This window comes from Corynebacterium tuberculostearicum, assembly GCF_013408445.1.
Taxonomy (GTDB): Bacteria; Actinomycetota; Actinomycetes; order Mycobacteriales; family Mycobacteriaceae; genus Corynebacterium; species Corynebacterium tuberculostearicum.
On record NZ_JACBZL010000001.1, the window covers coordinates 2177579 to 2401328 of the forward strand.

The 223750-nt window shown below is 61.0% G+C and carries 225 protein-coding genes (2 of these 225 cut by a window edge); 131 read left to right on the top strand and 94 right to left on the bottom strand.

Annotation, left to right across the window (positions count from 1 at the left end; all coding sequences use genetic code 11):
• On the bottom strand, positions 1-614 hold the 5' portion of the coding sequence (locus BJ985_RS10260; protein WP_179387382.1) for a hypothetical protein. 295 nt of this gene lie to the left of the window's left edge; the window shows 614 of its 909 coding nt (coding positions 1-614); it begins with the start codon at positions 612-614; its stop codon lies off the left edge, out of view.
• Between the two features lie 557 nt (positions 615-1171).
• On the opposite strand from BJ985_RS10260, the gene rplN reads away from it, so the two are divergent.
• Genes rplN through rplE form a run of 3 tightly spaced genes read left to right on the top strand, consistent with a single transcriptional unit; the run spans position 1172 to position 2413 of the window.
• A complete protein-coding gene (gene rplN / locus BJ985_RS10265; protein ID WP_005322812.1) occupies positions 1172-1540 on the top strand; it encodes a 50S ribosomal protein L14 in 369 nt (122 codons plus the stop codon).
• 4 nt (positions 1541-1544) lie between these two features.
• Entirely contained in the window at positions 1545-1859 is a 315-nt protein-coding gene (gene rplX / locus BJ985_RS10270; RefSeq protein WP_005322810.1) for a 50S ribosomal protein L24, read from the top strand.
• A 2-nt stretch (positions 1860-1861) separates the two neighbouring features.
• A complete protein-coding gene (gene rplE, locus BJ985_RS10275; RefSeq protein ID WP_005322808.1) occupies positions 1862-2413 on the top strand; it encodes a 50S ribosomal protein L5 in 552 nt (183 codons plus the stop codon).
• 108 nt (positions 2414-2521) lie between these two features.
• Here the strand turns inward: rplE and BJ985_RS10280 are convergent, their stop codons facing one another.
• Complete coding sequence (locus tag BJ985_RS10280; RefSeq protein ID WP_179387383.1) at positions 2522-3403, bottom strand: sortase family protein; 882 nt, start codon at positions 3401-3403, stop codon at positions 2522-2524.
• A 141-nt stretch (positions 3404-3544) separates the two neighbouring features.
• Here BJ985_RS10280 and BJ985_RS10285 point away from each other — a divergent pair, with 141 nt between their 5' ends.
• Positions 3545-4330, top strand: a complete 786-nt coding sequence (locus tag BJ985_RS10285; protein WP_179387384.1) for a formate/nitrite transporter family protein — start codon at positions 3545-3547, stop codon at positions 4328-4330.
• Here the strand turns inward: BJ985_RS10285 and fdhD are convergent.
• The gene (gene fdhD, locus BJ985_RS10290) at positions 4327-5145 is read right to left on the bottom strand and encodes a formate dehydrogenase accessory sulfurtransferase FdhD (RefSeq protein WP_179387385.1); all 819 of its coding nucleotides are present in this window, start codon (positions 5143-5145) and stop codon (positions 4327-4329) included. The genes BJ985_RS10285 and fdhD overlap by 4 nt on opposite strands.
• Entirely contained in the window at positions 5145-5393 is a 249-nt protein-coding gene (locus tag BJ985_RS10295) for a DUF6457 domain-containing protein (protein ID WP_040424880.1), read from the bottom strand. The genes fdhD and BJ985_RS10295 overlap by 1 nt, the downstream gene beginning before the upstream one ends.
• 355 nt (positions 5394-5748) lie before the next feature.
• On the opposite strand from BJ985_RS10295, the gene rpsH reads away from it, so the two are divergent.
• The 9 genes from rpsH (at position 5749) to BJ985_RS10340 (ending at position 12172) form a co-directional block, all read left to right on the top strand.
• Entirely contained in the window at positions 5749-6132 is a 384-nt protein-coding gene (rpsH, locus tag BJ985_RS10300; protein WP_005322799.1) for a 30S ribosomal protein S8, read from the top strand.
• A 15-nt stretch (positions 6133-6147) separates the two neighbouring features.
• The gene (gene rplF, locus BJ985_RS10305; protein WP_005322792.1) at positions 6148-6684 is read left to right on the top strand and encodes a 50S ribosomal protein L6; all 537 of its coding nucleotides are present in this window, start codon (positions 6148-6150) and stop codon (positions 6682-6684) included.
• A 3-nt stretch (positions 6685-6687) separates the two neighbouring features.
• Positions 6688-7089 carry a 50S ribosomal protein L18 gene (gene rplR, locus BJ985_RS10310; RefSeq protein WP_005322788.1) on the top strand — a complete coding sequence of 134 codons (402 nt, stop codon included), beginning with the start codon at positions 6688-6690 and terminating at the stop codon, positions 7087-7089.
• Positions 7090-7129: 40 nt separating this feature from the next.
• Positions 7130-7753 carry a 30S ribosomal protein S5 gene (gene rpsE / locus BJ985_RS10315; RefSeq protein WP_005322780.1) on the top strand — a complete coding sequence of 208 codons (624 nt, stop codon included), beginning with the start codon at positions 7130-7132 and terminating at the stop codon, positions 7751-7753.
• 3 nt (positions 7754-7756) lie between these two features.
• Positions 7757-7942: a 50S ribosomal protein L30 gene (gene rpmD / locus BJ985_RS10320; protein WP_005322779.1), complete on the top strand. Its 186-nt coding sequence runs from the start codon at positions 7757-7759 to the stop codon at positions 7940-7942.
• A gap of 3 nt (positions 7943-7945) precedes the next feature.
• On the top strand, positions 7946-8392 hold the full coding sequence (gene rplO / locus BJ985_RS10325) for a 50S ribosomal protein L15 (protein ID WP_005322777.1): 447 nt from the start codon (positions 7946-7948) through the stop codon (positions 8390-8392).
• A 388-nt stretch (positions 8393-8780) separates the two neighbouring features.
• Entirely contained in the window at positions 8781-10124 is a 1344-nt protein-coding gene (locus BJ985_RS10330; RefSeq protein WP_257020390.1) for an IS30 family transposase, read from the top strand.
• 57 nt (positions 10125-10181) lie between these two features.
• Positions 10182-11398, top strand: a protein-coding gene (locus BJ985_RS10335) for an IS3 family transposase (RefSeq protein WP_101679514.1) whose coding sequence is annotated in 2 segments (ribosomal slippage) — positions 10182-10443 and positions 10443-11398 — 1218 coding nt in all. Because the reading frame shifts where the segments join, the coding sequence is not laid out codon by codon here.
• Positions 11399-11683: 285 nt separating this feature from the next.
• The gene (locus BJ985_RS10340) at positions 11684-12172 is read left to right on the top strand and encodes a hypothetical protein (protein ID WP_179387387.1); all 489 of its coding nucleotides are present in this window, start codon (positions 11684-11686) and stop codon (positions 12170-12172) included.
• 95 nt (positions 12173-12267) lie between these two features.
• Here BJ985_RS10340 and BJ985_RS10345 read toward each other — a convergent pair whose 3' ends face one another.
• A complete protein-coding gene (locus BJ985_RS10345; protein ID WP_005322772.1) occupies positions 12268-13770 on the bottom strand; it encodes an FAD-binding oxidoreductase in 1503 nt (500 codons plus the stop codon).
• Positions 13771-13781: 11 nt separating this feature from the next.
• Positions 13782-15089: a class I SAM-dependent methyltransferase gene (locus BJ985_RS10350; RefSeq protein WP_179387388.1), complete on the bottom strand. Its 1308-nt coding sequence runs from the start codon at positions 15087-15089 to the stop codon at positions 13782-13784.
• Positions 15090-15464: 375 nt separating this feature from the next.
• Between BJ985_RS10350 and secY the strand changes: the two genes are divergently transcribed.
• The 12 genes from secY (at position 15465) to eccB (ending at position 25205) form a co-directional block, all read left to right on the top strand.
• A complete protein-coding gene (gene secY, locus BJ985_RS10355) occupies positions 15465-16790 on the top strand; it encodes a preprotein translocase subunit SecY (RefSeq protein ID WP_005322770.1) in 1326 nt (441 codons plus the stop codon).
• Positions 16790-17335, top strand: coding sequence for an adenylate kinase (locus tag BJ985_RS10360; protein WP_005322769.1), 546 nt, complete (start codon positions 16790-16792; stop codon positions 17333-17335). The genes secY and BJ985_RS10360 overlap by 1 nt, the downstream gene beginning before the upstream one ends.
• Positions 17336-17337: 2 nt before the next feature.
• Positions 17338-18132: a type I methionyl aminopeptidase gene (gene map, locus BJ985_RS10365; RefSeq protein ID WP_150850661.1), complete on the top strand. Its 795-nt coding sequence runs from the start codon at positions 17338-17340 to the stop codon at positions 18130-18132.
• 65 nt (positions 18133-18197) lie between these two features.
• On the top strand, positions 18198-19049 hold the full coding sequence (locus tag BJ985_RS10370) for a L,D-transpeptidase (RefSeq protein WP_179387389.1): 852 nt from the start codon (positions 18198-18200) through the stop codon (positions 19047-19049).
• Positions 19050-19313: 264 nt separating this feature from the next.
• Positions 19314-19532, top strand: a complete 219-nt coding sequence (gene infA / locus BJ985_RS10375) for a translation initiation factor IF-1 (RefSeq protein WP_004566852.1) — start codon at positions 19314-19316, stop codon at positions 19530-19532.
• A 183-nt stretch (positions 19533-19715) separates the two neighbouring features.
• Positions 19716-20084: a 30S ribosomal protein S13 gene (rpsM, locus tag BJ985_RS10380; RefSeq protein WP_005322765.1), complete on the top strand. Its 369-nt coding sequence runs from the start codon at positions 19716-19718 to the stop codon at positions 20082-20084.
• A 3-nt stretch (positions 20085-20087) separates the two neighbouring features.
• Complete coding sequence (rpsK, locus tag BJ985_RS10385; protein ID WP_005322764.1) at positions 20088-20492, top strand: 30S ribosomal protein S11; 405 nt, start codon at positions 20088-20090, stop codon at positions 20490-20492.
• A gap of 21 nt (positions 20493-20513) precedes the next feature.
• On the top strand, positions 20514-21119 hold the full coding sequence (rpsD, locus tag BJ985_RS10390; RefSeq protein ID WP_005322762.1) for a 30S ribosomal protein S4: 606 nt from the start codon (positions 20514-20516) through the stop codon (positions 21117-21119).
• 114 nt (positions 21120-21233) lie between these two features.
• On the top strand, positions 21234-22244 hold the full coding sequence (locus BJ985_RS10395) for a DNA-directed RNA polymerase subunit alpha (protein WP_179387390.1): 1011 nt from the start codon (positions 21234-21236) through the stop codon (positions 22242-22244).
• 72 nt (positions 22245-22316) lie between these two features.
• Entirely contained in the window at positions 22317-22814 is a 498-nt protein-coding gene (gene rplQ / locus BJ985_RS10400) for a 50S ribosomal protein L17 (protein ID WP_005322759.1), read from the top strand.
• Positions 22815-22962: 148 nt separating this feature from the next.
• Positions 22963-23844 (top strand): tRNA pseudouridine(38-40) synthase TruA, encoded by an 882-nt coding sequence (gene truA, locus BJ985_RS10405; protein ID WP_236587050.1) that lies wholly within the window; start codon positions 22963-22965, stop codon positions 23842-23844.
• Positions 23845-23918: 74 nt separating this feature from the next.
• The gene (eccB, locus tag BJ985_RS10410; RefSeq protein WP_179387392.1) at positions 23919-25205 is read left to right on the top strand and encodes a type VII secretion protein EccB; all 1287 of its coding nucleotides are present in this window, start codon (positions 23919-23921) and stop codon (positions 25203-25205) included.
• On the opposite strand, the gene BJ985_RS10415 is transcribed toward eccB, so the two are convergent.
• Complete coding sequence (locus BJ985_RS10415; protein WP_218840715.1) at positions 25195-26343, bottom strand: S8 family serine peptidase; 1149 nt, start codon at positions 26341-26343, stop codon at positions 25195-25197. The genes eccB and BJ985_RS10415 overlap by 11 nt on opposite strands.
• Entirely contained in the window at positions 26343-27770 is a 1428-nt protein-coding gene (gene eccD, locus BJ985_RS10420; RefSeq protein ID WP_179387393.1) for a type VII secretion integral membrane protein EccD, read from the bottom strand. Before eccD ends, BJ985_RS10415 begins: the two co-directional genes overlap by 1 nt.
• A 154-nt stretch (positions 27771-27924) precedes the next feature.
• On the opposite strand from eccD, the gene eccCa reads away from it, so the two are divergent.
• From eccCa to BJ985_RS10475, 11 genes are all read left to right on the top strand, one after another.
• A complete protein-coding gene (eccCa, locus tag BJ985_RS10425; protein ID WP_179387394.1) occupies positions 27925-31644 on the top strand; it encodes a type VII secretion protein EccCa in 3720 nt (1239 codons plus the stop codon).
• A complete protein-coding gene (locus BJ985_RS10430) occupies positions 31645-32769 on the top strand; it encodes a type VII secretion-associated protein (protein WP_179387395.1) in 1125 nt (374 codons plus the stop codon).
• A gap of 142 nt (positions 32770-32911) precedes the next feature.
• Positions 32912-33226 carry a WXG100 family type VII secretion target gene (locus BJ985_RS10435; RefSeq protein ID WP_005328030.1) on the top strand — a complete coding sequence of 105 codons (315 nt, stop codon included), beginning with the start codon at positions 32912-32914 and terminating at the stop codon, positions 33224-33226.
• Positions 33227-33295: 69 nt separating this feature from the next.
• Positions 33296-33583: a WXG100 family type VII secretion target gene (locus BJ985_RS10440; protein WP_005322746.1), complete on the top strand. Its 288-nt coding sequence runs from the start codon at positions 33296-33298 to the stop codon at positions 33581-33583.
• A 357-nt stretch (positions 33584-33940) separates the two neighbouring features.
• A complete protein-coding gene (gene rplM / locus BJ985_RS10445; protein WP_034668278.1) occupies positions 33941-34384 on the top strand; it encodes a 50S ribosomal protein L13 in 444 nt (147 codons plus the stop codon).
• Positions 34384-34917 (top strand): 30S ribosomal protein S9, encoded by a 534-nt coding sequence (rpsI, locus tag BJ985_RS10450; RefSeq protein WP_005322744.1) that lies wholly within the window; start codon positions 34384-34386, stop codon positions 34915-34917. Before rplM ends, rpsI begins: the two co-directional genes overlap by 1 nt.
• Before the next feature lie 256 nt (positions 34918-35173).
• On the top strand, positions 35174-35500 hold the full coding sequence (locus tag BJ985_RS10455; RefSeq protein WP_005322743.1) for a type II toxin-antitoxin system HicB family antitoxin: 327 nt from the start codon (positions 35174-35176) through the stop codon (positions 35498-35500).
• Between the two features lie 48 nt (positions 35501-35548).
• Positions 35549-36892, top strand: a complete 1344-nt coding sequence (glmM, locus tag BJ985_RS10460; RefSeq protein ID WP_179387396.1) for a phosphoglucosamine mutase — start codon at positions 35549-35551, stop codon at positions 36890-36892.
• A 112-nt stretch (positions 36893-37004) separates the two neighbouring features.
• Positions 37005-37319, top strand: a complete 315-nt coding sequence (locus BJ985_RS10465) for a hypothetical protein (protein WP_040424875.1) — start codon at positions 37005-37007, stop codon at positions 37317-37319.
• The gene (locus BJ985_RS10470) at positions 37316-39097 is read left to right on the top strand and encodes a hypothetical protein (RefSeq protein WP_179387397.1); all 1782 of its coding nucleotides are present in this window, start codon (positions 37316-37318) and stop codon (positions 39095-39097) included. Before BJ985_RS10465 ends, BJ985_RS10470 begins: the two co-directional genes overlap by 4 nt.
• Positions 39097-39357, top strand: a complete 261-nt coding sequence (locus BJ985_RS10475; RefSeq protein WP_005322739.1) for a hypothetical protein — start codon at positions 39097-39099, stop codon at positions 39355-39357. Before BJ985_RS10470 ends, BJ985_RS10475 begins: the two co-directional genes overlap by 1 nt.
• Positions 39358-39361: 4 nt before the next feature.
• Here the strand turns inward: BJ985_RS10475 and BJ985_RS10480 are convergent, their stop codons facing one another.
• Positions 39362-40195 (bottom strand): dienelactone hydrolase family protein, encoded by an 834-nt coding sequence (locus tag BJ985_RS10480; protein ID WP_005328042.1) that lies wholly within the window; start codon positions 40193-40195, stop codon positions 39362-39364.
• Between the two features lie 206 nt (positions 40196-40401).
• On the opposite strand from BJ985_RS10480, the gene BJ985_RS10485 reads away from it, so the two are divergent.
• The 12 genes from BJ985_RS10485 to BJ985_RS10540 all read left to right on the top strand — a co-directional run bounded on the left by BJ985_RS10485 (position 40402) and on the right by BJ985_RS10540 (position 55269).
• The gene (locus BJ985_RS10485) at positions 40402-43206 is read left to right on the top strand and encodes an FAD-binding and (Fe-S)-binding domain-containing protein (protein ID WP_179387398.1); all 2805 of its coding nucleotides are present in this window, start codon (positions 40402-40404) and stop codon (positions 43204-43206) included.
• 96 nt (positions 43207-43302) lie between these two features.
• On the top strand, positions 43303-45174 hold the full coding sequence (gene glmS / locus BJ985_RS10490) for a glutamine--fructose-6-phosphate transaminase (isomerizing) (protein ID WP_005322735.1): 1872 nt from the start codon (positions 43303-43305) through the stop codon (positions 45172-45174).
• A gap of 192 nt (positions 45175-45366) precedes the next feature.
• A complete protein-coding gene (locus BJ985_RS10495) occupies positions 45367-46890 on the top strand; it encodes an ABC-F family ATP-binding cassette domain-containing protein (RefSeq protein ID WP_179387399.1) in 1524 nt (507 codons plus the stop codon).
• A gap of 88 nt (positions 46891-46978) precedes the next feature.
• Complete coding sequence (gene alr / locus BJ985_RS10500; protein WP_179387400.1) at positions 46979-48076, top strand: alanine racemase; 1098 nt, start codon at positions 46979-46981, stop codon at positions 48074-48076.
• Positions 48066-48566, top strand: a complete 501-nt coding sequence (gene tsaE, locus BJ985_RS10505) for a tRNA (adenosine(37)-N6)-threonylcarbamoyltransferase complex ATPase subunit type 1 TsaE (RefSeq protein ID WP_179387618.1) — start codon at positions 48066-48068, stop codon at positions 48564-48566. The genes alr and tsaE overlap by 11 nt, the downstream gene beginning before the upstream one ends.
• An 89-nt stretch (positions 48567-48655) precedes the next feature.
• A complete protein-coding gene (locus BJ985_RS10510; RefSeq protein WP_179387619.1) occupies positions 48656-50245 on the top strand; it encodes an aspartate:alanine exchanger family transporter in 1590 nt (529 codons plus the stop codon).
• Between the two features lie 163 nt (positions 50246-50408).
• Positions 50409-50918, top strand: coding sequence for a hypothetical protein (locus BJ985_RS10515; RefSeq protein WP_005322717.1), 510 nt, complete (start codon positions 50409-50411; stop codon positions 50916-50918).
• On the top strand, positions 50918-51625 hold the full coding sequence (gene tsaB, locus BJ985_RS10520) for a tRNA (adenosine(37)-N6)-threonylcarbamoyltransferase complex dimerization subunit type 1 TsaB (protein ID WP_179387401.1): 708 nt from the start codon (positions 50918-50920) through the stop codon (positions 51623-51625). The genes BJ985_RS10515 and tsaB overlap by 1 nt, the downstream gene beginning before the upstream one ends.
• Positions 51622-52110 (top strand): ribosomal protein S18-alanine N-acetyltransferase, encoded by a 489-nt coding sequence (rimI, locus tag BJ985_RS10525; RefSeq protein WP_179387402.1) that lies wholly within the window; start codon positions 51622-51624, stop codon positions 52108-52110. The genes tsaB and rimI overlap by 4 nt, the downstream gene beginning before the upstream one ends.
• Before the next feature lie 9 nt (positions 52111-52119).
• Entirely contained in the window at positions 52120-53163 is a 1044-nt protein-coding gene (gene tsaD / locus BJ985_RS10530) for a tRNA (adenosine(37)-N6)-threonylcarbamoyltransferase complex transferase subunit TsaD (protein ID WP_179387403.1), read from the top strand.
• Between the two features lie 91 nt (positions 53164-53254).
• On the top strand, positions 53255-53683 hold the full coding sequence (locus tag BJ985_RS10535) for a hypothetical protein (protein WP_005322709.1): 429 nt from the start codon (positions 53255-53257) through the stop codon (positions 53681-53683).
• Between the two features lie 122 nt (positions 53684-53805).
• Positions 53806-55269 (top strand): purple acid phosphatase family protein, encoded by a 1464-nt coding sequence (locus tag BJ985_RS10540; RefSeq protein WP_179387404.1) that lies wholly within the window; start codon positions 53806-53808, stop codon positions 55267-55269.
• Positions 55270-55300: 31 nt separating this feature from the next.
• Here the strand turns inward: BJ985_RS10540 and BJ985_RS10545 are convergent, their stop codons facing one another.
• A complete protein-coding gene (locus BJ985_RS10545; protein WP_179387405.1) occupies positions 55301-55936 on the bottom strand; it encodes a response regulator in 636 nt (211 codons plus the stop codon).
• Positions 55933-57075 carry a sensor histidine kinase gene (locus tag BJ985_RS10550; protein ID WP_179387406.1) on the bottom strand — a complete coding sequence of 381 codons (1143 nt, stop codon included), beginning with the start codon at positions 57073-57075 and terminating at the stop codon, positions 55933-55935. The genes BJ985_RS10545 and BJ985_RS10550 overlap by 4 nt, the downstream gene beginning before the upstream one ends.
• 112 nt (positions 57076-57187) lie before the next feature.
• Between BJ985_RS10550 and BJ985_RS10555 the strand changes: the two genes are divergently transcribed.
• The 5 genes from BJ985_RS10555 (at position 57188) to BJ985_RS11795 (ending at position 61545) form a co-directional block, all read left to right on the top strand.
• Complete coding sequence (locus BJ985_RS10555) at positions 57188-57793, top strand: ABC transporter ATP-binding protein (RefSeq protein ID WP_179387407.1); 606 nt, start codon at positions 57188-57190, stop codon at positions 57791-57793.
• Positions 57777-59018 carry an FtsX-like permease family protein gene (locus BJ985_RS10560; RefSeq protein ID WP_179387408.1) on the top strand — a complete coding sequence of 414 codons (1242 nt, stop codon included), beginning with the start codon at positions 57777-57779 and terminating at the stop codon, positions 59016-59018. The genes BJ985_RS10555 and BJ985_RS10560 overlap by 17 nt, the downstream gene beginning before the upstream one ends.
• Before the next feature lie 186 nt (positions 59019-59204).
• Positions 59205-59498, top strand: coding sequence for a co-chaperone GroES (gene groES, locus BJ985_RS10565; RefSeq protein ID WP_005322702.1), 294 nt, complete (start codon positions 59205-59207; stop codon positions 59496-59498).
• An 8-nt stretch (positions 59499-59506) separates the two neighbouring features.
• Positions 59507-61123, top strand: coding sequence for a chaperonin GroEL (gene groL / locus BJ985_RS10570; protein ID WP_005326837.1), 1617 nt, complete (start codon positions 59507-59509; stop codon positions 61121-61123).
• A gap of 224 nt (positions 61124-61347) precedes the next feature.
• Positions 61348-61545 (top strand): daunorubicin resistance protein, encoded by a 198-nt coding sequence (locus BJ985_RS11795; protein WP_179387409.1) that lies wholly within the window; start codon positions 61348-61350, stop codon positions 61543-61545.
• A gap of 9 nt (positions 61546-61554) precedes the next feature.
• On the opposite strand, the gene BJ985_RS10580 is transcribed toward BJ985_RS11795, so the two are convergent.
• Positions 61555-61857, bottom strand: coding sequence for a WhiB family transcriptional regulator (locus BJ985_RS10580; RefSeq protein WP_005326832.1), 303 nt, complete (start codon positions 61855-61857; stop codon positions 61555-61557).
• Between the two features lie 306 nt (positions 61858-62163).
• On the opposite strand from BJ985_RS10580, the gene BJ985_RS10585 reads away from it, so the two are divergent.
• Together BJ985_RS10585 and BJ985_RS10590 are read left to right on the top strand one after the other, a co-directional pair.
• On the top strand, positions 62164-62736 hold the full coding sequence (locus BJ985_RS10585; RefSeq protein ID WP_179387410.1) for a sigma-70 family RNA polymerase sigma factor: 573 nt from the start codon (positions 62164-62166) through the stop codon (positions 62734-62736).
• Positions 62737-62801: 65 nt separating this feature from the next.
• Positions 62802-63557 (top strand): hypothetical protein, encoded by a 756-nt coding sequence (locus BJ985_RS10590; protein ID WP_150851374.1) that lies wholly within the window; start codon positions 62802-62804, stop codon positions 63555-63557.
• A gap of 3 nt (positions 63558-63560) precedes the next feature.
• Here the strand turns inward: BJ985_RS10590 and BJ985_RS10595 are convergent, their stop codons facing one another.
• A complete protein-coding gene (locus tag BJ985_RS10595; protein WP_005326826.1) occupies positions 63561-63932 on the bottom strand; it encodes a DUF5319 domain-containing protein in 372 nt (123 codons plus the stop codon).
• 119 nt (positions 63933-64051) lie between these two features.
• Here BJ985_RS10595 and guaB point away from each other — a divergent pair, with 119 nt between their 5' ends.
• Positions 64052-65572, top strand: coding sequence for an IMP dehydrogenase (gene guaB / locus BJ985_RS10600; protein ID WP_005322690.1), 1521 nt, complete (start codon positions 64052-64054; stop codon positions 65570-65572).
• A gap of 7 nt (positions 65573-65579) precedes the next feature.
• The gene (locus tag BJ985_RS10605; protein WP_005322688.1) at positions 65580-66743 is read left to right on the top strand and encodes a GuaB3 family IMP dehydrogenase-related protein; all 1164 of its coding nucleotides are present in this window, start codon (positions 65580-65582) and stop codon (positions 66741-66743) included.
• Positions 66744-66854: 111 nt separating this feature from the next.
• On the opposite strand, the gene BJ985_RS10610 is transcribed toward BJ985_RS10605, so the two are convergent.
• On the bottom strand, positions 66855-67226 hold the full coding sequence (locus tag BJ985_RS10610) for a hypothetical protein (protein ID WP_179387411.1): 372 nt from the start codon (positions 67224-67226) through the stop codon (positions 66855-66857).
• A 33-nt stretch (positions 67227-67259) separates the two neighbouring features.
• Between BJ985_RS10610 and guaA the strand changes: the two genes are divergently transcribed.
• Positions 67260-68834, top strand: a complete 1575-nt coding sequence (gene guaA, locus BJ985_RS10615; protein WP_179387412.1) for a glutamine-hydrolyzing GMP synthase — start codon at positions 67260-67262, stop codon at positions 68832-68834.
• Between the two features lie 67 nt (positions 68835-68901).
• Here guaA and BJ985_RS10620 read toward each other — a convergent pair whose 3' ends face one another.
• Both BJ985_RS10620 and BJ985_RS10625 read right to left on the bottom strand, forming a co-directional pair.
• Entirely contained in the window at positions 68902-69939 is a 1038-nt protein-coding gene (locus BJ985_RS10620; protein WP_179387413.1) for an HNH endonuclease signature motif containing protein, read from the bottom strand.
• A 137-nt stretch (positions 69940-70076) separates the two neighbouring features.
• Positions 70077-70496, bottom strand: a complete 420-nt coding sequence (locus tag BJ985_RS10625) for a hypothetical protein (protein WP_005322680.1) — start codon at positions 70494-70496, stop codon at positions 70077-70079.
• Between the two features lie 130 nt (positions 70497-70626).
• Between BJ985_RS10625 and imuA' the strand changes: the two genes are divergently transcribed.
• A complete protein-coding gene (imuA', locus tag BJ985_RS10630; protein ID WP_179387620.1) occupies positions 70627-71223 on the top strand; it encodes a DnaE2-dependent mutagenesis accessory factor ImuA' in 597 nt (198 codons plus the stop codon).
• A complete protein-coding gene (locus BJ985_RS10635; RefSeq protein ID WP_179387414.1) occupies positions 71220-72743 on the top strand; it encodes a Y-family DNA polymerase in 1524 nt (507 codons plus the stop codon). Before imuA' ends, BJ985_RS10635 begins: the two co-directional genes overlap by 4 nt.
• Here BJ985_RS10635 and BJ985_RS10640 read toward each other — a convergent pair.
• Positions 72740-73297, bottom strand: coding sequence for an AMIN-like domain-containing (lipo)protein (locus BJ985_RS10640; protein WP_179387415.1), 558 nt, complete (start codon positions 73295-73297; stop codon positions 72740-72742). The two genes, BJ985_RS10635 and BJ985_RS10640, sit on opposite strands and share 4 nt — an antisense overlap.
• Positions 73298-73407: 110 nt before the next feature.
• Here BJ985_RS10640 and BJ985_RS10645 point away from each other — a divergent pair, with 110 nt between their 5' ends.
• The gene (locus BJ985_RS10645) at positions 73408-74268 is read left to right on the top strand and encodes a sucrase ferredoxin (protein WP_179387416.1); all 861 of its coding nucleotides are present in this window, start codon (positions 73408-73410) and stop codon (positions 74266-74268) included.
• 36 nt (positions 74269-74304) lie between these two features.
• On the opposite strand, the gene BJ985_RS10650 is transcribed toward BJ985_RS10645, so the two are convergent.
• The 3 genes from BJ985_RS10650 to BJ985_RS10660 form a co-directional block, all read right to left on the bottom strand.
• Entirely contained in the window at positions 74305-74985 is a 681-nt protein-coding gene (locus tag BJ985_RS10650) for a methionine ABC transporter permease (protein ID WP_005326808.1), read from the bottom strand.
• Positions 74982-76019 (bottom strand): methionine ABC transporter ATP-binding protein, encoded by a 1038-nt coding sequence (locus BJ985_RS10655; protein ID WP_005322668.1) that lies wholly within the window; start codon positions 76017-76019, stop codon positions 74982-74984. Before BJ985_RS10655 ends, BJ985_RS10650 begins: the two co-directional genes overlap by 4 nt.
• 70 nt (positions 76020-76089) lie before the next feature.
• Positions 76090-76953 carry a MetQ/NlpA family ABC transporter substrate-binding protein gene (locus BJ985_RS10660; protein ID WP_179387417.1) on the bottom strand — a complete coding sequence of 288 codons (864 nt, stop codon included), beginning with the start codon at positions 76951-76953 and terminating at the stop codon, positions 76090-76092.
• A gap of 137 nt (positions 76954-77090) precedes the next feature.
• Here BJ985_RS10660 and BJ985_RS10665 point away from each other — a divergent pair, with 137 nt between their 5' ends.
• Positions 77091-80210 (top strand): error-prone DNA polymerase, encoded by a 3120-nt coding sequence (locus BJ985_RS10665; RefSeq protein WP_179387418.1) that lies wholly within the window; start codon positions 77091-77093, stop codon positions 80208-80210.
• On the opposite strand, the gene BJ985_RS10670 is transcribed toward BJ985_RS10665, so the two are convergent.
• From BJ985_RS10670 to BJ985_RS10685, 4 genes are read right to left on the bottom strand one after another with little or no spacing between them, the layout of a single operon-like run.
• Entirely contained in the window at positions 80207-80704 is a 498-nt protein-coding gene (locus BJ985_RS10670) for a hypothetical protein (RefSeq protein WP_179387419.1), read from the bottom strand. The genes BJ985_RS10665 and BJ985_RS10670 overlap by 4 nt on opposite strands.
• Entirely contained in the window at positions 80704-80967 is a 264-nt protein-coding gene (locus BJ985_RS10675; RefSeq protein WP_005322660.1) for a helix-turn-helix transcriptional regulator, read from the bottom strand. Before BJ985_RS10675 ends, BJ985_RS10670 begins: the two co-directional genes overlap by 1 nt.
• Positions 80968-81009: 42 nt before the next feature.
• Positions 81010-81228: a helix-turn-helix domain-containing protein gene (locus BJ985_RS10680; protein WP_034667872.1), complete on the bottom strand. Its 219-nt coding sequence runs from the start codon at positions 81226-81228 to the stop codon at positions 81010-81012.
• Positions 81221-81769 carry a hypothetical protein gene (locus BJ985_RS10685; protein ID WP_218840718.1) on the bottom strand — a complete coding sequence of 183 codons (549 nt, stop codon included), beginning with the start codon at positions 81767-81769 and terminating at the stop codon, positions 81221-81223. The genes BJ985_RS10680 and BJ985_RS10685 overlap by 8 nt, the downstream gene beginning before the upstream one ends.
• Before the next feature lie 111 nt (positions 81770-81880).
• On the opposite strand from BJ985_RS10685, the gene BJ985_RS10690 reads away from it, so the two are divergent.
• Positions 81881-82342, top strand: coding sequence for a PH domain-containing protein (locus BJ985_RS10690; RefSeq protein WP_179387420.1), 462 nt, complete (start codon positions 81881-81883; stop codon positions 82340-82342).
• Positions 82339-83691: a PH domain-containing protein gene (locus tag BJ985_RS10695; RefSeq protein ID WP_179387421.1), complete on the top strand. Its 1353-nt coding sequence runs from the start codon at positions 82339-82341 to the stop codon at positions 83689-83691. The genes BJ985_RS10690 and BJ985_RS10695 overlap by 4 nt, the downstream gene beginning before the upstream one ends.
• Here the strand turns inward: BJ985_RS10695 and BJ985_RS10700 are convergent.
• Positions 83675-84145, bottom strand: a complete 471-nt coding sequence (locus tag BJ985_RS10700; protein WP_005322648.1) for a tRNA (cytidine(34)-2'-O)-methyltransferase — start codon at positions 84143-84145, stop codon at positions 83675-83677. The genes BJ985_RS10695 and BJ985_RS10700 overlap by 17 nt on opposite strands.
• Positions 84146-84168: 23 nt before the next feature.
• Between BJ985_RS10700 and BJ985_RS10705 the strand changes: the two genes are divergently transcribed.
• The 3 genes from BJ985_RS10705 (at position 84169) to BJ985_RS10715 (ending at position 86435) form a co-directional block, all read left to right on the top strand.
• On the top strand, positions 84169-85017 hold the full coding sequence (locus BJ985_RS10705; protein ID WP_150850691.1) for a bifunctional methylenetetrahydrofolate dehydrogenase/methenyltetrahydrofolate cyclohydrolase: 849 nt from the start codon (positions 84169-84171) through the stop codon (positions 85015-85017).
• On the top strand, positions 85014-85328 hold the full coding sequence (locus tag BJ985_RS10710) for a DUF3017 domain-containing protein (protein WP_005322646.1): 315 nt from the start codon (positions 85014-85016) through the stop codon (positions 85326-85328). The genes BJ985_RS10705 and BJ985_RS10710 overlap by 4 nt, the downstream gene beginning before the upstream one ends.
• Before the next feature lie 126 nt (positions 85329-85454).
• On the top strand, positions 85455-86435 hold the full coding sequence (locus BJ985_RS10715) for an HNH endonuclease signature motif containing protein (RefSeq protein WP_179387422.1): 981 nt from the start codon (positions 85455-85457) through the stop codon (positions 86433-86435).
• A 113-nt stretch (positions 86436-86548) separates the two neighbouring features.
• Here BJ985_RS10715 and metX read toward each other — a convergent pair whose 3' ends face one another.
• The 4 genes from metX to pdxR all read right to left on the bottom strand — a co-directional run bounded on the left by metX (position 86549) and on the right by pdxR (position 90656).
• Positions 86549-87667, bottom strand: a complete 1119-nt coding sequence (gene metX, locus BJ985_RS10720) for a homoserine O-acetyltransferase MetX (protein ID WP_179387423.1) — start codon at positions 87665-87667, stop codon at positions 86549-86551.
• On the bottom strand, positions 87664-88980 hold the full coding sequence (locus tag BJ985_RS10725; RefSeq protein ID WP_179387424.1) for an O-acetylhomoserine/O-acetylserine sulfhydrylase: 1317 nt from the start codon (positions 88978-88980) through the stop codon (positions 87664-87666). The genes metX and BJ985_RS10725 overlap by 4 nt, the downstream gene beginning before the upstream one ends.
• Positions 88981-89152: 172 nt before the next feature.
• Positions 89153-89314 carry a hypothetical protein gene (locus BJ985_RS10730; RefSeq protein ID WP_179387425.1) on the bottom strand — a complete coding sequence of 54 codons (162 nt, stop codon included), beginning with the start codon at positions 89312-89314 and terminating at the stop codon, positions 89153-89155.
• Positions 89315-89351: 37 nt separating this feature from the next.
• Positions 89352-90656, bottom strand: coding sequence for a MocR-like pyridoxine biosynthesis transcription factor PdxR (gene pdxR, locus BJ985_RS10735; RefSeq protein WP_179387426.1), 1305 nt, complete (start codon positions 90654-90656; stop codon positions 89352-89354).
• Between the two features lie 81 nt (positions 90657-90737).
• On the opposite strand from pdxR, the gene pdxS reads away from it, so the two are divergent.
• Both pdxS and pdxT read left to right on the top strand, forming a co-directional pair.
• Entirely contained in the window at positions 90738-91640 is a 903-nt protein-coding gene (gene pdxS / locus BJ985_RS10740) for a pyridoxal 5'-phosphate synthase lyase subunit PdxS (RefSeq protein ID WP_040424867.1), read from the top strand.
• Entirely contained in the window at positions 91634-92224 is a 591-nt protein-coding gene (gene pdxT, locus BJ985_RS10745) for a pyridoxal 5'-phosphate synthase glutaminase subunit PdxT (protein WP_179387427.1), read from the top strand. The genes pdxS and pdxT overlap by 7 nt, the downstream gene beginning before the upstream one ends.
• Positions 92225-92291: 67 nt before the next feature.
• Here pdxT and BJ985_RS10750 read toward each other — a convergent pair whose 3' ends face one another.
• On the bottom strand, positions 92292-94505 hold the full coding sequence (locus tag BJ985_RS10750; protein WP_179387428.1) for an NADP-dependent isocitrate dehydrogenase: 2214 nt from the start codon (positions 94503-94505) through the stop codon (positions 92292-92294).
• A gap of 216 nt (positions 94506-94721) precedes the next feature.
• Between BJ985_RS10750 and BJ985_RS10755 the strand changes: the two genes are divergently transcribed.
• The 7 genes from BJ985_RS10755 (at position 94722) to BJ985_RS10785 (ending at position 101442) form a co-directional block, all read left to right on the top strand.
• A complete protein-coding gene (locus BJ985_RS10755) occupies positions 94722-95975 on the top strand; it encodes an MFS transporter (RefSeq protein WP_179387429.1) in 1254 nt (417 codons plus the stop codon).
• A 21-nt stretch (positions 95976-95996) separates the two neighbouring features.
• Positions 95997-96914 carry an exodeoxyribonuclease III gene (locus tag BJ985_RS10760; RefSeq protein ID WP_179387430.1) on the top strand — a complete coding sequence of 306 codons (918 nt, stop codon included), beginning with the start codon at positions 95997-95999 and terminating at the stop codon, positions 96912-96914.
• Positions 96914-97885 carry a trimeric intracellular cation channel family protein gene (locus tag BJ985_RS10765; protein WP_049378072.1) on the top strand — a complete coding sequence of 324 codons (972 nt, stop codon included), beginning with the start codon at positions 96914-96916 and terminating at the stop codon, positions 97883-97885. The genes BJ985_RS10760 and BJ985_RS10765 overlap by 1 nt, the downstream gene beginning before the upstream one ends.
• Positions 97886-97936: 51 nt before the next feature.
• Complete coding sequence (locus tag BJ985_RS10770) at positions 97937-98128, top strand: hypothetical protein (protein ID WP_005322618.1); 192 nt, start codon at positions 97937-97939, stop codon at positions 98126-98128.
• 117 nt (positions 98129-98245) lie between these two features.
• Positions 98246-99271 (top strand): tryptophan--tRNA ligase, encoded by a 1026-nt coding sequence (gene trpS, locus BJ985_RS10775; RefSeq protein ID WP_179387431.1) that lies wholly within the window; start codon positions 98246-98248, stop codon positions 99269-99271.
• Positions 99272-99373: 102 nt separating this feature from the next.
• Entirely contained in the window at positions 99374-100453 is a 1080-nt protein-coding gene (locus BJ985_RS10780) for a YhjD/YihY/BrkB family envelope integrity protein (RefSeq protein WP_179387432.1), read from the top strand.
• A gap of 56 nt (positions 100454-100509) precedes the next feature.
• Positions 100510-101442, top strand: coding sequence for an RDD family protein (locus tag BJ985_RS10785; protein WP_005326774.1), 933 nt, complete (start codon positions 100510-100512; stop codon positions 101440-101442).
• Here the strand turns inward: BJ985_RS10785 and BJ985_RS10790 are convergent.
• Entirely contained in the window at positions 101405-102598 is a 1194-nt protein-coding gene (locus BJ985_RS10790; protein ID WP_005326771.1) for a D-alanyl-D-alanine carboxypeptidase family protein, read from the bottom strand. The genes BJ985_RS10785 and BJ985_RS10790 overlap by 38 nt on opposite strands.
• 39 nt (positions 102599-102637) lie before the next feature.
• Here BJ985_RS10790 and BJ985_RS10795 point away from each other — a divergent pair, with 39 nt between their 5' ends.
• Genes BJ985_RS10795 through BJ985_RS10810 form a run of 4 tightly spaced genes read left to right on the top strand, consistent with a single transcriptional unit; the run spans position 102638 to position 105486 of the window.
• Positions 102638-103528, top strand: coding sequence for an adenosine deaminase (locus tag BJ985_RS10795; RefSeq protein WP_373366777.1), 891 nt, complete (start codon positions 102638-102640; stop codon positions 103526-103528).
• A 21-nt stretch (positions 103529-103549) separates the two neighbouring features.
• On the top strand, positions 103550-104227 hold the full coding sequence (locus tag BJ985_RS10800; RefSeq protein ID WP_179387433.1) for a type 1 glutamine amidotransferase domain-containing protein: 678 nt from the start codon (positions 103550-103552) through the stop codon (positions 104225-104227).
• Complete coding sequence (locus BJ985_RS10805) at positions 104228-105259, top strand: alpha/beta hydrolase (protein ID WP_179387434.1); 1032 nt, start codon at positions 104228-104230, stop codon at positions 105257-105259. It abuts the gene before it with no gap.
• Between the two features lie 44 nt (positions 105260-105303).
• Complete coding sequence (locus BJ985_RS10810; RefSeq protein ID WP_236587051.1) at positions 105304-105486, top strand: hypothetical protein; 183 nt, start codon at positions 105304-105306, stop codon at positions 105484-105486.
• Positions 105487-105590: 104 nt separating this feature from the next.
• On the opposite strand, the gene BJ985_RS10815 is transcribed toward BJ985_RS10810, so the two are convergent.
• From BJ985_RS10815 to BJ985_RS10825, 3 genes are read right to left on the bottom strand one after another with little or no spacing between them, the layout of a single operon-like run.
• On the bottom strand, positions 105591-106829 hold the full coding sequence (locus tag BJ985_RS10815) for a SatS C-terminal domain-containing protein (RefSeq protein WP_150851743.1): 1239 nt from the start codon (positions 106827-106829) through the stop codon (positions 105591-105593).
• A gap of 51 nt (positions 106830-106880) precedes the next feature.
• On the bottom strand, positions 106881-107825 hold the full coding sequence (locus BJ985_RS10820; protein WP_179387436.1) for a C40 family peptidase: 945 nt from the start codon (positions 107823-107825) through the stop codon (positions 106881-106883).
• Positions 107826-108104 carry a chemotaxis protein gene (locus BJ985_RS10825; RefSeq protein WP_179387437.1) on the bottom strand — a complete coding sequence of 93 codons (279 nt, stop codon included), beginning with the start codon at positions 108102-108104 and terminating at the stop codon, positions 107826-107828. It lies immediately after the preceding gene.
• 57 nt (positions 108105-108161) lie between these two features.
• Between BJ985_RS10825 and upp the strand changes: the two genes are divergently transcribed.
• From upp to BJ985_RS10845, 4 genes are all read left to right on the top strand, one after another.
• Positions 108162-108797, top strand: a complete 636-nt coding sequence (gene upp / locus BJ985_RS10830; protein WP_040424952.1) for a uracil phosphoribosyltransferase — start codon at positions 108162-108164, stop codon at positions 108795-108797.
• A 47-nt stretch (positions 108798-108844) separates the two neighbouring features.
• Complete coding sequence (locus tag BJ985_RS10835) at positions 108845-109219, top strand: helix-turn-helix domain-containing protein (protein WP_179387438.1); 375 nt, start codon at positions 108845-108847, stop codon at positions 109217-109219.
• A 93-nt stretch (positions 109220-109312) separates the two neighbouring features.
• Entirely contained in the window at positions 109313-110503 is a 1191-nt protein-coding gene (locus tag BJ985_RS10840) for a M20 family metallopeptidase (protein WP_179387439.1), read from the top strand.
• Positions 110504-110573: 70 nt separating this feature from the next.
• The gene (locus tag BJ985_RS10845) at positions 110574-112001 is read left to right on the top strand and encodes an NAD(P)H-quinone dehydrogenase (RefSeq protein WP_179387440.1); all 1428 of its coding nucleotides are present in this window, start codon (positions 110574-110576) and stop codon (positions 111999-112001) included.
• Between the two features lie 116 nt (positions 112002-112117).
• Here the strand turns inward: BJ985_RS10845 and BJ985_RS10850 are convergent, their stop codons facing one another.
• From BJ985_RS10850 to BJ985_RS10875, 6 genes are all read right to left on the bottom strand, one after another.
• A complete protein-coding gene (locus BJ985_RS10850) occupies positions 112118-112801 on the bottom strand; it encodes a hypothetical protein (protein WP_005326756.1) in 684 nt (227 codons plus the stop codon).
• A gap of 2 nt (positions 112802-112803) precedes the next feature.
• Positions 112804-113658, bottom strand: a complete 855-nt coding sequence (locus tag BJ985_RS10855; protein ID WP_179387441.1) for an ATP-binding cassette domain-containing protein — start codon at positions 113656-113658, stop codon at positions 112804-112806.
• Positions 113645-114013, bottom strand: a complete 369-nt coding sequence (locus tag BJ985_RS10860) for a GntR family transcriptional regulator (protein WP_179387442.1) — start codon at positions 114011-114013, stop codon at positions 113645-113647. The genes BJ985_RS10855 and BJ985_RS10860 overlap by 14 nt, the downstream gene beginning before the upstream one ends.
• Before the next feature lie 139 nt (positions 114014-114152).
• Positions 114153-116495: an ABC transporter permease gene (locus BJ985_RS10865; protein WP_179387443.1), complete on the bottom strand. Its 2343-nt coding sequence runs from the start codon at positions 116493-116495 to the stop codon at positions 114153-114155.
• A 46-nt stretch (positions 116496-116541) separates the two neighbouring features.
• Positions 116542-117237 carry an ABC transporter ATP-binding protein gene (locus tag BJ985_RS10870; protein ID WP_179387444.1) on the bottom strand — a complete coding sequence of 232 codons (696 nt, stop codon included), beginning with the start codon at positions 117235-117237 and terminating at the stop codon, positions 116542-116544.
• Between the two features lie 70 nt (positions 117238-117307).
• A complete protein-coding gene (locus BJ985_RS10875; RefSeq protein WP_179387445.1) occupies positions 117308-117748 on the bottom strand; it encodes a peptidase inhibitor family I36 protein in 441 nt (146 codons plus the stop codon).
• Positions 117749-118040: 292 nt separating this feature from the next.
• On the opposite strand from BJ985_RS10875, the gene BJ985_RS10880 reads away from it, so the two are divergent.
• Complete coding sequence (locus tag BJ985_RS10880; protein ID WP_179387446.1) at positions 118041-121472, top strand: pyruvate carboxylase; 3432 nt, start codon at positions 118041-118043, stop codon at positions 121470-121472.
• A 172-nt stretch (positions 121473-121644) separates the two neighbouring features.
• Here the strand turns inward: BJ985_RS10880 and BJ985_RS10885 are convergent, their stop codons facing one another.
• The 7 genes from BJ985_RS10885 to BJ985_RS10915 all read right to left on the bottom strand — a co-directional run bounded on the left by BJ985_RS10885 (position 121645) and on the right by BJ985_RS10915 (position 128178).
• On the bottom strand, positions 121645-122769 hold the full coding sequence (locus BJ985_RS10885; RefSeq protein ID WP_179387447.1) for a DUF5808 domain-containing protein: 1125 nt from the start codon (positions 122767-122769) through the stop codon (positions 121645-121647).
• Positions 122766-123143, bottom strand: a complete 378-nt coding sequence (locus tag BJ985_RS10890; protein ID WP_179387448.1) for a GntR family transcriptional regulator — start codon at positions 123141-123143, stop codon at positions 122766-122768. The genes BJ985_RS10885 and BJ985_RS10890 overlap by 4 nt, the downstream gene beginning before the upstream one ends.
• A gap of 141 nt (positions 123144-123284) precedes the next feature.
• Entirely contained in the window at positions 123285-124307 is a 1023-nt protein-coding gene (locus BJ985_RS10895) for an ABC transporter permease (protein WP_179387449.1), read from the bottom strand.
• Positions 124304-124885 carry an ABC transporter ATP-binding protein gene (locus BJ985_RS10900; protein ID WP_179387450.1) on the bottom strand — a complete coding sequence of 194 codons (582 nt, stop codon included), beginning with the start codon at positions 124883-124885 and terminating at the stop codon, positions 124304-124306. The genes BJ985_RS10895 and BJ985_RS10900 overlap by 4 nt, the downstream gene beginning before the upstream one ends.
• 42 nt (positions 124886-124927) lie before the next feature.
• On the bottom strand, positions 124928-125371 hold the full coding sequence (locus tag BJ985_RS10905) for a hypothetical protein (RefSeq protein WP_179387451.1): 444 nt from the start codon (positions 125369-125371) through the stop codon (positions 124928-124930).
• A 23-nt stretch (positions 125372-125394) separates the two neighbouring features.
• The gene (locus BJ985_RS10910; protein ID WP_179387452.1) at positions 125395-127158 is read right to left on the bottom strand and encodes an acetyl/propionyl/methylcrotonyl-CoA carboxylase subunit alpha; all 1764 of its coding nucleotides are present in this window, start codon (positions 127156-127158) and stop codon (positions 125395-125397) included.
• Between the two features lie 156 nt (positions 127159-127314).
• Positions 127315-128178 carry a sulfurtransferase gene (locus BJ985_RS10915; RefSeq protein ID WP_179387453.1) on the bottom strand — a complete coding sequence of 288 codons (864 nt, stop codon included), beginning with the start codon at positions 128176-128178 and terminating at the stop codon, positions 127315-127317.
• A gap of 247 nt (positions 128179-128425) precedes the next feature.
• Between BJ985_RS10915 and BJ985_RS10920 the strand changes: the two genes are divergently transcribed.
• Positions 128426-129487: a Cj0069 family protein gene (locus tag BJ985_RS10920; protein WP_179387454.1), complete on the top strand. Its 1062-nt coding sequence runs from the start codon at positions 128426-128428 to the stop codon at positions 129485-129487.
• An 87-nt stretch (positions 129488-129574) separates the two neighbouring features.
• Positions 129575-130468, top strand: coding sequence for a DUF4282 domain-containing protein (locus BJ985_RS10925; RefSeq protein ID WP_179387455.1), 894 nt, complete (start codon positions 129575-129577; stop codon positions 130466-130468).
• A gap of 111 nt (positions 130469-130579) precedes the next feature.
• On the opposite strand, the gene BJ985_RS10930 is transcribed toward BJ985_RS10925, so the two are convergent.
• Genes BJ985_RS10930 through BJ985_RS10950 form a run of 5 tightly spaced genes read right to left on the bottom strand, consistent with a single transcriptional unit; the run spans position 130580 to position 134049 of the window.
• Positions 130580-131320 carry a hypothetical protein gene (locus BJ985_RS10930; protein WP_179387456.1) on the bottom strand — a complete coding sequence of 247 codons (741 nt, stop codon included), beginning with the start codon at positions 131318-131320 and terminating at the stop codon, positions 130580-130582.
• A gap of 15 nt (positions 131321-131335) precedes the next feature.
• Positions 131336-131752 (bottom strand): DUF3151 domain-containing protein, encoded by a 417-nt coding sequence (locus BJ985_RS10935; RefSeq protein WP_179387457.1) that lies wholly within the window; start codon positions 131750-131752, stop codon positions 131336-131338.
• A 31-nt stretch (positions 131753-131783) separates the two neighbouring features.
• Positions 131784-132371, bottom strand: coding sequence for a Maf family protein (locus BJ985_RS10940; RefSeq protein ID WP_179387458.1), 588 nt, complete (start codon positions 132369-132371; stop codon positions 131784-131786).
• The gene (locus BJ985_RS10945) at positions 132371-132580 is read right to left on the bottom strand and encodes an acyl-CoA carboxylase subunit epsilon (RefSeq protein WP_179387459.1); all 210 of its coding nucleotides are present in this window, start codon (positions 132578-132580) and stop codon (positions 132371-132373) included. Before BJ985_RS10945 ends, BJ985_RS10940 begins: the two co-directional genes overlap by 1 nt.
• Before the next feature lie 8 nt (positions 132581-132588).
• Entirely contained in the window at positions 132589-134049 is a 1461-nt protein-coding gene (locus BJ985_RS10950) for an acyl-CoA carboxylase subunit beta (protein WP_179387460.1), read from the bottom strand.
• Between the two features lie 350 nt (positions 134050-134399).
• On the opposite strand from BJ985_RS10950, the gene BJ985_RS10955 reads away from it, so the two are divergent.
• From BJ985_RS10955 to BJ985_RS10965, 3 genes are read left to right on the top strand one after another with little or no spacing between them, the layout of a single operon-like run.
• Positions 134400-135668 carry a hypothetical protein gene (locus tag BJ985_RS10955; RefSeq protein WP_179387461.1) on the top strand — a complete coding sequence of 423 codons (1269 nt, stop codon included), beginning with the start codon at positions 134400-134402 and terminating at the stop codon, positions 135666-135668.
• Between the two features lie 32 nt (positions 135669-135700).
• The gene (locus tag BJ985_RS10960) at positions 135701-136273 is read left to right on the top strand and encodes a hypothetical protein (protein ID WP_005322542.1); all 573 of its coding nucleotides are present in this window, start codon (positions 135701-135703) and stop codon (positions 136271-136273) included.
• Positions 136274-136275: 2 nt separating this feature from the next.
• Positions 136276-136854 carry a hypothetical protein gene (locus BJ985_RS10965; RefSeq protein ID WP_005326721.1) on the top strand — a complete coding sequence of 193 codons (579 nt, stop codon included), beginning with the start codon at positions 136276-136278 and terminating at the stop codon, positions 136852-136854.
• A 112-nt stretch (positions 136855-136966) separates the two neighbouring features.
• Here the strand turns inward: BJ985_RS10965 and BJ985_RS10970 are convergent, their stop codons facing one another.
• The 6 genes from BJ985_RS10970 to BJ985_RS10990 all read right to left on the bottom strand — a co-directional run bounded on the left by BJ985_RS10970 (position 136967) and on the right by BJ985_RS10990 (position 143005).
• Entirely contained in the window at positions 136967-138457 is a 1491-nt protein-coding gene (locus tag BJ985_RS10970; RefSeq protein ID WP_179387462.1) for an alpha-amylase family protein, read from the bottom strand.
• Entirely contained in the window at positions 138454-138639 is a 186-nt protein-coding gene (locus BJ985_RS11800; RefSeq protein ID WP_236587053.1) for a hypothetical protein, read from the bottom strand. Before BJ985_RS11800 ends, BJ985_RS10970 begins: the two co-directional genes overlap by 4 nt.
• The gene (locus tag BJ985_RS10975) at positions 138639-139460 is read right to left on the bottom strand and encodes a carbohydrate ABC transporter permease (RefSeq protein ID WP_005322533.1); all 822 of its coding nucleotides are present in this window, start codon (positions 139458-139460) and stop codon (positions 138639-138641) included. The genes BJ985_RS11800 and BJ985_RS10975 overlap by 1 nt, the downstream gene beginning before the upstream one ends.
• Complete coding sequence (locus tag BJ985_RS10980) at positions 139460-140464, bottom strand: carbohydrate ABC transporter permease (RefSeq protein ID WP_373366778.1); 1005 nt, start codon at positions 140462-140464, stop codon at positions 139460-139462. Before BJ985_RS10980 ends, BJ985_RS10975 begins: the two co-directional genes overlap by 1 nt.
• Before the next feature lie 122 nt (positions 140465-140586).
• On the bottom strand, positions 140587-141837 hold the full coding sequence (locus tag BJ985_RS10985) for an ABC transporter substrate-binding protein (RefSeq protein WP_179387463.1): 1251 nt from the start codon (positions 141835-141837) through the stop codon (positions 140587-140589).
• A 175-nt stretch (positions 141838-142012) separates the two neighbouring features.
• Positions 142013-143005 (bottom strand): ABC transporter ATP-binding protein, encoded by a 993-nt coding sequence (locus BJ985_RS10990; RefSeq protein WP_040424855.1) that lies wholly within the window; start codon positions 143003-143005, stop codon positions 142013-142015.
• A 44-nt stretch (positions 143006-143049) separates the two neighbouring features.
• Between BJ985_RS10990 and BJ985_RS10995 the strand changes: the two genes are divergently transcribed.
• Together BJ985_RS10995 and BJ985_RS11000 are read left to right on the top strand one after the other, a co-directional pair.
• Positions 143050-143904 carry a biotin--[acetyl-CoA-carboxylase] ligase gene (locus tag BJ985_RS10995; protein WP_179387464.1) on the top strand — a complete coding sequence of 285 codons (855 nt, stop codon included), beginning with the start codon at positions 143050-143052 and terminating at the stop codon, positions 143902-143904.
• A 37-nt stretch (positions 143905-143941) separates the two neighbouring features.
• The gene (locus BJ985_RS11000) at positions 143942-144382 is read left to right on the top strand and encodes a hypothetical protein (RefSeq protein ID WP_179387465.1); all 441 of its coding nucleotides are present in this window, start codon (positions 143942-143944) and stop codon (positions 144380-144382) included.
• On the opposite strand, the gene budA is transcribed toward BJ985_RS11000, so the two are convergent.
• On the bottom strand, positions 144360-145091 hold the full coding sequence (gene budA, locus BJ985_RS11005; RefSeq protein WP_179387466.1) for an acetolactate decarboxylase: 732 nt from the start codon (positions 145089-145091) through the stop codon (positions 144360-144362). The two genes, BJ985_RS11000 and budA, sit on opposite strands and share 23 nt — an antisense overlap.
• A 79-nt stretch (positions 145092-145170) precedes the next feature.
• Between budA and BJ985_RS11010 the strand changes: the two genes are divergently transcribed.
• The 3 genes from BJ985_RS11010 to BJ985_RS11020 all read left to right on the top strand — a co-directional run bounded on the left by BJ985_RS11010 (position 145171) and on the right by BJ985_RS11020 (position 147351).
• Positions 145171-146286, top strand: a complete 1116-nt coding sequence (locus BJ985_RS11010; RefSeq protein WP_236587147.1) for a 5-(carboxyamino)imidazole ribonucleotide synthase — start codon at positions 145171-145173, stop codon at positions 146284-146286.
• A gap of 24 nt (positions 146287-146310) precedes the next feature.
• Positions 146311-146811, top strand: coding sequence for a 5-(carboxyamino)imidazole ribonucleotide mutase (purE, locus tag BJ985_RS11015; protein WP_005322524.1), 501 nt, complete (start codon positions 146311-146313; stop codon positions 146809-146811).
• 258 nt (positions 146812-147069) lie between these two features.
• Positions 147070-147351, top strand: a complete 282-nt coding sequence (locus BJ985_RS11020; protein WP_156794294.1) for a type IV toxin-antitoxin system AbiEi family antitoxin domain-containing protein — start codon at positions 147070-147072, stop codon at positions 147349-147351.
• Here the strand turns inward: BJ985_RS11020 and BJ985_RS11025 are convergent.
• The gene (locus BJ985_RS11025) at positions 147348-147599 is read right to left on the bottom strand and encodes a type II toxin-antitoxin system Phd/YefM family antitoxin (RefSeq protein WP_040424847.1); all 252 of its coding nucleotides are present in this window, start codon (positions 147597-147599) and stop codon (positions 147348-147350) included. The genes BJ985_RS11020 and BJ985_RS11025 overlap by 4 nt on opposite strands.
• A gap of 69 nt (positions 147600-147668) precedes the next feature.
• Here BJ985_RS11025 and BJ985_RS11030 point away from each other — a divergent pair, with 69 nt between their 5' ends.
• Positions 147669-147935, top strand: a complete 267-nt coding sequence (locus BJ985_RS11030; protein WP_034667840.1) for a type II toxin-antitoxin system RelE family toxin — start codon at positions 147669-147671, stop codon at positions 147933-147935.
• Here the strand turns inward: BJ985_RS11030 and rbsD are convergent.
• The 6 genes from rbsD to BJ985_RS11060 are packed head-to-tail and all read right to left on the bottom strand — an operon-like array spanning position 147932 to position 153599.
• Positions 147932-148306 (bottom strand): D-ribose pyranase, encoded by a 375-nt coding sequence (gene rbsD, locus BJ985_RS11035; protein WP_179387468.1) that lies wholly within the window; start codon positions 148304-148306, stop codon positions 147932-147934. The two genes, BJ985_RS11030 and rbsD, sit on opposite strands and share 4 nt — an antisense overlap.
• The gene (locus BJ985_RS11040) at positions 148299-149207 is read right to left on the bottom strand and encodes a ribokinase (protein ID WP_179387469.1); all 909 of its coding nucleotides are present in this window, start codon (positions 149205-149207) and stop codon (positions 148299-148301) included. Before BJ985_RS11040 ends, rbsD begins: the two co-directional genes overlap by 8 nt.
• Positions 149204-150118 (bottom strand): substrate-binding domain-containing protein, encoded by a 915-nt coding sequence (locus tag BJ985_RS11045; RefSeq protein WP_179387470.1) that lies wholly within the window; start codon positions 150116-150118, stop codon positions 149204-149206. The genes BJ985_RS11040 and BJ985_RS11045 overlap by 4 nt, the downstream gene beginning before the upstream one ends.
• Positions 150119-150130: 12 nt before the next feature.
• Positions 150131-151072, bottom strand: coding sequence for an ABC transporter permease (locus BJ985_RS11050; RefSeq protein WP_150851164.1), 942 nt, complete (start codon positions 151070-151072; stop codon positions 150131-150133).
• On the bottom strand, positions 151069-152613 hold the full coding sequence (locus tag BJ985_RS11055; protein WP_179387471.1) for a sugar ABC transporter ATP-binding protein: 1545 nt from the start codon (positions 152611-152613) through the stop codon (positions 151069-151071). The genes BJ985_RS11050 and BJ985_RS11055 overlap by 4 nt, the downstream gene beginning before the upstream one ends.
• A complete protein-coding gene (locus BJ985_RS11060; protein WP_040424845.1) occupies positions 152610-153599 on the bottom strand; it encodes a LacI family DNA-binding transcriptional regulator in 990 nt (329 codons plus the stop codon). Before BJ985_RS11060 ends, BJ985_RS11055 begins: the two co-directional genes overlap by 4 nt.
• Before the next feature lie 130 nt (positions 153600-153729).
• On the opposite strand from BJ985_RS11060, the gene BJ985_RS11065 reads away from it, so the two are divergent.
• The 6 genes from BJ985_RS11065 (at position 153730) to galK (ending at position 159469) form a co-directional block, all read left to right on the top strand.
• Positions 153730-154173 (top strand): YdcF family protein, encoded by a 444-nt coding sequence (locus BJ985_RS11065; protein ID WP_005322511.1) that lies wholly within the window; start codon positions 153730-153732, stop codon positions 154171-154173.
• Between the two features lie 196 nt (positions 154174-154369).
• A complete protein-coding gene (locus BJ985_RS11070; RefSeq protein WP_005322510.1) occupies positions 154370-155269 on the top strand; it encodes an aldose epimerase family protein in 900 nt (299 codons plus the stop codon).
• A gap of 11 nt (positions 155270-155280) precedes the next feature.
• Positions 155281-156930, top strand: a complete 1650-nt coding sequence (locus tag BJ985_RS11075) for a sodium:solute symporter family protein (RefSeq protein ID WP_179387472.1) — start codon at positions 155281-155283, stop codon at positions 156928-156930.
• 10 nt (positions 156931-156940) lie between these two features.
• The gene (locus BJ985_RS11080) at positions 156941-157183 is read left to right on the top strand and encodes a hypothetical protein (protein ID WP_005322508.1); all 243 of its coding nucleotides are present in this window, start codon (positions 156941-156943) and stop codon (positions 157181-157183) included.
• Positions 157183-158277 (top strand): galactose-1-phosphate uridylyltransferase, encoded by a 1095-nt coding sequence (gene galT / locus BJ985_RS11085; protein ID WP_005326682.1) that lies wholly within the window; start codon positions 157183-157185, stop codon positions 158275-158277. The genes BJ985_RS11080 and galT overlap by 1 nt, the downstream gene beginning before the upstream one ends.
• Positions 158270-159469 carry a galactokinase gene (galK, locus tag BJ985_RS11090; protein ID WP_179387473.1) on the top strand — a complete coding sequence of 400 codons (1200 nt, stop codon included), beginning with the start codon at positions 158270-158272 and terminating at the stop codon, positions 159467-159469. The genes galT and galK overlap by 8 nt, the downstream gene beginning before the upstream one ends.
• 158 nt (positions 159470-159627) lie before the next feature.
• Here galK and BJ985_RS11095 read toward each other — a convergent pair whose 3' ends face one another.
• Positions 159628-160671, bottom strand: a complete 1044-nt coding sequence (locus BJ985_RS11095) for an RNase H family protein (RefSeq protein ID WP_179387474.1) — start codon at positions 160669-160671, stop codon at positions 159628-159630.
• 251 nt (positions 160672-160922) lie between these two features.
• Here BJ985_RS11095 and BJ985_RS11100 point away from each other — a divergent pair, with 251 nt between their 5' ends.
• The 3 genes from BJ985_RS11100 (at position 160923) to BJ985_RS11110 (ending at position 163946) form a co-directional block, all read left to right on the top strand.
• Entirely contained in the window at positions 160923-161825 is a 903-nt protein-coding gene (locus BJ985_RS11100; RefSeq protein ID WP_179387475.1) for an endonuclease domain-containing protein, read from the top strand.
• Between the two features lie 187 nt (positions 161826-162012).
• Positions 162013-163176 (top strand): NRAMP family divalent metal transporter, encoded by a 1164-nt coding sequence (locus tag BJ985_RS11105; protein WP_179387623.1) that lies wholly within the window; start codon positions 162013-162015, stop codon positions 163174-163176.
• Entirely contained in the window at positions 163176-163946 is a 771-nt protein-coding gene (locus tag BJ985_RS11110; protein ID WP_179387476.1) for a putative hydro-lyase, read from the top strand. The genes BJ985_RS11105 and BJ985_RS11110 overlap by 1 nt, the downstream gene beginning before the upstream one ends.
• Here BJ985_RS11110 and BJ985_RS11115 read toward each other — a convergent pair.
• The 7 genes from BJ985_RS11115 to BJ985_RS11145 all read right to left on the bottom strand — a co-directional run bounded on the left by BJ985_RS11115 (position 163943) and on the right by BJ985_RS11145 (position 173554).
• On the bottom strand, positions 163943-164563 hold the full coding sequence (locus BJ985_RS11115) for a GntR family transcriptional regulator (RefSeq protein ID WP_179387477.1): 621 nt from the start codon (positions 164561-164563) through the stop codon (positions 163943-163945). The genes BJ985_RS11110 and BJ985_RS11115 overlap by 4 nt on opposite strands.
• A 68-nt stretch (positions 164564-164631) precedes the next feature.
• Positions 164632-166413, bottom strand: a complete 1782-nt coding sequence (locus BJ985_RS11120) for an acetyl/propionyl/methylcrotonyl-CoA carboxylase subunit alpha (protein ID WP_179387478.1) — start codon at positions 166411-166413, stop codon at positions 164632-164634.
• The gene (locus tag BJ985_RS11125) at positions 166403-167977 is read right to left on the bottom strand and encodes a 5-oxoprolinase subunit B/C family protein (RefSeq protein WP_179387479.1); all 1575 of its coding nucleotides are present in this window, start codon (positions 167975-167977) and stop codon (positions 166403-166405) included. Before BJ985_RS11125 ends, BJ985_RS11120 begins: the two co-directional genes overlap by 11 nt.
• Complete coding sequence (locus BJ985_RS11130; protein WP_179387480.1) at positions 167977-168738, bottom strand: LamB/YcsF family protein; 762 nt, start codon at positions 168736-168738, stop codon at positions 167977-167979. The genes BJ985_RS11125 and BJ985_RS11130 overlap by 1 nt, the downstream gene beginning before the upstream one ends.
• A 212-nt stretch (positions 168739-168950) precedes the next feature.
• Positions 168951-169514 carry a CAP domain-containing protein gene (locus BJ985_RS11135; RefSeq protein WP_179387481.1) on the bottom strand — a complete coding sequence of 188 codons (564 nt, stop codon included), beginning with the start codon at positions 169512-169514 and terminating at the stop codon, positions 168951-168953.
• Positions 169515-170076: 562 nt separating this feature from the next.
• The gene (locus BJ985_RS11140; RefSeq protein WP_179387482.1) at positions 170077-171984 is read right to left on the bottom strand and encodes a fructose-specific PTS transporter subunit EIIC; all 1908 of its coding nucleotides are present in this window, start codon (positions 171982-171984) and stop codon (positions 170077-170079) included.
• A 40-nt stretch (positions 171985-172024) separates the two neighbouring features.
• Positions 172025-173554, bottom strand: coding sequence for an ATP-binding protein (locus BJ985_RS11145; protein WP_150851506.1), 1530 nt, complete (start codon positions 173552-173554; stop codon positions 172025-172027).
• A gap of 125 nt (positions 173555-173679) precedes the next feature.
• On the opposite strand from BJ985_RS11145, the gene BJ985_RS11150 reads away from it, so the two are divergent.
• Positions 173680-174189 (top strand): 2'-5' RNA ligase family protein, encoded by a 510-nt coding sequence (locus BJ985_RS11150; protein WP_179387483.1) that lies wholly within the window; start codon positions 173680-173682, stop codon positions 174187-174189.
• Here the strand turns inward: BJ985_RS11150 and BJ985_RS11805 are convergent.
• Entirely contained in the window at positions 174186-174872 is a 687-nt protein-coding gene (locus tag BJ985_RS11805; RefSeq protein ID WP_236587055.1) for an amidase family protein, read from the bottom strand. The genes BJ985_RS11150 and BJ985_RS11805 overlap by 4 nt on opposite strands.
• Positions 174856-175380: an amidase family protein gene (locus BJ985_RS11810; protein ID WP_236587056.1), complete on the bottom strand. Its 525-nt coding sequence runs from the start codon at positions 175378-175380 to the stop codon at positions 174856-174858. The genes BJ985_RS11805 and BJ985_RS11810 overlap by 17 nt, the downstream gene beginning before the upstream one ends.
• Before the next feature lie 302 nt (positions 175381-175682).
• Between BJ985_RS11810 and uriT the strand changes: the two genes are divergently transcribed.
• Positions 175683-177107 (top strand): uridine transporter UriT, encoded by a 1425-nt coding sequence (gene uriT, locus BJ985_RS11160; protein WP_179387484.1) that lies wholly within the window; start codon positions 175683-175685, stop codon positions 177105-177107.
• Positions 177108-177116: 9 nt separating this feature from the next.
• A complete protein-coding gene (gene uriH / locus BJ985_RS11165; protein ID WP_179387485.1) occupies positions 177117-178058 on the top strand; it encodes a uridine-preferring nucleoside hydrolase UriH in 942 nt (313 codons plus the stop codon).
• 200 nt (positions 178059-178258) lie between these two features.
• Here uriH and BJ985_RS11170 read toward each other — a convergent pair whose 3' ends face one another.
• Positions 178259-179614, bottom strand: a complete 1356-nt coding sequence (locus tag BJ985_RS11170) for a hypothetical protein (protein ID WP_179387486.1) — start codon at positions 179612-179614, stop codon at positions 178259-178261.
• A 203-nt stretch (positions 179615-179817) separates the two neighbouring features.
• On the opposite strand from BJ985_RS11170, the gene BJ985_RS11175 reads away from it, so the two are divergent.
• Positions 179818-180327 carry a gluconokinase gene (locus BJ985_RS11175; RefSeq protein WP_179387487.1) on the top strand — a complete coding sequence of 170 codons (510 nt, stop codon included), beginning with the start codon at positions 179818-179820 and terminating at the stop codon, positions 180325-180327.
• Here the strand turns inward: BJ985_RS11175 and BJ985_RS11180 are convergent.
• The 6 genes from BJ985_RS11180 to BJ985_RS11205 form a co-directional block, all read right to left on the bottom strand.
• Positions 180324-181718, bottom strand: coding sequence for a GntP family permease (locus BJ985_RS11180; protein ID WP_179387488.1), 1395 nt, complete (start codon positions 181716-181718; stop codon positions 180324-180326). The two genes, BJ985_RS11175 and BJ985_RS11180, sit on opposite strands and share 4 nt — an antisense overlap.
• A gap of 168 nt (positions 181719-181886) precedes the next feature.
• Entirely contained in the window at positions 181887-182504 is a 618-nt protein-coding gene (locus tag BJ985_RS11185; RefSeq protein WP_179387489.1) for a zinc metalloprotease, read from the bottom strand.
• Between the two features lie 175 nt (positions 182505-182679).
• Entirely contained in the window at positions 182680-183801 is a 1122-nt protein-coding gene (locus BJ985_RS11190; protein ID WP_179387490.1) for an ABC transporter ATP-binding protein, read from the bottom strand.
• Positions 183802-183847: 46 nt separating this feature from the next.
• Positions 183848-185170 carry an ABC transporter substrate-binding protein gene (locus tag BJ985_RS11195; RefSeq protein WP_179387491.1) on the bottom strand — a complete coding sequence of 441 codons (1323 nt, stop codon included), beginning with the start codon at positions 185168-185170 and terminating at the stop codon, positions 183848-183850.
• 81 nt (positions 185171-185251) lie between these two features.
• Positions 185252-186097, bottom strand: coding sequence for a carbohydrate ABC transporter permease (locus BJ985_RS11200; RefSeq protein ID WP_049378801.1), 846 nt, complete (start codon positions 186095-186097; stop codon positions 185252-185254).
• 27 nt (positions 186098-186124) lie between these two features.
• Complete coding sequence (locus BJ985_RS11205) at positions 186125-187105, bottom strand: carbohydrate ABC transporter permease (RefSeq protein ID WP_179387492.1); 981 nt, start codon at positions 187103-187105, stop codon at positions 186125-186127.
• Between the two features lie 259 nt (positions 187106-187364).
• Here BJ985_RS11205 and BJ985_RS11210 point away from each other — a divergent pair, with 259 nt between their 5' ends.
• From BJ985_RS11210 to BJ985_RS11220, 3 genes are all read left to right on the top strand, one after another.
• On the top strand, positions 187365-188582 hold the full coding sequence (locus BJ985_RS11210; RefSeq protein ID WP_179387493.1) for an amidohydrolase: 1218 nt from the start codon (positions 187365-187367) through the stop codon (positions 188580-188582).
• 510 nt (positions 188583-189092) lie between these two features.
• Positions 189093-190403 carry a threonine/serine exporter family protein gene (locus BJ985_RS11215; RefSeq protein WP_236587057.1) on the top strand — a complete coding sequence of 437 codons (1311 nt, stop codon included), beginning with the start codon at positions 189093-189095 and terminating at the stop codon, positions 190401-190403.
• 398 nt (positions 190404-190801) lie between these two features.
• Positions 190802-192121 (top strand): MFS transporter, encoded by a 1320-nt coding sequence (locus BJ985_RS11220; protein ID WP_179387494.1) that lies wholly within the window; start codon positions 190802-190804, stop codon positions 192119-192121.
• Between the two features lie 265 nt (positions 192122-192386).
• Here BJ985_RS11220 and BJ985_RS11225 read toward each other — a convergent pair whose 3' ends face one another.
• The 7 genes from BJ985_RS11225 to BJ985_RS11255 form a co-directional block, all read right to left on the bottom strand.
• Complete coding sequence (locus BJ985_RS11225; RefSeq protein WP_005326631.1) at positions 192387-192722, bottom strand: YrhK family protein; 336 nt, start codon at positions 192720-192722, stop codon at positions 192387-192389.
• Positions 192723-192734: 12 nt separating this feature from the next.
• Positions 192735-194054: an amino acid permease gene (locus BJ985_RS11230; RefSeq protein ID WP_179387495.1), complete on the bottom strand. Its 1320-nt coding sequence runs from the start codon at positions 194052-194054 to the stop codon at positions 192735-192737.
• 161 nt (positions 194055-194215) lie between these two features.
• Positions 194216-194377: a glycine betaine ABC transporter substrate-binding protein gene (locus BJ985_RS11235; protein WP_083798048.1), complete on the bottom strand. Its 162-nt coding sequence runs from the start codon at positions 194375-194377 to the stop codon at positions 194216-194218.
• Between the two features lie 147 nt (positions 194378-194524).
• Entirely contained in the window at positions 194525-195916 is a 1392-nt protein-coding gene (locus tag BJ985_RS11240) for a hypothetical protein (RefSeq protein WP_179387496.1), read from the bottom strand.
• A 502-nt stretch (positions 195917-196418) separates the two neighbouring features.
• Positions 196419-197156 carry a sulfite exporter TauE/SafE family protein gene (locus BJ985_RS11245; protein WP_179387497.1) on the bottom strand — a complete coding sequence of 246 codons (738 nt, stop codon included), beginning with the start codon at positions 197154-197156 and terminating at the stop codon, positions 196419-196421.
• A 45-nt stretch (positions 197157-197201) separates the two neighbouring features.
• Complete coding sequence (locus BJ985_RS11250) at positions 197202-197864, bottom strand: TIGR03089 family protein (protein WP_179387498.1); 663 nt, start codon at positions 197862-197864, stop codon at positions 197202-197204.
• A gap of 25 nt (positions 197865-197889) precedes the next feature.
• Positions 197890-199515, bottom strand: coding sequence for an LCP family protein (locus BJ985_RS11255; RefSeq protein ID WP_179387499.1), 1626 nt, complete (start codon positions 199513-199515; stop codon positions 197890-197892).
• A gap of 124 nt (positions 199516-199639) precedes the next feature.
• Between BJ985_RS11255 and BJ985_RS11260 the strand changes: the two genes are divergently transcribed.
• The 3 genes from BJ985_RS11260 (at position 199640) to BJ985_RS11270 (ending at position 202550) form a co-directional block, all read left to right on the top strand.
• A complete protein-coding gene (locus BJ985_RS11260) occupies positions 199640-200539 on the top strand; it encodes a glycosyltransferase family 2 protein (RefSeq protein ID WP_179387500.1) in 900 nt (299 codons plus the stop codon).
• A 101-nt stretch (positions 200540-200640) separates the two neighbouring features.
• Positions 200641-201735: a mannose-1-phosphate guanylyltransferase gene (manB, locus tag BJ985_RS11265; protein WP_179387501.1), complete on the top strand. Its 1095-nt coding sequence runs from the start codon at positions 200641-200643 to the stop codon at positions 201733-201735.
• A 566-nt stretch (positions 201736-202301) separates the two neighbouring features.
• The gene (locus BJ985_RS11270; protein ID WP_005528147.1) at positions 202302-202550 is read left to right on the top strand and encodes a WhiB family transcriptional regulator; all 249 of its coding nucleotides are present in this window, start codon (positions 202302-202304) and stop codon (positions 202548-202550) included.
• Positions 202551-202631: 81 nt separating this feature from the next.
• Here the strand turns inward: BJ985_RS11270 and BJ985_RS11275 are convergent, their stop codons facing one another.
• Positions 202632-203102, bottom strand: a complete 471-nt coding sequence (locus BJ985_RS11275; RefSeq protein WP_005322429.1) for a metallopeptidase family protein — start codon at positions 203100-203102, stop codon at positions 202632-202634.
• 96 nt (positions 203103-203198) lie between these two features.
• On the opposite strand from BJ985_RS11275, the gene BJ985_RS11280 reads away from it, so the two are divergent.
• Positions 203199-203666 (top strand): DUF3499 domain-containing protein, encoded by a 468-nt coding sequence (locus BJ985_RS11280; protein WP_150850639.1) that lies wholly within the window; start codon positions 203199-203201, stop codon positions 203664-203666.
• Between the two features lie 54 nt (positions 203667-203720).
• Positions 203721-205088, top strand: coding sequence for a phosphomannomutase/phosphoglucomutase (locus BJ985_RS11285; RefSeq protein WP_005322425.1), 1368 nt, complete (start codon positions 203721-203723; stop codon positions 205086-205088).
• Here BJ985_RS11285 and BJ985_RS11290 read toward each other — a convergent pair.
• The gene (locus BJ985_RS11290) at positions 205085-206440 is read right to left on the bottom strand and encodes an FAD-dependent oxidoreductase (protein WP_179387502.1); all 1356 of its coding nucleotides are present in this window, start codon (positions 206438-206440) and stop codon (positions 205085-205087) included. The two genes, BJ985_RS11285 and BJ985_RS11290, sit on opposite strands and share 4 nt — an antisense overlap.
• 254 nt (positions 206441-206694) lie before the next feature.
• Between BJ985_RS11290 and BJ985_RS11295 the strand changes: the two genes are divergently transcribed.
• From BJ985_RS11295 to BJ985_RS11310, 4 genes are read left to right on the top strand one after another with little or no spacing between them, the layout of a single operon-like run.
• A complete protein-coding gene (locus tag BJ985_RS11295) occupies positions 206695-208371 on the top strand; it encodes a nitrite/sulfite reductase (protein WP_179387503.1) in 1677 nt (558 codons plus the stop codon).
• Positions 208368-208619: a hypothetical protein gene (locus tag BJ985_RS11300; RefSeq protein ID WP_179387504.1), complete on the top strand. Its 252-nt coding sequence runs from the start codon at positions 208368-208370 to the stop codon at positions 208617-208619. Before BJ985_RS11295 ends, BJ985_RS11300 begins: the two co-directional genes overlap by 4 nt.
• Positions 208620-208629: 10 nt before the next feature.
• Complete coding sequence (locus BJ985_RS11305) at positions 208630-209316, top strand: sirohydrochlorin chelatase (RefSeq protein WP_179387505.1); 687 nt, start codon at positions 208630-208632, stop codon at positions 209314-209316.
• Entirely contained in the window at positions 209310-210359 is a 1050-nt protein-coding gene (locus BJ985_RS11310; RefSeq protein ID WP_179387506.1) for a sulfite exporter TauE/SafE family protein, read from the top strand. The genes BJ985_RS11305 and BJ985_RS11310 overlap by 7 nt, the downstream gene beginning before the upstream one ends.
• Before the next feature lie 117 nt (positions 210360-210476).
• On the opposite strand, the gene cobA is transcribed toward BJ985_RS11310, so the two are convergent.
• The gene (cobA, locus tag BJ985_RS11315; RefSeq protein ID WP_179387507.1) at positions 210477-211214 is read right to left on the bottom strand and encodes a uroporphyrinogen-III C-methyltransferase; all 738 of its coding nucleotides are present in this window, start codon (positions 211212-211214) and stop codon (positions 210477-210479) included.
• A gap of 41 nt (positions 211215-211255) precedes the next feature.
• Between cobA and BJ985_RS11320 the strand changes: the two genes are divergently transcribed.
• Entirely contained in the window at positions 211256-212278 is a 1023-nt protein-coding gene (locus tag BJ985_RS11320) for an exopolyphosphatase (RefSeq protein ID WP_218840720.1), read from the top strand.
• 6 nt (positions 212279-212284) lie between these two features.
• On the top strand, positions 212285-213514 hold the full coding sequence (manA, locus tag BJ985_RS11325) for a mannose-6-phosphate isomerase, class I (RefSeq protein ID WP_179387509.1): 1230 nt from the start codon (positions 212285-212287) through the stop codon (positions 213512-213514).
• A gap of 240 nt (positions 213515-213754) precedes the next feature.
• Here manA and BJ985_RS11330 read toward each other — a convergent pair whose 3' ends face one another.
• Positions 213755-214543, bottom strand: a complete 789-nt coding sequence (locus BJ985_RS11330) for a hypothetical protein (RefSeq protein WP_179387510.1) — start codon at positions 214541-214543, stop codon at positions 213755-213757.
• 247 nt (positions 214544-214790) lie between these two features.
• On the opposite strand from BJ985_RS11330, the gene BJ985_RS11335 reads away from it, so the two are divergent.
• The 8 genes from BJ985_RS11335 to secA form a co-directional block, all read left to right on the top strand.
• Positions 214791-215144, top strand: coding sequence for a DUF4259 domain-containing protein (locus tag BJ985_RS11335; RefSeq protein ID WP_179387511.1), 354 nt, complete (start codon positions 214791-214793; stop codon positions 215142-215144).
• An 81-nt stretch (positions 215145-215225) separates the two neighbouring features.
• Positions 215226-215840 (top strand): dTMP kinase, encoded by a 615-nt coding sequence (locus BJ985_RS11340; RefSeq protein WP_179387512.1) that lies wholly within the window; start codon positions 215226-215228, stop codon positions 215838-215840.
• Between the two features lie 3 nt (positions 215841-215843).
• Positions 215844-216536 (top strand): MtrAB system response regulator MtrA, encoded by a 693-nt coding sequence (mtrA, locus tag BJ985_RS11345; RefSeq protein ID WP_005322406.1) that lies wholly within the window; start codon positions 215844-215846, stop codon positions 216534-216536.
• 89 nt (positions 216537-216625) lie between these two features.
• A complete protein-coding gene (gene mtrB, locus BJ985_RS11350) occupies positions 216626-218395 on the top strand; it encodes an MtrAB system histidine kinase MtrB (RefSeq protein ID WP_218840721.1) in 1770 nt (589 codons plus the stop codon).
• Between the two features lie 2 nt (positions 218396-218397).
• The gene (gene lpqB / locus BJ985_RS11355) at positions 218398-220131 is read left to right on the top strand and encodes an MtrAB system accessory lipoprotein LpqB (protein ID WP_179387514.1); all 1734 of its coding nucleotides are present in this window, start codon (positions 218398-218400) and stop codon (positions 220129-220131) included.
• Between the two features lie 141 nt (positions 220132-220272).
• Positions 220273-220794 (top strand): ComF family protein, encoded by a 522-nt coding sequence (locus BJ985_RS11360; protein WP_236587058.1) that lies wholly within the window; start codon positions 220273-220275, stop codon positions 220792-220794.
• A gap of 144 nt (positions 220795-220938) precedes the next feature.
• Entirely contained in the window at positions 220939-221583 is a 645-nt protein-coding gene (gene hpf / locus BJ985_RS11365; RefSeq protein ID WP_049378762.1) for a ribosome hibernation-promoting factor, HPF/YfiA family, read from the top strand.
• Positions 221584-221807: 224 nt separating this feature from the next.
• Positions 221808-223750, top strand: the 5' portion of a protein-coding gene (gene secA / locus BJ985_RS11370) for a preprotein translocase subunit SecA (protein WP_179387516.1). 643 nt of this gene lie beyond the right edge of the window; only the first 1943 of its 2586 coding nucleotides appear in the window; its start codon is at positions 221808-221810; its stop codon lies beyond the right edge, outside the window.

The window sequence follows — 223750 nt, forward strand, 5'->3', positions numbered from 1 at the left end:
ACGTAGGTCTTGCCGTCCTGGGACAGGTACCAGGTGATGCCACCGATAACCAGCGCTGCCGGAAGTGCCAACCAAGCCAGCTTCTTCTTGTCGAAGCCAGGCTTCGGATCCTCAGACGGGAATGCCTTGGCGTAAGCGTCGCGCATCTCGTCGGTGATCTCTTCGTTCACCTTAGCCGGGTCGTTAACGTAGACGGCCGGATCCTTCATGCTCTGGTACCACTCGTTGCCCTCTGCGTCTTTCTTGGTGGCTGGGGCAGGGATGCCCTCTTCTTCGGAGCCCTCGGAGTCTGTGCCCTCGGCGTCGGCTGCGCCTTCAGTATCGGTCTCGGTTCCAGGGGCTTCAGAATCAGTGTTTTCGCCATCCTCGGACTGCTGACGCTCCCAGATAGCGCGAGCCTGATCTTCAGTGAGGATAGGCGCGGACTTCTCGCCGGCTGGGTTCTCAAAGCGGTCGCGTGGTGCGTAGCTGCCGTCGGACTGCTTGTCGTAGGTAATACCATCGGCTTCGATGGAAGCTGGTAGTGGCATCTGAGCCTGGGCAACAGCTGCGCCGCCGAAGGCGAGAGCGCCGGTCAGTGCTGCAGCGGTCAGAGTCTGTGGCAAACGCTTCATGTGGTTCTCCTTAAGGGAATGTGTTGTTACGCGCATCCGGTGGAGGTACGCGCCAAAAGATATGAGTCGTTCTCGACGCCAATCACGATAGTCACAGGATTCACAGTTGTCACGCTGGAAACATTGGTTAACTGTAATTTCCATGCGTTGCAGGTGCGGGAAACCTAGCAAAATGGAACGGGTGTGCGGCTGAAATTGCACTAAAAACCTTTAGGGTGTTGGGCAAATGTGCAGATAATGCGGTTAACTTCTCCACGTATGCGTGTCATTGCATTCGAAATTAGCGGCCAAGGGGTAGGCGGGGGTGTTGGCGAAAATAAATTGGAAGGGGAGGGGGCGTCGGCAAGCGCTAAGCAGTGTTTTGGTATGGGCGCTGGCGTGTGGTTGAATGTATAGGTTGCAAAAGCTGGTCGGCCCGTAGTGGTGCGTTTCCGAACCGCCGGTCCGAGACCCTTCGGCATAGTCCGTTGTCAAGGCTTGAGCATCGCAAGTTTGTAGACCGCGTGCGGCAAGGACGGAAATCTTACCGCACATCAATCCAGGTCAGGAGACCCATAGTGATTCAGCAAGAATCGCGTCTGCGCGTCGCCGACAACTCTGGTGCACGTGAACTGCTGTGCATCCGCGTTCTCGGCGGCTCTGTCCGACGCTCCGCTGGCATCGGCGACGTCATCGTCGCGACTGTCAAGGACGCCGTTCCAGGCGGCAACGTCAAGGAAGGCGACGTAGTAAAGGCCGTTATCGTCCGCGCCAAGAAGGAGACCCGTCGTCCGGACGGCTCCTACATTCGCTTCGACGAGAACGCTGCAGTTGTTCTCAAGGGCGATAGCGAGCCCCGTGGTACCCGTATCTTCGGACCGGTTGCTCGCGAACTTCGTGACAAGCGTTTCATGAAGATCGTTTCTCTCGCACCGGAGGTGATCTAGTCTTATGAAGATCCATAAGGGAGATATGGTGATCGTCATTTCGGGCCCAGATAAGGGCGCGAAGGGCAAGGTCATCGAGGCATACCCAAAGCGTGACAAGGTCCTCGTTGAGGGCGTTAACCGCATCAAGAAGCACGTCGCTAACTCCGCTACCGAGCGTGGCGCCGAGTCCGGCGGAATCGTTACCCAGGAAGCTCCGATCCACGTGTCCAACGTTGCGATCGTTGACTCCGAAGGCAACCCGACCCGCGTGGGCTACCGTTTCGACGAGAACGGCAAGAAGGTCCGTATCGCGCGTAGCAACGGGAAGGACATCTAAAAATGAGCGAGAACTACACCCCGCGTCTGAAGACTCGCTACCGCGAGGAAATCCGCAAGTCCCTGAATGACGAGTTCAAGTACGACAACGTCATGCAGATCCCTGGTGTCACCAAGGTTGTTGTCAACATGGGTGTTGGCGAAGCCGCACGTGACTCCAAGGTCATCAACGGCGCACTCGAGGACCTGACCGCTATTACCGGTCAGAAGCCGCAGCTGCGTCGCGCTAAGAAGTCCATCGCGAACTTCAAGCTCCGTGAGGGCATGCCTATCGGCGCACGCGTTACCCTGCGCGGCGACCGTATGTGGGAGTTCCTGGACCGCCTGCTGACCATCGCGCTGCCACGTATTCGTGACTTCCGCGGTCTGTCTGATCAGCAGTTCGACGGCCACGGTAACTACACCTTCGGCCTGTCCGAGCAGTCCATGTTCTACGAGATCGACATTGACAAGATCGATCGCCCTCGTGGTATGGACATCACCGTCGTTACCACCGCTACTAACGACGACGAGGGCCGCAAGCTCCTGCGCGAGCTCGGCTTCCCGTTCAAGTAAATAGAGCGCTAAGAATCCCAACTCCCCGAAAGGGGCGTTGGGATTTTCTAGTTTTACCGAGCATCTTGAATTCAAAGGTGCGCAGGCGCTGGCGTGTGCGGGCCTGGCTTAAGCTCTTTCAGCCTCTGTGTGCGTGGTGCCCTCATACTGCCAGCCGACGACTGCGTTGCGCACCGCTGGCTCCAGCGGATTCGCAGGTTGGATACAACTGATGGTGAGTAGGCGGCCGGGCATGGGGCCATCGCCCCAGATAGAGGTGTCGTCAGACAGGCCTTGCTTATCAGGGTCGTGCAGGTCAGTTGCGGTATAGATGAGCCAGTTCTGCCCGGAGTCTTGGGTGCGCACGTAGAGCTTGTCTCCCAGATGGACCTTGTGCTCATTGGCAGAGCCATCGTAGAGATTATTGAATACGCCCGGCACGCCCGCCCCGGTATGTCCGGCGATAACGACGATGTCTTGTGCCGTGGTGCCTGGCAGCGAGTAAGGGCGATCATCGGCAGTGTAGGTACAAGCCTTATTCATGGTGTCTGGATTGATAGCGCCATTGACCACGCGGCAGGAACCATCCTCAAACTCCGCGTGTACCTCGATGGCGGGGATGAACAGCTCTACCGCGGGGGAAGGGTCGATAGCAGGCGCCTCTTGGGCGGTGACCTCGTTGGTCTCCAGGCCTTCGGGCGGATTGACCACGCGATTGATGGTGCTGGCGATCGCTACCGTGGCGACGATTCCCACCACGACGCGTAGGATGCCGGAGGACTTCCATGCTTCCTTGATGCGGTGCCACAGCGTGGGCTTGCGGCGCTGGCGAGGGAGGGAAGTGTCCTCAATGCGGCGCGGCGGGCGGCGGCGCTGTTGTTGACGGGTGTGCGACTCGGTCTGGCGCCATTGGCGATCTGCATCTGTGTGCTGGGAACGCGATGGGACGTGCCGGCGCCCGTTAGTGGGAAGCCGATTCGGTTCCCTCCGCGGCCGGTAGTGGGAATCCATGCGACCTCCGAAGAGAAATTAAGGGTTATAGGAAAGCTCTAGCTTACAACGCAGGGGTATGCATTCCCGGAATTGGCTCGGAAACAGGTGGTCAGGATAGGATTAGAGGGATTTAATTCGCTCTAATTAATGAGGTAAAAGATGTCTCTCAATGATGCTGCCAAGGCGGCAGCTGTCAAAAAGGTCACCTTGTTGGATGAATCCTTCTCTCGCTTCGCGGTGCGCTCCACCTTGGCCGGCGTGTACCTGTGCATCGGTACCGCATTTGCTGGTGTGGTTGGCCAAGCCGTCAATGGTGTAGCACCAGGCTTGGGTGCGGTGACCTTTGCTCTATTCTTTGGCCTCGGGCTCTTCGCCATTTTGATTCTGGGCGCGGATCTGGCCACGGGAAACATGATGTATATGGTCTATGCCGCAAGCAATAAGCAGGTCTCGTGGGGCAAAGCCTTCTACCTTTTGCTCATCACGACTCTCTTCAATCTGGTGGGCGCAGTCATCTTTGCGGCCATCATGGGTATGTCCGCAAAATTCGCTGACATGGATCCTTCGCATCTGTTGGTCACCCTTTCTGAGGGGAAGCTGACCAAGTCCCCGCAGGGAATGCTGGTAGAGGGAATCGCGGCGAACTTTGTGGTCAATATGGGCATCGTCGGCGCCATCTTTGCTAAGGACATTGTCTCTAAGTTCTTCGTCATCATTCCGATTATTGGCGCCTTTGTTGGCCTGGGCCTGGAGCACGTAATTGCGAACTTCTGCCTGTTTAGTCTCACCCTCTTTGGATCCGATCCGTTGCCTGCAACACTGACTGTGGGCAATGTGGCGCTCAATTGGATCCTGGTGTGGATCGGCAATTTGATTGGCGGCGGTCTGCTGATTGGCGGCGTATACGCCTGGCTTAACCGTGGGCCGGAGGCTTACCGCGACTAGGCGAGCTCGCCGGAATACAGATTAAAGCGGTCGCCGCGAGCGAAGCCGACGAGCGCCATCCCGGTTTCGCGGGCCGTCTCTACGGCCAGGGAGGAGGCGGCGCTGACGGCAACGAGCATGCCGAATCCGGCCATCGCGGCCTTTTGGACGAGCTCGAAGCTGGCGCGGGAGCTCATCACCAAAATGAGGTCATCTGCGGGGAGTCGGTCTTCTAATAGGAGGTGGCCGATGACCTTATCCGCGGCATTGTGGCGGCCGATATCCTCGCGTATGACTACCGGTTCACCGTCCAAGGTGAAGGCACCGGCGGCGTGAATGCCGCCGGTCTTTTTAAATTGCTTCTGCTCGGCCCGGAGCCTATCTGGCAGCTTGGCGACGACATAGGGGTCCACTGGTATATGCGGAATCGGGTAGCGGGTTTGTTTGGTCAAGGCCTCGATAGAAGAGGTGCCGCATACGCCGCAGGCGGAAGTGGTGGTGGTTAGCCGCAGATCGCTCAGGTCCAGTACGTTCTTCTTCGCCAGATCGATGTCGAGCAGGTTGTAGGTATTCATGCCGTTGACGGTGGCGCCGGCGCAGTAGCGGGCCTCGGTGACGTCGCTAAGCGAAGCAATATGGCCCTCTGAATGCAAGAACCCATGCGCCAGCTCAATGTCATGGCCAGGGGTGCGCATGGTGGTGGTGATGGTCTGACCACCCACGCGGATCTCGAGGGGCTCCTCGCCGGCGACGGTATCGGCGCGGGTATCGACCTGCAGGCCATCTCCCAGGCGGACCTTGGTGACGGCAAAGGTAGAGTTCTTGCGGCCGGCCATTACTGCAGCTCCTGCTTCAAGACATCGATATTGCTGCGGGCTTCCTCTACATTGCTGGAGGCTAGACCCACGAGGAAGGCAGTAAGTGGGGCCGCGGGGCGGGAGCGATTGTGCGCAACGTCCTTGGTGAGGTCCAGGATCTCGCGGGTGAGTGCGGTTGCCTCCTGAGGATCGAGGCCGAGGTGACGGGCGGCTTCTTCGAGCCACTCGTGTGCGGATTGGATGGGGTCCTCGTGTGTTTGGCTCATCACCATCTCCTTATATACGTTCGTGCTGGTCTCGACTCTAATGAAGGCGCTAGATTATTTGGAAAACCGCAGGTTATGGCGTAGCATAGTACCTCGTGCTTGCGCCGAGGCGTCAGCGTGCCCCAATCATTGCGTATTTTGGCGCGCTGAGCTGCAGAAAGCGCCGAGCCGATGCAAGAACTGAACATCAACTTTGTTGTAGGCCCCTCGCCGTAGATAGCGGACCGTTGTCTGAATCAAAGGGTGGCGAGCGCCTTACGGTATTGACCGTAGGGAGCGTGAGTAGCCCGAAATCACACGGAGAACGCTTTGGTGAGCACGGGAACCGCAACGAGAAAGGTACACGGTCACTCATATGACTATGACTGATCCTATTGCCGACATGCTGTCGCGCGTGCGCAACGCAAGTAATGCGCACCATGACACCGTGTCGATGCCTACCTCCAAGCTGAAGGCAAACATTGCCGACATCTTGAAGCAGGAAGGCTACATCGCTGACTACACCGTCGAGGGTCACACCCTGTCCCTCGAGCTGAAGTACAACAACCGCGAGCGCTCCCTGTCTGGCCTGCGTCGCGTGTCTAAGCCGGGTCTGCGTGTGTACGCAAAGTCCACCGAACTGCCACAGGTCTTGGGCGGCCTGGGCGTGGCTATCATTTCCACGTCCCACGGCGTGCTGACTGACCGTCAGGCTGAGGAGAAGGGCGTAGGCGGAGAAGTTCTCGCCTACGTCTGGTAAAGGGAGGTTTGACACATGTCTCGAGTCGGTCTAGCACCAATCGCCGTACCGAACGGCGTCGAAATCAAGATCAACGGCCAAGACGTTGAGGTGAAGGGCCCTAAGGGCACCCAGAGCGTTAACGTTCCAGAGCCTATCGCCATCAACCTGGAAGACGGCGTCCTGTCCGTCTCCCGCCCTGATGACCACCGCAAGCACCGTGCTCTGCACGGTCTGTCCCGCTCCCTGCTGAACAACGCCGTTGTTGGCGTGACCGAGGGCTACACCATCAAGATGGAAATCTTCGGTGTCGGCTACCGTGTTCAGCAGAAGGGTAAGGACCTGGAATTTAGCCTGGGCTACTCCCACCCGATCCTCATTGAGGCTCCGGAGGGAATTACCTTCGCAGTGGACGGCGCAACCAAGCTGTCCATTACCGGTATTGACAAGCAACTAGTCGGACAGATCGCCGCTAATATCCGTCGTCTGCGTAAGGACGATCCTTACAAGGGCAAGGGTATTCGCTACGAGGGCGAGCAGATCCGTCGCAAGGTCGGAAAGACGGGTAAGTAAGCAATGGCAAACACTGAAAACACCAAGCGCACTCCAGTCGGCAAGGACATTTCCTCTCGTCGTCGCGAAGCACGCGCACGCCGTCACTTCCGTATCCGTAAGACCCTGCGTGGCACCCCTGAGGCACCGCGTCTGGTTCTTCACCGCTCCTCCCGTCACATGCACGTGCAGGTCATCGATGACCTGGCAGGCCACACCCTGGTCTCCGCATCCTCCATGGAGGCGGACGTTCGTGCACTCGAGGGCGATAAGAAGGCCAAGGCTGCCAAGGTAGGCGAGCTGGTTGCCGAGCGCGCTAAGGCCGCTGGCATCGAGCACGTCGTATTTGACCGCGCAGGCTACAAGTACCACGGCCGCGTCGCTGCGCTGGCTGACGCCGCACGTGAAGGTGGTCTGAAGTTCTAATGATCATCGTCAACGGAAACATCAACGGAAGGAACGCCTAATGTCGGACCGTGAACAGCGTGACGGCGGACGCTCCGCCGAGAACAACAAGAACAACCGCGGTGGCAACGGCCGCCGCAACGATCGTCGTAATCAGCAGGACAACGAGCGCGATAAGTACATCGAGCGCGTTGTGACCATCAACCGCGTCTCCAAGACCGTTAAGGGTGGCCGCAACATGTCCTTCACCGCCCTCGTCGTCGTCGGTGATGGCCAGGGTCAGGTTGGCGTTGGCTACGGCAAGGCTAAGGAAGTCCCGGCCGCAATCCAGAAGGGCGCTGAAGAGGCTCGCAAGAACTTCTTCCGCGTTCCGATGATTGCCGGCACCATCACCCACCCGGTTGAGGGTCGCGACGCAGCTGGCATCGTCATGATGAAGCCTGCCGCACCTGGTACCGGTGTTATCGCTGGTGGTGCTGCTCGTCCAGTGCTCGAATGCGCTGGCGTGCAGGACATTCTGTCGAAGTCCCTGGGCTCCGACAACGCACTCAACGTCGTCCGCGCTACCGTGGACGGCCTCAAGCAGCTGGTCCGCCCTGAAGAGGTTGCCGCACGTCGTGGCAAGTCCATCGAAGAGGTCACCCCGGCCCGTATGCTGCGCAAGCGCGCAGGTCAGGAGGCATAAGCAATGGCTCTGAAGATTACACAGGTAAAGGGCCTGGTGGGCACCAAGCCGAACCACCGCAAGAACATTGAGGCTCTCGGCCTCAAGCGCATCGGTCAGTCCGTAGTTAAGCAGGACACCCCGGTCGTTCGCGGTATGGTTCACAAGGTTCGCCACCTGGTCACCGTCGAAGAAGTGGCAGGGGAGTAAACCATGGCTGATATCATCAAGCTGCACGACCTGCGCCCAACCGCAGGAGCAAACAAGCCTAAGACCCGCGTCGGCCGCGGTGAGGCATCCAAGGGTAAGACCGCTGGTCGCGGTACCAAGGGCACCGGTGCTCGTAAGCAGGTTTCCGCTGCTTTCGAGGGTGGCCAGATGCCGATCCACATGCGTCTGCCTAAGTTGAAGGGCTTTAAGAACCCGAACCATGTTGAGTACCAGGTAGTTAACGTTGCTGACCTGGCCGAGAAGTTCGCAGATGGCGGCGACATCACCGTTGCTGACATCGCAGCTGCCGGCCTGGTCCGCGCTAACAAGCCGGTCAAGGTTCTGGGCAACGGCGACATCAACGTTAAGTTGAACGTCACCGCTGACAAGTTCTCCAAGTCTGCTGTAGAGAAGATCGAGGCTGCTGGCGGTTCCGCCAACACCAAGTAATCTCCTCTAGGTAGATTTCATCCCCCTCTCCGCACACGCGGGGCAGGGGGATTTTTGCGCTTCTTGGCGGGCCTTGAGTTCAGAGGGTCGTTGCAACACTTTCCCTTAGGAGGGTGTTGTTGTGTCTGGGGTTGTTGGCCCGTTTCATTCGTTGTCTGAATCGGATCGTCGTGGCTTAGTTGCCTTGGTTGGCAGTGGGCGTAGTGTCCGTTCGGCGGCTGGTGAGCTTGGCTGTCATTACGGGCATGCTTTGAATTTTTGCCATGCCTTTGGATTGCCAGTCGTGTATAAAGCCAAACGAGTTGATCGCCGCGGCAGCCAGGCTGTCCAGCTTGTAGAGCTAGTCCGAAGCGGACTGTCGGTACGCCAAGCTGCTAAAAGATGTGGGATGCATCTTACCGCTGCGTATGCCGTAGCTACGGAAGCTGGGTGCCATATCCGGTTAAGTCAGTATGCTCGGAAAGTCCGCCAGACGCAGTTAAGAGTGGAATACCTGCGCCTTCGGCTGGCGAGCCTGCCTGGTGGTGATGCTGGCACGGCAGTAGGAATTGATCGTCGACTGCGTTTAGATTTCGAAAAAGGACTCACCAAATCCCAGGGTCGACGAGAAGAGTTCATACCCGTCGGCGAAGACGCCAGCACGTATAACAGACTTATGAAAGCGCTGCGCCAACGCCATGATGTCATCGAATCCGGAAGGCTTGCCCCTCCCGCCTTACCTAGCGGGGTAGATCCGTATAAACGCATCAGCAATCGCTACATTTGCTTCGAAGAACGCGTCATCATCGCCGATCTTCTCCGCGAAGATGTGCCACTGCGTGAGATTGGGCGCCGTTTAGGGCGAAGTGCATCGTCAATTCAGCGTGAAGTACGCAGAAACCACAGTGCGGAAGGCCCGTATCGTGCAGAAACAGCCCAGTTAAAGGCCTGTGCGCGGAGGTTGCGGCCGAAAATACCGAAACTACTAGCCAACAAAAGACTATGGGACTATGTATGCGCACAATTGCGGGCACAATGGTCACCTGAGGAGATTTCTAATCGCCTGCCCATCGACTACCCCACTGATAAGGACATGCGCATTAGTCACGAAACGATTTATGACGCCTTTTACCTGCAGGCCAAAGGAAGACTCAAAGACCTTGGCCTGGACTTGCCGACCGGTAGAAAGAAACGCAAGAAACGCCAAACCCGCTCCAGCACACCTGCCCAGCAACGCTTCGTCGACGACATGATCCTCATAGACGACCGGCCAGATGAGGTAAGTGAACGTATTTTGCCAGGCCACTGGGAAGGCGACCTCATCCTCGGTAAAAACAACCAATCAGCGGTAATCACGCTAGTAGAACGCGTCAGCCGATTTGTTGTCCTTGGCCACTTACCGGGAAGGCATACCAGCAAAGAAGTATTCACAGCCCTGCACAAGGCAGTTACAGGAATCGATAAAGCTATCTGGTCATCAATTACCTGGGACCAAGGAAGCGAAATGGCTGGTCATAAAGCTTTTACCATGGCCACTGACATTCCCATCTACTTCTGCCATCCAGGATCACCATGGGAACGCGGCAGCAACGAAAACACCAACGGCAGGCTCAGAAGAAACCTTCCCAAAAACAGCGACCTGTCCATCTACAGCGCCGAGGACCTAGAAATGATCGCCAACATTCACAACCACAAACCACGCAAAGCACTCAACTGGCGCACCCCAGCCGAAGTCATGACCAACGCCCTCTGAGGTTACCCTCGTTTAGTGGACACCCTATTTGTGCGGATCTTGTGTCCGTAGGAGAGGATGTTCATTGTGAGTCAACAGCGCAAGAAGTACACGCCGGAGTACCGGCGTGAAGCCGCGAACCTTGTAATCGAGTCAGAGCGCCCGATCGCTCATGTGGCTAAGGAGATTGGCGTCTCCGCCGGGCTTTTAGGCCGGTGGGTCAAACTCGAGCGTGAACGCCGAGGGGCCTCGGATGGGATGAGTGAGGCTGATCTTCGTGCTGAGAATGCTCGTCTGCGCCGTGAGTTGGCGGAAGCCAAGATGGATAATGAGTTCTTGTCAAAAGCGACAGCCTTCTTCGCCGCGAAGCAACGCGAGCAGAAAAGTTCGAATTGATGCAGCAGGAGAAGGCAAACTACAGCATCAAACGCATGGCACGGCTATTAAAAGTGTCTCGGTCTGGATACTACAAATGGGCTGATACGCAGCAGAAGCGACTATCTGGCGAAAATGATCGTGCTGCATTTTACGATGGCGTTGACCGAAAGATTCATCAGATTTGGAAAGACTCCGATGAGGTTTATGGTGCTCCGCGGATCACCGCAGAACTTACCGAGCGCTACCAGATCACCCTGAATCGCAAGACTGTGGCTAAGCGGATGCGCATGATGGGCATTGAAGGGATTTCACCGCGTGCCTTTGTCCCGGTGACAACGATTCAATCCAAGCGTAAGTCAGCTCTTCCTGACCTGGTCAAGCGCATGTTTGATACTGGTGAGCTCAACCGAGTGTGGATGTCGGATATTACCTACCTACGCACCAGCGAGGGATGGTTGTACTTGTGTGCGGTCCGCGACGGCCATTCCCGCAGGGTGCTGGGATGGGCAATGGATAGCGTTCAAGATACATGCCTGGTCGAACGGGCCCTGCGGATGGCACATACACTGCGCGGTGACGTTCCTAATGGGCTGGTGTTCCACGCTGACCGCGGAACGCAATTTACCAGCGAGAAGCTCTGGGAAGTCTGCCATAACCTGGGCATTGCTCAGTCTGTGGGGCGTACTGGTGTGTGCTTTGATAACGCGATGGCTGAGTCGTTCTGGTCGACGCTTAAAACCGAGTTCTACGACCGTAAGCGTTGGCCTACCCGCGATGCTGCGCGCAAGGCCGTTGCCTACTGGATGGAAGTCGTTTACAACCGTCGGCGCCGGCACTCTGCACTAGGGATGGTCAGCCCCGTCGACTTCGAAAACCACATTGGTCTAACCACCAGTAGAAAAGAAATAGCTGCCTAAGCACTAGGTAGCCCCACTACGTGTCCACGATTTGCGGGCAACCCCACCTCACACAAACCGGTAGCATCAAACCAAACTAACCATCATCGTTGCAACGACCCCTAGAATCCGCCGGCACACTGGGGTCGGAGCGAATAGTGGGGGCGGGCAAATGTCAGCAATTGCCGCCATAAATAGTTGACAGGAAACCTTTATTAATAAATAAGGCTGCGTGTATAGAGATTTATATTCACGAATGTTAGAGTCTCCCTTAGTTCAAAATCATCAAACGTTAAGGAGAATCTTATGTCGTCTATTTCTTCCCTGCTCGCCACCGCAATTGCTGCGATTATGCCGTTTGCGGGCTCCACCGGACCGGTCGATGCCCAAGACCAGCTGTCCCAGCCGGATCCTGCGGAAAACGCTCAAACCGCACCGGCCGAGGCTGGCGAGCAGACCGCTCAGGACCAGCAGCCGGGCGCGCACGCTGAAAAGGGCCGCATCACCGGTGACAAGGAAGATGTCATCAACGGTGAGGGGGAAGGTGCCACCGAGGTAGATCCTGGCTTCAACGGCGGCAACCTGCAGAGCGGCAAGTTAGCGGTGCAGCGCGAGCTGGCACTTGCTACCCAGGAGGCTGGCCACGAGTTCATGAACATTGAGTTCAAGGATGATCACTCCGCCCACTTGACCTTCCCGGAGACCTATAACCCGGACAAGGATGAGGCCGCTGTGCAGCGCGTCATGGATGCGCTGAAGGTTAACGGTTACGAGAACATCACCGCTGCCTACTAAAGCGCGGGAATCCTAGATAAAGGCAAAGAAGAGGGTGGAACGCCTGGGAAAGGCGTTCCACCCTCTGTGCGTATCAGGCCGTGCGGGGTGGGGGGCTAGGCCTCGTCCACGGTCTTTTCGTATAGGCCAGGGAAGCGGTCATCTGGGTCGGTAACCGCCTTAATAGTCGAAGGAAGGCTGCCACCGTAGAGCTCTTCGAACTTCTCCCGGGAATAGAAGGCCTCGGAGTAGAGGGATTTGTGCCCGCCTAGCTCGTTGACCTTGGATTCGATAACTTTGTTGAAGGCGCCATTATTCGGCGCGGATGGATCGACGTGGTCGCCGTCCACGCCGGACCAGAAGCCGACGTTGACCCAGGTTTGTCCGGGGCGCAGCGGGTAGAGGGGCCATGGGTCGCCGGAGTCAGAGGCAATGTCGCCGGTGCCTACGAGCTCGTCCACGCCATCGCGCAGACGGATGGGGCACAGCCACACCGGTTGAATATCGGAGGCGTTAAAGAACCAGTGGAGGAATTCCGGCAGGTTCTCCGGTGTGACCTCAATATCCTGCACCACGCGCTCGGCGCGCGGCTTGCCGTGCGGCTTTTTGATGAAGTTATATTCCAGCTCGTACTTGCGGTCGAGGCGGACCAGCTTCCAGTAGAAAGAGCTGCGGCGAAGCTCGCGCGGCCACACCTTACGCACCTTCGGGTTCTGCGCACCAAAAGCGCGCGAGCACCAGAACCAGTCGGTATCCCAGCGCCAGATGTAATCGCGGATGGTGAGGCGATCGCGGCGGATGCCAGAGGCGTGCTGCAGGCTGCGGTAGTAAATCTTGTCCCGCGTGTAATCGGAGGTTGGGCCCTCTTCATCGGTAAAGCGGGCGAAGACGAGGTAGGCCTCATCTTCGGAAAAGACCACGCCGTCGAGGCCGTGGACGGGCTCGCCGCGGTGGGTATGGGAAGAGGCGACGTCGGCAAGCACGCGGCTTGCTTCCTCCACGGTGTGGAAACGCTCTTCGCGGAGCTCTACAAAGGCGGGCACGGGTTCCAGCTCAATCTTGAGGCGCACCGCGTAGCCCAGCGAGCCATAGGAGTTGGGGAACAGGCGGAAGAGATCAACGTTCTCTTCGCGGGAGCAGGTGAGAATCTCGCCGGTGCCGGTGAGGACATCCATCTCCAGCACGGACTCGTGCGGGAGACCATTGCGGAAGCTGGTGGATTCCACGCCCATGCCGGTAACCGCACCGCCCAAAGTAATGGTCTTAAGCTGCGGGACGACGAAGGGCATGAGGCCATGGGGCAGGGTGGCATCGACTAAGTCCTCATAGGTGCACATGCCTTGCACATCGGCCGTGCCGGCAACTGGGTCGACCTCAATGACGCCGCTCAGGCCGGATACATCGAGGCCCTCCTGCTCCTCGCTGCGGCTACGGAAGAGATTGGAGGTCTTCTTAGCTAGGCGCACGCGCTTTCCGGCCGGGACAGCACGGAAGCTCGCCAGCAGCTTATCGACGCCCTCCTGGTGCGCCTGCCACCCCACCGGCTCAATGGGCATGGCATCCACCGGCCGCGGCTGGGCGGCGGCGAGGCGTTCGCGCAGGTTATCAATGAGAGTCATGGCACCCCTCCTTAAAAGCGGCTATCTTCCCACCAGCGGCGCTCGGGCACGCCGGCGCGGGAGCCGGCTTCGCCCAGCTTGACGCCGAGGAAGTGATACAGGTTGATGATATTGCGCTCAAAGCCCCACTCGGATCCGGCCATATAAATGCCATAGAGGCGGGCGGTGGGCAGGCCCACGGTTGCGCAGGCCTCGTCCCAATTCTCCTTCAGGTTCTCGCACCAGTCATGCAGCGTGCGCATGTAGTCAAAGCGAAGGGACTCGGTGTGGATGACTTCGAAGCCATTGTCTTGCATCGCCTTGGTGACATTGCCGGAGCCGGTGAGCTCGCCGTCCGGGAAGATATAGCGGTCAATGAAGCCGCCCTTGGGGGTCTTGTGATTATCCGGGTAGGTGATGTTGTGGTTGAGCATCAGGCCGCCGACCTTCAACTTGCCGTGCAGGAATTTGAAGAAGTCGTTGTAGTTCTTCACGCCAATGTGCTCAATAATGCCGATGGCGGAGATAGCATCGAAGCCCTCTTCGGTGATATCGCGGTAATCCATGAAGCGGACCTCCGCCAAGTCTTGGAGGCCTTCCTCCTCAATCTTGCGCTGGCCCCACTCGGCCTGTTCCTTGGATAGGGTGACGCCGATGGACTTCACGCCGCGGCGCGCCGCGTAGCGCACCATGCCGCCCCAGCCGCAGCCCACATCCAAGTGGCGGTCGCCTTCCTTGAGGCGCAGCTTGTCAAAGATGAGGCGGTACTTATTCTCCTGCGCTTCCTCCAGGGTGGCATCCGGGGAAGGGTAGTAGGCGCAGGTGTAGGTCATCGAATCGCCCAAGAAGAGCTCGTAGAAATCATTGCCAACGTCATAGTGATCAGAAATGACATCGGCATCGCGCTGCTTCGAGTGCTTGGAAAGGCCGTCGTGTAGCTTGCGGCGCAACCAGGAAGCGCGCTCCACCTCAGGGACCGGCTGGATCTGGAAGGCGCCCATGGACGCTAGGGAACGAACGACGCGGGCCAGGGTCTTGGCATCCGGCTTCTGGAATTTGTCATACATGGCATGCAGCGCGTCAAAAATGCCATAGGGGTGGGCCGGGTGATCGCCATGCACCGTAATGCCGTCCGTGACATAAGCTCGCGCAAATCCCACGTCGCCGGGGTGGGTAGCGATAAAGGAGAGGCCCTCGAGGCTATTAATAGTCACCTTGTACTGGGCGTCTTCCGGTCCGGTCGCGGAGCCGTCAAAGGCTTCCCAGCGGAAGGGGTTGGGGCTAGGGACAAAAACGTCGATGATCTCAGCAACGGTCATCGGCGTGAATTTCTTGCTCATAAGTACTTCTTTCGAAACATTAGGTTCACACCAATAACGGCCTCGAAGCGCATAGTGCTGTGAGGTCGGAGATATTTCAGGAGAATTGCGTGTGCGCAATACCCCCTCATGGTAAACCCCGAATACAAAACGCGCGAAAGGACAAGCAATCATGGTCACACTATTGGGTCTTAATGTGGCTATGCGGAGCAAGGCTGGTAGGGTGATGGGGTCATAAGTGTTCAACCGTCCCTGAAGGAAACCTGAATTTCCCCTAAGCTTTCTGGCTCAGGGGGTGCGGTTTCCTAGGGGTAGATGAGTTTCCACCTCCGTGTATGAACGCGAAACCCTCCCTAGATTTCGCGTTCGGCAGCGGTAGGCCAGGAGGATTTTGTAGTGTCCGCCATTGTCCAGGCTTTTAAGGATGCCGACCTACGTAAGAAGATCATCTTCACCATCGTGATGATCATCGCGTACCGCGTCGGTGCACAGATCCCGTCCCCGGGTGTTGACTATGCGTCTATTGCTGGCCGCTTGCGCCAGTTGACCGAGCAGTCCGGTGACCTTTACTCCGTCATCAACCTCTTCTCGGGTGGTGCGCTGCTGCAGCTGTCGATCTTCGCTATCGGCATCATGCCGTACATTACGGCGTCGATTATTGTGCAGCTGCTGACCGTGGTCATTCCCCGCTTTGAGGAATTGAAGAAGGAGGGCCAATCCGGTCAGGCCAAGATGACCCAGTACACCCGCTACTTGACCCTCGCGTTGGCGTTGCTGCAATCCTCCGGCATTGTCGCGCTGGCAGACCGCGAGCAGCTGCTGGGTCAGGGCGTACAGGTCCTGGCAGCTGATCGTAACTTCTTTACCCTCATCGTCTTGGTCATCACCATGACCTCCGGCGCTGTGCTGGTGATGTGGATGGGTGAGCTCATCACCGAAAAGGGCATCGGTAACGGTATGTCCCTGCTCATCTTCGCTGGTATCGCAACCCGCCTGCCAACCGATGGTGTAAGCATCCTGCAGAACAATGGTGGACTCGTTTTCGCCATGGTTGTAGCCGGCTTGGTCATCCTGGTTGTTGGCATTACCTTCATCGAACAGGGCCAGCGCCGCATTCCGGTCCAGTACGCTAAGCGCATGGTCGGTCGCCGTCAGTACGGTGGTTCCTCTACCTACCTGCCGCTGAAGGTCAACCAGGCCGGCGTTATCCCGGTCATCTTCGCTTCCTCCCTTATCTACATGCCGGTTCTCATTACCCAGATTGTGAACTCTGGCTCCCCCGGCACCCCGGATAACTGGTGGCAGCGCAATGTCATCGCGCACCTGCAGGCACCTTCCTCCTGGCAGTACATCGTGCTGTACTTCGTCCTGACCATCTTCTTCGCTTACTTCTATGTCTCGGTCCAGTACGATCCGGCAGAGCAGGCGGATAATATGAAGAAGTACGGCGGCTTTATCCCGGGTATTCGCCCGGGCCGTCCGACCGCGGAGTACCTTGGTTATGTGATGAACCGTCTGCTGTGCGTGGGCGCCCTGTACCTGGCAGTTATTGCCATCCTGCCGAATATCCTCTTGGATCTCGGCGTGGGCCGCTCCTCCGCCAGCGGCACGTCCGCCTTTGGTGGTACGGCCATCCTGATTATGGTCTCCGTCGCTTTGACTACGGTCAAGCAGATCGAGTCCCAGCTACTGCAATCCAACTACGAAGGACTACTTAAGTAATGCGTCTTGTACTTCTAGGACCTCCCGGTGCCGGCAAGGGCACCCAGGCAGCTATCCTCAGCGAGAAGCTAAACGTTCCGCACATCTCCACCGGCGACCTGTTCCGCGCCAATATCGGCGAGGGCACCCCGTTGGGTGTAGAGGCAAAGTCCTACATCGATGCAGGCAAGCTGGTACCTACCGACGTCACTGCCCGCATGGTCGAGGACCGCCTTAACCAGGATGACGCCAAGAATGGCTTCCTGCTGGACGGCTTCCCACGTACCACCGAGCAAGCAGACATCCTGGAGGAGCTGCTGGCTAAGAAGGGCGAGAAGCTCGACGGAGTTCTCAACTTCGAGGTCTCTGAGGATGTTGTGGTTGAGCGCATGATGGCCCGTGGCCGCGCCGACGACAACGAGGAGACCATCCGCACCCGCCTCGGTGTCTACCGCGAGGAAACCTTCCCGCTTATCGAGCACTACGGCGATGCCATCATCTCCATTAAGGCCGAAGGCACCGTGGAGGAAATCAACGCCCGTGCGATGGAAGCACTGGGTAAGTAAGCATGGCTTTTCGACGCCGCAGTAAGCGCATCCCCGCCCGCACCCCGGGCGAGCTAGACGCCATGCAGGCCGCCGGCGAAATTGTTGGCAAGGCACTGCAGGAAGTCCGCGCTGCTGCGGCGTCTGGCGTATCTACCCTCGAGCTGGATGCGGTGGCTGAGCAGACTATTCGCGATGCCGGCGCCTATCCCACCTTCAAGGGGTACGAGGGCTTCCCGGGCTCCATTTGTGCTTCCGTTAATGACGTCATCGTGCACGGCATTCCGGATAAGGAAACCATCCTGGCAGAAGGCGACTTGGTGTCCATCGATTGCGGTGCCACGCTGGACGGTTGGGTAGGCGATAGTGCCTGGTCCTTCGCAGTGGGCGAGCTGGATGCTGATGTCGCGGCCCTCAACAGGGCCACCGAGTATGTCCTTATGGAGGGCATGCAGGCTATGGTTCCGGGCAATCTGCTTACCGACGTCTCCCATGCCCTAGAGCAAGCCACCCGCCGGGCCGAGCAGAAGTTCGGCGTGGATCTGTTCATCGTGGATGGCTACGGCGGTCACGGCATCGGGCGAACCATGCACGAGGATCCTTACCTGGCCAATGAGGGACGCCCGGGCCGTGGCCCGCTGATCCAAGAAGGCTCTGTGCTGGCCATTGAACCCATGCTAACTTTGGGCACAGAGGATTCCGCCGTGCTAGAAGATGACTGGACGGTCGTTACCCTCGATGGCTCCTTTGCCGCTCACTGGGAGCATACGGTGGCCGCGACGGCCGATGGTCCCCGTATTCTCACCCGCCGCTACTGACATTTATTCCCCAATATTGCCTGTTGCACTAGGCATACGCCCCTGAAAGGTTTATACTCACAGCCATGTCTAAATTTAGCTTCCGCAAGATCCGTGCCACGGTTGCAGCGCCCGCAGTCGCTGGCGTGATGGCCTTGAGCACCACCGTTGCGGCTCCTGCCGCTTCCGCCCAGGAGATTCCGAACCTGGATCAGCTCAGCTCCAAGGCAAATTCCGACCTCGCTCAGTTCTCTTCCCAGTCCGGCTTGGACCAGCTCACTGCTGAGGCAAAGAAGCAGCTGGATAACTTCTACGGCCAGAGCCGCGAGCAGGCCTGGAATACCCGTAACCAGATCCTGGACCAAGCAGAGAAGTTCTCCCCGGAGCTGGCACCTAGCGTTCAGACCGCTGTGGACGGCGCCGTAGAATTCCTCTTCCCAGGCTTGATCGCCCAGAAGAATGAGGAAGCACGCAAGGCCCGCGAGGCCGCTGCTCGCGCCAACGCTGAGCGCGTCGCTGCTGAGAAGGCTCGTTCTGAGGCTGCAGCACGCAAGGCGGAAGCACAGCGTCGTGCTAACCAGTTCGACCGTGGCCCGTGCCCGACCGATGCGAAGGTTTGTGTCGACCTCAATGGTCGACGCACCTGGCTGCAGGATGGCGGCAAGGTGTCCTACGTGTCCCCGGCAATGTCCGCCGGCATGCGCGGTCAGGAAACCCCACGCGGTACTTTCCATGTGACCCGCAAGGTAGAACATGAGATTTCCCGCGAGTTCAATAACGCACCGATGCCGTACTCCATCTACTTCACCAATAACGGTCACGCCTTCCACCTGGATGACCCGGCCGTTGACTCCAATGGCTGCGTTCACCTGCCGCCAGACGCTGCAAAGCGCTACTGGGATAATGTGCAGGTTGGCGATAAGGTCTTTATCTACTAAGGCCCGCGCTTAAGCGAAAACCTCATCCCCCGAACTGAGCTCCCGAAGAGGAGAATTGGTTCGGGGGATTTTGCTGGCTTAGGGGGAGGGGCGTGCGAGCTAGCGGGGCGTCGGAAAGCTCAGCGGTTTGGAAAACGTGTCGCTGCAGCGTATGCTGTTAAGTCGGTGTATAGCGTCAGCGAGGCTGGCGCGGATACGCCACCGCAGTAGACAACAAACATGCAGGTGACGGCGCACTTGTCCGTCGCCAGAAAAGTAGAGGTTATGGCTAAGGAAGGCGCAATCGAGGTAGAAGGCCGCATTATCGAGCCTTTGCCCAACGCAATGTTCCGTGTCGAGCTCGACAATGGACACAAGGTTCTTGCACACATTTCTGGCAAGATGCGTCAGCACTACATTCGCATCCTCCCAGAGGACCGCGTGGTTGTAGAGCTGTCTCCTTATGACCTGACCCGCGGACGCATCGTCTACCGCTACAAGTAAAGACAGTAAGCCTCCTCACCCAAGGGTGAACCCGTAGGTTCACCCTGTCCACCTCAGGCTACGGTGGCCTGAGCCCGCACTGGTAAGCAACCCAAGGATTCCCGGCACGGTCCGGGCGAAGCGTTGCATGGAGCGGGACGGATGGGGAGAAAACCGCCGTAACAACCCGAAAGGACACGCCATATGGCACGTCTAGCTGGTGTTGACCTCCCCCGCAATAAGCGCATGGAGGTCGCTCTCACCTACATCTACGGCATCGGTCCAACCCGTGCCAAGGAACTGCTAGAAAAGACTGGCATTTCTCCTGACCTGCGCACTGACAACCTGGATGATGACCAGCTGTCGGCGCTCCGTGACGCAATTGAGGCTACCTGGAAGGTTGAGGGTGACCTCCGCCGTCAGGTTCAGGCTGATATCCGCCGCAAGATTGAAATCGGAAGCTACAAGGGTCTGCGCCACCGCCGTGGCCTGCCTGTACGTGGCCAGCGCACCAAGACCAATGCGCGCACTCGTAAGGGTCCGAAGAAGACGATCGCAGGAAAGAAGAAGTAATTCATGCCTCCAAAGACTCGTTCCGGCGCGCGCCGTTCCGGCCGTCGCGTCGTAAAGAAGAATGTGGCCCTCGGCCACGCATACATCAAGTCCACCTTCAATAACACCATCGTCTCGATCACCGATCAGACCGGTGCTGTTATCTCTTGGGCATCCTCCGGCCACGTTGGCTTCAAGGGTTCCCGTAAGTCCACTCCGTTCGCCGCTCAGATGGCAGCTGAGAACGCTGCACGCAAGGCAATGGATCATGGCATGAAGAAGGTTGACGTATTCGTCAAGGGTCCGGGCTCCGGCCGCGAGACCGCCATCCGTTCCCTGCAGGCTGCAGGCCTCGAGGTTTCCTCGATCACGGATGCAACCCCACAGCCGCACAACGGCTGCCGTCCGACCAAGCGCCGCAAGGTTTAAGGGAAAGGAAGAGGTAAGAAAATGGCTCGTTACACTGGCCCCGCTACCCGCGTATCCCGCCGTCTTCGCGTCGACTTGGTCGGCGGCGATATGGCATTCGAGCGTCGCCCGTACCCTCCGGGACAGGCTGGCCGCAACCGCATCAAGGAATCTGAGTACCTGCTGCAGCTCCAGGAGAAGCAGAAGGCAAAGTACACCTACGGTGTGCTGGAGCGTCAGTTCCGTCGCTACTACGCAGAGGCTAACCGCCTCCCGGGCAAGACCGGCGATAACCTGGTTATCCTGCTCGAGTCCCGTCTGGACAACGTAGTTTACCGTGCAGGTCTGGCACGCACCCGCCGCCAGGCTCGCCAGCTTGTCTCTCACGGTCACTTCACCGTGAACGGCAAGAACATCAACGTTCCTTCCTACAAGGTCACCCAGTACGACATCATCGATGTCCGTGACCGCTCCAAGAAGATGGAATGGTTCGAAGATGCTCAGGACGCCCTCATCGATGCCAACGTACCGGCATGGCTGCAGGTTGTGCCTGATACCCTGCGCATCCTCGTGCACCAGCTGCCCGAGCGCGCTCAGATCGACATTCCGCTGCAGGAGCAGCTCATCGTCGAGCTTTACTCGAAGTAAACTGTTATACCGCACGGCCTGTGAAGGCCTGGCGGATAACCAGGAATCTTCAATCCCGAAGATTTTTACCCCTCTACCGGCGTCAAATAGCGGTCGCCGAAAAGGAGAATTTCAATGCTCATTTCCCAGCGTCCTCAGCTCACCGAGGAATTCATCGACTCGTCTCGTTCCAAGTTCGTCATCGAACCGCTCGAGCCGGGCTTTGGCTACACCCTCGGTAACTCGCTGCGTCGTACCCTGCTGTCCTCCATTCCGGGTGCAGCGGTAACCTCCATCAAGATCGATGGTGTTCTCCACGAGTTCACCACGATCAACGGTGTGAAGGAAGACGTTTCCGAGATCATCTTGAACATCAAGAGCATGGTGCTTTCTTCCGACTCCGATGAGCCGGTTGTTATGTACCTGAGCAAGGAAGGCCCGGGCGATGTCACCGCGGGCGATATCCAGCCGCCGGCTGGCGTGGAGATCCACAACCCGGATCTGCATATCGCTTCCCTGAATGACACCGCTAAGCTGGACATTGAGCTCGTCGTCGAGCGCGGCCGTGGCTACGTCCCAGCCGCTCCTACCTCCGGTGAGATTGGCCGCATCCCGGTCGACCAGATTTACTCCCCGGTTCTCAAGGTCTCCTACAAGGTCGAGGCAACTCGTGTTGAGCAGCGCACCGACTTTGACAAGCTGACCATCGACGTCGAAACCAAGAACTCGATTTCTGCCCGCGATGCCCTGGCTTCCGCCGGCGGCACCCTGGTCGAGCTCTTCGGCCTGGCTCGCGAGCTGAACAACTCTGCCGAAGGTATTGAGATCGGACCCTCCCCGCAGGAGACCGAGTACATCGCTGCCTACGGCATGCCGATCGAGGACCTGAACTTCTCCGTCCGCTCTTATAACTGCCTGAAGCGTCAGGAGATTCACACCGTGGGCGAGCTCGCTGAATGCACCGAGTCCGACCTGCTGGATATCCGCAACTTCGGCCAGAAGTCGATCAATGAGGTAAAGATCAAGCTGGCTAACCTGGGCCTGGCTCTCAAGGACACCCCTGAGGACTTCGACCCGACCCAGCTCGAGGGCTACGACGCAGAAACCGGTGACTTCAAGGATCCGGCTGCCGAGGATTCCGAGTAAAGAACCCCGCTGACTTGCGGCAATAACCTAATTGCCGCGCGCTCAACTTTTACCGCATACGAGGAGTACACAATGCCAACCCCTAAGAAGGGTGCCCGTCTCGGCGGCTCCGCCAAGCAGCAGGCTCACATGCTGAGCAACTTGGCAGCCAGCCTGATCGAGCACGGCGCTATCAAGACCACCGATGCCAAGGCGAAGGTTCTTCGCCCGTACATCGAAAAGATCATCACCAAGGCTAAGTCCGGCACGATTGCTGACCGCCGCGCAGTCCTGAAGCTCATCCCGCGCAAGGATGTTGTTTCTTACCTGTTCGACGAGGTTGCCCCGAAGTTTGAGAACCGTGAGGGTGGCTACACCCGCACCATCAAGCTGGACAACCGCGCCGGTGACAACGCCCCGATGTCCCAGATCTCCCTCGTTCTCGAGGAGACCGTGACCTCCGAGGCTAACCGCGCTACCCGCGCTGCTGCATCCAAGGCCGCTGAGGCCGAGGAAGCTAAGGCAGACGAGGCTGCTGAGACCGAGGCACCTGCCGAGGAGACCGCAGCTGAGGAGTCCGAGGAGAAGTAATTTCCCTTCGGCCCTAGCGCTTCGCCGCCGCCTTTCCCCATCTGTGGGAGGGCGGCGGCTTTTTCATGTCCGCATCCCAGCAAGGGGGCGTTGCACGGCCGACCCAGCGCCGGTGGGGAGAAGATGCTCCGGTAGCATGAAGCCCACTATGACAGATGCAGCATCGACTTCCCCCGAAGGGCCGGCGGACGGGTTCGTTCGCCTGCGCTTGGACTTGGCTTATGACGGCACGGACTTTCATGGCTGGGCCAAGCAGAAGGGCGGTCTGCGCACGGTGCAAGGCGTCCTCGAAGAGAAGCTCGCGATGATTGCGCGCACGGAGGTGCCGCTTACGGTCGCTGGGCGCACGGATGCCGGCGTTCACGCTCGTGGCCAGGTGGCGCATGTGGACGTTCCCACGGAGATGCTGGCGCAGCGCTCGGTGGCGGGGGAGCCGGGGAAGCTGGTGCGTCGGCTAGCAAAGCTTCTGCCAGAAGATGTTCGGGTGCACGGCTGCGAGTTTGCCCCCGCGGGTTTTGATGCGCGGTTTTCGGCGCTGCGGCGGCGCTACGTCTATCGGATTACTACCAATCCGCGCGGCGCGCTGCCGACCCGGGCGCGGGATACTGCCGAGTGGATTAAGCCGGTGGATATCGATGCCATGCAAGAAGCCGCTACCGCCCTGGTGGGCCTGCACGATTTTGCGGCCTTTTGTAAGGCCAAGCCGAACGCCACGACCATCCGTGAATTGCAGGAATTTTCCTGGCGCGATGTTTCTACGCCCGAAGAACCGGAGCTTTATGAGGCCCGCGTGAGTGCCGATGCTTTTTGCTGGTCGATGGTGCGCTCGTTGGTGGGTTGTTGCCTGCGCGTGGGCGAGGGGCGGCGCGATACCGACTTCGCCGCGGCACTGCTGCAGGAGACGAAGCGCTCTTCCAGCATCCCCGTGGCCCCGGCAAAGGGACTCTCGCTCGTCGCCGTTGATTACCCAGCGGCGGACAAGCTAGCCGCGCGCGCCGAGGTCACCCGCGAAAGGCGCAGCGCTGACTAACGCCCAAGTGGCAGCGGTCGCCTACCTGGGATAGCCTGTGTGCTGGGTGTACACAGACTTTTCGGGGGAAAATCATGGCACGTCCGCTGCCTACTACCAAGGCCCAGGTATCGGGTCATAAATTCTTGCGCCGCCGCGTCGAGCATGGGCTCGTCTTAGGCGATATCCGCATGATTCACGATCCTTTGGCTAGGCGCCGCAAAGCGCTCCTTTTCGGCGGGGTCGGCGTCGCCTTCCTTGCGGTGGGCTCTGGCATGTTGGCCTGGCTGCAGCCGAGCCCGCAGCCGGGTGATGCGCCGATTGTGCGCTCGGAGCAGGGCCAGCTCTTTGTGGATGTCAATGACACCTACCACCCGGTTTTCAACCTGGCTTCGGCGCGCATTATCGCCGGGCAGGCGGCCGAGGCGCAGACCATTGGGGATGAGCACCTGCAAGAAGCGCTACTGGGCTCACCGGTGGGTATCTCGGATGCCCCTGGGTACCTCGCGGCGGCAGGCGAGAATCCCCAAGAGCGATGGGCAGCGTGTTTGGCCGGCAAGGATGAGGCGCCGTCTACAGATAACCCGACCAGCATTGGCGGTCACCAGGTAGCGTCGCAGGAGGTTATTGTCCTTGCCGAGCCCGAGCAGAAAAGCCTCGGTGAGGAGCGCGCCGCACTGGTGGAATCCGAGGGCACGCAGTGGCTTGTCACCCAGGAAGGCCGCGTGGCGCTGCCAGATCCCTCCAGCACCGAAGGGCGTGTCGTGCGTCGGGCGGTGGGCGTGGACGATAGTACCCACACTTGGCCCGTGCCACCCGAGCTGCTCAATGCCTTTGCGGAGCTGCCACCGCTGAACTTTCCGGCTGATCCGCCCGAGGTTGTCGATACTGGGCAGGGCCTATGGGCACGTACGCCCGAGGGCGTAGCGGAGCTCACGCCTACGCAGGCGGAGATACTCACCGGCGTGGGTGCCAAGGAGACAACAGCCACGCCGCAGGAGATTGCTGCGCTTGCCGACGCCCCCTTAAACCTCAACCTTCCCTCCACGTCCTTCCGCTTCCTAAGCCCGGACGATGGCTGGATGTGTGCTGCTAACGAGGGCGGCGGGGTAGTGGTACCTGCCCAAGCGGGCACTGTCGCCTTGGCAGGTGAGTCGGTGGCCCATCGCTTTGGTGGGCTCAACGCTGGTGGCGTAGGCGTAGACAGCGGCCATGGCTATCACGTGGTCTCACCCACGGGGCAGCGGCACGAGGTCAAGGACAAAGAGACTTTGGAAGCCCTTGGCACCGGCGTGGGCGCGCAGGTGCCGTGGGAGATCCTGCGCTTGCTGCCGGAAGGCTCCGCGCTAAACCGTGAGCAGGCGCTGCAGGTTAGTTCTTAGGCTGTAGCCCGCGCCACACCGCCCACGCGGCAAGCGCCAGCGCTAATCCACCCAGCACCCAGGCGCTGCGTGTGGGGGCGCGCGAGTCGCCTTCGTCGGCGGGGCGGATGGTCATAGCCCGAGTATCGACTTCTGCGGCGGACTCCACGTGGGTGAGCACGGTGAGCGGGTCGATGAAGCCGTGGCCTGGTTCCGCGGCGTCCTCCAAACGTTTGCGGAGGGCGGCGGGGCTATCGTCGGGAAAGCGCTGCGTCAAAAGGGCAGCGGTGCCGCTGACCACCGGCGCGGCAAAAGAGGTGCCATGGAACTGCGCCGTTCCGTCCGTGCCTTCCTTACCATCGGCCCATCCACCCGCGGGGTTGAGCGCTAGCGGAATGAAACCTTGCGCAGCGAGCTGGGGGCCATCGGCCGAATTAAGAGAGTAGTCAGCGAGTTCGTGTGAATCCGCTTGGGCGCTTACTGAGAGCACCGTGGGCGAATCCGCCGGAAAGACGCGGTCACCCATCTCACAGCTGCCAGAGGACGCATTGCCGGATGCTGCGATCACCACGGCCCCGGAGTCTTCCGCATGCGCCAAAGCACGATCCAAGCGAGAGGTATCGACCTGCGCGGCCACATCTGGCGGGACACAGGAAACAACCGAAATGTTAATGACGCGGGCACCGGCAGCGGCGGCGTCATCAATGGCGCGGGCCAAGGTGTCCAGCGATCCGGTAGTACTGTCTTCGGCTTCTTGGCGGTAGTGCGCGCTGGTCTGGCGCACAGCGTAGATTTCTGCTCGCGGGGCGATACCGATATCGTGACTGGCGATGACACCGGCCACGACGGTGCCGTGCAGGTCGCAATCGCGATGCGGCTCTGGTTCCTCCGGCGCGACAAGATCCGCGCCACTGCTGAGATGCCGCAGTTGGTCGTGACGGGCAACGCCAGTATCGATAACGGCTACTTTGACGCCTTCCCCGGTAGCAAAGGAATGTAAACGGGCCCGGTAGTCTAGCTGCTCCTCGCTTGGTTGGGGCGAAAGCGGTGAGGAATGTGCGGCGGCGCATTCGCGGTCCGGTTCGCGCGCGGCCGCGTAGGGAGCAGCAGTCAGTCCTGCAGCGAATGCAACTACTAAAGCGGTGGGTAGCACGCGCATTATCCAAGCCCCCTAATGAGCACGAAGACACCGGCTAGGTGCGCGGCCAGCGGCAAACTAGCGGCAATGGCGAGGGATTCTATGCGCTCAAACCACGCGATGGTGGTGGGCTCGAGCCCGGCCACCTTGGGTGCCCACAGCGGGGCGCTCAGCATGGCGAGGAGAACCAGGCAGGCAACAAGGATTGGCGCCCAGGCATCGGCAAGGCCGGAATCCGCTACCGCGTGGGTAGCGCACAAGCATGTAGCGAGACAGGCGGTCATCGCCAGCAGCATCAGGGCCCAGCTAGCCAACGCACGACCGTGCCGGGCGGCATGCATAACGACGGCACCCGCGGTGGTCACGCAGAGTGCTTGGACGAAGCCCGCGCCGGTGTGCTCAGCACCAAAGAGCACCGCAACGTACTCGGCGAGAGAATCGGGCGCGCCGCTCGTCGGCGCCAAGGCCGGACCACTGCCCGTCAGCGAGAGGGCGATAAGGGCCGGAATGAGACAGAGCGACAGCCCACAGCACATTCCCTCATAGGCGCTGCCGGCGCGCCGGGCCCGGATATCGACATCCGGCTGGACGGTATCCGAAACCGCGAGGTCTTGGCCGGCCGTGGGCAGCTGCGGGACTTTGAGCCCAGCGGTGGCAACGGTCAGCGCAGGAGCTGCGGCCAACAGGATAATGCCGGCGATCACCACGCAGGCGGCTGCCGCCGTACCGTGGCTGCCCTGGAGACCCGTCCCTGGTCCGGGTAGCAGGTAGCCCAAAGCCGCGACCAACAACAGCACCGAGACGGTGAGTGCCACGGCGGTAGTGCGAACCGTGCTCAACCCGGTGACGTGGCAGGCAAGCAGCACGATGAGGAGGGCGACGCAGGCGGTGAGTGCGGCAAAGGGGGCTTCGCCAAGCGAGGGCGAAATCACCACCCAGCCACACGCCATGCCGGCTACCAGGCTAAGGTGTACCAGCGATAAGGCCCGGGTCCACAAGGCGAGCAACAGGGCTCCAGCGGTCAACGCCGCCCACGCCGCGAGGGGAAGGGTGCTAACCCACACGAGGGCGAAGGCGGCAAGCATTCCTGCCCATGCCCAGACGGTGGGAAGGGCGGCGGTAGTATCTTCCTCAGCCGCGGCGGCGAGCGATTCCGCCGCATCCCGAATCACCGGTGCAGGCCGGCGCTCGCGCGGACTAATAACCAGGATGGAGCCTTCCGTGAGCGCAGTGGCAGCCAATGGGGCGGTGAGATCGATGGCGCGGCCGGAGGCTGTGCTCGCGCGCCAAGGCTCAGAAATGGTGGGCGCATCTACCAAGTCAGTGATTTCCGCCAAAAGCTCGCCCACGCTGGAGCTTAGCGGTAGCGCCACGTCCGCCTCCTTGTGGAAGGTGCCGGCATGAATGCGAACGGTAAGGCGCAGATGATGCGCCGTTGCAGTAGTCATGATGTCCCCCGAAAAATGTATGGATTGTGGGCGTCCCCCTTGCCCAATGCCACATATTGTGGCTTACTAGTGGCGACGTGTCCACCGCAGCGCGGGGAATCTTGGCAGGGGGCCAAGGGCGCTTGGCGCGTGGCTCGGGGGAGGTTATTTAGGCATGCTTGGGATCGGGGATACCCGCGTCATTGAGCCGTTGACCATGCCACTACGGGATGCTGCGCCGCCGCTGCCCACCGGCAGCATCGAGGCCGAGGAGGTCCCAGAGGCGGTGCGTCCACAACCGGTGCCGCTGGTGCGGCTGCTGCTGCCGGTGGTGATGATTGCGGCGATGCTCGGCATGGTCGCCCTCATGGTGTTAGGCGCTGGGGATTCCCGGCAGATTAGCCCGATGGCCTTGATGTTTCCATTGATGATGCTGGCGAGTATGGCCATGATGTTTGGGCCCAATAATAGTGGGCAGGATCCGGATGAAACCCGGCGTACCTACCTGCGCCACATCAAAGCCTTGCGGGAAAAGGCGCTGCGCAATGCGTCGGCGCAGCGTGCACATGAAAGCTATCGCCACCCGGCACCGGTGGAACTTAGCACTCTAGTCGGCTCGCGCCGCATGTGGGAGCGTGGCCCGGATGACTCGGACGCCCTCGAGGTACGCGTGGGAACTGGACCAACGACGTTGTGCACCCCCATCAACGTGCCGGATTCCGGCGCCACTGAAGACCTGGACCCGGTGTGTGCGGTAAGCATGCGCCAGACCATTAAGGCGGTGGGCACCGTTCCCGATATGCCGGTGGTTATCCAACTGCAGGCCTTTCGCTTCTTGTCCGTGTCCGGAATGGCGTCGACTCGGAGCGAAGAGCCCGCAGATCCCTCCCGCGATATGGTGCGCGCAATGGTGCTGCAGATGGCCTTGGCGCATGGCCCGGAAACCTGCGGGATCGAGGCCATCGGTGGCCAGTGGGAGTGGCTGAAGTGGCTGCCCCATGCGCGCACACCGGAAAAGGCGCGCTTTCGCATCCTCATAGTCGATGGCGTGCTGACCACGGGCACCGAGGACTTCTTCCATGATGATTCCTACACCACCATCATTGAGGTCGGTGGGGCGCCGTCTTCGGCGCTGGGGGTACGCGCCGAGCACGAAGGACTAAGCCTCGTGGCAGGGGAGCAGCTGCAGGTGGTCACCGCGGCAGGGGTGGAAGACCTCGGTTCTCCCGACGGAATGAGTACGGCCGGCGCGACCTTGCTTGCGCGCAGTATGGCCTCCTACCGCCGCCCCGATAGCACTTCTGGCAGGCGCGGCAGTGACCTTATGGGCCTTCTGGGCTATCGCGATGTGGAAGAGCTAGCGGCCAGTGGCATGTGGCATGGCCGAGAGGGTTCGGCGCGTCTCATGGTGCCCATCGGCATCGATACGGTGGGCCAGCCCGTCACGGTAGATCTCAAGGAATCTGCCCACGGCGGTATGGGCCCGCACGGCCTGTGCATCGGTGCGACTGGCAGCGGAAAGTCGGAGCTGCTGCGCACGCTTGTCACCGCGCTGGCGGCTACCCATAGTCCGGACGAGCTCAATCTTGTGTTGGTGGATTTCAAGGGCGGCGCGACATTTTTAGGATGCGACCGCCTGCCGCATACTTCCGCGGTGATTACCAACCTGGAGGAGGAATCTACGCTGGTAGAACGCATGTATGATGCCATCTCCGGCGAGATGAACCGCCGCCAGGAGCTGCTGCGCACCGCCGGAAACTTTGCCAATGTCGGCGAGTACAACTCCTCTGCCACCGCGGTGCGTGAGCACGGGCCGCTGCCGGCCTTGGTCATTGTGGTCGATGAGTTCTCGGAGCTTTTGGGCCAGCACCCGGATTTCGCGGAACTCTTTGTCGCCGTCGGCCGCTTGGGGCGCAGTCTCCACGTGCACCTGCTTTTGGCCTCCCAAAGGCTCGAAGAAGGCCGCTTGCGGGGGCTAGATTCCCACTTGTCCTACCGAATCGGCCTGAAAACCTTCTCCTCAGCGGAATCCCGCCAGGTATTGGGCGTGACCGATGCCTACCACCTGCCCGGCCAGCCTGGCGCGGGTTACCTCAAATCCGATGCCGAGGCCTTGACCCGCTTCCAAGCTTCTTATGTGTCTGGGCCTCTGCCGCGCCGGACGCTTGCCGACGCCTCCGTGGACCACCCCGCAGCGTCCCGCGGCCGCGTGCAGCTCTTTCATGGCTGGTCCCAGGAAGAGGACAATACTAGCGCTGCGGTGGTTCTCGATGACTCCACCACTGTGCTTACCGAGGTCGTGCGCGCCGCGGCGGAAGAGGCCCACCTGCGCGATCAATCGGCGCACCGCATCTGGCTGCCGCCGCTACCGCCGGTCATTGAGCTATCCGCGTTGCCGGGGCTTTCCGGTGCAGATGACGCGGGTGCAGTCTCGCCCGCAGTGGACCAAGGGTCGCTGCGCGCGCCCATCGGCATTATCGATAGGCCGTACTACCAACGCCAGGACGAGCTGATTATTGATTTCACCCAGCACGGCGGACACATGGCCCTGTGTGGCGGTCCACAGTCCGGTAAATCGAGTGCGCTGCGCACGATCGTCTCTGCGCTAGCTCTACGGCATGATCCGCAGGCGGCACGCTTCTACGTCATCGATCTTGGCGGCGGTCAGCTAGCATCCCTGGAGCGACTGCCCCACGTGGCCGGAGTTGCCGGGCGCGAGGAGGGCGAAAAGGTACGGCGCATCGTCGACGAAGTAGCTGGGTTTATCCGCCGTCCAGAACGGTGCGCAACCTTCCTTGTCATTGATGGCTGGCACCACATCGGTACCTCGAATGCGGAGTTTGAAGACATAGCGGAGAAGGTTACCGAGATCGTCGCCGATGGCGCCTCCGCCCACGTGCACGTCATCATTGCCACTTCGCGGTGGACCACGATGCGCCCCGCTATCCGCGATCTCATTGCCAACCGCCTCGAGCTGCGCCTAGGCGAGGCCTTGGATTCGCTCATCGACCGCAAACTACAGCAAAAGCTTCCCTGCGCGCCGGGCCGCGGGCTCACCTTGACGGGTGAGAATATGCTCTTAGCTCGCACCTCTAACCAGGACATCGCTCACATCTGCCGCGTTCATGCGGAGGCTCAGCCGGTTCCTCAGCTCAAGATGCTGCCCGCCGTGCTTACCCCGGCCGCACTCGCAGCTCAAGGGGATGTTCCCGCCGGTGAGATCGCCTGGGGCATCGGCGGGCGCGACCTCGATACGCTGACCTGGAATCCGTCGCGCGAGCCGCACCTAGTGGCAATCGGGGCGCAGGGGTGTGGCAAGTCCACCTTCCTGGCGCAGGTCATGCGCGGTATTAGCGCTTTTGCGAGGGAAGACGCCCGGCTCGTGGTCATCGACCAGCGCCGAGCCCACCTAGGAACCTTGGACCAGAACATGGTTGCTGCCTACGCCGCGACGCAGTCGAGTGCGCAAGAGACCATTGTCGATACAGTCCGGACCCTGGAATCTCGCCTGCCTGGCCCGGACATTACCCCGGCGCAGCTCGCCGCACGAGATTGGTGGCAGGGCCCAGATATTTACCTAGTCATCGATGATGCGGACCTGCTGAGCGATATTGCCCTCTCGCCACTGCTGGAATTGCTCCCACATGCCCGCGACATTGGCTTGCACCTTGTTATCGCTCGCAAATCCGGCGGCATCGGCCGTGCCCTCTTTGGCCAATTCTTTTCCGCGGTGCGCGATCTGCAGCCGGCGCTGCTGCTTTTCGACGCCGACCGCGACGAAGGAACCATCTTCGGCCTCAAGCCCTGCCACCAACCACCCGGGCGCGGTCAGTGGAGCATCCGCGGTGAAAACCTCGGCGTCGCCCAAGCGGTGTACCTAGAAGGAGAAAAGTAAATGACCACCAATCTCAGCGCGCATACGCCAACCGACACCCCTATCCCTACTGGTGGGGAGACCACCGCCGGCCCCATTACCGTCACCATCCTGGATGCGGCCACAATCTTTGAAGGGCCCGAAACGGTCTATCGCTATGACCTGCCGGGAACCGGCATTGTGGAAGGCTGGGCCTTAGGCCAAGTCATGGATCAGATATCCAAGATGGCGGGACCGTCCTGGCCCGACGTGGAAGCCTGCGTGGTGGCAGACTCTTCCGGCACGGGAATTGCGCAGGAAGCCACCTCTATTATCTGCCGGCAATTGGAAGTCACCGGGGTGCACCTCATCGACCCAGAACCAACCATCTCCCCGCTAGCCGCCCCGGACCCACTCGATCCGCCTCCTCACCCGGTTCCTGAAGCCACTGATTCGGCACCTCCCACTACGGTGATGGAGGCACCTGCTTATGACGAACCGGTAACGCCACGCTGGACCGACCGCCTGCGCGGTTGGCTCGGAGCCATCGATATCTTTCATGTGGCAATTGCCGTGGTCATTATCGCCGTGGCTGGGGCTTCTTGGTGGGCCATCGGTGCCCAAGCTTCAGGTGAAGGCGACGCCGCTCCGGATGCATCGCACCCGCAACCCCGCGCTGCCGAGCCAAGCGGCGATGGTGCGGCGGAGTTCGCGCCGGCCTCGCCGCAACCGGGAATGCCAGGCGCGTCAGATTCCGGCAGCGAGGAATTGAACCCAGGCGAAAAGCGCTTAGACGTGGAAGGAATGTCAGTAGTAGTCCCCAGTGGGTTCCACACCAAGGTAGAAGATGGTCTGGTCACCGCCACCGGGAAAGACCCGAACCTACGCATCCTGCTGGCGGCGGATGAGATGTTTAACGTGCCGGCGGATGCCCTGTTCAAAGAAATTCACGCGCAGGTCGACGAAGATCCGACGCTTCGCGATGCCACCGATGAGGCAGGGCGCCTGACCTATACCGAAGACCCCGGGGACGGCTCCTTGGTGGAATGGACCACTTGGGAAGACCGTGGGCACCAGATGTCCGTGGGATGCCATACCCGGCATAACTCCAACGCCGTTCAAAAGGCGGCCTGCCGCATGGCCACGGAAAGCCTGGTCAAAAAATAGTCTCAAAAACTTTGCCCCAGCCGGGAACCGTTTGGCGGAAAGTTCAGTCCAATAAAAGTGAGAAAGCACAGATGCGAAGCACAGCTGCTTTTTCGGGGGAAATACACACAATCTCATCCGCCCTAAGGAGGGGCGCACTCTTATGTCTCAGACTTTCAAGACACAAGCCGATGTCATGGTTGCCACCGCTGGCAAAGTCGATAACACCAACGATGAAGTCCAAGGCGAGCTCACCCGCCTGCAGGGCGTCGTCGACTCCGTCCGCGGCAGCTGGGTTGGCCAGGCCCAGGTCTCCTTCGATGACCTGATGCAGCGCTACAACACCTCTGCACAGCAGCTGCGCGAGGCCTTGGCCTCAATCTCTGACAATATCCGCAGCAACGCCCACAACTTCGACAACGTGGAAGCCGAAAACACCCAGGCCTTCTCCAACGTGGGCGGCGGCCTCGCCCTCTAAACCGCACCGCACACTTCACTAGTCCGCAGCCTCAAAGCTATAGATTCACAGAAGGGAATCCACCACCACATGTCCGAGATCAAGTACGAATTCGGTGCCATTTCTTCCGCCGCAGCCGATATCAACGCCACCTCTGGCCGCATCAACAGCACTCTGGCAGACCTGAAGGCGCGCCTGCAGCCGATGGTAAGCACCTGGGAGGGCGAGTCCGCCGTGGCTTATAACCAAGCGCAGGCCAAGTGGGACAAGGCGTCCCAGGAACTCAACACCGTGCTGGCCACCATCTCCAAGACCGTTTCGCAAGGCAACGATGCAATGAGCGACGTCAACCGTCGCGCCGCTGCAAGCTGGGGTTAAAACCACACCCTGATTGCACGGTTCCACGCGGTCCCCGTCAGGGCTGCGGTGCCACTGACCACACCCGCGTGGCAGGAGGCGGACGCAGCCGCAGCCTTGGCCAAGAAACCAGCGTGGCTATTCCTTTTTCTAGTCCGTACCCACGAGCCGGCACCTCCCGTTTGAGCGGCGGAAGGTGCCGGTTTCGGCGTTTTGGTCTTTGGGCAGGTGAGCAAGTAGGGTAGGAAACCTATGTGTTCGCTCGTCGGCAAGCAGCTGGCGAAGCGCTCCCTGCAGGTCTCCACCGGCCGCTGTACGGGAGTGAATGGATGCTTAGCGCTGGCCGGCAGTTCCGAGACAGACTTTCAAGGAGTCAAATTGTCTACTTTCCACCCAAAGAGCGGTGACATCACCCGCAAGTGGTACGTCATCGACGCTACTGATGTGGTGCTGGGCAAGCTCGCTTCCACCGTTGCAGACCTGCTGCGCGGCAAGCACAAGCCACAGTTCGCACCGAACGTTGACGCTGGTGACCACGTCATCATCATCAACGCTGACAAGATCCACGTTTCTTCCACCAAGCGCGGCCGTGAGATGCGCTACCGCCACTCCGGTTACCCGGGCGGCCTGAAGTCCATGACCCTGGGTCAGTCTTTGGACGCCAACCCGGTTCGCGTTATCGAAGAATCCGTTGCCGGCATGATGCCGCACAACAAGCTCTCCCGCGCTTCCATCAAGAAGCTGCACGTCTTCGCAGGCGAAGAGCACCCGTACGCCGGCCAGAAGCCGGAAACCTTCGAGTTTAAGCAGGTGGCACAGTAATGTCTGAGCAGAACATCGACAACAACGTAGCCGACGCTGCTGACATCGCTGCAGCAAGCGCCGCTACCGAAGAGTTCACCAACACCATCGGTGATTCCATCGCACCGGCCGAGACCGAAGAGGTCGAGGCTGCCGCTCCGGTACACGAGGGCCCGATCCAGACCGTCGGTCGCCGTAAGCGCGCCGTCGCACGTGTTCGCCTCGTTGCTGGCTCCGGCCAGATCGTGGTTAACGGCCGCGAGTTCGGCGAGTACTTCCCGAACAAGCTGCACCAGCAGGACATCCTGCTGCCGCTGACCCTCCTGGAGCGCGAGAACCAGTTCGACCTCAAGGTCACCGTTAACGGCGGCGGCCCAACCGGTCAGGCTGGCGCCCTGCGTCTGGCTATCGCTCGTGCACTGAACATCTACAACCCGGCTGACCGCACCGCCCTCAAGAAGGCTGGTCTGCTCACCCGAGATGCTCGTGCAGTTGAGCGTAAGAAGGCTGGTCTGCACAAGGCACGTCGCGCACCGCAGTACTCCAAGCGTTAATCTCGCTTCTACTGCGCGCGCAAGCGCAACGCAAAGCCGCTGCTTCCTTTGGGAGGCGGCGGCTTTCGTCGTTTTGAGCTTCGGCAGGGGAGAACGACACCTCTGCATGGTAGTACCATATGCGGTACTGATTAGTTGTGGGTAGCAGCGTAGAAGAAATCTTGGCCAACAAGAAAAGAAGTCCAGCAAAAGCCACCTTTTCGGAACTTCTTCAAGCTGTACAAATGCTTCAAACCGAGCAAGAAAGAAGATAAAAATGGACGTCAGCAAATACACCTATCAAGTCTTCTGGTCTGAAGAGGACAATGAGTTCGTGGCGACGGTTGCCGAGTTTCCTTCACTATCGTGGCTGGATTCTGATCGTAGCTGTGCAGAGCAGGAACTTCTGAAGTTGGTCGCGGAAGTAGTAGAAGATATGCAGGTTTCAGGGGAAGTCATCCCACAACCGCTGGGGGCTCGTTCATATTCGGGAAAATTCAACGTTCGAACCTCTCCGTCGCTGCATCGCAAACTAGTAATGGAAGCTAGGACGGAAGGAATTTCACTCAACGCATTGATAAACCAGAAGCTTGCCTCCGCCTAGACCGCCCCAACATGCAATCGATGGGCACAGGAGTGCATAATTGATTGCATGACTCGACTTTTTGGAACCGATGGCGTTCGCGGCCTCGCGAACAAGAAGCTGACCCCAATTCTGGCCTTGCAACTAGGCCAGGCCGCTGCAGAGGTATTTACCGCCAAGCGCGAATCCTATGAGCGCCAGCCGCTGGCCATTATTGGCCGCGACCCGCGTGTTTCTGGCGAGATGCTGGATGCAGCGATTGCGTCCGGGCTGGCTTCCCGCGGCGTGGACGTGGTGCGCGTGGGCGTGCTGCCGACGCCGGCGATTGCCTACCTGACGGATGACTATGGTGCGGATTTGGGCGTGATGATTTCCGCCTCCCACAACCCGATGCCAGACAACGGCATCAAGTTCTTCTCCGCAGGTGGTAAGAAGCTACCAGACGAGGTAGAAGATCAGATTCAGGCCACCATGGAAAACCTCACCGAGGATGGCCCGACCGGCACCAAGTTGGGCCGCATCATCTCGGAGGCTCCGGACGGACGCGAGCGCTACCTCAACCACTTGAAGGAAGTGGTCTCCACCGACCTGGGCGGCATCAAGGTGGTCGTAGACACCGCCAATGGTGCGGCTTCCAAGGTTGCTCCGATCGCCTACGAGGCGGCTGGCGCAGAGGTTATTGCTATCCACAACAAGCCGAATGCCTTCAATATCAATGAGGACTGCGGTTCGACGCACATTGAAAAGGCACAGGCGGCCGTCGTCGAGCATGGCGCCGATCTGGGCTTGGCGCACGATGGCGACGCCGACCGTTGCCTGGCTGTGGACGCCGAGGGCAATGTTGTTGACGGTGACCAGATTATGGCCCTGCTGGCCGTAGGCATGAAGGAGGATAATGACCTGCGCTACAACACTCTGGTAGCAACCGTCATGTCTAACCTGGGCCTGAAGCTAGCCATGCAGGAGCAAGGCATCGAAGTGCGCCATACCGCAGTAGGCGACCGCTACGTACTGGAAGAGCTCAACCGCGGCGATTTCTCCTTGGGCGGCGAGCAGTCTGGTCACGTCGTGTTGCCAGATGATTGCACGACTGGCGACGGCACGCTTACTGGCCTGTCCATCATGGCGCGCATGGCCAAGTCCGGGAAGTCCCTAAAGGAATTGGCATCGGTGATGACCGTGCTGCCGCAGGTCCTCATTAACGTGCCGGTTTCTGATAAGGGTGTCATCATGGACGCCCCCGAAGTACAAGAAGCCATTGCCCAGGCCGAGGAAGAACTCGGCGAAACCGGCCGCGTCCTGTTGCGTCCCTCCGGCACCGAGGAGGTTTTCCGCGTCATGGTGGAGGCTGCCGATAAGGAGCAGGCACGCAAGGTTGCCGGGAGGCTTTCCGCCATCGTTTCCTCGGTCTAGCGCAACTGCCGGGTGCGGAAGAATTTTGGCATCCTAGGGAACCATTTGGCGCAATCCCCAGTCCAATGAAGGTGAGAACTTTTACCGCATATGGATTTGGGGGAATACACCAGTGTCTGAGGTTTTTCTTCGCCCCTTGGAGGCGATGTCCGCACTACGGCAGGTCGTAGCCGATAACGACGAACAACGCGATGCTCACCGGGCCGAGGTGCCGGATTTTCCGGTGGCCGCGGCTGGACGCAACTTTGGCGGCCACGGTGAGCGCATTCGTGATGTCTTGGCGCGCATCCATGAGCGCGGCGGGCAGAGGTTGGATAATTTATCCGCCACCGCCCACGCCGCCCATGAACAGGTGCGCGCCATTGCTGATTTTGATGAGTCCTTCGGCAGCTCCTTTGCACGCGGCGGGGAGGCGGACAGCAAGTGAGTACGCTGACAAAATCCCTGTTGGGGGACTATTCCAACGCGATTTCCCAATTCCAGTTCGCATGCTTGGGAAGCTACTCGGGCCCCAGCATGCCGATGAACCTACTGGGAGAGCTAGTCGGTGCGGTGGATGGCATCGCGCCCGAAAACCTGGTGAAAAACACCGTTGCGGCCGTGGGCGGCAACCGCCCGCAGGGAGGCGGTGCTGGACTAGCGGGCTATTTGCAGCAAGATGATTCCGAGGTTGCTCAAGGCGCCATGCGCGAGCACCTGTGCGGCGTGCAGGAAGACTTCGACATTGACCGCCAGGATGCCGCCCATCTCACCAGTTCGGCGGAGCAGTGCTCGGGCGCTATTGCCGACGTCGTCGATGTCTCCGACACCGCCCTTACCGAGCTCATCTCTGCGGTCATCCCACTGCTGAATATCTTGTCCATGGTGGCTACCAAGCACCCCCTGGCCAGGTTTATCATCCCGATTCTTTCCACCATTGGCGGGCGCGTTATCGAAGAGACGAATCACAATATCGCTAGCACCTGCCGTGACCGCGATGATGCGATTGAGTCCTGCTATAACGAGTTTGAATCGCGCTGCGAATGCGTCTGTGAGCGCCCAATGCCGGAAGAATGCCCGACGCCAGCTAAACCTACAGATGACGCCTGCCCCGCACCGGTAGAACAATGCCCGGAGACTCCTACTCCCACTAAGCCGATGCCGAAGGAAGAGTGCCCGCCCCCGCCCTCGCAGCCCACCGAGCCGGCCCAGGTGGAGTGCCCACCAGAGCCCAAGCCCATGCCGGAGCCTGACTCAAAGCGAGAATCGAGCCAGACGACTTCCGCGCCGCCACAGCCGACGCCTCCTTCGCCACCACCCGTCCCGCCAAAGGAATGCCCCGAGCCCGAGCCGGAGCAATCCTCCAAGACGGAAGTGCACACGGAGACCACTGCAGAACACGGTCTCGGCTGCCACTGCAATGAGTGCACCGAGCAACCATTTACCGAGCGACCAGCGCAGTCCCAGCGCGAAGTAGAGATAACCAAGCCGGCACAGGCAGAGATCATTCCGCCGCAGGAGCCGCCAGAACAGCCACAGCAAGTAGAAGAACCGTGCCCGGAACCTGAACCTCAGCCTGAGCCGAAACCTAAACCAGACATGGATACGGAACCCGCTTCTGGATCGGGCGCAGGCGAGGAAACGCTCTGCCCGGAAAATACCGCGGAAAGTACCGAAGAATGTGTGGAAACGACCCAAACCAGCTCAGAAGGCTGTGAAATTGAATCCTCCTGCAGCGGCAGCCTCGGCCTGGTAGGGGCCGGAATCGCTTTAGTAGGCGTGGGCCTCATTGTGGAAGGCGCCGCGCAGTGCCTGGAGCACATGTCCGAGGCGGATTGCCCGGTGCAAGAGCCCGAACCGGACCCCGTCCCTGAGCCTGAGCCAGAGCCAGAACCTGATCCCTGCCCGGACCCTAAGCCTGAGCCCGAACCGGAGCCGGAGCCAGCTGGTGATGATGGCGTAATGGCGCCGCCTCCTGAGCTGTCTCAGGTAGAGGAGCCAACGCCGCCACCAGAAAAGGTGGCACACCTCCAGGCGGCCGGTCCAGCAGAGGCACCGTCACCAGCCCCTGCTCCGGCTCCTGAACCAGCACCGGCACCGGAGCCGGCCCCGGCACCGCAGCCGGCTCCAGAAGAAGCGCCAGCACCGGCACCAGCGCCGCAGCAGGAGGCGGCACCGGCGCCAGAAGAACCAACCATTAAGGCACGAAAGGCAGGTCAGTGGTAATGAATAACGACTTCGCAGAATTTGCGCAGGGCTTTCGGGAAAGGACGGCTAAACGCCTGCTGGAATTTGAAAAAACGCTGGCGAAAGCGCAAGACGAGCTAGAAAAGTCTGCGGATAAAGCCATGCAAGAGGCGCGAAGGGAGAAGGGGCAGGTGGGGCGTCGGCAAGCGGCGGCGGTGCCAAGGCCACGATATGGCGCTGCCCCGGCGCGCTCAAGGAACGCGTCGGGGCAGGTGCAATCTGTGCTGCGGCGGGGCTAATACCTTAGGCGTCGCGGGTGACGCCGGCGCGCTCGGCCAAGTCCTCGCCTACGAGGCTTTCGACCTTCTTGGCGCTCGCCTCTGGATCCGCAAAGGCGTCATAGGTGGAATCGCCATTGAGGGTGGCCAGCAGGAAGCCGGTGACCAAGCCGCGGGCGATTTCGGTAGGGCCGGACTGGAAGGCGGCGGTGCCGATGGCCAGCTTGCGCAGGCGATCTTCGGTAAAGCCGGCGTGGCTGCCCTTGTCGATGGCGCGGAAGCAGACTGGGCCATTCCAGTTATGGGCCAGCTTGGCGGGGTTGCCGGCATTGAAAATGTCTTCCTGGCCGGCACCAATGACCAAGCCCGGGGTAGTAATGCGGCGGGCTGCCTGCACCGCAGACGGCGCGGTGATGGAAGGGTAAATCGCGGCGACGGCGGCGACCTTCTGGTTATCCAAGGCGCCAAGCACGGCCGTGCCACCACCCATGCCGTGGCCAATCATGCCGAGCTTGCCCGGGGAGACCGTAATATTGCCAGCGCCAAGCTTTACCCCAGCGGCAATCTGCAGCGCGGATTCCATATCCGCGGCCAGGTTGCGGTGGTTAGGGAAGGGGCCGGTCTCGGAATCGGGGGCTACCACGACGATGCCCCAGCTAGCCAGGTGGCGCAGGGTGGCGTGGTAATCCTTAATCTTGTGCATCCAGTCATGGCCAAAGGCCACGGCGGGCAGGCTTTGGCCCTCCGCAGGGGTATAAACCTTGCCGGTGACTCCGGCATAGTCAAGGTCGCCAACCAAAACTCGGTTGCGACCGCGCTTCGACAACGTTGCTAGATGTTTATTCAAATTCGCAGACACGCATTCAAGGATAGATGAAGATCACCCGCTAGGCGGGAAAGGGTGCGGGTTTATCTGAGAAATGTCTGCGTAGTACCCAGCCGAGCCGCGGGTGTGGTGGAAAGGCTTTCCTAAGCCCCTCCTAACTTGCGCGCCTTTGCGCAGGGGAGTGCAATGTGTGGGCAACTACATACTCTATTTATTTCTGGGAAGGCGGGCTGCGGTACATGACTACCGGCGTCGTTGATGTAGAAGAACTTTCTACTCGTTATGGGATGGAGGTAAAGACCGAGGTCATTGACCGCGTGGCACATGCCTCCGATGCCTCGCATTACCTGTACACCCCTAAGGCGGTCATTGAGGCCCGCTCGGCCGAGCACGTGGCCGCCATCTTCCGCGCGGGCCGGCAGCAGAATGTTCCGGTCACCCTGCGCTCCGGCGGTACCTCCCTTGCCGGCCAGGCTTCCGGCGATGGTTACCTGGTGGACGTGCGCAAGCACTTCCGCGGCATCGAGGTGCTGGATGAGGGCAAGCGCGTGCGCGTCCAGCCCGGCGCCACGGTGCGCCAGGTCAACGCCCGCCTGGGCCTGCGCAACCGCAAGCTCGGCCCGGATCCGGCCAGTGAATCTGCCTGCACCATCGGTGGCGTAGTGGCCAATAACTCCTCCGGCATGGCCTGCGGTACCGAGCTCAATACGTATAACACTCTGGAATCGCTAACCTTCGTGCTGCCTACCGGCACCGTGATCAATACCGCCGATGCGGATGCAGACCGGCAGTTCCAAGAGCAGGAACCGGAGCTGGTGGAAACGCTCACCCGCCTGCAGCGTCGCGTGCGCGATAACCAGGAGTCCGTGGACATCATCCGCCGCCACTTCCAGCTGAAAAACACGATGGGCTATGGCCTCAATTCCTTCCTGGATTTTGATAGTCCGGTCAAGCTCTTTGAGCACCTGCTCATCGGCTCGGAGGGAACCCTGGCCTTCATTGCAGAAGCGGTATTCCGCACGGTGCCGATTTCCAAGCTGACCACCACCACGGTGGCTGTCTTTGATGACCTCACCGCCGCCACCAAGTCCCTGCCGGCCCTGCTAGATACCGGGGCGGCCACCCTGGAGCTAATGGACTCTGCCTCGATCCGCGTAGGCCAAGGCTTTGATAAGGTCCCGCAGGCCATCACCGGATTCGATGTGGACAAGCAGGCCGCACTGCTCATTGAGTACCATGCCGACGCGGAAGAAGAACTGCGCGAGAAGGAAGGCAAGGGCTCGCAGCTCCTGCGCGAGCTGCCGCTGCAATCGCCGGCTGCCTTCTCGGCCGATGCCGCTTCGCGCAATACCGCATGGAGCTTCCGCAAGGGCCTGTATGCCCAGGTCGCTGAGGCGCGCCCGTCCGGTACAACCGCGCTTTTGGAAGACATCGTCGTGCCCGTGGGGGACTTGGCTGATACCTGTTCTTCCCTGCAGGAACTCTTTGCCCGCTATGGCTATGACGACGCCGTTATCTTCGGCCACGCTAAGGACGGCAATATCCACTTCCTGCTCACGGACCGCTTTGAAGGCGATGACGCTATCGGTCGGTATAACGACTTCAACGAGGGCATGGTGGACTTGGTTCTCTCGGCCGAGGGCAACCTCAAGGCCGAGCACGGCACCGGCCGCGCCATGGCGCCGTATGTACGCCGCCAGTATGGCGACGAGCTTTACGCGGTCATGCAGGAACTCAAGCGGGCCTGCGATCCCAGCAACACGATGAACCCGGGCGTCATCTTGGACGATGACCCCGATGCGCACATCAAAAACATCAAGCTCAACCCCACCGTGGAAGAGGAAGTGGACCGCTGCGTGGAGTGCGGCTACTGCGAGCCGGTCTGCCCGTCGCGTGATCTCACGCTTACCCCACGCCAACGCATTGTGGTGCGCCGCGCCCGCAAGCGCGCGGAAGAAGCCGGCGATAGCCAGCTCGTAGCCGAGCTGGATGAGGCCTATGAATACATGGGCATCGAGACCTGCGCGGTGGATTCCATGTGCCGCACCGCCTGCCCGGTAGGTATCGATACCGGCAAGTTCATCAAGCGCCTGCGCCGCGAGGAGGCCCAGCCGGCGCAGCAGAAGCTGTGGGGCGCTGCCGCCAAGAATTGGCAGGTGGTTAGCCAAGGCGCCGGGCTGGCGCTCACCGGCGCGCACCTGCTGCCCACCGAGCTGGTCAAGAAGGTCACCGATGTGGGCCGCAGCCTCATCGGCACCGATAACCTGCCGCAGTACCAGCCGGAGCTGGGCAAGGGCGGCAAGTCCCGCGGCCGCTTGGCCGGGCGCGTGGGTGACCGCTACGCGCAGACCACCGGAATTTACCTGCCAGCCTGCGTGAACACCATGTTTGGCCCGCAGGGCGGTGGCAAAGGCACTACCGATTCCTTCGTGACTCTCTTGGAGCGCGCCGGGGTAGCGCTGGAGGTTCCGGAGGGCATCGACAAGCTCTGCTGTGGCACCCCATGGGCGTCCAAGGGCATGCAGGCCGGCCACGATGCGATGGAGCAGCGCGTGCGCGATATCGTCATGGAGGCCACCGATGGTGCGCGCCTGCCGGTCATCGTGGACGCCAGCAGCTGTACCGCCGGATTCAAGGACATGTTGGAGTCGGTAGGCATTACCGTTCTTGACGCCATTAGCTTTACGGCCGATACCCTCCTGCCGCAGCTTGCGGTCAAGAACCCCGCGGCTTCCGTGACCGTGCACCCCACCTGCTCTGCCTTCCAGCTGGGCATGATGGAAGATGTGGAGAAGGTAGCCCGCGCCGCCGCGGCCGAGGTACACATTCCCACTGACTGGAATTGCTGTGGCTATGCCGGCGATCGCGGCATGCTCCACCCGGAGCTAACCGACGCCGCAACGCGCGCCGAAGCAGCGCAAGTCAAGGAAATCGGGGCGCAGTATCACGCCTCGACCAACCGCACCTGCGAGCTCGGCTTGACCCGTGCTACCGGCGAGGATTATCACCACATTCTGGAACTTTTGGAGCAGGCGACGCGCTAGTTTTCCCAGCGCACTAGCGGGCGGGGCGCTATGCCCCCGCTTGCCGACGCCCCGCCCGCCTAGAGGTTTCTTCCCCGTGCTGTAAAATCAGCAACCATGTGTGGAATTGTTGGATATATTGGTCACGCTGGTGGTGACCGTGATTACTTCGCCCTCGACGTAGTCTTGGAAGGGCTGCGCCGTTTGGAATACCGCGGCTATGACTCCGCTGGCGTAGCAATGTACGCCGATGGGGACATTAGCTGGCGCAAGAAGGCCGGTAAGGTCGCTGCGCTGGATGCTGAGATTGAGGCCCGCCCGTTGCCAGACTCCGTGCTGGGCATTGGCCATACCCGCTGGGCTACCCATGGTGGCCCTACCGACCTGAATGCGCACCCGCACGTGGTCGATGGCGGCAAGCTGGCCGTGGTGCACAACGGCATCATTGAGAACTTTGCCGAGCTCAAGTCCGAGCTTTTGAACAAGGGCTACAACTTCGTTTCCGAGACCGACACTGAGGTTGCCGCTACGTTGCTGGGCGATGTCTTCCACAACGAGGCCGCTGGTGACCTCACCAAGGCAATGCAGCTGACCTGCTCCCGCCTCGAGGGCGCATTCACCCTGCTGGCCATCCACGCCGAGCAGGCCGATCGCATCGTTGCCGCTCGCCGCGACTCGCCGCTGGTTATCGGCCTGGGCGAGGGCGAGAACTTCCTCGGCTCCGACGTATCTGGCTTCATCGATTACACCAAGTCCGCCGTGGAGATGGACAACGACCAGGTCGTGACCATCACCGCCGACGAGGTAGAAATCACCGATTATGCGGGCAACCCTGCACAGGGCAAGCCTTTTGAAATCAAGTGGGATGCCGCCGCTGCCGAAAAGGGTGGCTTCGATTCCTTCATGGAAAAGGAAATCCACGACCAGCCCGCCGCTGTGCGCGATACCCTGCTCGGCCGCTTCGATGAACAGGGCCAGCTGGCTCTCGATGATCTGCGCATCGATGAGACCGTGTTGAAGTCCATCGACAAGATCATCGTCATCGCTTGCGGTACCGCCGCCTACGCCGGCCACGTGGCACGCTATGCCATCGAGCACTGGTGCCGCATTCCTACCGAGGTCGAGCTCGCCCACGAGTTCCGCTACCGCGATCCGATCGTGAACGAAAAGACCCTCGTCGTCGCCCTGTCCCAGTCCGGCGAGACCATGGATACCCTGATGGCCGTGCGCCACGCCCGCCAGCAGGGCGCCAAGGTTATTGCCATCTGCAATACCCAGGGCTCGTCCATTCCGCGCGAATCCGATGCCGCGCTCTACACCCACGCCGGTCCGGAAATCGCCGTGGCCTCCACCAAGGCCTTCCTGGCACAGATCACCGCCACCTACCTGCTTGGCCTCTACCTGGCCCAGCTGCGCGGCAACATGTTCGCCGATGAAATCCAGAGCGTTCTCGCTGAGCTGCGCCACATGCCGGACAAGGTCCAAAACGTCATCGACGAAGAGGACCAGGTGGCCAACCTGGCCAACTCCATGAAGGATGCGGAATCCGTGCTCTTCCTGGGCCGCCACGTCGGCTTCCCTGTAGCTCTTGAAGGCGCGCTCAAGCTCAAGGAGATCGCCTACCTGCACGCCGAGGGCTTTGCCGCCGGCGAGCTCAAGCACGGCCCGATTGCACTGATTGAGGAAGGCCAGCCGGTCTTCGTTATCGTGCCGTCCCCGCGCGGCCGCGACTCCCTGCACTCCAAGGTCGTTTCCAATATCCAGGAGATCCGCGCCCGCGGTGCCATCACCATCGTGATTGCGGAAGAAGGCGATACCGCCGTGGAGGATTACGCTAACCACGTCATCCGCATCCCGAAGGCGCCGACCCTCATGCAGCCGCTGCTGGCCACCGTGCCGCTGCAGATCTTCGCCGCCCATGTAGCAAAGTCCAAGGGCTACGACGTTGACCAGCCACGTAACCTGGCCAAGTCCGTGACCGTGGAGTAATCCACGCCGAACGGTACTAGTTAAGCCCCCTTACTTGCCGCGTTTCTTGCGTGGGAGGTAAGGGGGCTTTGGCATTTCTTTGAAGCTTGAATCTGTTATGCTATTGGGAGCAATTGTTGTCGGTGAAAGGAGTAGGCAGTGCTCATCCGTCGTGTTTTTGCGTAAAACACTAAAGAAAGAACGGATTTAAGCATGCCTATTTTATTGAACGACCTTTCCCTAGTATGGCCCGATGGTACAACCTGCTTCAGTGGCCTAAACGGTGCCTTTTCTGGCCCTTTAACTGCGCTGATTGGGGATAATGGTGCAGGAAAGACAACTCTGTTAAACGTCATCCTTGGCAAAATCTTGCCTACTGCTGGAACGGTGGAAAAGCCGGAATCGATAGCGTACCTGCCACAAGACCTTGCTTGGAATGAAAATGATGTAGTAGCAGACATCTTCGGTGTCACCCAAGTGCTCACGGCGATTTCCGCAGTCGAAGCCGGTGAGTATGAACCAGAACTCTATGAGTTAATTGGGGAGCAATGGGACGTCGGCGAGCGCATTGCCGCTGCCCTTTCCGCCGCCGGATTGGATATCCCGTTGGACCGCCCTATCAAAAGCCTCTCTGGAGGTGAAGCGGTCCGCGTCGCTTTGGTGGCGGTGTTCTTGTCTGAGCCGGATTTCATTATCCTCGATGAACCGACCAATAACCTCGACGGAACTGCTAAGAAGCATCTGAAAGATATGTTGGTAAATGCCACGGCGCCGGTGCTAGTGGTAAGCCATGACAAAGACCTGTTGGATGTAGTTTCCGAGGTAGCGGAATTAAGGGATGGAAACCTACGCTTCTTCCAAGGCAACTATTCCGACTACCTAGCCACGATTAATGCAGAGCAGGAAGTAGCTCAAAAAGCAGTATCTACCGCCAAGGCGACTTATAAGCAGCAACTCCGCGAACGACAAGCAATGCAGACACGGATTGCGCGTGATGCGCGCCGTGGAAAGAAGTTCGCGGAGTCGAAGCGCAAACCAGGCATGACGATGAAGCTTGATAAGCAGCGATCCGAAAAGACGGCATCGCGCAGAGCGCAGATCCATTCAGGCGCAGTTGAAGCGGCCCAACGCTCTTTAGCTCGAGCTGAGCGAAACATACGAGATGATGATTCGGTCTATATCGAGCTGCCACAAACTGAGCTGCCGGAAGGAAAGCGGGTTATTTCGATTCCCGGGCTGACGATTGTCGGCCCAGAACGGGTGCGCTTGTCAGGACCAAATGGAAGTGGCAAGACCACGCTCTTAAACCGAATTAACTCCGGTGAGGCGGGCTACGTGATCGGCAACTCGGGGTATTTGCGTCAACGAATTGGATTAGATCCTTCTCTAAGCGTATGGGACGTGGTTACCAACGCGAATCCACGAGAGGATCCGCAGTTCATCCGTGATCAGCTAGCTCAGTTGTTATTTCAATCTGACTCGGTTCATGCGTTGACAGGGACCCTCTCGGGAGGCGAAAGATTTAGGGCGGAATTCGCCAGAGTGCTCTTAGCGGATCCGGCGCCGCAATTGCTAATGCTCGATGAGCCGACTAACAACATCGATATTTCAACTGTTGATTGGTTGGTCTCAGTCTTGAAAAACTATCGGGGCGCATTGCTAGTGGTGAGTCATGATGAAGATTTCTGCTCGCGGATAAAACTTACGAGGCAAGTTTCTATAGAGGACATTGGATGAGCCGACTCCAAGGTGGAGGTATCGCGAGTCAGTGCGCCACACCCTGCCCGAATTCAGCCCAAGGGTGAGCAGTGGCACAATGGTGGGCATGCTGAAAACCACGATTGATCTCTCCGCCATTGCGCACAACGTCCGCCTCATCAAGGAAAAGGTGGGGCCTGAGGTCAAGCTCATGTGCGTGGTCAAGGCCGATGCCTATGGGCACGGCGCGGCCAAGGTTGTGCCGGTGATGGCGCGTGCCGGCGCGGATTGCTTTGGCGTGGCCACCTTGCGGGAGGCGGTGGACCTGCGCCGCGCGGGCGTGGATGCGCCCATCGTGGCGTGGATTTGGCAAACAGACGAAATCCTCGAAGAAGCCTTGGCCAATGGAATCGAGGTAGCGGTCAACTCCCTTGAGCAGGCACATAAGCTGGTCAAGGCCGATTTTCCTGCTGAGGTGTACATCAAGGTGGAAACCGGCATGCACCGCTCCGGTGTGGATGAAGAGGATTGGGCAGAGACCTTTAAGGTGTTGCGCGATGCCCCGCACATCAAGGTGCTCGGGCTCATGTCCCACTTTGCGTGCGCCGATGAGCCGGATAATCCGCACAATGACGCCCAAGAGGAGGCGTTCCGCACGGCCCTGCAGCTCGCGCGTGAGATTGGTTTGGAGTGTCCAGTCAATCACCTGGCCAATTCGCCCGCAGTGTTGACACGTCCGTCCTCTTATTTCGAGCAGGTGCGCGTAGGCGCCGCCTGCTATGGCTTGGAGCCTATTGAAGGACGCGAACACGGCTTGCGCCCGGCCATGACCTGGTCCGGGCAGATTTTTAATGTCAAGCCCATTAAACCGGGTGAGGGCACGTGCTACGGATTGACCTGGAAGGCGGATAAGTCGGGATTTTTGGCCACAGTGGACTGTGGCTATGCCGATGGCCTGCCGCGCGGCTATCAGGGCGACTTGCACGTGGGCATTGGTGGGTACCTTTACCCGCAAGTAGGCCGTATCTGTATGGATCAGATCGTGGTGGACTTAGGCGAGAACCCGCATGGCGTGGACACGGGGCAAGACGCCGTGATCTTTGGCAACGGGGGAGTATCGGCCAGGGATCTCGCCGCTGCCGCAGGAACCATTAACTATGAGGTGGTGTGCCTGCCCGATGGCCGCACCGAACGCGAATACATAGGAGAAGATGATGCGCAGTAGTTTTCCGGAATCCGGCAGCCGTGACCTATCCACGGTGGAGGAAACCTATGCCTTTGGTGAAGAGCTGGGTGCGGCGCTTGAAGCCGGCGATGTAGTGATCCTGGATGGGCCGTTGGGGGCGGGGAAGACGACGCTAACGCAGGGCGTCGCCAAGGGCATGCAGGTCAAAGGGCGAGTTACTTCGCCGACCTTTGTTATCGCCCGCGTGCACCGCTCAACGGTGGGCGGACCGGACCTTGTGCACGTTGATGCCTACCGCCTGCTCGATGAAGGCGGCGCTAATTCTGGGGATCCGCTAGGGGAGCTCGACGCGCTGGATCTGGACACGGAGCTAGAGGACGCCGTGGTTATTGCCGAATGGGGCGGGGGACTAGTAGAGCAGATTGCGGAGCGCTACCTATTTGTCAGTATCGACCGCGAGCCGGCAGAGTATGCCGGCGCAGACGAAGATGTTCGCCGCTTCACATGGTCTTGGAAAAATGGTGTATAGCACATCTCTGTATATAAAAGTGATTTAAGTGATGAATATCCCAGACCGCTGATTTGATCCGGGTATAACCACTACGTAATTCTATTATGGTGTTGAATTTTCTCGCCTCAAGTCCTTTGCTATCTCTCTTCGTCATCATGGCGGTGGGTCTAGCGATTGGCAAGATCAAGATCTTCGGCATCTCTCTCGGTGCCGCGGCCGCGATGTTTGTGGCACTGGGTCTATCTACTGCCAATCCTGATATCCAAATTCCGCCGCTGGTCTATCAATTTGGCCTGGCGATCTTCGTTTATGCCATTGGCCTCAATTTCGGGCCTTCCTTTGTCCGTGAGTTTAAAACCCGCGGCTGGAAGCTCACCGTCTTTATGCTGGGCATGCTGGTTATTTTGGTCGCCGTTGGCTATGGCCTTATCCGTGCCTTTGGCATGAGCGTGCCAGAGGCTGTCGGTATGTTCGCCGGTTCGCTCTCCTCCACGCCGGGCATGGCTGCCGTGGTGGAAATGGTGGGCGATTCCACCCCGGTCGTCGGTTACTCCTTGGCCTACCCAGGCGCGGTGATTGGCGCGATTCTCGTCGCCGCCATCGGCGCCAAGGTTGTCAAAGCCAACCATGAGGAAGATGCCCGCGCAGAGGGCATGATTCCCGCCGAGCTCGTAGCCAAAGGCGTGCGCCTGACCAAGAACTTCAATGACACCGCTGGCCATATCTACCGCGTTACCGGCCAAACCGTAGTGGCTACTCGTATCATCTCCGATGAGGAGCGCCACCGCCTCGCAGTCCCGGAAATGCCACTGTGCGAGGGGGAGGCCTACCTGCTCAACGGCTCCGAAGAGGCCGTCGATAAGGCCATTGAGGTCTTGGGTGAGGAACACCCGGTGGAGCTGACCGAGGACGCTGGGCTTAAATACACCCGCGTTACCGTGTCCAACCCGGAAATTGCCGGTAAGTCCATCCGCGAGATCAAGGCCCTCGACCACGGCTTTATCATCGCTCGTATCCGTAAGGGCGATAAGGACCTCGTCCCGCACCCAGACACTGTGCTCAACTACTCGGATCGCGTTCGCGTGGTCACCAGCCCGAGCCGCCTGCCGTACGTGCGCAAGTACCTCGGTGACTCTGAGGCCGCGTTGGGTAATGCGGACCTGCTGTCCATGGCTATCGGCCTGACCTTGGGTATGCTGCTTGGCCTCATTCCGATTCCGATGCCGGGTGGTTCTACCCTGCAGCTGGGCTTCGGTGGCGGCCCCGTGGTCGTCGGCCTGCTCTTGGGCTACCTCAACCGTACCGGCCCGTTGAACTGGCAGATGCCCTTCCAAACCCGTGAGACCTTGTCCAATATGGGCCTTACCTTGTTCCTGGCTGGCGTGGGTACCTCGGCCGGCGCCTCCTTCCGTGATGCCCTGACGGATCCATCCTCCCTGACCATCATGGGCGTGGGCCTTATCATTACGCTGGTCTCCGCCATCTTGATCGGCGTCATCGGCATGCTGGTGCTCAAGCTGAAGTGGGACGAGGCCATGGGCTGTGCGGCTGGCATGACCACCAACCCGGCAGTCTTTGCCTACATTCGTGATCAAACCGGCACCGAGCTGGCCGGCCGCGGATGGGCCACGGTCTATCCCACCACAATTATCGGCAAGATTATTGCCTCGCAGGTATTGCTCCTGTTGTTGCTATAGCGGCAATATCTCGCGTTAATTACTCACCCACAGGGTCGCACGCCTACACTGGCAGGCACTACCCTGTGGGTTTTGTGTTGCGGTTAACCAGGTAGCATCGGTTGCCAGTATTACCGCCGCCCGCCTGAAACTTAAACATTTTTCAAGGAGCCATACTCACCCCATGACTAAATTCGCTCGCAACCTCACTGCCGTCATCATCGCCATCTTTATCGTTGTCATGATGGTTCTTCTTGCCTCCTCCACGCTGCGCGAGGATAACCACTTGGAGGGAAACCTCTCCTCCACGCTGGCCAAGGCGCCAAATAACTTGGAGGTCATGACCGTCATGCCCACCGACGTCTATGGCGAGGAATACCCTGCCATTGGTTTCATCTGCCCAGGCATGCGTGAAGACAAGGTTAAAGAGGCACAGATCGATACCGAGAACATCACCTTTGAAGATGGTGCGGTGCCGGAAGGCAAGAGCTACGCGGTAGCCATCTCCCAGAGCGCTAAGCCCTTCATCGAAGAGCTGGATCCGGAAAAGGTCGAGGTGTGCGAGATGATTGACATGCAGATCAAGGCCATGGAGCAGCAGGGCCAGAGCCTTGATGGCGGCGTGCCCATGATCCAGGGCACCCAGCCGCTGGGCTTCCAGCGCGAGGATGGCACCTGGAAGATGGTTGCCTAATGCGCGTCCTCGCGATTGATACGGCTACCACCGCCCTGGTTACCGGGGTAGTGGATACCGTCACCGGGCAGACCACCGAGCGCGTGCTGGAGGATACCCGCGCGCATAATGAACTGCTCATTCCTACCATCACCGAGGTCCTCGCAGAGGCGGGCATGGAGTTTTCCGACCTCGATGCGGTGGTCACCGGTGTGGGCCCGGGGCCATTTACCGGGTTGCGCGTGGGGATGGCGACGGCCTCCGCGCTTGCCGACGCCCTCTCGATCCCCCTCCACGGCATCTGCACCCACGATGCCATCGCGGCCGCCGCCGAGCTCGACGTAGAACCTGCCGCCGCGGCCGACGAAGCGACCGCCTTGGTAGCTACCGATGCTCGCCGCAAAGAGATCTACTGGGCCACTTATCGCGTTACCGACTCCGGTGTGCAGCGCATTTCTGGCCCCGCGGTGACGAAACCGGCCGAACTCGAGGTGGAACTTGCCTCCACCGCCGAGGTCATCATTCCTGACCGCCTTGCTGAGCAACTCCCCGAGAAGCTTGCCACCGTTCCACACCGCGCGGCCCATCCGAGTGCGACGGCCCTCGTTGCCGCGGCCGACCTCGAGGCAGAACCGGCTCCCGTCGTGCCGCTGTACCTACGCCGCCCAGATGCGGTCCCGCCAAAGCAGCAACAGCTTTCTGCCGCCATCCCCAAGGTCGAGCTGTGAAGCTACGCGAGCTAACCCCGGCCGATGCACCTCGGTGCGCCGAGCTGGAAGAGGTCCTTTTCCCAGGCGAAACCCCGTGGTCCAGCCGGATTTTCCGGGAAGAAATGGCCCAGCCCTTCAACTTCTATCTCGGGGTGGAAGGCGCGATCGAGGAACCGGAGCCCGTAAAGCTTTTGGGCTATGCGGGCATCGGCATGATGGGACCGGCCGCGGACCCGGAGTTTGAAATCCACACCATTGGCGTCGACCCCGCCGCGCAGCGCCGCGGCATCGCGCGGATGATGATGGACAATATCTGCCATATCGCGGATCTCAAGGACGCCCCGGTCTTCCTCGAGGTTCGCGTGGGCAATGATCCCGCTATTGGCCTGTATGAGCGCTACGGCTTTGCCAAGCAGGGGATCCGCAAGAACTATTACCAACCTTCCGGGGCGGATGCGCACGTGATGGTGCGCCCGCGTCAGTCCGATCGCCCAGAAGATTAAGGAGCAGTCATGAAGATCATGGGTATCGAGTCCTCCTGCGATGAAACCGGCGTGGGCATCGTCGAGCTGCGCGAGGACGGCCACATGGAGATCATCGCTAACGCCGTTGCTTCCTCCATGGAGCAGCACGCGCGTTTCGGCGGCGTCGTCCCGGAAATCGCCTCCCGTGCCCACCTTGAGGCCATGCCGCAGGTGATGCAGGCGGCGCTGAATGAGGCGGGCATCGAAAAGCCGGATGCCATCGCCGCCACCGTGGGGCCGGGTCTAGCCGGTGCCTTGCTGGTGGGAGCCTCGGCCGCCAAGGCCTATGCCGCGGCCTGGGGCGTGCCTTTCTACGGCGTTAACCACCTGGGCGGCCACGTTGCCGTGGCCAACCTGGAAGGCAAAGAGCTGCCGCACTCGGTGGCCCTCTTGGTCTCGGGCGGGCATACGCAGCTGTTGGAAGTAGAGGCCGTCGGCAAGCCCATGCGCGAGCTGGGCTCTACGCTTGACGACGCCGCCGGTGAAGCCTACGACAAAGTCTCCCGCCTCCTTGGTTTGGGCTACCCGGGCGGTCCGGTGATCGATAAGTTCGCCGCCCGCGGCGAAGCCACCATCGATTTCCCGCGCGGCATGTCCCGCGCCGAGGATCTGCGCGGCCCGCATCGCCACGACTTTTCCTTCTCCGGGCTCAAGACTTCCGTGGCTCGCTACGTGGAGCGCGCCGAAAAGGCAGGGGAGACCATCAGCGTGGAAGATGTCTGCGCCAGCTTCCAAGAAGCCGTGGCCGATGTCCTGACCGCCAAGGCCGTGCGTGCCTGCGAGGACACCGGCGCCCGCGTGCTGCTATTGGGAGGCGGCGTGGCCGCTAATTCTCGACTGCGCGAGTTGGCCGCCGAGCGCTGCGCCGCCGCCGGGGTGGAACTGCGTGTGCCGCGCTTTTCCCTGTGCACCGATAACGGCGTGATGATCGCGGCCATCGGCGCGCAACTCATCCACGAAGGCGCCCGGCCCTCTGGCCTCGGCGTTGGCACCGATACCCAGCTGGATGTGGAAGAGCCGCAGTTAACCTAAAGTTCTTCTCGCTCGCGCTGCAGGCGAGGCATGGGGCCGGTACTCTAAAGAGCGTTCATGCCCTCTTGGCTTTCTGAAGGAGCTTTCTCTCATGACCGTCGGTTTCCTTGTCAACCCTGATCTCACCCGCCGCAAGCTAGAGTTCGAGCTGGAGCACGCCAACCAGTTCTTGGGCGGCACCACCGAGGACCGCGTCTCCGTTGTTTTCCAGGAAGACGGCACCACCTACGCCGCGCTCTACAACCCGGAAGCCAAGGCCGAAGGCGCCGAGCCGAACCCGGTAGCCTCCCTGGCGCGCAACGCAGCCGCCACCGGCAACGCCGCCTTCCTGCAGGACCCCATTCGCTCCATCTGTGGCCCCGTCATTTTCGTTGATGCCGAGGGCGAAGACACCACCATCGATGCCGTTATCGAGTCTGTGGAGCAGGGTATTCGCGCAGTGAAGAACTACCGCGAAGATAACCCGGAGGAATACACCCTCTGGCGCGCGGCCGTTATCAACTCCGATAAGAGCCTCTAAACCCCAGCCCCTCACAGGTAGGGTTCAAGCGCTTTTCGCGCGCCCGTAATACGGTGTTCACATTCTTATGGTGTTCTAGGGAGCCGTACCGCTTCTTCTAAGACTCCAAAGGTGAAAACTGTATGCTTCGTTCATCGCGCTTCGTCGCCTCCTTCGCCACCGCCCTCGCCGTGGGTGGCGCCGCCGCCATCGTGCCCGCCACCCCGGCGCTGGCCGCTGACTCGCCCATCTACCGCACCATCCTGCAACCGGGCGAGGATGAATCCCAGGTCATGGTCACTTGGCGCACCAAGTCCAAGGCAGACGAGGTCCTCGAGGTTACCGGCCCAGAAGGCACCACGACCTTCCAAGCCGACGAGCGCGACTTTGGCGCCTTGCTGTACAAGTCCCAGTTCGCCACCGCCACCGACCTGCAGCCGGATACGGAGTACTCCTACCGCGTCGGCTCCGAGGAAGGCGGCTGGTCCGAACCAGAGACCTTCAACACCGGCTCCAACGGCGATGACTGGTCCTTCCTTACCGTCGCCGACCCGCAGATCGGCGTGGACCTCAAGGTGGATGACCAAGCCGAACAGTGGCGCAAGACCATTGGTCACGCGGCCTCCCACGTGCCGAATGCCAGCATGATCTGGTCCCTGGGTGACCAGGTTGAGGGCTGGGGTGCGCAGGTACCGCAGTACGATGCGTACTTCTCCGCCCCGGAGATCCGTCACATCCCCACCAACACGGTCCCGGGCAATCACGAGACTTATAACCTCACCATGAAGCATCATGATGAGCATTTCTCCAACCCGCATCAGGCGGACGATATCCGCGACCACTACTTCGAGCGCAATAACGTACTCTTCATCGGCCTGGACTCCAATGCTTCTTCCGACGCCGATATCGCCCGCCACGAGCAGTTCCTGCGCGAGGCCATCGAATCCCGCGGCGCGGATAATGACTGGATCGTCGTCGGCATGCACCACGGCCCGTACTCCCAGGGCTCGCATCACTTTGATAAGGACGTCACCAACCTGCGCGAGAAGCTTACCCCGGTGCTGTCTGAACTCAATGTCGATGCCGTGCTCTCCGGCCACGACCACATCTACACCCGCAGCCACCTGATGAAGAACAATAAGCCGGTCCTGCCTGAAAAGAAGCCGCAGCGCGGCGACGTGCTCGAGCCCAAGGATGGCGAGGCGCTGTACCTGACCACCACCACCGCGGGCGGCGGCAAGTACTACGACTTCACCGACGTCAACAATAAGAAGCACAAGGGCGCGCGCATGGAGACCATCGATCCGAAGCTCGCCCACGAATCCACCGCCATGTGGCGCCAGGACTACACCGAGGACTACATGCGCGTGGACGTCTCCGATGACAAGCTCACCTTCACCACCTTCAACGAAGGCGATAACACGCTGGTGGACAAGGTCTCGCTCAAGAAGAAGGACCGCGGCGCTGCGCCTGCCGACGACGCCACCGACCCCGCCGACTCCACCGAGTCCACCGACCCAGACACCCCAGAGGTGCCTAAGGATCCGGAGGGCGGCAGCTCCCTGAGCTCCAGCGATATTTTCGGCGGGCTCAGCTCGAAGAAGTAACTAGCATCGCGCCTGGGTGTGGCGGGTGTGGCTAGCGCTCCGTATGGCGCAGCCACGCCAATACGGCCTTGACCCGCCGGTTGGAATCCTCGGGCCGAAACCCGAGCTTCATAAACACATTGGAGACATGCTTGCTTACCGCTCCGGCGGTAAGAACGAGCGTGTCTTCAATTTCTTTATTGCTCAATCCTTGGGCCATAAGCCCCAGTACCTCCCGCTCGCGGGCGGTGAGCTGGGCTAAACCAGTACGCCGCGCCGACAGCAGCGCAGTGACCACCTCTGGGTCCACCACGGTGCCGCCGCGCGCGACCTCGTCTAGCGTGCGCACGAATTCTTCCACATCAGAAACGCGCTCCTTGAGCAGGTAGCCAAAGCCGCCGTGCTCCAAGAGCCGGTCGAGGTAGCTTGCCGCTACGTATTGGCTCAACACCACCACCGGTTGGGTGGGATTGGCCGCTCGCAGGTCATGCACGGCGCGCAAGCCATCGTCGGTCATGGTCGGTGGCATGCGCACATCGCTGATAATCAGGTCAAAATCTTCCTGCCCGGCAATAGCGCGCAGTTCTTCGGCATCCGTGGCCGCCGTAACGCTGTGGCCCAAGGCGCTAAGTAGCTGCTTGAGCCCCGCGCGCAGCAGCGCGGAGTCTTCCGCCAGTAGTAGTTTCATTCCGCCTCCTTCAGCGGTAATTCGACCTGCAGCCGACCACCGCGTTCGCGCGCAGCCGCGTCATCTGCTGCCGAAAAGTTCACCGTTCCGCCCAGTGCGGCGGCGCGTTCGCGCAGCCCGGCGAGACCGGTGCCCGACCCAGCTAGCTCCTTGTCCGTGTGGCCGAGGTCAGCTCCGGGGCCGGGGCAGGGTCCGGTGCCATTATCAACGATGTCTAAGCGCAGTGTGTCCCCAAAAGCAACTGTTACCGTCGCCTGGGTGGCCGCGCCGTGCTTGGACGCATTGGTAAGCGCCTCGGCTACCGCGTGGTAAGCCAGCAGGGCAGTGGTCTCATCCACGGAGCGTTCGGCGCCTTCGACGTGTAGTTTGGTCTCCAGCCCGGAGTGGGCGAGGAGTTCGTCGAGGGCGGGGATAAGTCCTGCGTCGAAAAGCACCTGCGGGGCAATGCCACGCACCGTCGCCCGCAGGGAGGCTAAGGCCAATGAGGCATTATGTTCCGCATCGGCCAGGGCCGGTTGCGCCTCGGGAGGGGCCTGCAATTTCGCTGCGGCCAAGTTGAGCTTGAGCGCAGTGAGGTACTGCTGCGGGCCATCGTGCAGCTCGCGCTCGATGCGGCGGCGCTCGCCGGAGAAGGCATCGATAAGCGTGGCGCGCGAGGCCGCCAATTCCTCGGCCGAAGGGCTCAACGCCAGCCGGGTCAGCGAGGTAGAGGCCAAGACCAACAGGCGGTTAAGCCCTACCAATAAAGCCACCAGCAACGCCGCGGTAAGCCAGCAGGTAAAGAAAATGAGCGGCCGGTTGGAGGTAGACCACCCGCCAAAGGAGAATTCGGTATTTGGCACGAACGGCGCAATTGCCAGCACGCCCGCCGTAAAGCCCACGGCAGTCCACGCGGCAAAGCAGGCAGCCGAAATCAATAGCTGCACAATAAGGTGATAAAACTGCTGCCAATCAAACCACCGGCCTGCGCGCCGAGGTGGGATCTCCATGCCCATCCACCGCGCACCCAACCGGCCGACAAATTCCGCGGCGCGTCCCACCAGGGGAATCCACGGCAGCATCAGCACCGAAACCACCAACGCCGGGATAAATAGCGCGCCGAGGACGAGGCTCCACGCGCAGGCTTTGAGGGTTCGCATAACCCATGAGCCTAGCCGCCTTACCCAGGGTGGGGCAGTAGAGCTAGCTCTACCATTTTCTGGGCGGCCCACTCCATGTCTTTTTTCTGCGCGGCCGAGTGGAATCAAAGGCATGTTAAAAGCAGATAACCTCAGCAAGCGCTACGGCCGCCGCACCGTGCTCAATCGCGTGAATGTGTCCATCGCCCCAGGCGAATTCGTCGCCATCATGGGGCCTTCCGGCAGCGGGAAAACCACGCTGCTGAACCTGTTATCCGGGCTCGATAAGCCCACCTCCGGCCGAGTCAATGCGCCGGGGCGCAAGCAGCGAGCCTTTGTGTTTCAGGACTATAACCTGCTGGAATCCCTCAACGCGCAGCGCAATGCCACCTTGACCGCGCGCTTTTCCGGCCGGCGCCCTGCACGCGGCCAGGTGGCGGAGGTCTTTGACTCGCTCGGCCTTAGCGGGTTGGAGCGCCGCCTGCCCGCGCAGCTTTCCGGCGGGCAGCAGCAACGTGTGGCCGTCGCCCGGGCACTGCTGGCCCAGGCGCCCTATATCTTCGCCGACGAGCCTACGGGCGCGCTTGACGACGCCACCGCAACCACCGTCCTTTCCCACCTGCGCGCCGCCGCCCGCGATGGAGCCAGCGTGGTCATGGTGACTCACTCGCACCTCGCTGCTGAGGCGGCCGACCGGATCATCTCCTTGGAGGAGGTGGCCCATGCTGGTGTGGCTTAAGGACTTACAGTCCAATTGGCTATCGTGGCTGGCCGTGGCACTGACCCTGGTAGTGTCCTCAGCTTCGTGCACCCTGGCGCTGGCCATGCTGGTGGCTTCCTCCGGGGCCGAAGAAAACCCCGCCGGCCCGGTGGGTGGCACGGTGCTCGGCATGGCCCTGTGCGTGGTGGTGTTGGTGACGCTATCGCAGATGCGCCTTATCATCGCCGAGCGCGAGCCGGTCTACCGCTCCTGGCGCATGGTGGGCATGCCCGGGTGGATGATTGTTGCCTTCATTCTGGGCCAAGTCGCAGCGGTCAGCGCGGCTGCCGGATTTCTCGGCGTGCTGCCGGCCCGCCCTCTGCTTGCCCCGTGCGTGCGCGCCCTGCGCAGCGACGGTATCCCCATGCCGGATATCGCCATTACCAGTCAGGTCACCGCCATTGCGGTAGCCGTCTGCACGTCCGCGGCCCTGGTGGGTGCGCTGCCTCCGCTGCGCCGCGTGTTCCGGCCGCGCACTCCCGCACACCCGGTGTGGCTTCTGGTGAAATTCCTGCTTGCGGCCGCGGCTATCGGCGGCACGGTCTACGGGTGCCTGCACATCGATGACCCGGGTGACCTCTTGTCGGCCGAGATGGGGCTTGTCATCCTCGTCGCCCTCTTCTTACCTTGGCTCATGCCCGGCATCGACCAATGGACCCGCATGGCCGGCATCGCTGGGGCCAACGTGCGGGTGCGCCGGCACTTTTCCACCCCACACATCGTGCCGTGGGTGCTCCTCGGCGGCTTTATCGTCTCCGTCGGCTCGGGCCTGCGCTTTGGGAACGACGCAGGCGCCGGCGGCACCTTGTCCTCGTGGCAGGTCTTCGTCGCCCTTTTAGGGTCGGTCTTTGCCCCCAGCATCGTGGGCGCCGTGCTTACCTCACTGCTGATGCGCGGGCGCATCGCCTCCGATATCCGCGGCCTCACCCTGGCCGGCGCCACCCCCTCAGCCTGGGTGCGCGTGCAAGTAGGGGAGGCGGCGTGCCTTACTCTGACCGCGGCCGGCGTGGTGTGCGCGCTGTGCTTGGCGACGCTCCTCCCTCTCCACCACCTGCTCACCCCACAGGTTTCCTTCGGCCGAACGCTGGTAGACGAGCTGTGGTGGTCGGCCTTCGCCGTGATTTTTGGTGCCATGTTTATCGCCGTGGGCGTCGTCAAGCTGGCGCTAGCCGGCTTCGTCCGCGCCGGGCAACGGGAGCACTGAGGGGATCGCTGAGGGCGTAGAAATGTGGGCCGGGTCATTGTTGAGGGTTAGCAGTCACGAGGGTAGAGTGCTAATCAGGTTGTTTGACCCACAGTTGTTCACCCGCGACGACGGCTGTGCTGGACATCCACAACCGGCACGCGCGCGCTATACCGGCGCGCATACGAACACTACGGAGGAAACATCATGGCAAACATTAAGCCTCTCGAGGACCGCGTCCTCGTACAGATCGTAGAAGCTGAAACCACCACCGCTTCCGGCCTGGTTATCCCGGATTCCGCCAAGGAAAAGCCGCAGGAAGCTACCGTCGTTGCCGTAGGCCCAGGCCGCACCAACGACAAGGGTGAGGTCACCCCGGTAGGCGTCAACGAGGGCGATACCGTGGTCTTTTCCAAGTACGGCGGCACCGAGCTGAAGTACAACGGTGAGGAGTACCTGTTGCTGTCCTCCCGTGACCTGCTCGCCGTCATCGAGAAGTAGGCCCACTTATGGCAAAGCTCATTGCATTCGACCAAGAAGCCCGCGAGGGAATCCAGCGCGGCGTCGATACGCTGGCTGATGCCGTCAAGGTCACCCTCGGCCCGCGCGGCCGCAACGTCGTGCTGTCCAAGGCCTTCGGTGGCCCCACCGTCACCAATGACGGCGTGACCATCGCCCGCGATATCGACATCGAGGAGCCCTTCGAGAACCTCGGCGCGCAGCTGGTCAAGTCCGTTGCGGTCAAGACCAATGACACCGCAGGTGATGGCACCACCACCGCTACCTTGCTGGCCCAGGCGCTCATCTTCGAGGGCCTGCGCAACGTAGCGGCCGGCGCCAACCCGATCGAGCTCAACCGCGGTATCGCGGCGGCAGCCGAAAAGGCCGTCGAGGAGCTCAAGGCCCGCGCCACCGCGGTCAACTCCTCCTCTGAAATCGCCCAGGTAGCTACCGTCTCCTCCCGCGACCCGGAGGTCGGCGAGATGGTTGCCGGCGCCATGGATAAGGTGGGCAAGGACGGTGTGGTCACCGTCGAGGAATCCCAGACCATCGACTCCGCCGTCGACGTCACCGAGGGCATTTCCTTTGACAAGGGCTACCTTTCCCCGTACTTCGCTACGGAGGAAGAGACCTACCACGCCGTGCTGGACGACGCCGCAGTATTGCTCGTCCGCAACAAGATCTCCTCCCTGCCGGACTTCCTGCCGCTGCTGGAGAAGATCGCCGAGACCAACCGCCCGACCCTCATCATCGCGGAGGACATCGAGGGCGAGCCGCTGCAGGCGCTCGTCGTCAACTCCATCCGCAAGGTGCTCAAGGTCGCGGCCGTGAAGGCTCCGTACTTTGGCGAGCGCCGCAAGGGGTTCATGGATGACCTGGCCGTCGTTACCGGCGCTACCGTCATCGACCCAGAGGTGGGCGTCAACCTCAATGAGGCTGGCCTTGACGTGCTCGGTTCTGCCCGCCGCGTGACCATTACCAAGGATGACACTGTCATCGTTGATGGCGGCGGCACCGCTGAAGCAGTAGAGGAGCGCCGCGAGCACATTCGTCGCGACATCGAGCGCACCGATTCCACCTGGGATAAGGAAAAGCTCGAGGAGCGCCTGGCTAAGCTCTCGGGCGGCGTGGCCGTCATCCGCGTCGGTGCGGCTACCGAGACCGAGGTCAACGAGCGCAAGCTGCGCGTCGAAGACGCCATCAACGCGGCCCGCGCGGCCGTCGAAGAGGGCGTCATCGCCGGCGGCGGCTCCGTGCTGGTCCAGATCTCCAAGGAACTCGAGTCCTTCGCCGAGGGCTTCGAGGGCGAGGCTAAGGTCGGCGTTCTCGCCGTCGCCCGCGCCCTGACCCGCCCGGCGTTCTGGATCGCCGAAAACGCTGGCCTCGACGGCGCCGTCGTCGTCTCCCGCGTCGCCGAGATGTCCAACGGTGAGGGCTTCAACGCCAATACTCTCGAGTACGGCAACCTCATCGATAACGGCATCATCGACCCGGTGAAGGTCACCCACTCCGCCGTGGTCAACGCCACCTCCGTGGCCCGCATGGTTCTGACCACCGAGGCCTCCGTGGTGGAAAAGCCACAGGAAGAGCAGCCTGCTGACGCCGGCCACGGCCACCAGCACTAAACGGCTACCAACAAAACCCGCCCCGCTTCCCGCGTGGCGGGTTTTGTTGTACCTAGCTAGGGCCGTGGAATACATCAAGGCACCGCTGATACCGACCCCATTCGCAAGGCCTTCGCCAAGGCCAATGGCATCAAACCCGCACTCTTTTCCGCGCATTCCGAGGGTGCCTGCTCCAAGCGCAGCGGTGTGGGTGCGGTCTACGTGGAGCAAGGCGTGATGAGCGGGTGGACTCCGGCCACACCGTCATCTGCATCGACCACAATCTGGCTGTTCTCGCGCATGCGGATCACGCCATCGACTTGGTCCCCGGCGCCGGTTCGGCCGGCGGCCAGCTGGTCTTTCGTGGCACCCCAGCCGAGTTAGCCGAGCAGAAAGACTCGGTGACGGGGCGCTTTCTTGCCGACGCCCTCGTCTCCCCCTAATCTTCTGCCTTAAGCGTTGACCGGCGCGGCGGCGCGGCGGCGTTGGCGCAGCGCAACGACGCGCTCGGATTCGCTCATTCCGCCCCAGACGCCGTAAGGCTCGGCGGATTGCAGGGCATGCTCGCGGCACAGATCAATGACCGGGCAGGAATTGCAGATGGCCTTGGCGCGGTTTTCGCGCTGGGCGCGGGCACGGCCGCGCTCGCCATCTGGGTGATAAAACACGTCCGAGTTTTCTCCGCGGCAGGCGCCTTGTAGCTGCCAATCCCACAGGTCAGCGGTGGGACCGGGAAGCAAATGAGGCTGAGACACGTTACTTAGCTCCTTTGTAAGGGCGAGAATTCTTGTGTGGCTTCCGCAGTGTTACGGCAAGCAACCTCACGTAGTGTTTCGCGCGTGGGTTAACGATGGGTTACCTATTTTTGACTTTTAGGTATTCTTTCCTTGATCTCCCCTCCGACACCGCGGTTTACCAGCGGAAACAATGAAGGTTAACGGTTTGTGAATTTTCTTCCGCTCGGGTTGCGCACGCGCTGGGGCCGCGCGTTGCCTTTGCATAATCTTCCCGTGTGCCAATATGGTTAGTTACCGGTTTAAAACATGTCAGAGGGTGCATACGTGAGTGATAAGGAACAGGAGCTAGCGGATCTCGTCCCGCATGCCGTCGACGGCAGCCGTCGAGCGCTGCAAGAAGTTCTGCGGATCATTCACCCGCAGGTGCTGCGCTACTGCCGCGCCCGCATCGGTGGCGGCCGCCAACCCACCGCGGAGGATGTAGCCCAAGAGATCTGTCTCGCAGTGGCCACCTCCATTGGCTCCTACGAGGACAAGGGTCGCCCGTTTATGGCCTATGTCTACGGCATTGCGTTCAACAAGGTCACCGATGCCCACCGCGCCATGGGGCGCGATAAGTCCACCCCCACCGAAGAAATTCCAGAAGACTCCGCGCGTGACGCCACCCCTGAAGAGTGGGCATTGGAAGCCGACGGTAGTAACAGAATGCGCGCCTTGCTCGATACGTTAAGTGACAAGGCGAAAAACATCGTGATTCTGCGCGTGTTCAACGGTTTGTCGGCAGAAGAGACCGCGGAAATTGTGGGTTCCACCCCAGGCGCGGTTCGTGTCGCACAACACCGAGCACTCGCTCAATTGCGAAAGACCCTCCAAGCTGCCCAGGAAACTGCGCGCTAAGGGCCTAGCGGCCGACTCTTACAGCAGATATCTCTTAACAGAAAGGAAGGGGGAGAGACACCATCATGGCACCGAAGCACCACGGCGATAATGACGGCCTTGCAGACCAGCTCCAGCCCTTGATAGATGATGATGCATTCCTCACCGAGCTTTCGAAGGGAACTAACCCTTCCGACGGCCAGGATGACCTGGCGGAGCTGCTGCTGGAGTTAAAGGGGGACGTCGATAAGCAGATGCCTCCAGCCCCGCTGGTAGAAGGCGCCGAAGCTGAGCCTGAGGTCATCGACCTAGGCCAGGCCCGCAAGCGCCGCCGCGGCGGCCCGTTCGTACATGGGCTCATCGGTGCGGCGGCCGCAACGCTAGTCATCGCTGGAGCCGGTGGAGCCATGCTGCACGCCGGAACCTTTGATAAGGGCGATAAGACCCGCAACGTAGAGCTGGCCGGCACGCTGGAAGAGATGGAATCTCGCGCGGCCGAAGGTGATATTGAAGGCGCTCGCGAACTGATGAAGGACGCCCGCGCCAAGCTGGATGAGGCCGAAGGCAAAGAAGAAAAGGCCATCGCCGCCAACCGTGAGGCCGATCAAAAACGCTCTGCGCACCCGAAGCCCACCCCGCACACCGTGACGGAGACTGCCACCGAAACCGTGGCGGAAGAAGCTTCGCAACCGGAGCAACAGCCGGAGCAGGTCACCGTGACCGAAACTCAATACGCCACCGAAACCGTGGTGGTCACGGAACAAGTGCAGCCAAACCCGCAGCCCAACCCCAACGTTGAGGATGAGCCGACGACCACCATCGAGTTGGGCCAGCAGCAGTAGAAGCTAGCGGCCCTCTAGGCCATCCAAGTAACCCAAGGCGTAGTCCCAAGGCACGTAGCGGGAGGGATCTGGTTCGGCGCCTGGCTCATGTACCGGCGCTAGCTCGCCTTCAAGGGTGGCGCGCATATTAGCGGCCATAATGTCCCACTCATAAAAGTGGTTTTCTTGGCAATCCTCGCACAGGAAGAAGATGCCATCGATGCCGCGCGGGCCGAGGATGGACGCGAATTTCTGCACCAGCGCGAGGTCGTGGATGATGGCGATCCGGTCGTCGTCGGTAAGCGGCATGACCTGCTCGTCCTCCTCCAGGAAGGAGGCGGGGTCATTCGGATCATCGGCGAAAGGATCGCGGGGCATATTGGCGAAGAAGTTCACGCCTGCGAGCCTATTGAACTTACCCTCCCGAGGCAATTTACGCCCTGCCCAAATGGTGTCGTCGGCCGGCAACGCACTACAGTTAGGTTAGCCGCTAAACCTGTTAAGGAGAGACCTCGATGAGCGAGAACCGTATTCATACTGGTGGAGATGACCCGAACAAGGTAGCCCTGCGCGGCCTGACCTTTGATGATGTGCTTCTTTTGCCCGCCGAATCCAATATCGTGCCTTCCGAGGTCGATACCGGCGCGCAGTTTACCCGCAATATCCGCCTCGGCGTTCCGCTTGCCTCGGCCGCCATGGATACCGTGACCGAGGCCCGCATGGCCATTGCCATGGCCCGTCAGGGTGGCATCGGCGTGCTGCACCGCAACCTGTCCACCGAGGACCAGGCCGAGCAGGTAGAAATTGTGAAGCGCTCCGAGTCCGGCATGGTTACCGACCCCATCACCGCCCGCCCGGATATGACCATCGGGGAAGTAGACGCGCTGTGTGCCCGCTACCGCATCTCCGGCCTGCCGGTGGTAGACGAGGACGGCACCCTGGTGGGCATTTGCACCAACCGCGATATGCGCTTCGAGCCTGACTTTGACCGCAAGGTCAGCGAGGTCATGACGGCCATGCCGCTCGTCGTTGCGCGCGAGGGCGTATCTAAGAAGGAAGCCCTCGAACTGCTCTCGGCCAATAAGGTGGAAAAGCTGCCCATCGTCGATGCGGATAATAAGCTCACCGGCCTGATTACCGTCAAGGACTTTGTCAAGACCGAGCAGTACCCTAACGCGTCCAAGGACTCGGCCGGCCGCCTGTTGGTTGCGGCCGGCATCGGTACCGGGGAAGAGTCCTACCAGCGCGCCGCCGCGCTTGTCGACGCCGGCGTGGACGCCCTCGTCGTCGACTCCGCCCACGCCCACAACAACCGCGTGCTGGAAATGGTCTCCCGCGTGCAGAAGGATTTCGGCTCCAAGGTCGATGTCATCGGCGGTAACCTCGCCACCCGCGAGGCCGCGCAGGCGATGATCGATGCCGGCGCGGACGCCATCAAGGTCGGCATCGGCCCGGGCTCCATTTGCACCACCCGCGTCGTCGCCGGCGTGGGCGCGCCGCAGATTACGGCCCTGATGGAGGCCGCCGCAGTAGCTGGCCCGGCCGGTGTGCCGGTTATCGGCGATGGTGGCATGCAGTACTCCGGCGACGTCGCCAAGGCCCTGGCGGCCGGCGCCGATACCGTCATGCTGGGCTCCATGTTTGCCGGCACCACCGAAGCCCCCGGTGACATCGTGGTCTACCAGGGCAAGCAGTACAAGCGCTACCGCGGCATGGGCTCCATGGGCGCCATGCAGGGCCGCGGCCTCTCCGGTGAGAAGCGCTCCTACTCCAAGGACCGCTATTTCCAGGCCGACGTCCGCAGCGAGGACAAGCTGGTTCCGGAAGGCGTCGAGGGCCGCGTGCCCTTCCGCGGCGATATCGATGCCATCGTGCACCAGATTATCGGCGGCCTGCGCGCTTCCATGGGCTATACCGGCTCCGCCACCCTGGCCGAGCTGAAGACCAAGCGCTTCGTCCAAATCACCGCCGCGGGCTTGAAGGAATCCCACCCGCACCACCTGCAGCAAATCGCAGAAGCACCAAACTACCGCTAGGAATATCATGCGTGAATACGCCGAAATTGGCATCGGCCGCGAGGCCCGCCGTACCTTCGATCTAGAGCAACTATCCATCGTGCCGCAGCGTCGTACCCGTTCTTCCAAGGACGTGGACACCACCTGGCACATCGACGCCTATACCTTCGACATCCCCTTCGTTTCCCACCCCACCGATGCGCTCGCCACCCCCGAGTTCATCATCGAGATGGGCAAGCAGGGCGGCCTGGGCGTCATTAATGCCGAGGGCCTGTGGGGCCGCCACAAGGACCTCGAGGGCGCCCTAGCCCGCATTTACTCGCAGCCGGGCGATAACTCCATCATCCAGGAGCTGCACGCCGCCCCGCTTGACGACGCCCTCCTTACCGAGCGCATCTCCCAAGTCCGCGACTCCGGAGTTACCGTTGCTGTGCGCGTATCCCCTCAAAATGCTCGCGAGATGGCCCCTAAGGTCATCGCGGCCGGTGCCGAGTTGCTGTTTATCCAGGGCACCCTAGTCTCGGCCGAGCACGTAGCTACCGGCGGCGAGCCGCTGAACCTCAAGGAGTTCATTGGTTCCCTTGACGTTCCCGTCATTGCCGGCGGAGTTACCGACTACACCACCGCGCTACACCTGATGCGCACCGGCGCGGCCGGCGTCATCGTAGGCGCGGGTGTGACCACCAACGCCGAGACCGTTGGCATCGACTCGGCCATGGGCACCGCGATTGCCGACGCCGCCGCAGCCCGCCGCGACTACCTCGACGAGACCGGCGGCCGCTACGTGCACATCATCGCCGATACCGAGTTTGAAAACTCCGGCAATATTGCCAAGGCTTTCGCCTGCGGCGCTGACGGTGTTGCTCTCGGCCCACTGCTTGCCCAGGCCCGCGAGGCCGGCGGCAAGGGCTGGTACTGGCCCGCCACGGCCGGCCACCCGCGTTTCCCACGCGGCTTCGTCCAGTTCTCCGGGGCCGATACCGACTTGGACGTCGATTTCCTCACCACCGGTACCCCGGCCGAAGCCACAGAAGAATCGGCCGCCCCGTCGCTGGAAACCGTGCTGCACGGTCCCTCCAGCGAGCCCTTCGGCCGCACCAACCTGGTCGGCGCGCTGCGCCGTTCCATGGCCAAGTGCGGCTACACCGACCTGAAGTCCTTCCAGAAGGTCGAACTCGCCGTCCGCTACTAATCCGCGCGAGAGTCCTGACGCGGCTGTGCCTTCTTGGCGCAGCCGCGTTTCTTTGTCTCAGGGCTTCCTTCGCCGCCGAACAGATACCAGTTGGCGAGGTAGGAGAGTGGTTTAGGAAACCAATTGCCAGCCGCCCTCACGCCTCCACGTGGTCTTGCCTGTCATCGGCCGCCATTGCCCTGCGTTGTGGACCGGGCACACGCGTACTCCCGAGGGATTGAGCTCTACAACCTTTTCTTCACCGCTCGCGCGTAGAACCACCGAATTATGCGCAACTTCTGGATGACCCACACGCTCTGCCTGTCGAGTGCCACACAAGGGAACCCACTCATCCCACTCGCTTCCAAAGATTTCCGCGGCCGGAAGTGTTACCTGTTGCGGGCCTTGTTCATCCAGCGCAGACGTCACCTCGGCCGTAGTCGGGGTGGTGTCACAACCGCACAACAGCAGGCTCGCGGCGAGCACAATAGCCAAGCGCTTCATAAGCTATCAGTTTAGTGGGTTAGACTATGGGGCGTGACTAAGCCAAATACTACCCCGCGCCCCGTCCTCGTTGTGGACTTTGGCGCTCAGTACGCGCAGCTTATTGCCCGCCGCGTGCGCGAGGCCAAGATTTACTCCGAGGTTGTCCCTCACTCCGCGTCTGTGGAGGAAATCAAAGCTAAAGACCCCGCTGCGCTTATCCTGTCAGGCGGCCCGTCCTCTGTCTATGCTGACGGCGCCCCGGCTCTGAAGCCGGAGCTGCTTGAGCTCGGCATTCCCGTCTTCGGCATCTGCTACGGCTTCCAGGCCATGAACCATGCGCTTGGTGGCACCGTGTCGTCGACTGGCGAGCGTGAGTACGGCCGTACCGATATGAATGCTAAGGGCGGCGTACTTCACGAAGGCCTGGATGCTACCCACAAGGTGTGGATGTCTCACGGCGATGCTGTATCTGCCGCTCCCGAAGGCTTTGAGGTTACGGCCACCTCGGCCGGTGCTCCGGTTGCAGCGATGGAGTGCCTAGACAAGAAGATGGCCGGCGTGCAGTACCACCCTGAGGTACAGCACTCGCCGCACGGTCAGGAGGTGCTTACCCGCTTCCTTACTGAGGTTGCTGGCCTAGAGCAGAACTGGACGGCCGATAATATCGCAGAGCAGCTCATCGCAGATGTCCGCGCCCAGGTAGGCGAGGAAGGCCGCGCTATTTGCGCCCTGTCCGGCGGTGTGGACTCCGCTGTAGCGGCCGCTCTGGTGCAGCGTGCCATTGGCGATCGCCTCACCTGTGTCTTCGTTGACCACGGCTTGCTGCGTGCCGGCGAGCGCGAGCAGGTAGAAAAGGACTTCGTTGCCTCCACTGGAGCGAAGCTGGTGACCGCAGATGAGCGCGCTGCTTTCTTGGAAAAGCTGGCAGGAGTTAGCGACCCAGAAGCCAAGCGCAAGGCCATCGGCGCGGAGTTTATCCGTTCCTTTGAGCGCGCGGTTGCAGGCGTGCTTGACGACGCCCCTGCAGGCTCCACCGTCGACTACCTCGTCCAGGGCACTCTGTACCCGGACGTTGTCGAGTCTGGCGGCGGCGATGGCACGGCGAATATTAAGTCTCACCACAATGTCGGCGGTTTGCCGGATGACGTGGAGTTCGAACTGGTCGAGCCGTTGCGCCTGCTGTTTAAGGACGAGGTACGTGCCGTCGGCCGCGAGCTAGGCTTGCCAGAAGAGATCGTTAGCCGCCAGCCATTCCCGGGCCCGGGCTTGGGTATCCGCATCATCGGTGAGGTAACCGAGGAGCGCTTGGAGACGCTACGCGAGGCAGACCTCATTGCCCGCACCGAGCTGACCAATGCCGGCCTAGATGACCAGATTTGGCAGTGCCCGGTAGTACTGCTGGCCGATGTCCGCTCCGTTGGCGTGCAGGGCGACGGCCGCACCTATGGCCACCCGATTGTGCTGCGCCCGGTGTCTTCGGAAGACGCCATGACCGCAGACTGGACCCGTTTGCCTTACGAGGTGCTGGAGAAGATTTCTACCCGCATCACCAACGAGGTGAAGGACGTCAACCGCGTGGTCTTGGACTGCACCTCCAAGCCACCAGGAACCATCGAGTGGGAGTAAAACGGCATGCGTAGAAGGCGCTCAGTCTAGTGCTGAGCGCCTTTTCGCTCGTTTCAGCGGGCGGCGCTTACTCGCGCGGGGTAAACGGTGGCCGCCACACAACGCGTCCGCCCACCCGCTCGAGGCGGCCGCGCCGAGGTGGGGCGTTGGGGTCATCGTCGTTGACGCCATTATGGTAGGCGCAGCACATGACCAGGTTTTTCATATTCGTCTCCCCGCCATTGCTCCACGCTTTAAGGTGGTGAACTTGGGAGAGGTCGGCCGGCTGGTTGCAGCCCGGCCAGGCGCAGCGTGGATTTTCTGCAGCGGCCATAATGCGCTGCTTGTCATTGGCCACGCGCGCCGTGCGGTAGAGATTGACCGGACCTTCCTCGGGGTGCACGAGCGTGACGTAGCCGGTTTCTTTATCGCCAGAAAAGCCGACGTCGTTGAGCACGCGGCGCAGATATTCGGTGCCGGTGATGGTGGCGCCATTGGTCAGATCAAGCTCGATATCATCACCATGGCCGTCGCGGATGCGGATGAATTTGTCTAACGGCACGATGGCATTGGTCACCACTTCTGTCCGCGCGGCCGCAGCTTGGTCAAAGAAAATCTTTTCTACCGCCTCGAGCGATTGCTTTCCAGTCGCGGCTAGCGCGGCGTTGAGATCCGCGATGAAACTAGAGGTTCCGGTGATGGCAAGCGTCCAGTAATCATTGGGGCGTCGGTAGGTGCGTACGCCTGGGCTTACGGTGTCGTCTTTCATCTCCCGCAGGCGCCGTCGGGCGTGCTTAAGGATGTGGCTCATCGAGTCGGTCATCGCGCAGCATTCTGCGCGCAGCTGCCAGGCCTGCTTTTTGCTGGGCGCGCGGTTAACAATGCGTTCTAGGGCAGCAAGGGTGGCGATGGAGTGGGTGTTGCGGCGGGCGTCGGCAATAGCGCGGCGCTGCAGGCGCGTAAATTTGGTGCGGCCGAAGTAGCTTTCGCACAAAAGCAGCAGATCGGCGGCGATGGCATCGGGCGCGCCGCGGTCCATAAGCTCGGACCCGGACATGCCTTGGCACCCAGCGATGATGTCCATGCCAGGGCCCAAGGCGGTGAGGTAGGTCTCGAGTGCGTTCATGCCTGCAACGCTACGGCGCACACCCATACCGGCGCAGGGCCGGCGCAACCGCTACGGCCGATTCTGTGGATAACCCGGCCCGCATACCCGCCGCGGGTCGGAAAAGCTGTGGATAACCCCGAAAAGTGTCGTTTAGATTAGGCAAACGCGAGCCGGCGCGTGCCATCTACATGGGGGAAGACGAAAAAGCTCAGCCCAAAGACCACTAGCCACACCAGCCCGGCGCCCCACGCGGGCAGGGCCACGATGGGCGCGAGCATCACCATAAGCCACAGAATCATCAGTGGCACGAGCTGTGCGATGGTAGGAACCAGAGCGACATTGCGCTTGTCGGCATAGGCACGCATCGCGCGGCGGTAGGGGTGGGCAAAGACGAGAACGAAGGCCGCCACGAGGCATACGAGTGCCCCAACCAGTGCGGCAAAGATATGTGCGCGGCTAGCCAAGAGCGCCACGGCCGCACCGATGAGGATGGACGAGCCCAAGCGCACCCAAGGTGGAGTAGGGATGGGAGTGGTGTGCTCGCGCATGGCGCCGTAGGCAGCGTTGAAGTTCATGCCGCTAAGGCTACCATTCGAACATACACTTGCATGTGTCCGGGTGAGGGTTCATACTATTCGGGTGAGTCAAACGAGCGTTCGCCTAGAAAAAGCGGTGGCCGGCCTGAGCCGGTCGGACCGTGTGGCGATGCTGCGTACCCGCATGCGCGCTATGGAGCGTGGCCCGGAAGAAGAGCTGGTAGATACGCTCCCTGGCCTGGCCCGCTTGCTTCCCGCAGGTGGGTTGGCACGCCGGCAGGTGGTGCACTGTGCGAATTGTCCGGCGCTGGTGGTGGAGCTTATCTGCCACCTCACCGCCCGTGGCGGACATGTAGGCGTGGTGGGGTGGCCGGATTTGCTACTCGCACAAGTGGCCGAGGAGGGCGTTATCGAACGCGTGGTAACCGTGCCGGATCCGGGCCTGGAATCCTGGATGGTGGCAGGAGTATTGGCGGAAGGGCTAGACCTTGTTGTCCACCATGGGTCGCCCGGCGAGGTGAGCCCTACCAAGGCGCGGCCGGTGCTGGCAAAGGTGCGCGGCGGGCGCGCGGCCGTGCTTACGGTGGGCACGCGCCTGCCCGGCACGGCGGTGGGGATAGGGGCGCGGGTGAGTGCCTATCGGGGCGTCGGCAAGGGCAGCGGGCGCATTCGCGGCGTGGACATGGACGTGGAGGTGACCTCGAAGCAGGCTACCTCGCGCGGGGTGCTCACGGTGGGGCAGCGCCGCTGGTTGGAGGCCGTATGAGGGTAGCGGCCGTGTGGTTTCCGGATTGGCCCATCCAGGCCGCCGGCGGGCAGGGCCCTATGGTTATTGCGCGCAATCACGCGGTGGCGGTGTGCGATAGGAAGGCGCGCCGGGCGGGCGTGCGGCGTGGGATGCGCCTGCGCCAGGCCCAAGCGCTGTGCCCTGAGGCGACGGTGGTGGAGGCTAACCCGGACCGGGATGGTGCGGTGTTTGCAGAGGTTGCGGCCGGCTTAGATGCGGTGGCGTCCTCGGTGGAGGTGCTGCGCCCGGGCCTGGCGATTGTGGATGCGGGCGCGGCGCTGCGCTACCACGGGCAAAAAGCACTAGAGATGCTTGTCGACGCCTCTTCGTACGCCGGCTTCGACTCCACCCTCGGCGTGGCCGATGAGATTGCCACGGCCGTCATCGCGGCTCGGCACCGCGGCGTGGGAGCGGTGGTGCCAGAGGGCGGCTCGCGAGAGTTTTTGGCCACCCAGCCCATAGGCGTGCTGGCAGCCGATGAGGCTTTGGGCTTTGAGGCTGGGTTTATCGCACAGCTGGATAAGCTGGGCGTGCGGCGCCTGGGCGATTTAGCCGCGCTGCCGTTTAAGCAGGTAGCTACCCGGTTTGGTGAGCCGGGCCGGCGCGCGCACGAGCTGGCCCAGGCCCGTGCGGATAGGCGCGTGGCCCCAGAGCTGGCGCGCCCGGACCTGGCCGTGGAAATGGAAGAGCGCATCGAGCGCGTGGACGCGGCGGCGTTCGCGGCTCGCCAGCTCGCGGCCCGGCTGCATGCCCGCTTGGAGGAGGCCGGCAAGGTATGTCTGCGGCTGCGCGTGGTGGCGGAGTTTGGCACCGGTGAGGAGCTGGCGCGGGTATGGCGCACACAGGAAGCGCTGACGGAGCAGGCCACCGCGGACCGTGTGCGCTGGCAGCTCGATGGCTGGCTCACGCGCACTACTGGTGAGGGCGCGGCCATTCGCCGCCTAGCGCTGGAGTCGGTGGAGGTTGCCGCCCCGTCCGCCACCGGCCTGTGGGGTGGGGAAGGCTCGCAGGAGCAGGTCAAGCGCGTGATCGCCCGCGTGCAATCACAGCTGGGGGTGGATCGTGTGCTGCAGCCGCGGGCGGTGGGCGGCCGCGGGGTAGCCGAGCGCATCGAGTACGTGCCCTATGGTGAGCAGCGCGACGCCCCGCCGGACGGCGAGTGGCCCGGCCGCATTCCCGCACCCCTGCCTGCACGGCGGGGCGGTGGGCCGAACCACCCGGCCGCGCGCATTCAGCTTGTCGACGCCGCCGAGCACCCCGTCTTCGTTACCGCTGAAGCCCTCCTGTCCGGGGTGCCGGTGGCCTTGAGCTGGGGTGCGCATCGTTTCCGCGTGCTGGGCTGGGCCGGTCCCTGGCCGGTGGATACGCAGTGGTGGACCGATACCCCACAGCACGTAGCACGCTTGCAGGTGGTGGGCCAAGCCGACCACGAAGAGCATCAGCGGGCCTGGCTGTTGGTATGGTCCGGCGGCCGCTGGCGGGTTGAGGCGACCTATTAATCGCGAATATCGACCACGAGACGGGTGGGGTTATCGAGCACCTGCACGGAATAAGGCTTGCGAGAGGTCATGCCGATGACAAATTGGCAGCGGCCCTCGTAGGCGCCGCCATTGACCACTTGGGTGACAATTCCTTCCGTAGGGGCATCCACCACGCCGATGCGGGGATCGTCCTTGCCGGCCTCGAAGGGGTAGACCACGCCGTCGATATTGACATTGAGTGCGGTCTCTCCGGAGTGGTCAATGGTCTTGCCGGAACCCTGCTGTGTGGGTGTATCGGCGTAATCCACGAACCAGCCGGGAGCGCCGCCGCCATCGAGCTCGAAGACGACGCGCTCAAAACCCTCGTGCCGGCCGATGCGCACGTCGGTCACCGTGAGTTCGGAAGGCGCCTGCGGCCGGAGGGTTTTCATCTCCATATTGGCTTGGCCCAGCGGATTGAGCTGGGAGTTATCCGCGGACGCGGCCATGGTGGTGCGGTCCGTCTCATGGGCGGCGCAGCCGCTGAGAAAAGCAGCGACGAGAAGCGTTGCGGCGAGACGGACTTTTAACATGTCCCCTAGGTTATATTTTCGGCCGTGAACTGTATAGCTGAGGGGGTACTTCGTGGCCGAATTGTTGCCAAGGGTGTGAGCTGAAAAGCAGAAAGGTTAGGCTTAGATATATGACCGAGTTCTGTTCAGATATCCAGGTAGAGCCGCTGCCAGGCACGGCGAAGAAGGAATCCGTTTATGTGCTTTTCGAGTGGCCGGGCGGATGGTCGCGAGACGTGCTCGACGGCGATACCTTTGGGCCGGAGCTCACGGCGCAGCTCAAGACCAAGCTGAAGGGCATGGCGGGGCTGCAGCTTATTCGCCGGCCGGGCCGCAATGGCCGCCAGGTGGGCAAGATGCACCGCTGCTACCTGGTGTGGGCCGAACAGGGCGTGATGGAACTCGTGCTGCTGACGGGCCCGGAGAAGATCCTCGATCTGGACCTGACCGGGCCTGGCCGCAATGGGGGCGGCGCTTTGGATACGCCGCTGGTGCTGGTGTGCACGCACGCGAAGCGCGATACGTGCTGTGCGGTCAAGGGCCGGCCGCTGGCTGCGGAGCTGGTGGCGGATTATCCGGATATGGTGTGGGAGACCTCGCACACGAAGGGGCACCGGTTCGCGCCGTCGGTCATGCTCATGCCATGGGCCTATTCCTTTGGCCGCATGAATAAAGAAGCCGCCGCGCAGATGATTGCGGCGGCGGCGAAGGGGAAGTATTTCTACCCAGTAAATCGCGGGCGCGGTATTTTCGGCCCGCGCGGCCAGGTGGCGGAGTTGGCGGTGGCCCGCTCGCTTATCGACGCCGGCGAGGACCTCTCCTATGGCCAGCTCACCGCCACCGACGGCGGCGAGGTCAGCCACGCTGACGGCCGGCGCTGGCGCGTGGCGCTCGAGGAGCGCGAGGTAGAAGGCGTGGTTTCCTCGTGCGGCGATGCGCCGAAGAAAGGCCAGGCCATCGTAGCGACCGGCGTGGAGCCGGTCGCGGGGTAGGCTGCGCGGGGTGGGGGCGGCGTCGGCAAGCGGGGGCTAGCGGCGCATGACCTTGGAAGAAAGCCAGTTGCCGAGGAACTGGGCGGCCTGCACCAGCACGATGATGATGAGTGTGGCCACGACGGTGACTTCCCACTCGAAGGCGCGGTAGCCGTAGACGATGGCAAAGTCGCCCAAGCCGCCGCCACCGACGTAGCCGGCCATGGCGGACATATCCACGATGGCGATGAACAGGAAGGTGTAGCCCAGAATCAGCGGGCCGAGGGCCTCCGGAACGATGACGGAGGTAATGATCTTCCACGGCGAGGCACCCATGGAGCGGGCGGCCTCGATAACACCGGGATCGATGGCCACGAGGTTTTGCTCCACCACGCGGGCCACGGAGAAGGTTGCGGCGATCACCATGACGAAGGTGGCCGGGCCGCGGCCGATGGAGCCGCCCATTACAGCGACGGTCAACGGCTGGGCAAAGGCCAGCAAGATGATGAACGGGATGGGGCGGACGAAGTTCACCAGCAGGTTCACAATGACGTAGACAAACCTGTTTTGCAGGATGCCGCCCGTGCGGGTGGTGTAGAGCAGCATGCCCAGGCCAAGGCCGAGGATGCCGGAGACGATGAGGGTGGTCGAGACCATGATGAGGGTATCGACGATGGCCTCGGCTAGTGAAGGGCCGAGGCGGTCCCAGTTGGCTTGGGCGAGGTTGGTGACGGTCATCGTGCAATCTCCTCAATCTGGGTGGTGGTAGAAAGCGTGCGGTAGAACTCTTCAATGGCGTTATTATCGCCGCTAAGCCGCACGGTCAGCTTGCCAAAGGAATGCTGCTGCAACGTGGTGATACCGCCGTGGACAACGGCGATGGACACGCCGGCTTCCTTGAGCCGAGCGGCGGCGGTGAAGAAGCCAGATTCCTCGGTCAGGTTGATGGTAAACAGGCGGCCTTCGTGCGCAAGCAGGTCGTCGGTTTCGACGACGTCGGGTTCGTTGCGCAGCGAGGTGGCCACGAACTTGGCGGCCACGGAGGTCTGCGGGTTGGAGAAGACCTCATAGACGCTGCCTTGCTCTACTACGCGGCCGTTTTCCATCACGGCGACCTTATCGGCGATGGAGCGAACGACTTCCATCTCGTGGGTAATAACCACGATGGTGATGCCGAATTCCTTGTTCACCCGGCGCAGCAGGTCGAGGACTTCCTGCGTGGTGGTGGGGTCGAGGGCGGAAGTGGCTTCGTCGGCAAGCAGCAGCGAAGGGTTGGTGGCCAGCGCACGGGCAATGCCAACGCGCTGCTTCTGGCCGCCGGAAAGCTGCTCCGGGTAGCTCTTGCCTTTGTCTCCCAGGCCGACGAAGTCCAGCAGTTCTTGCACGCGCTGGGCGCGCTCCTGCTTGCCGACGCCCTGCAGCTGCAGCGGGTATTCAATATTGCCGGCCGCGGTGCGCGAGCTCATCAGGTTGAACTGCTGGAAGATCATGCCGATATTGCGGCGAATGCCACGCAGTTTCCGCTCGGACATGCCAACGATATTGGTCTCGTCGAGCAGTAGCTCGCCAGAGGATGGGGTGTCCAGGCCGTTGATCATGCGCACGAGGGTGGACTTGCCGGCGCCGGAATAACCAATGATGCCGACGATTTCGCCAGGCTCAATGGTCATGGAGACATGGTCGAGCGCCTTAATTCGCGCTTTTTTCTGCTTAAAGATCTTGGTGATCTCGCGGAACTCAATGCGGGTGCCGCGGTGGGTGGAATCTGCCACGTGTTTGCGTCCTTAGCTAGGAAAGTGCCAAACCCCGCCGGGGTCTCCGGCGGGGTAAAAGCAAGGGTGATTAGTCCAGATCTGCTTCGAGCTTATCCAGGATCTTCTGCAGATCCTCCTGGCTGCGCTCTACCTCGACGGAGGTGCCGGCGGAGTCTTCGTCAACGCCCTCCTGGACGGCGTCGCTGTGCCATAGCTCGGCGAGCTTCTTGATGTCCTCGTTATCGGCGTCTTCCTCGCGGACGGCGAAGACGTTGATGTACGGCTCTGCCTCTTCAGAGTTCGGATCGTCCTGGAAGATAGCGGTGGCTGGGTCGATGCCGGCGCGCTCCAGGAAGGAGTTATTGATAATCGCCGGGGTGCCCTCGCCGTGTGCGGACGTGGTCTGTGCCGCGTCTACCGGGGTGACCTTGACCTTGGACTTCTTCTCATCGATGTCCAGCGGGGTGGGCTCCAGGTTGTCCTTGTCCTTCAGGGTGAGAAGGCCGGCCTGAACCAGCACGTTGATGGCGCGGGCCTGGTTGGTGGAGTCGTTCGGGATGGCGACTTTTTCGCCCTCGATGCCGTCGAGGGAGTCGTGGTCCTTCCAGAACAGTGCTAGCGGCACGATCTCGGTAGCCACGATAGGCACCAGGTTGGTGCCGTTGCCGTGGTTATACTCCGCCAAGAACTTCAGGTGCTGGAAGTTATTGGTATCCAGCTCGCCCTGGTCCAGAGCCTGGTTCGGGGTGTTGTAATCCGCGAAAGGCTGGATATCGATGTCATAGCCTGCGTTCTTTGCTTCCTGCTCGAACGCTACCCAAGCCTTCTTTGCGTCATCGGTGGTGCCGACTTTGATGGTCTTGGAGTCATCGGAGTCGGAAGAGCATGCCACCAGGCTGGTGGCGGCGATGGTTACGGCGGCGGTAGCAGCCACTACGCGACGGATCTGCATGGGGAATCCCCTTCTTGTAGGAGGTGAAATAATTTGTCTGTTTAGCAACTTAGCAATCAGCGAACCGCTTTGTCTATTGTGGGTATCACGTCCCACCGGCTTGTCTAGAACAATGATTCGATATTACGCTGTCTGGAGTGGAATTTAATGGTGGAAGGGCGCTGTCCTGGTCGCGGGTGGAGCGAATTCTCTCCGGCCGCGAATCTGTTGTGCCCGTACCGGTTAATCACCTTCGCGGGCCAGCGGATGCTGCTCGGCGCGGTCACTCCGCCGTCCCCTTTGCGGAGTTGCACGCGGTAAGTTCTTATAGCTTTCTCGACGGCGCCGCCGAGCCGGAGGAACTGGTGGCCCGGGCTGTGGAGCTAGGCCTTGAGGGGTTGGCCATCGTGGACCGCGATGGTTTTTATGGACTCATGAAATTCGCCGAAGCTGCTGCTAAAGCAGGCCTTCCGGCCGTATATGGCGCGGAGCTATCGCTCGCGGAGGCTCCGGTGACCGTGCTGGCGCGCACTCCGGAGGGCTATCGCCGCCTGTCGCGCCTCATCGCGCGCGCCCGGATGGAAGCCGGGGAGAAGGATCGCGTAGCCTATCCGCCCTTGGATGAGGTGGCGCGCGAACTGGAAGGGGAGTGCTTCTTTCTGGTGGGGCCGGAGGCGCTAGCAGAAATCGATAACCTGCTCGAAAGAATAAAAATAGACAGCATAGTTCTCGAATATTCTTGCAGCATGTCCCCCGAGGATGCGGATCGGCACCGTTTCCTCGATAAATACAATAACCTGCGGGCCATCGCAACCGCACGGCCCGCGGCCGCGACCCGCGACCAAACTCGGCTCGCCGCCGCCAAGCGTGCCCTAGCCCGGCGCGAATCTCTTGCGGCCGCCGCGCCGCATGCCCACCCCATGGGGGCTGGCTGGCTGCGATCCGGCGAGCAGATGGCGCAACTCTTGCCGGATCGGCCGGAGCTCATCGCCGAAACCGTGGCGCTCGCCCGCGAGTGCTCCTTTACCTGGGACGCCCTTGCGCCCAACCTGCCGCATTTTCCGGTGCCGGAGGGGTACACCGAAATGAGCTGGCTGGAGCATGAGGTCTGGCGCCGCGCCAAGGACCGCTATGCCTCGCGCCCGGCCGAGATTAGGCAGGCGGCAAGGAAACAGATTCGGCATGAGCTGGGCGTCATCAAGCAGCTGGGCTTCCCCGGCTACTTCCTGATTGTGTGCGACCTGGTGGATTTTTGCCGCCGCGAGAATATTCTGTGCCAAGGCCGCGGCTCGGCCGCCAACTCCGCGGTGTGCTTTGCGCTGGGCATTACCAATGCGGAGCCCATCTCCGCGCAGCTGCTTTTCGAGCGCTTTCTCTCCCCGGACCGCGATGGCCCGCCCGATATTGATATCGACATCGAGTCCGGCCGCCGCGAGGAAGTCATCCAGTATGTCTACCGCACCCACGGCCGCGATCGCGCCGCGCAGGTGGCCAATGTCATTACCTATCGCCGCAAGGGAGCTACCCGCGATGCCGCCCGCGCGTTGGGCTACCCGCAGGGCTCGGCCGATGCGTGGTCGAAAGGTACCTCCGAGCCGCCTGCCGACGTCTCCTCTTTAGCCGAGCAATTCCTCGGCCAGCCCCGCCACCTGGGCATCCACTCCGGCGGCATGGTGCTGTGCGATCGGCCCATTGCGGACGTCGTGCCCATGGAATGGGCGCGCATGGAAAATCGTTCCGTGCTGCAGTGGGATAAGGACGATTGCGCGGCCGCCGGCCTGGTGAAATTCGACCTCTTGGGCCTGGGCATGCTGGAGGCGCTGCACCACATGATTGATGCCGTGCGCGCCACCACCGGCCGCGAGGTGCACCTGTGGGAGCTCGACCTTGCCGAGCCGGAAGTTTATGACATGCTCTGCCGCGCCGATGCGGTGGGCGTCTTCCAGGTGGAATCCCGTGCGCAGCTAGCCACGCTGCCGCGTCTGAAGCCGCGCCGCTTCTTTGACTTGGTGGTCGAGGTCGCGCTCATTCGCCCCGGCCCCATCCAGGGCGGGTCCGTGCACCCCTACCTGCGCCGCCGCGATGGCCTTGAGGAGGTGGCTTATGACCATCCGGTGCTGGAAAAATCGCTGGGCAAGACGCTGGGCATCCCGCTTTTTCAGGAGCAGTTGATGCAGATCGCGGTCGACGCCGCCGGCTTCTCCGGTGCCGAGGCCGATGATCTGCGCCGCGCCATGGGCTCGAAGCGCTCACCGGAAAAGATGGCCGCGCTGCGCAGCCGCTTCTTTGCCGGCCTGCGCGAGACCAACGGTATCGAGGGCGAGGTGGCAGAAAAGCTGTGGGCCAAAATCGTGGCCTTCGCCGCCTATGGTTTTCCGGAGTCGCACTCGCAGTCCTTTGCCTCGCTCGTGTATTTTTCCGCGTGGTTTAAGTACCACTACCCGGCGGAATTCTGCGTGGGATTGCTGCGCGCACAGCCGATGGGTTTCTATTCCCCGCAGTCGCTCATCCAAGACGCCCGTCGTCACGGCGTGCAGGTGCTGCCGGTAAGCATTAATGACTCCGGCGCCCAGGCCCGCGCGACGGGCTCGGCCGAGATTCGCTTGGGCCTTAACCTCATCAAGGGGCTAGGGGAGTCCGCCGCCGAGCGGGTGGAGGTGGCCGCGCCTTTTGCTAGCGTGTCCGATCTTTCGCGCCGGGCGGATCTCAGCGTGGAGCAGGTGGAGGCGCTGGCTACGGCCGGGGCGTTGGAGTGTCTGGGGCTGGATCGTCGCCAAGCGCTGTGGCAGGCTGGCGTCGCCGCCACCGAGCGCGAGGGCATGTTGCCTGGTACCTCCGCCCTGGCTTCGCCGCACCTGCCCGGTATGTCTGCGTTTGAGCTCATGGCTACCGACGTTGCCGCTACTGGCGTGACCCATAATCAGCAGCCGATGGAGCTGGTGCGTGCCTCGCTTGCCGACGTCCTCCCTGCCTCCCAGCTTCCCCATATCCCCGATGGCACCCGCGTGCGCATCGCGGGCATTATTACTCACCGCCAGCGCCCACGTACTGCTTCTGGCCTGACCTTTTTGGGCGTCGAGGATGAAACCGGTTTGATGAACGTGATGGTCTCACCCGGATTGTGGTCGCGGCATAAAGTTCTGGCCCGCACCGCCCGGGCAATGATCATCCGCGGCATCGTGCAAAATGCCACCGGCGCGGTCAGCGTGGTCGCGGATAAGCTCGAGCCGTTGGACTTTGGTGAATTCCTCTCCCGCGGCTCCCGCGACTTCCGCTAGTTGCCGCCGCCGCGCAGCTCGTCCGCGTTGAGCTTATTGGCCAATTCCTTGGCTACCGCAAACGGAATCCACAGCAGCTGGATATAGATGAGCTTGGCAAAGAAGATGGCGATATTGGCCCCCGAGGTCGCCTGCTCCACCGCAACGTGCTCCGCGCCGAAGAAGCGCAGCCCAAAAGCGGTGGCGCCGGCGACGAGGAAGAGCACTATGGCCGTGGCCAATGCGGTTTTCAGGCCTTTGTCGCGGGCGTCGGTATGCAGGCGCAGCTCGTACTCATCCATTTCCGTAGTGGGAACGTCGAGGTGCCGAATGGACTGGCGCAGCCACGTGGTGCACATGGTCGCCGCAATGCCAGCTATCGACCACAGCAGATTAGACAAGCCAAGCGCGAAGAAGTGCAGGGCCGCCGCCACGATGGCCAGGCCGAGAAAAATGTCGCCGGCTAGGATCAAGCGCTTGCGGCGGGAAACAGAGGCGGGAATTGTGGTAGCCATTAGGAATTCTTCCTATAGATTTCAGTGGACATAGGGGCAAATTCCTGGCGGGAAAAGATAGCCTCCACCGGAAGGTCAAAGACTTCGCAGACGCGAAAGGCTAGGTCCAGGCTGGGGGAGTGGTCCCCGCGCTCGAGGGCTCCGACGGTCTGGGGATTGACGTCGATGGCCTCAGCCAGCTGCGCGCGCGACATGTCCCGCTCGGCGCGCAGCACGCGTACCCGGTTATAAATGGGTGCGGAGGGCTTCTTCTTTGGGGACATGAGTCAAAGTATTGCATAAACCCAACACCCTGGCAAGGGTTGTTACTCGACGCCGAAGATATCCCCCGGCTGACAATCCAATGCCGTGCACAGTGCTGCCAGGGTGCTAAAGCGTACGGCCTTGGCGCGATTATTCTTTAGGACGGAGAGGTTAACTGGGGTGATTCCTACTTCTCTAGCGAGCCCCGCGCCGGTAACGCCGCGCTCTTCCATGATGCGGTCGAGGTGGCAAACCACCTGGGGTTCTTGTGTTTCAGACAAGGCCTTCGACCTCCTCTTCCAGCTTGCAGCCGCGCTTGATGGCGGCCGAGAAGAGCTGCAAGGTGCAGACGAAGAGGTAGGGCAGGGCGAGCTCGCCAAGGGATGTTCCGTCCTGGCTGGCCCACCAGTCGATTCCAAGCTGTGAGGAGGCCCAGTTATTGCCCAGGCCTTCGAGTGCGAACCGTCCGATAAACCAGACGAGGATGCCGGCGGTCATTCCGTTCAGGAGGCGGATATTTTTCGTATTAAAAACCTGCCCGCGAAGCATTGGCCTGACCAGACGGTAGGCAAAGAACGCGATGATTAAGATTGCCGCGATTTTGGTAACGAGCGCCGCAGTGAGTATCCAGAATGGTCCGCCGTCGAGGTTGTGTTTGCTTAGGCCTTCTGGGATGGCTGCGCTCAGTGCGGTGGAAAAGCGGCCGGTGGCAAGGTCGCGCAGGTAGGTGGGGCCGAGGATGATGATGGTGAGGAGGGCGAGACCGGCTGCCGCATTAATTTCGCGGCGCTCGGCCTTGGGGGCGGGTTGTGGGGTGGTCATGACAATCCTTTCCGTCGATAACTTATCGACTTTCGATGTTGTCGTAATTCGATAATATCGATTAGCGATAAGTGACGCAAGAGCTGGACCCGATTGATACTGTCAATAACTATGAGCGAAGAAATGAATCCCGTCTCGCCACGCCTGGTGACCTCGCGCTATATCCACCACCTGAGCTGGATGATTGTCCTCGCCGCGGCCGCCGGTGCGGCAGGTTTTTGGTGGACCCCGTGGTTCTACTGGGCGGCCGGGCTTTTCGTCGCCCTTTTCTTCTGGCTGCTCTGGCTCATCCCCGCCCAGGTGCGCAACATGGGCTGGCTCGAGACCGACGATGAGCTGCTTATCACTCGCGGCAAGCTCTGGCATTCCTTTACCGTCGTGCCCTACGGCCGCATCCAATTCGTCGACGTGACCTCCGGGCCCATCGACCGCGCTCTCGGGCTGAAAAAGCTGCAGCTCCACACGGCCTCAGCCAGCACGGACGCCACCATCAAGGGCCTGGAAGCCCCGCTTGCCGACGCCCTCCGCACCCGCCTTGCCCACCAAGCCCGCGAACGGATGAGCGGCCTATGAGCACCCAGCCAAGCTTCCGCCGCGTCCACCGACTTACCCCGCTGCTGCGCCTGTGGTCAGTGATCCTGGCTCTCATCGCGGCCTTCGCCCTCAACGTCAACCTGGAGGCCTTGCGCGATATCTTCGCCTTCATCACCGGCGAGCACCGCGGCGAGGCCCTGCGCGATACCGCCCTTGCGCTCGCCGGGTTCGTTGCGGTCTGCGCGGTCGTGTGGCTCGCCTCCGGCCTATGGTGGCGCCGCATGGGCTACCAGCTCGGCGGGGACGAGCTCTCCCTGCGCCGCGGACTCTTTTCCACCCAACTGCGCACCGCGCGCTATGACCGCACCCAGGCCGTCGACGTCGTCGAACCCGTCATCGCACGCCTCTTCCGGCTAGCGGCCGTGCGCGTGGAAACCGCCGGCGGCCAATCATCCGTCATCGAAATCGCGTACCTCAAAAAGGCCGACGCCGAAGCCCTGCGCGAGGACATCCTCGCCCGCGTTCACGGCGCACCCGCACCGGCCGCGGACATTGACATCGACGCAACCGCCGCCGACGCAACCAGCGCCCACACACCCGCCGAACCAGCCGAAGAACCAGCCCTCGTGCCCGAAATCCCCATCGCGCGCTCCCTTATGGCAGCCGCGCTGCGCGCCTCCACGCTTTTCCTCGTCGGCTTCCTCATCGTCGTCGTGGTCACCCGGCTACCGCTGTCGACCGCGCTGCCCATCCTCGTCGGCGCGATACCCAACGCATGGAACGTGCTCGATTCTTCCTGGCGCTACACCGCCCGCACCGACGGCGAGGTACTCAACATCACCTACGGCCTGGCCGATCGCCGCCGCCAAAGCATCCGCCTCGACCGCATCCACGCCGTACAAATTACCCAGCCCTTCCTCTGGCGGCCGCTGGGCTGGTACGAGGTGAGGGTTTCGGTGGCGGGATATGGGGCGTCGGCAAGCGGCAAGGCTTCTGGCTCCACTCGAATCCTGCCGGTGGGCACCCTCGTCCAAGCCCGGCAATTCCTCCCGGCCGACGCCGCGCCCACCTACGCCTCGCCGGCCCGCGCCAAGTGGGTCTCCCCGCTGGACTACCGCCAGCAAACCGTCGCGCTTACCGGCGACTACGTCATCGTGCGCAATGGCCGGCTCAACCGCCGGGTCAAGGCCATCCACACCTCCCATATCCAGGAGCTCACCTACCGCCGCGGGCCGATTTCCCAGGCGCTCGGCCTAGCCACCGTCGACCTCGACCTAGTCCAAGGGCCCGTGCGCATGGCCGCGCGCAACCTCACGCTTGCCGACGCCACCGCACTCCTTGCCCGCCTGCGCTCCCGCCAGCTGCCAGGACTTAAACCGCCCCGTTAAAACCCAGCTGGCGCCACGCCTCGAATACGGCCGTCGACGCCGAATTCGACAGGTTCATCGAGCGCCTAGCCGGCACCATCGGAATGCGCACGCGGTCCGTCACGCGCGGATGGTTAATATGCTCTTCCGGCAGGCCGGTCGGCTCCGTGCCGAAGAGCAAGACATCGCCCTCTTGGTATTCGATATCCGTAAACCACTTATCCGTATGCGTGGTAAACGCGAATACGCGCGCCCCCGGCAGCGCATCCATGCAGGCCTGAAAATCCTTGTGAATCTGCACATCGGCCAGATCGTGATAATCCAGCCCGGCGCGCTTTAAGTGCTTATCGTCGAAATTAAAGCCCAGCGGCTCAATCAGGTGCAGGCTCGCGCCCGTTACCGCGGCCGTGCGGATGGCGTTGCCCGTATTAGTAGGAATGACCGGGTTATCAAAGACAATGTGCAGCTGGCTCATGCCTTCAGTCTAGGATGGTGGCTATGAGCGCTACCAAACTAGATGGCACACTGTACCGCGACGAGATTTTCGCCGACCTCGCCCAGCGCGTGGCCGCACTGAAGGACAAGGGGATTACGCCCGGCCTCGCCACTGTTCTTGTGGGCGAGGACCCCGGCTCCCAGTCCTATGTGAAGATGAAGCACCGCGACTGCGAAAAGCTCGGCATCAACTCCATCCGCAAGGACCTGCCGGCCGATATTACGCAGGAAGAACTTGAGGCCGTTATCGATGAGCTCAACGCCGATGACGCCTGCACCGGCTACATCGTCCAGCTCCCGTTGCCCAAGCACCTAGACGAAAACGCCATCCTCGAGCGCATCGACCCCGAAAAGGATGCCGACGGCCTGCACCCGGTCAACCTGGGCAAGCTCGTGCTCAACGAGGACGCGCCCCTGCCTTGTACCCCGAACGGCTGCCTGCACCTGCTGCGCCGCTTCGGCGTTGAGCTTGACGGCGCCAAGACCGTGGTCATCGGCCGCGGCGTGACCGTGGGTCGTCCCATCGGCCTGATGCTTACCCGCCGCAGCGAGAACTCCACCGTCACCCTCTGCCACACCGGCACCAAGGACCTGGCCGCCGAGACCCGCGAGGCCGATATCGTCATCGCCGCCGCCGGCCAGCCCCACATGCTCACCGCGGACATGATTAAGGAAGGCGCCGCGCTTCTCGACGTCGGAGTCTCCCGCGTCGACGGCAAGCTCACCGGCGACATCCACCCAGACTGCTGGGACAAGGCCGGATTCGTCTCGCCGAACCCGGGCGGCGTCGGCCCGCTGACCCGCGCCTTCTTGGTGCGCAATATCGTCGAGCGCGCGGAAAAGCTGGCGTGAATCTAGACAACCCGCACGACGCCGGCCTTCCGCCCTCCTCGCTGCCGCCCGCCGCGCAGTGGGCGGCCATCGGCATCTTCGTGGCCGGCGTGGTGGTCTCCGGCGGCTACGCCGTCTTCGAGTACTGGCGCCGGGCCACGTTCCTCCTCGGCCTCGCCCTGCTGTGGCTCACCGTGGTTCGCCTTACCTGCGATTCCCGCCGCGTCGGCGTGCTGGCCGTGCGCTCGCGCCGCTTCGACGCCTGCTTTACTGGCCTACTCGGCGCCGTGATGGCCTTTTTGGCCTTCTCCGTGGATTCGCTCGGCAGCTAGTTGTCCACAGGCTTTTTGTAGAATCATCACCCATCTCGGCCCTAAAAGGTGTAGTTCCGGCGGTTATCCACAGGCCAGCGCCCGCCACCGCGCGCCGGGTTGCGCGGCCCACTTAGGCTCAGGGCCATGATTTCGACCTACCTGACAGCCGTGAACTCCCCGATGGTGCTCATCGAGGAGTGTGCTGGGCTGTCGGTAGAAGAGCTCGTCGATAAGGGCTTTAGCGACCGCGAAGCCGCCGAGTTCGCATGCCTTGCCGATACCTACTTCGGCCGCACCTCCTTTCGCGCCAAGCAGCGTACCGCCCGCCGCACCACGCTGCCGCTCGACGCGCTAAAAATCATCGAGCACTATGCGCAAAAAATGAAAACCCAGCGTGGGGCCTGGGTGCTGCGCGAGGAACTCTGCGCCCTGCGTGTGGCTACCAGCGAGATTGAAAAGCGCGCCCGCCGCCTTGTGCGCGAGGAGCGCACCACCAAGCGCTCTGAGGGCGTGCGTCTTACCCGCCGCCGCGATGACCTGTGGACGCTGACCATTACCGCCGAGTCCGAACTGGTGGCAGAGATTAACAACCATGTCTCCACCGTCGCCGATGCCCGCCGCGTCTTTTCCCAGGGCGCCGCCGCCTCCACGATCACCACCAATGTGGTGCTCACCCTCAATGAGATGGTCAAAGTTACCCATGGCGAGGACGTCACCCTGCAGCTAACCAATGGCGCGCAAATCTCCGGTGCGGACCTTGCCCGCCGCGCGCTTGCCGACGTCGGCCTTATCACCCTCATCCACCCCGTCACCGGCCCCGTAAACCTCTATCAATCGCGGCGCCGAGCTACATGGAAGCAACGCCAGATGGCGATGGCGGAAAACCCTGTGTGTCCGTGGCCCGACTGCCATACGCCGGCGGATGAATGCCAGGTCCACCACCTCACCCCGTGGTTGCTCGGTGGGGACACGAATCCCGAGAACCTCACCATGGCCTGCAAGTATCACAACGGGGTCAATGATGATGACCCCAATGCGCCGCCGCGCCGCGGCCGGCTCGAGCGCCGCCCCGGCGAAGGTATCGTCTGGCGCCCACCTTGGGCCACACCGCCCGAAGACTGCTGAGCCCCGTCCCGCCTCTGCTCGCCACGACTGGCCATAGGACCAGCGCAGCGTGCCGCACACCTTATCGATGGTGCGCGCTGCGCAGCTTCGGCGATCGTAGATGCAGTGAGCCTTTAAATCGAGTACTCGGTGGGATCGCCCGCCGCAGAATCGATGCTCGGGTCCGGTTGGGAAAGGGTGAGGAAGTTGCGCAAGATGCGATCCATCTGGCGTGACTCGGTAAGAAAAGCGTCGTGGCCTACCGGGGAGACAACCTTCGCCATCGCCAGCAGGTTGCCGAGGTTGCGCGAGATGTGTTCCTGCTGGTGATACGGGTACAAGATATCCGTGTCCACGCCGACGACCATGGTCGGCACCTCGGATGAGCCCAGCGCGCGGTTAAGGCCGCCGCGGCCGCGGCCGATATCGTGGCGGTTGAGCGCCTCGGTGAGGGTGACGTAGGAGCCGGCGTCAAAGCGATCGGCCAGCTTGATGCCCTGATAGTCGAGGTAGGAGTTGACGGCAAAGCGCTCATTGCGGCGGCGGTAGGGCCCGAGTGGGTTCTCGCCGGTCTGGGCCTGGACACCGAAGCGCTCGTCGATTTCCTGCTCGCCGCGATACGTCAGGTGTGCAATGCGACGTGCGGCCGCCAGCCCCTCGCGCGGGCGCTGCGCGGAGGCGTAGTAGTCGCCGCCATGCCAGAAGGAATCCTGCTCAATGGCCGCGATTTGCGCCGACTGGATGCCAATCTGCCAGGCAGAGGCGCGGGCCGATACGGCAATGACGCAAGCCGCATCAACGGCCTCGGGGTGCATCAGCGTCCACTCCAGCGTGCGCGCGCCTCCCATCGAGCCGCCGATGATGGCGTGGACGTGGGTGATGCCGAGCTCGCGGAGTGCGGCACGCTCGGCCGAGACGAGGTCGCGCACCGAAAGCGCGGGGAAGCGCGAGCCCCAGGCGCGGCCGTCGATTGGGTGCGGGGAGGCAGGGCCGGTGGAGCCGCCGCAGCCGCCCAGCGCATTGGTGGCGATAACGCACCACTTCGTCGTGTCTAGCGCCTTGCCAGGGCCGACCAGATCGGCCCACCACTCGGCCACATTCGAATCACCGGTCAGGGCGTGTTCGACCACAATGACGTTATTGCGGCCGTGGGGATCGCCGAGGAGGTGGCCGAAGCGGTGGTAGGCAATGTGGGCGTCGGCAAGCGTGGCGCCGGCTTCGGTGTGAAAGTCGCCGATGCTAACTAGCTTCATGCCAGCGCGTTAAAGCCCAGCTCGAGGTCCGCGATGATGTCATCGATGTGCTCGATGCCCACGGACAGACGGATGGTGGACTGGGTGATGCCGGCCGCGGCAAGCGCAGGCTCGTCGGACTGGGAGTGCGTGGTGGTCGCTGGGTGCACGGCCAGGGAGCGGGTGTCGCCGATATTGGCGAGGTTGGAGTGGAGCTTGAGGGCGTCGATAAACGCCCAGGCTTCCTCGCGGCCGCCGTCGATGTCGAAGGAGAGCACGGAGCCGGTGTAGGCGTAGCCGAGCTTTTCCTTGGTGGCCTTATACGGCGAGGAATCCAGGCCGGCGTAGTTGACCTTGGTGACCTTGGCGTGGCCTTCTAGGTACTCGGCAACGGCCTGGGCGTTGGCATTGTGCTTTTCGACGCGCAGCCCCACCGTCTCGATTCCATTCAGCGTCAGCCAGGCGTTGAAGGGGGAGATGGCGGCGCCGGTATCGCGCAGCAGGCCGGCGCGGGCCTTGAGCGCGAAGGCTGGGGCGCCAAGGTCGGCGTACTTCAGGCCGTGGTAGGCCTCATCTGGAGTGACGAAGTAAGGGAAGACGGGCTCGCCGTTACGGGTGACGGTCCAGTCGAAGGAGCCGCCGTCGATAATCGCGCCGCCGATGGCCGAGCCATTGCCGGTGTAGAACTTGGTGGTGGAAACCACGACGATGTCCGCGCCGAGGTCCAGCGGCCGGGCGAGGGCGGCGGTGGCGATGGTGTTGTCCACGATGAGCGGAACCTGGTTATTGTGGGCGACCTCGGCGATGGCCGGGATATCGAGGACATCGGCCACGGGGTTGCCGAAGGTCTCGCCGTAGAAGGCCTTGGTATTCGGCTGGACGGCATCCTGCCAGGATTGCGGGTCATCCGGGTCCTCGACGAGGGTGACGTCGATGCCTAGGCGCTTGAGCGTGACGGTAAAGAGGGTGGAGGTACCGCCGTAGAGGCGCGGGGAGGTCACGATGTGGTCGCCGGCCGAGGCGAGGTTCAAAATCGCCGCGGTTTCGGCGGCCTGGCCCGAAGCGAAGGCGACGGCCGCGACGCCGCCCTCGAGGGCAGCGAGGCGCTCTTCCAGCGCGTCCTGGGTGGGGTTGGTCAGGCGGGTGTAGATGGGGCCGGCGTCGGAAAGATTGAAGCGGTTGGCCGCGTGCTCGGCGTCGTTAAAGACGTAGGAGGTGGTCTGGTAAATCGGCACGTTGCGGGCGTTGGTGGAGCCGTCCAGGTTCTGGCCGGCGTGGAGGGAGCGGGTAGCGAAGGACCAGTCGGAATTGGAGTTATCGTATTTCGTCGTCATGCTTGGCAAGACTAGACCAAGCGGTATGTCTTGCGAACGGGTTTAGTGAAACCCGCTGGCAGGGGCGAGAATAAAAATAGACTAAGCGGTCAGTCTCGAGTTTTATGTGGGCGTCGGAAGGCGCACGGCGGGGCTTTCGCGGCAGCGCACGTGGCCTCGTGGCTAAGAGTTTCTACGGGTGGTGATTTTGTTCCTCGAGCTGATTGGCAATGCGGCGGGTGTTTGCACGAGTTTCGTTGCTATTGCGCACGAGCTTGACCACGATGGCGATGATTCCGGCGAGGATGAGGAACGGAATGAGTATGAGTAGAAATTCAAGCGGGCCGAGGGACATTTATCACCTTTCTTTTATGGTCTTTGGGGTTACGGTATCACTCCTGTAATGCGGCCGCGACCGCGGTGAGGCTCGTGCGCAGCTCGGTGTCGCTAAGGTGGCCGAAACCGAGGACGACGCCGTCTTCGGCGTCGGCGCCGCCCCAATAATCGCGCAGCGGGGTGAGCTTGATGCCTCGGGCGGCGGCGCGGGGGACCACGGCTGGGTCGCACAGCAATACCGCGTGAAGGCCACCGTGGATGGGGAGGAGTTGCGCACCATCGATGGTGCCAAGCGTTTCGGCTACGAGGTTGCGGCGGCGTTTGTAGGTGCGGCGCATGCGGCCGGTGTGGCGTCGTAAAGCGCCGCTGGCGAGGTAGTGGGCGAGTGCGGCCTGTGGAATAGAGCCGACGGGTTGGCCGAAGACCTCGCGCACGTGGTCCACGGCCGGGCGCAGGCGCGGTGGAACGACGAGGTAGCCGCAGGCAATCGAGGGGGAGATGACCGAGGAGAAGGTACCCAGCAGCACGGTGTGTTCCGGGGCGAGTGCGGCCAGGGCGGGCAGCGGCTGGCCGACGTAGCGCAGTTCGGAGTCGAAGTCATCCTCGATAAGCAGGGCGTCGTGTGTGCGGGCCCATTCGACGAGTTCGGCGCGCCGGGCTGCGGGCAGCGAGCCGCCGTAGGGGTATTGGTGGCTAGGGGTGACGATGAGGGCGTCGAGAGGAGCCGTGGGGACGGTGACGCCTTTGGGGCCGGTGGGGATTTCCACCAAGGTATGGCCGAGGGCGTGGGGCACGCGGCGCAGGCTGGGGTAGCCGGGGGATTCCACGCCTACGCGCAGCTGGCGGCCGAGGGAGCGCAGGAGCACGGAGAGGCCGTCGCGGGCGCCGGCCGTGATCAGCACGCAGGCCGGGTCCACGGTGAGCCCGCGCATGTGGCGCAGGTGTGCTGCGACCTCGCGGGGCAGATCGCCGGAGGGGTCGACGGCCGCTGCACGCCATGCGGCCCTCCATTCAGGGGTGAGGATGCCGGCGGTGTCGGGCAGGCCGGGGGTCAGCGACACCAGTTCGGGCTCGGCGGCCGGTGCGGGGGCTGGCTCCGGCCGTGGGGCACGCGCGTGGGGGAGCAGCGGGTTGATGACGGTGCCGGAGCCAACCTCGGCGGTGAGGTAGCCCTCGGCCGTGAGTTGGTCGTAGGCGGTGACCACGCTGCCTCGGGAAATGCCGAGCTGTGAAGCCAAGTGGCGGGTCGAGGGAACGCGTTCGCCGGGCAGGAGGACGCCGGCGGCAACCTGGGCGCGCAAGGCAGCGGCGATTTGCACGGGCAGCGGCCGCGTATCAGAAGGATCGAGGCGAAGGGGCACGGGCCCATCATAAGTGGTCTAATCCAACACGCTGAAAATGGCTCTTGTCTTGTACCACTTGTGTGGGTCACTATGGCACCTATGACTGAACAGGTAAATGAACAAGGACGCGCTACCACCCGCGTGAAGCGAGGACTAGCCGATATGTTGAAGGGCGGCGTCATCATGGACGTCGTCACGCCGGAGCAGGCGCGCATTGCAGAGGACGCGGGCGCCTCGGCCGTGATGGCGCTGGAGCGCGTGCCGGCCGATATCCGCGCGCAGGGCGGCGTGGCCCGCATGTCTGACCCGGAGCTTATTGAGGGCATCGTCGAGGCCGTGGATATCCCGGTCATGGCCAAGGCCCGTATCGGCCACTTTGTAGAGGCGCAGATCTTGGGCGAGCTGGGCGTGGACTTCATCGACGAGTCCGAGGTGCTCAGTCCGGCCGATTACGTCAACCACATCAATAAGTGGGATTTCGACGTGCCGTTCGTGTGCGGCGCGACCAACCTGGGCGAGGCGCTGCGCCGCATCACCGAGGGCGCGGCCATGATTCGCTCCAAGGGCGAGGCCGGCACCGGCGACGTCTCCGAGGCCGTGAAGCACCTGCGCACCATTAAGGCGGAAATCGCGCGCCTGCGCCACCTGGATCGAGACGAGCTTTATGTCGCGGCCAAGGAACTGCAGGCACCGTACGATTTGGTCGCAGAGGTGGCGGAGACCGGCAAGCTCCCGGTTGTGCTCTTCGTTGCCGGTGGCGTGGCCACGCCTGCCGACGCCGCCCTTGTCCGCCAGATGGGCGCCGAAGGCGTCTTTGTCGGATCCGGCATCTTCAAGTCCGGCAATCCAGCAGCGCGCGCGGAGGCCATCGTGAAGGCTGCCACGCTTTACGACGACCCCGCTGAGCTCGCCAAGCTTTCCCGCGGCCTGGGCGAGGCCATGGTGGGCATTAACGTCAACGACGTGCCTGCACCGCACCGCCTGGCTGAGCGCGGATGGTAGCCACCGTCGGGGTGCTGGCGCTGCAAGGCGGCGTCGAGGAGCACCTGCGCATTCTGGACGGGCTCGGCGTTGCTACGCGCCGGGTGCGGGTGCCGCGCGACCTGGACGGGCTCGATGGGCTGGTGATTCCGGGCGGCGAGTCGAGCGTCATCGACAAGCTGGCGCGTAGTTTCGGGCTGGCCGAGCCGCTGCGCGACGCCGCGGCCGCAGGATTGCCGGTGCTCGCGACCTGCGCGGGGCTCATCTATTGCGCCCGCGAGCTCGAAAACCCCGCGCCGGGGCAGCAAACCCTAGGGCTGTTGGACGTGACCGTGCGGCGAAACGCCTTTGGCAACCAGCGCTTTTCCGAAGAGCGCACGGTGCCTGTGACGGCGGGCGAGGAAACGCTCGACATCGAGGCGAGTTTCATTCGCGCGCCGCTGGTCACCCGCGTGGGCGAGGGCGTCGAGGTCATCGCGACAGTGCCGGGGGAGGACGGTGACGCGGTGGTCGGCGTGCGCCAAGGCCGCGTGACGGCGCTGAGCTTCCACCCAGAAGAAAATGGCGACGCCCGCGTGCACGCCGCCTGGCTCGACAGCTTCTAGGCGCGCCACCAAAGCCGCCCCGCAGCGAATCGATGAACGCTGCGGGGCGGCTTTTGCCTAGGAAGAATTACTTCTTCAGGCCGTCGATAATCTCGTTGAACTGAGCAACTGGGCGCATGACGGCAGAGGTCTTCTCGTCATTTGGCCAGTAGTAGCCGCCGAGGTCGGCGGGGTTGCCCTGGGCGTCGACAAGCGCTTGGGCAATCTCGTCTGCCTGGGAGGACAGCTGGGAAGCCACGTCCTTGAAAGAGGCGGCGAGATCGGCATCATCGGTCTGGTTAGCCAGCTCCTCGGCCCAGAAGGTGGCCAGGAAGAAGTGGGAACCGCGGTTGTCGATTTCGCCGGCCTTGCGGGACGGGGACTTGCCCTCATTGAGCAGGCGCTCGGTGGCCTTGTCCAAGGTGGCGGCCAGAACGCCGGCCTTCTCGTTGCCGTTGGTCTGCTTCTCGTGGCGGAAGGACTCAGCCAGGGCCAAGAACTCGCCGAGGGAATCCCAGCGCAGGTGGTTTTCTTCCTCGACCTGCTGGACGTGCTTCGGGGCGGAGCCGCCCGCACCGGTCTCGAAGAGGCCGCCGCCCGCCATGAGCGGAACCACAGACAGCATCTTGGCGGAGGTACCCAGCTCGAGGATGGGGAAGAGGTCCGTGTTGTAGTCACGCAGCACGTTGCCGGTCACGGAGATGGTGTCCTCGCCGCGGCGGATGCGCTCGATGGAGGTCTTGGTAGCGGTGACCGGATCCTCGATGGAGATATCCAGGCCCTCGGTGTCGTGGTCCTTAAGGTACTTCTCCACCAGGGACTTGATATTGCGGTCGTGGCCGCGCTCCGGGTCGAGCCAGAAGATGGTCTTCATGCCGGACAGGCGAGCGCGATTGACGGCGAGCTTGACCCAGTCCTGGATCGGGGCGTCCTTGGTCTGGCAGGCGCGCCAGATATCGCCTTCCTCCACGTCGTGGGAGATGAGGACCTCGCCCTGGGAGTTGCGAACCTCAACGGTGCCCGCAGCCGGGATCTTGAAGGTCTTGTTGTGGGAGCCATACTCCTCGGCCTTCTGCGCCATAAGGCCCACGTTCGGCACGGTACCCATGGTGGTCGGGTCGAAGGCGCCGTTTTCCTTGCAATCCTCGATAACGGCCTGGTAGACGCCGGCGTAGGAAGAATCCGGGATAACGGCGAGGGTGTCCTGCTCCTCGTCGTTCTTATTCCACATGTGGCCAGAGGTGCGGATCATGGCAGGCATGGAGGCGTCAATAATGACGTCGGAAGGCACGTGCAGGTTGGTGATGCCCTTGTGGGAGTTGACCATGGCGAGGTCGGGGCCGTCGGAAAGCGCGGCGTCGAAAGCAGCCTTGATTTCTTCGCCGTTGTCCAGGTTCTTCAGGCCCTCGTAGATAGCGCCCAGGCCGTTCTCGCCGTTGAGACCGGCAGCCAGCAGCTCCTCGCCGTACTTGTCATATACATCGGCGAAGAAGGCGCGGACGACGTGGCCGAAGAGGATGGGGTCAGAGACCTTCATCATGGTGGCCTTCAGGTGGGTGGAGAAGAGAACGCCCTCTTCCTGAGCGCGCTTGACCTGTGCGAGGAGGAACTCATCTAGGGCCTTTGCGGACATGAAGGTGCCGTCGATGACCTCACCCTTAAGAACAGGAAGCTCCGGCAGCAGGGTCTGCTCGCCATCGGCGGTCTTGAGGACGATGGACAGGGTGTCCTCGTTGTCCAGGATGACGGACTTCTCATTGTGGCGGAAGTCGTTGTCCGCCATGGTGGCAACGTTGGTCTTGGAGTCCTTGGACCACTCGCCCATGCGGTGCGGGTGCTTCTTCACAAAGTTCTTCACGGCTTCCGGGGCGCGGCGGTCGGAGTTGCCCTCGCGCAGCACCGGGTTAACAGCGGAGCCCTTGACGGAGTCATAGCGGGCGGCGATGTCCTTTTCTTCCTCGGTGGAAGGATTATCCGGGTAATCAGGCAGATCGTAACCTGCGGCCTGCAGCTCGGCGATGGCCTTCTTCAGCTGCACCAGGGAAGCAGAAATATTCGGCAGTTTGATGATATTTGCTTCTGGGGTCTTGGCCATCTTGCCCAGCTCCGCTAGGGCGTCTTCGACCTTCTGCTCCTCGGTCAGGCGCTCTGGGAACTGCGCGGCGATGCGGGCGGCCAGCGAGATATCGCGGGTTTCCACGTCGATGCCAGCGGTGGAAGCGAAGGCCTCCACGATGGGCTTGAGGGAGTAGGTCGCCAGCAGCGGCGCCTCATCGGTACGGGTCCACGTAATCTTTGCCATGATTCTCCTAATTAACGTTGGAAAATTGTTCAAGTGCCCAGATTACCGATTTTGTGGGCGGCATGTGGGCCAGTTTGCCGAAAGTGATCCCCCATTTGCCGCCCCTTGAAAAGGGTTGCGTGGCCGCTGTCACCCATGCGCGGGAGGGGTGGAGATATTCACGAGCCCCCGCTGCGGGCATGCCACCGGCGCAGACGGGGTGTACCCTCACTCTCCATGAAAATCATCGATGAGCTAAGCCCGCGCAGCGCACACGAACACCGCGTTCGCCGCCGCCCGCTGCCGCTGCAAACGGAGATTACCACCCGCCGCCGCGCCATCGTCATGGTGGCCATGGCCTTGGGCGCGTTTGCCATCGGCACGACGGAGTTCGTGTCCATGGGCCTGCTGCCGCTTATTGCAGATGATTTTGGCGTTTCGGAAGAAAACGCCTCCACACTCATCACCATCTATGCCATGGGCGTGGTGGTCGGTGCCCCGTTGATTGCGGCTTTTACCGGCAAGCTGCCGCGCCGCCGGCTCATCCTGCTGCTCATCGGCTTCCTCGTGGTGGGCAACCTCCTCTCGGTCTTGGCACCGAATTACGCCATCCTCATGGTCGCGCGCTTTATTGCGGGCATGCCGCACGGCGCTTATTTCTCCGTGGCTAATCTCTCGGCCGCATCCATGGCGCCCCCTGGCGGCCGCGGCAAGGCCATGGCTTATGTGGGCATGGGCTTGGCCATCGCCACGGTGATTGGTGTGCCGGCCGCCCAAGCCCTCGGCTCCGCGCTGGGCTGGCAGGCGGCCTACCTAGTGGTCGTGGCTTTGGGTATTGTCACCGCCATTGCGTTGTTCTTCCTGATGCCGCACATGACGGAGATGAAGCAGACCGATATCCGCACCGAATTTGGTGCGTTCAAAAACAGTCAGGTGTGGTTCACCGTCATCATGGGCGTGGTCGGCTTTGGCGGCATGTTCTCCGTCTATACCTATATTTCGTGGACCATGACCGAGGTCGCCGGCATGGACCAGAGCCTCATCTGGGTGGTGCTCATGGCCTATGGCATCGGCATGACCATCGGCAATGCCTTTGGCGGCTGGCTTGCCGATCGCAACCTGGAGTTTGGCATTATCTTTGCCTTGGCCTGCCTCATCGTTATCCTGACGGCCTTCTACTTCCTCTCCGGCCATGCCATCCCCGCTACCTTGTGCTTTGGCTGCGTGGCGTTTATGGGCTCCACGCTGGTTCCTTCGCTGCAGCTGCGCTTGGTGCATGTGGCTGGCGACGCCCAGACTTTGGCCGCAGCCCTTAACCAGTCCGCGCTGAACATCGCAAACGCGGCCGGTGCGACCATTGGCGGCGCCGTGGTGGGTGCCGGCTTGGGCTACTCCGCCCCGGCGCTGGCCGGTGCGGCCCTAGCGGCTGCGGGTTGCCTGGTATGGGCTGCGACGATGTGGGATAAAAAGCGCCTTTCTCGCCGCGCCTAGGCTTACCGATATGCTGTTGGCATGACCCTTACCATCGCGAGCGTTAATGTCAACGGAATCCGCGCTGCGTGCAAGCAGCGCAACGAAAATAACCCCGGAATGAACGCCTGGCTAGAGGAGACTCCGGCCGAAATCGTGCTCATGCAGGAGGTGCGCGCAACCCCGGAGCAGGCCGAAAAGGCCTTGGCCCCGGCCCTAGAGGCGGGATGGCACTTAGCTCTTGCCGACGCCGCCGCAAAGGGCCGCGCCGGCGTGGGTATCCTGTCTCGCACCCCGCTTGCCGACGTCGAAGTGGGCTTCGGCTCCTTTACCGACGCCGGCCGCTGGATTGCGGCTACCACCCGCGATATTCGCGTCGCCTCGCTGTACCTGCCTTCCGGCGATACCGGTTCACCGAAGTTGGATGAAAAGTACCGCTTCTTGGATGAGTTCCAGGAGGTGCTGGCGAAGAACGCGGCGCGCACGAATTCTGATGGCAGCCCGGCCGACATGGTCATCGGCGGCGACTGGAATATCTGCCACCGCGCCCAGGACCTGAAAAATAATAAGGCCAACGAAAGGAAGGCTGGCCACCTGCCGGAAGAACGCGCCTTCATGGATCACGTCTTTGGCGCGTTCCCGGATGACAAGCCACAGGAGAAGAAGAACCTGGGGCAGTGGCAGGGCGTGGTCGAGTACGTAGGCGGCGAGCCGTGGTCCCCGGCCGCAGATCCGCAGTGGTTCGACGTCGCCCGCCGCCTGCACCCAGAAGAAGATGGTCCGTATACCTGGTGGACCTACCGCGGCCAGGCGTTTAATAACAACGCCGGGTGGCGCATCGATTACCAGGCGGCCACCCGCCCGATGCTGGAGCGCGCGCAGCGCACCTGGGTGGATAAGGCTCCTACCGTGGAGCAGCGCTGGTCCGACCATTCCCCACTGCTGGTGGAGTACCGCTGATGACGCCACTATTTAGCGTCCTGTATGTAGTTGGTATTACGGCCGAGTCCATGACCGCCGCCTTGTCTGCCGGCCGCCAAAAGCTCGATCTTTTCGGCGTCACCATGATCGCCTCCATGACGGCGCTGGGCGGCGGCACGGTGCGCGATATGATCCTCGATGACCCTCCCTTTACCTGGGTTGAGCACCCCATTTATTTGGTGATCGTCATCGTGGCGGCCGTGGTGACGGTGGGCATGTCCTTCCTCATGCACTACTTCCGCCACCTCTTCCTGATCTTGGATGCCCTGGGGCTCGCGGTCTTTTCGGTGCTGGGCACCCAAATCGCGGTCCACCTGGGACATGGGTTCATCATTGCCTCGGTGTCTGCGGTGATTTCCGGCGTCTTTGGCGGCGTGCTGCGTGACCTGCTTTCAGATCGCATCCCGCTGGTCTTTTCCGGCGAGTATTATGCTGCCATCTCGCTGTTGGCCGCGGCTCTATTTATGGCGCTCTACCACGGCGGCTTGGCTGAGGAACCGGCCGCGATTATCACCGCCTCGGTGTGTTTCATCGCCCGCTTGGCTGCGATTTACTTCAAGAAAGGCTTGCCCGTCTTCGAATACCGCGACGCCGAACAGCAGATGGACCCGCGCTTGCGTTTGTCCGCGCGCATCGTGCGCGATGGCGCCCGCAAAGCCAAGCGCAAGGCAGGCGCGGCCACGCGCTATGCCAGCCCCATCACGCGCCCGCTGACTAGGCCTTTAAGTCGCCCGTTTAAGAACAAGACACGAGCTTTTTCTACTGCGGCAGAGGGGGCGGACTACGACGATATTTCGAGCAACCGCATCGCGCGCCGGCCGAAGCAACAGTCGATTACGCGGCCGAGCGGTCGGCACTCGCCAGGGGCGAGGGGAGTAAACGTGGAGCAGCAGTGGAGCTTTAATAAGGGGGACGTCGGCAAGCGCAAGGCGCCCAAGCACAAGCAGTAGTGCTATTATGGCTAGGTCAAAAAATTCAGTAATCTGCAACGGAGAAAGTTCATGGCTCGCGCAATTATTTCTTTCGTCCTCGGCGCTGTAATCCTCGGCCTGAGCATCTGGTGGTGGACCGTTGTTGGTCCGTCCTTCGCTTTCCTCGGCCCCATCGTGCTCATGGGCGTGGGCGGCGCGCTGATGGTATCCGGTTGGGCCATCCTGATGGACGTGGTCAGCCCCACCTCGCGCAAGCTCTAAAATCCTTGCGCCGCATCCCTTGCCCAATCGGGCAGGGGATTTTTCGATCCCTTGCTCAGGCGGTGCCGGGGAAGGATGTGAACCGTGCGTCGGGGCTAGGGGGTAGGATAAGGCACCATGACTGCAGACAATTCCACCGTTTCCCGTGTCCTGTCCGGTATCCAACCCACCGCTGATTCCTATCACCTGGGCAATTACCTGGGAGCGCTCAAGCAGTGGATTGACCTGCAAGACGGCTATGACGCTTTCTACTTCATTCCTGACCTGCACGCGATCACCGTGGAGCAAAACCCGGAGGAGCTGCGCAATCGCACCATCGCGGGTGCCGCACAGCTCATCGCCTTGGGCATTGATCCGGAAAAGTCCACGCTCTTCGTGCAGTCGCACGTGCCCGCCCACGCGGAGCTTACTTGGGTACTGCAGTGCCTGACCGGCTTTGGTGAGGCTTCCCGCATGACCCAGTTCAAGGATAAGTCCGCCAAGCAGGGATCGGATCGCACCTCGGTGGGCCTATTTACCTACCCGATCCTCATGGCCTCCGATATCTTGCTCTACTCGCCGGATTATGTTCCGGTGGGCGAGGACCAGCGCCAGCACCTGGAGCTGACCCGCAACCTGGCTGAGCGCTTCAACAATAAGTACGGCGAGACCTTCAAGGTACCGGAGCCGTTCATCCCGGAGGGTGCGGCAAAGATTTATGACCTGCAGGAGCCGACCTCCAAGATGTCTAAGTCTGGCGCCAACCCGAAGGGCCTGGTCAACCTGCTTGATGCGCCGAAGACCTCGGCCAAGCGCATCAAGTCCGCTGTGACGGATGACTTGGGCTCGGTGGCCTTTGACCGCGACAACCAGCCGGGTGTGTCCAACCTACTGGTTATCCAGTCTGCGCTCACTGGTGAATCCATCGATTCCTTGGTGGAAAAGTACGCCGGCCAGGGCTACGGCCACCTCAAGGTGGATACCGCCGACGCGCTGCAGGAATTTACCACCCCGCTCAAGGAACGCTACGACGAACTTATGGCAGATCGCGGCGAGCTCGAGCGCATCTTGGCCAAGGGCGCAGAGACAGCGCAAGAGATTGCCCAGCCGCTTGTCGACGCCGTCTATGAAAAGGTCGGCTTTCTTCCTCGCCTGCGCAAGTAGCAAGCGGCCGCTTCCCCCGTGCACCACCCCACAAAGGGACAAGTGGGGGTTTGCCAGTTACTCTAGGTGGGATAAAAACTGTGCGAGCAAGAAGGGAAGCACGTGCCTACCACCACGCAATCCTCCTCGAAGAAGACGGACCACTACGGCATCGAACGCGCCAATGCCGACGATCCCGGTGCGGTAGATAAGATTCGCTCCAAGTCCGGATTCGTTGACCACCTCATGCGCATGAATGAGCGCTACGGTGCCGAAGGCGGCAACCAGTTTGCCGCCGGTATCACCTATTATTCGGTGCTCTCCATCTTCCCGCTTGCCATGCTGATCGTGGCCACCGTCGCCGCCGTCTTGGCTAACCGTGAGGACCTGCTCAATGATCTGCAATCCCATATCACCAGTTCTATCGATGGCGATATGGGAGATACGGTCAATGAGATCTTGGATACCGCCATTGACCAACGCGGCGCCATGTTCGGTATCGGTGGTTTGACCACTCTGTGGTCCGGCCTAGGCTGGATGAACAACCTGCGCATCGGTATCTCGGCCATGTGGGGCATCGATGCCAACGAGGGCGGTTCCTTCTTGAAGAAGAAGTTGTCTGACCTGGTGGGCCTCATTGGCCTTATCGTGGCATTCCTCATCGCCTTTGGCGTCACCGCCGCCGGGTCCTCCGGCCTTACCCAGAAAATCTTTGAGCGCGTAGGAATCGAGTCCTTCCCGGGCATGGACTCGGTTATTTTCTTTGTCGGCTTGGCAGTGGGCCTTCTGGCCAACCTCATCGTCATGTGGTGGCTGATTATGATCCTGCCGCGCACCAAGGTGCCGAAGAAGTCCGGCCTTATCGGCGCGGCCATTGGTGCCGTGGCTTTTGAGCTGCTCAAGCAGCTGTCCACGCTCATCATGTCCTCTGCTACCGGCAGCCCTGCCGGCGCGGTCTTCGGCCCCGTCATCGTGCTCATGGTGGTCATGTATCTGATTTGGCGCGTGGTGCTGTACGTCTCCGCGTGGACCGCCACCACCGCCGAGTCCCTGAAGTACGCTCACCCGCCGGTCCCAGAGCCGGCCGTTATTCGCGTCCGCAACGAGGTCAAGGAAGGCGCGCCTGCAGGTGCGACCTTCGGCGTTGGCGCCGCTGTAGGCGCCGCGGCCGTGGGCGCATGGAGCTTGTTGCGCCGTAAGTAAAATCTCCTCCTTAGGGGTGAGGCCGCCGCTGCCGTTGGGCTTTAAGATGGAGCATTATGAACGCCAATGACATCGCACCGAATCTTTATGAGGAATGGGGACTAGATCGCCGCGATGGCGAGCACGAGCTCTTAGTCTTGCTGGAGTCCAAGGATGTGCTGCTACAGCAGCAAGGCCACGACATTGAAGATCCGCGGCGCGCGCAGCTGCGCATCGCTGCCAGCGTCTTGGGCTCTGCTGCAAAGCGGGCCGAATACGATAAGGCGTGCGCGGCGGGAGTGCGCCCCACCTGGGGAGACCTCGGACAGCTGGGCGCGGTAGGGCAGTGGAACCCGCGGCCACTGCAAGCCCAGCAGCAAGCTCAGTCCTTCCAGCCCGGTCAGGCGGCCGGGCCGGGGCGTCACGCTCAGCAGGAACCACGATTTGCGCAGACCTCGAGCCCCTATGGGTCGCCGTATGCGCGCAATCCCTTTGCCCCGCAGCACAATCCATTCCCGCCGGCAACGGCGAACGCGGCTGTACCCGCGCCGTTGGTACAACAACCAGCGGCCGAAATTAGCCAGCGCGCCGGTCAAGATGCGCGCATCGGCATGGCCATTTTGGACCTCATCTTCTTTTCGCTCATTAGCGGCAGCTTCGGCGGCGCGCTGCTGTCCGGCGGCGTGGATGAGCTCTCGACGTTCATTGGCGGCGCCATCATCTTGCTGCTCTACACCTTGGGCACCGAATGTTGGCTCGGCGCCAGCCCGGCCAAGCTGCTGATGGGCTACACGGTGCGCGATGTCGACACCAAAGAGCGGCTCACCCTCACCCAGTCCGCTAAGCGCCAGTGGTGGCGCCTAGTCAATATCGTGCCGGGCCCCGGTACGTTCGCCAGCTGGGTGGGCGCCGGCGTGCATACCTTCACCATTTCGGAGAAGAATAACCGCCGCGGCTCCCACGATGAGTGGGCTAACGCCGAAGTAGTGAAAAAGCACCCACGCAAATAGCCAGCAACACTACGGCGCCGGCGATAACCCAGCCGAGCCACCCCTGCACCCCGGCCAAGGAGGAGTTGGCCGATTGTGCCTGGGCATCGGGGGCCGGGGAGGCAGTGGAGTCGGCGTCGGAATGGACGTCGGCAAGCAACTGCCCTACACCGTCACCGGGATGCACCTTGTAGGCCTCGTGCAGCAGCTTCTGGGCCTGCTCCCACGCGCGCGGGCCGTGCTCCACGGTGGTATCGAGCAGCACCGCCTGCAGCCGTCGGCCATGGCGGTCGAGCGCGCCGACGAAGGTATGGTGCGCGTCATCGGTAAAGCCCGTCTTGCCACCAATGCCGTCCGGATCATTGAGGAAGAGCCCGTTATCGTTGCCTAATTGGTAACCGTCAAGGTCGCCCCAGCCGGGAAAGTCCACGGACTCCGTATCCACAATCCGCGCGAAGGTCGGGTTATGGAAGGCCGCGCGGTAAATGCGGGAAATATCCTCGGCCGAGGTAGACATGCCCGGGGCATCGAGCCCAGAGTAGCTGGCCGCGTAGGTGGAATTTGTGCCGATCTCGGCCGCCTTCTCATTGACCTTGCGCAGCGTGGCCTCGTCGCCGCCCAATTCCTGTGCCAGGGCGTGCGCGGCATCGTTGCCAGAGGCCATGAGCAAGCCCTGCAAAAGCTGTTCCACCGTGTACGTGCCGCCTGGGCCGATGCCGACCGCTGAGCCGTCAATCTGTGCCGATTCTTCGCCCACCTCGACCTTCTGGTGCAGATCCAGTTCGTCGATAACCACCAGCGCCAGCAGTGCCTTGATGATGGAGGCCGGCCGGTAGCGGCCGTTAGGGTCCTTCATTGCGATGATTTCGCCGGAATCGATATCGGAGACCATCCACGCCGCGGCCACCACATCCTTATCCACCTTGAACCCTTCGGGCAGGGTGGTGCCACAGGCCTCATTGCTTTCCACCGGCGGCAGCGGGGTGGGTGAGGCCTGCCCAGGAGCGAGGCGCTCCGAGGTGGTGGTGGCCTTTTCCGGGCGCTCGGCGTGCGGGCACTTATCGGTATCCGGGGCGGTGGTGCGCATGGTGGTAGGAGTTTCCGGCTCTTCCGCCAGCGCGAGCGGTGCGCCGCTGAGCAGGACGGTAACGAGGGAACTAGCTATAATTCTTTTCATGACATGACACATCTTAGGCCCGTGCCTACGATGGGACGCATGCATGACGCGCCTTTGATTAGCCCTGAAAACAAGGACTCCGCCGCCGACGTGGTGGCCAAGCTGCCTAAGGTCTCCCTCTTTGAGCCCATTAACTCCACGGCCGCTACGCCGGAGGAACTCACCGCGACCATCCGTGAGCGCTACGAAGCCCTAGCCGCAGACGGCGTGGTCTACGCGGAACTGCACTTGGATCCAGCAGCGATTGGCCTGGACGCTGCCGCGGTTGTTGAAGCCGCCGTTGCAGCCCGCATTCCTTCCCTGGACTCCCGCCTCGTCCTGGCCGGCACGGCCCCTGAGGCAGCAGTGCCTGACGACGCCCCCGTGGTGGGCTATAACCTCCCGCAGGACGAGGCGGGCGCGGCCGCGGACTTCCGCGCCGCCTACCTACCCACCCAGATTCACGTGGGCGAGGACTTCGCGGAAGTTGAGCGCGCCGCCCAGGCCGGCGTGAATCGCCTTATCCACCCGGTGAATATGATCGATGACTTCACTGCGAATATCGAAGGCATCGTGCCGGGCAAGGCCTCTGGCTACATCCGCGACCGCCATATTCCCCTGGTCTTTACCCCACTGGAGGAAGCCGAGGAGCTGACCGACCACCCACTGCCACTGCTGCAGCAGCTGGGCTTTACCTGCACCATTTCCTCGGGCGAGACCACCTTGACCAAGCAGTTCCTCGCGCTGAGTGAGACCTTTGGCTACGGGCTGGAGGAATTTTTCGACCTCACCGTCAAAGCGGTGGAGAATTCCTTTGCTGACCAGGAATTACGGCAGCATCTGCTAGAAACGGTTATCCTGCCAGCATACGAGGAATTATCTGATCCGGAGCTTGCTGGACCGGACACGGAGGAATCCCTCGCTGATGCGGCAGACGCCGCTGAAGAATAGAAACGATTAAAGGAGAATTAGATGACTTCTGTACTTTTTGTGGTTACCGCCGCTGAGGAATGGACCCTGGCCGATGGCACCAAGCGCCCCACCGGTTATTGGGCCGAGGAGCTTATTGCCCCGCACCGCGTCTTCCAGGGCGCGGGCTGGGATATCCACTTTGCTACTCCGGGTGCGAAGGCTCCGGTCGTAGACGAGTACAGCCTGGAGGTACTGCCAGACAACGTGCGTGAGGCACAGGAGAACTACCTGGCAGAGTTGGGCGTAGCGCTCGAGAACCCGATGAACCTGGCCGATGTCAATGAGGAAGATTATGACCTCATCTTCTACCCAGGTGGCCACGGTCCGATGGAGGATCTTGCCTACGATCAGGATTCTGCAAAGCTTATTCAGGCGCGTATGGATTCCGGCCGCGCGCTCGGCCTCGTTTGCCACGCCCCGGCCGCGCTATTGGCCTTGGATAACGAGAATTGGCCGTTCAAGGGCTACAAGATGACCGCCTTTAGTAATGCAGAGGAAGGCGAGGAGATGGTCGCCGCCGCTAAGTGGGCGCTGGAGACCCGCCTGCGCGAGCTCGGCGGGGATTACCAGGAGACCGATCCGATGTCCCCGAACGTCATCGTGGATCGCAACCTGTACACCGGCCAGAACCCGGCTTCCTCTGAGCCGCTGGCACAGCGTATTCTGCGCGATTTCTAAATGCACGTTTCGCGAGTTCTCAAGGCCGGGGCTGCCCTGACCGGTGTGGTTGGGGTAGCGGGCATGGCGGCGTATGCACTCAGCCGCCGGCCGTACCTGCGTGAGGTGGCACCGGGGCTGCGCAGCCCGATTTTGTACCTGCCTATGCACCTGCTTGCCGACGCCACTTTTGCCCGCGCCAGCCGCTTCTTTGCCAGCATCGACTTTTCCCGTCCGGTGCGGCACGCGGTGGATATTACGGAGTTTTCTGCCTCCTTCGATGGCCACGCTTTCAGCGCCCGCGTACTTACCCCACGCGGCGCTACCGCAGGGGCAGCCGCATCCGGACCGCGCCCCGTGGTGGTGTGGACGCACGGCGGCGGCCATCTTATCGGTGGCCCGGCCATGTATGACCCGCAAAATGCACGCATGGCGGCCGAGCTCGGTGCCATCGTGGTGGCTCCGCGCTACCACAAATCCACCCAGGAGCCGTTTCCCGCGGACCATGATGAGTGCTACGCGGCGCTGCGTTGGGTGCAAGAACACGGCGATAAGCTGGGCGGGGATACCTCGCGCATCGCGGTCGCCGGCGATAGCGCCGGCGGCGGCCTTGCCGCGGGCTTGGTTCAGCGGGCCTTTGATGAGGGCCATCCGGTCCGCGCGCTTGGCTTGGTCTATCCCATGCTGGATCACCGCACCACGGATAAGTCCGGTGCGGTGGGCCAATTCATCTGGACGGCAGGCCCGAACCGCGGCGCGTGGTCCATGTACCTGGGAGATGACCACCTGGATGTTGACCTGCCGCCCTATGCTTCGCCGGCCACACGCAGTGATCTTTCCGGCCTGCCGCCAACGTGGATCGGGGTGGGCGGCATCGACCTTTTCTGCGATGAATCTGTGGCCTTTGCCCAAGCCCTCGATGCGGCCGGCGTGGACACCACCCTGGATGTGTGGGCCGGTGCATACCACGGGTTTGACCAGATTAAACCCAAGGCGCCACAATCGCGTGAGCTTATCGACGCCCTCATTGACCACCTTCGCCGTCACCTTTAAGGCCACGTACTCAGGGAGGTCGCGAGTTGAAGTACAACACGCACGTGTCGTGGGTCGTAACTTTCGCCAGCATGGTTGTTCTCGGCCTGATTCTGGGCGGGGTCTTTGGGATAGGTACCCTGGGCCGATCCATTGTTGGCCTCAGCGTCTTTGTCGTGTGGCTGATTTTCGATAAATACATGCGCGACCGGACCCGGCGCCAAGAGCAAGAAGCACGCGGCGACTAGACGCACAAAGCCGCCCCCCTTCTCCTCCCACCTGCTGTGAGTGGGGAGGAAAGGCGAGGCGGCGGATGCCACGCGCGGCCGGGGCCGCGCGAACCGGTACGGGTTTAGAACTTAGAGAAGCGCTTGATGAGCATGTCCTCCAAGCCCTTCCAGGACTCTGCGTGCTCGTTATATGGCTTGGATGGTACGTAGCCGGCGTGCTCGGTGGAGCCGAGCATGTAGCCCAAGTAGTCCTGCAGGCGCGGGTGAGCCAGCATATAAGAGTTAATGGAATCGTCGCCTGCCCAGTCAGCGGCATCGGCGCATACCTCATAGCAGCGCGCCATCTGATCGGAATCGACGGCCTCTGGGCCCTTTTCGATATCGCGCACGATGCCGTTGAAGGAGTACTGGTTATCCGGGTGGACCTGAATTTCTAGCTCGCCGGCATTAGCGGCGGCGACAACCTCTTCCCAGGTGGATACACGTGCCAGGTCGTGGTCATCGTTGTCCATGATCCAGCGCACGAGGGTCTTCGGGGAATCGAAGGTGAAAATCTCGCCCCACTTGCCCAAGAAGATGGGCTTGCCGTCCAGGTAGGTGCGCAGGGTGTAGACGGACTTGGACTGCGCGGTGATCTTGATGGGATCGATGCCGGCGGCGGCCCACGGGGAGTTATCGTACGGGTCAGCGGCCTCGGCGGCAGCCTTGCGCTTTTCCTCGGCTTCCTTGGCCGCTGCAGCGGAGGCGGCAGCAGCAGAAGAGATGCGCTCCTTGGCATCGGAGACCTTGGCCGCATCAAAGTCATCGCTGGAGACCACGCGGACGTGCTCATCCAGGTCCTCGATGACCTTCTTCCAGTTGCCGGCGATGACGTGGCCCACGCCGGACCACTCGCTCATGCCCTGTTCGCCGGAGTAGTGGTCGGCGCCGCGGGAGACGTTGCGCAGGATGGAGTGGGAGGCGAAGAAGATGGTGGTGTGCTCTGCACCGGCGACGTCGGCAAGCGCGGAGGCCATCTCCAGGTTGCGGGCCACCGTGGATACGTTCCGGTGGCTCGGGCGACCAGCCAGCGCCTCCGGCATGCCGATGAGGTCATACTCATCGCGCTCCGCCGGGGTAACGCGGTCCGCATCGCGGCCGGCAAACTGGTCCCAGTGCGGGTGGTCCAGCAAATCGTGCTTAGTGTCAGACTCCACGAAGCACAGCAGCTCGGCGGGCGAGTTGAAGGCTAGGACGGCCTCGTCATCGCCCAGAAAGGCCTGCCACTCGGAGCCATGTTGGCGCCACTTGGGTGCCCAGAGGGTATAAAAATCGCCCTCGGTCAGCGAGAGCTTTACAGGTACAATTGCGCGGGTGCTCATGGCGTTTTAGTCTACCCAACGCCCTAAGCAGCGCGCGAGGCCGCACCGGCCTTAGGCCGTGGGCCGCCAAAAGCCTTTGAATTGCATACCCATATTTGTGGTGCGCAGCGGGTTGGTTTGCACCGGATCGCCGGCCTCCACGATTTCGCCATTGCCGGAATACATTGCCACGTGCCCATCCCATACCACCAGGTCACCGGGCTGCAATTGATCCGCGCTGACCTGCTGACCAACCGTCTGCTGGTCCGCCGTGCGGGGCAAGTCCACCCCGGCCTGCGAATACGCCCATTGGGTAAGGCCCGAGCAATCAAAGCCACCGTTTCCGGTGCCGCCCCATACGTAGGGCTGGCCCACTTGGCTCTTCGCCGCAGCGACCGCGGCCTGCCCGGCGGCCGAACCGCCCTCGGCAGAAGGCTCTGGTGCGGGCGGGGGAGAAGATACCTCGTGTGCGGTGGCGTCGGCGCCGGCATCAGCGCCCGCGGCGGATTGTTCTGGAAGAGCGGTGGAGTGCTGGGCACCGGTGGGGCTTACGGGGGCGTCGGCAAGCGCGGAGTGCACCGGCCGCTGCGCTACCGGCTGCAAGGATTGAGCGGCCGCGCTGAGATCACCCATCAGGCGCTGCACGCGAGCAGTTGCCATGCCCAGGTGCTGGGAGATAAGCGCGCGAAGCTGAGCCAGAGCGGCGGCACGCGCCGACGGATCCAGCGACAGGAAACCCAGCGCGGTGGGCAGGGCCTGGCGCACCAGCTGCGTGGCGATGCCCACCAAATCCCGGATGGTGCCCGTTACCAAGGTGCGGGCCTGGCCAAGCGCGGCAGAGATGGTCTCATTATCGAGATCGATATTTTTCGCCGACTCGAGTAGGGGAGCGGGATTGCCGTGGGCGATGGCGGCCAAAGGCTCGGCGGCGGAGAGATCCGGCACGCGGGGAAGCTCTACCTCCGGAAGCTGCGTCGGTTGCATGGTGGCAATCTGCTTAAGCGCAGTATCGAGCATCTACATCGCCGCCCCAAGGTGCTGGCCTAGCGAGGCATCGGTGTCTTCTGCCTCGCGCGACATCTGGAAACCGGACTGGGCAACCTGCCCCATATCGTTGCGCAGCACGCTCATGCGCGCGCCCACATTATCGAGTGCGGCATGCACCGCCTCATTAAAAGCAGTAAAAGCGTCGTCATCGGGCAAAACGGGGTGGGGCGGATTCTCCCCTTGGGACTGGGCGTGCAGGTCGCGGGCGAGGTGGCGGGCATAGTCAGTATCGATCGTGAAAGGTCTCATGCCCTATTGGACTGCCCGATGGCCCATTTGGTTCCCAAAAAGTTTAAAGTGGTGGTCATGGACATCCACGTAGTAGACCACCCGCTTGCCGCCTCCCGCCTTACCCTCATGCGCGATGCGCGCAGCGATAACTCCGCTTTCCGCGCCGCCCTGAAAGACTTGGGCGCCATGCTTGTCTATGAAGCATCCCGCGACCTTGCCGTGGAGAACTTCGACTGCGCCACCCCGGTTTCTACCGCACAGGGCACCCGCCTGCAGGACCCGCCCATCATCGTGCCGATCATCCGCGCCGGGCTGGGCATGGTGGACCCGGCCCTGTCTATGATTCCGGATGCACAGGTCGGCTTCATCGGCATGGCGCGCAACGAAGAGACGCACGAGCCAGTGCCCTACCTGGAGGCACTGCCGGAGGACCTGACCGGCCGCACGGTGTTCGTGGTGGATCCAATGCTGGCCACCGGTGGTTCCCTGCTGCACGCGTTGCGCCTGCTTGCAGATCGTGGCGCCACCGATATCACCGCCATCTGCATGGTCTCGGCGCAGCCGGGTGTGGATGCGCTGGCTGAATCCGGTCTGCCGGTGCGCCTAGTCACCGCCGCTATCGATCCTTCGCTCAACGAGGATGCTTATATCGTTCCAGGCTTGGGCGATGCCGGCGACCGCCTCTACGGTCCGCGCAATATCGACCTTTAAGGTAATCTTCTCCCTGGAAAGGCGACCGCACTTTCCAGGGGGAGAATATGAGTTTCATTCATCTAATGTGGTCGAGCTACGGCCACGGATTTTCGCAACAATTGCGGCGGGTGCGACAGCGTCGGGGGATTTCGCAGCAGGCGCTGGCGGAGATTTCTGGGGTCTCTCGCAGCCAAATTTCCAATCTGGAGCGCAACGAGAATGGCGTGCACGCCATGGCCGATCCGCAGCTGTCTACGGTATATAAGCTGGCCTTGGCCCTAGAAATCCCGCCAGCGGTGTTGCTGCCGGCTGGTGGGGACGTGGTGGAAGGGCATTTGACCGATTCCGCGGTGGCCGCCGCCGAGGACGTCGCGCCCTTCCCGCAAGGCTATGTGGACCGGCGTCGGTTTGCCGCCACGTGGAATGGTGCCCTGAGCTAGAGCACCCCGCATCACCACCTGAGTTACTGAACCGCATGGTCTAGTTGTAGACTTTGCACCCAGACGTATTTCAATGACAGGGAAGGCACGCGGATGATCTCGGAATTCATCAACGAGTGGTTTAATGCCCACCGTGCGGAGGTCATCGCGTGGCGGCGCCATATCCACCGCCACCCGGAAACTGCGAACCAAGAGGTAGAAACCACCAACTTTCTCGCCTCTATCCTGCAGGACTATGGTCTGGAGCCACAGCGTTTCCCACACACGGGTCTTATGGTCGACATTGGCCCCGATGCGGAGCTAGGGCGGCTGGCCTTCCGCGCCGATATCGATGCCCTGCCAGTCACCGAGGTCACCGGCCTGGAATATACCTCCGAGGTGCCCGGCACGATGCATGCTTGCGGCCACGATGTGCATACGACCGTGGCGCTCGGCCTGGCCTGCGCATTGGCGGATTTTCAGCGTGTCCACGACCTGCCGCTGGGAATTCGCGTCATCTTCCAGCCGGCCGAAGAGGTGTGGGTAGGCGGTGCGACCGACGTTATTGAATGGGGCGCGCTGGAAGGTGTGCATTCCATTTTTGCCATCCACGCCGAGCCCAAGCTGCGCGTGGGACGCATCGGTATCCGCGCCGGGGCTATCACGTCTGCTACCGACGTGGTGGAGCTCAATATCAAGGGCCCAGGCGGGCATACCTCCCGGCCGCACCTGTCGGCCGACGTTGTGTATGCCCTAGGAAAGGTCATTACCGAACTGCCTGCGCTGCTCTCGCGCCGCGTTGACCCGCGTACCGGCACCGTTTTGGTCTTTGGCCAGGTCAATTCCGGCTACGCCCCGAACGCCATTCCGGAGACTGGCAGCCTAACCGGCACCATGCGCACGGCCGATATTGGCATCTGGCGCGATATGCAAAGCCTCTTTACCGAGCTGGTGGAACAGATCCTCGCGCCGGTAGGCGTAGAGCACGAGCTGACCTATAACCGCGGCGTTCCGCCGGTGCTTAACGACGACGTCGCAACCGCCCTGCTTGCCTCCGCCGCCCAATCCATCGACCCGCAGGCCGTCGTGCAAGCCCCGCAGTCCTCCGGCGGCGAGGACTTTTCCTGGTACCTGGAAAAGGTCCCCGGTTCCATGGCGCGGCTTGGCTGCTGGTCCGGCGAGGGCGAACAGCATGACCTGCACATGGGCGATCTCATCGTGGACGAGCGGGCTATTGGCGTGGGCATCAAGCTCTTCGGCGCCGTGGTTGAGCAGTTCATAGGGGAGAATGCGGAGACAAACTAACGCGCTGAAAGGTTCTACACGTTAAACTCGTAGGCGACTTTTACTGTGGAGCCTATTAAGGAGCGAGTGCGTGTTGAACCAGACCAAGCGAATCGTCATTATCGGCGGTGGCCCGGCAGGCTATGAGGCCGCGTTGGCAGGTGCTAAATATGGTGCAGAAATCACCATTATTGAAGACCAGGGCATGGGTGGTAACAGCGTTATCTTGGACTGCGTTCCTTCCAAGTCCTTTATCGCCGGCGCCAATATTAAGACCGACCTGCGCCGTGCCGAGGATATGGAACTTAACCAGGGCATTGGCCAAGCCGATCTATCCCTAACCGCACTGAATAAGCGTGTGCAGGACCTGGCAAGCAAGCAGTCTTCCGATATTCGCGCCACCGTGGAATCCTTGGGCGCCCGCGTTATCGATGGCCGCGGCTACTTCCCAGAGGATCAGGAAGCCGATGCCTTCGGCGGCCATAAGGTCACTGCCGTATTCAACGAGGACGGCCACGAAGAAACCATTAACGCAGACCTCGTCTTGGTAGCTACCGGCGCCACCCCTCGCATTCTCCCTGGCGCTCAGCCGGATGGTGAGCGCATCCTTACCTGGCAGCAGGTTTATAACCTCACCGAGCTGCCGGAGCACCTCATCGTCGTCGGTTCTGGTGTGACCGGTGCGGAGTTCGTCTCTGCCTTTGCGGAGCTAGGCGTTAAGGTCACCATGGTTGCCTCCCGTGACCGCATTTTGCCGCATGACGACGCCGACGCGGCCGACGTCCTCGAGACCGTGCTTAGCGAGCGCGGCGTTGAGCTGGAAAAGAACTGCCGCGTGGAAACCGTCAACCGCACTGAGGACGGCAACGTGCTGGTGACCACTCAGGACGGCCGCGAGATTACCGGTTCCCATGTCATTATGTCTATCGGCTCCATCCCGAATACTCAGGACTTGAAGCTGGAGAACGTGGGCGTAGAAACCGCCAAGTCCGGCCACATTCAGGTCGACCGCGTCTCCCGCACCAATATCGCCGGCATCTACGCCGCTGGCGACTGCTCCGACCTCTTCCCGCTGGCTTCCGTCGCCGCCATGCAGGGCCGCGTGGCCATGTACCACGCGCTGGGTGAGGGTGTTTCTCCGCTGCGTCTGAAGACCGTGGCCAACGCCGTGTTCACCCGCCCAGAGATCGCTGCCGTAGGCTTTACCCAGGCAGAAATCGAGGCAGGCGAGGTAGCCGCCCGCACCATCACCATGCCGCTTAATACCAACCCGCGCGCCAAGATGCGCTCGCTGCAGCACGGCTTTGTCAAGCTCTTCTGCCGCGCCACCTCCGGACGAGTTATTGGCGGCGTCATCGTCGCGCCGACCGCCTCCGAGCTCATCCTGCCCATCGCCATGGCCGTGACCAATCAGCTCACCGTGAACCAGCTGGCCGACTCCTTCGCCGTATACCCGTCCCTGTCGGGCACCATCACCGAGGCTGCTCGACGCCTCGTTGCCCACGACGATCTGGAGTAAACCACACCGTTTCCGCCACTAGTACAGCAGCAGCGTATGACAAGAATTCCCCCGGCTCAAGAGACTGCAGTCTTCTTGGAGGCCGGGGGAATTGGTGCATTTAACACCGGGGCAGGTTAAGGCTGGATGCGCCGCGCGAGCAGGTGAATTGCTGCGGTGCAGATCAGGGCAGCTAAACCAGCGAAGAAGAACATGCCGGGCCAGGGTGCGCCGATTTCTGCAGCTCCAAATGATTCTACGAGCGTGATGAGAATGCCATCCGCTAGGAATAGACCAATGATGATGCCGGCGATAAGTAGCAGCCGAACAAACAGGGAGCTTTGGTTTGCGCTACTGACCACCACACCGATGAGTGCGCCAACGTATCCGGTTATGAGGTGGCCACAGGCGAAGCTACCGAAGGTTGCCGCGTAGCAAAACGGAAGGCTGGCTTCGACTGTGCCGGGGGTGATTGCCCACGAAGAATTCGCGTACGCACCCGATTGCAGCGCGATGTAGTAAGCGGTCCAAGCGACGGCACCAAAAATGAGCGCGGCTAACCACAGAGTCGCGTGCATGCTGGTAAGCCATTGCCGGGGGTGCATCCCTAGGCCGCGCAAGGAACGGTATTCGGTTGCGGCGAAGGCACAGTAGAGTCCCCACATGAAGACTGCGAATATTCCCCAGCCGGTCGGATTGGCACCGAGGGTAGAAGGATCACTGGGGACGGCATACGGGAGAACCCACAGCAACACGACGATGATGCTTATGACGGTGAGCGCCTTGGTGGCGTTGAGATTAAAGGTCTTGAGTGTCTGCATGGCTAGGACTCCTCTTGTGGGGTGCGGGCGGATTCGTGGGCGCGGGAGACAAGGGAATCAATGAGTTGGCCGTCGTCGAGGTAGGAGACGGTGACCTGGGCGGCGGCTGCGGTATCGGCAGGGAACGGGGCCGGGCACCAGGCGTGCACCTTGGAGGTGGAACCGAGGGAGGAACGGTGGAGGGGGAGGGCGTCGGCAAGCGCGAGTGCTTGCTCCACGTCCTTGGTGCTGCCGCTAAGCACGGGGTAGTGCGGCCGTTGGGATTCCAGGTCGGTGGGTTTATTGACCGTGCCGTCGTGCACGGTAATGACGTGGTCAACCAGGCCGACGAGGTCTTCTGCGCGGTGAGAAGAAAGCACCAGCAGCCAGTCCGGGGTGCCGGAGGCGTGGGCGATAATGAGTTCGCGCAGGCGCGTGCGCGTTGGCGCGTCCAAGCCGTTGAAAGGCTCATCGAGGAGGGTGACCGGCGTGCGCGCAGCCAGGGCAGTGGCACAGGCAACCAGTTGGCGCTGGCCGGTGCTCAAGGTGCGGTTCTTGCTGCGCTTAGCGACGCCCACCTTATCCAACAGCTCCTCCGCATACCCCACGTCGAATCCCTCGCGCACATGCTGTGCGGCGCGCAGGTGCTGGGCCACGGTGGAACCGGCGAGCAAGATATCGGCGCCGGTGCGTGCAATCGCCACCTGCGAGGTATCGATGCAGCCTTTGGCAGGCAGGAACCCGGCCACTGTGCGCAGGAGCGTGGTCTTGCCCGCGCCATTGGGGCCGATAAGCCCATACATGCCGGCGGTGAGCTCCAGGTGTGGCACGTGCAAGCGGCGCTTGCAGCTGACATTGTGCATTTTAAGGTGCGTCATGATGGTCTCCTTCGGCTTCAATCAGGTCGGCAATATCGCTGGCGCTTAAGCCCAGCGCGGCTCCTTCCTTGAGAAGCGGAACGATGAAATCTTCCCTAAGGGCTTCTTGGCGTTGGTGGCGGACCTTGTTGCGCGCGCCTTCGCGCACAAACATGCCCAGGCCGCGACGCTTTTCCAACAGGCCCTCCTCGAAGAGGACGGTTAGAGCCTTTGCGGAGGTAGTTGGGTTAACGGAGTGGAAAGCCGAAAGCTCATTGGTGCTGGGGGCGCGTTCGCCCTCGGCGAGCTCACCGGAAATGATCATGTCCCTGATCCCTCCTGCTAGTTGCTGATAAATGGGCCGGGTATCGCTCATGGTGCGGCCTCTCGTGCATGCGGCATGTGATTCCTTCCGTGGTGTATGGGTTTACCACCTATGTGGGTAACCATATAGCGAAAGGGGCCCGCGATCAACATGATTTGTGACCGCGGGCCGAGTGGAGTGGTGTTTAGGGCTAGTGAAGGCGTCTTTGTTGAATGAATGCTCCGATTAGGGTGCCCGCTAGGACTGAAGTGATGGTGAAGCCTATTGCGTTCCAATCGACTGCGAACAGAAAGCCATCACCGAGCAAGAAGCTATATGCTGCTAACGGGGCGAGACCGCTGAAGACTCCGATGATTAGGGAACTCAGGCAGATAATCGCTATGGCCCACGAAAACGATTTGAAGCTCCAATCACGGCGAAGACCCAAGTGGAAAAAGGTGGTGTGCAGTGTGTTCATACTGGTATTTAGGCCGCGCGCAATCGCAAAAGATATGGCGATTGCAGAAAGCAGAGCTGCTGTAAGGCTGATATAGAACGATAAGGGGGTCTCGGTTTCGTAGCCTTTGGAAAGCTGGATATCCTCAGGTGGTATACCAAGATGGTTAGCGATTTCTGGCACTCGTTCTGCCTTTTGGGCGGATAAGCCGTCGAATATCCATTGGGTTGAAATGCTAGGAATTTCAAGACTTTGTGCGGTGCTGTTTAGCACCACACCGCCGACTTGTTTCTCCCAATAGTTTCCAAAAGAACCCTCTTGGGCCTCGAGCGTGTGCGACTTTTCGTTTGAATCGGTGATCTGTGTGTGAGAGGCATCCATAAGTTTCTTGTCGCGGACAAGAACACCACCGCTTTCCAGGGTTTGCCTTTCGTCGGAAGTAAGCTTTTCGTCCGTGAGCTTCTCCCAACTCTTGGCATCCTGGACGGAAAGAATGCCAAAAGTTCCCGATACATCAGGAGTCATCGGCAATCCTGCGGAAAGCTGCTGTGCAGAAATGGGTTCGGGCAAGTCACCTTGGGATACTAATGAATTCTGTGCAGATTCTCTCGCAGAATCCATTTCATCTGGCAGGGTCAAGATTGCTTGGTCGGGTGCGACAATTGGTGCGTAGGATTCAGCTTCTGAGGCAGTCATACTAGCGGCCAGGTTGCTGCTGAAGATTGCTATCCCTGCTGTACTGGACAATAGGGCTACTCCAATTAGCGGGAGAAAACGGTGCGAACTTAGAAAGCGACGGGCCAGGTGACTCGGTGACGTTGGGGAATCGCTTTTAATAGAAATAGTTACAGCGAGCGTCAACGCTATCGCGAGCGCTAACGTAGGGATTGGAGCAAGAGTTGTGAAAATTTCCGGCCCGACTACCCCAGCGAACAATACGGTTGCTAGTGCTATGGCGCACAGTGCTGGGATAGCCCCGGCTGAAGCCCGCTTCCATTTAGCAGAAAGTTGATGTTCCGCAGTTTGGGGATTTTGGAACCGGATCGGTAATGCAGTTGTCAGTGCGCTGAAGATCGGGGGAAGTAAAGCGGACACTAAAAGCAACCCGCACCATTTCCAGGGGAGGACGAAATCCCGCCCAGGCACGGACCCCAACTCTGCTAGATGGGTTCTAAAGAGGTGAGGGAAAAGCGTACCGGTGACAATAGCGCACACTGAAATTGAAAGGACTAGAAAAAGGATCTGTACGTGGAAGATAGCCCACAACTTCTTCCTGGATATTCCGAGTTGATGTAGAGCGTTGGCCGGGGCTTCGAGCGCGCGCCTTTGCATGGCAGTTAGGAAGGCTGAGAAAAATAGAGGTAAGAGAAACGCAAAAATTCCGAAGAAAAACGAGTATTCATCAAGAAGGCTTTTGGGAGGCTGATTCTCCAGCGATTGCCTTGAGAGGTAGGACAGTTTCACTGCTTCTCTGGCGCTGAACTCGGCATTGTCTACGTGAGCAATGCGATCCATTGTCTTTTCTAGTTCTTCTTGGTCCGAAGACTGGTTATCTAAAAGCATTGGGCGCGCCCCAGCACTAGATGGGGATGAAGGAGTGGTGCTGAGATCCCATGTGCCAGGCGCTGCGTACACGGCGGTTGCGGTCGGCACATATTTACTGGTAACGGTGCCGACCACGTTAATCTCCAGGTTGCTACTAAAGGCACTGACCCCTGATTCCTCGGAAAGACCGCTAGCTGTGGTTGCGATAATTTCCCCCGGAGAGGTTGGCCACCGACCTGATTCCAAAGTTAAACCGTAGCTGGGCCCTTGGCTTTTCCAATCACCCTCCGAATATGTCATTCGGTGATCGGGGTCAGTATCCACGTAGAAGTCTTGCGATACAAGTTCACGGGAGAACCGCTTGGGATCTGACGGTGCGGATAGGCAATCGTCGACATTGTCGCCTAAGGAAAGTGAACAGGGCGCGTCTGCTCGCTGGTGGTTATCGCCTAGGTTCGATGCAACGTGTTGTTCGGCGGACATTGTCATAAGCATCGCACTCGTGGCCGTAGCGGCAAGGAGGAGAATGCTGAGAGCTGCTAGTGCGTACATGAGACGCACTTTGGGCTGTCCTTTAATGATTTTGGATAGAAGTTGGCTAACCAAGTGATTCCTCCGCCTCCTCTGCATTGTGCAGAAGACCATCGATCAGGGTGAAAGATCGGGTGCAATAGTCCAGAACGATCGGGTCATGGGAAGCAGTGATGATGGTTGTTCCCTGACTGGCGAGTTTTCTAAACAGTGCAAACACGCTTCGCGAGTTTTGTTGATCCAAAGCGGCAGAAGGCTCGTCTGCTAGTAGGATCGACCGGTTTCCGCTCAACGCACGGGCAATACCGACCCGCTGGCATTGGCCGCGGGACAATTCGTCGGGATATCGGGTCTCTAGTCCCTCGAGACCTACTTGTTCTAAGAGGGATTCAGCCGCCGTTCGAGAATCTACAGGCTTGTATCCTGCTGCTGATAGGACGAGTTGCACGTTTTCGGCGGCGGTCAGCTCAGGAATGATGAGATCGGATTGGTGGACAATGCCAATAATCTCCCTGCGCAGACGAAGCAAGTCTTTTTCGGAAGCGGTATCTACTTTGACCCCGCTAACCGTGACCGAGCCCGAGTCGATGGAGATTAAGCCAGAAAGCATGTCCAAAAAAGTGGTTTTCCCTGAACCGCTTTTGCCGGAGATTGCAATGAAGTCTCCCTGTGCGGCTTTTAATGAAACTCCCTTGAGTGCGTGAGTCGCCTTAGGGCCAACGCCGAGTGTTTTATGAACTTGGTGAATGTGAATTTGGGTCATTTAGTTCTGAAATATTGAAGCTGGGAAGAAAGATGATTGTCATCCTTCTTCCCAGCTAACGGATGTCTACTTAGCAGCCCCGATTAGTGCGCCACGAGGTAAGGGTGTCGTTGCTCCACCAGCCCACATAATTGTTATTGGAAAATGGAGTCATGGTGTGACACTTGCCGCCACCATTGGCGTGCTGGTACCAAGCAGCATGGCCTCCAGTGTTATTGATCCACGATGACATCTTGTCATTGGCGTTGCGCGAAACGTTCATGATTCCGATTCCAGGGCCCCGGGAACCTAGGAATCCGCTGAAGTTAGCTTCGTTGAAAATGCACACAAGGCCTCCACTGCATTCACCTGCGGAGGCACTGGCTGCTGGTACAGCGATTCCGCTCAGTGCTGCGATAGCTACGCTGGCTGTAGCGAGTTTTTTATTCTCATTTTCTCTCCTTGTTAGAGATTGGCGGGACGTGCGCTGGGTGCGCAAAACGAAAGTAACACCTTGCATATAAATATGCATTAATTAAAGAAAAATTAGTATGAAGTGAAAATGAACACTTAGTGAATCCAAGGGTGTCCCCGCTGTATATTTTGCTGAGGCGAAAATTTGCAAGATTTACAGACCGGCTAACCCTGTTATTACTGGTCGGACTGCAGAAACCACCCATTCAACGGTTTAAGCGCTGGATAGTGTGGCAAACTCCGCTTGAAAATGGGCAGACAAGGAAGGTTTCGATCTCTAAACTGAGATACGGATCACCCAAGAGGAGGTGCTGTATCGCAGTACCTTCCGAGTTGAAAGGAACACAGAAGTGGCTAATCCCGCGCTTCCATCGTTCAAAAAGATTCTGGTAGCCAACCGTGGCGAAATCGCCGTGCGTGCATTCCGTGCTGCCTTCGAGACCGGGGCAAAGACCGTCGCGGTCTATCCTCGCGAAGACCGAAACTCCTTCCACCGCGCCTTCGCGGATGAGGCCGTCCGCATCGGCGCCGAGGGGCAGCCGGTCAAGGCATACTTGGACATTGATGAGATTATCCGCGCCGCCAAGAAGGCCGAAGCGGATGCCATTTACCCCGGCTACGGATTCCTTTCGGAGCGCGCAGATTTAGCCCGTGCGTGTGAGGACAATGGCATTAAGTTCATTGGCCCAACCCCAGCGACCTTGGATCTCACCGGCGATAAGGCGGCTGCGGTTAGTGCGGCGAAGGAAGCTGGGTTGCCGACGTTGCAGGACTCGGAGCCATCGACGGACGTCGATAAGCTGGTCGAATATTCCAAGGACTTTAACTTCCCTGTCTTCGTTAAGGCTGTCGCCGGTGGCGGCGGGCGCGGCATGCGCTTCGTGGAATCTGAGGATCAGCTGCGCGAAAAGGCGGCCGAGGCTTCGCGCGAGGCGGAGGCGGCGTTCGGTGACGGCAGTGTGTACCTAGAGACCGCGGTCATCAAACCACAGCACATCGAGGTACAAATTCTGGCCGATAGCCAGGGCAATGTGGTGCACCTCTTCGAGCGTGACTGCTCGGTGCAGCGCCGCCACCAGAAGGTGGTCGAGATTGCGCCGGCGCCGTCGCTGGATTCCGAGCTGCGTGACCGCATCTGCCAGGATGCGGTGAAGTTCTGTGAGCACATTAATTACGAGGGCGCGGGCACCGTGGAATTCCTCGTCGATGAGCGCGGCAATCACGTCTTCATTGAGATGAACCCGCGTGTGCAGGTGGAGCACACCGTGACCGAGGAAATTACCGGCGTAGATATCGTCAAGGCCCAGATGAATATCGCGGCCGGCGCTTCGCTGGAAGATATTCACCTCGCTCAGGACAAGATTTCCATTACCGGGTCTGCTCTGCAGTGCCGCATTACCACCGAGGACCCTAATAACGGTTTCCGTCCGGATACCGGCACGCTGACTGCGTATCGTTCGCCGGGCGGCGCTGGCGTGCGCTTGGATGGTGCAACCTCCGTGGGCGCAGAAGTATCGCCGAACTTCGACTCCCTGCTGGTGAAGATGACCTGCCGCGGCGTCACTTTCGAGCAGGCCGTGCAGCGCGCCCAGCGTGCGCTCAACGAGTTCACCGTCTCCGGCGTGGCCACCAATATCGGCTTCCTGCGCGCCCTGCTGCGCGAGCCGGACTTCACTCAGACCCGCGTGGACACCGGATTCATCAATGCACACCCGCATCTGCTCAAGGCTCCGCCGGCAGTCGATGAGTCTGGTCGAATCCTCGAGTACATCGCGGAAACCACCGTTAATAAGCCCAACGGTGTTCGCCCTACGGCACTGCGCCCCTTTGATAAGCTCCCCGAGCTGGACCTTTCCGAGCCGCTCTCGCGCGGTTCCCGAGATGACCTGCTCGAGTTTGGTCCGCAAAAGTGGGCGGAGAAGATCCGTCAGCAGAATGCGCTGATGGTTACGGATACCACCTTCCGCGACGCCCACCAGTCCCTGCTGGCTACCCGCGTGCGTAGTACCGCCCTGGTTTCTGCAGCCGAAGCCGTAGCCCGCATGACCCCGAACCTGTTCTCGGTCGAGGCATGGGGTGGTGCAACTTATGACGTCGCCATGCGCTTCCTTCACGAGGACCCATGGGTCCGCTTGGACATGCTGCGCGAGGCTATGCCGAACCAGAACATCCAGATGCTCCTGCGCGGACGCAATACTGTGGGCTATACCCCGTACCCAGACTCGGTCTGCCGCGGCTTTGTCCAGGAAGCAGCCAAGTCCGGCGTGGACGTCTTCCGCATCTTTGATGCTCTTAACGACGTCTCCCAGATGCGCCCCGCCATCGATGCCGTACTCGAGACCAATACCACCGTGGCTGAGGTGGCCATGGCGTACTCCGGTGATCTTTCGTCACCGAAGGAGAACCTGTACACGCTGGATTACTACCTCAAGCTGGCCGAGCAGATTGTAGAGTCCGGAGCCCATATCCTTGCCATCAAGGATATGGCCGGTCTGCTCCGCCCTGAGGCCGCTTCCAAGCTGGTTATGGCGCTGCGCAAGGAATTCGACCTGCCGGTGCACGTGCACACGCACGATACCGCGGGCGGCCAGATGGCAACCTACTATGCGGCCGCCTTGTCCGGTGCCGACATCGTCGACGGCGCCTCCGCGCCGTTGGCCGGTACCACCTCGCAGCCGTCGCTGTCCGCCCTCATTGCAGCATTCTCTCAGTCCAAGCGCGATACCGGCATCGACCTGCAGGCCGTATCGGATCTCGAGCCCTACTGGGAGGCCGTGCGTCAGCTCTACGCCCCGTTTGAGAACGGTATCCCTGGCCCGACCGGTCGCGTGTATAAGCACGAAATTCCAGGCGGCCAGCTGTCCAACCTGCGTGCCCAAGCCGCTGCCCTTGGCTTGGCGGACCGCTTCGAGGTCATCGAGGACACCTATGCAGCCGTCAATGAGATGCTGGGCCGCCCGACCAAGGTCACCCCATCTTCCAAGGTTGTGGGCGACCTCGCCCTTCACCTTGTCGGTGCAGGCGTAGACCCTGCGGACTTCGCTGCTAACCCGACCAAGTTCGATATTCCGGACTCGGTCAACCAGTTCCTCCGCGGCCAGCTCGGTACCCCTCCGGGCGGTTGGCCAGAGCTGCGCGATAAGGTGCTCGATGGCCGCGAGGAAACCGGCGCCCAGGTGAGCGAGGTCCCTGCGGAAGAACAGCCGCATCTGGAATCCGATAACTCGGATGAGCGCCGCGCCAGCCTGAACCGCCTGCTATTCCCCAAGCAGTTCGAGGAATTCAACGAGTTCCGCCGCAAGTACGGCAACACGGAAGCATTGACGGATACCACCTTCTTCTATGGTCTTACCGAAGGCGAAGAAAAGGTCGTCCACTACTTCCCAGAGGACTCCACCGATCGCGCCGACCTCAAGCAGGTCGTGGTGCGCCTCGACGCCGTGGGTGAGCCGGACGAAAAGGGCATGCGTAACGTGGTTCTCAACGTCAACGGCCAGATTCGCCCGATGAAGGTGCGCGACGAGAACGCCGAATCCACGGTCGCTACCGTAGAAAAGGCCGACCCCTCCAACGAGGGACACGTCGCCGCACCATTCGCCGGCGTGGTCAACCCCACCGCCAAGCCTGGCGACGAGGTTAAGGCTGGCGACCAGATCGCCGTCATCGAAGCAATGAAGATGGAAGCCTCCATCTCCGCCACCAAGGATGGCGTGGTCGAGCGCGTGGCCATCGGCCAGGCCACCAAGGTGGAAGGCGGCGACCTTATCGCCGTTATCAACTAACTGAATGACGCCAGCGCCCCGCTTCCTTCGCGCAATCCTCCAGGAAGCGGGGCGCTGTGCTGTCTGCAGGCGGCTTTTCGCGATTTTCGTCCATATAAACCACCGATTTCGTCGACGGTTTTGGTGGTTTATATGGACGAAAATCTTGATTCAGCGGGGAGGGCTAAAATTTTCAGCCTAGTAGGAAAGGTAGCGCTATTGAGCCGACCAGAACCAGAAGCGTGATGATGAGGAATGCCTTGGCCTGCCAGCGGGCGAAGTTGAACGACACGCCTGTGCCGAAGCGCTTATCCACTAGTACCGCCGGATCCTCCGGGTTGTAGTACATAACGCCCCATTTATAGAGGTGGTCATTGTCCGGTGATTCTTTGTCTTCATCGGCAAAGCGGATTCCACGCAGTTGCTCGGATAATTGAGATTGCTTGTAGAGAAGAAGCGCAACCAGTCCGATGCTGCCACCGATGGTAAGAACCAACATCGTGATAATGGCGGCGCCGTTGAACCGCTGAAATTGCGGTACAGGGCCGGTTACTTGCAGGAAGGCCATGCCGGCACACACGAGCAGGGTGAGAACTCCCATTCCGGTATTCGTGAAGGCGAGGTTGGCCTCGTTGCGTAGTCGAGCTTTAATGCTGCGTTCTGAACGTGGGGATACCTCACTATGCGCGATAAAAGAGCAGATGATGGCGAAAAGCAAGAGCGTTCCTAAGGCGATGAAGGAGATAGAAAATACGCTGCCGATATTCTTTTCGCTCCAATTATCCGCCTCCATGGAAGAATTCCAGTGCACTGGAACGGGGTCAGGAATATCGGACCAGTGGGAAGCGACGATGATGGCACCGGCCGCGATACACAACAGGGAGGCGAGCATTGTTACCCACGGAAATGTCGGGGTGGGGGTGCCTTCGAATTCGGGTGTGCCATTGACGGTGGTGGACACACGAGCAGCGATGGTGGTTTCAACCTCGTCGAACCAACCGCCGGCCTTTTTCGCGGCGATGATGCGGCGGCGTTGAGAGATGTAGGCCCACAAGCCGCCGAGCGTCACCAAGAGGGACGGTACGGCGGCGAGGAGTGGCAATTTCCAGGCAAAGAGGGACAGAATTGTTGCCGCGATGCCGCAGCCCCAAGTACGGACCTTGTATCCAGCAAGAGCAGAGGTAACTGCACTATCGGAAAGGTAGTCCTTTGGCACGCGCACACCGAGCGGTGTGCCGGGCGAGGCAAGGGAGGGGGCTTTGGCCATAATCCAAGTAATTGCGAGAGTTGTGGCGGCCATTAAGAGGGCGAAAATCATGACGATACTTCCAAGTGTTTAAGAGTGGAGCTGAGGTGGGTGTGGAGCTCATCTGGGCTAAAGCCTTGGGCACGGGCGAGCGCAACTACTCGGCCTAATTGCTCAGCTAGTTGTCTTTCTTGAGCCTCGGTGTGAGCGCCGGGTCTGACGATGGAGCCGGAGCGGCCGGCGGTTTCAACGAGGCCGTCAGAAACCAAGAGGTCGTACGCCTTCTTCACGGTGGCCGGGTTGATGCCTATGTCTTTGGCGACGCGGCGGACGGGGTCTAGCTTGTCGCCATCAGAGAGCTGGCCGCGAGCTATGGCCAGTACTAATTCATCGTGGATTTGTTGGAAGACAGGGACATCCGAATCGGGGTTGAGGTTAATAAACAACTGTCACCTCCTATCTTTGTTCTGTATTACTTATAGTAACACAAACTGTGTTATGTGAAGTAATACAGAATTATCCTCAAAAGAAATCCCCAGGTATGTGCAACTGATTGAAGTGACGTACCTGGGGAAAGCGCAGGGCGACTAGAAAAAGAGGATTACAGCTATGGCCGCAATGCCGTAGCCGCCGCGCAGGAAGTAACCGAAGACTTCGGGGGAGAACGAAGCGCCGAAGCCACCGGTGTCGATGATGTTCATGGTGGTCACCCGCGCCGGGCGGGAGCGCTTGAAGGAGGCATAGGTAAGTCCTAAACAGCACGCGGCGAGTACGAGTATCGGCAGCTTCCACACGGCGGCGATGAAGGCGGTACCGAGAACGGCGGCACCAGCTGTCGCGGTCAAGGGAAGTCCCCAGTCGGGCCAGGCGCCATCGATGATGCGGCCAAAAGATGCGGCGCGGCCGGTGGCGGCGCCGACGATTGTCCATGCGGCGGCGAATCCGATGAGCGCCAGGCTGCCGAGTTGTGGGACAAGGCCTAGGGTGAGGCCGACGACAGCTACCGCGCCGAGCGGGATGTACCAGCGGCGGTATAGGCGCCGGAAATAGAGGTGGCTGGGCGACGCCGTGGCGCGCGAGCTGGGGCGCAGGCGCGCCGACTGGGAGGCGATGGCATCGGCAGAAACCTCAGAATCCAAAAGCCCAAAGGAAGACGAGCCGACGGCACGGGTGCGGCCCGCACGAAGAAGCGAGGCGAGGTCGAAGGAACGCCAGCCGAGCGCTAGGCGCAGCAAGGGGAGGGCCATCGCCGCATAGAGCGGAAGGCGCAGTGACGTGCACAGGGCTAGGCCGAGGAGGCTCACGCCGGCGAGCTGGGCAATGGACAGCTTATCGACGCCCCGCATACGCCCCCGTGGCCTATCCGCATAGACCCACCGGCTGAGCGAAAGGCTGCGCAGCGGATAGAGCGCCTCAAGAAGAACGAGGAGGGCGAGGGAGCCGAACGCAGCGCCGATGGTCGCGGTGGCGGGCAAGGCCGCGGCGGTGCGCTGCGCAAGTGAGGGCAAAACCTCGGCGGCATTCTGCCAAGTGTAGACACTGACGCTCGCGATGAGCGCCGCGATGAAGGCGTAATAGAGGGCTGAGGAGGCGTGGGATAAAAGCTTCATGAAATCTCCACCACCTCGTCGCAGGCATCGAAGATGGCCGGGGAGTGGGAGGCCAGCACTACACAACGGCCCTCGGCGGCGAGGTGGCGTAGCTCCTCGGCCAAGAAGGCGGTCCAGGTGTGGTCAAGGTGGCGCTCGGGTTCGTCGATAAGCAGGGCCTTGGCCGGCTGATAGAGCTGGGCGGCGAGGTAAACGCGCTGGCGCTGGCCAGAAGAAAGGTCGCTTACCGCGGAGTTTAGGATGGCGTCGTCGATGGCCCAAAGTTCATGAACCTCGGCAAAGTCCACGCCGGAGCGGCGCGAAAGCAGGGTGAAGTGCTCGCCGACGGTGAGGTCGGGTAAGAAGACCGGATCCGCAACTGCGATGACGGAGCCGGCGGCCTCTGCGCTGCCGGGTGCGGCACCGTCGATGGAGACGGTGCCTTTCAGCGGGGCAATTTCGCCACTCAAGGTCTGCAGCAGCGTAGATTTACCCGCACCATTGGGGCCCTTCAAGCCGTATACGCGCCCGGCGTCGAAGGTGCGACTCAGCTGCCCCAAAGCGGTGGAATGTCCATAAGTTGCATCTATTTTCAGCATCGTAGCTAGGTTAGCAGGAGGGCGGCCGAGCATAGGGACGAGCTAGAAGCGGCGGAAGAACTTACCGGGGGTGAGCTCTTCAAATCCGGGCAAGGGCTCAGCGGAAGAGATGCCGGGGGCAGTCTGCTCGGCCGCGAGGTCGATGGCGTTGGCAATAAGCAACTCGCGGGCGGCGGGGTCATCGCTGGAGACGATGAGCTCGGGAATGTCTTCGGGGTCGAAGGGGGTGAGCCAGGTGGCGTCGTCAAGCGGGTGCGCCGAGGGATCGCCCAAGAAAGCTGGGCCTTTGTCGGCGGCGGGGTAGTAGCGCAGGAGCGCGGCGCCGCGGGGAGCAACGGTGGGGTCCTCGTTGGCGGTCATGGGCAGGGCGATGACCCCGCCGTCCACGATGGGGGACCAGTCCGCGATAGAAGAAGGGAAGAGGCTCGCCAGATAGTCGCGGTCCTCTTCCTTGGCCAAGCGCACGCCGAGAGAAGAATCAGTCATTCTTCCAAGGCTAGCGGGGCAGGCTACTTGATTTCCAGCAGTACGCTGCCCTTGGTGGTAGAAGCGCCTGCTTCCACGGCCAAGCCGGTAACGGTGCCGGCCTTATGTGCCTTGACGGGGTTTTCCATCTTCATGGCCTCGAGCACGAGGAGGACCTCGCCCTCGGCGACCTCTTGGCCTTCTTCGACGTTGACCTTGATGACCGTGCCCTGCATTGGGGAGGTAACGGCATCGCCGGATACGGCGGCCTTGGCGCCGGAGCCCTTGCGCTTCTTTTTCTTGCGTGGGGTTCCATTGGCGCCGAAGGAGGCGGGGAGGGCAACCTCGATGCGGCGGCCGTCGATTTCCACGGTGTGCACCTGGGAAGGCTCTGCGTCGGCGGCTTCGGCATCGGTGGACTCATCGTGGGCGGGAAGCTGGTTATCCCATTCCTCTTCGATCCACTTGGTGTAGACGCCGAAGTTGCCGTCTTCTGCAGCGAAGGCGGGGTCAGCAACGACAGCCTGGTCAAACGGGATAACGGTGGGCAGGCCCTCCACCGTGTACTCGGACAGGGCGCGGGCGGAGCGACGCAGCGCGGTCTCTCGGTCTGGGCCCCAGACAATGAGCTTGGCCAGCATGGAATCGAATTGGCCGCCAATGACGGAGCCCTGGACGACGCCGGAATCAACGCGCACGCCCGGACCCGCTGGCTCGGAGTACTTCACGATGGTGCCAGGGGCTGGCATGAAGTTCGCCGCGGCATCCTCGCCGTTGATGCGGAATTCGAACGCGTGGCCACGCGGGGTCGGGTCTTCCTTGAGCGAGAGCTCGTGGCCCTCAGCGATACGGAACTGCTCGCGCACGAGATCGAGGCCGGTGGTTTCCTCGGAAACTGGGTGCTCCACCTGCAGGCGGGTATTGACCTCTAGGAAGGAAATGAGGCCGTCGGCGCCCACCAGGTATTCCACGGTGCCTGCGCCGTAGTAGCCGGCCTCGCGGCAGATGCGCTTGGCGGACTCGTGGATAGAGGCGCGCTGCTCATCGGTGAGGAAAGGAGCCGGGGCTTCTTCGACCAGCTTTTGGAAGCGGCGCTGCAGGGAGCAATCGCGCGTGCCGACGACGACTACGTTGCCGTGCTTATCCGCCAGTACCTGGGCCTCGACGTGGCGGGCCCGATCCAGGTAGCGCTCTACGAAGCACTCGCCGCGGCCGAAGGCGGAGGTTGCCTCACGGGTAGCGGATTCAAAGAGCTCGGGGATTTCCTCTGCGGAGTAGGCCACCTTCATGCCGCGGCCGCCGCCGCCAAAGGCAGCCTTGATGGCTACGGGCAGGCCGTATTCCATGGCGAAGGACTGCACCTCATCGGCGCCGGCTACCGGATCTTTGGTGCCTGGAGCCATGGGGGCTTCGGCGCGCTCGGCGATGTGCCGCGCGGTTACCTTATCTCCCAAGTCACGGATGGACTCGGGGGAAGGGCCAATCCAAGTCAGGCCGGCGTCGATGACGGCCTGGGCAAAGTCGGCGTTTTCAGACAAGAAGCCATAGCCGGGGTGGATGGCATCGGCGCCGGATTTTTCTGCGGCGTCCAGAATCTTGTCAAAAACGAGGTAGGACTCGGCAGAAGTGGTGCCGCCGAGGGCAAAGGCTTCGTCGGCAAGCGAGGCAAAAGGTGCCTTAGCGTCTGGCTCGGCGTAGACGGCGACGGAGGCAATGCCAGCGTCGCGGGCCGCGCGGATCACGCGAACGGCGATCTCACCGCGGTTCGCCACGAGAACCTTAGAGATCTTTTTGGTTTCTACTGCCACGGCAGCAACCTCCTGAACACATTAGGTTGAATACGCAATCTATTCTTGCACACAAAAACATGAGTTAATTTTCACGCACGCGAGTGGGGATGTTTTTGAACAAAAATAAACCCACATCCCTGCCGGATATGGGTTTATGTGGCGAAACCGAAAAAGTTAACGCTCAATCGGCATTTTCACCATATTGCCCCACTCAGACCACGAACCATCGTAGACCTGCGTCTTTGTGAATCCCAAAAGATGCGTCAACACAAACCAGGTGTGTGCGGCCTGTGCGCCCACGTGGGAGTAGAGGATCGTTGCAGATTCAGGCTCCAACATTCCGTAATTAACCCTGAGCTCCTCGGCCGAGCGGAAGCAGGAGTTGGGATAGTTGGAACGGTCCCACTCGAGGTTGATGGCACCCGGGATGTGACCGTGGCGCATGGTGGTGCCGTAGGCGGAATCGCCATTGGGATCGTGCTCGGTGGCCTCGCCCGCAAACTCCTCTGGGGAGCGGGTATCCACGAGCGCTCCTTCGGACTCGCGCACCTGGTCTACGAAGGCACGCAGGACGGAATCATCGCGGCTTACCTCGGGGTATTCGGATTCGGGGAAGTCCGGCACCATGAAAGAGGTATCGCGTTCCTCGGCCATCCAGGCATTGCGGCCACCATCGAGCAGGCGAACATCCTTGTGGCCAAAGAGGGTAAATACCCACAGGGCGTAGGCGGCCCACCAGTTGGACTTATCGCCATAAAGGACAATCGTATCGTCGGCATTAATGCCCTTGTCCCGCATCAAGGCAGTGAACTCTTTGCCATCGATGAAATCGCGAGTAAGTGGGCTCAATAGTTCCGTGCGGAAGTTGATACGGGTGGCGGTGGGGATATGGCCAATGTCATAGAGGAGCGAGTCTTCATCGACCTCAATGACGCGCAGGCCCTTGATGCCTAGGCGTGCGGACAGCCACGGTGCAGACACGAGGCGCTCGGGGTGTGCGTATTCCTGAAATGGGGGATAGGGATCAACGTCAGCCACTGTCCGCCTGCCTTTCCTATAAGGGTTAGTAATTTGCTCCCACCACTTTAACCCGAATTTTCCCGTGGTGATCACCCGGGGATCATTCCTGTGGTGTGCGATACAGGGCTCGGCCGGGAAATAGGGGCGCCGGCCGACGGGGTTAGGCGGAGGGGGCAGTTGGCCGCGCGGGGGAGGAAAAGCTGGGATAAACTTGGGATATGGTGCGAAAACGTGCTATGAACACCACCTAAGAAGGGAACTGCTAGTGCACAAGGCAATCGTTGTATTTGAGGTAGAGGGCGGCTCCGATAAAGGCGCAGATGGTCACCGTAAGGACACCATGCCGATCGTCAACGCGATCAAGGAACAAGGCTGGGATGCGGAGGTCATCTACTTCCACCCAGACAAGGCAGAGGAAATCTACGCCCAGGTTTCTGAAAACTTTGATGCTTATATCTCTCGCGTGAACCCAGGCAATATCCCCGGTGGCGAAAAGGGCTACTTCCAAATGCTCACCAAGCTGGCAGACGCCGGCCTGGTAGGCATGTCCACTCCGGCGGACATGATGGCCTACGGCGCCAAAGATGCACTGGTCAAGCTCAATGACACCCCGCTGGTGCCGGACGATACCGCCGCGTACTACGAGGTAGAAGAGCTGCACAATACTTTCCCCACCTCGCTGTCTTATGGCGAGCGCGTACTCAAGCAGAACCGCGGTTCCACCGGTGAGGGCATCTGGCGCGTGCGCCTTGCGGACCAGGAGCTTGCCCAGTCCGTAGAACCGGGCACCGCCCTCCCGCTCGACACCGCCCTGAAGTGCACCGAGGCAGTAGACAATCAGACCCATGACTACAAGCTGGGCACCTTCATGGACTTCTGTGACCAGTACATTGAGGGCGATAACGGCATGCTGGTGGACATGCGTTTTATGCCGCGCATTGTGGAAGGTGAAATCCGCATTCTCCTCGTGGGCGATGAGCCGGTATTCATCGTGCACAAGAAGCCAGCGGAAGGCGGCGACAACTTCTCTGCCACGCTCTTCTCCGGCGCAAAGTACACCTACGATAAGCCGGAGTCTTGGCCGGAGTTGCTCGAGATGTTCGAGAAGGCTCGCCCCGTTATCGCAGAAAAGCTCGGCGATACCAAGGACGTTCCGCTGATTTGGACCGCGGACTTCATGCTTGACGATGCCCCGGATGGCACCGACACCTATGTCCTCGGCGAGATCAACTGTTCCTGTGTTGGCTTCACTTCCGAGCTAGACATGGGCATCCAAGAAAAGGTTGCCGCCGAGGCGATTCGTCGCGTTCAGGACGCGAACGCCTAGCGCACGCTGTATTCTGCCAAGTGGCCCCACGGGTGACCGTGGGGCCTTTTCCTACCATCCCCTAAAGCATTTTCTAAGGACCAGATTATGGCTGATAATGATTTCAACTCCGACGGGTTCCCGAAGGATTTTTCTCCGCGCGATTTTTCCGAGACCCCGCAGCACAGCGCCGAGGACGCGGCGAAAAGCGCTGGGGTCACCGGCGCCTCCGAGGTGAAGGAGACCAAGGAATTCGGCTCTACCGATGCCAAGGAGACGAAGCCTTTCAGCCACACCGAGAAGCCTGGTAAGTCTGGAAATTCGAGTGACCTTTCCTCCCCGAAGCCGAGCGCGGAGGGCAACTCCTCTGACTTCTGGGCCTCTTCGAAGTCCTCCACCCCAAGCGAGGGCGCTGCTTCCCGTGCGCATAATCCATTTACGGATTCGGCGTCGTCGGACGCTGCTGCGAACGGCAACCAATTCGGTTCCGCCCAGTCCGCTAGCGATCAGCCGGTTTTCGGCGGCTATACCCAGCAGCAGGGCACGAGCCAGGGATTCGGACAGTTCCCGCAAGCAGGCGATGCTCCTGCCGATTCCGGCCAGACTCTCGGTGATAAGAAGAGCCAGATGAGTGACACTCTCAAGGGCTTGGGCAAGAAGGACGGCCTTTTGGGCGGACTATTTGAGTTCGAGTTCAAGCACTTCCTGACCCTCACCCACGTGAAGGAAATCTACAAGGTTGCCATGATTCTTGGCGGTATCATGTGGATCCTTCACCTTCTCGGTGCCTTCTTTTTCGCCACCGGCATGGGCATTTATGGCATTCAGGAAGATTCCGCGTCCGCCATCTTCGGAAGCATCTTTGCGTTCATCTTCCTGGCGGTACTGAGCACTGTCATCTACTACGCAATCATGGTTGCCATCAGGCTATTTCTGGAAGCCATGGTGGCGAACGTGCGCATTGCGCAAAACACCGGCGACATCCTGGACAAGATGGACTAGCACCGTCATGAGCTGATTGCTCAATTAAGCGAGCAACGACGAGCGCCCCAGCGAAATTCCGCTGGGGCGCATTGTAGTGCAGGCCCAGGCGATTAAATGCCGGCCTAAAAGTTAGTCGTAGGTGCCAAGCTGGTAGCTGGGAAGGTCAACCCACATTTTGTTGAATTCCTCGACTTCACCAGACACCGGTTCAAGGGAATCGCCCTGTGCCCGCAGGCGCACGGTGTGGTGGGCGGTAATACCCTCTGCGGTGGTGCGGCTGCGTTCTCCCCACGTGAAATCGACCTCGTTGTCTGAGACTGGGGTGATGCTCTCTACCTTGTGGAAGATGGACATGTCCTTGGCCGGGGCGCCATTGACGTAGAAGGCTATGCCATCAGTAATCGAGGCGCCGGTGCCTGCCGGGCCGTTTAAATCGCCCATTGAGCCGCGGAAGATGATCCAGCTAATCGTGGCGCACGGGTCATAGGAGTTATCGATATCGGCGATCCAGTAATTGAAATCGCTGCCGTCATCAGCGGGCATGCGCCCAGGGGCCGTGCCAGAGGCGTAGACCTTGCGCGGATCGTTGGGGAGCTCCGTGCACTCGCTGTCCTTGGCCTTATCCTGCTGCTGCGTGGTTTCCTCCTCGCCCCCGTCGGTGGACTCGGACGGGGAGGGTGCTGCAGCGGAATCCGCATCCTCCCCGCCGGAGGATTCATCCTCGGCAGGTGCTTGGCTGGAAAAGACCGGCTCTGGGGAGGAAGAAGAATCCTCCTGAGCACCGCAGGCGCTTAGCGCGAGCGGCAGGGTAGTAGCAAGCAATACGGCGGCGGAGAAGCGGCGTAGGCAGCGTGGTGTCACGGCAGGCATGCGGGAACTCCAGGATTAGTCGAGGAGGGTGGCGACGGAGTCCGGGTCGGCGTCGGAAAGCATTTGGCGAATGCGGTCATACTCGTCGTCCTCGCCGATGGCCTTGGCAGCGTGGCCGAGTGCGGCGATGGCGCGCAGGACCCCCTGGTTCGGCTCGTGGGAGAAGGGGACAGGGCCCCAACCCTTCCAACCATTACCACGCAGGCGATCGAGGCTGCGGTGGTAGCCCGTGCGCGCGTAGGCGTATGCGGTGATGAAAGCGGCTGGCTCGGCGCCCTCCTGTTGCTTGAGTTCTTGTTCTGCAAGCAGTGCCCACAGCAGCGGAGAATCCGGGTGGGCAACGATGCCGGCGGCGAGATCTGCGGTGGAGTCCGCGCCGGGATCGGCCGGCAGCTCAATGGGTTTCGGGGCAAGCATGTCTTTCATTTCCATGCCACCCCACTGTAGCGACGCCGACGCGCGGCTACCAGAAATCGGAGACGTTCAGATCAAAGGCGTAGAGCGCGCGGCGCACCACTGGCAAGGACAAACCGATAACGGAGGAAGGATCGCCTTCGATGCGGTCAATGAACCAGCCGCCCATTGCTTCCAAGGTGAAGGCACCGGCGCAGTGGAGAGGCTCGCCGGAGTGGGCATATGCTGCGATATCGGCCTCGCTGGCCTGAGCAAAGTGCACCGTGGTGGTGGACGTTTCCACATGGCGCTTATCGCCAAAGATGAGGCAGTGGCCGGTAAGCAGCTCGGCCGTGCGGCCGGCTTGCTGGTGCCAGCGCTCGATGGTGGCTTCCTCGGTATGGGGCTTGCCTTGTAGCTCGCCGTCGAGTAGCAGCATGGAATCGCCACCGATGACGGGCTCGGTGGGGTAGCGTGCGGCTACCTTTTCGGCCTTGGCGGTCGCTAGGGCCGCCACGATATCGGCCGGTGGGTGGCCCGCGAGCGAGGCTTCGAGGGAGCGCTCGTCTATATCGGCCGGCTCTAATACGGGCTCCACGCCCGCGCCGCGCAGGATAGCCGCGCGCGAGGGTGATTGGGAGGCAAGGATAAGCCGCATTAGAAGTACCGCACGGTATGGAAGGCGGAGGGGTTGTAGACGCGCTGCGCGCCAAAGCGCTCGAAACGCTCGGCTGGGTTGCCCCATTCATTGCGCTCGCCGGTAGCACCCGAGTGCTTTGCGCTCATCTGCGCTAAGACTGTGCGCAGGGCCGCGAGTTCGTCCTCGGTGGGATTGCCCTTTATTACCTTGATTTCAGGTGCAGACATGTGCCCTCCTAAACGGTTCCGTGCTTCTTCGGTACCTGGGCTACGGCCTTGCGCTCTAGCAGGCGCAGGCCCTCTACCAGGTAGTGGCGGGTTGCCGTTGGCTCGATGACATTATCGGCCAGCCCGCGCTCCGCTGCGGCATATGGGTGCAAGAAGAGCTCGTCCATCTCCTCTTCCTTGTCCTCCGAGCCATAAATCGCCAGGGAAGCTTGGGAGGCCTGGGTGACGGCAATTTCCGCGGTGGGCCATGCGTAGACCAAATCCGCGCCGAGGTCTTTGGCACCCATAAATACGTAGGCCGGGCCAATGGCCTTGCGGGTAATCACAGTGAGCTTGCCGACGCTCGCTTCAGCCTGCGCATAGGCAAACTTCGACGCCCGCCGCAGCAGGCCGGCCTTTTCTTCTTCCGGGGTAGGCACAAAGCCTGGGGAATCCACGAATTCCACGATGGGGGTGTTGAAGGCATCGCAGGTGCGCACGAAGCGCGCGGCTTTTTCTGCGGCGGCGGAATCTAGGGCGCCAGCCAGCGCTAGCGGCTGGTTGGCAACGATGCCGACGGCGCGGCCGTCGATGTAGGCAAAGCCGGTAAGGATGTTTTGTGCGGCCTCGGCGGATAATTCGAAGAAGGAGCCTTCATCGACGACAGCCTTGATGACATCACTCATGTCATAGGCCTGCGCGGCGGTATCCGGGATGACGCTATTGAGATCAAAGTCCGCGACGCTACCGGCCTCCACGCGCGGCGCCTCGGCGCGGTTATTGGCGGGGAAGTAGGCCAGAACGTCGCGCACCAGGGACAAAGCCTGCTTGTCGTCGCTGGCTACCAGGTGAGCGGTGCCGGACTCCGCGTGGGCTGCGGCGCCGCCAAAGGTCTCTGGCTCCGCGCCGGCCACGTGGCTGGCAGCCTGGTGGAGGGCGGTGCCTTGGGTGACTATGAGGACATCAGCAAACGTCGGCGCGAACGCCGCAATGCCGCTGGTATTGCCCGCGATAACGGAGATCTGCGGAATGAGGCCCGAGGCTTGGGAGACACGCGCCATGAGGCGGGCGTATCCAGCCATGGTGACGATGCCTTCTTGTACACGCGGGCCGGTGGATTCATAGATGCCGATAATGGGAACACCGGTCTTGATGGCAAGGTCATATACCTTGGTGAGTTTTTCGGCATAAACCTCACCCATCGTGCCATCGAAGATTTCGCCGTCCTGGCTAAAGACGCACACGCGGCGGCCGTCGATAGTGCCGTAGCCGGTGACCACGCCATCGGTATAGGGGCGGTCATGCTCGCGACCGAAATCGGTCGAGCGGTGGCGGGCCAGCGCATCCGTTTCTACGAAGGAGCCCTCATCGAGCAGCTGCGTCACGCGGGTGCGGGCGGCCGGCTCGCCTTCTCCCAGCGGCGCGCGGGACTCGGCGAGCTTGGCGTCCAGGTCCTCGATCTTGCCGGCGGTGGTTTTCAGGTCAGTCATAGGCCCCCACATTACTAGCGCACCCCGGTCAATGCGGAATGGAACGCTGCGGGGACGCGGTGCGGAAAATGATTGGGTGGCAAATGCCACCACAGTGTGGGCGGTGCATAAAACCTGGGAATTCCTTGGGTGACACTAGGCCAAAGGGCCCTAATCTGGGGGTGGTTCCCACTGTAAACATTTAACGGTGCTGGGCAGGTGAGTGCCCATTATTGCACCTCAAGGTGGATAAAAGCATTAGAAAGATTTTCATTCAACTATTGATGTGTGCCCCGTAAGCCCTTATGATTGCCTGAGTCTTCATGAATGTTTCCCCTGATTTTTAACGATCTATTAAGGACGGTCTTCTGGTGATTAAAAAGGGACTGCGTTTGCTCGCACCGCTCGCCGTAGCGGCTCTCTTCACGCCAGTGGCACACGCGGGAGATGTTCCCCCGATGCCGCAGGCATATCCCATTTCCAACCTCTACAAGAGCTGCAGTGCCGCCGGCGATAATGCAGAGCGCGAATGGCGCTTTGCAGAAACCGGCCGCCGCTACATGAGTGACGGCACCCTGCAGTTTAAAAACACCACCAACCAAGAAGTGCCCTACACCGCCGAGGTAGAAACTGGTACCAATCACGAGATTGAAGCCAATTCCAAGGCCAAGCTGCCTTCCGGTTGGGACACCACCGCTAAGTCCGATATCGGTCTGAAGATGACCAACGGCTGGCGCGATAAAGAAACCTTCGGCCCAGTGAAGCTGAAGCCGGGTGAGTCCTTCCGCGTCGAGTACGGCGTGATTGAAAAGGACTTCATCTCCATGTTCGTAGGCTGCAACGATGACCGCTTGGAAAATATCCCAGGCTCTAACGTCATCCGCGGTAAGGGCCCGGCCGAGCGCTACGCCTTTGCCTACATCATCAAGGCGGACGGCTCCGTGTCCGACCTGGCCATGGAAATTCCCTCCCGTTCCCCGGGTGCAAACTCCAAGCCGATCGAGGGTAACTACACCTCTGTATCCGGCCCGAGCCTAGAGAAGATCGCCGATCCGAAGAAGGATGAGATCATGCAGCCTTCTGCGGATCTGCAGCGCGATCCCTCCTGGCCTAAGGAAGGCGATAAGTGTGAAGCCAGCGATAGCTCCTGGTACCCGCTGGACATCACCGCTGTAAAGCCGACCTACCGCAAGGCTGGTTACTCCACGGACTTCCTCAACTGGTCCAAGGGTGACTACGAGTTTGCACCGGTAACTGACTTCGTCGTTGGCGCCGAGCACGCCCCATACACCAACTGGCAGGGCAACCGCGGCGATATTCCGAAGGGCTGGCTGGAGTCCGTCGGTGCCGTAAAGCGCGCCTACATGCCGGTCGGCACCGAGCTTAAGCACGTCGACCTCAAGCCAGGCGAGCGCGTGCGTGTGGAGTATGGCACCACCATGACCCGCATCAACTACCGCGAGATTCACTGCGGCAAGAGCGGAAACTACGACCTCACCTCTAACTACAAGCAGACCTCCGCCCCGAGCGGCTTCTGGGCCGAGGCCAAGATCACCGATAAGGCCGGCAATACCCGCACCGAGGACGTCACTCCGGACGACTTCCGTGACCTGCCGGTTTCCACCCAAACCATCTACTAAACCCCACCACACCTACACAAGGAGAAAGTTCCATGTTCAAGTCCAAGATTGCTTCTACCACCGCGGCTCTTGCCGTTGCTTCCGGCCTCATCTTCGCTCCGGCCGCTAACGCCCTGCCGCAGCGCGACCTCGGCCCGGCCAACCCGACCACCATCGGTGAGCGTTGCTCCAACCCGGGCGACACCGGCCAGACCGTTGACATCAAGCGCACCTACTTCGATGGCTCCGCCGGTTCCTGGACCGTGTCCAACTACAACGATGAGCCGCTGCCCGTTACCCGTTCTATCAAGGAAACCAAAACCAAGACCTGGAATGTTTCCGCCGGCGTTGACTTCAAGCTGATGGACCTCATCAACTTCACCTTCTCCTCCAGCTACACCGATAGCCAGTCCTACGAGGTAGGCGAGCAGGTTGGTCCGTACAACATCGCTCCGGGCAAGACCGCCGTCCTGCGCGCCGGCTGGGTTGTCTCTGACTTCGAGGGCCAGAAGACCGTGTGCGGCTCCGACCACAAGTGGCAGGCCAACGGCGGCACCTTCACCGCCACCCTGCCGAAGGAGCGCCACATCGAGGTCTCCACCCGCGATAACAACGATTGGGGCTAAACGTGAGCAAGACGTCCATCGCTAGCGCCCTCGCGGCGCTGAGCCTGGTGGCCGCTCCTGTTGCCCACGCCGCTGATTTCGGTGGGGACTTTGAGCTGCCCCAGCGCTGGAACGACGACTACAAGCCAGGCACGCATTGCTCGACGCCAGGTGAAAACGGCACCTACGTCACCGCAAAGCGCCGCTGGTTCAAGCAGACCGACGCTACTAGCGTGGCAAACCGCAACGCCGAGGAAGTACCGGTCAAGCACACTGTTACCCAGGCTCGCACGCAGACCATCGAGGTCTCCGGATCCGTTGAGGGCACCGGCGAGCTGGCCAAGGTGCTGACCAAGACCTATGGCTTCAACTACGTCAGCGAGCAGCACTGGAAGCTAAACCAGGTGGTTGGCCCGTACACCTTGCCTGCGAACTCGCAGGGCAAGCTGGTATGGGGCTTTACCATGCTCGACACTGACGGTCAGGACGTGCGCTGCAACTCCGACCAGCAGTGGGAAGCCCAGGGCAAGCCGTATTCGGCTTCTGTGCCAGAAGCGCGCTACTCCGAGCTGCGCCTCGAAGACGCGCCTGAGTGGAACTAGGCCACCACAACTATTAAGCGCCCTGTCGGCCCATAAGGACCGACAGGGCGCTTTTCTCTGTGGGTTGCGCAGTGCGCCAGTAGGAGAGGAGGCTGCAGCTGCGCGCTCAGGCTTAGGCTGGCAGCCAGGCGTAGCCGTACGGCCCGAGCTCTACTGGGCCCAGGTCGATGGAGCGATCGCTGAAGTTGTGCAGGCACAGCAGATCGCCGCGTTGATAGCCAAGGACGGCTTCCTCGCCCGTCTCGACCGGCTCGCACGGAGCGGTGCCGAGATCCGGATGGGCATGGCGCTCGGCAATCATGGAGCGAACGGTGTTGAGCAACGAGGTGGCGTCATCAAGCTGGGCGGCCACGGAGGTACCTCCCACAATCGGAAGGCGGGAAGGTGCTTTGGTGCTGAAACCAGAGTGCTCGGAATCGTCCCACTGCATTGGGGTGCGCACCGCATAGCGGTCTGGGAGCGTGGTGTCATCGAGCATGCCAATCTCATCGCCGTAGTAGATAAACGGTGCGCCCGGCAGGGTCATCAGCAGCGAGAACATGAGCTCCACCTTGCGGCGATCACCGTTCATCAGCGGCATCAGCCGGCGGGCAATGCCCACATGGGCGCGCATTTCATCATCGGGGAGGAAAGCCTCATACATTAGCTCGCGCACGTCATCGTCCACCATCTCCAGGGTGAGCTCATCGTGGTTGCGCAGGAAGGTACCCCATTGGCAGCCATCCGGCAGGGCGGGTAGTTCGTCGAGGATGGAGTAGACCGGGGTGGCGTCGGCAAGCGCCAATGCTTGGTACAACCGCGGCATAACCGGGAAGTTGAAGACCATGTGGAAGCGCTCACCCTTGCCATAGAACTGCATGGTCTCGGCCGGAGGCTGGTTGGCCTCCGCGATGAGCACCGCGTCCGGGTAGTGGGTGTCCATGAAGGAGCGAATCTTCTCCACAAACTCAATTGTTTCCGGCAGGGACTCGCCACCCAGACCATCGCGTTCAAAGAGGTAAGCAATAGCATCAAGGCGCAGGCCGTCCAACCCCTTGTCCATCCAGAAGGACAAGATCTTGAACACCTCCTCCTGCACGGCCGGGTTATCGTAGTTCAAATCCGGCTGGTGGGAGTAGAAGCGGTGGAAGTAGTACTGGCCGCGCTGGTCATCCCAGGTCCAATTGGAGGTTTCCACGTCGGTGAAAATGACACGGATTTCGGGGTAGCGCTCTGGATCATCGCCCCACACATAGAAATCGCCATAGGGACCGGTGGGATCGGTGCGGGAGGCCTGGAACCACGGGTGGTCGGAGCTGGTGTGATTGAGCGCCAAATCCGTCATAATGCGCATGCCGCGGCCGTGCAGCTGCGCAATGAGCTCTTCAAAGTCTTCCATCGTGCCGTAATCCGGATGGATGGAGTAGTAGTCCGCGATATCGTAGCCATCATCGCGCAAGGGGCTGGCATAAAACGGCGAGAGCCACAGGCAGTCCACGCCGAGCCACTGCAAGTAATCCAGCTTATCGATGACCCCACGCAGCGTGCCTACCTCCTTATCCCCATCGGCCTTAAACGAGCCGACGAGCGCCTGATAGAAGACGGCATTGTGGTACCAGCTCATGAGAGGTCCTTTCTTTTCGCCCGCCAGGTCAGATAGGTAAGGAGACACAGGGCACCGGCAAGAAGGCCGGGCCAGAGGGCGGGGGAGTCGTGGAAGAGATTGAGTACAGCTTGAATAACCGCGAGGACGCTAAAGAAACCGAGGAAACCTAAGGCGGTATCCCACAGCATGGCCCGGCGCATTAGGCCTTGACACCGCCCGCGGTCAGTCCGGCGACGATGCGGTGCTGGAAGATGAGCACCATGATGACCAATGGAATGGTCACCAACGCGCCGGCGGCCATGGTGGCGGCATAGGGGTACTCGAAAGCAGACGGGCCGGAAAATCGTGCGATGGCTACGGTCACCGGCTCGGTATCGGTGGTAGAGAGCTGCTTGGCCAGCATGAACTCATTCCAGGTGGTGATAAAGGCGATGATCGCGGTGGTAAATAGCGCCGGCGCCGCCAGAGGGAGGAGGATGAGGCGGAAAGCCTGGGAGCGCGAGGCACCATCCACCCGGGCTGCTTCTTCTAGTTCCCAAGGCAGCTGGCGGAAGAAGCTCAGCAGTGTATAAACCGTCAGCGGAAGCGCAAAGGAAATATTGGGGATGATCATTGCGCGGTAGGTGCCAATCCATTCCAGGTTGCCAAAGAGCTGGAACAGTGGCGTGACCAAGGCAATGGCCGGGAACATGGAGGCAGCCAGAATAATGCCGGTCACGATTCCTTTCCCCGGGAAGTCATAGCGGGAGAGTGCATAGGCGGTAAAGACGCCGATGAGCACGGCCACAGCGGTGGTAACCAGGGAGATAAGTAGCGAGTTTCCCAGCGCGGCCAGGAAGTCATTTCCCTTGTCGGTAGCCAAGGCATCGCGGAAATTATCCAGCGTGACGTGGGTGGGCCACGGGGTGGTATCGAAGGTGAATCGCTGATCCCGCAGCGCTGTCACCAGCATCCAGTAAAAGGGCGCGAGACCCCAGAACATGATGAAGACGATGCCGGCGTAGTGTCCGAATTTACGCATTATTTAGCTGCCTTCCTGCCGGAGACATCCGCGCCAAGGAAGCGGATGAGGATAAAGGCGACGACGAAGATAAGAAGGAAAATAAGGGTGGAAAGCGCGGAGGCGGAGTTGAAATTACCTTGGCGCATATCCTCTACCACCAGCTGGGAGATGGTCGCGGTGGGGGAGTTGGAGGAGCTAGAAATCATGATGACCGGAAGGTCATACATGCGCAGCGCGTCCAAGGTGCGGAAGAGTACGGCCACCATGAGCGCCGGGCGCACTAGCGGGAGGGTGATGCGGAAGAAAGTCTGGATACGGTTAGCACCATCCACGCGGGCGGCATCGTAAACGTCCTTGGGAATCATCTGCAGGCCGGCCAGGATGAGCAGCGCCATGAATGGTGCTGTCTTCCATACGTCCGCGATGATGACGGCCAAGCGGGCGTAGAACGGGTCCGTGGTCCACGCGATCTGTGCACCGAGCAACGAGTTGACGATGCCCTCTGGGGCAAACATGAACTGCCAAAGCTTAGCCGTGACGGCCGTAGGAATGGCCCAAGGAATGAGCACCGCCGCACGGACTAGGCCGCGGCCGCGGTACTCACCATTCATAATGAGCGCCATCAGCATGCCCAGGATGGTCTCCAGCAGCACGGTAACGATGGTGAAAAAGAGCGTAATCTTTACCGCCGGCCAAAAATCCGTGGCGATAACGCCCGGCGGGCAGGTAGAAATCTGACCAGTGCCGGAAACGCACCGGTTATTAATCCAGTACAGGTAATTTTCCAGCCCGGCAAAGCCGCCCTCCTCAAAAAGCCCCGTTTGCGGGTTGAGCTGCCTATTGCCTTGGAAGGACAGGACAATGGCGCGGATGATGGGGTAGCCGATGATGACGGCGAGCACGATGAGCGCCGGAGCAATCAGCCCGGCCACGCGTCCATAATTCTTGCGCTGGGGCTTCGGCGCGCTTGCCGACGCCCCCTTCGGCGCCCCCTTGGACGCAGTCGGCGAAGCTATAGCCACGCTGGACCGCCTTTCTGTTCAAGAAATGCTAAGTATTGGCTAGATTCTATCCCCATTAGGGGAGTGAAAACCACAAAGGGTGAGGCGGCGGGGTGTCCGCCTACCTCACCCGGATTGGGCGTTTAGCCCTGGGAAGCCGATTCGATGGCTGCCTTCATATCGGCGGTGGCATCATCCACCGACTTGCCATCCGTCAATGCAGCGTAGGCATTGTCTTGGATGGCCTTAGAAATTGCCGAGTAGAACGGGGAAACTGGGCGCGGTGCCGCATTCTCCAGAGATTCCTTGAGTGCCGGCAGGTACGGGAATTCCTGCTGCAGCTGTGGGTCATCGTAGATGGAAGCCAAGACCGGCGGGAAGGACTGCTCCGCAAAGGACTTCTGGTTGTCCTCGTTGATGATGAACTTCATAAAGTCGAGCGCGGTGCCCTTATTCTTGGAGTTGATATTGATGCCGTTGTTATAGCCGCCCAGTGTGGACACCCCTACGCCGTCCTTGCCCAGCGGGGCCTGAACCTCGACGTCAACGCCGGCATCAACCGCGTTGGAGTACATATATGGCCAGTTCATGGCGAAGGCGGTCTTGCCCTCAGTAAAGGCCATATTGGTTTCTTCCTCGGTAGCGGCGGTGGAGTCCTTGGAAATGGTCTCCTCCTTGTAGGCATCCACCATGGCCTGCAGGCCGTCCTTGGCCTCCTTGGAATCCACGGTCACGTTGCCGTCCTTATCCAAGACGGAGCCGCCCCAGCCTTCCATAAAGTCAGCGGTGTTGAGTGCCAAGCCCTCGTACTGCTTGAACTGGGTGGTCAGGCAGTCCTTGCCCTTGTCCAGTGCCTCGCACGCGGACTTAAGATCCGCAAACTTCTCTGGTGCCTTATCTGCGAGCTCGGTATTGCGGAAAAGTAGCTGTCCGTTAGTGTTTTGCGGCAGCGCGTAGAGCACATCGTTATAGGTGGCAGACTCCACGGTCGCCGGCAAGAGCTCATCCGTATCGGTTTCAAAGTCACCATTGAGCGGCTGGAGCCACTGGTTGGCGGCGAACTCCGCGGTCCACACTACGTCGAGGGCCATGACATCGTAGTCATCGCTGCCTGCCTGCAGGGACTGCACCAGGGTTTCGCGCTGGGCGTCGGCCTCGCCGGCCAGCTCCTTGAGCGTGACCTTCTCGTCTGGGTGCTGCTCGTTCCACTTCTCGATGATGGGGGTCACCTTGTCCGTGTCATTTTTGCCCATGGCAAAGGTGATGGGGCCGCGCGCATCCGCGCCGCCCTCAGAGGAACCGCCCGCCGCGGAATCGGAGGAGGAAGAAGAGCAGCCGGCCAGTGCCAAGACTGCGGTAGTCGCAACGGTGGTGCGAAGCAGGAATTTCTTCATGGAATTCACCTTTCGGAAAACTTTCGGTTCTTTAAACCTAAAATACGGAAACCAAAAGGTGGATAATTTTGGCCTATTTAACTCTAAACGGGGGTAGAAAAGGGGCTGTGGGTGGCGGGGGCGCGTACCTGCGTCCCCGAGCCCAGCGTTCTCCGCGGCTTAGCCTCCGCTAGAACTAGTCCTGCGCGATGCGGCGGCCCGTTTCCGGATCAAAGCGGTGCGCCTCGCGCGGGTTGAAGGTCAGCACTACCTCCTCGCCGCGCTGCGGTGGGGTACCTTCGGCACGGGCGACCAGGCGATTTTCGCCCACGGTGACGTAGACAAAAGACTCCGCGCCCAGCTCTTCCACGATGTCTACGACGCCCTGGAAGCCCACTGGGCCCTTATTGATGAACATCTTTTCCGGGCGCACGCCCACGCGGGAGCCGTTGTAATCAAAGATATTCATCGCCGGCGAGCCGATGAAACCGGCGACGAATTCGTTCGCGGGGGCGTCGTAAAGCTCGCGCGGCGGGGCTACCTGCTGCAGCTCGCCGTCCTTGAGGACCGCCACGCGGTCGCCCATGGTCATAGCCTCCACCTGGTCGTGGGTGACATACACGGTCGTCGTGCCCAGGCGCTGCTGCAAGCTGGCCAGCTCCGCACGGGTTTGCACGCGCAACTTGGCATCCAGGTTGGACAGCGGCTCGTCCATGAGGAAGGCCTTCGGCTCGCGGACAATGGCCCGGCCCATGGCCACGCGCTGGCGCTGACCGCCGGACAGATCCTTGGGCTTGCGCTTGAGATACTCGGTCAGGCCGAGCGTTTCCGCCGCCTCGTGCACCTTGGCCTTGATCTCGGCCTTGGGGAGCTTCGCCAGCTTCAGGGCAAAGCCCATGTTTTCCTCCACCGTCAGGTGCGGGTAGAGGGCATAGTTCTGGAAGACCATGGCGATATCGCGATCGCCTGGCTCCAGGTTGGTCACGTCCTTGCCATCGATGGTGATGCGGCCGCTGGAGGTAGGTTCCAGGCCCGCCAGTGCGCGTAGCGTCGTAGACTTGCCGCAGCCCGATGGACCAACGAGGACTAGGAATTCGCCGTCCGCGATATCGAGGTCCAAGTCTTTTACCGTGGGCGCGCTCGCGCCGGGGTAGGTGATGTTGACCTTTTCAAAAGTGACCTTTGCCATGCGCAACACACTAGCACCATTGGAGGCCGGTATCCTTGAAGCTTATGACTGCACTTGATTTGGAACGCATTCGCACTGCGCTGGCAGACGATTTCACCACCATCGATTTCGTGGAAAAGACCGGCTCCACCAATACCGATTTGATGCAGGCCACCAACGTTGCGGATGGCACCGTGCTGCTTGCCGACGAACAACTTTCCGGCAAGGGCCGCCTCGGCCGCACTTGGACCGCGCCGGCCGGCTCCCAGGTCATCTTCTCCGTGCTCTTGCTGCCGGAATCCCTCGAGCACCTGGGCACCCTGCCGCTGGCCGCGGGCCTCGCGGTGACCGATTCGATCGAGGGCACCGTGCTGAAGTGGCCGAACGACGTGCATATCGACGGCAATAAGCTGTGCGGCATCCTCGCCGAGGCCGGTCCCGTGGGCCAAGCCTTCAAGGCCGCGCCAAAGACCGAGCTCACCAAGGTGGAGGTAGGCAAGGCCGAAGTCAACAAGGCGGAGGTTAATAAGGCCGAAGTAAATAAGGCAGTAGGTGGCGCCGCACCATCTGCGCGCGTCGTCGTGGGCATGGGCATCAATGTCACCCTGACTCGTGAGGACCTACCGATTGAAAAGGCCACCTCGCTCGCACTCGAAGGCCGCGATACGGACCGCACCGAGCTGGCCATTACCGTGCTGAAGAACCTGCGCCGTCGCATCGTGCAGTGGGAGAACCAAGATCCGCAGCTCTTGCGTGACTACCGTGCGGTCTGCTCCTCGCTCGGCCAGGAGGTACGCTTAGAGACCCCGTCCGGCGATGTCACCGGGCACGTTGATGAAATCGGCGAAGACGGCCGCATCATGGTCGCCGGCGAGTACTATTCCGCAGGTGATGTCACGCACCTGCGCCCACAGCAGTAAATCACCACAGTAGACACGCGAGGTAGCATCCATAGCTATGGGACTAATGAAGATGGGCCAAGGTGAGGTCAAGCGCGCGGATGTCTCCGCGCCGTTTCGCGCGCTGATTTTCCCCTTCCTCGAGCTCATCCTCATCACCGGCCTGCTGTGGATTGCTATCGGCTGGTGCGATGTCCAAGCAGTAGACCCGATGCTGCGCAATGGCCTCGTCGCGGTATGGGCGCTGCTGGGAATCTGGCGCTTTCTCATTCCTCTTTATAAGGCCCGCCGGAAGCGCTTCATCGTGACTAATAGGCGCGTCATCGCGCGCGAGGGCCGTAATATTGATTCGATTCCGCTGCAGGATATCCGCGGCGCCCGCAAGCGCCGGGGCGGGGTATCCCTAGCGATTCACGGCTGGGACCGAGCCATGTATTTTCCCAACGTGGCCAGGCCCAAGCGCGTGGCTGAGATTATTAACGATCGCCCTTGGTTTTAACCTCCGTGGTGTGCAGCTGGCTATCCAGATCCTCGGGAGAGAGGTTGGCCCGGCTGAATTCTTGCGTCAGCGGCAGGCGCAGTTCTAGGTCGGAGGCGGGGCAGAGCTCAACCGTTGCCTCATCCACTACGTAGTCCAGCACGTGGCCACCGGAGGTGCGGGCGGCGTCGATAAAGTGCACGTGGCAGCCCGGTACCGAGATTCCCTTTTCATAAACGGGGGTGCGGAAGCCGCCGATGACGCCCTCGACGTCCTTAAAATGCAGCTCCTTATCGCCGCCCACGGCTTCTGACATTGGCGGGTAGGGCTTTTCTTGTTTGACCACCGTGCGGGTGGTGACCTCTTTGAACGTGCCCAGGATGCGCACCGCGTACATGTAGTTAGCGGAAGGCTCGAGCTTATCGATGAACGCGGAGAGCTGATCGCGGCGCAGGCCCGCGGGGGCGTCGGCAGTAATGCGCGGGACAAAGTTCGTGGCCACCGCGTAGGGGGTGCGCTGGTCCAAGTCTGCAATCTGCGCGGAGCCATCGCCACGCAGCTGGTAGCAGGTGCCATCCAAAATGATCATCTCTCCGTCGAGGCCATCAAAGGTGCCGAGGCCAAAATTGCCTTTACCTAGCAGTTCCGAAATGGTCATTTCGCCGTCATAAATGCCGTCCAGCAAAGCGGACATGAGGGAATTTTGGAAGATGGTATGACGAGTGAACATAGTATCCAGGCTAGTATTGGGGGACGTGAGTGACTTAAAGCCTATTGTAACTGTTTGTGGCGACGGCCAGCTGGCTCGCATGATGCAGCCGGCCGCCGCGGAACTCGATGTTCACCTGCGGATTCTGGCCAGCAAGCCGGATTCCTCCGCCGCGCAGGTCACCCCGGACGTGGTGCTGGGGGATTACACCTCCTTGGAGGAGCTGCGCGGTGTGGCAGAGGGCGCGGATGCCATTACCTTCGAGCATGAGCATGTGCCCAACGAGCACTCCGCCGCGCTTATCGACGCCGGATTTAACGTCCAGCCCCAGCCCACCGCCCTCATTTATGCGCAAGATAAGCTCAAGATGCGCGAAAAGCTCGCCGCGCTGGGCGCTCCCGTGCCGCGCTTTGCCGCCATCGACTCGGTGGCCGATGCCCGCGCCTTTTTCGACGCCGTCGATGGCCGCGTGTGCCTCAAGGCCCGCCGCGGTGGTTATGACGGCAAGGGCGTATGGTTCCCCACCGCCGATAATTGCTTTGAGCTGGTCTCCGAGCTGCTCGAGGCCGGAACCCCGCTGATGGCAGAGGAAAAGGTGGAACTTACCCGCGAGCTTTCCATCTTGGTCGCCCGCCGTCCTTCCGGCGAGGCCAAGGTGTGGCCGATTACCCAATCCCGCCAGGAAAACGGCATCTGCGCCGAGGCCATCGCTCCCGCCCCTGGCCTTACACCGGAACTTTCCCAGCGCGCCTCCGAGCTGGGCCTGTCCATCGCCGAGTCCCTCGGCGTGACCGGCGTGCTGGCCGTCGAACTCTTTGCTTTCGACGGCCCCGAAGGCGAGGACATCTCCGTCAACGAACTGGCCATGCGCCCGCATAACACCGGCCACTGGACCCAGGATGGCTGCGTGACCTCCCAATTTGAGCAGCACCTGCGCGCCGTGCTCGACCTCCCCTTGGGCGCAGTCGACGCGCTTGCACCTGTCACCGTGATGGCCAATGTCTTGGGTGCCGACGAAGATCCCGCCATGCCCATGCCGGAGCGCGTACGCGAGGTCATGCAGCGCTACCCGCAGGCCAAGATTCACCTCTACGGCAAGGACCACCGCCCTGGCCGCAAGATTGGCCACGTCAACGTCACCGGTGAAGATACCGACGAGACCCTGACCATCGCCCGCCAGGCCGCACACTTCCTCGTGCACGCCGAATGGGCTTAAATTCCTGCCTGTAGAAAGGACACTATGCAACCGCACGTAGGCATCATCATGGGCTCCGATTCCGATTGGCCCACTGTTGAACCCGCCGCTCAGGTCCTCGCGGACTTCGGCATCCCCTTCGAGGTCGGCGTGGTCAGCGCCCACCGCACCCCGGAAAAGATGCTGGCCTATGCCAAGGAAGCCCATACCCGCGGGTTGAAGGCGATTATCGCTTGCGCCGGCGGTGCCGCGCACCTTCCCGGCATGGTCGCCGCGGCCACGCCGCTGCCGGTCATCGGTATCCCCCGCGCACTAAAGGATCTCGATGGCCTCGACTCCCTCCTGTCCATCGTGCAGATGCCCAGCGGCGTGCCGGTAGCCACCGTCTCCATCGGCGGTGCGAAGAACGCCGGCCTGCTCGCCGCCCGCATCCTCGGCGCTGGCGACCCCGCCATCCAAGACAAGATGGTGGACTACCAAAAGCAGATGGCCGAGGAAGTCGAGCAGAAGGATAAGAACCTGCGCGACAAGCTGCTAGGAGAGTAGCTCTCCGGTCTAAGGCCAAACAAAACAAGCACGTTTTAGCCAAAACTATGTAGTTTTTCGGCAGAACGTGTTTGTTTTTGTCTCCTATTCTCTAGCGAAGTTCTCGTCGCTCTTCGCCAACATGCAAAACAAGCACGATCGGGCAAAATTTGCGGAGGAAAAGGATAAAACGTGCTTGCTTTGCATCGTTGTAGCCTGCGGCGTGAGGAAGCGTGCTTTAAGCTTTCGGGCAGGGGAATAATGCTCAAAGGGGGAAGCATGGAAGAAGTACTGGTTTCAGGCCTAAGCAGGGGAGAGCTTAATACTCATGTAGCGAATGGAAAGATAATCCGAATCGGCCGCGGGATTTATACGTGGCGGGAACCGACTCCCATGGAGGTAGCTCGCATCCTGCACAAGCGGTGGCCTGGAATCATGCTTGCAGGAAGCTCTGCGGTGCAGCTGTACTCCAAGAAGGCGATGACCTTTCCTCTGAAATTTGCCTACAAGCATGTCGTGAGTGGTTCGCAGTGGTTTGAAGCCGAGCCAATTTACGGCTAGCGCCCTTCAATTTCTTCCGTGACCTGCTCAAAAGAGAAGCGTTCGCCGGTATCGGCGGCGCGGGCTTGGCGGAGGGCTTCAGCATCTGCGGCGGCTTCGAGGCGGTCAAGGAAAGCTAGTTCCTGAGGCGAAATGATAACTGCGGCTTCCTTACCGTTGCGGGTGACAACGGTGCGGGTGCCTGCGTAGTGGGCTTGGTCAATGACCTGGCCTAAGCGGGTGCGGAGTTCGGAAAGTGGCAAAGACAATGAAAGCTCCTAATACATCAAAGTACTACTAGTACTAAGTTAGCAAAGAGTACAACTTTTTAAGAGGTCATGGACTACAACATCGCGTTGACGCGGCAGGCTAAGCGGGAGTTACAGAAAATCCATCAGGGAAACCGAAAGCAATATCAACGGATTAAGCGCGCGATCGGTGGACTGGCTAAAGACCCATATCCACCGGGATCTATCGCTTTGTCCGGCAGGAGTGGCCGAAGAATAAGGGTGGGAAATTACCGTGTGCTGTACTCCGTAGAGGAGCAAGAAGTGCTGGTGGAAGTGTTTACCGTAGGGGCACGCGGAAGCGTTTATAAGCGCTAGAAGGGGACGCCGGAGCGCAGGATGACATTGGCAAACGGCGTGGTGGAACCGGTGCGCACGACGAAGGAAGCGCGGGCGACCTCACGCTTGAGGTCGTCATGGGAGACCTCGGTAAGCGGTACTGCGGGAAGCAGGGAGCGCACCTCGGGCGGGGTGGTATCGGCGATGGTGGCGGCTTCGACCACGACCTCATTGAGGAGGGCCGCCAGGGTATCGGCAAAGGTGGGGATGCCGAAGGTCAGCGTAAGGTCGATGACGGGCACATCGTGGGGGATGGGCAGGCCGCAATCGGCGATAACGAAGGTATCGGTGTGGCCCAAGCGTGCGACGGCGCTGGTGAGAGCGGGATTGAGCAGGCCGGATTTACGCATCGGTGACCTCCGGCAGGGCGGATTCGGTGGTGGGGTAGGACGGTTGCGCGCCGTTGCCGGTGGCGGCGAAGGCGCCGACGCGGGCGGCGAAAGTGGCGGCATCGACAAGCGAGGCACCGGTGAGCAGCTGGGCGCAGAACGCACCCGCGAAGGCATCGCCGGCGCCGGTGGTATCCACGGCGGTCACGCGCGGGGTGGGGATATCTGTGCCGCCCTCCGGGGTGGCCACGTAGGCGCCGTGGGCGCCGAGGGTCAGCACGACGGACCGGAAGCCGGCCTCTACTAGGCGGTGGGCGAGCTCGCGCGGGGCGCCTTCAGACGGTAGACCGAGCTGGTCCAAGATGAGCCCGGCCTCGTGTTCATTGGCCAGCAAAGGATTGGCTTGCAGGAGCGAGTCGCGGTCGACCTTGACCACGGGCGCGAGGTTAACCACCACGCGGCCCTGGGCCGCTTCCACGGCGGCCTGGAAACCGGAAGCAGGGATCTCGCCTTGGAGGAGCACCACGTCGGCATCGGCGATGGTGGATGCACGGGAAGAGACAAAGGGGGCGTCGACAAGCGCGTTGGCGCCGGGGGAGATGACGATGGTGTTCTCGCCATCGGCCGAGACGGTGATGACAGCGAGGCCGGTGTTGGTATCGGCCTGCTCCACGGCGCTCAGATCGATGCCGGAGGTGCGCATGTAGTGCATGGCGGGCTCGGCATAGGGATCGGAGCCGACCGCGCCCACGAAGGCCACGGTAGCGCCCAGCTGTGCGGCCGCGACAGCCTGGTTAGCGCCCTTGCCCCCGGCCAAGATGTCGCCGCCAGAGCCCAGGAGGGTCTCGCCGGGCTGCGGGTGGCGCTCGGCGTGCACGATGAGATCGGCATTGATGGAACCGACGACGGTTAGCTTGCTCATTGGAAATCCTCCACATTGTCGCGGGTGACGGTGATGACCTCGACGGGGACGTTCTTCTCCGCCGCGCCACCGTGCAGGAGCGCTGCGGCTTGTTCGATGGCGCGGGCACCGAGCTCTGCGGGCTGCTGGGCGATGGTAGCTTCTAGCTTGCCATCTTTGACCGCCTTGAGGCCATCGAAGGTGCCATCAAATGCCACCACCTTGACCTCAGATCCGGCGCGCGAGCCCAACGCCTCGACCGCGCCGAGCGCCATTTCATCGTTCTCTGCAAAGATGGCCTTGATATCCGGGTTGGCCTGCAGCAAGTTGGTGGCGACGTTGAGGCCTTCCGTGCGGTCGAAATTCGCCGATTGCTTGCCGACGACCCGAATGTGCCCATACTTCGCAATCTGCTCTTCAAAGCCCTTACCGCGCTCGCGCGAGGCGGAGGTACCAGCGGTGCCCTGCAGGATGAGGATATCGCCCTTTTCCCCAATGGCTTCAGCGAGCTTATCCGCCGCTTGCGCGCCACCGGCGACGTTATCGGACGCCACCATGGAATCCAGCTCTACGCCGTTGACATCGCGATCCACGCCGATGACGGGCACGCCGTCATTTTTGATGCCGCGAACCGCTGGGGCAACGGCATCGGAATCGGTGGGGTTGACCACGACGACCTTGGCGCCCATGGAGGTGGCATTGCCCAACTGATTGACCTGTTGGGCGGGGTCATCGGAAGCGTCTTGGATGTCTAGCGGAACGCCGAGTTCCTTGGCCTTATCTTGTGCGCCGTGGCGCAGCTCGACGAAGAAGGGGTTGGTCTGCGTCGAGAGCGCTAGCGTGATGCGGTTGCGGTCTTCTTCCGAGCGATTGCAGGAGGCAAGGCCCAGCGCGAGGGCGGGGACAAGGAGGGTGGCGATGAGCTTTTTCATGGCGGGTGCTCCTTAGTTGGCCGTCTTATTGCGGATGACGTCGAAGCCGACGGCCAGCGCGATGACCAGGCCGATGACGATCTGCTGCCAAAAAGAGGAGACGTTGAGCAGGTTCAAGCCATTGCGGATGACCGCTAGCAAGATCGCGCCGACCAGTGTGCCGGTGGCCTTGCCCTGACCACCGGAGAGCGAGGCGCCGCCGATGACGACGGCCGCGATGGCATCGAGCTCATAGCCGGTGCCGGCCTGCGGCTGTGCGGATTCGAGGCGGCCGGCCATGACCATGCCGGCCCAGGCGGCGAAGAAACCGGAGAGCGCGAAGACGGCGATCTGGATGCGCTTGACCGGCAGGCCCGAGAGGCGGGCGGCCTCCAGGTTGCCGCCGATGGCATACATGGAGCGGCCGAGTACCGTGCGCTCTAGGATGAACCAGCAGATGAGCCCGGCGATAACCATCATGATGATCGGCACTGGGAAGCCTGCGATATCGCCGCCAAAGGCGTTGACGGACGGAGCGGTTTCAATCGGCGAGCCCTGGGAGATGACCAGGGTGAGGCCACGGGCGATGGACATCATGGCTAGCGTCGCGATGAAGGAGGGGATCTTGCCCCACGCGGTGGCCATGCCGCAGATGGCGCCGGCCAACGCACCTACGATCAGGCCGAGAAGCAGGGTGAGCCAGCCAGGCAGTCCCGCTGTGGAGAACATATAGGCAGAGACCATGGCGCCGAGCGCGGCGACCGAGCCCACCGAGAGGTCGATGCCGGCGGTGACGATGACAAAGGTCATGCCGAAGGCCAAGATGGCTACCGTGGCGGCCTGGATGCCGATATTGAGCAGGTTCGCCACGGTAAGGAAGTACGGCGTAGCGATAAACAGCGCGATGCACAGGGCAATGAGGCCGACGAGCGCGCCATTATTCATGGCCCAGTTAACTACTCGATTCTTGGTCATGCTTCATCCTTGGGGTTAGTGCCGGCAGGCGCGGCAGCAGAGGCAGAGGTAGAAGAGGTCACATTGGATACGGCAAAGGCCATGACCTCGTCTTGGGTGGAGTCCTTAGGGAGCTGGCCGGCGAGTTGGCCGCCGGACATGACGAGGATGCGGTCGGACATGCCGAGCACCTCGGGCAGATCGGAGGAGGCCATGAGAACGGCGCCCCCGGCAGCGGTGACCTCATTGATGATGTTGTAAATCTCCACCTTGGCGCCGACGTCGACGCCGCGGGTGGGCTCATCGAGGAGGAGGACCTTGGAACCGGCCAGTACCCAGCGGCCAAAGACCGCCTTTTGTTGGTTGCCGCCGGATAGGTTCCGGATGGGTTGGGAGAGATCGGCCATGCGGATGCGCAGCTTCTCCGCTACGTCGCTGGCGCGACGGCGTTGGCCGCTGCGGTCTGCCAGCCCCGCCTTAGCGGTGGGGTAGAGGGTGGCGAATCCGAGGTTATCGCCCACCGAGGCGTCCAGAACTAGTGCTTGGGATTTGCGGTCTTCGGGGATATGGCCCACGCCGGCACGGATGGCGGCGCGAATATCGCCGCTGCGCAGCTGGGTGCCGCCAACGCGAATGGTGCCGGAATCGTATGGGTCAGCGCCCGCGATGGCGCGAATGATTTCGGTGCGGCCGGCGCCCACGAGCCCGGCGAGGCCAACGACTTCGCCGGCATGGACGGTGAAGGTGACGTCGTGAAAGGCGCCGTCGGCAGTCAGCTCGGAGACCTCCAACAGGGCCTCGCCGCGCTCGGGAGGAACCTCGCGCGGGTATTGGTTTTCAATCTCGCGGCCGACCATGAGGCGCACCAGCTCGTCTTCGTCCGTATCGGCTGGGACCTCGGCGATGAAAGAGCCATCGCGCAGCACGCTAATGGTTTCTGCAATGCGCGCCAGCTCCTCCAGGTGGTGGCTGATAAAGACCATGGCCACGCCCTTGGCCTTGAGTTCCTCGAGCACGGCAAAGAGTGCATCAACCTCCTTGCCGGTGAGCGCGGCCGTGGGCTCATCCAAGATGAGGATGCGCGCGTTCATGGACAGCGCCTTGGCGATTTCTACGAGCTGCTGTTTGGCCACACCCAGCTCACCCACCGGCATGTCTAGGTCCACGTCCAAGCCAATAAGGTGCAGTGCCGCTTGGGCTTGTGCCTTGAGGTGCTTGCGATTGACCAATCCAAAGCGGCGTGGGGTGCGCCCAAGCATGATGTTCTCGGCCACGGACATGGTGGGCACAAGGTTGAGCTCTTGGTGGATGGTGGCGATTCCCAGCGCCTCAGAGGCCTTGGTATCTGGGATCTTCACCTCTGTGCCATCTACCAGGATGCGGCCGGAATCTGGTTCGTGCACTCCGGCAATCATCTTGATGAGGGTGGACTTGCCGGCGCCATTTTCACCCAACAAGGCCTGCACCTGGCCGCGGCGGACGGTGAGGTCTACCCCCTTAATGACCTCCACCGGGCCGAAGGATTTGGTGACATTGTCCAGGCGCAACACGCAGTCACTCATGGCGTGGCTCCATCGAGTTGGTGGGCGGTGGACATGCGCGGGATGTAGCGGGTTTCTAGCACCTCGCCTTCCGGTTGGTGCTTTTCATTGATGGCCGCGATGAGCTTGGCCGTGGCGGTCTCGCCCATTCTGGCAACATCCTGGTCCACCACTGAGATAGGGGAGGGTTGGAAGCGCAGGTAGATGAAGTCATCGAAGCCGACGAGCGCGATTTCTTCTCCGATGCGCTTGCCCGCATTATGGCAGGCCTCCAGCGCGCCGGCCGTCATCATGGAATCGCCGGCAATGAGCGCGGTGACGCCTTCTTGTAGGAGTGCGAGGGCTCCTTTATAGCCCTCGCGGTGGCGGTAGCTGCCGTGGTGGATATGGGTAGGCATGCCGCGGGTGGCGGCCTTGAAGGCTTGGAGGCGCTGGCGGCCGGTGGAGGTTTCCTGCGGCCCGGAAAGGTAGCCGATGTGCGTGTGCCCCTTCTCTTTGAGCTGTTCCACGGCTTGTTTCATGCCCGAGTGGGGGTCTGATAGCACTGCGGGAATCTGGCCCAGGGTGCGGTCAATGAGCACGAGCGGGCGGTAGGCGCGCGCCTGCTCCAGCGCTTCTTCGGCGCCTTCGAGAGGCACTGCGATAATGCCGTCTACCTGGCGTTCCATCAGGGCATCGAGGGACTTGACTAGACGCTGCGGATCCTCGCCGCAACTGGTAATCATCGTGGCGAGTCCCTGCTTATCGGCGGCTTCTTCAATGGCTGCGGCCATTGCGGCGAAGTAGGCATTATCTAGGCTGGGGATGACCAAGCCGATGGCGTTAGATCGGGAGCTGCGCAATGCTCGGGCCTGGGCATTGGGCCTATAGTTGAGCTTGATGGCCGTGTCCTTGACGCGTTGGCGCGTGGACTCCGAGATGGCTGGGTTCCCCGAGAGCGAACGGGACGCGGTGGAAATGGATACTCCAGCAGCAGCGGCCACGTCCTTGAGGGTGGTTCCGGCCATGCTGTCCTCCTTGGTTTGGGCGTGTGAGCCGGCTTCCGGCCCTCCTGAGTGCAATCGATTGCACATTTGAGTTAAAGGTACGGCTATTTCCATCTTCCTGTCAAGAGCCGGCAAGTCTATGCTGGTATCCATGTCTGACCCGCTCCTTGTTTTGGGCTCCCGCGTAACCCACGGCTATCCCGGCGCCATGCTGCGCTCGCGCCTAGACAAGGCGTTGGCGCTCTATAGCGGTCAGCAGATTATTGTCTCCGGCCGCGGTGAGGCGGGTCCCATGGCTACATACCTCATTGAACGCGGCGTGCCGGCCGAGCGGGTAGTGGTGGAGCCGGAAGCCACGAGTACTAATGAAAATCTAGAAAATGCCCACCGCTTGGCCCCGGATGCCGTATTGCACGTGGTGACCAATGATTTTCATATCCTGCGCACGGCGCTGTGGGCCTGGCACCTCGGCATTGCCGTGCAACTGCATCCCGCGCGCACCCCGTGGCGGTTGATGCCGCGCAATTACCTGCGCGAAGTCCTCGCCACTCCTCACTCAGCGGCGCGAATAGTGTGGCGACGGATGCGGGGATAGCGCTCCTGCCTCGGTGTAGCGGCCCGCTGCCCACAGGCGCCTCCAACCCCGAAAGAGGTTAACAAGCGGTTAACTCCACTGCGGTGAGCAGCTGAAATAGAAGGTATTCGCGGGTAGTTATGCAAACGATTGACCGGCGCTTTGCCGTACTCCTAGGCTAAATCCAACGAAAGTTATAGCCAGAAAGGTCTTTGTTATGACCAGTGGAGGAGCAGCTGGCCCTGACGCTGACTACCCCAGCGTCGCACTTGCCCATGGCGATTATGCGGCAGAGATTGGTCTATTCGGCGGTACACTCAAAGCGCTGACCTATCGCGGCGCGCCCTTAGTAGAAAGCTACGAAGGCAAGCCGCCGCTGATGGCCGGAGTGGTGCTGGCGCCGTGGCCCAATCGCACCGAAGATGGCTGGTTTGAATGGCAGGGGACCGCCCACCAGCTAGAGATCACGGAGCCGGAGCGCAATAACGCCATCCATGGATTCGCGGTGGATTGGTGGCGCGTCACGGAACGCTCGGACAACCGGGTGGCTCTTGCCTTTGATATTGAGCCGCGCCAGGGCTGGCCGTGGGCGATTCAACTAGAGGCCACCTACGCCCTCGATGAGCGGGGATTGCACCACCAGCTCACCGCCCGCACCGCGGAACCCGGCGAGGTTCCCTTCGCCTATGGGCTGCACCTCTACCTCTCCCCACAGGGAGCTGGGGCGGAGGAGGCGGTGCTCAGTGTGGACGTCGGCAAGCGCTACTTGCTAGGCGCCCGCAACCTGCCTACGGGAAAGACGGAGCAGGTGCGCATTGTTAATCAGCCCATCGCCGAGGTGGACTGGGACGATTGCTTCCACGGCGAAGGCCCACTGACGGCCGTGTATTCGGCCGGCGGAAAGGGTGTGCGCCTGGAGATGGGCGAAGGCCTGAACTGGGTGCAGATGTTTACCCCGGCCGATTTCCCGCGGGCAGGTGGCCCCGGCAAGGCATTAGCCGTGGAGCCCATGAGCGCGCCGCCGAATGCGCTGCGCAGCGGGGAAGACCTCGCGCGCCTGAGCGCTCAGAACCCGCAGAGATTCACGCTGCGCCTTGCAGCAGAGAACAATAACTAGAAAGGTCAGCCATGGAGACTGCTGAATCCGTATTGAGGCTCGATGCCTCCTGGGTGGACTACTTCTTGGTAGCCATCTACTTCCTCTTCGTACTAGGCATCGGCTGGGCCGCCAAGGCCCGAGTGTCTAGCTCCATCGACTTCTTCCTCTCCGGCCGGGGACTGCCAGCCTGGGTGACCGGACTGGCCTTCGTCTCGGCCAACCTGGGTGCCGTGGAAATCATTGGTATGTCCGCCAATGGCGTGGAGTACGGCTTCCAAACCATGCACTACTTCTGGATCGGCGCCATCCCGGCCATGGTCTTTTTGGGCATTGTGATGATGCCGTTCTACTACGGCTCCAAGGTGCGCTCGGTGCCGGAGTTCATGCGCAAGCGCTTTGGCAACGCCGCGCACCTGGTCAATGCGATTTCTTTCGCCGTGGCCCAGCTGCTTATTGCCGGCGTGAACCTGTACTTGCTGGCCACCATCGTAGAGGCCCTGCTGGGCTGGCAGATGTGGGTATCGCTCCTCGTGGCCGGCATCATCGTGCTGTCCTATATCACCCTGGGCGGCCTTTCGGCCGCCATCTATAACGAGGTGCTGCAGTTCTTCGTCATCATCGCCGCACTCGCCCCGCTGACCATCATTGGTTTGAACCGCGTTGGTGGTTGGAGCGGGCTGAAGGACGCGGTGGCCCAGGAATCGCACTTCCACACTTGGCCGGGCACGGATATCTCCGGTTTTGAGAATCCCGTGTGGTCCGTCATCGGCATCGTGCTGGGCCTCGGCTTCGTGCTTTCCTTTGGTTACTGGACCACCAACTTCGTGGAAGTTCAGCGCGCCATGGCCTCCGATTCCATTTCCGCCGCCCGTAAGACGCCGATTATCGGCGCCTTCCCCAAGATGTTCGTGCCCTTCCTCGTGGTCATTCCAGGCATGGTTGCCTCCGTTTCCGTGGCCGACTTGATGGAGGAGCGCGCGGAGCCCAACGACGCCATCTTGCTGCTCATGCGCGACCTTTTGCCTAATGGCCTGCTGGGCGTGGCGATCGCCGGCCTGCTCGCTTCCTTCATGGCCGGCATGGCCGCGAATATCTCGGCCTTTAATACCGTCATCTCCTATGACATCTGGCAGACCTATGTGGTCAAGGACCGCGAGGATGACTACTACCTGAAGTTCGGCCGCATCGCCACGGTTATCGCCACCGCTATTGCCATCTTTACCGCACTGCTCGCGCAAAACTTTGGCAATATCATGGACTACCTGCAAACCCTGTTTGGCTTCTTCAATGCGCCGCTGTTTGCCACCTTCATTCTGGGCATGTTCTGGAAGCGCATGACCCCGCACGCCGGTTGGTCCGGACTCGTAGCCGGTACCGGTTCTGCTATCGCTTTCTGGTACGTCGCATCCTTCACGGACATGATCAACCTGCCCGGCCAAGGCACGGCCTTTGTGGCGGCTGGTGTGGCCTTCGTGGTGGATATCTTGGTCTCCATCGTGGTCACCCTGTTCACCCAGCCCAAGCCGGATAGCGAGCTGGTTGGCTTCGTCTCTTCCGTGACCCCCAAGGACCACTTTGAGGACTACACCGAAAAGTCCTTGCCGTGGTACCAGCAGACCGTCCCGCTGGGCATCATTTGCCTGGTGATGGCCGTAGCCCTCAACGTCATCTTCGCCTAAGGAGCCCAACATGTCTGAGAAAAAGCGCGCGGGCGCATTCGACCTGCGCAACGTCATCGCCGCACTCCTCGGCCTCTACGGCCTGATTTTGCTCGGCTGCTATTTCTTCCTCGACCCAGGCATCAACCCGGATACCGGGCAGGCTAAGAACGCCAGCGATAACCTATGGGCAAGCCTTGCTTTGCTGGCCGTGGCCGCTGCCTTTGTGCTGTGGGCACGCCTGAAGCCCATCACCATCCCAGGAGAAAACTAATGGTTGAGATTACCTCCGCCACGCTTGCCGACGGCCGCGAGATCCTCTACTTCGACGACCAGCCCCATCCCGACCGCGTGCTTGTCGACGCCCGCGATATCCCCACCGTCGCCCCCGCTTCCGAAATGCGCCGGGATCCCCTAACGGGGGATTGGGTGGCCTTTGCCGCCCACCGCATGAACCGCACCTTCTTGCCACCGGCCAACGAGAACCCGCTGGCGCCTACGCGCGAAGGCCAGCTGCCCACGGAGATCCCCAGCCCCAGCTATGACGTGGTGGTCTTTGAAAACCGCTTCCCGTCCTTTGCCACCACCGCGGACATCGAGCATCCGGAGGACGATAACCTGCTTGGCATGGTGCCGCGCCTTCCTGCCCGCGCCCGCTGCGAGGTGGTCTGCTTTACCGAGGACCCAGCCCTATCCTTCAAGGACCTGCCGGAATCGCGCATCCGCACCGTCATCGAGGCCTGGGCTCACCGCACCGCCGCACTATCCCAGATCGACGGCGTGGAGCAGGTATTCCCCTTTGAAAACCGCGGCGAAGAAATAGGCGTGACCCTCCAGCACCCGCACGGCCAGATCTACTCCTATCCATTCCTCTCGCCCCGCCTGCGGTCCATTGTGGATTCCGCCCGCGCCTATGACGGCGACCTCTTCCAGGATCTCCTCGATCGTGAGCGCGCCGCCGGTACCCGCATCATTGCTGAGACCGAGCACTTCACCGTCTTTGTTCCCGCCGCCGCCAAATGGCCGCTGGAAGCCATGGTCATGCCCAATGAGGAGGTTCCCGATTTCGCCGCGCTTTCCGGCGCCCAACGTGCCGACCTCGCGCCCCTCCTCAAGAAGCTGTACTCCGCCGTGGACCGCTTCTTCGATGGCGTGGACAAGACCCCGTATATCGCCGGCTGGACCCAGGCGCCGGTGGATCCGGACCTGCGCCCCGGCATCCGCATGCACCTGCAGCTCTTTTCGCTCATGCGATCGCCCGGCCGCATGAAGTACCTTGCCGGTTCCGAGTCCTCGCAGGCCGTGTGGATCAATGACACCACCCCGGAGCGCATCGCCGCCCGCTTCAAGGAGATCTGGGATGCTTAACTGGATTGACACCCGCAGCGATGACGAGCTTGCCGCCGCAGCCCGCGACCTCTTCGCCGCTTCCTTTCCGGACGCGCCCGAGCCCGCCGGCGTGTGGGCCGCTCCCGGCCGCGTCAACCTCATCGGCGAGCACATCGATTACGCCGGCGGCGCCTCCATTCCCTTTGCGCTGGAACAAAACACCGCCGTCGCCGTCGCACCCCGCACCGATGGCCTTCTCCGGATAGCCTCCGAATACGACGGCAGCGTTGCCCAGGCCAGCCTCCCACTCTCCGAAGTCCGCCCTGGCCACCCTTCCGACTGGTCCGGCTACGTTGCCGGCACCGTCTGGGCCGCCACTGCCGCGGACGTTCTGACCTGCACCGGCCTCGATATTGCCATCGTCTCCGATGTCCCCGTCGGCTCTGGCCTGTCCAGTTCCGCCGCCCTCGAATGCTCCGTGGCCGTGGCCGCCTACGAGCTCTGCCACGGCAACGCTCCTGATGACGCCGCCCGCGCGCAGCTGGCCCAGGCTTGCATCCGCGCCGAAAACGAGGTGGTTGGCGCCTCTACCGGCGGCTTGGATCAAAATGCGAGCCTCTTCGGTCAGCGTGGAAAGGCCCTCTTCCTGGATTTTGCCACCGGCGCCGTCGAGCGCGTGCCGTTCAATATCGAAGCCCAGGACATGGTGCTGCTCATCGCGGACACCAATGCGCCGCATACGCTTTCCGACGGCCAATATGCCTCCCGCCGCGGCATCATCGACGCCGTTCAGACTGCCGCCGGCCGCTCCATCCGCGAAATCCCGGATGCCGTCGCCTTCGCCGCAACCGTCAACCCCCAGGAGGCTGAACTCTACCGCCGCCGCGTGCGCCACGTGGCGGAAGAGACTGAGCGCACCTTAGCCGCCGCTACCGCGCTCACCTCATCCGACCTGGCAGAGTTCCGCCGCCTCATGCGCGAAAGCCACCTTTCCCTGCGCGACCTGTATGAAGTCACCACTCCGGAACTCGACTCCGCTTTCACCGCGGCTGGCGAACTCGGTGCCCGCATGACTGGCGGCGGCTTCGGCGGCGCCGTCATCGCGCTCATCCCGCGCTCCGCCGTGGAGTCCACCGCCCAGGCCATTTACGACGCTGCAGCATCCCGCGGCTTCCCAGAGCCCACCTTCTTGGTGGCCCGCCCGGGAGACGGCGCCCGCCGCTTGGCTTAAGCTCCGGCTCCGGGCTCGGCTCGGTCGCGACCCCCAGCGCGCCTCTCGTCGTTAGGTCCATACTGATCAGGCTGATCTGAAGGCTGGGCCGCCTCAGATCGGCCCTAACTCCCTCAATTCGGCCTGATCAGATCAGCCCTAAGCCTTTAGCGTTTGGTTCACAACGCCGAGAGAGCTTTCTGAATCCCCTCGCGCAGCGTCTCGCGAGACTGCTTCATCGGATGCGCAATCGCGCGCAACCCCATGTACGCAATCTGGTCGGCCGCCCGATTCAGCGGATCGCCCGCATGCCCGAGCACACGGCGAATGTCAACCTCGCATTGGCCCTGGATATCGCCCCAAGCTTGCTGGAATCGGGACCGCGCACCCGAAGACACCCCTCGCCACGTGCGCCCCGGCCGCGATGCTTTAGAGCCGCGCTTATGCACAATCTGCTCGACCGCCTCCAAAGCGGCTACGGAATCGGACTCAATAACCGCCTTGCGCGCACCCACCTTGAGCAGGTATTTCAGCGCGAGCGTCAGTGCTTCGAGCTCAAGCTCATCCGTGCTCGCCTTGGTTTCTCGAGTTCGCAATCGGTAGTCGCCGTTTCCCGCAACGAAGCACATCGACCCCTTGAATACGGTATCCGAGGAAGCATCGGTGGCTATGCGCACCACGTCGCCCTCGGCCCACGAGGAGGCGCGCGAGAAGTTCGGCCACCAGTGTGCTTTCGGCGTCTCTACCTGTGTCGCTTGCTTCTTTTTCGGCGCCTCACCCATCTTGCGGGCCTTCCGGGCGGTCAGGCCGGCTTGTTTTCTGCGCACGGAGCTCGCGCTTTTCGATGCCCTATTTTCTCCCGCAAAGCTTCCCGTCACCGTGAAACCGTCTGCCGTGAGTGCCGCCCGCAACGCGTTCTGCCTGCGGCCAGTGACAATCCACACCCGTCCGTCGAGTCCCTTGAGTGCGCGTTTGACCTCCCGCACGGCGATATCGACGATATCGCCCTTTTTCGTCTGGCCGCGGCGCACAAAACGCGTCTGCTTAGTATTGACCGCGATGACCCAGCCTTCGATGGTGCCGTTGGGGGCGGAATCCCAACGTTCGTCCCAGAGCGCGACCGCAACATGGATTGGTGCCGAGACCATATCCGAGGTGATCTTGCGGGTGCCGTAGGTGCGCGATTGCGTACCGGTTAGTTCTGAGAGCTCGATGGGTTCCATTATCTCTAGTAAAGCACGGTTAACCGCGCTGCTGAATTATCCCCCACACCGCCGCTGTGAACTAATTCTCCTTAGGTCGAATGTGATCGAGCCGATCTGAGCACAACCCGCCCTCAAATCAGCCTCAACGCCCTCAATTCGGCCCGATCACCTTGGACCTAACGTTCCGACCCCCACTCAAGGTCCTCGGAAATTCACCTTCCTGAGCCTCATGACGCGTGCCCCGCCCCGCCAGCCGCGAAGATGAAACCATGATTACAGATCACTTCATCAACCTTCGTTACGCCGGAGCCGAAAGTCCGCACCATTTAGCCCTCCAACGCGGTGAGCTCACCCAGATAGCGCCCTGGGTCGCCGTTCCCACGGCCACCTGGAGGCAATGGGTGCGCCATAAACAACAATTCGCCAAAGTAGTCGCTGCCGGGTGGAGCACCCACCGCGCCGTCCTCATCGGCAAATCGGCCGCGCGGCTGTGGGGAATGTGGGTAATTTCCGGGGAAGGGGAGGAGGTGGAGCTAGCGGTGCCTTCGGGAAGCGTTCCCCCACGCAGGCTCACCCCGAAAGGCTACCGGTACCGCCGAGTAAAGTCCCTTCAAGAATCCACGGTGTCGATAGCGGGTGTGCGCGCCACGAATCCCGCCCGCACCTGCCTCGAAATCGCCCGGCTACACGGCTTCCCAGATGGCCTGGTAGCTACTGATTCTGCCCTCGGCCGACACGACGTCACTACATACGACCTGCGCGAAGAACTGGCAAAAATGCAGCGCACGAGGGGACAAGCAGCCATGCGTAAGGTTATCGAGCACGCGTACGGCGGATCGGAATCGCCCTATGAGTCCTATCTGCGAGCCCTTATTATTGAGCGTTTCCCGCAGGTGAAAATTGAGCCCCAGAAATCGCTGCTCGGGAAATATCGGGCGGATCTTTGTCTCGATGGCTGGCTGGTACTCGAGGTCGATGGCGATGCCAAGTATGACGGCACCTATGGCGAGGCACCCGCCCACGTGGTCAAGCAGCAGATAAAGAGGCAGCGAGCGCTAGAAAACCGCGGATACGTGGTGCTGCGCTTTGGCCCCAGCGATATGAAAGCGCCGGACGAGGCATTGCGGATAATCGCTAGCCACCTGGGAAAACGTGGCAGAAAAGTAGCCTAGATCACCCCCGCGCCACCCCACAACGCATAAAAGTTGTTGAACAAAAGGCATAGCAACCTTTAAGATGATGCGCATCACAAACTAATGCGACCTGCATCACGAAAGGTGAAATCTAGTGAGTGCTGAGACATCACACGCCGCTCCGGCGCAGGCAGGGGACAAGACCCCGCCCAAAGGCCTCGGCGCCATGGCCGGTGCCATGTTCCTCATGGCCACCTCCGCCATCGGTCCGGGATTTTTGACCCAGACCTCGGTCTTTACCGTGCAGATGGGTGCGTCCTTCGCGTTTGCGATTATGCTGTCCATCCTCGTTGATATCGCCATCCAGCTCAATGTGTGGCGAGTTCTCTGCGTGACCGGCATGCGCGCCAATACCTTGGGCAATACCGTGCTCCCTGGCCTGGGCTGGGTGCTTGCCGTATTCGTGTTCATCGGCGGCGCAGTCTTCAATATTGGCAATATCGCCGGTTCTGGCCTGGGCATTAACGCGATGCTGGGCATCGATTCGCGCATCGGCGGCGTCATTGCCGCGGCCATCGCGATCTTCATCTTCCTCTCCAAAAAGGCGGGCATGGCGCTTGACCGTCTCGTCGCGGTCTTGGGCGCGGTCATGATCCTGCTGATGCTCTACGTTGCGGTGGTCAGCCAGCCACCGGTGGGGGAGGCGCTCAAGAATACCGTCGCGCCGGGCGAGATCGACTTCTTCGTCATCACCACCATCATCGGCGGCACCGTGGGCGGCTATATCACCTTTGCCGGCGCGCACCGCCTCATCGATTCCGGCCACACCGGCGTGGAAAACGTCAAGAACATTACCTATACCTCGGTAAGCGGCATCGTGGTCACCGGCATCATGCGCATGCTCCTCTTCTTGGCGGTTCTCGGTGTGGTGGCCACCGGCGTGGCGCTCTCGGACGACAACACCGCGGCCGATGCTTTCTACAATGCCGCCGGCGAGTTTGGCCTGCGCGCCTTCGGCGTAGTCCTCTTCGCGGCCGGTTTGTCCTCGGTTATCGGCGCCGCCTATACCTCGGTATCCTTCGTGACCTCCCAGGAAACCTCGACGCGCACCCGCAATATCCTCACCATCATCTTTATTGCGGTGTGCACGGTAGTCTTCGTGGCCATCAACTCCGCGCCACAGAAGTTGCTCATCTTCGCCGGCGCCATCAACGGCCTGATCCTGCCCATCGGTTTCGCCCTCGTGATGTGGGTAGCCTGGCGCCGCCGCGATCTCCTGCAGGGATACAAGTATCCCAAGTGGTTGCTGATTATCGGCACCCTGGCGTGGGTGCTCACCATCTTCATCGGCTTCAAGGCTTTCTCCGGCATTACCGAGCTGTGGGCATAATGCAGACTCCGGAGCAGGTGCGCGAGTATGCGCGCAGCCATGACATGGCCACCACCGCCGGGCATGCCCGCGGCTTCATGCAGGCTAACCTGCTGGCCGTGCCGCAGGAATATGCCTTCGATTTCTTGCTCTTTGCCCAGCGAAATCCCAAGCCATGCCCGATTGTGGGCGTGCTGGAAGCCGGTCAGTACACCTCCGAGCTACTGCCGGGTGGGGACATCCGCACCGATATTCCGGCCTACCGCGTCTTTGAAAACGGCGAGCATACAGCCACGCTTGCCGACGCCACCTCCTACTACACCCCAGACATGGTCAGCTTCCTTATCGGTTGCTCTTTTACCTTCGAGACTGCGCTGCAGGATAACGGCATTGAGGTCGCGCACATTGCTCAGCAGCGCAATGTGCCGATGTTTAAAACCACGATTCCCACCACCCCGGCCGGTGTCTTTTCCGGTCCCATGGTGGTCTCCATGCGCCCGATTCCGGCCGCGCAGGTCTCCGATGCCGTGCGGATTACCTCCCGTTACCCATCTGTTCACGGCGCCCCGGTTCACGTGGGTGACCCGGCGGCCATTGGTATTGAGGATCTGTCCCGCCCCGATTTTGGTGATCCGGGCGAAGTGCCAGAGGGCTGCCTGCCGGTCTTTTGGGCCTGTGGGGTGACTCCGCAGGCCATCGTGATGGAATCGAAGCCGCGCCTAGCCATTACGCACGCGCCGGGTCAGATGCTCGTGACCAACGCCCGCGATCAAGATTTCCTCATTCCTTAATCGTCCAGCACGGCGAGGATCTTCTCGCAGGTATTCATGAGGCTGTCATGCGCAAGCGTGGCGGCCTCGCGGCGTTTTCCATCCGCGATGAGCGTGGCCAAGGTGATGTTTCCTTGAATGTGGTCCGCATGCAGCTGCGGATAGCGAGGAATGGCTAGCAGGAAGGTGAGCCGCATGCGGGCGAGCAGGTTATCCATCTGCTCATTAAGCGTAGGCGAGCCCAGCGCGGCCACCAGCGTGCGGTGGAAGCGTTGGTTGATGGCGGAGACTTCCTGGTGCTCGCCGCGTGCTGCGTAGTCGAAGGCGGAGGAAGTGAGGGTGACGAGCGAGGGGGCGTCGGCAAAAGCGCCCCACCGCACCGCCGCGGGCTCGATGGCCGCGCGGGCGGCAAAGAGGTCACGGATATAGTCTGCGTCCGGCGTGGCGAGGAAGACGCCGCGGTTGGGGATGCGCTCGACAATGCGCTCCGCGGCGAGCCTAGTGAAAGACTCGCGGAGGGTATTGCGCGAGCAGTGAAAGCGCTCGGCCGCCTTGACCTCGCTGAGCTGCTCGCCCGGCTGGAACTCGCCGGCGGAGATGGCCTCGCGCAGCTCGGAGGCGACAGACTGGGAAAGCATGACCACAACTGTACTAAAAAGTTATGCACCTCACATTGGAGATGAGGTGCAAAAGGGTGGCGTGAGCGCTAATCGATGGTCGCGATGACCTTGGAGGAATCCAGACGGTCACCCTCGGCGGCCAGGAGCTTGATGGTGCCGCCGCGCGGAGCCTTGATGGCCGATTCCATCTTCATGGCCTCGACGGTGGCGATGGCATCGCCCTCGGCCACGGTATCGCCGTCCGCAACGTTCCAGGCCACGAGGTTTGCTTCGAACGGGGAGGTGACCGCGTTGTCATCGGTAGACTGTGCGCCGGCCGAAGATGGTGCGGTGGAGGCAGAACCGCCGGCCGAGGCGGCGCCTGGCGCGGCGAGGAAGTCCACGGGCACGCCGACGTTGACCAGCTTGCCGTCGATTTCTACGGCCACATTGCGGCGCTGGGTGTAGATAGCCTCGACCTTTTCCACCTGGTTGGCGGCAGACGGGCGGTAGTTGTGATCCACCCAGTCCGTAAACACGCCGATCTCGGAGGCGCCGGCGGCAGCGGCATCGTCTGCTGGGGCGGCGGTGCCGATGAGTGCAGGCTCATCCATCATGTCGCGGTGGAACGGCAGTACGGTGCGCACGCCGGTGACGGTGAACTCGCGTAGGGCAAAGCGGGCGCGGGCCAGGGCGATCTCGCGGGTCGGTCCCCACACCACCAGCTTGGCAATCAGGGAGTCATAGTACGGCGGGATGATAGAGCCAGAGCGCACCGCGGAATCCACGCGGATGCCCGGGCCGGTGGGCGGCTCGAAGGAGACGATGGTGCCGGGGCACGGCGCAAAGCCATTGAGGATATCCTCAGCATTGATACGGAACTCAAAAGCATGGCCGTGGGACTGCGGATCCTCATCGAAGGACAGCGGCTCCCCGGCCGCGATGCGGAACTGCTCGGCGATGATATCGGTACCGGTGACTACCTCAGTAACGGGGTGCTCGACCTGGACGCGGGTATTGACCTCCAGGAAGGAAATGGTGCCGTCCTCGGAAACGATGTATTCCACAGTGCCGGCGCCGGTGTAGCCCACCTTGGAGCAAATGGAGCGGGCGCCTTCGATGATGCCGTTGCGTTGGGCGTCGGAAAGCGCGGGCGCCGGAGCCTCCTCAATGAGCTTTTGGAAGCGGCGTTGGGTGGAGCAATCGCGGGTGCCGAGCACGCGCACATTGCCGTGCGTATCGGCCAGCACCTGGGCCTCGACGTGGCGTGGGTGGGTGAGGAACTTCTCCACGTAGCACTCGGCGCGGCCGAAAGCCTCCATGGCCTCGCGGCCGGCGGAGTTGAACGCGCCCTCAATTTCTTCCATATTGTCCACGACCTTCAAGCCGCGTCCGCCGCCGCCATAAGCGGCCTTGATGGCAATGGGCAGGCCATGCTCTTCGGCGAAGGCGCGGGCCTCCTGCCAGTCATCGATGGGATCGGAGGTACCCGGTGCCAGCGGCGCGCCGACCTCCTCGGCCACGCGGCGCGCAGCGATCTTGTCACCGAGCAACTCGATGGACTCCGGGGAAGGGCCAATCCAGATCATGCCGGCCTCGGTAACCGTGCGGGCAAAGTCGGCGTTTTCGGACAAGAAGCCGTAGCCCGGGTGGATGGCATCGGCACCGGCGCGCACCGCGATATCGAGTAGCGCGGGCACGTTCATGTAGGTATCGGCCGCGGTATTGCCCGGCAGCGCATAAGCTTCATCGGCTACCTGGGTATGCAGGGCACCTGCGTCCGCTTCGGAGTAAATGGCGATGGACTTAATGCCCAGGTCGCGGGCGACGCGGGCGATACGCACGGCAATCTCGCCGCGGTTAGCAATGAGGACGGTTTTAATCTGCATTCTGTTCTCCAGTGTTCAAGGCTTGGGGTGCTACGAGTTCAAAGTTCACGTGCGCGCCGGGTGGCAGCTGCGCGGCGATATCAATATCTTCTTCCAATACGGTGGCGATGACCGGGTAACCGCCGGTCACGGCGTGATCGCGGAGGAAGACCACGGGCTTGCCATTGGGCGGGATTTGGATCGAGCCGGCGACCATGCCTTCGGACGGAAGCTCGCCGTCCTTGACGCGTTCAATCGGTTCTTCGCCATCGAGGCGCAGGCCCACGCGGTTGGAATCCGAGGTGACGGTCCACTCGGTATCCAGGAAGGCGGAGACATTATCGCCAAACCAGTCATCACGGGGTCCGAGCACGCAGCGCAAGGTGGCGCGGGTCTTGCCGTCGGAGCTTTCACGCACGCGCAGTGGGTTAGCCAGCTGGGCGTCGGTCATGCCGGTAGAGCGCGGTAGCACGCCGATGACATCGCCGGTGGTGACCGGGTCCGGGCCAAGGCCAGAAAGGACGTCGGTGGCCGCGGAGCCAAGCTCGGATTCGGCGATGATGCCGCCGCGGATGGCCACGTAATTGCGCATGCCTACCGTTGCAGGATCCACCGAGACGGTGTGCCCGGCCGTGACCAGCACGGGGCGGGCGAGGTGAACCGGCATCTCGCCGAGGCGCACACGCGCGGTAGCGCCGGTGACGCAAATGACGGTATCGGTGAGCGCGTGGAGCTTAATGCCGCCGATATTCTCCAGCACCGTTGCCCCGCGCGGGTTGCCCACGGCCACATTGGCGGTCGCGGCGGCGGCGCGGTCGGCAGCACCGGAGGGAGTCACGCCGAGATCGCCCACACCGGGGCGGCCCAGGTCTTGGTAGAGGGTGAGCAGGCCGGCATCGATAACCTCCATGCGCGGCAAGCGGGCAGGGGCGCGCTTCGAGCGGGCAGAGTGATCAACAAGCTCAGGCAGCTTATCCACGCTGCGATAGCGCACGCGGTCGCCCGGCTGTACCAGCGCCGGCGGGTTGGCATTGGAATCCCACATCGGCGTATTGGTGGTGCCCAAAAGCTGCCAGCCGCCCGGGGAAACGCGCGGGTACACCGCGGAAAACTCACCCGCGATACCTACAGCACCGGCCGGCACCGCGGTACGGGGACTGGAGCGGCGGGGCACCGCTCGCGCCTGGGAGGGCTCCGACGGCGCACAGTAGGTAAAGCCCGGGGCAAAGCCACCGAAAGCCGCGGTCCACTCGGTAGAGGTATGCCAGTCAATGAGCGCCTCTCGCGAAAGGCCCAGCAGGTCCGCGGCCTCGTCCACATCCTCGCCGTCATAGAGCACATCGATTTCTACCGTTCGGGCCTCCGCAGCCGTCGCGGCGGCAGGGGAGAAGTCCTGCAGGAATTCCGCTGCATCGCGCGCCGAATCCGGCGCTTCAAACGTCAGCAGCAGGGTGGTGGCGGCCGCGATGCAGTCCACCTGATTCTTCAACGGCTTGGCAGAAAGCGCCGCGTGCCAATCCATCACCTGGTTCAATCCATCCAGGTCAATGAGCAACGCGCGCGTGCCCACAAAATTAATGTGCATTAGATAAAGCTCCGAATCTCGATGCCTTCTTCCCACAGGCGCTCCACCACGCCGCGCAGCAGCTTCACCGCGCCGGGCGAATCGCCGTGGGTGCATACGGATTGCGCATCCACCTCTAACTTCGTGCCATCCACGGCCGTAATCGACCCGGTCTGCGCCACCTCAAGAACTCGCTGCACCACCTCATCGGCACTGCCAAGCACCGCATTGGCTTCCTTGCGCGAGACCAGCGTGCCATCGGGGTTGTAGTTGCGGTCCGCAAAAGCCTCACGGATGACGTTAAGCCCGCTGCGCTTGGCGACGTCCACCGCTACACCCCCTGGCAGTAACATCACCGGCAAGCCTCCGAAGGCCTTAATGCCCTTGATGACGGCTTCTGCTTGCGCCTCATCTTTCACGATTGCGTTATACATCGCACCGTGTGGCTTCACATAGGAAACCTTGGTGCCATTGGCGCGGGCCAAAGCGTCGAGCGCGCCAATTTGGTAGGTCACCTCGTCTGCAAGCTCGTCCGGGTTGTAATCGATAAAACGGCGGCCGAAACCCGCGGCGTCGTTATAACCCACGTGCGCGCCTACGGTCACGCCTGCTTCTGCTGCCGCCTTGAGGGTGCAGGCAATCGAGTGCGGGTCGCCCGCATGGAAGCCGGTGGCCACGTTTGCGGAGGACACCATCTCCAGCATTGCCGCGTCATCTGCGACCGGGTTGCCTGCAGTAGTCTCTCCCAAATCCGCATTGAGATCGATATGGAGCGAGGACATTCAACACCGTCCTTAAGATTGTTGAACAATTCGAATGTCATTAAGTGTAACCCTCGCCACTGCCATTTGTGAAGGCGGTTACGTTTCATTTACCCGCGTGCGCACCCCCACCTAGGTACGAGAAAACCGCCCCGCCCCGGGTAAGAGGTCCGGGAGGAGGCGGCGTGGCCCGCTAGAGCCCAAGGGCCCGAAGGCCCTAGCTTGTGAAATCTTTAGCGGCCGTAGTTCTGGACAGCGTAGAGCTTGCCCTCAGAGTTGACGGCAACACCAACGCCGATGGTCTTGGCACGCGGGTCGAGCATGATCTTGCGGTGGCCCGGGGATTCGTACCAGAGCTTAACCAGCTGTGCATCGGAGTAGTCGCTCCATGCCTGCAGTACGTTCTCGCCGCCGGCCGGGATATTGGAAGGGTAGTAGTTCCAGTGCTGTGGGCGGTGGCTGAGCTTATTGGCGCGAACCAGCTGGTTGGCCCAATCCTGAGCCAGTCCATTGAGTGCGGCGTTGGCGCGAACCGGGCGCAGGCCGTGTGCTTGGCGGTAAGCGTTGGTGTGATTGATGATGCTCTGTACGCGGTTGGAGGCCGGAGCAACTGGCTTTGCGGCGGCAGCCGGAGCGGCAGGCAGGTTGACGGAGGGTACCGGAAGGTTCACGCGACCGAAGCTGCTCAAAGAGCTCGATGCCTCTGCAGGGGCTACGCCAACACCGAGTGCGACGGCTGCTGCGAGTGCAGGAGCGACGAACTTCTTGGCGGAGAAGTGAACTTTGGGGGTGAACATGAGCGGTACCTTTCTACTGGAACCTAGCGGGAATCTATAAGGCGGGGATCTTGGAGTGTTAACGGCTAACTTCCGTTCCCCTTCACTTAAAAGTTAATCAATTCTGACCGGGTAAAATCCAGCTGACCAGCAAATATTAGGATTCTTGAAGTTGATTTCGCGCAAAACTAATTGCCTCTTAGTTATTTCTCGATTTGAGCTAGGAAACCCCTAAATTCCCTCAGTGATGGCGCTCAGCTCCCCGCCCCCACGGGGGTAGATTTCAACCAATATCTCAGGTTCCCAGGGAAATGAGATTGTTTTAAGGTATGTGGGCCTAGTTTTAAGTCCCCTTCTGGCAAAACTGGCCAGTTTCTTGATAGAGCCTATGAGAAACCTTGTGGTTCTCTGGCTATCTAAGGATCATAAGAGGGTACCAGGGTGATCCGTGATCTTGCTTGAGCCTGCCGCGCTGCCGCTACCACTCCCTCGAAACCGTCCCTCAGCCCCATCCCTGCGCAATATTGGCATAAGAAAAGCGCCCAGCGGGGAAATCGCTGAGCGCTTGCAGTTGCAAGACTATTTAGGCCTGAGTGGTTGCGGCCGCCTTGTCAGTCGCTGGTGCAGGGGAGAGTACCTGGGAAATGATGTCGGCAGCTTCCTTGCGGGTCTTCGCGCCGTGGAGTTGTGCGCGGAAGTCCTCCTTCATGATGTTGCGCGCCAGCTTGGACAGCAGCTTGAGGTGCTGCTTTCCAGCGTTATCCGGAACAGCAATAAGGAAGGCCAAGGTGGTCGGGTCTTCGCCCTCTGCCCACGTGACGCCGTGCGGCAGGCGGGCGAAGGCGAGCGTTGGTACCTTCACTCCGGCAGACCGAGCGTGCGGAATGGCCACGCCGTGGCCCACACCAGTGGAACGGGTAGATTCGCGCTTCAATGCGGCGCTAGCGACCGCCTCGGCATCAGACATGCGCGCGGAGGTGAGCTTCACCATGGAGCGAATGACCTCTTCGCTAGAAGAACCCAGATCTTTATCGAGGCTAATCGTATCGACTGCAACAAGTGGCTTATCCTTGCGCTGCGTCAATCCCACCAGCAGGAGAATAAGGCCAGCGCAAACAACGATGCCGGCAAGCATGGCGATAAAGAAGCCAACGACGTTATCTACCGCGCCGAGCACCGCGACGATCGGGCCGCCGTGCATGACGTGGTCTTGTGCACCGAAAAGACCGGCGAGCGCACCGGCTACGGCACCACCGGCAACATTGGCGGGGATGACCTGTAGCGGGCGTGCAGCCGCGAGCGGAATGGCGCCCTCGGTAATGCCGAAGAATCCCATGAACAACGCGGCGATGCCCGCATCCTTTTCGGCCTTGGTAAACCAGCGGCGGCGCAGGAGCGTAGCTACGCCCACGGCGAGGGGAGGTACGGCAATCGCACATGCCGCCATGCCCATCGGCGCCGCATTGCCGGCCGCGATCATGCCGCCGCCGAAGAGGAAAGCCGTTTTATTGAAGGGACCACCCATATCGAAGGCGATCATGGCGCCCAGGATAAGGCCTAGCACGATGACGGAGGAGCCCTGCATTCCAGCGAGATAGTTGGTCATTGCCTCGAACGCGGCCGAGACCGGTGCGCCAATGAGCAAGATGAAGATGAGCCCCACGATGAGCGTGGTGAAAATCGGGATGACGATGATGGGCCAAATCGGTGCGATGAACTTGTGCACCGGAATCTTCTTAATGGCAAGAGCCACATAACCGGACAAAATACCGGTGACAATGCCGCCCAAGAATCCGGCACCTGCCTCAGAACCGTAAAGGGAGCCGGTGGTAGCGATGAGTCCGGTAATAAGACCAGGGGCAAGGCCTGGGCGATCCGCGATGCCCACCGCAATGTAGCCGGAGAGCACCGGGACCATCAGTGAGAACGCCAGGGCGCCGAGCTCATTGACCGTGTTCCAGAAGCTATCTTCCGGAATCGCCATGCCCTCAGGCGTGGGCGTGCCGCCGATGGAGAGGGCGACCGCAATGAGCAGACCACCGGTCACCACGAACGGGATCATGTGCGAGACGCCGTTCATCAGCGCCTTGTACAAGGTTTGACCCACGCTATTCTTGCGAGGCGTCTCTTCCTCCGTCTTCTCGGAAGAGCCCTCCCAGCGCGAGGCGCTCAAGGACCTGCTGAGCAGTTCCTTCGGATGCTTGATGGCCTCGTCCACGCCGGTGGCCTCGAGACGCTTGCCGTGGAAGCGGTCCTTGGAAATGACCGTATCGGCACCAATGACAACGGCGTCGGCTTCCTCGATGTCTTGCTTGCTAAAGGCTCCCTCGACGCCGATGGAACCATGAGTTTCAATCTTGATGCGGTAGCCAAGTTCTTGGGCTGCGGCCTCGAGGTTCTCGGCCGCCATATAGGTATGCGCGATGCCCGTCGGACACGCCGTGATGGCGAGGATGAGGGGCGATGACTCTGTAGTGCTCATGGTTCTCATTAAACGGCAATCGTTTGCGTTGGCACAAGAGCCGGTGCGTCTATTCTCTGCGGATCTGGTAAGTCGTGCGTTGCGAGCCACGCTGGCCCCGCATGACAATCCAGCCCTTCCTCTCCAAGGCCTTGAGTGCGTAGCGCGCTTGCCCGGTACTGAGTTGGGTGCGTTCCGCGATCTCGTGAAGGCTTAAGGCGGGAGCATAGTCCGCCTCCGCGCCGAGCTGCATACTGTGAAAAACTTGCGGAACGTTCTTACCCAGCTGACTAAGCTCGTCCTCTACGCTGGCTTCCACTGCTCTCATCGCGGCACGGGCAGAAACCCGATGCGGGCTATCAGGCCTGGTGCGGGGGAAGATGACACGAAACTCGGTGCCAGTATCTATAAGGCGCGGTGCAGCTAGGCCTGCATCTAAACAGGCACGAATCATCTCTCGGATTCCTCCGCCCTCGCCTTCAATGACCGGGTGTCCTTCGCTGGTGCGAACTAGTTTGGCAAGCTCATAAAGGCGCTGATTTACTGCAGCTTTGGATAAGGTGGTGCTGGTCAATTGGGAGACCGAGACCCCTCGCAGCCCACCAGGGCTAGTAATGATCACTGCCTGCCGGGTGATGCGAACCTCAATTCTTTTTCCCACGCCTCGCGTGTGCGGTCCTAAATCCCGGTGCACTAACGCGTTGGCTACAGCCTCCCGAAGGGCGGCCGGCGGAATTTCCGGGATCTCTTCCACATGACCGCTTTCCGCATAGCGCAGGTCGGCCTGCAGATTGGCACGCAGCCAATCCACCACATCATCGAGGAGAGCGGGTAGAGGGCCGTCGAAATGGGTGAGGTTCCGCGTGCGCGCGGCGTGCTCCCGCGGAAGCTGCACCGCCGCGGTTACCCCGAGGGCAGGTACTTTTCCCTGCGGCAAGAAGCCGAGGGCATAATTTCCGGCTACGGTCAGTTGCCCGTTTACGGTTGCGCCAAGTACCTCGAGGAGGCGCTTGTCCTCCGTGATGGTGGATAGGCGCCTACTGCGTGAGCGGGCTGCGCGTAGCGCCTCTGCCGTAATGCTTTCATCCATGTCCCGCAGGTCGCTGCCAGGCACTGTCTGCTGGTCATAAAATTCTTGCTCAGATTCGTGGAGTGCCGCCACCTCGAGGATGCGCAAGTCGTTAGGCCCCATCACATAATTGCCATCCGCTTGCCGTAGGTAGGCCTCTCCTTTGATGCGGGCTGGTTTAAGCATGGGTGAAAGGGGCGCTACCGTCACTGCGATTACTACCGCTTCATCGATGCTGATGTGGGTAAAAGAGAGCTGGGGCGCAGGTTCTATTAGCGTTCTTGCTTGGTCCGCCACAGCCTTTTCTACCTGTGCAGGGTGCGCGACGCCGGTGGCGGCAAAGTTGAGGCTCTGATCGACGCCCAAAAGGATGTCACCGCCCATTGGCATGTTTGCAAAAGCACATATGGTGCGAGCCAAATCATGCGGTGCGCGAAGGAAGGAGCGCTTACATTCCAGCATCGTGCGGTCATCGCCAAAAAGCCGCAGCTGCTCAAGTGCCTCACGGAGGCTAATTGCATCCCAACCCATGGCGTCATTATAAAACCCTCATTGCAAAGTAGCAATGATTTTTTAATGAGGGGGAAGGGGCTTCTCGCTCATTGTGATGAACGGTACGCTGGAGGCACTTCGCAACAGAAAGGGAACGCTCGCTCGTGAGTAAAGCATCGCCGGATAATATCTTGCTCTACCTGCCGCAAAAGCAGGAAGATCAGGTGCGCGACATCTTTGCGGGCCTAGCTGAGCGCGGCTTTCCTGTCCAGCAGCAACGCCCGCACATTACGGTCACCTTTTCGCCGCACATGCAGCCGGAAGTGGTGGACTTGGCGGCCCAGTTGCTGCCGGCCGTTATCCCCGCGGATTTCCGGCGGGTAGGAAACGTTATTTTTGGCACCAAGCGTAAACAGACGGTGGCCTGGCTGCTGGAGACTACCGACGAGTTAGAAATCGCCGCGCGAAAAATCAGCGCCGCAAACCCGGACGGGCGCGGGCCGCGCTGGACTCCGCACCTGACCATGGGTTTGCGCCTGCCGCGTGAAGAGGTCCCCGGCTATATCCAAGCGATGGACGAGCTCACCTCCGCGCACTTCAAGGAACTTACCGCCGTCGAGGCCGCCTATTGGCGGCCGCGCACGCAGGAAAAGACCCTTCTAGCAGGGGATTAGAGCAGGGCCTGCAGGGCGCGGGCAACGCGCAGAACGGTCAGGTCCTCGCCCGGCTTGCCGACGACCTGCACCGCATCACCCACGCCTTCTTCCTCTTCGCCGCGCAGCGGCACAGTAATAGCTGGCCAGCCGAGCACGTTGAAAGGCTCGGTCCACCGCCGCAAGCTCGCGGCCGATTCCGCGGTATTCTCCGGGGTGATATCAGACCACTTGAGGGGACCGGAATCGAGGGTAGGGGTGAGGATAATGGGGGCGTCGGCAAGCAAGGCAAGGGCGTCTTCGCGCAGCTTCTCTACGCCCCGTGCAGCCGCGTCGTAGTCTTCCTGGCTGATATTTTCCCCGCCCAGCACCCGCTGCAGAATCACCTCCTGGTACTTATCGCGCTGGTTCAGCAACGGCCGGTGGACGTCATAGACCTCCTTCAAGCGCATCGGCTCGTAGAGCTCGGCCGTGGCGGCGATGGTGTCTTCCAAGTCCGCACCTTCGGTGAACTCAAAGTCTGATCGTTCTAGCGCCGCCAGAAGATCGGCGAAGCGCTCGCCCTTGGCCTTAAGGGCCGTGACATCAACAGCGGAAACGTCCTGCGCTGCGGCCGGATCCTCATCCGCAGTGGCAATAAAAGCCTGTTCAATCAGGTCAATCGAGCTGGCAAAGAAACCAATGCAATCAAAGCTCGGGGGCAAAGGGGAAGACGCCTTCGACCGGAATCACCCCAAAGGTGGGCTTGAACCCCAGCACACCCTGGCATGCGGCCGGCACGCGCACCGAGCCGGCGCTATCAGAGCCCACCGTAAGCTGCAGCGCTCCGCAAGCCACCAGCGCCGCCGAACCGGAGCTCGAACCCCCGCCGCACACCTCCGGATCGCGCGGGTTGATCACGCGACCATAAGCCGAGGCATCGCCCAAAATGCCATAGGAAAACTCCTGCAGGTTCGCCTTCGCCACCGGCAGCGCCCCCTTCGCAGTCAAGCGCTGCACCACCGGCGCATCCTCGATTGGGATGCGGCCCACATCCACATTGGTGCCGCAGGTGGTAGGCACGAACGCCACATCCACGATGTCCTTGAACGCCACCGGCTGTCCCTTAAGCGTGGGCGATTCCTCCACCGCCTGTTCATCAAACGGGATGACGGCAATCACCGCATTGAAATCCTGCTGGGCGTGGTGCAGGCGATCAGAAACAGTAGACATAACGGGAGCTAAGTCCTTTCAACCTCGGCGTCCTAGGACGCTCACGATGTATTAGAAGAACGCAGATGTTACTACCGTACATCAGGGGAACGTTGTAGCAGCAAAGGCTGGAAGTGCGTGGGTTATGTGCCAAACGGTAACGGTGACCAGAGGCCTTATCCCCGTTGCGTTGGGCCAGACTCATGCCATCCGGCGAACACAGCGGTTCCCATCGGTTGCAACTCAAACCACTGCGCAACGCCAAGCAATTGAGCCACGCTCCCCACTATGGAGCGAAAGATTCATCAACTACATTTAAAGCCATGACTTCCACCACCTCCGAGCCCCCAAAGCTCCAGCCCAGCGCCTATATTCCGTTGATGTTCGCACTGCTGACGGCAGTGTTTGCTTTCCAGCTCAATGCGTCGATGCTCTCGCCTGCCCTGGCGACGATGGAGGATGAGCTGAGTGCCACCACCGCACAGATTGGCCTAACACAGACGGCCTTCTTTACAGCGGCGGCATTGTTCTCGCTCTTCCTTCCGCGCTGGGGCGACCTTATCGGTCGCAGGAAGGTTCTCGTCGGCATGATGGGCGTTGCTGCGCTGGGCTGCGTGGCTTCCGCCGTCGCGCCGAACGTCGCCGTGCTGCTTATCGGCCGTATCATCCAGGGCGTGGCCGGACCGACCGTCCCGCTCTGCCTCATCATGCTGCGCCAGCAGGTGCTCAATGAGAAGCAGTACGCACTGCTGCTGGGCATTGTGACCTCGGTAAATGGGGGTATTGCCGGTGTGGATGCGCTGGCCGGCGGCTGGCTGGCGGGCAACTTTGGCTACCGCTCGGTGTTCTGGACCATGGCAGTACTATGCGCCATCGCGCTAGTAGCAGTGCAGGTATTCACTAAGGAATCCACGGCCACCGAAACCCCGCGCATGGACTGGGCGGGCGTGCTGCCCCTGGCCGTGGCGCTGGGGTGCGTTCTCACCGCGTTCAACGAGGCCGGCAAGCTTGCCGAGGCCAATTGGTTCCTCGTCATCATCCTCATCCTCATTGGCGCCGCTGGCTTCTGGGCCTTCTGGAACGTGGAGAAGAAGGTCGCCGACCCGCTCGTACCGGTGGCTTACCTGAAGCAGCGCCGCACCTGGGCGCTGCTTTCTACCACGCTGCTCACCATGACCGGCGTCTTTGCAGTAATGAACGGCCTCATCCCAAACCTCGGCCAGGACACGGACGCCGGTGCCGGCATTTCCGCCAGCACCATTTCCTGGGTCACCCTTACTCCGTACGCCCTCGCTGGCCTGGTCTTTGGCCCGATTGCCGGTTGGATGGCGTCCAAGCTGGGATATAAGTACGTCCTGCAAACCGGCCTCATCGGCACGGTCGTCGGCCTGATTATTTCCATCTTCGTGGTCGGCGCCCCGAACGCATGGACCCTGCTCTTCGTCTCCATTTTCTTGGGCGTAACCTACGCCGGCATTGCCAATATCATGCTCAACGGACTGGGTATTGTGCTCTCACCGGCCGATAACCAAGGCTACCTGCCCGGCATGAACGCCGGTGCCTTCAACCTCGGCGCGGGACTGTCCTTTGCCGTGCTCTTCGCGGTTTCCGGTTCTTTCGAGCACGGCTACCGCGCGGGCATGATTGCCGGCGTCATTATCCTGCTTGCGGCCCTTGCCTTGTCCTTCCTCATTCCGCGCCCAGAGTCCATCGATGACACCGTGGCGGCCGTCAACGCCCGAAAGTAGGCTCGTGGCATGACGCGAAAAATCATTTTGGACTGCGACCCCGGCCACGATGATGCGGTGGCCCTGCTCCTAGCCTTGGGCAATCCCACCATTGAGTTGCTCGGCATTACCACCGTGGGCGGCAACCAGACCTTGGACAAGGTCTCCCACAACGCCCTGGTGGTCAAGGAAATCGCTGGTCACCCTGAGATTCCGGTTTATGCCGGCTGCGATCGCCCACTCGTGCGCCCCGTCGAGGTTGCTGAGGCCATCCACGGCTCCACCGGCATGGACGTCGAGGGCGTCCAACTTCCGGAGCCAAGCACCGCGCTTGCCGACGCCCACGCTATCGACTTCATCATCGACACCATCATGTCCCATGAGCCCGGCACCATCACCTTGGTGCCCACCGGCCCGCTGACCAATATCGCGATGGCCGCGCGCAAGGAGCCGCGCATCGTCGAGCGCGTCAAGGAAGTCGTCCTCATGGGCGGTGGCTATCACGAGGGCAATTGGTCCCCAGTCGCCGAATTCAATATCAAGATCGATCCCGAGGCCGCCCACATCGTCTTTGAAGAGCCTTGGCCCGTCACCATGGTGGGCCTCGACCTCACCCACCAGGCGCTTGCCACCCCAGAGGTCGAAGCCGAAATCAAGGCGCTAAATACTCCGGTCTCTGAGTTCGTCGTCGGCCTTTTCGGCTTCTTCCGCAAGGCCTACCAGGCCAACCAAGGCTTTGATAACCCACCGGTCCACGACCCGTGCACCATCGCCTACCTCATCGATCCGGACATCGTCCAGACCCGCAAGGCCCCCGTCCACGTCGAGCTCGCCGGCGCACTAACCACCGGCATGACCGTCACCGATCTGCGCGAGCCTGCCGACGCCTCCTGCCACACCCAAGTCGCCACCACCCTCGACCACGCCGGTTTCTGGCGGCTTGTCACCGACGCCCTCAAAACCCTCGCCTAGGTCACTTCGCCTCGCGAGCTATTCAACTTTCAGCCACGTTCTGCTCTCCGAATGTTCGGTTCGATGCCAGAATGTGGCTGTTTTAGTGCTGATAGGAGTAACAGTCTGCGCCTCTGTGGGAATTAAGCCTTTACCGTCTCTAAGGGATGGTGCAGATGCGCGCATAAATTACGTCGTTCTAAATCCACCAAGATAAGAACCTAGCTCACTTTACTGTTTAGTTGGACTGCGCTACTGCCAAGAAGTTCATTTGCTGCCTTTTGGTAGTCCTCCTTAGAGGGTTTGTCAGCAATTATGACTTTTTCTCCGTCAAGAGACTTGAGGTTCTTCACGGTCAGTGAAGAATTTTGACCACTGAGCTGGTAAACGCTTTTCTTCAAAACCGATACGTCATCTCCTCCTGCTCGCAATACGGCTTGCCTAAACATTGCGGTTTTCGCTGCGGAGCCACGTGCTATGACCACCGTCCGTTCAGAGGCCTTGGAGTCAATTTCGGAGCGCACTTGGGATAGTACCGCTACGAGATAATCGAACATAGGAATTTGGGAAGGGATCAGGTGGTCTTCGGGGTTAGTCCAAGGAGTGGGATCCTTTTCCAACTGTTCCAGTGCTTCTGGAGCTAATTCTTTAACATCACTGCCCTTCGGGGATTGATAAGGAAACAGCTCCACCTGTGCGATTCCATCGGAACGATTACTTCCAGAATCTGATTGAACGTAATTTCTTAGGTGGTTTGGATTGTCGGCTGACTTAGCAAAATAGTCGCAGTGCCAATTTCCTCGCACCCAAGGTAATGCATTGGCACCGTGGAGATTAAGCGGAGACGGGAGTATGAAATCACCTTCCCAAGGAACGAATGGCTCCTTGCTTTCTTCCGCCTCCGTGATATCGGAGGGTACTTTCATTTCCCTGATAGCGGAGAGTAACTTTTCTTGTTCGGCAATCCATGAGCGTTTGGCTCGTACGCACTGGGCATTGATTGCTTCGAGATCGATATCGTTGTCAGAGGTATACCCCATGCGTGAGAAGAACATCAGTAGTTTATCTTTGGCTGATTTTTCATTTTTGGTCCCTTTTTCAACAGTGCTCCACAAAGCGTCTACGCTCTTGTAGGGACCGCCCAGAACCCAGTCGACGAATTCGTGAAAGCCTGGATTGAATGTAACTACTACGACCTTGGGATTGCTGAGATCACCCATAAAGGGTTGTGGAACGTTGGGGAAAAGGCGCGACTTTTCTTTCAGGGCTTTAGTATGGCCATTCGCATATCGAGCAGCAATTTTCCTTTGTTTGTCGCTCCAATGGGCCCAGTCCTCACTGTGAATGAGCGCTCGTTTAAGTTTTTCTCTTAAAGACTTTTTCGTTTCTTCTTCTCTTGAAGGATTGCCCGTTTTATCTACTTTTGAAGGATCCTCCGTTTCAGGGGCAAGGCTTTCGATTAGAGCTTGATAGCTTGAGATTCCCCCTGGAAAGACAAGGTTTTCATTCCAATCCTTATAGATGCTTCTTGCTGCATCCTCGGTAGGAGAGCTGTTGCTATTAGAACTGTTGGTCATCGGAGGTCCTCAGAATAGAAGGGAATAAGATGGGGTATTCACCATCAAAGGTTTGCATGAATGATGGTAAGTGATTTTTCTGTACTTCACAGAGCAATGAACGAAGAACAGTTAAGCGCTGAGGAGTTCGGCGAAAGGAATAGTATTGAACTTGGTAGTTCGTGCTTGAAATCAACTATGAGAACCCAACCCAAGGAGCCACCATGAACCAGCACTGTTTCCGCCACATCGTAGTCATGGGGGTATCAGGCTCAGGCAAGACGACGGTAGGGGAGGCGCTGTCGCCACTGGTGGGGCTGGAGTATCGCGATGGCGATGATATGCACCCGCAGGCCAATATCGACAAGATGGCGGCGGGAATTCCGCTCAATGATGCGGACCGAGAACCGTGGCTGAAACAGATTGGGCAGTGGTTGGCGAATAGGCCAGACGGTGCGATGGTGGGGTGCAGTGCGTTGAAGCGGAAGTATCGGGATCTGATTCGCCAGTACTGCCCGGGCGTGGTGTTCGTTCACGTGCACGGGGACTTTGATGTGCTGTATGAGCGCATGCAGCATCGGCCGGGGCACTTCATGCCGGCATCGCTATTGCAATCGCAGTTCGACACTTTGGAACCGCTGGAAGAAGACGAAACTGGCCGCGCCTTTGACGTGACGCGGCCAGTCGAGGAGATTGCCCAAAAGGCTGCTGCTTGGATTAAGGCGGGGGCCTAAAAGAGCGCTGCTACTGCGTAGAGCACCAAGACTAGGGCAAAGCCGATGACGGAAATCAGAATTTGGTTGACCGTCCAGGTCTTCAGTGTGGTGACCGTATCCATGCCCATCAGGCGGCCGACGAGCCAGAAGCCGGAGTCGTTGACGTGAGAGCCGAAGACAGAACCAGCGGCGGTGGCAACCACGATGAGCGCGAGCTGTAGCTCGTTGAAGCCGCCGGCCTCCACGGCGGGAACCATGAGGGCGGCAGCGGTGGTGAGCGCAACGGTCGCCGAGCCTTGGGCCAGGCGCAGGGCCACGGCGATGAGGTAGCAGGCCAGGATAACGGGGATGCCGAGACCGGAGAGGGAATCGGCCAGGGCGTCGCCAATGCCAGAAGTGCGCAGTACTCCGCCGAACATGCCGCCGGCACCGGTGATGAGCACAACGGAACAGATGGGCCCGAGCGAGGAATCGACAAGCTTTTCCAGCGCAGTCTTTTCTACGCCGCGGCGCAGGCCCAGGACCACGAGTGCAATGAGCACGGTGATGAGCAGCGCGATCGGGGTCTGGCCTAGCATGACAAAGAACCGCACCCACGCCGCGTCGGCATCGATGGTGCCATAGGACGCCAGGGCATTGAGGCCGGTGTTGAAGAAGATGAGCACCATCGGGATGAGCAGGAGGGAAATCACCGTGGCGGCAGAGGCCGGCCTGAGGGGTTTCTCTTCTTCCGAAAGCACCGGGCCGGCGATGGCATCAGTAACCTTCAGCGGGAATTTCTTGCCGGAAAGCAGGCCGAAGCGGTAGCCGGAGATATACCAGGTAGGCAGTGCAAGCAGCAGGCCAACGAGGAGGACGAGGCCGAGGTCGGCACCGTAGAATTCGCTGGCTGCAACGGGGCCTGGGTGCGGTGGCAGGTAGACGTGCATAACAGAAAACGCACCAGCAGCCGGCAGACCAAACGCTAGGACCGGACCGTCCAAGCGGCGAGCAACGGCGAAGATAACCGGCAGCATCACAATCAGGCCGGCATCGAAGAAGATGGGAAAGCCCATAATCAGCGAGGCGAGGCCGAGCGCAAGGGGTGCTTTGGATTCGCCGAAGCGGCGGACCATGGCGTCGGCAAGCGATTTGGCGCCACCGGAGGCTTCCACCAACCGGCCAATCATGGCACCCAGTCCCACCAGCAATGCCACCGAGCCCAGAGTGGAGCTAAAGCTTTCGGTCATGGTGGGCACAATGCCCTCCAACGGAATGCCTGCAGCTAGCGCCGTGAGCGCCGAGACCACCAGCAGGGTGAGAAAAGCGTGGAGCTTGAAATAGATGACCAGCACCAAAATTACGGCGATGGCGGCCACCGCAATCCCTAGCAGCGGGCCGGTCGACAGAGTGGGTTCCCACGTATCCATAAGGCGGGCTCCTTTTCTTATGCAAATCTTTGAATAACGGCAACGTTAGCAGTGGTCGTGTGCGCTGCCTAAAGCAATCGGCTAAATGCGACCTACCCAACACGTAGCCGGGTGAAGACAGAAAAATCCCCTAGGCACCGTACTGGGCCTAGGGGAGGGGCAGGCAGTTTAGTCGAACTGGCCCTGGATGATAGCCGCCGCATCCAGCGGGGTCACGTGGTAGGAGATGGGATTCTGGTTGGCGCCGGCCATGAGCGCGCCGGCGCAGGAGTGGCCCGCGCCCATCATGTGGCCCAGCTCGTGGGCGATGGTGCCCTGGACTGCCTCTGGGTACTGGGCATTAGGAATCTTGATGAAGACCATCTTGTGGTCAGGGTAAGCGGCACCCTGCACGTAGCCGTTTGGGTCCGGTTTGAAGATGATGGCGACGGTGTCATCGTCAGCCTCGGAAGGCTTTACTTCCTTCAGGGAAGCCTTGCCGTCGAGGGCCTTGTTCCACTCGGCAACCGCGGCATCCAGCTGCTTGCGGTACGGGAAGCCTTCGACCACCTTGTATTCCAGAACACCATCTTTGAAGTACGGCTTTACGGAGTCTTCATCGTGGAGGATGGATGGATCCGGAACCGGCTTGCCATCGTTGGCCAGCTTGGTGATGGTCTTGCAGGTGCCCGGGGAGATGAGGGAGCGAACTGGGTCGCTCTTGGCGCTTGCGGCCGGTGCGGCGACGGTACCGAGGATTGCGGTTGCAGCCAGAGTGGCGGCAGAAAGCTTCTTGAAAGAAGGCATAGGCAGTGAGTTACCTTTCGGTTGATTTTAAGGTTCGCGGAGTGTGATAATCCCGGCAATATCCGTGGTAAACGGCGTTGTGCGGGTTTGTATGCGTGCGAGCATATATCAGTTTCTTATTGTCCGCAAAGGGAAAAATAAGAAACTGAGTAACTTACTGCCTCTTTACCGCCTTTTAGTTCAATCGCTCTCCAGTGGTGGTGCTAAACAAATGCACGCGGTCCGGGTCGGGGGAAACGTAGAAAGTATCGCCCACCGCATAGCGGCCGCGGGCATCGACCAAAATGCCGGTCTGGCCACCCATCCGGGTCGAGGACTTGAGCACGCCGTCGGCGGAGCTGTTGCCGGCGGCGTCGTTAAGCTCGCCATAGACATAGGTCTGGTTACCTAGTTCTTCGACGTGCGCGACGGTGAACTTCGCCCCGCCATTGCCGGTATCGCTTAGCTGCCAGTCTTCCGGGCGGATGCCCACCGTGACGGTCTTCACGCCCTCAAAGTTGTAGTTGGCCAGATTGATGCGAGTAGAGCCGATGTTGAGCTCAGAGGAGTTATGGGTGAGGTCGTAGATATTCATCGCCGGGGAGCCAATGAAACCGGCGACGAAGACATTCTGCGGGCGGTCATAAATGGTGCGGGTGGTATCGACCTGTTGCAAGACGCCGGCATTGAGAACGGCGACGCGGTCACCCATGGTCATCGCCTCGGTCTGGTCGTGGGTGACATATACGGTGGTGGTACCAAGGCGGCGCTGCAGGTTAGAGATCTGCGCGCGGGTGGACACGCGCAGCTTGGCATCCAGGTTGGACAGCGGCTCGTCCATGCAGAATACGGCTGGCTCGCGGACGATGGCGCGGCCCATGGCCACGCGCTGGCGCTGGCCACCGGAAAGATTAGCCGGCTTGCGGTCCAACAGGTCTTCCATCTGCAGGATCTTCGCGGCCTCGTGCACGCGAGACTTGATTTCGGACTTAGGAACCTTGCGGTTTTCCAGCGCGAAGGACATATTCTGAGCCACGGACATATTGGGGTAGAGGGCATAGTTCTGAAAGACCATGGCCACGTCGCGGTCCGATGGGCTGACCCCGGTGACGTCCTTACCACCGATGCGGATGGAGCCGCGGTCGGTGGGCTCGAGACCTGCCAGCATGCGCAGGCTGGTGGACTTACCGCAGCCGGATGGGCCGACGAGGACCAAGAATTCGCCATCGGCAATATCCAGGTTGAGGCGGTCAACGGCAGGGCGTTCCGCGTCCTTGGAGTAGATGCGGCTTGCGCCATCGAAGGTGACAGTAGCCATGGTTACCTTTCAGAAACTAGTGGGGAAGGGGAGTGACTGCGAGAGCCTACTTATTGATGACGGTCTTAACCTGATTGTCGTAGATGGACTGCAGGGTCTTTTGCAGATCGGTCAGTACCTTGGTGACGTCATCGCGGTTGGTGACGATCTTTTCAAAGGCGCCGCCGATTTCCTGGTCCGCGCCGGGCAGGAAGACGCGGGCATTGTCCTGCGGGCGGGTCTCAGGCAGCTGCTTGATAGCGGTTTCGAAGTTCGGGTTGTCCTTCATGAATTTCTTCTGGTCCTCGTTGTCCACCGCGGTGGAGCGCACCGGCATGTAGCCCACGTTCTGGGACCAGTAGCAGGTGTTTTCCTCATTGGTGATGAAGTCAATGAGCTTGATAGCAGCCAGCTGGCGGTTCTTGCTGATGCCAGCTGGGATGGCCAGGCCGGCACCACCGGTGGGGCAGGCGCCGTCGCCAGTCGGGTTAGGCAAGAAGGCGGTGCCGAGCTCGAACTTGGCGGTATCAGTCAGACCCGCCAAGTCACCGGTGGACAGGACGGTGGCGGCGGCGCGGCCGGTGCCGAACTCCATGGCCATGTCATTGCCCACGTAGGAGTAGCCCTTCTTCTCATCGGTGATGTCTTTGAGCCACTCGACGGCCTTGATGGTCTTGTCATCGGTAAATTTCAGGTCCCACTCATCGGAGTAGGCGCCACCCTTGGACCACAGCGGGCCCTGGAAGATCCAGCCCAGGTAGTCCACGGCATCGCCCCAGCCAAAAGGCTTCATCGTGGAATCAGCCTCAGCCAGCTTCTTGGACCACTCATCCATCTCATCCCAGGACTTGGGGCCACGGTCCGGCAGGCCGGCCTTCTTCCACGCGTCCTTGTTGTAGAAGAACAGCGGCGTGGAGCGAGCGAAAGGAAGGGCAAAGTGGCCGCCGTCGTAGTTGTAGTCCTCGTAGAGCGGCTGCACGTAGGTAGACAGGTCGATGCCAGCTTCCTCCGCCAGCTCATCAACATTGGCGATCTGGCCGTTGATAGCGAAGTTGTACCACCAGACATCAGAAAGCACCACGATGTCCGGCAGGTCCTGGCCAGTGAGCGCAGCGTTGAACTTCTGCGCTGCTTCTTCGTAGTTCTTGCCGGCGTCAACGAGGTTGACCTTGATATCCGGGTTCTCCTTTTCAAAGCGGGAGATGATCTCCTTCTCAATGTCCTTGGAGGTGCCCGGGTGGTTGGACCACCAGGTCAGCTCGGTGACTTCACCGTCACCGCCCTTGTCGTTGCCACCTTGTGGATTGGTGGACGAGGTGCCGGCACAAGCAGCGAGTGCGGTGGCAGAAGCGGCCGTGGAGGCCAGGGCGAGGAATTTGCGGCGTAGCATGTAGTTCTCCTTAAAAAGCGTGGTTAAAGGGTGGAAAATAAAGCAAGTGGAAACGGCGAGCGTGGGTGGGGAAGAAGCCTTCTAACCCTTCACGGCGCCAGTGGTCAGACCCTGAATCATGTACTTTTGCAAGGCCAGGAAGATGATGACCATTGGGATGATGGTGAGAATGGTGGCGGCCATGACCGGCCCCCAGTTGGTCACGCCATCGTTGTTTTGCAGCATGGTCAGGCCCACCTGCAGCGGGGCGACGTCCTCTGTATCCGCCATGAGGAAGGGCCACAGGTAGGTATTCCATTCATTGACCATGGTGATGACGGAAAATGCAGTCAGCGTGGGCCACGAAACCGGAAGTAACACCTTGGTGAGCAAGCGGATTGGGCCGGCGCCGTCCATGCGGGCGGCTTCCACCAGCTCATAGGGCAGGGACAAAAAGTGGTTGCGCATCAAGAAGGTACCGAAGGCCACGCCGGCCAGCGGCACGATGATGCCCACGAAGGTATTGCGCCAGCCCAAGGAATTGACCAGGGCGTAGTTGGAAATGACGGTGATTTCGCTCGGCACCATGAGCGAGGAAATCACCAGCAGGAATACCAGGTGGCGGCCCGGGAAGCGCAGGATGGCCAGCGCATAAGCGGAGATGACGCCCAGCACAATCTTGATGATGGACAGCACTGCGGTAATGAGCACCGAGTTGCGCAGGTAGGTCCAGAACGGCACACGGGTGGTGGCATCGGAGTAGTTCTCGGTTTCCCACACCGGCGGAAGCCAATTGACCGGGTCGGTATAAATATCGCCCTTGGCCTTAAACGAGGTCATCAGGATCCAAAACAGCGGCAGGCCAATGAGCAGCAGGACCGCTAGGATGCCCAGGTAGCCGCCGATGAGCTTAGCGCGGCGGGTAGCGGGGGATTCATCCGTGACCATGTGAAGGGTAGAAGTAGCCATGTTGGGTTAACCTCGCTTATCCATGATGCGGACCTGGATCAGGGTGATGATGAGCAGGATGAGGAACAAGATGGTGGCGGCAGTCGCACCGTAGCCGGCGCGGAAGTTGACGAAGGTCTCGTTGTAGATCTGGAAGACCAGCGTCTGCGTGCCATTGCCCTGCGGGCCGCCACGGGTCATGACGTTGATGATGTCGAAGACCTGCACGGAGTTGAGCAGCACCGTAATGGACAGGAAGAAGGTGGTATTGCGCAGCTGCGGCATGGTCACGCGCCAGAATTTGCGCCAGCGGCCGGTGCCGTCGATAGCGGCAGCTTCATCCAATTCCTTGTCCAGGCCCTGCAGCGCCGCCAAGTAGATGACGAAGGTATAGCCCAGGTTCTTCCACACAAAGGTGAAGGTCACCATGAACATGGCCCAGCCCGGTACGGCGTAGAAGTTGGGGGAGTCAATACCGAACCAGCCCAGGATTTCCTGGATAAGGCCAAAGTTGGGGTCGAAGACGAACTGGAAGGCAATGCCGATGGCCGCGCCGGAGATGGCATAGGGGGCAAAGACCACCGAGCGCGCAAAGTTGCGGCCCTTAATGTTTTGGTTCAGCAGCAAGGCCAGCGCTAGGCCGATAACCATGGAGCCAATCACCGCAAAGAAGGTAAAGACCAGGGTGTTGAGCACGATGGTCTTCGTGTCATCGCGGCTAAACCACTCCACATAGTTATCCATGCCCACGAAGGTGGAGTTGGGGCTGGAGATATTCCAATTGAAAAAGGAAAGGCGGATATTGTCCAGCAGCGGCCGGTAGGTAAAGACGGCCAGCAAGATAAGGTTCGGCGCTAAGAGCGCCGCGGCCAGCAACCATTCTTTATGGCGGTTGCGCTTGGCCTTGCGGACAAGCGCCGCGGAATCACCGGGGCTTTCCGCGCGTGCGGGAGATGCGGTTGTAGTGCCGGCGCCACCGGCACCGGAAGAGTCTTCCTGAAAAGTCACTCGGTCAATCTAGGGCGGGCAGGTGACGCCCAGCTACACAGAAAACAAACAATTGATGAATAATAAAAGGCCAATGAGTTAAAGGTAGACGCGTCATCAAAGATTCTATAAAGCCGCAGCGCAGCCCCCTATGGCGCTGGTCGCTCCACCGCCTAACTTTGTCCGGCATTACAAAGAAGCCCCGCTTGCCGACGCCCACCTTCCTCCCACCCCACTACACTGGCCCCTACAATCCACCGCGACCCCACTAGGAGGAAGCATGTCTGTCCGTACCGTTTGCAGCAACTATGACTCCGTCAAGGATTGGCAGGAGCCGCTGTATAAGGATCTGCACCAGCACCCGGAGCTATCCATGCAGGAAGAGCGCACGCTGGGCATCATCAAGGACAAGCTTGCCGATCTCGGCTTCCACCACATTGAAGTAGGCGGCGGGGTGGTCGGTGTTTTAGAAAACGGTGCCGGGCCAACCGTCATGCTGCGCGCGGATTTCGATGGCCTACCAGTTAAGGAGGCCACCGGCCTGGATTATGCCTCCACCGATACCGCCGTTGACCAGGAAGGAAACACGGTCCCCGTCATGCACGCCTGCGGCCACGATTCCCACGTGGCCAGCCTGCTGGGCATGGGCGCGCTCATGGGGCAGGCCACTGACCAGTGGTCCGGCACCCTACAGCTCATTTTCCAGCCGGGCGAGGAGATTGCCGCCGGTGCCCAGTCCATGGTGGATGACGGACTTGTGGACAAGGTCGCCACGCCCGACGTAGTACTTGGGCAACACGTCTTTGCCAGCAACTTTCCCGCCGGCACCGTGGCGCTGGCCTCCGGTCCTTTCATGTCCACCGCAGTCAGCATGGACGTCAAGGTTTATGGCCAAGGCTCGCATGGCTCCATGCCGCACCTCAGCGTTGACCCCGTGGTACTGGCCAGCTCCATTGTCATGCGTTTGCAGACGGTCATCTCCCGCGAGCTCAACCCTTCCGAATTCGGCGTGCTGACCGTGGGAGCCATCAACGCCGGCTCGAAAGCAAATATCATCCCCTTTGAGGCCAACCTGAAGATCAATGTGCGCGCCTATAGCGAGCAGGTACGCGATAAAATCACCGGCGCCATCGAGCGCATTGTCAATGCCGAGTGTCAGGCTGCCGGCAGTCCGCAGCCGGCCGAGTTTACTTATCACGATTCCTACCCGCTTACCAGTAACGATGAGGACACCACGGAACGCCTTAAGGAAACCTTTGTGTCCTACTTCGGCACCGACCGCGTCCTTGATGCCGAGCCCCTCACCACCTCGGAAGATTTTTCCACCATCGCCCGCGCTTTCGGCGTTCCCTACTGCTTCTGGGTATTTTCCGGCCGCGAAGAAGAAAAGGATGTCCCCAACCACAGTCCGCACTTCGCTCCGCTGCTCCAGCCCACTTTACGAACCGGCACCGAAGCCCTTATCGCCGCTGCGATGAGCTACCTAGGAAACAACTAACCGACACGCAGCATTCGGCCGCACGGTCCCATGGTGTTTGCGGCCATGCCTTTTGGAATGCGCGCTGTATGAGGTGGCGGGGGTAGCCCGTAGGATCTATAACCGCGAATTTGAGCCATGCACCGCTTTCCGACGCCTTCTCCTTCCCCCACGCCCCAACCTGCAGACCCCTAAAACAGCTCCAACGCCCGGGCCTCGCTTGGGGCCACAGGGCGCTGGAACTGGTTCTCTCTATCTCTCTTGCGTTCTCTCGAACACGTAAATTAAAGATAACGCGCTAGGCTGCCATAGGTCTGGTATTTTCCTGTGAATATAGTGGCAATCATTTGGCGGAGGATAAAAAATAGCTCAATCAGCTTACGGGTATCAAGGTGGAGGCTTTTGGATCGATGAGCCTGATTCACAAGAGGCTTCTTTTGCGTAAGATTCTAGGGAAACTACAAGCGCGCTATCGGGTTGGGGTCGACAAGTCTTTAATTGTGCGCCAAGAGCAGTGTCAGAGGAGGAGAGATGGCACAACAATTTGATCCGGAGATGCATCGGCAAATGGGTGTCGAGGCGGACGTTGTATTGCGGGTGGGAATGCTCCTAATGGGGGCCGGCACCTCTGGTTATCGCGTACTTAGAGGGATGAAACGGAGTGCGCGAGCATTGGGGTTTGACCATCTAGATGCCACAGTGGGTCTGACGCAGATTACCTGTACGTTTCACCGCGGCGAATACTTCCGGACGGTCATTGCTCGGCAACATTCGCCTGCAGTTGATGCCTCTCGGATTGAAGCTTTGGAAGATTTAACCCACAATCGCCTCTACGCAGGGATCACCGCTCAGGAATTAGCGGCGATGCTGGATACTATTGAGCATAATGTCAAAAAGCGCTGGGGCGGTCTAACTCTTTCTTTCGCTGCCGCGATCGCATGTGCGGCGTTTGCGTATCTTAATTTTTTCCCGCTGGAAGCAGTGGGGTTGGTTGCTTTGGCGGCGTTTGCAGGCCAGTTTGTTCGTTATACAGTTCTCCACCGTCACGTTCATCAAATTGGAGGAGTGATTGCTGGTGGTGCGACGGCAGGCATAGTTTTCTTCTTGTTGACGGAATTCTTCGGGGCTATAGGCTCGGTGGAACCCAGTGAACTGTCCTCGGGGTTTGTGGCGGCCGTTTTATTCCTGATTCCCGGGTTTCCACTTTTCTCTGCTTTGATCGACATAGCCCGCTTTGATCTTGATGCGGGGATTGTCAGATTGGGGTACGCCTTTACCGTCATATTCACGGCGGCTTTCACGGTCTCTATGGTTAGCTGGCTGACAAAACTTAGTCCTGACCCACCTGCACCTGTGCAGGATATGCAATGGTTTCTGTTGGCGCCGCTGGCAAGTTTTCTGGGCATTGCTGGGTTTGCTTTTCTTTTTAACTCTTCTCGCCGCATGGTCTTAGTAGCGGCGTGCGTTGGAACCGTGGCAAATGAGCTTCGTTTGATTCTAATTCACGCGGGAACAACCATTTTCTTTGCAGCCTTTGTGGGTGGATTAATCATCGGGTTGCTGGGGGCAGTAGCTTCTAAAAGGGCGCGTCTTCCTCGTATTACAACCACCGTTCCGGCCGCGGTGATTATGATCCCAGGGGTGACAATGTTCCGGGCGGTGTTTTATTTGAACGATGGTCAGATGGATCAAGCGTTGGCCAATGTGGCAACTGGAATGATGGTAGTTGGATCTATTGGTGCCGGTTTGGTGTTTTCTCGCTTGCTTACTGATAAGGATTGGGCCTTGGGGCGCCTAATTGATTTTGATAAAAAGCTTCCGCAACGGCCTTCTTCCACATGATGCCTAGACTCTAGCTAGGGAAACGCCTGTGGCCCCCGGTTCCTTTCGGAGCTGGGGGCCACAGGCGTCTCTCATGTCGTTTCCATGTATCGGCAGCTGCCGCCCTGTGGAAACTGCAGGGGTTCTCTCTATCTCTCTCATATGCGCTCTCTCAAACGCACAATCTCAGTATGGGGCACTGGGCTGTAGCGGCCATGGGGTCCGGCTGTTGGGTTGCTGTTAGTGGCTGGGAAAGGGGTGGGGAGGGCGTCGGAAAGCAGGTCTGGGGTGGAGATGTGCAACATTGGCGCGTGAAAGTGACGTAGAACATAGTTTGTTTCTGTAGGGTGGAAGATATGCGCGCAGTCAGGCTGCGCCGTTTCACCTGCTTGTAGAGCTACAGAATCGAGGTGAGGAGCATGTCTCCTCTCACAGCCCAACCCCCAACCAAGGACGTTGTGCCGGCGCAGGTAGAGGATGCGGAAGAAACCAGGCGCCAGCATCGTTCGGCCATTAAGGCGGCGTTTATTGGCACCTTCATCGAGTGGTTCGACTATGCGGCCTATATCTATATGTCCGCGATTATCTCCCGGGTGTTCTTTCCGGAGATGGAAGGTCGCCGCGCGCTGATTATGACGTTTGCGCTCTTCGCGCTGTCGTTCCTGGTGCGGCCCTTGGGCGGCATCGTGTGGGGTCACTTTGGTGATAAATACGGGCGCATCCATACGCTGACGGTGTCTATTGTGATGATGTCGGTGGCAACTGCGTGCATCGGTTTCCTGCCGGGCTATGCCACCATCGGCTTTGCCGCCTCCATCTTGCTATTGCTGTGCCGCATGGTGCAGGGCTTTTCCGCAGCCGGTGAGTATGCGGGCGCGGCCACGCATTTGTCTGAGATTGCCCCGGCCGGCAAGCGTGGCATCTATTCGGCGGTGGTGCCCTCCGCGACGGCCTCGGGCTTGCTCTTGGGCTCGCTCATTGCGGCGCTGCTGACTGGAGTCCTTGATGATGCCGCCCTGGATTCCTGGGGTTGGCGTGTGCCATTCCTGATTGCGCTGCCTTTGGGTCTATACGGCCTGTGGATTCGCCGCAACACGGAGGAGTCCTCTCACTTTGAGGACCAGGATGAGCCAGAGGAGTCTCCGCTGCGCGAGGTTCTGAAGTACCCCAAGGCCCTGGCCATTGCCTTTGCGGGCGCGGTGCTCAACGCCATTGGCTTCTACGTCATTTTGACCTACCTGCCCACCTACCTTTCGGAGGAGCTGGGCATGGCCGCGACGCCGGCGTTTATCGCGTCCTCGGTGGCGTCCGCATTCTATGTGGGCTTTGCCCTGCTCACCGGCATGCTTTCGGATCGTCTTGGTCGCCGCACGACGATGCTGTGCGCGGCCGCGTTTATGGGCGTGACCATCATTCCGGCCTTCATGCTTCTCGACGGCGCCGGGCTCCTCCTCGTCATTATCATTCAGGTCTGCTTGGGCGGCGTGCTGGCGCTTAACGACGGCGTCTTGCCCTCCTTCCTTTCCGAACAATTCCCCACCCACGTGCGGCTGTCCGGCTTCGCGCTGACGTTTAATACCGCCAACGCCGTATTCGGTGGTACCGCACCGATGATTGCCACCTGGCTTATCGACGTCACTGGCCTCCAGCTCGCCCCCGCTTTCTACTTGGTGGCCGCGGCGCTGGTGACCGGCATCGCGGTTCTCTTCGCCTCAAAGAAGAATAAGTTGCATGAGTAGCACCTTGCGGTAGTCCAAAACGCCTGCGGCCCTCGGAACCTAAATGGAACCGAGGGCCGCAGGCGTCTCTCTCTACAAGGTGTTTCCATGTATCGGCTTAAAGCCGCCCTCTGGAAACTGAGGGGTTCTCTCTATCTCTCTCGTATGCGCTCTCTCAAACGCATGATTTAAGTATGGGGTACGGGGCTGCTACTGCAATGGATTGCGCCTGATAGGTCGCTGCCAGTTGCTGAATGTTTACTGTTAGCCCGTCTGCCCATTGCGTCTAGTAGTCGTAGCTTTCGGCGGTATTGGCGTCCGCCCCTATGCGCTGCAGGTGCGTGCGGCGCTTCAGGCGGATGGCCGGGCGGGCTGCCATGCCCAGGCTGCCGAGAAGGTAGAAGACGGTGGCGACCATTGACATGCCGGCCAGCGTTAGCACCGAGCCAAGGATGAAGACCACGGAGATAGCGATGTCATTGGCGATGGAAAACGTCTCGTACTTGTTTTTAATTTTGATTTCGTTGTTCTGTCCGAGCTTAATTTTTAGGTCGGGGTCCTTTTCCTGTTCTGACTTGATGTCTCCCACCCTGCCAGAGAGGAAAAGGCCTTGTTGAACCATGTTTTTGTGGGATTATTGGAACATTCCCCAGATGGTGGCGAAGAGCACGATAAGACCCATGATCGCCACGAAATAGTTGGTCTTGTTGCTGCGGAAGCGCGCCAGTGCCTCCACGCGGTAGATGACCCAGATGGGCAGCAGGTAGGTCATGAAGGCGAAGAAGACGCCGCCCACGACGGAAATCATATCCAGGATGGAGGGGTTGAAAATACCCACCAGGGACGTAGCAACAAAGATGAAGAGGTAGGTCCACAGGTCGAGCGTGCGCGTAGACATCTTCTTCGTGGCCTTTGGCGCGGCCAGGTTGAAGAGGTATTGGGTGCCCTCGATGGTGCCCAGGGCGTGGCCGAAATAGGAGGAGGCCACCGCACAGATCACGACGATGGGCGCCATGTAGGCCATAAACGGCGTGCCGGTTTCGTTGGCGAAGTAGGAGAGCACCGGCAGGTTCTTGTCATTAGCCTCCTGCATGCCGTCCGCGCCCATGGCCAGGGCGCAGGACCAGACAAAGAACATGGTGAAGATGGTTAGCAGGATGGCGGAGTTGCGGATGACCTTATCGGACTGCGCGTGGTGGTCCGCGCCGTATTCCTTCTCCATGCCTAGGGAGAACTGGGAGATGGCGGCGACGAAAGAGAAGGAGAAGACCAAGACTGGAAGGATGAGGATGATGGCCTTGAGCACACCGCCGGCGCTGTGATCGCCGGCTTCCATGAAGGAACCCAAGTCCCATTGCGGGATGAGGTAGAGCGATACTGCTGCGAGCGCCACGATGAGTGGGTAGACCACGAACTGTGCAATCTTGAGCATGATGGCGTTGCCAAAAGCTAGTGCGAGCGTCATGAGGCCCACGCACAGCGGCGCCAGGATGTAGCGGGAGATTTCCGGGCCACCCAGCTGGTTGACGATGAAGCTATCGACCGTATTCGTAATCGATACGCCGTAGATAAGTACCACCGGGAAGATGGTGAACCAGTAGATGATGGCGAGGATGATGCCGTTGCCGCGGCCGAAGAAGTGGGTGAGTACAGCGAGGACATCTTCGCCGTGTAGCGGCGAGTAGCTAATGATCCAGGAGAACGCGCGGTGGGCCAGGTAGGTCATCGGGAAGATGAGCAGGGTAGCCACCAGCAGCGGGATGAAGCCGAAGCTGCCGGCAGAAATCGGCAAGAAGAGGATACCTGCGCCCACGGCAGTGCCGAAGAGCGTGATTGTCCACTGGCTATTGACGGCCTTATTGGTGGTCACCTGGCTGCTGTTGGGGGTGTCTGCGCCGCCGGTAGCGGGTGAACTCGCCGGTGAAGCAGGCGCATTCGCAGTCGTGTGAGACATAGAATTCATCCTTCAGTAATTGTGAATGGGCTAACATAAACAATCTATCTGAAGGTTTTGTCGAACGAAAGCAAATTTGTGATCTAAGTTAAATAAATGTAAAAGACCGCCGCACCAAGGGTGGTGCAGCGGTCTTTGGGAATCTTGCTAAGGTGCCGCAGCTAGTCCGCGATCAGGTTTTCTTCCTTCAGGAAGTCGAGCGCCACGGTGGTGTAGTCCTCGCCATCGACGTCGACGCGGGCGTTAAGTGCCTGCATCTTTTCGTCGGTAAGCAGCTGCGAAAGGGGAGCGAAGAGCTCTGCAATTTCTGGGTGCTCGTCCAGGGCCTCGGTGGGAGCATCTGGAGCGGAGTGATGACGTGTATGGGGAGGGGGAACATGAAGGAAGGCCGCTGCACCGTTTGATGGTGCAGCGGCCTTTTGAAGTGACTGGCTAGGAAACTGTGTCCCTAGGACAGAAGTGGGGAGTTCTTAGAACAGGCCCTCAGCCTTCTTGCCGGTGTCCTTCATGGTGTGCTCGCGGGAGTCAACGTTCTGGTCGTTGTGCTTGGAGTCATCACCCTTGATGCGGGAGGTCTGGGTTACCTCGATGTTGTTGATGATGCGGCCTTCCTTGGTGTTGCCATCGCCGAAGTCCAGGTTTGCGATGCGAGCCTCTTCGCCAGCGTTAATCGGGTTAGCCAGGGTTACCTCGAAGGAGCGGGTGGAGGTCTTCTCGTTGAAGCCCAGGTCACGGATGTGAGCGCCGTTGGAGGAACGCGGGGTGATGAGGCGGTCAACGCCCTTCGGGCCCTTAGCGGTCTTCACGTCAACGCGGAACTGGGTAGCTGGGAACTCGCCGTAGTAGCGCTCGGAGCCAACGTTCTTAGCGCGCAGAGCAACGGTGCCTGCGAAGCCAGCGTGCTTAGCGCCGGAAACGGTCAGGTAAGGCTCGAGGTCGAGCTTGTGCTTGGAGTCCTTCTTGTCCTCCTTGGCATCAACCTCTTCCTGCTTCTTCTTGTCAGCAGCCTCTTCGTTCTTGCCCTCTGCCTCGGAGACCTTCTCGGTTGCTTCCTTGGCGTTGCCCTCGGACTCCTTGACGACCTCTGCGTCAGCCTCGAGGTTCTTGTCCTCTTCAACAACCTTCGGGTCGTTGACATCGGTGGTGTTCTGAGCGTCCTTGTTAGGAGCGTAGGAGTCAGAAAGCTTATCGTACAGCTTGACGCGAACCTCGTTCTTTACCGGCTGCATTGCGTTCCATGCGGTCGGGGTGGACCAGGTGCCGTTTGGCTTGCAGTACTGCTGGGTGCCGGTCATGTTCAGCACGCGGAAGCCGTAGGTAGCTTCACCGGTGTGGTTTGGTGGAACGTCGTAAGGTCCGATGGACTGGCCAGCATCCCAAGACAGGGAGTAGGAAGCGCTAGCACCAATCTTGGTGGCGATCTCGTGAGAGATGCCGAAGGAGCCTTCAGCGCCCTTCTTGGAGCCCTTGCCGCCCAGGTTCATGGACGTGGTCTCGGTGCGGTCACCGTTGACGGAAAGGGAGATGGACTGAGACTTGGACAGATCCTGCTGCAGCGGGATGTCCTTCTTGGTCTGGTTGGTGGTGGAGATGGTGCCGGCCGGCAGGAAGCGGTCGGAGACCTTGTAGACCACGGTGCGGTGGTCCTCCCACGGGTTACATACCGGGCGAGGGTTCAAGATGTTCGCCTTCATGTGGTCGGAACCGTGGGTGGTGTGGATGATTGGCAGGTCCGGGTTCAGGGCCGGGGTCTCCGGGTAGGACTCGGTCTGGGTAGCTGCGCCAGCCAGCGGTGCCGCGAATGCGGTGCCGGCGACGATGAGGCCGGCGGTCAGGCCGGTCATGCGACGACGAATCGACATATAGAACTTCTCCTAGGCAGGTAGAAAATGAATGAACTTATGAATGAAATCCAGCAACTCTCAATGTTGCGCTAAGAAAACGCTAAAACAGGCTCAGAATTAATTCATCTCTTAGATGTCTATATATTTGCCACCCCGGCGGGTGGGTATTTTTTATATAGACCAACCTGTTTATTGGTGTTTGTTCCCGCTAAGCGGCTGATAGTACGTGCAAAAATATTGATGGATGATTGTCTATACAATAGAGAATCGGCACGAAGGGAGTAAGCCCCCATCTGGGGGTGTTTGAGTGGCTTCTGGAAGGGATTTAGGGTCCTGCCGAAAGGTTGTGGACACGTCACAATATGTGTCGTACGCTGCATTTAAGCGAGTGGGGAAGGGTTATAAAATGCTTTGCCATGAATGTTACGTGACATAAGTTATATGCGTTTACATGGCAGAGGTTGGTGCGTTTCGCAACAGTAACCTGTTGGGGCCTTCTGCTGAGGGGTAGCGCGTGGGGCTAGAGTAGGGCCGATTCGACAATCAGCATGAGGGCCGCAGAGATGGCAACGATAATGACGATGCGGTTGAGGAGGTGCCTATCTATAAAGCGATTGAGGTAGTTGGCGGCAATGAGCCCAACGACGACTAGGGGGAAATAGGCCGCCGCGGTGGTGACCTGGGTGCCGCTGATCTGCCCATTGAACGTCAGAATTATAAGAGAAATTAAGGTTCCGAGGACAAAGGTGCCCGCTAAGGTGCCACGTGTGCGGTTGGGGTCGAAGCGCTTCATGATGAGCGCCATGGGCGGGCCGCCGATGGAGGTCGAGGTGCCCAGGATGCCGGAGGCTACGCCGGCGATGAGCGTATTGGCGGTGGTAGGGCGAGGGCTCCAGCCCAAGCTGGATAGCGTCATAGCAAGGAGCACGGCGCAGCCGATAAAAATGGACAGCCCATCGGGGGAGAGGCTGGCGATTGCCCACGCGCCCACCAGAGAACCGGGAATACGAGCGAGGGAAGAGATTCCTACGACACGCCAGGACGTCTCGCGGAAAGTGCGTGCGAGCGTATAGCTGGAAATGCACAGTGCGAGCAGCAGAATGAGCGTGGGCACTAGATCAGGTCTAATGAGCGCGATAATGGGCGTGGCAATGGTGCCTAAGCCAAAGCCGATGGTGCCCTGAGTAATGGTGCCGGCGAGGATGAGGACGCCGATGAAGATAGAGGACCATGCGTCCATAGAGATTCCCAGAAACATAACGAGGGCTAAGTGTATCCGGGATCGGGCTGCTTTCTGAAACTATTAGAGGCGGGCGGTGGCCTTCTCATTGGCGGCGATTTCCTCTAAGCGCTCGGCCGGGCACATGCCGGCAACGATGACCGCGGAACCGCCAGCGGCTAGGGGCTCGAGCACGGCGCGGGAGAAAGACTCATTATCGGACCAGCCGGTGGAAAGCAGGCGCTCGGCGGATGCGGGGGCATCGACAAGCTGGGGCAGCGGTTGGGTTTCGGCGAAGTACTGATCACCATAAAAGCGCACGGTGGGGCCAAAATCGATGGCGCCGGTGGGCAGCTCCCCGCCGGACTCTACGACGCCGCGGCCAAAGGGGTCCTCGCTGATGAGCACGATGTCGGCCTGGGGTTGGCGCTCGTGGGCGGCCGCGTAGCGGGAAGGGGAGGTAAAGACGACGTCGGCAAGCGCGGCAGACTCGCCAAAGCTATAGGAAGGGCCAGAGGCGAGCGCGCCTAAGGCCACAACGGCCGCCTGCCACGAGGAAGGAAGATCGATGGCGATGGTGGAATCCGCCTCTAGGTCGAGCTCTTCTTCCAACATATTGGCGATCTTGGCCACCCAATTGTCGAGCGTTTGCGCGGAAAAATCCATGCGCGCGCCGGTGGCCTCGTTATATACGGTAAGCCGCGGGGAGGCGGCGTCGGCACGCAAAAGATGGGCGAGTAGTTCCATACCCGCCCATCGTAGGGGAGAAGTGCTAGTTCACGCAGCGCGGGCCGTCGCCACCAGCGTCGATCTCCGGGGAAACCTTGGCGGTACCGAAGTCATTGCCTGGGGTGCCTACCGGCTGGCTGGAGGTGTCTTCCTCCGGCTGCTCGTCGCTGGCTTCCTCATCGGAAGGCCCCTGGTAATCATCGGTAGCAACCACGATGAGGGTGTCATCGTCGAGCTGCGGATTCTCTGCCACCGGCAACCCACCCAGCTTCTTGGCCAGGGCCTTAGCATCCTCGCTCGTCGGATCGGCGGCGACGACCTGCGATTCGCTGTAGATGCCCGGCTGCGCGTTCGCGGAGCGCTCCACCGTGTAGCCCTTGCCTTCCAGCCAGGAGCCGATGCCTGATGCCAAGCCATCAATATTGCCGGCGTTGAGGACGTGAATATTGATATTGGGATCGACGTCCTTGTCCGCCTTCTCTTGCTTGTCCTTATCTTCGGCCTTGGACTCATCGGTGGCTTCATCGTGGGTTTTGGCCAGGTCATCCATGAAGCGGTGGACCTCGGCGGCATCGATGGTGACGATGGATTCGCCATAATCACCCTGGCCGTCGATGGAGGTTACCGGGATGGTGGTGAAGGTGACATTGCCGCCAGCAAGCCCTGCCAGCTGGGTGACAAAGCCCATGATGTCCCAGCCCTCATCGATGACCACGGAGCGCTCTACCGCCTTGGCAATCTTGGACAGCTTGGAAGGATTAGCCAGGGTGTCATTGTCCAGGATCTTATTGACCAGGGACGCCATGAAGGCCTGCTGGCGCACGATGCGGTCGAGGTCGCCGCGCGGGAGGTTATAGCGCTGGCGCACGAAAGCTAGGGCCTTGGCGCCGTCGAGGGTCTGCTTGCCCTTGCTGAACTTAGCGCCAGACATGTCATCATCAACATCATCGTTGAGGCAGACATCTACACCATCGACGGCGTCAGTGAGCAAAGTAAAGCCCAGCAGGCCCACCTCGGCGTAGTGATCAATAGACACACCGGTCAGGGTGCGCACCATCGCCAGCAATCCTTCGCGCCCGGCTTCGACGCCCTGCTTTTCGATGTCCTTATCCGAGTGCGGCTTCTTTTTCCCCTTAGCCTCCGCCTCGGCATTTTCCTGCTCGAGCTCTTCCTCCTTGGCGTTCTTGTGGGAGGCGAAGACAGCATTCATCTTCATATTGCCGTAGTCCGGATCCTTGACATAGGTATCGCGCGGAATGGATACGGCGGTAGCGCGGGAACCGTCCTCCGGAACGCGTATGAGCATCATGGTGTCGGTATTTTCCTCACCATCGGCCACACCGGCGTGCAAGTCCGCCAATTCCTTCTCAGAGAGGGGATCGCCTTTGGCGTCGGTACGCGAATCCTTGCCCACCAGCAAGATATCCACTGCGCCATCGAGCGAGTTACCGGACAAGCCTTGGCCGTCCAGGGACAAGTCCGTGGCCGAAGACATGCCATTATCCAGCCGACCCACGGTGGCATAACCCACGCCGGATACCACCAGGATTAAGGCGGACACGAGGGCCACGATTGCCTTGATGGCCGTGGAACCTTTTTGCTTTACCGCACTAGCGGCAGAGGGCGCCGGCTGGATGGTGCGCGCTCGGCGAGTGTTCTCAGAAGTCACAAGTGGAGGCTTTCTAGATTGGTGGGGATCTGGAGACAGTTTAGGGCAGAACGGGCAAAAATTAGTGATCCGTGTCCGATTTCGCGTGTTCGGGCAGTGTCCCTGCCCGGTGCGAGGAGCGCCAGTGACTAAGCTCGGGGCCATTGTGACTACACCAAATCAATCCCCGCTGGCCGTGATCACCGTGACCTATAGTCCCGGTGAATACCTCGGTAGTTTCTTGGACTCCCTGCCGGGCGCCTGCGCTCGCGGCACCAAGGTCGTGCTTGCGGATAATGGCTCCACCGACGGCGTGCCCGAGGCCGCTGCCCGCGAGCGCGCCGGAGTGGACTTTCTCGATACCGGGGGAAATATCGGCTACGGCGCTGGCATGAATGCGGGTGCCCGCTTCGCCCGCGAGCACGGTGGCGTGGATGAGGAATTTTTCCTTATCTCTAATCCCGATGTCACCTTTACCCCGGGATCTATTGACCAGCTCATCGAGTGCGCTCGCCAGTGGCCGGATGCTGCAGCCGTGGGCCCGCGCATCGTGGAACCGGATGGCAGCAATTATCCCTCGGCTCGCGCCGTGCCCACCGTGGCTACCGGCATTGGGCACGCACTCTTTTCTTCGATCTGGCCGTCCAATCCGTGGTCGCGCGCCTACCGCGATGAAGCCGATATGACCGCCCAGCGCCCGGCCGGATGGTTATCCGGTTCCTGCCTTCTTGTGCGCTGGGAGGCCTTCGACGCCATCGGCGGGTTTGATGAGCGCTATTTCATGTACCTCGAAGACGTGGATCTGGGAGATCGCTTCACGCGCGCCGGCTACCAGAACATCTTCTGCCCGGAGGCCGTCATCAGCCACGCTAAGGGGCATTCCACCCAAGCGCACGCCGGAGCGATGCTGCGCGCCCACCACAACTCCGCCTATCGCTTTCAGGCAGACCGCCACCCCGCATGGTGGCAGGCCCCACTGCGTGGCGCGTTGTGGCTGGGACTGCGAGTCCGCGGGCTTATTGCCTCAGCCTCGGCACGTTCTTAAGGTCCGGTGCGCGTGCCGTTGACCTGGATTGCGCGCCATACGCTCTACACTGTCCCTCAGAAAATCACAGAATAAAACTGTCCGCATACATAAGGAAGACTATGACTGAAGCAGCCACCACCCACGGTGCCAGCACGGATGCAGTGATTCTCGTCGGCGGCCGCGGCACCCGCCTGCGCCCATTAACCATCGGTACGCCGAAGCCGATGCTGCCGACGGCAAACTACCCGTTCCTGCAGCACCTGCTCGCCCGCATCAAGGCCGCCGGCATTGAGCACGTTGTCATGTCTACCTCCTATAAGGCCGAGGTCTTTGAGGAGTACTTCGGTGATGGCTCCGATCTGGGCCTGGAGATCGAGTACGTGGTGGAAGAGACCGCGCTCGGCACCGGCGGCGGCATCCGCAACGTCTACGACAAGCTGCGCAATGACACGGTCATGGTCTTCAATGGCGACGTGCTCTCCGGCATGGATCTGGAAGGGATCCTCACCACGCACCATGACAAGGACGCCGATGTCACCATGCACCTGCTCAACGTGGCTGACCCGCGTGCGTTTGGTTGCGTGCCGACCGACTCCAACGGCCGAGTCACCGCGTTCCTAGAAAAGACCGAGGATCCGCCAACCAACCAGATCAACGCCGGTTGCTATGTATTCAAGCGTTCCGTCATCGAGTCCATTCCGGCCAACCGTGTTGTTTCCGTGGAACGCGAAACCTTCCCAGGGCTCTTGGCTGAAGGCCGCCTGGTTGTCGGCCACGTAGACAACTCCTACTGGCGCGACATGGGGCGCCCGGATGACTTCACCCGTGGTTCCTCCGACCTGGTACGCGGCATCGCGCCTTCCCCGCTGATTGAGGGCAAGACCGGCGAGTCCCTGGTGGATCCCTCCGCCGGTATCGCCGGTGGCGTGCTGCTGCTGTCCGGTACCGCCGTGGGCCGTGGCTCCGAGGTGGGCGCGGGTTCCCGCCTGGAGGGCACCGTTGTCTTCGACGGCGTGCGCATTGAGCCAGGCGCCATCATCCATAACTCGATCATTGCCTCCGGCGCCCACATTGGCGCCAACGCGGTCATTGAGAACTGTGTCATTGGTGAAGGCGCCCACATCGGCGCACGCTGCGAGCTTCTCGATGGCATGCGTGTCTTCCCCGGCGTTTCCATCCCTGATGCCGGCGTGCGTTTTAGCTCCGATGCTTAACGCTTGTGCAGTGGCCTGGGCACTGCACTAGGTCCAGCTGACATAGGCCGAACTGAGGACAATGGAGCCTCGGTTCGGCCTCTCTTTTTATGGGGCCACCGAGCCCGCCTGTCCGCACCGGCCGGCATGGTGCGAAATCTGCACAGATGTGAAGCGCATGGATCCCTTCTTTGCGGGATTGTGCGCGCGACACGCCGGGATTTCCTGAAAATTGTTGACAGAAAAACAGGGCACCACTACATGTAGTACCCCCTACCTACACCCCCACGGGGGATCAGTTGTTACAGATGTGACGGATGGGGATCGTGTGCTGCGTTTTTGCCGGAAAGCGCGAAGAAGCCGCCAATTCGGGTTGACGATATTTAGTGATCCGGTGTGAAATTACATCAGTGAAAGAAACAGCGGCCGGCGCCGTTACTTCCACACCATCCCCGCGGGGCTACCCAAAGAGAATGTGGTGTACAGTCGGTCGCACTGATGAGAATTACCCAACCTCGGAGAAAGGAAAAGGCGTGGACAAAATGGCTAATAACAACGCCATTCTCCGTGGCGGTGCTGCTGCAGAGATGTCGCTCGATGAACTCTTCGGTGCCGTCGAGCAGGAGTGGCAGGACCAGGCGCTGTGCGCGCAGACCGACCCTGAAGCATTCTTCCCTGAAAAGGGAGGCTCTACCCGTGAGGCCAAGCGTATCTGCCAGGCCTGCGCGGTGCGCGATGAATGCTTGGAGTACGCGCTGGAGCACGATGAGCGCTTCGGTATTTGGGGCGGGCTATCTGACCGTGAGCGCCGCCGCCTCAAACGCGAGATTGGATAATTAAGGTGTCCAGTAAGGCCCCTGGCTAGCACGCAATGTGCGGCCAGGGGCTTTTCTGCTGCGCCGCGAAATTTACCGGGGCTACCAGCTATAGCGCGGGTCCACTTCTTCGGGGTCCAAGTTGAGGTAGTTGGCCACCAGCGCGGTAATAACGGTGCCCAGGAGCTCGGAGCGCTCGGACGGGGTGGAGGCGCGTTGCTCGATGGGCATGCGGAAGATGACCAAGCGTGCGCGGGTGGGCTGGCCCTCGGAATCTACGCCGGCGGGAACCACGCGGCCGAGGGGAACTGGACCATCGGCGATAATCTCATCTGGTAGCACGGTCATATCGGGCGAAAGCCGCATGCGCGGGATGGTGTCTACAGCCAAGTCGAGGCCCCGCAATTGTGGCGCGAAGGCGTTTTGGATAGGGGCATAGGCCTCCAATACGGCCATGTCGAAGTGCTCGCGCGCGCTGCGGTAGCGCGGGGTTTGCTGGGGAAGGAGAGGTCCGCGCATGCCGTGGCCGTGGCGGTCGCGGGCGGGGCGGATATGCGGGCGAGCGGCGGTCATGACCTTGATTCTAAGGTGCTGGCGGGCTGGATTTAGCGGAGCCACGCCGAGGCGAAGACTATCTAAATCTCAACTAAGGGTTTAGACTTATGCGCTGTGACTATTTCTCGCCATTGCTCCCGCCCAGGCTGCGGCCGCCCCGCCGTGGCGACATTGACCTACGCTTACGCGGACCAGACGGCCGTCGTTGGGCCGCTGGCGGAAGAGGAAAACCCACACAGCTGGGATCTGTGCGCCACCCACCGCGACCGCATCTCCGCCCCTGTGGGTTGGGAGCTGGTGCGTGTGGACCGCATCGAGCTGGATGAGGAAGATGACCTGATGGCTCTGGCAGAGGCGGTCAAGGAAGACGGCCGCGTGACCACCGGCTTGGTCGATGACCGCAGCGCCGGATCCGGTGCAGACCCTATCGACTATTCCGCGACCTTTGATGGAGCGGACCCTGCCAATTCGAATCACCCGGTCTTTCGCACCCGCCGCGTGGCTTATGCCAAAAAGGCGCGTCGCGCGCACCTTTCGGTCGTGCCCGATGAAACGACGCCCGCGGAACCGGAACAGGACTGACACGAACCCCGTGGTGCGGTAGTTTCCCAGCGGGCGGGGGTACTATTGCAGGTTATGCGAACTCGTGAGCATCTTGATGCAGTAATTAAGGCCTATGACGTCCGTGGCGTGGTGGGCGAAGATATCGATGAGAACTTCGTGCGCGATACGGGCGCCGCGTTTGCCGCCATCCTGCGGGAAGAAGGCGAAAATACCGTAGCAGTCGGACACGATATGCGCCCGTCCTCGCCGTCTTTGGCGCGCGCTTTTGCTGAGGGTGTGACCTCGCAGGGCCTCAACGTGACCCTGCTGGGGCTAACCTCTACCGACGAGCTCTACTACGCCGCCGGCTCTCTGGAGTGTGCGGGCGCTATGTTTACCGCCTCCCATAACCCAGCCAAGTACAACGGCATTAAGCTCTGCCGCGCCGGCGCGGTACCGGTGGGCCAGGAGACCGGCTTGGAGCAGATTAAGCAGATGCTTATCGACGGCACCCCGGAGTTCACCGGCACCGAGGGTGCAATTGCCGAGCAGGAGATTCTGGCCGGCTACGCCGACTTCCTGCGCAAGCTGGTACCGCTGGAGGATTCCAAGCCGCTCGTCGTAGCTGTCGATGCCGCCAACGGCATGGGTGGCCACACCGTGCCGGCCGTCTTCAATGGCTTGCCTTTCGACGTCCGCGATTTGTACTTCGAGCTCGATGGCACTTTCCCGAACCACGAGGCGAACCCCTTGGACCCGAAGAACCTCGTAGACCTGCAGAAGTTCACCGTGGATCAAAAGGCCGATATTGGCTTGGCCTTCGACGGCGATGCGGACCGCTGCTTCGTGGTGGATGAAAAGGGTCAGCCGGTCTCGCCGTCTGCCATCTGTGCACTGGTGGCGGAGCGCTACCTGGAGAAGTTCCCCGGCGCTACCATCATCCACAACCTGATTACCTCCAAGACCGTGCCGGAGCTCATTAAGGAAAAGGGCGGCACCCCGGTGCGCACCCGCGTGGGCCACTCCTTCATCAAGGCGCAGATGGCCGAGCACCAGGCCGCCTTCGGTGGCGAGCACTCCGCGCACTACTACTTCCAGGAATTCTGGAACGCCGATTCCGGCATGCTTGCTGCGATGCACGTGCTGGCCGCTCTGGGCCAGTCCGATAAGCCGCTGAGCGAGCTCATGGCGGAGTACTCCCGCTACGAGGCCTCCGGCGAGATCAACTCCACCGTGGAGGACCAGAAGGCCGCTACCCAGGCAGTACTGGATGAGCTGGCGGATAAGATTGAGTCCGTCGATGAACTCGATGGCGTGACCGTCGAGCTCAAGGGAACCGAGGCATGGTTCAACGTGCGCGCGTCCAATACGGAGCCGCTGCTGCGCCTCAACGTAGAGGCAAAGACCGCCGACGAGGTGCAGTCCATCGTCGACGAGGTCCTTGCTATCATCCGCCGCTAATCTTCGGCGCGCGAGTGGGAGACCATGTCCTCCCACTCCACAAACTTCTTACGCTCGCGGCCCTCGCGCTCGCCTAGTGCGCGCTCGGCCGCGTCCAAGCGCTGCCAATCCTCCCACGTCAGATAATCGATACCGCGCTCGGCAAAGACCTCGGTGATATCCGCGGCGCTGGAGGGGGAGGGGAGGGTGCCAGAGGCGGCGTCGGCAAGCAGCATGCCAATCGTCTCCGTGGCATCGGACTTGGTATTGCCAATCAAACCCACCGGTCCGCGCTTAATCCACCCGGTGGTGTAGAGGCCCGGCACTACCGCGCCGGCCGCATCGATAACATGGCCGCCATCGTTATTGATGACGTTCTTGTCCTGGTTAAAGGGCACGCCATCGACCGCATCGGACCGGTAGCCGGTGTCGAAGTAGACCGCCTGCACCGGCCATTCGGTGAATTTGCTGGTGCCGTGCACGCTGCCATCGCCGTTGAGCGCGGTGCGCTCGGTCTTGATGCCGCTGACCTTGCCGTCCTCGCCCAAGATCTCTACCGGCTGCTCAAAGAGGTGAATCTGCAGGGTGTGTGGCGCCTTTTTGGGATCGCGGATGGCATACTGCTCGAGCACCTGGCACACCAAGTCGGTGGACTTGCTCTCCTGGCGCGCGGCCAGCGAGGCTTCGTCATAGTCGATGTCCTCGGGGGAGACCACAACATTGATGGACTCGGAATGGTCCAGTTCCTTGAGCTCCTGCGGGGTGAACTTGGCCTGCGCTGGGCCGCGGCGGCCGAAGACGCGCACGGTATCAGCCTGGTTCTTGGCCAGGGACTCGTAGACATTATCGGGGATCTCGGTGACCTTGAGCTCATCGCCGGTCTTGGCCAAGATGCGGGAGACGTCCAGGCCCACATTGCCTACGCCAATTACCGCAACCTCTTTGGCAGAGAGATCCCAGTCTCGCTCGAAGCGCGGATTGCCATCGTAGAAGCCCACGAATTCGCCGGCGCCATGCACGCCGTCCAAGTCCGCGCCAGGGATATCGCGGTGGCGGTCGCCCACGGCGCCGGTGGCAAAGACCACGGCATCGTAGTGTTGCTGTAGCTCGTCGACGGTGATGTCGCGGCCGATGTGCACGTTGGTTAACAGGCGAATCTGCTCGGTGTCGAGCACGCGGTGCAGGGACTTGATAATGCCCTTAATGCGCGGATGGTCCGGCGCTACGCCGTAGCGGATGAGACCGAAGGGCGCGGGCATCTGCTCGATGAGGTCAATCTGTACCTCGCCGCCGGTCTTTTTCACCAGGATATCGGAGGCGTAAATGCCGGCCGGGCCTGCGCCGATGACGGCTACCTTCAAGGGCTGATTCATACTGCGTGAATGCCTTTCTTTTAATCGCGGGGGTCTAGACCGCTAGGTTCATTTTTTGTGGCTTATCTTTCTGACAATTGAACCGTTTAGTCTAGGTTGCGGCAAGGAGTTGAATTAGATTCTAAAAATAGACTCCTTTTTGCCCAGTTCAGGGCGATTTTATACTTGAAAATAAAAAAGACCGCTTTGTCTACTTATTTTAGACGGGTAGGTTGTCTTTCAATACTTTGGAAAGGCAGGTTGAGATCTACACCATGACCACCGCGACTAATACCAAGCGCACGCCCCGCGCCAAGAAGCCCGAAGGCCAGTGGAAGATTGACGGCACCGAGCCCCTCAATAACGATGAGGTAATTAAGCAGGAAGACGGCGGGCTTTCTGCCAAGCAGCGCGTCATCGATATCTATTCCAAGCAGGGATTTTCCTCTATCCCAGCCGATGACCTAGCCCCTCGCTTCAAGTGGCTGGGCCTTTATACTCAGCGCAACCAGAACTTGGGCGGCGAGTTGACCTCCAAGCTGTCTAACGCGGAGCTGCAAGACGAGTACTTTATGATGCGCGTGCGCTTCGACGGTGGCCGTGCCGATCCTGCCAAGCTGCGCGCTGTCGGTGAGATCTCGCGCGATTATGCCCGCTCCACGGCGGACTTTACGGACCGCCAGAATATCCAGTTGCACTGGATTCAAATCGAGGATGTGCCCACCATTTGGGACAAGCTCGAGTCGGTAGGTTTGAGCACGCTCATGGGCTGCGGCGATGTGCCGCGCGTCATTTTGGGCTCTCCGGTTGCCGGCGTGGCCGAGGACGAGATTATCGATGCCACCCCAGCCATCGAAGAAATCAAGAATAACTACCTGCCGCGCGAGGAATTCCATAACCTTCCGCGCAAATTCAAGACCGCTATCTCCGGCAACTCCCGCCAGGACGTCACGCACGAGATTCAAGACGTTGCCTTCGTGGGCGTGAACCACCCCGAGTACGGCCCGGGATTCGATTGCTTCGTTGGCGGTGGCCTGTCCACCAACCCGATGCTCTCGCAGTCCCTCGGCGCCTGGGTTCCCCTAGAGCGCGTGCCGGAGGTGTGGGCCGGTGTGGTCGGCATCTTCCGTGACTACGGCTTCCGCCGCAATCGCAACCGTGCCCGCCTGAAGTTCTTGGTAGCCAAGTGGGGCATCGAAAAGTTCCGCCAAGTGCTGGAGGAGGAATACCTAGATAAGCCGCTGTTGGATGGCATCCCACTGGAGGTCGAGCCTGGCTCCCGCGATCACCTTGGCGTGCACCGCCAGAAAGACGGCAAGTTCTACGTCGGCGTAAAACCCACCGTGGGCCACGCCACCGGCGAGCAGCTCATCGCCATTGCGGACGTGGCCGAAAAGTTCGGCATCAGCCGCATCCGCACCACCCCGATGAAGGAATTGCTCTTCCTCGATGTGGAGGAAGAAGACATTCCGGCGCTCTCGCGCGCGCTCGATGAGACCGGCTTGTACTCCCAGCCGTCCGAATTCCGCCGCGGCGTCATCTCGTGCACCGGCCTCGAGTTCTGCAAGCTCGCGCACGTGACCACGAAGGCCCGCGCCATCGAGTTGGTCGACATCCTGGAAGACACCTTGGGTGATCTGGACGTGCCGATTTCCATCGCGCTCAACGGCTGCCCCAACGCCTGTGCGCGTTCGCAGGTATCGGACATCGGCCTGAAGGGCCAGATTGTTACCGATTCCAAGGGCAACCGCGTCGAGGGATTCCAGGTCCACCTGGGTGGCGCGCTTGGCCTTTCTCCGGACTGGGGCCGCAAGCTGCGCGGCCATAAGGTCGTGGCCGATGAGGTGCCCGAGTACGTCATTCGCCTGGTCAATAAATACAAGGAGCAGCGCGAGGAAGGCGAGCAATTCCGCCACTGGGTCTTGCGCGCCAAGGAGGAGGACTTGCAGTGAATTTTCGCCGTCAGCCCAACCCCAACCGCAACCATCCCAGCTTCTGCCCGTATTGCGCCGGCACCGACCTCTTCCCGGATGAGGAAGATGATTTTGCCTGGAAGTGCCAGGAATGCCTGCGGATTTTCTCCGTGCGCTTTCACGGCCAAGACGATGCCCCGGTAGCCCCCGCACCGGCCGTGTCGTCCAATGAGGCCTTAAAGCGCTCGCTTGCCCGCCGCGGCCACATCACGGCGCCAGAGGCTTAAGGATGTCCCCATGCCCGCACTCATTACCCTGTCCCACGGTTCACGGCATCCGGGTGCCGCGGCTGGAATTGAGCGCCTGACTCAGGCCACGGGTCTGCGCCCAGCCCGCGCGGCGCACCTGGAATTCAACGAGCCCGACCTCACCACGGCCGCGCTCGAGCTCGCCCAGCTAGGGGAGACCGAGGCCGTTGTAGTTCCGCTGCTTTTTACCCAGGGCTACCACCAGCGCGTGGACGTTCCGCGCGCGCTTGCCGAAGCCTCCCATGCCTCCCACCTTTCCCTCCACCTCGCCCCTGGGCTCGGCACCGGCGAGGACCTCGCCCGCGTGCTCGCCTCCCGTACCCGGCCTGGCGACGCCCATGTGGTCATCTACTCCGTCGGTTCCTCCGATACCGCGGTTAACGATGCCATCCGTGAGCTCGCCCACCGCACCTTCGCGCTCACCGGCGTGCCCGTCTCGGTGGAATTTGCCACCCGCGGTGGCCGCGAAGGGATTGTGTCCCTGTGCCGCAAGCATCAAGATCCCGCCCAGGTACGCGTGATCCCGCTCTTCGTGACCGACGGCCTGCTCCTAGACCGCCTGGCGGGCGTACCCGCGACCGTCGACCGTCCGCTAGGCACCGACCTCGCGGGCCTCGTCGCAGATCGCTTTCACCACGCCCGCCGCACCGCACAGGAGGTGTTCGCGCCATGCTAACCCTCATCCTCATCGCTCTCGCCGGTGCGGCCGCCAACCTCGTGGACGGTGGCATCGGCATGGGCTTCGGCGTCACCTCTACCACGATGTTGTTGCTGGCGGGCCTCGGTCCCGCGCAGGCCTCGGCCGTCGTTCATACAGCCGAGCTAGGCACCACGGCCATCTCCGGATTGAGCCACGCGCGCTTCGGCAACGTGGACTGGAAAACCGTGGTCCGACTGGGCGTGCCGGGCGGGATCGCCGCCTTATTGGGCGCCACGTTGCTGTCGAATATCTCCACCGCGGCGGCCGCGCCGGTGACCGCACTCATCTTGGTGGGCATCGGTGCCAACCTCATTTGGCGTTTCTCCCAACCGCGCCGCCGTGGCTCCGCCTATAAGCGCACCCACTCCACGCCGTTTCTCGCCGGCCTTGGCCTTGTGGGCGGATTCGTCGATTCCACCGGTGGCGGCGGCTGGGGCCCGGTGTCGACTTCAACGCTCATGGCTATCGGCCGCGAGCAGCCGCGTCGCATCGTGGGTACCGTCAACGCCGCTGAGTTCCTAGTGACCTTCGGCGCTACCGCAGGCTTTATTGTCGGGCTCTGGCACGATATCGTCGCCAACTTGGCCGCAGTCATTGCCCTACTCATCGGTGGCGCTATCACCGCGCCCATCGCCGCGTGGCTTATCTCCCGCATCAACCCGGTCCTGCTCGGCGGACTCGTCGGCACGGCCATCGTGGGCCTGAATATCCGCAAAGTCATCGGCGGTGCCGAGACGTACTTTGGCTGGGCAGTGCCTGCAGCAGTTACCTCCGTTGCCATCGCAGTCGTGGTCGCGGCCGGTGTGGCCGCCACCATCCGTGGCGCGCTGCGCACCAGGCGTGCGCGTGCGGCGGAATTGGAAGCCGAAAACGCTGAGGAGGCTGCCCATGCTGATTTCCATGCGCCTGATTATCCGGAGCGCGTCGCCGCCGCCCACCGCGTCCACGGTTCGCGCAAGTCTGGCGTAACCATCGTGCAAGACAAAGCCCCCGAAAGCCCCGCCGCGGACCGCGCGTAACCCTTCCGTCGCGACCTTTGGCCACGTTATCGGGCAGAGCTCGCCTCCGGTGGGCTAGAACGCGGCCATAGGTTGGCCCGGCCACCCAATTCTCGAGAACCCGCTACCTGCTGCCTTCTACAGCCCGGCCACCTCGCCGATGACGTAGACCGCCGGCGCGGAGATCTCGTGCTCGGCCATCGTCTGCGCCAAGGTACCCAAGGTGCAGCGATAGGCGCGCTCGGTAGAAAGCGTGCCTTCTTGGATGATGGCGCAGGGAGTAGAGGAGGAGAGGGAGGCGTCGATTAGCGCACTGGCAATCGCCGGGGCATTTTTCACGCCCATGATGACAGCCAGCGTGGCGCCAGAGCGGGCGAGCGCTGCCCAGTCCACCAAGGACTTCTCATGGCCGGGCGGCAGGTGGCCGGAGACCACCGTGAATCCGTGGACAATGCCGCGCTGGGTTACCGGGATGCCGACGGCCGCGGGAACGGAAATGGCGGAGGTCACGCCCGGAATGACCGTGGCGGGAATTGACGCTTCCGCCAGCGCTTGCACTTCTTCAAAACCGCGCCCAAAGACGAAGGGATCGCCCCCCTTAAGGCGTGCCACCTTGCGGCCGGTACGGGCGTGCTCGATGAGCAGCTCGTTGATCTTTTCCTGCGAGATTGACTTCTTATAGGGGAGCTTAGAGACGTCAATAAGCTCTTTGGAAGTAATATCACACAGCTTATCGAGCTGCGCCGTAGGTCCCAGATGATCGGCAAGAATAACCTCTGCATCCTGCAGGGCGCGCATGCCGCGCACGGTAATAAGGTCCCACGCGCCGGGGCCGCCGCCAATCAGGGTTACGGGATGGATCTGTGCGGAAGTCATAGGACTTCATCTTAGTGGGCGGCCGACTATGCTTGGGCCACATGGATACCGGTAATTATGATGCCGAAACCGTGCGCTTTTTTGATGTGGCGCACGAAGGCGCCCAAATCCGCCTGGTGGCCGGAGAAGTAGAGCGCTGGGGCGAGGCGCTCGGCGGGCTCAATCCCCGCTCGCTGGTCATTATCCCCACCGATGCGATTGCCCGCCAAGCCGCCCACCTGGGAGTTGGCCTAGCCGAGCCGCTGCGGATCCCGATTGTGGTGACCGAATCGCTCCCGCGCTACGTGGGGGCGCTGGACGTGGTGGTGGTCGTCGGCGAGCCCGGCGAGTGCGACTGGGCGTCGCGCGCCCTCATTACTGCCAGCCAGCGCGGGGCCACCACCGTGCTCATCGGGCCGGCCAAGGGTTCGCTGGTGGAGGACTGCCCGGAGGATACGCTCGTCGCCCCTTGCTTGCCGACGGCCGAGGGCAGCTCGCCCGCGCGCAGCATTGCCGCCCTCCATGCGCTGTGCTGCCTGCTCTATCAGGGCCCGACCGCGGTGAAGGAGACCCTCGAGGACCTCGCTGCGGCCGTGGACCGTGAGCTTGCACAGCTTTCTCCCGAGCGCGATGCCACCACCAATCCGGGCCGCCAATTGCGCGAGTTCATTGACGGCGCCCGCATCATCCATTCCTGTGTGCTCGACCCGTACTCTTATTCTGAGCGTCGCGAGCACGTGCAGCTCGATGCCCTCGTGGCCCGCATGGCTGCGACCATCTGGGCCGTACACGGCCTGCCGAGCGCTTATGTGGACCCAGCCGAATTGCGCCGCGCGCTCGACCGGGATTCTGATAGTTCCCCGGCTAATGATCTCTTTTATGACCCCTTCATTGATGGCGATGGCGCCGAGGGTGCTTTGGTACCCTTGAAGGTGGTTTTCTGGGGGCAGGAAGAGGCGAACCTGCCCAACTCGCTTGCAGTCCGCAGCATCGACCCGGAGCCGGGCCTGGGGCACCTTGCCCGCTCACTGCAGCTTATTACGCGGAGTTTTGCCGCGACCGCCTACGAGATTTCTAAAGGATAGAAACACATGCAGCTGTTGCACAGCGCCACCCGCAACTATTCCTGGGGCTCGCGTACCCTTATCCCGCACCTGCAGGGCCAGCCCGATGCCGATAAGCCCGTCGCAGAGCTGTGGTTCGGCGCCCATCCCGGCGACCCTTCCACGGTGGATGGTCGACTGCTCAATGAGGTCATTGCAGAGGATCCGGCAGGGCAGCTAGGCAGCCGCGTATCTGCCGAGTACGGCGAGCGCCTGCCCTTCCTGCTCAAGGTGCTTGCGGCCGAGGAGCCGCTGTCCTTGCAGGCGCACCCGTCAAAGGCGCAGGCAGAAGAGGGCTTTGCCCGCGAAAATGCCGCCGGCATCGAGCTCACCGCGTCTAATCGCAATTACAAGGACGATAATCACAAGCCCGAGCTCATTGTCGCGCTCACGGATTTCTATGCCATGGCCGGCTTCCGCCCCTTGGCGCGCACCCGCGAGCTTTTTGCCGCCCTTGAGTGCCCTGAGCTGGACCACTACGTTGCCATGCTTGACGACGACCCCTCGGCAACCACCGAGTCCGCCAACCTGCGCGTCCTTTTCACCACGTGGATCACCATTCCGGCTGCCAAGCGCAAAGAGCTCATTTCCGCCATTGTTGCCGCCGGCGAGCGCCTGATAGCCGCAGACCCGGCCGATTGGAAGTCCCGCGTCATGTCCACGGTGCTGGATCTCAACCAGCGCTACCCAGGCGATATCGGTGTGCTGGGCGCATTGCTGCTCAACCACATCGAGCTCTCGCCCGGCGAGGCCGTCTACCTAGATGCCGGTCAGCTTCACGCCTATGTCTCTGGCCTCGGCGTGGAGATCATGGCGAACTCCGATAACGTGTTGCGCGGTGGCCTGACGCCTAAGTTCGTGGACGTTCCAGAGCTGGTCAAGGTCTTGACTTACGCCGCTGCCGACGAGCCGCGTGTTCAACAACAAGATAAGTCCGCCCAAGACAATGTCCACGATGCCGCCGCATGGTCCTACCCGGTACCCATCGAGGAATTCCTGCTGGACCGCGTGGAGCTCACCGGTTCGTCTTCTGTGGATCTTGATTACGACGGCCCGACCATCGCCCTGTGTACCGCAGGTTCCGTAACCTTTACCGATGCCGCCGGCCAGACCCTCACCGCGACCCCAGGCCAGGCAGTCTGGCTGCCAGCCTCCGAGGGCCTCGTTACCGCTACTGCGGAATCCGACACCGCGGACCTCTTCGTCGCCCGCGCCTAGGTCGCGTTTATCCCACACAAGCACGCTTCGCTGCCGTCCTTCGGTTTCAAGCGAAGCGTGTTTTAGTCTTCATTACGGCCGCGTTGTGGCCTGCTCCGCACAATTCTTTGCGCACATTGCGGCTGCTTCGTAGCTTCTGCGCTCCAGCGCATGCAAAACAAGCACGTTTCCCCGATTTCCGCCTTCAGAATCGAGGAAACGTGCTTGTTTTGTTCGTTTACGTCGAGAACCGGCTCCGGATTAGCGCGAAGGCGTCGCTTCGCTCGGAGCCTGCTGGGCCGTGGCCGGTGCCTGCTTGGTTGGCACCAGGTCGGTTGGCTCTTGGTTCTGATCGGCGGAAGGTCGCTCTGCAGCGGCTTGGCCGGTGAGCTGTTCTTGCTCCGCCTTCTCGGCCTCGAGTCGCTCCGTGCCGGCTGGTTCTTGGACTGGGGCGTCGGAATCCTTGCCCGAGTTATCTTGCACGGCAGGCGCCTCAGGTGAGGGCTGCGGAGCGGACGGGGCCGTGGTGGTCGGCGGGGTGGTGCCGCCCTGGTTGTTCTGCGGTGCGCCCGTAGACTGCGAGCCGTTCTGGTTGCTCGGGTAATCGGGAGTCAGACGCTGGTTGCCCTGGCCGGTACCTTGACCACCTTGGGTGATGTTATTGCCTTGCGGGGAGGTGCCCCGCGGGGAGATATTCTCCGGGCGGTATACCTTGGTGGGCTGGGTTGCTGCCTGTGGGCGCACGATCGCATTAGGGGCGAGAAACGGATCGTTGTTGTGAGGCTGCTGGTGCTTGGCATCACCGGACGAGGAGGTGGAACTCGTAGCATGCGTGGAGTGCTGCTTTGAAGGGGAACGGTCCGTGGAAGAAGTGGTGGTCTCCTCGGCTGCGGTGTGGGTCGGGGAGACGGAGGTGGTCGCGGATTGATCCGCGGCATTGGAATAGTTGGCGCTCGGCGAGCTCATACGCCAGACGGCGACTCCGACGACGGCCGCGGCGATCAGTCCGGCCACAATGAACACGTAGACGCGGCGCGAATCTGGCTTCATCGTGGCTGTCCTTTCTATGAGGCGGGCCGTTACAGCCCAAGGGGGAGGGCGATACAGTGCCCCGGTAACAAGTTGGTAACGAGACTATCATGTTTGGGAAACAGTGCGACGGCATCGCAATTCTGTGATAGGTAAACAAAAAGGCAGTTCGCGGGCGTAGAAGGCCATGCAAACCTTTTCATCGTCTGCTTTCTTTCGCCAAGAAAGCGTGTATAAATGGCGCTGAAAGCACCGAAGGAGTCAAAAAGTGAGTACTTGGGACGAAAATATTTTCAGCACGGACCTCAACGTCGATTTCTTGGACGAGATGGCAAACCTCGATGAAGAAGGGGTAATTCGCGCCGTCGAGGATGCCTGCGAGGTCGCGCACAGCAAGCCAAAGCTCAGTGAAGAAGAGGAGCAGAATGCTCAAGCGGCGGCCACCATTGCTGCCATTTGGGCTGGTGCGCCCTTCAGCGCGGGCGAAGTTGTCGAAGACTACCCCTATATTAGGGAACTGGTGGGCTCTGGCAGCGAGACCTTGACGGAAAATGCCCTCGAGGTGCTCGAAAACGTCGAGGAAGAGTATGACCTCGAGCCTTTCATTGAGGCCCTGTCCTAAGTCGTACCTGCCGCCCGCGGCAGCGGTCGCGCGACAGCGGCCCCGCGGGAGAAATAACAGAAGGGAAGATAGCCCACACCTATGCTGATCAGCATTGAAGGAATCGACGGTGCCGGTAAAAATACGTTGGTCTCCGCACTCAAGGAGTCGTTGGACCGGCCCGTAGAGGTTATTGCCTTTCCGCGCTATGCAGATTCGATTCACGCGCAGCTAGCGCAGAAGGCACTCTATGGAAAGATGGGCGACCTCACGGATTCGGCTTATGCCATGGCGACGCTATTCGCGTTGGATCGCTATGGGGTCAGGGACCAGCTGCAGCGCGCCAAGGAATCCGACACTGTGGTGCTCCTGGATCGTTACGTGGCCTCCAATGCGGCGTATTCGGCGGCGCGGCTCGAAGACGATGGGGTGATGGAGTGGGTGCACGATCTGGAATTTGGCACCCTCAGCCTGCCGCAGGCGGACCTGCAGGTGTATTTGGATACGGCGGTAGAGGTGGCGTCGGAAAGAGCGCAGGCACGAGCCCAAGCGGACGCCAGCCGGGAACGCGACCGCTACGAGCGCGATGGCGGGTTGCAAGAACGCACCGCCGCGGCCTACCGGCGCCTAGCAAATGCGGGCTGGGGTGGACGCTGGATCGCTACCGCCGATGCGGATACTATTATTTCAGCGATAAAAGACCTTGTAGGAGAATAAAACGTGGCGCCCAAGATTTTGGTTGTCGATGACGATCCGGCTATCTCAGAGATGCTGACCATTGTGCTCGAGTCCGAGGGGCTCAAGCCCATTCCGGTCATGGACGGCAATGACGCCGTGCCTGCCTTTGAGCAGCACGAGCCGGATCTCATCCTGCTGGACCTCATGCTTCCGGGCATGAACGGCGTAGATATTTGCCGTGCCATCCGCCGTGAATCCTCCGTGCCCATCGTTATGCTGACCGCCAAGACCGATACGGTTGATGTGGTACTCGGCCTTGAATCCGGCGCGGATGATTACATCACCAAGCCATTCAAGCCCAAGGAGCTCATCGCCCGAATCCGTGCGCGCCTGCGTCGCACCGATTCTGCGGAATCTGAAATTCTGGAGGTTGCGGACCTTGTCATTGATGTGCCGGAGCATACCGTGCGCCGCACCGATGGCACCGAGCTGAACCTGACCCCGCTGGAATTCGACCTGCTGCTGGAAATGGCACGCCGCCCCGGCCAGGTACACACGCGTGAATCGCTGTTGGAATCCGTGTGGGGCTATCGCAATGCTTCTGATACACGCTTGGTAAACGTGCACGTCCAGCGCCTACGTGCCAAGATCGAGCACGATCCGGAAGACCCGCAGATTGTGCTGACCGTGCGCGGCGTGGGGTATAAGACCGGCAAGGCCGGCGCCGGGGAGTAAGGATCATCGGCATCATTGAGCGGCTAAGGCGCATTCGAGACGCCTTCATTACAACGTGGCGCACCTCTTTGCAGGCGCGCGTCATTGGCATGATCTTGGTCGCTTCCTCGGTGGTCATGATCATCTTGGCCTATGCGTTGGTGTCCGTGCTCACCCAGCGCCTGGTCAGCCAGAAAGAAGACGTGGCCCAACAGGAGCTGGAGCGCGCCCGCACGGCCGTGGAACAGCAGATCGATGCCACCAGTTCTGCTAACTCCGTCCAGGTACGTATTAACTCTGCGCGTGCTGCGTTGGGCCAGCTCTCCGCCCAGCCGGGCGATACCCAGACGGTTTATGAGCCAGTCATCGTGGTGGAAAACCAGGATGGCTCTGTTACCACTTCGCCCGAGGATTTCCCGGTGCCGGATCAGCTGCGGGAGATGGTGGATCAAGGCCAGATTGCGCAGCAGTATGTCCCGGCGCCGCGCGAAAATGGCGAATACTACAACGCCCTGCTCGTAGGCACGCCTACCGATACCGATATTCCCCATACCCAGGTCTACCTGGCGCTGTCCATGGAATCGGAAGAATCCACCATGGCGTTGATGCGCGGCCTGCTCTCAGCGGCCGGCGTAGTGGTCGTGGTGTTGCTGGTGGGCATTGCCTGGCTGGCCACCCAGCAGGTTATTACGCCGATTCGCTCGGCCTCTCGAATTGCACAGCGCTTGGCGGCGGGGCATTTGAAGGAGCGCATGGCCGTCGATAGCGATGATGAAATGGGTCGCTTGGCCGCGTCCTTCAATAACATGGCCGATAAGCTGTCCTCCCAAATTGCGCAGCTGGAGGAGTACGGCGATTTGCAGCGGCAGTTTACTTCTGACGTCTCCCATGAGCTGCGCACCCCATTGACCACCGTGCGCATGGCCGCGGACATGATTGAGGCTGAGAGCGATAGCCTGCCGTACGGCGCCCAGCGCGCTTCCCGCTTGATGTCGAGCGAACTCGACCGCTTCGAGGAATTGCTCGCGGACTTGCTGGAGATTTCTCGCCACGATGCCGGTGTGGCGGATTTGTCTACGGCAGCCATTGATCTGCGCTCGTGTGTGGAGGCCGCCTACGGGCAGGTGGAGCATTTGGCCCGCGAGCTTGACGTGGAGGTCCAGCTCAACCTGCCGGAGGAGCGCATCGGAGTCGAGGCCGATTCCCGCCGCCTTGAGCGCATCTTGCGCAACCTTCTGGCCAATGCCATTGACCACTCGGAGGGCAATCCAGTGGCGGTGGACGTCGCAGCCACGGACACTGCGGTGGGCGTTACCGTTACGGACCACGGCGTGGGCTTAAAACCTGGCCAGGAAGAGCTGGTATTCAACCGCTTCTGGCGTGCGGATTCCTCCCGCAAACGCCATTCTGGCGGCACCGGTTTGGGCCTGGCTATCGCCCGCGAGGATGCCGTTTTGCACGGCGGCACGCTAGATGCCACCGGCTACGAGGGATTTGGTTCTCGCTTCCGCCTCATTATTCCACGCACCCCGAATACCGAGGTGGGCGAGGCTCCTATCGCTGTGGAGATTCCCGGCGCACCCGTCACCAGCACTGCGGATGGTAGTGAGCTGCCGGAATCTCGACCAGAACCCGATGCTGAAGCTACAGAAGCACAGGATACTGGCGCCGCCGAGCCGGACGCTGGGCCTGCCTCTGCAACGCCGGCTATTTCATCGGGCATGAGCTCGCCGCACGTCGAGAAGAGTGACAGGGGCACTGATGGTGAGACGGAGGGCGATGGCATCCTCTGGCCTTCGGAACGCGAACTTAACCGCGGCGCGGCCGCCCCGGACAGGCGCGCCTATAAGGCCCCGGACTTTGAGGGCAGGAGGAAATAAGCGTGTTGAGAGCGAAGTATCGCAAGACCGCAGTTGTTGGCACCGCAGCGGCCGTGCTTTTTGTCAGCGGTTGTTCCACCCTGCCGAATAACACAGGTCCGCAAGTAGTCGGTACCTACCAGCAGCAACCGGATGGCCCGGAAGAAGTCATTGCACCGCAACCCGGCGATGACCCGGACTTGACATTGCGCGATTTCTACCAGGCTTCCGCCGTGCCGGGAAACGACCATGAGGTCGCGCGCGGCTTTCTGACGGATAACGCCCGGGAAGCCTGGGACGCCAGCGGCGATGTGATGGTGGTCGATAGCCTGGACATCGTTACCGCGCCCGCTAGTAAGCAAAGCTCGAGGGATAATGAGCGCGCCTTCACGGTGCGCGGCACCATCATCGGCCGCCTTAAATCCGGCGGTGCGTACGTGCCGGAAAATGAGGGCTACGAGGCCGTCATCTACATGAAGAAGCAAGACGATAGGTGGCGCGTCGATGGCTTGCCGGCAGGGGTAGTAATGGAGCGCAATGAAATGCGCAATCACTACACCCCACAATCGCTGTACTTCTTTAAGCAGAGCAACGATGTGCTGGTTCCAGACCGCCGCTGGCTGTACAAGGGCGGCGAACAATCGGAGTCGACGCTCCTTACGCTGTTGATGGAGGGACCTTCATCTAGCATTGCTCCCGCTACCCGCCGGGCAGCGGGGGAGAATGTCACCTTCGCCGGCTACGATCGCGAACAGGGCTACCAATTCGAGGGCCTTGCTGACCTAGACGCCCAAGATCGCACCCTCTTTGCAGCCCAGCTAGTGTGGACGCTCACGGAAGCCGGCCATACCGGCCCCTTTAAGGTCAAAGCCGATGGCGGTGACTTGGTGGAGGGCATGGATAGCCTCAGCGTGGATGACTTCGCGGACTATAACCCGGAGGAAAGCAGCACCTCTTTGTCTAAGCTCTACGCCCTTAATGAGGGTAACCTGCTCGAGGTGGACGATGGTGTGGCTGAGCACGTGAAATCCACGCTGGGCAGCAGCGGTGACGTGCAATCCGTAGATGTTGCCGATAGCGGTCTCGTTGCGGCAGTGCGCCGCAAATCCAATAATGACTTCTCGCTGCAGATAGGCGAGCTTGACGGCCAACTGCAGGATTCGGTGGAGGGCCCCACACTGGCACGGCCGACCTTCGAGTACAACGGGCAAGCCGCCTGGACCGTGGTCGATGGCGATCGCATCGTGCGCGTGGTGCGCTCCAAGACCACCGGCCGCATCTCCGAATCCGAGGTGGATGCCCGCAGCATCGACGATATTGAGGGCGAAATCTCCGTCATTCGCTTGTCCCATAGCGGTGCGCGTGTGGCCATGATTATTGATGGCCACGTGTATATCGCGGCCGTTGCTCAATCCAGCAGCGGTGATAAGCGCATCGTCAACGCCCGCGAGGTAGGTCCCGAGGTATCCGGCTCGGCACTTTCGCTGGACTGGAATGCGGATGGCTCGCTCATCGTTGGCACTTCCTCGAGCCAGTCGCCCGTATGGCGCATCGAGCAGGATGGTTCCTCGGCTTCGACCATGCCTACCGGCAATATCACCGCCCCTGTGGTGGCCGTGGCAACCTCGCCTACCAAGCTCTTTATTACTGATTCGCACGCCATGCTTGAGCTTCCTTCCACCGTCATGGACGAAACCAACTGGCGCGAGGTCTCCGGCCTGCAGGGTCGGCGTTCTTCCCCTATCGTTTCTAATTAGCCGCCAGAGGGCCTGCGCGGCTGGGGAGAGGCGAGTATGAGCTTGGGGGAGCTTATTTTTCCGCGTGCCTGCGCTGGCTGCGGCGCGCCGGGTGAGGTTTTGTGCCCACAGTGCAGAGATCACTTGCGGCAGCCGCCCTACATGGTCGCACGACCCCGGCCGCTGGGCGCGCCTGTCTATGCCCTCGGTCCCTATTCCGATATTCGCCGCCGCATCATTATTGGCATGAAGGAGCGAGGCAATCGTCCGGTTCGCGAGTATGTGGGCGCCGTCTTCGCGGCCGGGCTGGCTCATCTGAGAGCCCGCGGCGATATCCCGCGCGAGTTCACCCTCGTGCCCGCACCTACTCGGCCGCGTTCGGCGCGGGCACGCGGGGGCGATCCGGTGGCCGCTGTGTGTCATGCCGCGGCGCAGCACCAGCGCGTGGGCGTGTGCGCGGCGCTTACTATGGGCCAGTCCACCGCGGACCAGTCCGAGCTCAATGCCCAGGATAGGTGGGCAAACCTGCAGGGCCGAGTCCGCGTGCGCGCCCCAATTGCGCAGGTCCCTGCATTGCTTGCCGACGACGTCATTACCACCGGGGCCACCCTCGCCGCGAGCATCGCCGCCCTGCAGGCCGCGGGTGTAGAAGTCTGCGGGGCATTGGTCTTTGCGGATGCCTAGATAGGGCCGGTACCTACCCTCGAGGTGGGGGAGCGGACTGAAAATCCTCCCTCTCAGGTCATAACCAGTGCTATCATGAGGAGTATCACAGAGAGATAGTTACTGTGATTGATTCTAGTCCCACTACTCAAGGGAGGCATCTCAATGTCCCAGCCAAACAAAGCTCAGGTAACGATTACGGGCCGCAACGTCGAGGTCCCCGAACACTTCCAGGAGCGAGTTAATGACAAGCTGGCCAAGATTGAACGCCTTGACCCCACCCTGACCTTCTTCCACGTGGAGCTACAGCACGAACCAAACCCGCGCCGTGACTCCGAAGCGGAGCGAATTCAGATCACCGCTACCGGTAAGGGTCACATTGCCCGCGCCGAAGCCAAGGAAGATTCCTTCTACGCAGCGCTCGAAACCGCCTTGGGCAAGATGGAGCGCTCCCTGCGCAAGGTGAAGGTGCGCCGCGAAAACGTCAAGAGCGGTCACCGCGCGCAGAAGGGTACCGGCGAGATTGCCGCTGAGATGGTTGCGCAGGCCGAGGCTGAGCGCGCCAAGGAAGAGCGCTACGTTGACCCCTATGCTGAGACAGTGGAGGACGTTCGACCAGGCCAGATCGTGCGTACCAAGGAGCACCCGGCTACCCCGATGAGCGTGGATGATGCCTTGAGCGAGATGGAGCTGGTGGGCCACGACTTCTTCCTCTTTATTAATGAGGAGAACAATAAGCCGTCCGTGGTCTATCGCCGCCACGCCTACGACTACGGCATTATCTCCCTATCGGAAGACGCTGAAGCTTAAAGAAGCTTCTACTTCTCTTAGCCAATGACCCTGCTGCGTGTATGCAGCAGGGTCGAATTTGTGGTTAGGGGAGGGGTGCCGGCAAGCAGGTTCCGGGGGATATACAGGCTGAACGGAGGCTGTGCGCCTGCCCTATGTGCTAGGCGGGAGATGCTTTGTGAAAGCGAGTGAGTACAATAGCGACGAGTTAACTTTATTGTCGCGACTAGAAGGACTAACTAACCGTGTTTGGACTTTCCAAGCTGCTGCGCGCGGGCGAGGGCCGTACGGTCAAGCGCCTGGGCAAAATGGCAGACGATGTAATTGCCCTTGAGGATAAGTACGCGGAGCTTTCGGACGACGAGCTTAAGGCAAAGACCGACGAGTTTAAGACTCGCCTGCGAGACGGCGAAGAGATGAATGACATCTTGCTTGATGCCTTTGCCACCGTCCGTGAGGCTGCCTGGCGCGTCCTCGATCAGAAGCACTACCGCGTGCAGATCATGGGCGGTGCGGCCCTGCACTTCGGCAACGTCGCCGAGATGCGCACCGGTGAGGGCAAGACCCTGACCTCGCTGCTGCCGGCCTACCTCAATGCCCTTGATGGCAAGGGCGTCCACATCGTGACCGTTAACGATTACTTGGCAAAGCGCGACGCCGAGATGATGGGCCGTGTCCACCGCTGGCTTGGTCTGTCCGTGGGCGTCATCCTGTCGGAGATGCGCCCGCCAGAGCGTAAGGCTGCCTACGATTGCGACATTACCTACGGCACCAATAATGAGCTGGGCTTTGACTACCTGCGCGATAACATGGTCCGTTCCCTCAATGATGTGGTGCAGCGCGGCCATAACTTCTGCATCGTGGACGAGGTTGACTCGATCCTTATCGATGAAGCCCGTACCCCGCTCATCATCTCCGGCCCGGTAGATGGTTCCTCCCAGTTCTACAGCGTCTTCGCTCAGCTGGCCCCGCGCATGCGCGAGGGTATCCACTACGAGGTGGACCACAAGAAGCGCACCATCGGCGTGCTGGAAGAGGGCGTGGAATACGTCGAGGATCAGCTCGGCATCGATAACCTCTACGCTCCCGAGCACTCCCAGCTGGTGTCCTACCTGAACAACGCCCTGAAGGCCAAGGAGCTGTTCACCCGCGACAAGGACTACATCGTTCGCAATGGCGAAGTCATGATCGTGGACGGCTTCACCGGCCGTGTGCTGGCCGGCCGCCGCTACAACGAGGGTATGCACCAGGCCATTGAGGCCAAGGAGCAGGTGGAGATCAAAAACGAGAACCAGACCCTGGCTACTGTTACCCTGCAGAACTACTTCCGCCTGTACGAGAAGATCTCCGGCATGACCGGTACGGCAGAAACCGAGGCTGCCGAGCTGCACTCCATCTATGACCTGGATGTGGTGCCGATTCCTACCAATAAGCCGAATCAGCGTGCCGATCACTCTGACCGCATCTACAAGACGCAGGAAGCTAAGTTCGCCGCCGTGGTGGACGACATTGCCGAGCACGTCGAGTCCGGCCAGCCGGTTCTGGTTGGTACCACCTCCGTGGAGCGCTCCGAGTACCTGTCCCAGCTGTTGTCTAAGCGCGGCATCAAGCACAACGTGCTCAATGCTAAGCACCATGAGGAAGAGGGCCAGATCATCGCCCGTGCGGGCCGCCCCGGCACCGTCACCGTGGCTACCAATATGGCCGGCCGTGGTACCGATATCGTGCTCGGTGGCAACCCCGAGGTCATCCTCGATGAGAAGCTGCGCGAGCGCGGCCTCGATCCATTCGAGGATGAAGAGAAGTACCAGGAGGCCTGGGAAGCAGAAATCGACTCCGAGAGGGAGCGCTCCAAGAAGCTGGGTGACCAGGTGCGCGAGGCCGGCGGCCTCTACGTCCTGGGTACCGAGCGTCACGAGTCCCGCCGCATTGATAACCAGCTGCGTGGTCGTACCGGCCGCCAGGGTGACCCGGGTGAGACCCGCTTCTACCTGTCCATGCGCGATGAATTGATGGTGCGCTTCGTGGGCCAGTCCATGGAGAACATGATGAACCGTCTCAATGTTCCGGACGATGTCCCCATCGAGGCCAAGATGGTCTCCAACTCCATCAAGGGCGCCCAAGCGCAGGTGGAGAACCAGAACTTTGAGATGCGTAAAAACGTCCTTAAGTACGACGAGGTGCTCAA

Bases quoted from the DNA above. Each gene is read 5' to 3' on its own strand.
- rplX (WP_005322810.1), top strand. From the start codon at position 1,545: ATGAAGATCCATAAGGGAGATATGGTGATCGTCATTTCGGGCCCAGAT.
- rplE (WP_005322808.1), top strand. From the start codon at position 1,862: ATGAGCGAGAACTACACCCCGCGTCTGAAGACTCGCTACCGCGAGGAA.
- BJ985_RS10280 (WP_179387383.1), bottom strand. From the start codon at position 3,403: ATGGATTCCCACTACCGGCCGCGGAGGGAACCGAATCGGCTTCCCACT.
- BJ985_RS10285 (WP_179387384.1), top strand. From the start codon at position 3,545: ATGTCTCTCAATGATGCTGCCAAGGCGGCAGCTGTCAAAAAGGTCACC.
- fdhD (WP_179387385.1), bottom strand. From the start codon at position 5,145: ATGGCCGGCCGCAAGAACTCTACCTTTGCCGTCACCAAGGTCCGCCTG.
- BJ985_RS10295 (WP_040424880.1), bottom strand. From the start codon at position 5,393: ATGAGCCAAACACACGAGGACCCCATCCAATCCGCACACGAGTGGCTC.
- rpsH (WP_005322799.1), top strand. From the start codon at position 5,749: ATGACTATGACTGATCCTATTGCCGACATGCTGTCGCGCGTGCGCAAC.
- rplF (WP_005322792.1), top strand. From the start codon at position 6,148: ATGTCTCGAGTCGGTCTAGCACCAATCGCCGTACCGAACGGCGTCGAA.
- rplR (WP_005322788.1), top strand. From the start codon at position 6,688: ATGGCAAACACTGAAAACACCAAGCGCACTCCAGTCGGCAAGGACATT.
- rpsE (WP_005322780.1), top strand. From the start codon at position 7,130: ATGTCGGACCGTGAACAGCGTGACGGCGGACGCTCCGCCGAGAACAAC.
- rpmD (WP_005322779.1), top strand. From the start codon at position 7,757: ATGGCTCTGAAGATTACACAGGTAAAGGGCCTGGTGGGCACCAAGCCG.
- rplO (WP_005322777.1), top strand. From the start codon at position 7,946: ATGGCTGATATCATCAAGCTGCACGACCTGCGCCCAACCGCAGGAGCA.
- BJ985_RS10330 (WP_257020390.1), top strand. From the start codon at position 8,781: ATGCATCTTACCGCTGCGTATGCCGTAGCTACGGAAGCTGGGTGCCAT.
- BJ985_RS10340 (WP_179387387.1), top strand. From the start codon at position 11,684: ATGTCGTCTATTTCTTCCCTGCTCGCCACCGCAATTGCTGCGATTATG.
- BJ985_RS10345 (WP_005322772.1), bottom strand. From the start codon at position 13,770: ATGACTCTCATTGATAACCTGCGCGAACGCCTCGCCGCCGCCCAGCCG.
- BJ985_RS10350 (WP_179387388.1), bottom strand. From the start codon at position 15,089: ATGAGCAAGAAATTCACGCCGATGACCGTTGCTGAGATCATCGACGTT.
- BJ985_RS10360 (WP_005322769.1), top strand. From the start codon at position 16,790: ATGCGTCTTGTACTTCTAGGACCTCCCGGTGCCGGCAAGGGCACCCAG.
- map (WP_150850661.1), top strand. From the start codon at position 17,338: ATGGCTTTTCGACGCCGCAGTAAGCGCATCCCCGCCCGCACCCCGGGC.
- BJ985_RS10370 (WP_179387389.1), top strand. From the start codon at position 18,198: ATGTCTAAATTTAGCTTCCGCAAGATCCGTGCCACGGTTGCAGCGCCC.
- infA (WP_004566852.1), top strand. From the start codon at position 19,314: ATGGCTAAGGAAGGCGCAATCGAGGTAGAAGGCCGCATTATCGAGCCT.
- rpsM (WP_005322765.1), top strand. From the start codon at position 19,716: ATGGCACGTCTAGCTGGTGTTGACCTCCCCCGCAATAAGCGCATGGAG.
- rpsK (WP_005322764.1), top strand. From the start codon at position 20,088: ATGCCTCCAAAGACTCGTTCCGGCGCGCGCCGTTCCGGCCGTCGCGTC.
- rpsD (WP_005322762.1), top strand. From the start codon at position 20,514: ATGGCTCGTTACACTGGCCCCGCTACCCGCGTATCCCGCCGTCTTCGC.
- BJ985_RS10395 (WP_179387390.1), top strand. From the start codon at position 21,234: ATGCTCATTTCCCAGCGTCCTCAGCTCACCGAGGAATTCATCGACTCG.
- rplQ (WP_005322759.1), top strand. From the start codon at position 22,317: ATGCCAACCCCTAAGAAGGGTGCCCGTCTCGGCGGCTCCGCCAAGCAG.
- truA (WP_236587050.1), top strand. From the start codon at position 22,963: ATGACAGATGCAGCATCGACTTCCCCCGAAGGGCCGGCGGACGGGTTC.
- eccB (WP_179387392.1), top strand. From the start codon at position 23,919: ATGGCACGTCCGCTGCCTACTACCAAGGCCCAGGTATCGGGTCATAAA.
- BJ985_RS10415 (WP_218840715.1), bottom strand. From the start codon at position 26,343: ATGCGCGTGCTACCCACCGCTTTAGTAGTTGCATTCGCTGCAGGACTG.
- eccD (WP_179387393.1), bottom strand. From the start codon at position 27,770: ATGACTACTGCAACGGCGCATCATCTGCGCCTTACCGTTCGCATTCAT.
- eccCa (WP_179387394.1), top strand. From the start codon at position 27,925: ATGCTTGGGATCGGGGATACCCGCGTCATTGAGCCGTTGACCATGCCA.
- BJ985_RS10430 (WP_179387395.1), top strand. From the start codon at position 31,645: ATGACCACCAATCTCAGCGCGCATACGCCAACCGACACCCCTATCCCT.
- BJ985_RS10435 (WP_005328030.1), top strand. From the start codon at position 32,912: ATGTCTCAGACTTTCAAGACACAAGCCGATGTCATGGTTGCCACCGCT.
- BJ985_RS10440 (WP_005322746.1), top strand. From the start codon at position 33,296: ATGTCCGAGATCAAGTACGAATTCGGTGCCATTTCTTCCGCCGCAGCC.
- rpsI (WP_005322744.1), top strand. From the start codon at position 34,384: ATGTCTGAGCAGAACATCGACAACAACGTAGCCGACGCTGCTGACATC.
- BJ985_RS10455 (WP_005322743.1), top strand. From the start codon at position 35,174: ATGGACGTCAGCAAATACACCTATCAAGTCTTCTGGTCTGAAGAGGAC.
- glmM (WP_179387396.1), top strand. From the start codon at position 35,549: ATGACTCGACTTTTTGGAACCGATGGCGTTCGCGGCCTCGCGAACAAG.
- BJ985_RS10475 (WP_005322739.1), top strand. From the start codon at position 39,097: ATGAATAACGACTTCGCAGAATTTGCGCAGGGCTTTCGGGAAAGGACG.
- BJ985_RS10485 (WP_179387398.1), top strand. From the start codon at position 40,402: ATGACTACCGGCGTCGTTGATGTAGAAGAACTTTCTACTCGTTATGGG.
- glmS (WP_005322735.1), top strand. From the start codon at position 43,303: ATGTGTGGAATTGTTGGATATATTGGTCACGCTGGTGGTGACCGTGAT.
- BJ985_RS10495 (WP_179387399.1), top strand. From the start codon at position 45,367: ATGCCTATTTTATTGAACGACCTTTCCCTAGTATGGCCCGATGGTACA.
- alr (WP_179387400.1), top strand. From the start codon at position 46,979: ATGCTGAAAACCACGATTGATCTCTCCGCCATTGCGCACAACGTCCGC.
- tsaE (WP_179387618.1), top strand. From the start codon at position 48,066: ATGCGCAGTAGTTTTCCGGAATCCGGCAGCCGTGACCTATCCACGGTG.
- BJ985_RS10515 (WP_005322717.1), top strand. From the start codon at position 50,409: ATGACTAAATTCGCTCGCAACCTCACTGCCGTCATCATCGCCATCTTT.
- tsaB (WP_179387401.1), top strand. From the start codon at position 50,918: ATGCGCGTCCTCGCGATTGATACGGCTACCACCGCCCTGGTTACCGGG.
- tsaD (WP_179387403.1), top strand. From the start codon at position 52,120: ATGAAGATCATGGGTATCGAGTCCTCCTGCGATGAAACCGGCGTGGGC.
- BJ985_RS10535 (WP_005322709.1), top strand. From the start codon at position 53,255: ATGACCGTCGGTTTCCTTGTCAACCCTGATCTCACCCGCCGCAAGCTA.
- BJ985_RS10540 (WP_179387404.1), top strand. From the start codon at position 53,806: ATGCTTCGTTCATCGCGCTTCGTCGCCTCCTTCGCCACCGCCCTCGCC.
- BJ985_RS10545 (WP_179387405.1), bottom strand. From the start codon at position 55,936: ATGAAACTACTACTGGCGGAAGACTCCGCGCTGCTGCGCGCGGGGCTC.
- BJ985_RS10550 (WP_179387406.1), bottom strand. From the start codon at position 57,075: ATGCGAACCCTCAAAGCCTGCGCGTGGAGCCTCGTCCTCGGCGCGCTA.
- BJ985_RS10555 (WP_179387407.1), top strand. From the start codon at position 57,188: ATGTTAAAAGCAGATAACCTCAGCAAGCGCTACGGCCGCCGCACCGTG.
- BJ985_RS10560 (WP_179387408.1), top strand. From the start codon at position 57,777: ATGCTGGTGTGGCTTAAGGACTTACAGTCCAATTGGCTATCGTGGCTG.
- groES (WP_005322702.1), top strand. From the start codon at position 59,205: ATGGCAAACATTAAGCCTCTCGAGGACCGCGTCCTCGTACAGATCGTA.
- groL (WP_005326837.1), top strand. From the start codon at position 59,507: ATGGCAAAGCTCATTGCATTCGACCAAGAAGCCCGCGAGGGAATCCAG.
- BJ985_RS10590 (WP_150851374.1), top strand. From the start codon at position 62,802: ATGGCACCGAAGCACCACGGCGATAATGACGGCCTTGCAGACCAGCTC.
- guaB (WP_005322690.1), top strand. From the start codon at position 64,052: ATGAGCGAGAACCGTATTCATACTGGTGGAGATGACCCGAACAAGGTA.
- BJ985_RS10605 (WP_005322688.1), top strand. From the start codon at position 65,580: ATGCGTGAATACGCCGAAATTGGCATCGGCCGCGAGGCCCGCCGTACC.
- BJ985_RS10610 (WP_179387411.1), bottom strand. From the start codon at position 67,226: ATGAAGCGCTTGGCTATTGTGCTCGCCGCGAGCCTGCTGTTGTGCGGT.
- BJ985_RS10620 (WP_179387413.1), bottom strand. From the start codon at position 69,939: ATGAACGCACTCGAGACCTACCTCACCGCCTTGGGCCCTGGCATGGAC.
- BJ985_RS10625 (WP_005322680.1), bottom strand. From the start codon at position 70,496: ATGAACTTCAACGCTGCCTACGGCGCCATGCGCGAGCACACCACTCCC.
- imuA' (WP_179387620.1), top strand. From the start codon at position 70,627: ATGCTGCGTACCCGCATGCGCGCTATGGAGCGTGGCCCGGAAGAAGAG.
- BJ985_RS10635 (WP_179387414.1), top strand. From the start codon at position 71,220: ATGAGGGTAGCGGCCGTGTGGTTTCCGGATTGGCCCATCCAGGCCGCC.
- BJ985_RS10640 (WP_179387415.1), bottom strand. From the start codon at position 73,297: ATGTTAAAAGTCCGTCTCGCCGCAACGCTTCTCGTCGCTGCTTTTCTC.
- BJ985_RS10645 (WP_179387416.1), top strand. From the start codon at position 73,408: ATGACCGAGTTCTGTTCAGATATCCAGGTAGAGCCGCTGCCAGGCACG.
- BJ985_RS10650 (WP_005326808.1), bottom strand. From the start codon at position 74,985: ATGACCGTCACCAACCTCGCCCAAGCCAACTGGGACCGCCTCGGCCCT.
- BJ985_RS10660 (WP_179387417.1), bottom strand. From the start codon at position 76,953: ATGCAGATCCGTCGCGTAGTGGCTGCTACCGCCGCCGTAACCATCGCC.
- BJ985_RS10670 (WP_179387419.1), bottom strand. From the start codon at position 80,704: ATGGCTACCACAATTCCCGCCTCTGTTTCCCGCCGCAAGCGCTTGATC.
- BJ985_RS10675 (WP_005322660.1), bottom strand. From the start codon at position 80,967: ATGTCCCCAAAGAAGAAGCCCTCCGCACCCATTTATAACCGGGTACGC.
- BJ985_RS10685 (WP_218840718.1), bottom strand. From the start codon at position 81,769: ATGACCACCCCACAACCCGCCCCCAAGGCCGAGCGCCGCGAAATTAAT.
- BJ985_RS10690 (WP_179387420.1), top strand. From the start codon at position 81,881: ATGAGCGAAGAAATGAATCCCGTCTCGCCACGCCTGGTGACCTCGCGC.
- BJ985_RS10695 (WP_179387421.1), top strand. From the start codon at position 82,339: ATGAGCACCCAGCCAAGCTTCCGCCGCGTCCACCGACTTACCCCGCTG.
- BJ985_RS10700 (WP_005322648.1), bottom strand. From the start codon at position 84,145: ATGAGCCAGCTGCACATTGTCTTTGATAACCCGGTCATTCCTACTAAT.
- BJ985_RS10705 (WP_150850691.1), top strand. From the start codon at position 84,169: ATGAGCGCTACCAAACTAGATGGCACACTGTACCGCGACGAGATTTTC.
- BJ985_RS10715 (WP_179387422.1), top strand. From the start codon at position 85,455: ATGATTTCGACCTACCTGACAGCCGTGAACTCCCCGATGGTGCTCATC.
- metX (WP_179387423.1), bottom strand. From the start codon at position 87,667: ATGAAGCTAGTTAGCATCGGCGACTTTCACACCGAAGCCGGCGCCACG.
- BJ985_RS10725 (WP_179387424.1), bottom strand. From the start codon at position 88,980: ATGACGACGAAATACGATAACTCCAATTCCGACTGGTCCTTCGCTACC.
- BJ985_RS10730 (WP_179387425.1), bottom strand. From the start codon at position 89,314: ATGTCCCTCGGCCCGCTTGAATTTCTACTCATACTCATTCCGTTCCTC.
- pdxS (WP_040424867.1), top strand. From the start codon at position 90,738: ATGACTGAACAGGTAAATGAACAAGGACGCGCTACCACCCGCGTGAAG.
- pdxT (WP_179387427.1), top strand. From the start codon at position 91,634: ATGGTAGCCACCGTCGGGGTGCTGGCGCTGCAAGGCGGCGTCGAGGAG.
- BJ985_RS10750 (WP_179387428.1), bottom strand. From the start codon at position 94,505: ATGGCAAAGATTACGTGGACCCGTACCGATGAGGCGCCGCTGCTGGCG.
- BJ985_RS10755 (WP_179387429.1), top strand. From the start codon at position 94,722: ATGAAAATCATCGATGAGCTAAGCCCGCGCAGCGCACACGAACACCGC.
- BJ985_RS10760 (WP_179387430.1), top strand. From the start codon at position 95,997: ATGACCCTTACCATCGCGAGCGTTAATGTCAACGGAATCCGCGCTGCG.
- BJ985_RS10765 (WP_049378072.1), top strand. From the start codon at position 96,914: ATGACGCCACTATTTAGCGTCCTGTATGTAGTTGGTATTACGGCCGAG.
- BJ985_RS10770 (WP_005322618.1), top strand. From the start codon at position 97,937: ATGGCTCGCGCAATTATTTCTTTCGTCCTCGGCGCTGTAATCCTCGGC.
- trpS (WP_179387431.1), top strand. From the start codon at position 98,246: ATGACTGCAGACAATTCCACCGTTTCCCGTGTCCTGTCCGGTATCCAA.
- BJ985_RS10785 (WP_005326774.1), top strand. From the start codon at position 100,510: ATGAACGCCAATGACATCGCACCGAATCTTTATGAGGAATGGGGACTA.
- BJ985_RS10790 (WP_005326771.1), bottom strand. From the start codon at position 102,598: ATGAAAAGAATTATAGCTAGTTCCCTCGTTACCGTCCTGCTCAGCGGC.
- BJ985_RS10795 (WP_373366777.1), top strand. From the start codon at position 102,638: ATGCATGACGCGCCTTTGATTAGCCCTGAAAACAAGGACTCCGCCGCC.
- BJ985_RS10800 (WP_179387433.1), top strand. From the start codon at position 103,550: ATGACTTCTGTACTTTTTGTGGTTACCGCCGCTGAGGAATGGACCCTG.
- BJ985_RS10805 (WP_179387434.1), top strand. From the start codon at position 104,228: ATGCACGTTTCGCGAGTTCTCAAGGCCGGGGCTGCCCTGACCGGTGTG.
- BJ985_RS10815 (WP_150851743.1), bottom strand. From the start codon at position 106,829: ATGAGCACCCGCGCAATTGTACCTGTAAAGCTCTCGCTGACCGAGGGC.
- BJ985_RS10820 (WP_179387436.1), bottom strand. From the start codon at position 107,825: ATGCTCGATACTGCGCTTAAGCAGATTGCCACCATGCAACCGACGCAG.
- BJ985_RS10825 (WP_179387437.1), bottom strand. From the start codon at position 108,104: ATGAGACCTTTCACGATCGATACTGACTATGCCCGCCACCTCGCCCGC.
- upp (WP_040424952.1), top strand. From the start codon at position 108,162: ATGGACATCCACGTAGTAGACCACCCGCTTGCCGCCTCCCGCCTTACC.
- BJ985_RS10835 (WP_179387438.1), top strand. From the start codon at position 108,845: ATGAGTTTCATTCATCTAATGTGGTCGAGCTACGGCCACGGATTTTCG.
- BJ985_RS10840 (WP_179387439.1), top strand. From the start codon at position 109,313: ATGATCTCGGAATTCATCAACGAGTGGTTTAATGCCCACCGTGCGGAG.
- BJ985_RS10850 (WP_005326756.1), bottom strand. From the start codon at position 112,801: ATGCAGACACTCAAGACCTTTAATCTCAACGCCACCAAGGCGCTCACC.
- BJ985_RS10855 (WP_179387441.1), bottom strand. From the start codon at position 113,658: ATGACGCACCTTAAAATGCACAATGTCAGCTGCAAGCGCCGCTTGCAC.
- BJ985_RS10860 (WP_179387442.1), bottom strand. From the start codon at position 114,013: ATGAGCGATACCCGGCCCATTTATCAGCAACTAGCAGGAGGGATCAGG.
- BJ985_RS10865 (WP_179387443.1), bottom strand. From the start codon at position 116,495: ATGTACGCACTAGCAGCTCTCAGCATTCTCCTCCTTGCCGCTACGGCC.
- BJ985_RS10870 (WP_179387444.1), bottom strand. From the start codon at position 117,237: ATGACCCAAATTCACATTCACCAAGTTCATAAAACACTCGGCGTTGGC.
- BJ985_RS10875 (WP_179387445.1), bottom strand. From the start codon at position 117,748: ATGCATATTTATATGCAAGGTGTTACTTTCGTTTTGCGCACCCAGCGC.
- BJ985_RS10885 (WP_179387447.1), bottom strand. From the start codon at position 122,769: ATGATTTTCGCCCTCTTAATGGCCGCCACAACTCTCGCAATTACTTGG.
- BJ985_RS10895 (WP_179387449.1), bottom strand. From the start codon at position 124,307: ATGAAGCTTTTATCCCACGCCTCCTCAGCCCTCTATTACGCCTTCATC.
- BJ985_RS10900 (WP_179387450.1), bottom strand. From the start codon at position 124,885: ATGCTGAAAATAGATGCAACTTATGGACATTCCACCGCTTTGGGGCAG.
- BJ985_RS10905 (WP_179387451.1), bottom strand. From the start codon at position 125,371: ATGACTGATTCTTCTCTCGGCGTGCGCTTGGCCAAGGAAGAGGACCGC.
- BJ985_RS10925 (WP_179387455.1), top strand. From the start codon at position 129,575: ATGGCTGATAATGATTTCAACTCCGACGGGTTCCCGAAGGATTTTTCT.
- BJ985_RS10930 (WP_179387456.1), bottom strand. From the start codon at position 131,320: ATGCCTGCCGTGACACCACGCTGCCTACGCCGCTTCTCCGCCGCCGTA.
- BJ985_RS10935 (WP_179387457.1), bottom strand. From the start codon at position 131,752: ATGGAAATGAAAGACATGCTTGCCCCGAAACCCATTGAGCTGCCGGCC.
- BJ985_RS10940 (WP_179387458.1), bottom strand. From the start codon at position 132,371: ATGCGGCTTATCCTTGCCTCCCAATCACCCTCGCGCGCGGCTATCCTG.
- BJ985_RS10945 (WP_179387459.1), bottom strand. From the start codon at position 132,580: ATGTCTGCACCTGAAATCAAGGTAATAAAGGGCAATCCCACCGAGGAC.
- BJ985_RS10950 (WP_179387460.1), bottom strand. From the start codon at position 134,049: ATGACTGACCTGAAAACCACCGCCGGCAAGATCGAGGACCTGGACGCC.
- BJ985_RS10960 (WP_005322542.1), top strand. From the start codon at position 135,701: ATGTTCAAGTCCAAGATTGCTTCTACCACCGCGGCTCTTGCCGTTGCT.
- BJ985_RS10970 (WP_179387462.1), bottom strand. From the start codon at position 138,457: ATGAGCTGGTACCACAATGCCGTCTTCTATCAGGCGCTCGTCGGCTCG.
- BJ985_RS11800 (WP_236587053.1), bottom strand. From the start codon at position 138,639: ATGCGCCGGGCCATGCTGTGGGATACCGCCTTAGGTTTCCTCGGTTTC.
- BJ985_RS10975 (WP_005322533.1), bottom strand. From the start codon at position 139,460: ATGCGTAAATTCGGACACTACGCCGGCATCGTCTTCATCATGTTCTGG.
- BJ985_RS10985 (WP_179387463.1), bottom strand. From the start codon at position 141,837: ATGAAGAAATTCCTGCTTCGCACCACCGTTGCGACTACCGCAGTCTTG.
- BJ985_RS10990 (WP_040424855.1), bottom strand. From the start codon at position 143,005: ATGGCAAAGGTCACTTTTGAAAAGGTCAACATCACCTACCCCGGCGCG.
- BJ985_RS10995 (WP_179387464.1), top strand. From the start codon at position 143,050: ATGACTGCACTTGATTTGGAACGCATTCGCACTGCGCTGGCAGACGAT.
- BJ985_RS11000 (WP_179387465.1), top strand. From the start codon at position 143,942: ATGGGACTAATGAAGATGGGCCAAGGTGAGGTCAAGCGCGCGGATGTC.
- budA (WP_179387466.1), bottom strand. From the start codon at position 145,091: ATGTTCACTCGTCATACCATCTTCCAAAATTCCCTCATGTCCGCTTTG.
- BJ985_RS11010 (WP_236587147.1), top strand. From the start codon at position 145,171: ATGATGCAGCCGGCCGCCGCGGAACTCGATGTTCACCTGCGGATTCTG.
- purE (WP_005322524.1), top strand. From the start codon at position 146,311: ATGCAACCGCACGTAGGCATCATCATGGGCTCCGATTCCGATTGGCCC.
- BJ985_RS11020 (WP_156794294.1), top strand. From the start codon at position 147,070: ATGGAAGAAGTACTGGTTTCAGGCCTAAGCAGGGGAGAGCTTAATACT.
- BJ985_RS11030 (WP_034667840.1), top strand. From the start codon at position 147,669: ATGGACTACAACATCGCGTTGACGCGGCAGGCTAAGCGGGAGTTACAG.
- rbsD (WP_179387468.1), bottom strand. From the start codon at position 148,306: ATGCGTAAATCCGGCCTGCTCAATCCCGCTCTCACCAGCGCCGTCGCA.
- BJ985_RS11040 (WP_179387469.1), bottom strand. From the start codon at position 149,207: ATGAGCAAGCTAACCGTCGTCGGTTCCATCAATGCCGATCTCATCGTG.
- BJ985_RS11045 (WP_179387470.1), bottom strand. From the start codon at position 150,118: ATGAAAAAGCTCATCGCCACCCTCCTTGTCCCCGCCCTCGCGCTGGGC.
- BJ985_RS11050 (WP_150851164.1), bottom strand. From the start codon at position 151,072: ATGACCAAGAATCGAGTAGTTAACTGGGCCATGAATAATGGCGCGCTC.
- BJ985_RS11055 (WP_179387471.1), bottom strand. From the start codon at position 152,613: ATGAGTGACTGCGTGTTGCGCCTGGACAATGTCACCAAATCCTTCGGC.
- BJ985_RS11060 (WP_040424845.1), bottom strand. From the start codon at position 153,599: ATGGCCGGAACCACCCTCAAGGACGTGGCCGCTGCTGCTGGAGTATCC.
- BJ985_RS11065 (WP_005322511.1), top strand. From the start codon at position 153,730: ATGTCTGACCCGCTCCTTGTTTTGGGCTCCCGCGTAACCCACGGCTAT.
- BJ985_RS11070 (WP_005322510.1), top strand. From the start codon at position 154,370: ATGACCAGTGGAGGAGCAGCTGGCCCTGACGCTGACTACCCCAGCGTC.
- BJ985_RS11075 (WP_179387472.1), top strand. From the start codon at position 155,281: ATGGAGACTGCTGAATCCGTATTGAGGCTCGATGCCTCCTGGGTGGAC.
- BJ985_RS11080 (WP_005322508.1), top strand. From the start codon at position 156,941: ATGTCTGAGAAAAAGCGCGCGGGCGCATTCGACCTGCGCAACGTCATC.
- galT (WP_005326682.1), top strand. From the start codon at position 157,183: ATGGTTGAGATTACCTCCGCCACGCTTGCCGACGGCCGCGAGATCCTC.
- galK (WP_179387473.1), top strand. From the start codon at position 158,270: ATGCTTAACTGGATTGACACCCGCAGCGATGACGAGCTTGCCGCCGCA.
- BJ985_RS11095 (WP_179387474.1), bottom strand. From the start codon at position 160,671: ATGGAACCCATCGAGCTCTCAGAACTAACCGGTACGCAATCGCGCACC.
- BJ985_RS11100 (WP_179387475.1), top strand. From the start codon at position 160,923: ATGATTACAGATCACTTCATCAACCTTCGTTACGCCGGAGCCGAAAGT.
- BJ985_RS11105 (WP_179387623.1), top strand. From the start codon at position 162,013: ATGGCCGGTGCCATGTTCCTCATGGCCACCTCCGCCATCGGTCCGGGA.
- BJ985_RS11110 (WP_179387476.1), top strand. From the start codon at position 163,176: ATGCAGACTCCGGAGCAGGTGCGCGAGTATGCGCGCAGCCATGACATG.
- BJ985_RS11115 (WP_179387477.1), bottom strand. From the start codon at position 164,563: ATGCTTTCCCAGTCTGTCGCCTCCGAGCTGCGCGAGGCCATCTCCGCC.
- BJ985_RS11120 (WP_179387478.1), bottom strand. From the start codon at position 166,413: ATGCAGATTAAAACCGTCCTCATTGCTAACCGCGGCGAGATTGCCGTG.
- BJ985_RS11125 (WP_179387479.1), bottom strand. From the start codon at position 167,977: ATGCACATTAATTTTGTGGGCACGCGCGCGTTGCTCATTGACCTGGAT.
- BJ985_RS11130 (WP_179387480.1), bottom strand. From the start codon at position 168,738: ATGTCCTCGCTCCATATCGATCTCAATGCGGATTTGGGAGAGACTACT.
- BJ985_RS11135 (WP_179387481.1), bottom strand. From the start codon at position 169,514: ATGTTCACCCCCAAAGTTCACTTCTCCGCCAAGAAGTTCGTCGCTCCT.
- BJ985_RS11140 (WP_179387482.1), bottom strand. From the start codon at position 171,984: ATGAGAACCATGAGCACTACAGAGTCATCGCCCCTCATCCTCGCCATC.
- BJ985_RS11145 (WP_150851506.1), bottom strand. From the start codon at position 173,554: ATGGGTTGGGATGCAATTAGCCTCCGTGAGGCACTTGAGCAGCTGCGG.
- BJ985_RS11810 (WP_236587056.1), bottom strand. From the start codon at position 175,380: ATGTCTACTGTTTCTGATCGCCTGCACCACGCCCAGCAGGATTTCAAT.
- uriT (WP_179387484.1), top strand. From the start codon at position 175,683: ATGACTTCCACCACCTCCGAGCCCCCAAAGCTCCAGCCCAGCGCCTAT.
- uriH (WP_179387485.1), top strand. From the start codon at position 177,117: ATGACGCGAAAAATCATTTTGGACTGCGACCCCGGCCACGATGATGCG.
- BJ985_RS11170 (WP_179387486.1), bottom strand. From the start codon at position 179,614: ATGACCAACAGTTCTAATAGCAACAGCTCTCCTACCGAGGATGCAGCA.
- BJ985_RS11175 (WP_179387487.1), top strand. From the start codon at position 179,818: ATGAACCAGCACTGTTTCCGCCACATCGTAGTCATGGGGGTATCAGGC.
- BJ985_RS11180 (WP_179387488.1), bottom strand. From the start codon at position 181,718: ATGGATACGTGGGAACCCACTCTGTCGACCGGCCCGCTGCTAGGGATT.
- BJ985_RS11185 (WP_179387489.1), bottom strand. From the start codon at position 182,504: ATGCCTTCTTTCAAGAAGCTTTCTGCCGCCACTCTGGCTGCAACCGCA.
- BJ985_RS11190 (WP_179387490.1), bottom strand. From the start codon at position 183,801: ATGGCTACTGTCACCTTCGATGGCGCAAGCCGCATCTACTCCAAGGAC.
- BJ985_RS11195 (WP_179387491.1), bottom strand. From the start codon at position 185,170: ATGCTACGCCGCAAATTCCTCGCCCTGGCCTCCACGGCCGCTTCTGCC.
- BJ985_RS11200 (WP_049378801.1), bottom strand. From the start codon at position 186,097: ATGGTCACGGATGAATCCCCCGCTACCCGCCGCGCTAAGCTCATCGGC.
- BJ985_RS11210 (WP_179387493.1), top strand. From the start codon at position 187,365: ATGTCTGTCCGTACCGTTTGCAGCAACTATGACTCCGTCAAGGATTGG.
- BJ985_RS11215 (WP_236587057.1), top strand. From the start codon at position 189,093: ATGGCACAACAATTTGATCCGGAGATGCATCGGCAAATGGGTGTCGAG.
- BJ985_RS11220 (WP_179387494.1), top strand. From the start codon at position 190,802: ATGTCTCCTCTCACAGCCCAACCCCCAACCAAGGACGTTGTGCCGGCG.
- BJ985_RS11225 (WP_005326631.1), bottom strand. From the start codon at position 192,722: ATGGTTCAACAAGGCCTTTTCCTCTCTGGCAGGGTGGGAGACATCAAG.
- BJ985_RS11230 (WP_179387495.1), bottom strand. From the start codon at position 194,054: ATGTCTCACACGACTGCGAATGCGCCTGCTTCACCGGCGAGTTCACCC.
- BJ985_RS11240 (WP_179387496.1), bottom strand. From the start codon at position 195,916: ATGTCGATTCGTCGTCGCATGACCGGCCTGACCGCCGGCCTCATCGTC.
- BJ985_RS11245 (WP_179387497.1), bottom strand. From the start codon at position 197,156: ATGTTTCTGGGAATCTCTATGGACGCATGGTCCTCTATCTTCATCGGC.
- BJ985_RS11250 (WP_179387498.1), bottom strand. From the start codon at position 197,864: ATGGAACTACTCGCCCATCTTTTGCGTGCCGACGCCGCCTCCCCGCGG.
- manB (WP_179387501.1), top strand. From the start codon at position 200,641: ATGACTGAAGCAGCCACCACCCACGGTGCCAGCACGGATGCAGTGATT.
- BJ985_RS11270 (WP_005528147.1), top strand. From the start codon at position 202,302: ATGTCGCTCGATGAACTCTTCGGTGCCGTCGAGCAGGAGTGGCAGGAC.
- BJ985_RS11275 (WP_005322429.1), bottom strand. From the start codon at position 203,102: ATGACCGCCGCTCGCCCGCATATCCGCCCCGCCCGCGACCGCCACGGC.
- BJ985_RS11285 (WP_005322425.1), top strand. From the start codon at position 203,721: ATGCGAACTCGTGAGCATCTTGATGCAGTAATTAAGGCCTATGACGTC.
- BJ985_RS11290 (WP_179387502.1), bottom strand. From the start codon at position 206,440: ATGAATCAGCCCTTGAAGGTAGCCGTCATCGGCGCAGGCCCGGCCGGC.
- BJ985_RS11295 (WP_179387503.1), top strand. From the start codon at position 206,695: ATGACCACCGCGACTAATACCAAGCGCACGCCCCGCGCCAAGAAGCCC.
- BJ985_RS11305 (WP_179387505.1), top strand. From the start codon at position 208,630: ATGCCCGCACTCATTACCCTGTCCCACGGTTCACGGCATCCGGGTGCC.
- BJ985_RS11310 (WP_179387506.1), top strand. From the start codon at position 209,310: ATGCTAACCCTCATCCTCATCGCTCTCGCCGGTGCGGCCGCCAACCTC.
- cobA (WP_179387507.1), bottom strand. From the start codon at position 211,214: ATGACTTCCGCACAGATCCATCCCGTAACCCTGATTGGCGGCGGCCCC.
- BJ985_RS11320 (WP_218840720.1), top strand. From the start codon at position 211,256: ATGGATACCGGTAATTATGATGCCGAAACCGTGCGCTTTTTTGATGTG.
- manA (WP_179387509.1), top strand. From the start codon at position 212,285: ATGCAGCTGTTGCACAGCGCCACCCGCAACTATTCCTGGGGCTCGCGT.
- BJ985_RS11330 (WP_179387510.1), bottom strand. From the start codon at position 214,543: ATGAAGCCAGATTCGCGCCGCGTCTACGTGTTCATTGTGGCCGGACTG.
- BJ985_RS11340 (WP_179387512.1), top strand. From the start codon at position 215,226: ATGCTGATCAGCATTGAAGGAATCGACGGTGCCGGTAAAAATACGTTG.
- mtrB (WP_218840721.1), top strand. From the start codon at position 216,626: ATGATCTTGGTCGCTTCCTCGGTGGTCATGATCATCTTGGCCTATGCG.
- BJ985_RS11360 (WP_236587058.1), top strand. From the start codon at position 220,273: ATGGTCGCACGACCCCGGCCGCTGGGCGCGCCTGTCTATGCCCTCGGT.
- hpf (WP_049378762.1), top strand. From the start codon at position 220,939: ATGTCCCAGCCAAACAAAGCTCAGGTAACGATTACGGGCCGCAACGTC.